Origin of the sequence: Chitinophaga sedimenti (genome assembly GCF_023156195.1) — a bacterium.
Lineage (GTDB): Bacteria > Bacteroidota > Bacteroidia > Chitinophagales > Chitinophagaceae > Chitinophaga > Chitinophaga sedimenti.
Window position 1 is genome coordinate 3,449,870 of sequence record NZ_JAKUKA010000001.1, and the last position, 226,795, is coordinate 3,676,664.

The window sequence follows — 226,795 nt, forward strand, 5'->3', positions numbered from 1 at the left end:
TAACTACCTCCATTGAACGTTATGCTTCGTTGGGCATTAAGGTGCAGATAACGGAACTGGATGTATCCGTATACAACAGCGACAAAGCACCTCAAACGGAGTACACGCAGGAAATGGAAGCACAGCAAAGTGCGCAATATGCCATGTTCTTTAAAACATTCCAAATACCGCAATGTGATTACCGGCGTTACATTCTGGAACCTCTCCGACCGTTACACCTGGTTAGATAATTTCCCCGTACGCGGCAGGAAGAATTATCCGCTTCTGTTCGATACCCATCTTCAACCTAAAAAGGCTTTCTGGGAAGTCGTTAAGTAATTACTGAGAGTAGGTTTTCTTCAGCAGGAATTTATGCATTGTCAGCACTTCATTGGTAAGCTGGAAATTCTTTTGCAGCAATGGGACTAATTCCGCTATTCCATATACCGGCGGGTCTGTCTTTGCTAATACCGAAGGCACATCATCTGCTTTAAAAAAGTCGCCGGGCGGGCAATCCAGCAGGGCCAGGATTGCCAATAGCCGCGGCACGGGAATGTTCCGTACCATCCCCCTTTCGATATTGCCGTAGGCCGACACACTCATCGATAACTTTTCGGCCATATATTCGCGCGATACGTCCCGGAATTCCCGGATCTTTTTTAGTTTATCTCCAAGCATGGATAATTGATTTTGTCGCACGAAAATATCGGCGAACTTTCAATTCAACATTGATATGGAATAAGAAAGCGCCAAAATTCCTTAATATGGAATAAGAATTATTTGCTGGTTTTTTTGTAAGTAATTTGATTTCTTCGCTTGCACTCCGGAAATATAACCGTAAATTTTTTTTTTCTTTAAGCGCCCCAGCGGCCCCATATCAACCAATGAAAACTATATGACAGCTGACATTTTACAACTACTGGAAGATATCCACCCATTATCCGCCGAATGCCGGGATTATATACAGGGCAAAACCTACCGTCGTGTGTACAAACCAAAAGAAACGTTATTGAAAGAGGGACAAATCTGCAACAGCATCAGCTTTATTGAAGAAGGCCTGGTACGCGCATTTAATTGTACCGATAACGACACCACCTCATGGCTTATGGGCGAAGGTGACCTCATCATATCGGTGGAAAGTTTCTACCGGCGTGTGCCCAGCAAGGAGGTGATTGAAGCTTTGAAAGAAACAACCGTAGTGTGTCTGAACTACGACGACCTGCAATACATCTACAAACACTTTATCGAATTTAATTTTCACGGAAGATTTCTCACAGAGACCTATTATGTTCGTTCCGAGCAGGACAAACAACTACTCAAGCAAAAGACGGCATTGGAAAAGTATGCGCTGTTCATGCAGTTACATCCCGGTATGGTGAACAAGGTCGCCAATACGCTTATTGCCTCCTATCTGGACATGACACCGGAAACGCTCAGCAGGATAAAAAAGGAATACTATAAGCAACAACCTCAGGAAGCGAGTGTCGCCGGCGAATAGCCAAACTGCTTCTTAAACGCAAAGGAAAAGTGCGAGAGGTTTTCAAAGCCCACTTCATAGCAAACATCAATGGGCTTTTTCTTCTTTTCGACAAGTTGATAATGTGCCAGGTCGAGGCGTTTCTTCGTCAGCCAGCGCTGCGGCGTGGCGGCAAATGCCTTCTTAAAATCCCGTTTGAAAGTAGTGAGGCTTCTTCCCGTCAGGTACCCGAATTTTTCCAATGGCATGTTGAACATAAAGTTCTTCTCCATATACTCGGCCAGATCGATCTTTCCCGGCTCCTCAAAGTTAGCCAGTGTATTGTCAATATCCGCATCGATAGCGCGAAGGATCGATACGGCTTCAGTGAGTTTCAGATCGGCAATATCATTGGGCAGGTTGGTCATATCGAAATATGGGATCAGCGAAGACAGGCAGCTTTCCAACAAAGGGTGATTCGCATAATGCCTGATCCCGGCCGTATCTGCCTTCGCGGCTTTTACCTCCCGTTTGGCATAGAAGTTACGGAGCCATTCGGTCGTGAGGTGCATCACCACTGTTTTGTGCGGCAAACCATCCGATGGATAGTTAATAATCGTGGCCAGCTGGTTCCTTGGAATTAAAAAGATATCGCCCTTCTTGAATTGATAGGTGCCTTCCGGACGAACGATCTTTGTTTCTCCCGAAATAAACCAGATCAGCATATGATGCTCGAACATGATGTCCGATTTAAAAAACTTATCCTTATAAGAAGATAGTTTAATATCCGGGGTGATATATTTTGCCTGGTATTCCATAGTAACAAATGTAAGTGAAACGATTATTCTACCACAAATTGTAATCCTGTGAGCTGTTCGGCCAGTACCCAAAGGCGCTTTGCACTGTGTTCGTCCAGTGAATAAGGCTGCACACCGCGCTGATGCGGTATAACATCGATGGAGGCAATGTTACCGTCTTCGCAATATACTCCGCCAATATCATCTAACTGATGGCTGGTCGCAGCCCAAACCGTGGTGGCAGCACCCTGCGGAATGGTCTTTAATGCAGCCAGTACTTCCGGGCGCATATTGCCCTGCTCATCCGGGAACCCCATCTTCTGAAATAATTCTACAGGTGCTTCCCGGCCTAACTCCGTACCGCCAATAGAACACGGATGCACGGAAAAAGCCCTTACGCCATATGCTTTCGCGCGGTTATCCAGTCTACGGCAAACAGGTTAGTGGCGGTTTTGGATTGCCCATATGCCTGCAACGTTTCATACTCGCGGTACTCGAAATTCGGATCATCAAAATTAAAAGAAGCCATATGATGGCCAAGTGAAGAAACATTCACCACCCTCGCCCCTTTTGCAGCTTTAAGCGCGGACCACAACCTGGCAGTGAGATGGAACTGGCCGATAAAGTTGGTCGCCAACTGGGACTCAATACCTCTTGCATCTTTGCGCAGGGGCACCCACATAATACCGGCATTATTGATCAACAGGTGTAAAGGCCGGGCTGAGGAAAGAAACTTTTGCGCGAAGGCGTCTATGTCCTCAGGGCGCATGATATCCATCGCTTCAATTTCCACGTTAGCGATGCCCTGCAGGTTTTCTTTCGCCTTTTCCACGTTACGGGCCGGTACGATCACTCTGGCGCCGGCAGCGGCGAGTGTTTTAGTCGTTTCAAGACCAATACCGGTATTGCCACCGGTAACAATGGCCACCTTGCCGGAAAGGTCAATGCCTTTTATAACTTCCGATGTGGTGGCATGGGCGTTAAATCCTGTGTTCAGCGGATGTTGAAGGGCGCCCTGGTAGTTGTTCTGTATCATGTCAATTTGTTTTGTTGATACAAAATTAGGGCGCCGGGAATGGGTTGACTTTGTTTTGCGGACCGAATATGCTTTGTTTTGCGGGCCGCATTAACGCGGTCCTGGCCGCACTACCTACACGCAATCGGACCGGTTGGATCATTCAGCGACTGTTTTAGTATGATGGGTTATCAAAGCTGGATGAAAGGACGGCTACCCCTCAATTTTGCCTGCGTCTTCCCTGATCCGCGGCTTCGCGTCCCTTGTATTTTTTTGCACTGCAATGGCCGAAAAAAGGCTCAGCGCGTAGGACATGGCGTAAAAACCCTTTTCACTTTTCGTCATCTGCGCATTCCACAAACCTATCGTCAGCAATAATATCGCCAACAGCGTGCTAAACCACGATAAGCCATAGTAGATGTTCGTTACCGGTATACCTTCGAGCTGGTCGCGTACGGATTTCTGTACGGAGATAGCGGCGAACAGGCCGAACATCAACACGGTGAAATAATATCCTTTTTCATTCAGTTCCATTTCGGCGTTCCACAAACCAATGTTAAAAGCGATAATGCCGGCAAACAGGGCTACCCAGGAGGCGGCAATAAAGGCTACAGATGGTTGTTGCGTTTGTTTTTGTTCCATATAGGTTTAATTATGACAACAAAACTATTCCGCCGGAACTGCATCTTTTTGACAATAGTCAAATTCCCGCATGCTAAATGTTAAAGCCGTCCCCGTACGCGGCTCAGGGTTTCCTGCGATATACCAAGGTAGGATGCGATATGCCCCAGCGTGGCCCGCTCCAGGATGTGCGGAGCGTGCTTCAGCAACTGTTCGTACCGCTCCGCCGCCGTTTTAAAGTGGGCATTCACAAATCGTTCTTCCAACCGGATGTAATACTTCTCGTAGGCCATCCTCACCAACCGTTCCAGTTCACGGTGCTCGTCCATTAACGCGGTTAAAGCCTCTTTGGAAATGCCCCATAATACGGCGCCTTCCATCAGTTGCACATTTTCTACCGAGGGTTCTCCCGTAATAAAACTGTGGAAAGAGGTTACAAAATCGTTTTCAAAGCCAAACCAGTGAGTGATCTCTTTGCCTTCGAGGTTATAAAATCCCCGCAGGCTGCCGGATTCCAGGAAATAGAGGTGCCGGCATATGCGTCCTTCGGTGACCAGGAATTCGTTTTTAGGCAATACGGCCCGGGCGATGCTTCGCCGAAGCGCATGCAGTGCGGGTTCGCTAAGGTTATGGATTTGTGTCAGTTGTTCCAGCAATTTTTCCATCGGGCTAAAAATAGGGGAATTTGAAAATAATGTAACTTTTAGGGTGATATTTTCCCGGTTTCCGGCACTTTATAGTAAATCATGGCGGTTCTAAGGATATACGAAAGATGTGCACATCGCTTACCGCGAGCAGTAACGAATACAGGGCAACTCTTCCGGCTGATCAGCCAGAATACGGGACAGTGATACGAAACCGTGGACGAAGCATGTCGCCGCGATAAATTCATGGCCTCCGAAGAAGCAAAGGAGTTTGGGAAAGATTATCCAGCAGCGTACGTCCATCACCGTAACCGTACATTTCCGTATTACTACGCAAAAAAACGTTTTGCACGTCACCTACATTTGCCTACGGAAATCATACTTAAAACACCCCTCCCTCATCATGAAAAGTTTATCCGTAGTGCTGCTGACTGCCCTGCTGGCCGTTTCTGCCTGCAACAAAAATGACAACGACGACAACCCATTACCCACACCCGGCACCGGCGAAGTAACAGCGGTGGGGGTGCCGGATGGCGACTATCAATCCGGCGCGACGATTGGCGCGGCGGGTGGGACAATTGTCAGTCCCGACGATGAACTAACGGTTACGATTCCCGCCGGCGCACTGACGAGCAACCAGGAAATACGCATTACACGCATCACGAATACCAACCCGATGGGTATTAAAAATGGATACCGCATCACGCCGCACAATTTACAGTTCGCGAAACCGGTAACGATCACCTTTAACTATACGGACGAAGACATCGCCGGTTCTATTCCCGAAGCGCTCGGCATCGCGTACCAGGATGCAGCTGGCGTATGGCAGTCGATGCCCGATGTAACGCTCAACAAAACAGCCCAAACCGTGTCTGTAACGAGCACCCATTTTTCGGACTGGAGTTTCTTTGAGAGCTTTGAAATACAGGCGTCGTCCAGGTTCATTGGCCCGGGCGAAAGCGCGCAGCTGGAGGTGATCTCTCATGCAAATGTAGTAGGGCCGCTGACCGGCGAGCAGCCTATCGGCAAACGCCAAAGCATGACGGCGCAATTCATTAAGGGTTGGAGCCTGTCTGGTGCAGGTACGCTTACGCCCAACGGCGCAAAGGCCAGCTACAAAGCACCTGGTAAAGTACCTGCAGCGCCAACCCGGTAGCCGTATCCGCCGAAATAAAACTAAACCGTCCTGGTAAATTCCTGGTGATTACGCACATCACGATTGCCGATGATGGGGAAATTTCCGTACGGGTGAACGGCGGCGACTGGGTTACACAAAAAGCCACGGGCGCCACCAAATTCAGCGATGGCTATTATGCTGTAGCAGATGGTGATGGCGACGAAACAGGCCGCTACATCTTCATCCGCTGGAGAGGCGAAACGGGGACATTCGGGTTTAAAGCGCCGGATGCCCTTGAAGGCACGCACTCCCACTACCAGGTGAATGGTGGCAATACCTACACCTGCTCTTATATCTCAGGCGAACGACTTGTAACCAGCGGCGGTGGCGTTACCATCACGAGCATGGGAGAAAAAGGAACTTTCATTGAAGGTACGGTGGACATTAACCCTGCCGGATATGGCCCCATGCTGCTTAACACCGCGCATGTGGAAGCGAAGTTTAAGGTGCGCAGGAATTGGTAATTTATCTGGGATCATAAAAGCAAAACAGCGAATAAGTCTTACGACCTGTTCGCTGTTTTGCTTTTCTTGAGGTATGATCAACGGCGGATCACTTTCAACTAATGGATGCTATTTATTTAATCAACTAAATCAAGTGCTTTTAACCGCGCTGCCGCTTCAATCGCCATGGCGCCGCTCAGTTGTGTGCTCAGATCGGTACTGGTGACCATCGTCGTCCATTTAGGCCCGTAAATAACAGCGGGACGTGAGGTACCTTGCAACCATAATGTCTGTGCATTCAGGTACAGGAAATTCGCAAACTTGGTTTTGTCGGTGCTGCTCAAAGCGCCATCCGTAATCAACAACAGCAGGTTGCGCACCAGGATGCCTTTAAACAAGCCTCCATCGCCGCCACCTTCATCTTTCATGATATTGCCGGATGTAAAGTCGCCGGTTAATGAATTGTTCGCTGTTCTCAAGGCATCGTTCATGTACACGGCATCGCCGGTAATTTTATACAGTTCCACGCCTGCACCAATGTGCACCCCCTGGTTGTAGGTAAACTTCCAGGCTTTGTTGGTACCTGTACCGTCCAGTCCATCCCATACCAAACCGGTTACGGGATCTACCAGGTTGGTCTTTTGCCACTGGTAGATTTTTTTTGCCCAGTCGAGATCAACCGGATCGTGGTTCAGCTGGTACATGCGCGAAGCAATAATACTCGCGGGTGCATTGGCCGGGGTGTTTTTATTCGCCCGGTCTTTATTCCAGTAAATACCACCGCCCCAACGGTCGTCCCAGCCGCCTTTAATATCATTCCAAAGCAATTGCGCCGTGGTTTTGTAAGCAGGATCGTTAGTGGCTTCAAACGCGCGGATGCAGGCCAGCGCCATCCATTCCATATCATCATAAAAATGATTGATATAAGTGTTGCCATTCTGGGTTTTCATGCCCGCCAGCAATTCATCCATCCGCAATTTGATCTGCGGATCGTTGTTTTTGCGAAGGTACGCGTCAATCAACACGTCCAGGGCATGAGCATTACGCCAGTAGTGGAAGGTCGTTTTGCCGGAATTGTTTTCGTTATAGTACTTCCCGGAAGCGTTATAAAAGTTCGCGATCAGGGAGTTGTACGACGAGTCTGCGATCAGCGGCCAGTTATATACGTAGCTGGTTTTACCCGCACCCGGGCCCGGACCGTCATCCACCGGCTCTTTTAAGCAGGCGCTCAGCGAAGCGGCGGCCAGCACGGCGATCGATATTTGTTTCAGGTATTTGCGCATAAGCCGGGTTATTTAATGATTACTTCGTGTGTATAGTTTTTATCCGTTCTGAAAAGGATGTTCACATCACAGGCTTTGGTATCCACCTCTGTTCTGAACTTATAAGAGTTCTGCCAGCGATCGTTCGTTACAGGCCTCAGCTCCCAGAAGGAAAGTGCTGTAGTTGCAGTCGGACGCTGGTTATCGGCATTTGCGCTGCCCCACCATTCTTCGCCTGCAGTACCATTGTTCACCGTTTTCATACGGAATTTATAACGCTCGTCGCGGCCCCAGCTTTCCTGGCGGAAGGTGATCACCTGGTTGGTGGCGCTCCGGTACCGTTACCAGCGTAAGCTGCTTCGAACAGGAACATGTTGTCCGGTGCAAACCACAAACCAATCGTACCGATCTCGGTAGCAGTAGCGGTAGCGTTGTTGAAATCCAGGCGAATGCGGTATACTTTGGTGCCACCGGCCTGGGTATTTTCACCACCTTCTTTCAGCAGACCAGCGTCCATGGAAAAAAGTTAGGTGTACCGGTGTTGCGGTCCGCAAACTGGTATTTGCCATTTTTCAGCGAAGTATAAATTTCAAACACACCTGCGGTGGTAGATTTCATTTTCAGCGCGCTGCCAAGCGTGGCGCCGGCTTCAGTAGCTTCACCGGTCAGGAATACATCCACCGGAATTTCCGCAAACCCGTTCGGCCTTTCCACTTCGATCGTGCGCACTTCTTTCGCCTGCTGGATGTTGTAACCTTTGGAAGCGTACACTGTCCATTTAATTTTACCGGTGCCCAAAGCAGCGATGCCAGCTTTACCCGCCAGGCTGTTCAGGTCTTTATGTGACAATGTCAGTTTGTTCTGGATGCCGCCGCCATCGGAGGCTATTTTACCGATGGGATTAGAAAAGTCGCCGGTGGCTTTATCGAACGCCACTTCATACAGCACCAGGGAACCGTCCTGTGCGCGGGCCTGATCCCACTCGAAGCTAACAGCAGCGCTGGTAGCCGGTTGCAGTTTGGTAAATTTATCGTTTACCGGAGCAGTCAGCCTGTCAACAGGTTGAATGTTCACATTCATGTCGTAGTCGTCTTTACAGCCGGTCACTAAAGCAGCCAGGCATAAGGTAAAAGCGGTGATATATTTTTTCATAACAGCAATTGAAAATTTAGGTAGATGGATTATTGCCAGTCTGGATTTTGTCCCAGGTTTTTATTCTGATCGCGCTCGAACGTAGGCACAGGCCAGAGGTAGTGTTTAGGATCGATGAACTTGCGCACTTCCACAATGATATAGCCATTGGGGTCTTTATTAAACGCCCCGGAAGTCACTTTAATACCGCGAACAGGTCTGTTCAGCACGGCAGCCGCGATTTTCCAGCGACGGATATCGAAAGCACGTACACCCTCGAAGGCCAGTTCGGCCCGTCTTTCACGTTTAACGATGTCTAACAGCTGCGCCTGCGTAGCGCCGGCCGGAAACTCCGTAGCGCCTGCGTCCGCAAACTTTGCACGAATGCGCAATGCACGCACGGTTTTGTCCCAGGTAGCCTTGTCCATCACCTGCGTTTGCGCCATCGCTTCGGCATACATCAGCAGTACATCCGCATAACGTATCAGTGGCAGGTTCAGGCCGGAGTTGTAGTTTGGCGCCGTTAAATCTGCAAACTTGCGGAAATAATAACCGGTTGGCGAGGCGCCCTGGTCGTCCACGCTATTAGTAGCCGGCGTAGAACCCGGTTGCGTGAGGATCGTTTGTGTTTTCCTTCAACATCAACGATCGTGGAACCATGACGGATAATTGTCTGTTCCATACGGGGATCCCTGTTCACATAGGGTGTATTTTCGTTGTACCCGGACCCGGTTTCACCGATCGCTTTACCATTGGTCATGATGTAATCGTCCACGAGATCCTGTGTAGGCACCAGTGTTGCCCTCAGCAGCGACACGGTCTGCGGCAGGAAGCTGCGCTGTGTGCTGAAAGTACGGCCGCCGCCGTATTGCAGGTCCAGGATGACTTCATTATTGAACTCTCCGGATGTTTTAAACAGGTCGGCGTAGTTGGCTACAAGGCCATAAGTTCCGTTAGACGTAACATTCATGAGGGCTTCGCATTCCTTTTTCACCTCGGGCCATTCGCCGGTAAAGGTGCGGATGCGGGCAGTGAGGGCAATCGCCGCGCCGCGGGTGATGCGGCCACGATCTTTTTCAGCGTACTCCGTATTGGTAGGCAGATCGTTGCGGATCTCCGACAACTCTTTCAGAATAAACTCCAGTACAGTTGCTTTAGGTGTACGCGCAATGGTTTTCGCTTCATCAATCGTAATGAGATTGGTATAAAACGGCACATCACCAAACCAGTTCACCAGTTCAAAATAAGAATACGCACGGATAAAACGCGCTTCAGCCACGATACGCTTTTTCAACGTCGGGTCCAGGTTCGGAACGCGGTCGATGTTGGTGGTAACGATATTACATTTGCGGATCGCCCGGAAGCGGTATCCCCACTCTTCATTCACGCGGCCGTTTGCCTGGTCGTAACTACCGCCCGCCACCAGTGATACACCGTTGAAGCCGGTACCCGACACATAAGCATTGTCGCTCAATGCTTCATTACCAAAAAAGAAAAAGTCGTTCGACATGTTTTCGTAACAGCTGGCAAGCGCATCCAGCGCGTCTGGGCGTCACGCCAGTAAGCTTCGTCGGTGAACTCGCGCGTGTTGGGCTGGTCCAGTTTACGGCAGCCGAACAATAGCGCGGAACAACATATGATTAAGAATACTTTCTTCATAAATCTTTATTTATCAGAATTTGATATCCAGTCCAAATGCGAACGTAGCAGCATTGGGATAGTTACGGCCTGCAATAGCATTGTAGTTGGTCATGGCCAGCTTGTCGTCGAACTGCGTAAATTCGGGATCTACGCCAATTTCACGGAAGCGGCGGGGCGTAAACGTCAGCAGGTTCTGGCTGGTGAAGTATACACGCGCACCTTGCAGTTTCACAGCGCTGGTTACATTTTTAGGCAATGAATAACCGAATTGCAGGTTTTTCAACCGCAGGTATTTGGTATCAAACATCCAGTAATCGGAATAAGCAAAGTTGTTCGCATTTGCCGTACCAATGGTCAGGCGTGGATAAGAAGCCTCCGGGTTGGTGGGCGTCCATCGGTCCAGGTGCTGCACCATTGCATGGTCTTCGTTATTGTGAAATGCTTCCACGATATCACCGCGCAGGTACTGTGAACGTTTACCCACACCCTGCCAGAACATGGTAAAGTCAAAGGCTTTGTAAGTAACGTTGTAAGTGAAACCAAACGTGTAGCGCGGGAACGGATTGCCAAACACAAAACGGTCATCGGCATCAATTACACCATCTTTGTTACGGTCGATGTATTTCACGTCGCCGGGCTCTACCTGCTGGTTGAAGGCGAAGGGTACCCTTGGCGCATTTTTAATATCGTCTAAATTCTGATACAGTCCATCCGATTTATAACCGAAGTAAGAAGCGATCGGGAAACCTTCACGGATAATGAAGGTAAGGTCGGAACCGCGAATCGATTCCTGGCCGAACTTTATTACTTTGTTCAGGTTATCAGAAACACTTGCATTGATGTTGTGGTTAAATTTGCCGGTGCGGGCGCGGTAAGCTACCGCCAGTTCCCAGCCTTTATTTTCCACTTCACCTACGTTCTGAATAGATGATCCGATACCGGCAGTACCAGGCACTACCTGCGCCAGGTAAATACCAGTTGTACGTTTGTTGAAGAAGTCGTACGAAACGGTCAGCGCATTATTGAACAGGTCTACATCCACACCATAGTTGCTCATGGTAGAAATTTCCCATTCCAGGTTTTCGTTGAAAGCAGTGAAATCGGCGCCGTTGTTACCGGTGTTATTAAAAGGATACCTGCCCTGGCTCAGGTTCACACGTGCCAGGTAGTTAAATCCGCCGATATTGGAGTTGCCCACCTGACCCCATGAATAACGCAGTTTCACGTTACCGAAGCGGTTTTTCACCTCTTCGAGGAAGGCTTCATCCGTCAGGCGCCAACCCAGTGAAAATGCCGGGAAGAACTGCCAGCGGTGACCCGGAGCCAGTTTGGAGGAACCATCATAACGCCAGGTGAACTCAGCCCGGTATTTATCGTCGAACACATAGTTCGCACGGCCAAACAAGGAGTTCAGGGCGTAGAGGTTAGGATTTACGATGTCGTTGTAAGTGCCGATCTTATCGTAGTTGAAAGTACCATCAGCATTCGGGATATAACCGCCGCCAATAGCCCAATCGTCGTCCAGGTTGGTAGTACCCATACGGTTGGCACGCAGTCCATAACCTTCGTTGATGGCATCACTGCGGGCGCCGACCTGTCCTTTTACATAATGCCTGCCAAAGGTATTTTCATACTCGGCAGTGGCGTAAACGTTTGTTGTCAGGTCTCTGAAAGCCGTTGCGTCATACTGGTTGTAAATCGGCGGGTTAGCCGTTGTATAATACGGCGCATACGTATACTTATTCTGACGACCGGTACCGGTGTTGATCGTGTAATTACCGGAAGCATTAAAGTTGATCTTAAAATGCTCCACCGGTGTGATGGTAACATCGAGGCCACCCAGGAGGTTATCGCGGTCTGTGCGGTTATAACCACCATACTCCAGCTGTGCGAACACGTTGTTACTGTTCAAAGCCGGCACCACATAATTACCGAGGGAATCCTTGATTGCATAAATACGTGGTGTACGCATCGCATCGCGGATCAGGAAGCCGATATCCGCTCTTTGTTTATTGAAGTTGGATTTGCTGTAAGCCAGGTTTACACTCGCTTTCACCCACTTGCTCAGGTCTACGGATACATTTGCACGGGCGTTATAGCGTTTGTAATTCAGCTCCAGGTTATCGGGCAGGTGGCTGTTATGCAACATGCTTCCCTGGTTGATATAACCCAATGATAACAGGTAGCTGCTGTTTTTACCGCCACCGGTTACATTCAGACTATGATTTTGTTGCGGTGTAAAATCGCGGATCATTTCGTCGAGGTAAGCGGGCTCGGAGCCGCGTTGTTTCCAGGCGGCAATATCGCCGGGGGCGTACTGCGGCGTTTTACCGGAGTTCACGAGCGCCTCGTTCTTCAGCGTCATGTATTGCCAGCCTTCTACCTGGCGGGGCAGGGCCGTTGGCATCTGCCAGCCATACATACCGTTATAGACTACCTGTGGCGCCTGGTCCTGTTTACCTTTTTTAGTAGTGATATAGATAACACCATTTGCCGCCTGTGAACCATAGATCGCGGAAGACGCCGCATCTTTCAACACGGAAATACTTTCCACATCGTAGGGATTCAGGTTCTGTAAACCATCGTTACCCGATTGCACACCGTCGATAATGATCAGCGGCGCATTACCGGTTAAAGAGCCCACGCCACGAATGTTTAATGTCATCCCCGCACCTGGCTCGGCAGAAGCCTGCTGCAGCGTAAGGTTGGGTGCATTCCCCTGCAAAGCCTGGAACATATTCGTTACGGGCCTTCCTTCAATATCTTTTGTAGAGATGGTGCTGATCGCTGCGGTTACCTGTTTCTTTTTCTGGGAACCGTAAGCGGTGATCACCACTTCACTCAGGTCTTTTTGTCGTTGCCCATCAGCACAGTCAGGCTGGTACGCCCGTTGATGGCGATCGTTGCGGGCGAAAACCCTACAGACGTGCAAAGCAGCGTGCCATTCATGTCTGTCGACGGAATATTGATGGTGAAGTAACCCTCCTCATTGGTTACGGTACCAATGCTTGGATTACTCTGCAGGCGGATGTTTACTCCGGGAATACCTTCGCCGTTATCGCTTACCACCCGACCTTTCACGGCCACGGTTCCCTGCTGAAAAAGCGTTGCGGCGGGTTCGTTTCCCGGTTTCAAAATGATTTTATCGCTGATCAGTTCAAAGCGGATGTCTAGTGGCGACAATACCATCGACAACACCTCTTCCAGCGATTTGTCCTTTACATTTAATGAAATCTTTTGCGCCGCGCTGATATCGTCGTTCGAAAACACGAACACATAGGGCGTTTGCTGCTCAATTTTCTCCAGCACTTCGGCCAGGCGCGCGTTTTTACCCGGAGGCTGATTTTTCTTTCAAGTGGTTTGGGAGTTTCCTTTTCCTGTTGTCTGGGCGCCGCGCCACGGATGGTGCTTGCGGCATAGGTCTGCTGTGCTTTCAGTTCTGCCACGCCAACTATCAGCAGGCTGGCCATAAACGCGGAACACAACGAACGGAAAAGCCCCTTGTTCGGTAGCGGTCTTTTCATAACGTTTTTTGCAGTTGATTTTTAAGAAGCGTTGATTGTATATGTTTTCAAACGTGTTTATTTGCTGATCATCACCAGGCTGTCGGTAATGACGTACCGGAATGGCTTTGACCGGGACAGGTAATACAAAATATCCTGCAGGTTGTTATCCTTAAAGGCGCCTGTAAGCCGGAAGCTTCGCGGCTCATCGGATGCGAACTGCACTTTTTTGCCAAAGGTCCGTTCCAGTTCCAGGCAAATGTCTTCCAGCGCTATATCTTTAAACACCAGGCGGCCTTCCGTCCATGCCTTTTCATCTTCGGCAGATGTGACAACCTTGGTGAGGTCACCGCTCGTAGCCCGGTAGGTTACCTTTTCATCGGCCGTTATCAGAATAGTATCCTGCTTATCCGCAGTTCTGGGAATAAAAGCGACTTTACCCGTTGTTACGGAGGTTTGTACGGGTTCATTTTCATATGCCCGCACATTAAAAGAGGTGCCCAATACTTTCACCATGCCCTGCGACAGGTGTACGACGAAAGGCCTGTCGGCCCCGGCCACCACGTTAAAAAACGCTTCACCTGTGAGGTATACTTCGCGGCTGTTCTTCCCGAATACCGGTGGATATTGCAATTTACTATCCGCATTCAGCCACACTTTACTGCCATCGGCCAGTTCAATCACCGCGCGGGTAGCTTTCCCGTTCTGGCGGCTTAACCACTGGCTGGTATCCGTTGTAACAGCGACCATTTGACGCTTCATATTGCCTTTGGGCCAGAAGTTCACGCCGGCAACAATAGCGCCCGTCAGCACGGCCGCAGCAGCCATCCATCGCCAGCGCAGTACGCGTGGTGCAGGAGTTCCCTCACGATCACCGCGTATTTTCCGGAGCGTACGTTCCAGCGCCTGTTCGGTATTTGCCGCCCGGTGCGCAGAAGATGCCGTAAAGTATTGCTGTAACAACTGGAACTGCGCACGCATGCGCTCATCGCTCCGCAACAGATCTTCCAGCTCCAGCAATTCCTCCGCAGTGGCCTGTCCGGCCAGTTTCCTGGCGACCATTGAAATGAATTGTTCTTCGTTCATCATATAATTGTGAGCTGTTGTCCGCAATTAGGACAGGCAGAAAAAAGAAATTACGTACAGGTTTAAAAAAAAATATTTCTACATCCAGAAAGGAAAAAGAGAGAGCAACAGGATGATTGGCGGCTTCATATTACCAGGACCTTTTTTAAGGGCACCAGCGGACCAATGGCCTCAGTCAGTCGCCGGATAGCCCGGAACAACTGGGTTTCCACCGTGCGTGGCGATATGTTAAGAATCGCCGCCACGTCTTTATACTTAAACCCGTCTTCCTTAATTAACTTAAATACCCGCCGGCATTGCTCGGGCAAACGATTAATCTCGCCGTCCAGCTTTAAGAGCATCTCCTTCCATTCCATATCCTTTTCAGGATCGGCGGAGGCCGTCAGTTGAGAAAAACCGCTGTCCAGCGGCGTAATACGGAGCGAAGAATACTGCTCCAGGTAATTAAGCGAATGATTTTTCACCGCCACGAACAGGTACACCTCGAGATTATCCACCTCCTGTAACTCCGCCCGGCGGTTCCAGATTTTCACGAAAACGTCCGAAACAATCTCCTCTCCTGCCTCGTGCGATCCCACATATTGCACACAAAAGCGCAACAGCCGGTCGTACAGCAGTCTGAACAAAGCCGCAAAGGCCTGTTCATCTCCATAACGTGCAATCTGCATTTGCAATTCCCTGATATGATCCGATTGGCTGGGATTCATCGTTTTTATACCTTCTTTCACGTGGTTTAAGTAGGCCGCGGGGGATAACCGCCGCTGCACTTAAAGACAGGCAATTTGAAGAAATTACTTACAAGCCCGAAAACTTTTTTTTGAATGGCGGGCGTTAAAATGCGCATTAGCAATGTATTGCGGAGCTATAATTATCTAATTATCAAGATAAAACAAAATATAAGGAACAATTATGCCGCTAAATGTTCCCCAACCCATAAATCAGGTTGAAAAGAATTATTTGGCAAAATAAACCGATCGGTCTATTTTTGTATCGTCATGAACAAAGCAGAACGTACCAAACAGTTTATTATTGAGAAGGCGGCACCGATCATTAACCGCAAGGGAATGGCCGGCACTTCCATCAGTGATATTATGGAGGCTACGCAAATGGCGAAGGGCGGCATTTATGGCAATTTCGAAAGCAAGGAGGAAATCTGCGCCCTGTCGCTCGACTATCTCCTGGAGCGTATCGATACGACACTCAACCACCGGCTGGCCGATCACACTGCCTGCAAAGACAAACTCTTCGAGCTACTGGAATTTTATAAATCGCAGGCAACGGCCGAAAATGCGTTCGGCTGCCCTATGCTTAATTTCGGCGTGGAAGCAGACGATACCAACCCCGAAATCAAACAGCAAATAAGTAAGGCTATCGCAGCTACACAGGCGCGTATGTCCAAACTGGTAAAAAAGGGCATCGAGACCGGCGAGTTTAAAAAGGGGTTCGACGCAGAAACATTCTCCATTAAAGCTTTTTGTATGATTGAAGGCGCAATGTGGGCTACGAGGATGACCGGCAACAGCAAACAGGTTCGCGTTGTTACAGACCTGCTTAAAAAGGAAATCACAGATCATCTCAAATAATTTTTTTCTCACTGTATAGACCGATCGGTCTATTATTTTTAAAAACGAAAAGACCGAACGGTCTAATAATAAGGCAATCATGAAAACACAAAACAAAAGTATTCTTGTAACAGGCGGCGGATCGGGTATCGGCTATGCGATCGCCAAAGCATTTGCGGGCAACGGCAACAAACTGATACTGGTGGGCCGTACGGAGGAACGCCTGAAAACCGCGGCAGCAAGCCTTCCCAATACCACTTATATCGTGGCCGATATTACAAATGAAACAGCAGTAGCACAGCTCGCAGAGAAAGTTAAAGCACAGGGCGGTCTTGACATTCTTGTAAACAATGCTGGCACTGGTGTGGCTTACCAGCTTTTACAAGGCGAGCCGGTGGTGCAGAACGCCCGGTATGAAATGGAGATCAACTACTTCTCCGTATTAAATGTGATTGAACAATTTCTCCCGGTGCTGAAGGAAAGTAAAGAGGCGGCCATCATCAATATTCAATCGGTGGTATCATACCTGCCAAGTTTGGTATTGCCGACTTACAGTCCGACCAAAGCTGCCTTGCACAGCTATTCTCAATCATTGCGGGTGGCGTTGCAGCGCAGTGCTCCCCAAATACAGGTATATGAAGTATTTCCGCCATTGGTAGATACAGATCTTGTGAAAGATTTCGACAGTCCCAAACTTTCGCCGCAAGTGGTAGCGAACGATATATTGAAAGCCGTACAGGAAAACAACTTCAATGTTCGCAGTGGCCTGACCAACGACATCTATCAATTATATCGCCAGTCGCCAGACCAGGCGCTGGCCGCGCTCAATTCGCTGGAAGCATAAAAAACGCGTCCATCTTTCGATGAACGCGTTATATACCATAGCGCCTGTTAATTAACGGGCGCTTTTTTCATTAATAAAGCGAAACACCTCATCGGCAGAGATGGCCAGGCTGCTCGTGCGGCTAAACCTAGCGATGTTAATGCCCTTAAAATTACCGTCCGTGTCAAACACCGGCCCACCGCAATCTTCCGGTTGCAGGATAGCATCATGCGCAAACACGGCGTTAAAACCGTCGCGACGGAAGCTCTTACCACCGGGGAATGACTCCGCCGGATGCCCCGAAGGTGGCTGCTGCACTTTTTCTGCCAGAACGATGCGGCTGGAGTATGCACTATCGCCACGTTTCAGCTGCATTAATACCGTATCGCCCGGCCATAGTTGCTGCAGGGTAGCGCCATAGTCTTCAGGCTTCTGCATAGTTACACCGTTCATGGCAACCACCTCATCTCCTTCCTGCAAACCATTAATGCCTGCCGGAGAAGAAGGACGTACCATGCTAAAGCGCATGGGGCCTTGTTTGTACGGAACAGAAGCGCCTAAAAAACCGGCGCTGTAGAACTTCGGCAAACTAAACGGCTGACTGCCCGCCACACTTACTACCGCGGACCGCTCCGCAAGCGGCGACAGCAGCAATTTACCAATGGCGACCGGCGTTGCAGTAGTAACGATACCGGTTTTTAACGGCGTTTTGAGCTGGAACAGCACGAGGTCAGTTTCCCGTTCACGGGCCAGCAGCTTGGCTTCCAATTGTTTTTTACCGTAAAATACCGAAGCAGCGTCGCTTACCTGCGAGCTTTTGCTCACGATGTACGTCTGGCTGCCAACAGAGAAAATGGCGCCCTGCGCTTTTTTACCGCCGCCGCTGATCCACACACAATATTGTGTGAGGCGGGCATCGGCTTGCGTGAAAGCGGCCTTCAGGTCCTTTAACTGCGGCCAGCTTTGAATAGCGGTGGCCTGGGGATCAGCATCCACCTTTTCGGACTGTTCCGGCAGTGAATTGAATTTTTTTGCTTCCCGTAATGCCATGTAGTATTTGCGATATAACTCCACCGGCACTTCGAAATTATATTGCTCCCCGTTTGTAATCGCGCTATGAATGCCAATTACACGGCCCAGCAGATCGAACAATGGTCCACCGGAATCACCGGGCTCCATCAGACAGGTGGATTGAATAAATCCTTTTTCATTGTGCGCGTTTACAATGCGACCGAAGCGTAAGGTCGGCAAGCGTTGGTTCAGACTTTCCGGGTAAGCGATGCTTACGCAGGGCTCATCTTCCTTTAAAGAAGTTGTGTAGCCCATTTCTGCGTGCGGCCAGGTACCGGGTGTAAGAATTTTCATCATCGACACGTCCGGCACAGTGCGGTCTTCCGCCATTTCAATTTTCCCCAATGCTTGAGCAATGGCTTCTTTGCCATCCGGGAACATCACCAGGTACGTGAAACCCGGTGTAGTAGTGTGCGCGGCTGTGAGAATGTAACCATCGGCGCTCACGACCACACCACTAAACTGCGCGCTCATTTGCTTATGCGTAGATGTATCCAGCCCCCACATGCGAACGCTGGCCGGGTAAGCCTTTTGCAGTACGGTCGCCATGGCGGCATCGTACTTTTTATATCAAATTGCTGGCTGCGGGCAGTTGTGGCACACAACGCCAGGCAGGCGATCAGCCCGATTTTCTTCATATTGATATTAGTTGGCGAAAATTTCCTTCAGTTTCTCGTTCAGTTTTTCGCCCCTTACATCAGTGGCAATGATATTACCTTCTTTATCGAGCAGGTAGCAGGTGGGAACGCCACGCACACCATACAGGCGGCCAACTTCGTTGCTCCAGCCTTTCAGGTCAGATACATGCAGCCAGGGCAGCTTATCTTCTTCTATCGCTTTTACCCATGCCTTTTTATCTGAATCGAGCGACACAGAAAGAATTTCGAAACCCTTGTCTTTGTAGATTTTATATTGCGACAGCATATTGGGATTTTCGGCGCGGCAGGGCTGCACCAGCTGGCCCAGAAATCGATCAGCACCACTTTTCCTTTTAAACTGGCCAACGCCAAAGGTTTGCCGTCCACATCGTTCTGTGTGAACGCGGGCGCAGGTTGTCCTACTTTAGTGATATTGATGGATGCCATGCGCAGACCGAGCTCCTTACCCATGTCGGTCGCCTTCAGCTCTTTTGACAGTGCGTCCCAGATTGGTTTGGTAACAGCGGCATTACCTTTATCTGCCAGCTCGGAAAGACCTGCTAATGCGAAGTAGGATTTTGGATTATTTTTAGCGAATTCCAACACTTTCTCTGCACGCGCTTTACGCCTTGCCTCAAAGCGGCTGTTCATCGCCTGCATGAATTCCGCATCGCGTTTATCTTCGTCGGATGCCTCCATATATGCCTGCTGGTAATCCCTGCTCAATTCCATAATGCTGCCGCCGATGTATTTCTTATATGCTACAAATTCGTTGTAAACTTTAGAACCGGAGAAAGTGGCGTTGTACAATGAATCTTTGGAAGCGATCTTCACATTCTCTGCTCCGAAATAAAAATAGATCACGTCTGCACCAGGTGAGTAAACGGAAAACCCTTTACCCTTGCCTTCGTGATCGAGTGCGAGCCGCGCAGACGCGTTACCCACGAGTTTGCCAGTCAGTTTGAACTGACCGTTTACCAATACGGCAGAATCCTCGCCGCCTTTGCCATTATCACTGGTATAGTCGATATATACTTTTGCAGGTTTGTCCAGTTTGCCGATATTTCCTGTAATGGTGAAGGTGCCGGTTTGAGCCGAGGCTACGGCAGGCACAAGCATGGTTGCCAAAAAGATGCGTTTCAGCATGCGGTTGATAGTTTTCTGATTAATGAAAGATAAAGTTGGCTATATTCCGGTAAAATATCACCGGCCATAAAGTTAACAAGTGAGACGATGCACACCTGTTAATACATCTTAAAGACAATTTCCGCCAAAAACTTATCGCCATTTATCAAAAAAAAACCGGCCATTGCGGCCGGTCCTGAAAAGATTTCTACAGAAACATACCTCCTGAGGCTTCCAGCCGCTGTGCAGTAACCCATTTGGAAGCATCACTGCACAAAAAGGCTACCACTTCGCCAATATCGTCGGGCAATCCCACACGCCCTAAAGCCGTTTGGGAAGCGATGTGCGCATTTACCTGCTGGTTATCGCGCACCACACCGCCACCAAAGTCAGTTTCAATAGCACCAGGGGCAATCGCGTTCACGCGGATTTTACGCGGACCGAGTTCTTTCGCCAGGTAGCGGGTGAGCGTTTCAATGGCGCCCTTCATGGACGCGTACGCTGCATAACCGGGCAGACTGAAACGCGCCAGCCCTGTCGATACATTTACGATCGCGCCACCGTCTTCCAGCAGGGCCAAGGCCTTCTGCGTGAGGAAAAACACTCCTTTAAACTGGATATTCAGCAGGGTATCGAACTGCTCCTCGGTAGTTTCAGCGAAGGGCACATGAATGCCGATACCGGCATTGTTTACCAGGTAATGAAAGGTTTTGGACTGGAAAGTAGCCTCCAATGTGGCTTTAAGTGTACTGAAAAAATCATCGAAGCCCTTTACCTCCCCTACATTGAGTTGCAGGGCAGCTGCTTTGCGTCCAAGTGCCACGGATCTGCGCTACTACGGCATCAGCTTCCTCCTTTTTGCTGTTGTAAGTAATCACTACATCCAACCCGTTGTTGGCGAGACTGAGCGCCATTTCTTTCCTAATCCCCGGCTGGCGCCGGTTACGAGTGCAATCTTATTTAATGCCATCTTTTTTCTTTTTTGTTGATACAAAACTAGACTGGCAGCGACCGAAAAATGGTGATAGTTTAAGTATTTATCCCGGGAAACTGATTTTGCCCATCGACACGTTCGGGATGCCATTGCGGCCTTTACCGAAGTTAACGGAGCCACCGCAGATGGCTTCATTGGCCAGCACGGCAAACAAAACCGCTTCTTTAGCGTCGGGGTTGATATGCAGTTCTTTAGTGCTTTTGAAAGTACAGCCGGGCAGTAACTCGGCCAGGTTGCGCATCAGTAAAGGGTTGTGCATCCCACCGCCGCTTACGTAGAAATGGAACCCTTTACCCTCATCGGTTACTGCTTTTATGGCTTCAGCAATCGTTTCGGCGGAGAATCGGTTGAGGGTGGCCATTACATCCGCATGTGATAAATTCCCGGCGTTAGCGGTTTGCAGGGCATTTTCCAGATAGGCGGTATTAAATAACTCCGGGCCGGTGGTTTTGGGGAACGGCTGTTGAAAGAACGCGTTGTTTTTGAGTGCGGCGAGCAATGCCCGATGAACAATACCTCCCATGGCTACTGCGGCATTTTCATCAAAATATAATTGAAAATGCTTGCGCATGTAGGCGTCCATGAGCGTGTTGCCGGTACCGGTATCGCTGCAAAATACCGCATCCGCATCAAGACTGCCAGGCAGGAACGTAAAGTTGGCAATACCGCCAATGTTCAGCATAATCCTGTTTTCATCTTTTTTGAGAAGATGAGGTAGTCCCCGTAAGCTGCCAGCGGCGCGCCTTCGCCACCAGCTGCAATATGTTTTTGCCGGAAATCGCTTAGGGTAATGATGCCGGTACTGCCCGCCATATGATCTCCATCGCCAATCTGCAAGGTAGCGTTGCCGAATTTTGCTTGTTTGTGCAAACTTTTGGGCGCGTGAAAAATCGTTTGTCCGTGGCTCGCCACCAGGTCAATTTCCGCAGGCTGCCGGTTCCATTTTCGCAGGCACTGTAATATAATAGCCGCGTGCTGCTGTGCCACCCAGCCATTGAGCAAGGTTAGCTTTTCAAGATCGACCTGCTTTTTGGAGAAGACAGAAGCGATCTCGTTTTTATAGTCCTCACCATACGACACCGTTTCAAAATCAAGCAGTTCGGTTTGCGTATCCATTCCCGTTCCCACGAAGCGGCATAGCGCTACATCAAGTCCGTCTACAGAAGTTCCCGACATCAACCCAATGATAAACCTTTCACTTTTTCCGGCGATGTGATAGAGCTGAGCGATCTGTTTATTCATATTGCATGTTTTAACGTTGGGAGGAAGAATATTTGCAGCTTTCTACAGGTATTGAAGTAAAAATATGCACTTTTTGCGTTTTTATGAAAAATAAAGTAAGTTTGTAAGAGAGCCAAAATCAGATTCGCTTATGCTTAAAAAGGAGCGGCAGTCATTCATTTTACACCAGGTAAACCTGCATAACAAGGTACTTTCTGTTGATCTGAGTCAGCAGATGGGCGTTTCGGAAGACACGATCCGGCGTGACCTGAACGAGATGGCGAAGCTTGGAAAACTGATCAAAGCCCATGGAGGTGCATTATCAAAGTCATTCCACCTTTCCATAGCATCAGACCATGTATATGCACTGGATAGTAAAAAACGTATTGCTACAAAGGCCTGCAGGTTGATAAAAGATGGCATGTTCATCCTCACTTCCGGCGGCACCACGATCATAGAACTGGCAAAATCTTTACCACCGGAACTTACCGCGACCTTTATCACCGTGAGCTTGCCGGCCGCTTATGAATACATTCACCATCCGAATATTGAAGTCATATTTATAGGAGATAAAATTTCGAAAAATTCGCAGATTTCTATCGGCGGAAGTGTGGTTTCGAGAATACAGGGCATCAGGGCAGACCTCTGTTTCACGGGCACGAATGCAATAGACACTAAACACGGCATCACCGATAATGACTGGGAAGTGGTAGAGGTAAAAAAGGCGATGGTTGAATCGTCGGACCGCGTGGCTTCCCTATCTATCAGTGAAAAGCTAAACACCGCGCAACGTATCAAAGTATGCGGCATTTCCAACATTCAAACCCTGGTTACCGAGTTAGACCCGGGCGATGAACTCCTGCAGCCATACCACACTGCGGGCATCGAAGTAATCTGAAGTATATATGAACAAGTGAGCAGCACCAACCGATCCATTTCTTCACATTAAAAACTGGGTTTATGAGAACATCTTTATTGTCCGGGCGGCTAAAGGGAAAATTCTTTTTTCCTGCGCTGGTCTTGCAACTGGCATCCCTGTTTACCTACGCACAAGTTCGGATTTCCGGCACCGTAACGGGCACGGATGGGAAGGGACTACCTACCATTGCAGTGCAGGTGCGCAATACCACCACCGGCGCATTTACGGACGTAAATGGCAGGTACGAAATCAATACCAACCTAAAGGATGGCAGTTATGTGGTAATTTTTACGAGTACGGGATACAAACCCGTAGAGAAAAAAATTGAAGTCGGCGCCACGAAAACATTCACCCCGGATACGCAATTGGAAGAAGACATTCTGGGGCTCGACGAAGTAGTCGTTACCGGTAACGTTGTTGCCACTTCAAAAAAGAAACTTACAAACGCCATCTCCACCGTTTCGTCGAAAGACATTCAGAACAGTGTGGCAACGGGCATCGACGGTGCATTGCAGGGTAAGGTGGCGGGCGCCACCATCAGCCAGAACTCCGAACCCGGCGGGCGGCATTTCTGTCCGGCTGCGCGGCCCCAGTTCGATCGTGGGCAGCTCCGATCCGCTGTACATCGTGGATGGCGTGATCGTGAACAATGACTCCAAACAACTGATCGACTTAGGTGGTTACACGCAAAACAGGTTGGTAGACCTGAACCCGGCAGACATTGACCGCATCGAAGTAATCAAGGGCGCCGCAGCATCGGCGATTTACGGGTCGCGCGCAAGTAACGGCGTCGTGCAGATCTTCACGAAAAAAAGGGAAAACCGGCGCGCCGCAGATTTCCTTTAATACATCGTTCCGCACCAACAGCATCCGCAAAAACTCGAATACAACGAATACCCGTTCCGCTTTAACAATGCGACCGTAACGGATACGAGCAAAACGGCGGTACAGCGGTACGACTACAGGACGATATTTTCCATACCGGGATCGGCACCGACAATTCCTTATCTGTTGCCGGCGGTACCGAAACCACTAAATACTATGTGGGCCTTTCTAATTTTTACAATGAAGGGATCATCAAAAACACCAACTTTAACCGCAACGGTTTACGGGTAAACGTTTCACAAAAAATAGGAAAAATATTTACCCTGAGCGCCGGCGCCAACTATACGCTGAGCGGCAGTAACGAGATTCCCAATGGTGGTATCACCGAAGCATACGGCGCGCTGACCGGTTTTATTTTTGCGAACAACTACGTGAGCCCGTATAAAAACCCGGTGTCGGGCATTTACCCATCGCTCGCTCCCACGGCCATTTTGCTGAGAACGAATCCGCTGGAGGCGATCGACCGGTTTAAGTTCAAACAGAAAGTAAACCGCTTTATCGGTAACGTGCAATTAAATGCGAAACCTATTGAAGGGTTGAATATTGACTATGTTTTTGGCCGGACAACTACAGCCAATTATCTACCGCATACATTCCGCCACGGAACACGACACCCACTTACAATGGCGGTTTGTCACAAACGGCAAACGCTATGGTGCTGCAGACCAATAACGACCTGACGATGAGCTATCGGAAGCAAATCAACAGCTGGCTGGAATCTACTACTGGTTTAGGTGGTACGATGCAATACGACCGACAGAACACGATGGTGGCGAAAGCGCAGCAACTGGGCTCCTTCGGCGAAACAGTAAATAACGGTACTGCTACAGTTACAGAGAATCGCTCCGAACGTTCTATCATGGGCGGCTACCTGCAGGAAACCATCGGCCTGTTTGATAAACTTTACCTGACTGGCGCTGCCAGGCTGGATGCTTCATCGGTTTATGGCGTAGACAACCGCTGGCAGTTCTACCCGAAAGTGAGCGGTTCTTATTTGCTTTCTGAAGAAGACTTCTGGCGCGACTCCAAACTGAGTGATATCATCCCTTCCGTGAAAATCCGTGCTGCCTGGGGCGAATCAGGTAACCTGACCGCGATTGGCGCTTATGATCGTTACACCTTATACAACCCTGTAAACTACAGTGGTGTAATCGGCTATATTTCCAGCGCGCAATTGGGTAATACGACCATTCAACCGGAAAGACAACGTGAATTTGAAGTGGGAACAGACATCTCGATGTTCAAAGATCGTTTGAGCATTGAGTTCAGCTACTACAACAAAGACATCAAGGACATGATCCTGAATCGTACACTGGCGCCCAGCACGTCTTTCAACAACCGTTTCCAGAACGTGGGCGTGATGACGAATAAAGGTATTGAACTGATGGTGAAAGGCGTTCCGGTACAAAGCAAAGACTTCACCTGGATCACCACTGTTGGCTATACACATAACAAAAACGTGATCAATGGCGTGGAAGGCAATGGCATCCTGCCTTTCGCGGGTGGGTTTGGCCAGGTGGCTGCCGTGAACGGATATCCGCTCGGCGCTTTCTACAGCACCTTTTATGCACGTAATGCAGATGGCTCACTGTTGCTGACCGCCGGCGGCCTGCCGCAAAGAGAGCGTGGTACACAAGGCCCTAATGGCACTTACACCGCGCAGCGCGATGCAAACGGGCAGCCCAGCGGCACCATCCTCAGTAAAGTGATTGGTGATCCCAACCCGAAACATATCGTATCCTCGGATCAATGATCTCAGCTATAAGAAATTCAACCTGCGGATGCAGTGGGATGGCATGCTCGGCTTCGATGTATTCAACTTCACCAAACGTGTAGGCGACAACGCCAACTACGGCGGACTGAAAGGCTACGAAGCAGAACTGAAAGGTGAAGTGCCTAAAGGTACCAGCGCAGCCCTGTTCTCCATCTTCGAAAACTGGATAGAAAAAGGCGACTTTGTAAAACTGCGCGAACTCTCCCTGTCCTACCAGGTAACGCCGCAAGCGGGCAGGCTCAAAAACCTGCGGGTGGTACTTTCCGGCCGAAACCTGATTTCCATCGACAATTACAGCGGCTTCGATCCTGAGATCAATGCGGCGGGACAGGACAACGCGGTGAGAGGTTTCGACTTCGTGGAAGTACCACTGCCAAAAACTTTCCAGATTGGCCTTAATGTGAATTTCTAACCGGAACGATTAAACGCAAAAACATGAAAAAGTTAGCTATATATATAGGTATTACCGCCGCCGTGCTCAGCGCAGGCAGCTGTAAACTCGATTACGGCAACCCGAACGGTCCAACTGAAGACCAGATCATCACCAGCCGCGAAGGCATGTTTACGCTGGCTGTCGGGTTGAAGCAGTTCTATTCACAAGGCTGCATGCAAAACCTCATTAACGGCCCGGGCGTTACCACCCGCGAATTGAAAGGCGTTTCTACCTTTACCAATGTCCCGGAACTGGAAGCCGGCGGCACCTCGCTGCCCACTTTTAATGCAAACATATTAAACCTGTGGACCGCCATGCTGCGCGCAATGGGTATGGCCGATAACCTGATCACGCACTCGAAACAGGTGGTAGCCGATGATTTGCCTACGCAAACCGGGCTGGTGGCGTTTGGCTCACTGTTCAAAGCGATGACCATTTCCGGGTTGGCAACGGCTTACGAACAGTTTCCGACAACGACTTCCGTGAGTGGCAATATGCCTTTTGTAACAAGAACGGTGGCGCTGGAACAGGCCATCACACTGCTGGATGATGCTGCGACGGCGCTTGCTGCGAATCCGCCTTCTGCAGAATTCAACTCACGTGTACTGGGCAGCAACTTTATATTGCTTGATTGCATCAATGCTTACCGGGCGCGTATCAATATGATGCTGGGCCGCTACCCGCAATCGCTGGCGGCAGCCAACCTGGTAAACCTGGCCACCAAATCTACTTTTGACTATAACGTAAACAGCCAAAACCCGATCTACACACAGATCATACTGTCTGCTAACTTTAAACCCCGCGCCAATTTTGGCTTGCCGGCCGGTTTATATGAGGCAAACGATGGCAGGCTGGCGTTTTACCTGGCTACGCCCGATGTGGTAGTAGGCGGCGAAACATTAAAAACAGTGAAGGGATTTTTTGACGCTTTGGATAAATCTATCCCGGTATACATGCCCGATGAGGTGCGCCTGTTAAAAGCAGAAGCGATCATCCGCAGCGGCGGCGACCTGAATACTGCTAAAACGCATATCGACGCGGTGCGTACGCAGACAAGTGGCGATCCGTTCAATGTGTACCCGGGATTGCCGGCCTATACCGGGCCTTTGACCCCCGATGCGTTACTGACCGAAGTTTACAAGCAGCGCAGTGCCGAACTGTTTATGCAGGGACTGCGCCTCGAGGACAGCCGCCGTTTTGGCCGTCCGCAACCGCCGACCAATGTAAACCCGGTGCCTGTAACTTTTGAAAGGAACAGGAATTTCTATCCTTACCCAGACCAGGAACGACTCAATAACACGAATACACCTGCCGATCCGGCTATTTAACACAACGGGCTCCCGGTAGCGAAAGCTGCCGGGGTTATTACAGTAAGATGAAGCGATACCTGACCATACTGTTACTATTGGCTTTCCACGTTGCGCCTGCGCAAAAGGCGGAAACTGTATTGTTGCGCAATCCCAACCAGCAATTGCCCCTGGGCGAGCTGCGCGATGTGCGGACAGCGGTGCTGCATTTCGGAGACGAACAGGCGGCCGTTTTTGACAGTATTGCGCAAAAATATCAACCCATTACCTCTTTTATGTTGACTCGATTACCCCGGAGTTATATGACCAGCTGAAGTTTTTCAACCTGCTGGTGATCCGCATCCATACTAATATTACCCCAACGCTGGCGGGCTTTCTGAAAGATATGAACAGCAACCGCCAGACCGTTATCTCGTTAAACGGCGCGAGCCTGTCCGCACTGCCGGACCTGCAAACGCCGGTGATCTGGCACCAGGAAAACAACACGACTACCGCCGCCGCTGCCGCACAATTGATCTATGGCGGCATTGCGGCGACCGGGCGCCTTACCGCTGCAGAAGGTCATTTCGCAAAGGGCGCCGGCATCAACACAAAAAAACAAGACTGGGTTACAGCACACCCGAAGCGGTTGGACTGAACAGCACAGCGCTAAACCGCATCGACTCAGTAGTGAACGCGGGCATCGCTGCTCATTCGGCGCCGGGCGCAGTTGTGCTGCTCGTAAAAAACGGGCAGGTGATTTTCCATAAAGCCTATGGCCATCACACTTATAAAAACGATGCACGACCCGTAAGGACAGATGATATATTCGACCTGGCGTCGGTGACCAAAGTGAGCGCTACCACACAGGTGGTAATGGAGTTATACGACAAAGGCAGCCTGCGCCTCAACGACCCGATCAGCAAATACGTGGCCGCGACACGCAGCATCAAAGACAAACAAGATATCAAAATAAAAGAGGCACTGCTGCATGAAGCGGGCTACACGCCGTACATCAAATTTTACGAAAAACTGCAGCCGGGCGACATGAGCCGAGATTCTTCCGCCGCCTACCCTACCGCGGTGGCCGATGGTTATTACCTGCGCAAAAACTATTTCGAAGATGTGATGTGGCCGGTAACTTTACAATCGCCCGTTACCACGCGCGGCAAATATGTATACAGCGATGTGAGCATGTATATGATGAAGGAAGTGGTGGAAAACATCACGCACGAGCCGCTGCAAACGCATTTGTCGGAAGGACTGTACGCCCGGCTGGGCCTGCAGACAATGGGCTTTTTGCCCCGCCGCCGTTTCCCGGTTGATCGCATTGTGCCTACCACCGAAAATGACAACTGGTTCCGGAATATGCTGGTGCAGGGATACGTAAATGATCCGGGAGCTGCCATGGCCGGTGGGGTGGAAGGACATGCCGGGTTATTTTCGAACGCGAACGATCTCGCAATTTTATACCAGATGTTACTGAATAAGGGATCATATGGTGGTACCCAATATTACAAACCGGCTACCGTAGCGCTCTTCACATCGGCACAATCGAAAGTGAGCGGTCGTGGACTGGGTTTCGCGAAGGTAGCCGCCAACTTACCCAGCAGCAGCGGGCTTGCATCCAACGTATCTTACGGGCACAGCGGTTACACGGGTACATTTGTGGGTAGATCCGCGTTACGAACTGATTTACATATGCCTGACCAACCGGGTGTACCCGGATGACGGCAAAACTTACGGTCCTGCCAAGGTGAACATTCGCCCGCTGGCGCTGGACATATTTTATCAAGCTGTATTGAAACGATAAAAAAATCCTTATTCTGCTATATTTACAGGCTAAGCGCTAAACTTAAAACAACAACATTCGAATTATGTCACCAGTCCTGCTATTTTCGCTCGTTATCGTCTACTTTCTCCTGTTGCTGGTTGTCGCCTGGTTTACATCGCGCAACGCAAACAACGATTCCTTTTTTATTGGTAACCGCGGATCAAACTGGATGCTGGTAGCCTTCGGCATGATCGGCACCTCGCTCAGCGGTGTTACGTTCGTAAGCGTACCGGGTACCGTGGGCATCGAATCCTTTTCCTATTTCCAGATCATTATCGGTAACCTCATTGGGTATGCCGTAGTGGCGTATGTGCTGCTGCCAGTGTATTACCGCATGAATCTCACTTCCATCTATAACTATTTACAGAACCGGCTAGGCTTTGCATCTTATAAAGCCGGCGCTTCGTTCTTTATATTATCGCGCATACTGGGCGCCACGGCCAGGTTGTACCTGGTGGTAAACATCCTGCATGCCACGATCCTGCAAAACTTTAACCTGCCTTTCTGGGTGGGCGCATTAGTGATATTGCTGATGATTTTGCTGTACACCTTTGAAGGCGGTGTGAAAACCATCGTATGGACCGATACACTACAAACCGCCTGTATGCTCATTGGGCTGCTGGTGTGCGTATGGTATATCCTCAACAACCTGGACCTTAGCCTGGTAGAGGGCGCAAAAGCCTTATCGGAAAAGGGTTATTCAAACATATTCGTAACAGACCCATCCAGTAAATTCTTCTTTTTAAAACAAATCGTGGCCGGCGCCTTTATTTCTATCACGATGACGGGCATGGACCAGGAAATGATGCAGAAAAACATCAGTGTAAAAACCCTGAAGGATTCCCAGAAAAACATGATGACCTTCGCCGTGATCTTTATGGGCGTAGTGCTGTTGTTCCTGTTCCTCGGCGGTTTGCTGCACCTGTTTGCGGAGGCACGCGGCATTGAGGCCAAGGGCGATGCGCTGTTTCCGACCATTGCACTGCAATACATGCCGGGTGCGGTGTCCATCATCTTTATCATTGCATTGATATCGGCCCTGTTCCCCAGTGCGGACGGTGCTATCACTGCGCTTACCTCTTCTTTCTGTATTGACATTTTAGGCATACAACGCAATCCGAACCTCAGCGAGAAACAAAAGAAAACAACACGGCAAATCGTACATCTGTCGTTTGCAGTACTCTTCCTGCTGTTCGTAATGGTGTTTAAATGGATGAACAATCCCAGCATGATCGGGTTGATATTAAAAATCGCCGGCTATACATATGGTCCGTTACTTGGCCTGTTTGCCTTCGGCATTCTGACGAAAAGAGTGGTGAATGACAAGCTGGTGCCAGTGATCGTAGTTGTGGCGCCTATCCTTTGCTTTGTGTTGGATAAATACCAGAAACAACTGTTCGGCGACTTCCAGATTGGGCTGGAACTGTTGTTCATCAATGGTTTGATTACCTTCCTCGGGTTGATGTTAATATCCGGGAAAGAAGAGGCAATTTCATTAAAAGGAAACTGAAACACGGGGACATGAAAAAGAATTTATAAAGGTGACTGAGCAGACCTCGAACCACCGCCACCTGGAGCAGATGAGCGTAAACGAGCTGCTGACCAACATCAACAATGAAGACGCGGGCGTTCCCGCCGCTGTGAAGCAGGCCATTCCCGCGATTGAAGCCTTTGTACTCGCCGCGGCCGACAGAATGCTGGCCGGTGGCCGCCTGTTTTACCTGGGTGCAGGTACCAGCGGGCGGCTCGGCATCTGGATGCTTCCGAATGTCCACCTACGTTCGGCGTGCCGTTCGACCTGGTGATCGGTATGATTGCCGGCGGCGACAAGGCTATCCGGCGTGCGGTGGAAAATGCGGAAGACGATACAGCGCAAGGTTGGAGAGATCTGCAACAATGGAATATTAACGATAAAGATGTGGTGGTAGGCATTGCGGCGAGCGGTACCACACCGTACGTGATCGGCGCCCTGAAGTCATGCAGGGAAAATAATGTACTGACGGGCAGCATTTCCTGTAACCCGGGCAGTCCCGTGAGCGAAGTAGCCGAGTATCCTATTGAAGTGGTGGTGGGGCCGGAATTCGTAACGGGCAGTACCCGCATGAAAAGTGGTACCGCACAGAAACTGGTATTGAATATGATATCAACCTCACTGATGATCCAGCTGGGACGTGTGGAGGATAATAAGATGGTCAACATGCAACTCACCAACGATAAACTGGTGGACAGGGGCATCCGGATGCTAATGGAAAAAGCGGGTATCAAAGATTACGAGGAGGCTAAATCGCTGTTACTGCAACATGGCTCGGTAAAAAACGCCATGAATGCCATGAGCGCGCGATAAAAAGACTGGACATGAATAAGGAGCAACTACCGAACATATTTGCCGGATTAAAAGCACAACTGGCGGGCGATCTTTACTACGATAGTAACGATTCGCTACACCGTACTATACTGATGGCTTACGCCACGGATGCCTCCGTATACCAGGAGCATCCGCTGGGCGTGGCTTTGCCGAAAAACAAACATGATATCAGCCTGCTGATTAAAACCAGCCAGCAACATAACATTCCGTTGATTCCCCGTACAGCCGGCACTTCACTGGCTGGGCAGGTGGTGGGCGAAGGATTAGTAGTAGATGTAAGCCGCTACATGAACCAGCTGCTCGAAGTAAACGTAACCGAAAAATGGGTACGCGTGGAACCGGGCATGGAACGCGATGTACTGAATGAACTATTACTCCCGCATAAATTATTCTTCGGCCCGGAAACGTCTACCTCCAACCGCGCGATGATCGGCGGCATGATCGGCAACAACTCCTGTGGCCTGCATTCTATGGTATGGGGCGCTACGCGCGATAACTTATTATCCGTGAACGCGGTGCTGACGAATGGAGAAGAAGCCGTATTTGCCCCGCTTTCCGATGGTGAATTTGCCCGCAAACGGGCGCAAACGAATTTCGAGGGGCACATCTATCAATCTATACACAAGATATTATCAGACGATGCGAACCGCCAGGCCATTCACGATGGCTACCCGGCGAAAAATGTACGGCGGCGCAATACCGGCTATGCGTTGGATGCGTTGGCAGATACACAGCCGTATGGCGGCAGCAATGACTTCAACCTGGCACATTTAATTGCCGGTAGTGAAGGCACTCTCGCATTTATCACGGAAGCAAAACTAAAATTGCTCGATCTGCCGCCGCAGGTGAACGGCCTTGTTTGCGTGCATTGCAGTACCCTGCGCGAATCGCTGCTGGCGAACCTTATTGCGGTACAGCAGCCGGTAACTGCGTCGGAGCTGGTGGATGACGTGATCATGAACTTCACCAAAGAGCACCCGGAACACCAACAGAACCGCTTTTTTGTGGAAGGCGATCCGGCGGCGGTATTGATGGTGGAGTTTATGTGTAACAGTGAGGCAGAGCTCATCGCGCAGACCAGCACCTTCATTGATGCACTGAAGGACAAACAGCTCGGATACGCTTATCCCCTGCTGCGTGGCCCGGAGATCAACAAAGCTTGGAATTTAAGAAAAGCCGGTCTTGGCCTGCTAAGAAATATTAAAGGTGATGCACAACCCGTAAACCTCATTGAGGACTGCGCCGTGGCGCCGGAGCATCTCCCCGATTACATTGCGGATTTGCAGGAAACCTTGTCCGGCCTTAACCTGAAAGCTTCGTACTACGCGCATGCCGGAGCGGGCGAGCTGCACGTGGAGCCGATCATCAACTTAAAAAGTGATGAAGGTAAAATTGTATTCCGTACCCTCCTGGCAAAAACGGCGGCGATTGTAAAAAAATACAAGGGCTCCCTCAGCGGCGAACATGGTGATGGCAGGCTGCGCGGCGAGTTCATTGGGTTTATGCTGGGCGAAAGATGCTATGAATTGTGCAAGCAGATGAAACTGATATGGGATCCCGCGCGACTGATGAACCCCGGTAAAATCGTGGATACGCCGCCGATGGACACCTCCTTCCGTTTCAAAAAGTTACCGGCGGGGCCAGGCGTAAAAACGCATTTCGATTTTTCAGAGCAGGGAGGCATTTTATCGCTCGCGGAAAAATGCTCTGGTTCGGGCGATTGCCGCAAAACCCATTTCGCGGGCGGAACAATGTGCCCGAGTTACATGGCGACCCGCTTTGAAAAAGATACTACACGGGCACGCGCCAACGTATTGCGGCAGTTCCTGTCTGCCGACAACTCATCACAGGCCTTTAACCACGATGAAATTGAGCATGCGATGGACCTCTGCCTTTCCTGCAAAGGCTGTAAAGCAGAATGCCCGTCGAGTGTAGATGTATCGAAATTGAAGGCCGAATACCTGCAACAGTACTACGACATTAACGGCACTCCACTGAAAGCCCGCATGATCGGTGAATTCCCGGCCCTGAACAAACTGGCGAGCATCGCCCCGGGATTATACAATTTCGCGTTCGGCAATAAAACCATTTCACGCATGCTCAAAGGCATGATGAACATGGCCGAAGAGCGGGAAGTACCGTTGATGCACAAGTTTACCCTGCAGTCGTGGCACCGCAAATTCAGGCGGCAGCAAAGTGGTAAAACCTTCTCCTCCAAAGTATATTTCTTTTGTGACGAATTCACCAACTACAATGATGTAACGATCGGTATGCGTTGCATAGCGCTGCTGACGGCGCTGGGCTACGAGGTGATCATCCCCGAACATATTGAAAGCGGACGCACCCACTTATCGAAAGGATTGGTAAAACGCGCCAAAAGCATTGCGGCGAAAAACATCTCGCTGCTTTCGTCCATTATCGATGATCCGTATCCGTTAATTGGTATAGAGCCTTCTGCGATCCTCACGTTCCGCGATGAATACATCGATTTATTATCGGGAGAAGAAAAAGAGAAGGCCCGTCGGCTGTCGAAAAAAGTGATGTTGTTCGAAGAATTTATGGCCGTCGAAATGGACAATGGCCATATTCCGAAAAATCGTTTTCGCAGTGATGAGCGCAAGGTGATCATTCACGGACATTGCCATCAGAAGGCGTTGTCGTCGGTAAATTATGCGCAAAAAGTGTTGTCATGGCCCGCAAACTACGAAGCAACGGTGATCAATTCCGGCTGTTGCGGCATGGCTGGCTCCTTTGGATTTGACAAAGACCATTACGAAACCTCTATGAAGATCGGTGAGCTGGTGTTATTCCCAACCGTCCGGAAACAGGCTGCGGATGTGATTGTAGCAGCTCCGGGAACGAGTTGCCGGCATCAGATCAAAGATGGTACCGGTCGGGAGGCTTTGCATCCCGCGGAGGTATTATACGACGCCCTTCTCCCACTTTGATATGCCGGGCAGTTCTGCATACGACGGAGGTTAGTTGATCCTATTTTTAACGACCGATCGGTTTATCACTGGTCGGTCGTTTTTATTTAAGTTGATGATATAAGGCTGCGAGCTCCTTCCAATTGCGAACGCACTGTTTCGCCCCCAGCATTCGGGCCGCTGCTTCATAAATATCTGCGGCCGATTTTCCCTCTTCGCGTAAATATTGTACAGATGTAGCCCCGGCGGATTTCGAAAGTTTACCGCCATCTACCGCGTTAATCAACGCGTGATGATAAAATGTGGTATCTGCAAACTTGCTGCCGGCAAGCAACGAGGCGATGAATAACTGGGCAGCCGTGGAGCCGAACAAATCCTGGCCACGTACAATGAGATCGACACCGAACAGCATATCATCTGCCAGCGAGGACAATTGGTAGGCCGGAAAACCATCCCTCTTGCGAATAATAAAGTATTGCATATCATCAGGCAGTACTATATCGAGCGGGCCCTGATCATAAGTTTTCATCTTCAGGAGACGATCGTCCGTTTTCAGTCGCCAGCTTACATCCGGTGCATCCAACGGGATACTTTTATGAAGACAGGTGCCGGGATAAGCGCCGCTTGTGCTTTCGCGGGCTATTTGCGCGCGGGAGCAGTTGCAGGCAAATAAGTAGGGCCGTAATTGCCCCAGCACTTCATTATAAACGTTGAGCCGATGCCGTTGTGAATATTGTTCAAGGAATGCATCGCTGTCCCGGGGCCCCTCGCCCCAGGGAATCTCCGGGAACCGGAGCGTTTCAAAAATATCATCGATGTATTTTTCTCAGCCCTGTCGCGGTCCATATCATCGATACGCAACAGGGTGATAGCGCCACAACGTTGTGCAAGATCGGCCGTGATAGCAAACGATAGAATATTTCCCAGGTGTAGAAAACCACTGGGCGTGGGTGCTATGCGCGTTTTATGATAGGCCGTTTGCGGAAGCATTTTTAAATTTATGCAAAGATTTGTTTTTTTGAATGAATTGTACATATATTTGCAACCCGGAATTACGGAATGGATCGGTAGTTCAGTCGGTTAGAATGCCGCCCTGTCACGGCGGAGGTCGCGGGTTCGAGTCCCGTCCGGTCCGCATCAAAGGTTTATCAGCAATGATAAACCTTTTTTATTTTGCCTTACTTTAACGTGTTGATTTCAGCGGATCAAGTCAAATTCTTGGGGGCTGAAAAAAAACTGTTTCTTTGCGATCTAGTAACTTAACAGCTTGAACCAGCACGATCTCAGATATTTCCTTCATTTATAAATAACCCATTGGAAGATCATCGTACCAGCTAACCCCGGTCAGGCTCACCCCTGACGACAATTATTGCCATGTACGCAACTTTCCCGTTCCTTTACAGGGAATCTTCGTCAGCCGCATAGCAACTTTAGACTGGCTTACCCCAACCACGGCAAAACCTCATTGCATCAAGACCAAATTACCCCAAAAAAATACATTTATGAAAACACAACAACTACTCGCATTATTATCACTTCCGTACTTTGGGAAGTTGTAAAAAAGTGCCGGATGACTTCTGGGAACACTGGAAAGATCCGCACGGCCATCCTGGCACCGCTACCGTTATTAAAAACCCCAGCTTCGAAAAGTCCATCAATTTCGACAATCCCGCTCCGGTGGAGCCGTGGTTAAAACTGGCATACCTTCCCGCTTCGGCCATCTATGAATGGGGCGCGCATATCGGCAGGAACAATACTGGCGGCGTAAGCCTGGAATCGGGCGATGGAGTGCTGAACGACATTGCTATTGGACAAGACATCGCATTAGACCCTTCGAAATTTTACGAACTACAGGGCTGGATAAAAACGGCGGACGTGCGGGATGGCACAGGCGCGAATATTTGCCTTTACGGTACCGGACAGCAAGTGCCACTATCACCGGTACCACAGATTGGCAGGAGGTCAAAGTCGATATTCCGCCAGGATCAACCAATATCACCATCGCATGCAGACTTGGTTACTGGGGAGGGGCAGTACTTGGGAAAGCGTGGTTTGATGACATTTCCCTGGTGGAAGTAAAAAAATTCTCTGCAACCGGCAAACACCTGCGGTTAGTATTGGACGAAGCCGATGTGGAAGGTATTCCCAGGCGGGCAATCAGCAACTGGGTTACGAACCTTGACCAGGCCTATGAAAAGATGGGCGAACTGATGGGTGGATATCCATACAATGGTAATATAATTACGATAGCATCTGTAGCAGATTATCCCGGCGGCTGGGCTGTTGCAGGTAATCCTATTTTATGGTACAAACCGTATATTAAACAGGAACTGCAGGCAATAGCTTCTTCCGGCACGTGGTCGTTCGGGATCATGCATGAACTGGGCCATGATTTTATCCTTGAAAACTCAAACACGCAGTGGGTCTTCCACGAGGAGATGTTTGCTAACTTCAGGATGTATTATGCGGTAGAAAAGCTAAATGCCACTACACAGCAGGACCGCATTTACAAAGGCAGGGAACTGGAAGCGTTTTATAAGACTAACGGTGAAGGAAGTTATGCCCCTGGGGAATAGAAAAAGGTATACCTTCTGGATACAATGGCGTGATGTACACCCTTTTAAGGATTAAAAACCTTATAGGCTGGGCGCCCGTGAAAGCGGCCATACGCGATTTGAACGCGTCCTCTGCCGCACCAGCCACTAACTGGGAAAAATTCAACCTGCTACTTGATAAACTCACACAATATTCGGGGCGAAATGTCCGATCAACATATCAGCCCGGTGAGCTTGCGACAATTGAGCAGCTAATGATTTTAGAACAATAGGTCAAAAACAAGCCCCAAAAAGCCAGGTCCTTTTGGGGCTTGTTTATAAGCGTACATTAGTGCTGCGTCAGAAACGGGAACTGATTCCCGAAATACTTTCTGATGAAGATCTGCGGCATATTGTTACACGACCGGGCAACTATCCACAACTTTCCCATCTTCCATCTGAATAACACGGTCTGTACGGGCGGCAAATTCTGGTCATGTGTAACAATCAGCAAGGTTTGCTGAAATTCATCCGCCAGGCGGCGAAAAAGGTTAAAAACGATTTCCCCGTTATTTTTGTCAAGGTTGCCTGTAGGCTCGTCACCCATGATGATACATGGGTCGTTTATCATTGCCCTGGCGATGGCTACGCGCTGCTTTTCGCCTCCCGACAATTGACTGGCTTTGCGTTGCGCCAGCTGCCCGATGCCCAGCATATCAAGTTTACGCATGGCCCGCTGTGCTATTTCTTTCGGAGGATATTGATTCAGCTTGAGGCCGGGCAACATGACGTTATCCAATACGCTGAATTCATTGAGGAGATAGTGAAACTGGAATACGAATCCAATTTTTCCATTGCGCACACGGGCCAGTTCCGCTTCGCCTTTTCCCTTCATCGGCTCCCCATCGATGAAAAGCTCGCCGTTATAGTCGGTATCCATCGTAGACAGAATGTATAGAAGGGTGGATTTTCCGCAACCGGATTTGCCGGTAATAGTCGCGAATTCTCCCTTATTTATCTTCAACCCGATTTCACTTAACACCTTCACTTCTACCGGGTCGTGAAAATACTTGGTGATATTGCGTGCTTCTAATATCATCTCTCCCATAGCTATTTGCCCCTTATAATAATGACCGGATCTATCGTGCCTGCTTTTCTTGAAGGCAACCACCCGGCCAACCATGTGAACAATAATGAAAAGACGCCCCCGATGATATAAATAAATGGCGCATAGCTTACCGGATATGTGGAGATCGTCGGCAACGAAGTTGTCCGGAAAGGCACCTGGTCGATTCCTGCCGACAACAAAACGCCCAGCAACAGCCCGGCCAGCCCTCCAAAAGCACCGATGCTCAATGCCATGATGATAAATATCCGGCTGACATCTTTTCCGGAAAAGCCGGTAGCTTTCAGGATAGCGATCGTGTCCATTTTCTCGTAAATCATCATATTTAGTATGTTATAAATACCAAAGCCGGAAACGGTGAGTAAGGTGATTCCAACCACATATGAAATAAGCGACCGGATGAAGCTTCCCGTCTCAAACTCCGCACTCAGGGTTTGCACATCCTGTGCGCTGGTGCCAAACAAATGGCTATAGGTCTTAGCAAATGCAGGCGCATCGTCTATGTTTTTCAGCCGGATTTGTATATCAGTGATGTAGTTGCCTGTTTTACCCGATAGCTTCCTGGCCGTTGCCAGGGAAGTAAAGCTCTGGATGCGATCGAAGTCCTGTATGCCCGATTGCCACAAGGCCACTACCTTCAGATTAAACTGAGCACCTTGCGGCGTAGTCAGTTGCACGCGTTCACCAACGTTTGTTAACAATCTTTCTGCCAGCGCCTTTCCAAGGATAATGCTGTTAGGCACTTTATCCAGGCTGGAAGCGTCGCCGGACTGCACATAATCTGAAAAATGGAATAATGCGTCTTCCCGCAAAAAATCAATTCCGTTCACTGATGCCGCTATATCTGACGGCCCTTCGTTAAAAAACACCTCCATGGTCACTTTGGGCGCTATCCCGGCAACGCGCCCATCTTTCCGGAGCGCTTCCAAGATGGCCGTACTATTGCGTATTTCCGTCCTGCTATCCTTTGTTTTTACGGAATGGATAAAATGATGGCCGGCGCGGTAAGCTGGCATCATCATCACCGGCTGTACTGCCGCGGGCTTTAATTCATTATACAGCCGTATGTGGGGTGTGCGGTTAAGAAAAAGAGCGTCCAGCATTTGATTGAGTCCCTCCATGAATCCCAATAAGGCCACGAACATGCCAACACTAAAGGTAACACCGGTAGTTGCCACCAGCGTTTGCCGCCAACGCGCCTGCAATAAAGAACGAGCTATACGGATCGCAAGTTTCATTTCCCAGGTTTAAGAATGATGTTATCCGGTACAATCCCGCCGGTGATCTCCACTTTTTCATAATCCATCAGTCCCGTGGTCACTTGTTGCTTTCTCCCATTGTCAAGGAGCACGAACCTGCCGTCCACCAGGAAGGTGCGGGGAATGGTGAGCACCTGTTTGCGGTGTGCCACAATTATATTCGCCTCGCAGGTAAGGTTGGGATACAGGACTGGCGGCCGGTGCAGAAAGCGGGCCTCCACTGTAAAAGTTTTGGTCCGCTCATGCATAAATGGTTTCAACGATTCCACCGCTGCATCAAACACCTGTCCCTGATAACTGTCCATCGATACGGCTATATGCTGACCTTTCCGTATTTGTGCTACATCGTATTCGTCCACCTGCAATTCCAGCAAGAAGGAGTCCGGATCGCCGATCACTGCAACCGGTTGTTGAACGCTGACCATCTCTCCTTCTTCTACAAACGTAAAAAATAACTTCCCGCGATGCCCGCTTTTTACAACATGATCATTTGCTTCAGATCTTGATATTTCCAGCTTCTTCAGCGCCTGCTTCTCTTCAAAACTTATGTCCCTTTGCAACTCCGCGTAACGTAAAGTAGCGGCTTCATAAGTATTGCGGGCGCTCTTCCAGGCGAGTTCCGCTGCTCCAATTGGTTGCGGCTGCCGATCTGCTGCGCCCAGAGGTTCCGTTGCCTTCGCAGGTCCACCTCGCACTGGTCCATCCTCAACTTCGCCTCATCAATATTGGTTTGCAATTCCGCTATCCGCTCGCTGTTTGTTTTACGGGCGGCATTTTGCGCCGCGATCAGCGCACTTTCCGCCTGCAGGCGCGCCGCTTCACCTGACACTTCAAGAATAGCCTGCCCGTCGTTGACGATATCTCCCTCCCTGGCCAGCCACCTTCTGGCGATGCCGTTCACCGTAGAAAATACCTCGTACTGATTTTCGCTTTTTATAATTCCGGAAGCGTACACCGATTCCGTAATGTCCTCCACAACAGGGTGTGCTTTTTCCCGTCGTCCGGCGCATGAACAAAATGTTGTCACAAGAATGGAGAGGATGAGAAGTTTCATATCGGGCATGCATTTTTATGCCTGCTGTTTTAAAAATAAAGAGAATCCGAGCAGCCCATTATGACCATCATGCGGTCCTGCGCTGATCGTAATCAACTGACGAAGACGCACATTAATCGAATCAACCTGCCTGCTTCTCTAACATCGCCGGTCATGCAATGGCAATCGATTTATCCAAATATATTCCCTGCACGGCATGCAACAACTCCACACCTTCAGCAAAAGGCCGCTGGAAAGCCTTTCGGCCCATTATGAGACCTGTTCCTCCCGCCCGTTTATTAATGATTGCAGCCCGTAAAGCGTCACCCATATCCGTTTTTCCTTTCGCTTCACCTCCCGAACTGATCATACCAATATGACCTGCGTAGGAATTTAAAACCTGGTAGCGACAAAGATCGATGGGATGATTGGTAGCGAGCGCCCCATACATTGCCGGCGACGTTTTGCCGAACTCCAGTGCCGTGAAACCACCGTTGACCGTTGGTAATTTTTGCTTCACAATATCTGCTTGTATGGTAGCCCCCAGATGGTTGGCCTGGCCGGTAAGATCGGCAGCGGTATTATAATCGTTTCCCATTTTTAAAAAAGCCGGATTGCGCAGATAACACCACAGAACAGTAGCCATGCCGAGCGCATGTGCCTCCTCAAAAACTTCGGCCACTTCCATGATCTGCCTGGCCGATTCTTTGCTGCCGAAGTATACAGTGGCGCCGACGGCAGCGGCCCCAAGTTCCCATGCAGCCCTAGCGGAGCCAAACATTACCTGGTCGTACTTATTGGGATACGTGAGCAGCTCGTTATGGTTCACTTTAGCAATGAAGGGAATTTTATGGGCATATTTTTTAGCGAAAAGCGCCAGGTGCCCAAAGGTGGTCGCGACCGCATTACAACCTGCTTCGATAGCCAGCCGGATGATATTTTCCGGATTAAAGTAGATAGGATTGGGACCAAATGCGCTGCCCGCACTGTGCTCCACATCCTGGTCTACGGGCAGTATTGAAAGATATCCAGATCGCCCAAGGCGGCCGTTGGCAAAGATCGCTGCAAGGTTACGGATTACCTGGGGAGAACGATTGGAGGACATAAATGTGCGTTCATAAGTATCCGGTCCGGGAAGATTAAGCATCTCTTGCGGAATAGCCTTGCAAATATGCGTGAGTAACTGATCCAGTTCATCCTCAGGGATATAGCGGGACAGGCTGGTCGATTCCATATCAGTATATATTTGGCATCAACAGTAAGTAAACATGATGAAAGCATTATGATGGTTCTTTACTATGGGCGACCGCCATTTCGCCAGCGTTTCAATCGCGGAAGAACGTTAAGGGCAAGTCTGGTTGTTTCAGCCGGCAAGTTTCTTTTTGCCATCTGCCTGGTGATATTTGCCTGCATTTCTTCCATTGTTAAACCCGGCGCTGTAAAAGCCCCCTGCTGATAACAATACTTGCAATATTCCTTGCTGGGCGACCCATCCCTCTCTGTACCCGCCAATTCCGGATGATCGATCGGCATACTGCAACTCTGGCACAACTGTGTATTTTCCATATTCTTCGTTTTATGTTATTATCCAATTACGGCGGTTATCGCAAAGCCGCCAACTGCAGGCTGACGGAAAAAGTATTGTCCTTACGCTTCACGCCCAGGACTATCATATCGCCCGGCTGGAATAACAATAATGCATCTTCCAGCCATCCCAAACATGAAATCTCCTCGCCGTTGAGCGCGGTCAGTACATCTCCCGGCTGTAAGCCCGCCTTTTGTGCAGGACTCCCGGGATCTACCGATGCTACCCGAACGCCTTTTTTATCCGCAACATTCCGGAACGACGCGCCAATATCCACCCTGTATACTTTTCCATAGTGCAGCAGGTCATTACATATCTTGGAGATTACATTCACGGGTACTGCAAAACTATACCCGGCATATAGGTTATTAGTCGTGATAATGCCTGAATTCACTCCCACCAGCTTTCCCTTACTATCCAGCAACGGACCGCCGCTGCTACCCTCACTCACAACCGCATCTGTTTGTATAAAAGTCGACACGCCGTTCCGGATGAAAATGTCGCCCATGTACCTGGCCTTGGCGCTAACTACACCAACGGTCACGGTGGACGCAAGATTGAGCGGGTATCCCACGGCCATCACCCAATCACCAATTTCCAGAGAATCATAACTGCCCAACTGCACAAATCGCAAATTCCTGGCTTCGATTTGTAGCAGTGCAATGTCTGTCATTGAATCAGTTGCCAGCACAGTAGCTTTGAACACGCGGCGGTCCTGCAGCACTACTTCCAGCCGTAAGGCGTTATTCACACAATGAAAGCAGGTGAGCACAAGCCCATCATCCGTAAGTATCACGCCGGAAGCGCTACCCAATATAGCACGGGACGCTCCTACACCGGGATTGGTCCATAGCGCATCATCGTATATAGCGGTCAATGGCTCCGTCGGTTTTGTCAGGCCCGGCATATAACCCGCCAGGATGTGGACCACGCCAGGTAATGCCCTCGCAGCAGCCAGTCTGAATCCGGGTAAAGCCGGTATATCTTCGGCAAGATACCTTAGCGGCGATTGATGCTGACGATCTTCTATACTAACATAGGGCGCCGAAGAAGTGCCCGTACTATTAAACGATTTTGGCATATCCTGTCCATAACCAGCTACTGAAAGGAGCACGCCTGCAGTCACGAAGAAGATTGTACAGATCGATTTCATACCGTTTTTCTTTAAAGATAATGTCACATGGTGCCAGTTGGTTTGATGAGCATCATCGCCCGGGTTGATACTGAGTGGCGGGCGTAATGTCCGCCATCAGGGGCTACCGGATTATCTTGCTTTATTATTGCCGGTAAACGCTCTTCTTATGACTGCAACGACGCCTAATGGTAATATGACGGCCATGGTACTGGAAGCTGCTCACCGACCGCTCCAATTGCAACACTTACCCCTCCCGAAGCCCGATGCAGGACAGGTGCTTATAAAAGTGCGGGCCTGCGGCATATGCCGCACGGACCTGCATATTATCGATGGAGAACTTGCTAATCCTAAATTACCGTTGATCCCCGGCCACGAGATTATCGGGGAAGTGATGACCACAGGCGACGCTGTGGATAGCCTATGGGCAGGCGATGTGGTGGGGGTGCCGTGGTTAGCATACACCTGCGGAAGCTGTCGGTATTGCCTGAGTGGCAGAGAAAATTTGTGCGACCAGGCCTTGTTCACCGGTTATACCATTAATGGCGGATTTGCCACACACTGTATTGCCTGGGCAAAATATTGTTTCAAGATGCCGCGTGCCTATACACAAGCTGATGCCGCCCCGCTGTTATGTGCCGGATTGATAGGTTACCGCAGCTACAACATGCTGCCGGCCTATGCAAAAACATAGGCTTCTGGGGGTTTGGTGCATCTGCACACATACTGGCGCAGCTGGCAAAACATGAAGGCCGGCATGTTTATGCGTTCACAAAAGATGGCGATACAACCACGCAGGCCTTCGCTTTACAAAAGGGAGCTGTATGGGCGGGAAATGCCGGCACACCTTCTCCCTGCCGGCTGGACGCTTCTATCATTTTTGCGGCAGACGGACGATTGGTACCTAAAGCACTGGCAGCAGCCGATAAGGGTGGTTGTGTCATTTGCGCCGGTATCCACATGAGTGATATTCCTGCCTTTCCTTATGAACTGCTTTGGCAGGAACGTAGTATCAGGTCAGTCGCCAATTTAACAAGGGAAGATGGTGAACGATTCCTGCAGCTAGCCCCGGCAGTCCCTGTGACAACTACCATTACCACCTTTCCGCTGGAAGAGGCCAACAAAGCTATAGAGACGCTCAGGAACGGATCCATTAAAGGCGCCGTAGTGTTGACGATGCCGTAAGTTATCGATGGCTTTTATGAACATGATTAAGTGGCGCAGCGGAGCTCACGTTTTCCCTGTACAGTACAATCACACACGCCAGGGACGTGAGTACAGAACTGGGATACACGGCGCCCGCTGCCAATGGCACAATCGCCAGCAGCAACATTGCAGTACCTGCAAGCCCGATGAAACCAGTATGCTGCCTGTCTGCCATAAAAAGCCCGGCCAAACACTGCAGACCCGCAATCCCCAACATAAAACCGCTCGCATGGCGCGAAAAATAATCGTGAATAAGCCGTTGGTATAGCCAGAAAGTGGTGCTGTCCGCAAAATCGAGATAAGCTGGCGGATGATGAAGAGCGATGTGTAAATTTACCATGGCTGCCGATATAAACAGAACTCCCATGGCTGTTTTAGGCATACGCGGACGCCAAAGCGCCAACAACACAAGCAGGCAGGAGATGATGTCTGCCAGCACATATTCCGGGATATTGCTACTCATCTGCATAAACCATGTTTTAAGCACTGGCTTTGAAATTAGTGTGGCTAACGCCCGATACGCTTGATTACCGTCAGCATGACAAATGATTGAAGACAACGGCGGCCTGTAGTTTTTAGAAAAAGTCGCCGGTAACAATGTTACCGGCCTTCATTGTAGGTGTATTGGTTAACAAAAACTTCGTGAGTTTGATCTATTCTTGCCTGATCCACTCAAATGAATTCCGATGAAGCACAAGCCAGCCATTTTTCTCCATTTTTTCATCGACCGGCTGATGACCTCGCGTGACGAATTAAGGTCTGCTGCAATTTCCTGGTGAGTGAGCCGTACGTGTGGACCTAATTTCCGGACCTGGCCGATGATATAAAGTTCGAGGCGTTCATCCATCGTCTTAAAAGCGATGTCATTGATCGAATTCAGCAACTCTTCATATTTGGATCGCAGTGTTCTGATAACGAAATGGTGCCAGCTTCTGTACCGGACATCCATACATCCACAAACTCTACAGGAATACAGAATATCGTAACATCTGTCAGGGCCTTCGCAACGACCAGGCTGTTCTCCTGCCCGTAAGTGCAGGCTATCGATACAGCACAAGCCTCGCCTGGGGCTATATCGTACATAAAAACTCCTTCCCTTCCTCATTGGTCTGATAAAGTTTTACAATCCCCTCCAATACCAGCATCGTGGATCTTATCAGTTGGCCCTTTCGCAGCATGAAGGTGCCTGCAGGTATTTCACGCATCTCGCCTACCTGCTCCATTTCGTTGTACAGCTCCTCTTCTAAGCCTGGAAACAGCGTCCGAATGGGGTATTGTTCCGTCATACTGGTGATTTAAAAAAATGCCGGTGTAGTGGCTACACCGGCGCTATCCTAACACTCGCTACATCCCACCGCATAGATACGTCAGTGAAATGATTCGTTGTGTGACTAAAGTCACACAACGAATACTCTTCCTGTAAATGATTCACCTATCTCGCTTCTTTCAACAATAAAGAAGGGGCTGCCGGCGGCTCCTTATGCCGCATTTCGGTTTTACATAATATCGACAGCTCTTCCATGACCAGGGCCGTTCTCACATCGCTCATACCCGGTAATTTCAGGTGCTCCGGATGCGACAGCAGCGATTCACACAGTATGATTCCCTGCTCCAACAATCGCAATTTGTTCACGCGGGTAAGGCTGGTCAGGCAGGTAACAGGATACAGGCCCCCGGCATCGATCCGATCTTTCAAACCCTTTCCGAGGGGATAATCCCATGACAGCAAATTCAGCCCCACACATAATCCATAGTGTAATGCGTCCTTGCTGAATCGCGTATTCGTTACCAACCAGGGCTCACAGTCGAACGGCTGCCCGCTGTGTGCAAAACGCCAGTTTGTTTCCACATCCTCGTAACGGGCCCTGATATATAATGGTATCTTTACCTCGCAACAATTTCCCTGCTGGCTATGATATTTACACTCCACCATCAGGTAGTGACCGTTCCTCATCCCTACAATGTCGACCTCATGTTTTATGCAGTGCCCCTGCATTACCTGATTGACGGCTACGGTATACCCTTCGCGATTAAACAGTTCCGCTATGTATTTCTCGAAAGGGAACCCGGAAGGACCCAGCTCCAAAATCGCCTGCTTCAGCCGATACCGTGCCGCTACAGGCCGGGACGCCTGATGTAGCAGGTGATATGCTAACTTATAGAGCTTACGTGTGGGAATACCCTGATAAAGATATTTATGCATTTCCATCAGTACGCCGTCCACTACTTCGGGAACTGCGCCGGCTTTCATTAATGATTGGCGCAACTTCTGCTCATCAAACGGCACGGTATTACCCGAAGACTTTGTGACCACAATCGGATTTTCCATAACTGTCACTTAAGAGTGTGCACGGCCGGGTCGGCCGATAATAAACGTATCGGGTCCGGCATGTTTTTTAAACAGCAGGATGATACAGGCAATTGCAGCGAACACCGAACTGGGAAATGCAGCCCCTGTTCCCAACGGCGCTATTGCCAACAAGAATACCGCCGCGCCGGCCACCGCGAGTTTACTTAATGGAAACCTGCTGGCTATGAAGATGCCGATCAGCAGTTGACAAATTGCAATAATGCTGACGAGTGCAGTAACGTGGCGGGAAAAATATCCCCGGATGAAGGTTTCATACGCGGGCAAAGCGGCGACGTCCGCAAAATTGGTATACGACCGCGGATGCTTGAGCGCGATATATAAATTTGCTATCGCTGCGATCAGAAATACGATCGCCAGCAGCACCTTGGCGATGTATGGCCGCAATATTGCGATAAAAATCAGCGCCAGGGCAAAAGATTAGACACCGCGTATTCGGGTGAAAAAATATTGCCTTGCATAACTCCGGATTTTAAATGGTGTTAAGAATCAGTTGCTGTTCCGCTTCCGCCATGTTTTGAATACCGGCAAAAACTGCGTCAGGGTTAAAAGAAACGCTATGAATTCCGGCTTCTGCCAGTAATTTGGCGTAGGCGGGGTAATCGCTTGGCGCCTGTCCACAGAAACCGATACGCACACCATTGTGACGCGCCTTCTCAATGGCCATGCGTACAAGTTGAACAACCGCAGGATCCTGCTCAGTGAAAATCCCGGCCACTATTTCATTATCCCGGTCAACGCCCAGTGTTAACTGCGTGAGATCATTGCCACCTATGGAGAAACCGTCGAATATTTCCGCAAATGCCTCCTCCTGCAGCACATTCGCGGGAATCTCCACCATCATGTAAATTTCGAGACTGCTATCCTCGTCTCGATCCAATCCGAATTCGCGCATTGTTGCGATCACTTTCCGTCCCTCCTCGACCGTTCTGCAGAAAGGCACCATTACCTTAACATTGGTAAGCCCCATCTCGCGGCGTACATATTTGATGGCGGCACATTCCAGTGCAAACGCGGCCTTGTACCGTTCATCGTAGTAGCGGCTGGCGCCCCGGAAACCGATCATCGGGTTTTCCTCATGCGGTTCGAATAAATGACCACCCATCAAACTGGCATATTCATTTGATTTGAAATCACTAAATCGCACGATTACGTCTTTCGGATAAAATGCGGCCGCGACGGTAGCAATCCCTTCCGACAGCTGATCGGTGAAGAAATCCTTTTTATCTGAATATCCTGCGGTTAGTTTCGCGATTTCCTGTTTTACCTGGTCATCGGTCAGGACATGATAATTGACCAGGGCCATTGGATGAACGCGCAACAGGTGCGTAATAATGAACTCCATGCGGAGCAAGCCTACGCCATCATTGGGATAAAATGACAACCGGAACGCCTGTGCAGGATCAGCGGCGATCAACATTACTTCAGTACCATCCGGTTTCCGCAAATGGTCGCTAGCCACCTCCACGGTGGTCGAACGACGCTTTACCCTCATACACAAATCCTGTTCTACCTTCACAGCACGAAAGCGTGATGATTTGCCCATCAGTGATTTTTTTGGTTGCTTCCATAGTTCCTACTACCGCCGGCACCCCCAGTTCCCTGGCCACGATGGCGGCATGACTGGTGCGTCCGCCACGGTTCGTAATAATACCGCCACAGCGTTTCAGCAGCGGGTCCCAGTCGGGGCTCGTCACATCTGCCACGATGATATCGCCATCCTGCAGTGCGGACGCTTCCGCAGGTGATTGCAACAAACGCGCCGCCCCACTCACTACTTTTTCCCCGATTGCCTCTCCTTCACCAGGCATGCGCCTTTCTCGCGGATAGTGTAGAAACTGCGCATGGGTTGATGAGCAGCAGCATGTACCGTTTCCGGCCGCGCCTGCACGATAAAAATTTTGCCGGTACCTCCATCGCGCGCCCATTCAATATCCATAGGACGGCCATAGTGCCGTTCGATGGCAAGCGCCCAGCGGGAAAGCTGGTAAACTTCCGCGTCGGCCAGCACGAACGCCTGTCGCCGGTCGAGCGCAGTGGGCACACTTGTGATATTTCTTCCGCCGGCGGCGTATTGCATGGTAAATTCCTTTGCACCAATCTTTCGCTGGATGATTGCTTTTTTACCTTGTTCCAGGGTGGGTTTAAAAACATAATATTCATCCGGCGACGAGATGCCCTGCACAATACTTTCTCCAAGCCCCCAAACGGCGGACAGGTGTATGATATCCCGGAAGCCTGTTTCCGGTTCGAGCGTAAAACATACACCGGCCCCACCCTCACTGGCGTTCACCATTTTTTGAACACCTACGGAGATGGCCACCTGGTCGTGGCGAAAACCTTTATCCTCCCGATATTTGATGGCGCGGTCGTTATACAGCGAGGCAAAACAATGCTGCACTGCATTTAGAAGATTACGTTCGCCCTCGATATTCAGAAAAGAATCATGCTGCCCCGCAAAGCTGGCATCAGGTAAATCCTCGGCCGTTGCACTGCTGCGTACCGCCACGTGCATTTTTTCCTGCTGGCATAAACTGCGGTATGCGGTAGTGATATCCACCTTCAGCGCCTCCGGCATCACAGCGTCAAGGATCAGTGCGCGGGCGCGGCTGCCCATTTCATGAAGATTGTCGTAGGCCGGCCGCTGCACCCAGCGCATCAGGTTAGCCAGGTGCTCTTCGAGTTCGTTGACTCGCAGGAATTCCCGGAAGGCGGCCGCGGTGATCGCAAAACCATCCGGTACGTTGATCCCCTCTGATGCCAGCGCTCCCTGCAACTCACCTAAAGAAGCATTTTTCCCGCCTACCTGCGGCACGTCGGCTAACCGAACGTCCGACAGTGGAATGATATATGGTTCCATATGTTACGATTTATCCGGCTTATTTGCCGGCACTAATAAAATTAAACAGCCCATAACAACACCCGTCTGATAGCCGTCATACACAACAATGATTTGAGGTGATGGCGCACCGGCAGGCAGCCCGATACGGTAATCACCGGCAGTATTGATGGCGGTCATCTTACATGGAAGCAAGGGAGATTAGTTTGCAGCGAAATGCGCTATTACGCCCATCCTATTCCATCATCCAAAAAATAACTTTATGTTATCAGCGATCCCGGACGTGATGCTGAATCCAACAAAGGCCCCCTGTATCAGCATCATTATTTCTTTCGATGGCGTGCAGCCGCACGACCGCCATGCTATTGCAACATATACTTCCGCCGCGTTCCGGAAAACACGAGACCTTATACATGCCATGGCTGCGAAAGACCAATGGCGGCAGCTGGGGCAGACCTTGAATATATTTCGGGACATTTGCCAATGGCTACATCCGCGAAAGGCATGGGCGTATATCTTTCGCCAAGCTTCCGGCAAACGGCGTGGTTCCACTTCCCGGTGACTTCCAGTGTAACGGCCAGCAATTATTTTCGTTTACGGGAACTACGGTATCAACAATACCTCTCTTCTCCTTACTATGTACTACAGGTAAGCGGCAATGAGGCCGCACTGTACAATGGTGAGGCCGGCAAACTGGTAATCGCAAACGAGGATAAATATCCCATGCATTTTCACGACGATTATGAATACAGCCCTCCGGCACATTTATCGGCACATGCCGGCTATGCGGGCGTAAAGTCGTTCGAGAAGGATCCTGCAGCGCTGCATAACACGCGCCTCCAGCAATTCTTCCGGCAGGTTGACCGGGACCTGCAATTATCCGCACACACCCCACTTATTGTAGCCGGGTCACTTAAGTCGGTGAGCCTTTTCAACCAGGTGACCGCCCACCGGTCGGCGATTGCCGGCAAAGTGTTTGAATGCTTTGACCGATCGCCCTTACAAGACCTTGAGGTGGCCAGTTGGAATGCATTACAACGTTACAGGGAAGAAAAAGAACAACATGCTATACTTGACCTGGTACAATACAAATGGCGGGGTCTTGCCACTGAGGGGCTCCAAAATGTTTGGGAGGCGGCAAAAGCAAAGCGCATCGCCCACCTGGTCATAGAAAAAGATTATGAAACATCCGCTACGGAAGACGGCAGCTGTTCCCTGCATATAAAAGTGCAGAAAGACGGCAGATATATTCCAGCTGTAGTGGAAACAATAATTCGTTCACTACCTCAACAGACAAAAATCACCTTTGTTAGCGGACAGTTAGAGCGGCATGGCCGTATTGCGGCTATTCTCGGATCTGCCGCAAAATAACCTAAAAGTACTGACCATGGAATCCTCTTTGCAGGCTCACACGCCACATAAGGCCGTAGATATAGCAGGTTTCGAGCAAGAGTACCTACAGGTTCCCGCGATGGCGCATATAGTGCCGCTACGACCGCGGGCTGCAATACCCGCCGCTACCACGGACTATTGGTGGCGCCACATCCCCATGCAGACGATGATCCGCATGTGCTGCTATCGTCACTGGAAGAAACAGTAAGCATTGATGACCGCACCTGGCAATTGGACACTCACCGGTATCCTTCCCTTTATTACCCGGAGGGATATAAGCTCATTAAATCCTTTAAAGCATCTCCCTTACCGTTGTGGACATTCAAAGCAGGAAAAACAGAGATCAGGAAAAGCCTGGCCATGACCGAGCATAACGTGCTGCTGCTGAAATACGAGTTTCGTGGACCTCAGCGCATTGCAAAGCTAAGGATCAAACCGCTACTGGCTTTTCGGAATGCTCACTGGCTGCGGCAAGCATCGACACAAATTTCCCACGAAGTTGTATCCCTGCACGATGGCGTAAAACTTCAGCCATTTGATGATTATGGCCCGCTTTACCTGCATTTCTCGGAACAGGCAGCATTTACGCCGGAGCCTTGCTGGTATTACCAGGTGGAGTACCGGGGAAGAAGCCAAACGGGGTTACGACTGTCATGAAGATTTGTACTGTCCGGGCACGTTCGAGATAACGCTGGTGCACGGCGAGCAGTTAGTGATCGCGGTAGGACAACAGGAATGCGGACGGCTGGCCTGCAAACGGATGTTCGCCCACGTATCCGCTGAACTTCCTGTTCGGCATACATTCGAGGAACACCTGCAACATGCCGCCAGCCAGTTCCTGCTACATGATCATAAAGTTCCCTACATCAAAGCGGGCTATTACTGGTTTGGGCGATGGGGCCGGGATACCTGCATATCCCTGCCCGGGCTCACGCTTTTGCAGGGTAACCTTGCAGCATTTAAGGAGATTGTTGATGGCTTGCTCGTCGACCTGAAAGATGGGCTAATCCCCAACTGCGGCCATGGCAAAAATGCGGCCTATAATTCGGCGGATGCCTCCTTATGGTTGATTTGGGCGTTGCAACAATATGCCATGATATATAACGCCATTGAAGATGTATGGGAAATTTATGGTGCGGCATTGCATCAAATCCTGCATCATTACAAATTAGGCACCAGCTTCGGCATCGGTATGACGGAAGATGGCCTGCTTCAGGCCGGACAAGACGGTTATGCACTTACCTGGATGGACGCGGTCGTGGATGGTTCACCTGTAACCCCGCGCATGGGAAAAGCGGTGGAAATAAATGCGTTGTGGTACAATGCTATCTGCTTTTGCCTGGAAGCCGCCAGGCAGTCCGGCGACGAAAATTTTACAGAAATCTGGTCGGCCTTCCCGGAAAGAATCTGCTACGCTTTTGTAAAAACATTCTGGAGCGAAGAAAAAAATACCTCGCGGATTGTGTTGGTACTGACGGGGCTGACTGGTCCGTTAGACCGAACCAGCTTTTTGCCATCTCACTTCCATTTTCTCCACTCCCTGAAACGATCGGAAAAACAGTATTCAATAAAATACGGGACGAACTGTTTACAGCACGGGGCCTCCGGACACTTTCGCCATGCGACAATCGCTACCAGGGCCACTATCGGGGCACACAGGCGGAACGGGACCGCGCCTACCACCAGGGAACCGCCTGGCCATGGCTACTGGCCAGCTATGCGGAAGCCTACCTGCGCTTTTACCAACAAAAGGCTTTGCCCATTGTAAAAAACATGTATGCAGATATGGAGCATGCCATGTATGAACGTTGCCTTTATTCCCTATCGGAAGTACACGACGGAGAATTTCCGCATAGTCCGGGCGGCGCGGTGGCGCAGGCATGGAGCGTAGCTGAAACAATCCGCCTTAAATATATTCTGATACAAGCAGAAGACCATCTTAAGGCTGGCCGGAAAGTCCCTGTATCTTCCCTTCCTCATCCCGTCCCTTACCAACTTTATCCGTTAACAAGAAATGGCTGACATCCAATACAAACCAGATTTCATTTTTGAAGTAAGTTGGGAAGTATGCAATAAAGTCGGTGGCATTCATACGGTGTTGACGACGAAAGCGCATACACTGGCAGCTGCCTGGGGCGACCGTTTCCTGCTCATAGGTCCCGACCTCCCTTCCCATGAAGGCGCCAACCCGGAGTTTAAAGAAGACGCCAGCCTTTTTCCGGCATGGAAGCAATACATTACCGGGCAGGGATTACGCGTGCGCAGTGGCAGGTGGAATATTCCAGGTAATCCGCTGGTAATACTAATTGACTTCACCAGTTTATATGCACGCAAAAACGAGATCTTCACAGACCTCTGGGTGAAGTTCCGGCTGGATTCATTATCGGGGCAGTGGGATTATATTGAACCCGCATTGTTTGGTTACGCGGCGGGCATGGTCATTGCCGGATTTTATGAATGCCATATTAACGCTACAGATAAAGTAGTGGCGCAATTTCACGAGTGGCTGTCGGGTGCGGGTATTCTTTACCTCGAAGAGAAAACGCCCCAGGTAGCTACTGTTTTTACCACGCATGCTACCGTGCTCGGACGCGCGATGGCATCTAACAAAATGGCCCCGATAACGCTATCCCGTGCTGAAACAGCCAAAAAAGCGACAGAACTGGGCATTATCTCCAAACATTCACTGGAGCAAATCGCCGCCGCCACCGCCGACTGCTTTACCACCGTAAGCGCGTTAACGGGCGAAGAGTGCGAGCAGCTGCTGGGCGTCACACCCGACTTCATTACATCTAATGGATTTGACATTACCCTTGCGCCGACCGACGACCAGCTAACGGTAAAACGCCAGCAGGCGCGCAGGCGGTTGTTAACAGTTGCCATGGCGATGTTCGGAAAGGAAATTACGGACGATTGCCTGCTGGTATTAAAAAGCGGGCGATACGAGTTCACCAATAAGGGCATTGACATTTTCATCCGTAGTATACAGCAACTATCGGACAGTGGTGGTGCCGCGAAAGAAGTGATTGGATTTATTTTTGTCCCGGCGGCGCATACCGGCCCTGTGACTGCGCTAAAAAACGCGCTTGCGAGCGGCATAAGTGTACCCGACCGGTTACCACCGCTGACGCACAACTTAATCAATATTCCGGCCGACCCGGTGCTTCAATTGATAACGTCTATTCACGTGAATGATGCACCGGGACAGAAAATTTTGTTTGTGCCGGTGTACCTCGACGGCAAAGATGGAATTTTTGACATGGACTATTACGACCTTTTGCCCGGTTTTGACCGGGCATATTCCCGTCGTATTACGAGCCCCTGGGGATACACGCCGCTGGAAAGCATTGCTTTCGGCGTACCTGCCATTACGAGCAGTTCATCGGGCTTTGGCAAAGCGGCGGCGGCCCGTTCTCCAGGCGATGCGCTCGTGCTGGTGGAACGCGCTGCCGGCAACGACCGGGAAGCTATTGAAAAATTGCAGAGGCGATCAGGCATTACGCGTCGTTGTCGGCCGATGATGCCAGGGCGGCGTCCAGTCGGGCCCGTGATCTCAGCAGACATTTCACCTGGAACAGCTGATCGGCATTTACTACATGGCTTACGATCTTTCTATCCAGAAGAGTATGCAACGAGAGGCCATGTATCATCAAAAGCCACAGGCCGCGGCTATCGTTATGCCGGAACATCCTGCCCCACAACCGGTTTGGCGGGAGGTTAATGTAGCCATTGACGTTCTGCCTGCACTACAGCCACTAATTGAACTTGCGGAAAATCTATGGTGGAGCTGGCACCGTATCGCACGCGAGTTATTTGCTTATGCCGATAAAATTTGCGGCACTTGTGTTAAAGACACCCCTCATTTGCTGCCGGGATCGCTGGACTACCAGGCCATGCAGCGGCTGCTGAACACCCCCAGGTTTATGACCTTGCTGGATGGTGTAATGGAACTATACCGGCAGGAAATGGCAAGCGCTCCTTCGGGCCCGCTGGTAGCATACTTCAGCCCCGAGTATGCCATTTACCAGCCGCTGAAAATCTACGCGGGCGGCCTCGGTATATTATCCGGCGACTACCTCAAAACGGTGGCGGACCAGCACGGCAACATGGTTGCCATCGGGTTGCTATACCGGTCCGGATATTTTAAACAGCAGCTTTCACCAGCCGGTGAACAGGTCGCATTACCAGACACGCTGCAGCCCGAACAACTGCCGTTGACAGCCGTGCTGGGAAAGGACGGTACACCACTTATCATCACCCTCCCGTTTCCCGGGCGATTACTGCATGCGTGTGCCTGGCTGGTAAAAATAGGCGGGGTATCCCTTTATCTTATCGATACACAAGTACCGCAAAATTCCACGGAGGATGCCCGCATTACCACGCAGTTATATCCGGCCGACATCAACGTGCGCCTGCAACAGCAACTGCTCCTCGGCATGGGCGGTATCCGCCTGCTGGAAGCACTCTCGATACAGCCGGATGTATACCACATCAATGAGGGGCATGCGGCCTTCGCTGGCCTGGAAAGGATCAACCAGCTAATGCGGCGGGAGCACTGGATTTTGACCAGGCAGTGGAGATCGTGAAGGCAGCCTGTCTTTTCACCACACACACGGCCGTTCCGGCAGGCATCCATATTTACGAAGAGGAACAACTCCGTCCATACCTTTCTTACCTCACGCGGGAGCTGGGCATCAATTGGGAGCAGCTGATGCAACTGGGTAAAGCGCCCTCCGACCAAGGGGCTGGCTTTTCCATGTTCTTCTGGCTACGCGCCTGGCGCAGCAGGTAAATGCGGTCAGCAATATCCACCGGAAGGTGACCGCACGGTTGCTGCAGCCGTTATGGCCGGCATTCAGGCCCGAAGAATTGTCTGTTATTACCATTACCAATGGCATTCATTTCCCGACCTGGTTGTCGGCGGCCTGGCCGGAAGCACTACTGGCACACGCAGAGGCGGTCAACGACATGGAGCCAGCAACTATCTGGGAAATCAGGCTTCAATTAAAAAAGCAACTGGCCGCCGCACTTCGCCGCCGATTGGCGAAGATGAACTATTACGACAATGCAGACACCGTCCAGCGCCGGGCTGTTGATACCCTTGATGAAAATACCCTGTATATTGGCTTTGCCCGGCGGTTTGCCCCCTACAAAAGAGCCGACCTCCTATTTACCGATACAGACCGGTTAAGAAACCTCCTTGCCGACAGTCGCAGACCGGTATACCTGCTTATTGCCGGAAAAGCCCATCCCAACGACGCACAAGGCATCAACCTGCTAAAAAAATCCCGGCACTATCCCAGCAGAAAGGACTTTCCGGACGCGTTTTCTTCCTGGAAAATTATGATATGGAAACAGCGCAACTGCTCGTACAGGGTGTGGACCTGTGGCTGAATACGCCGCGCGTACAAGAAGAAGCTTGCGGCACGAGCGGCATGAAGGTTATCCTTAACGGGGCATTGCATTGCAGCACGCTTGACGGATGGTGGGCCGAGGCCTACCAGGAAGACGCTGGCTGGGCCATCTCGCAGGATGAACGGCTGGGTCCCGGCAATTGGCAGGAACAGCAGGATGCAGACAAGCTGTATAAACTACTGGAGCAACAAATCATCCCCGCCTTTTTCGACAGAAATAATTTGAACATGCCGGAAAAGTGGTTGCGGATGATCCGTAAGTCGATGACCACCGTACTACCGGCATTCAACATGAAACGCCCGGCGGCTGCCTATGCAGAACAATATGAGCACCTGGCGAAAAGAACCGCAGATCTGAGTAACAACAAGTATGCACTATTAAACGATTTTGTACGCTGGAAACAAATGATGCGCACTTCCTGGAACGAACTTCATGTTTTCTCACTTCATTTGCCCGACTTTAACAATGAAGGCTGCAAAGTGGGTGACATCTTCGCTGCCAATCTTGAAATATACCTGGGGGCCCTTAATGCAGACGACATTACCGTAGAAGCACTCTTCACCAGGCCCGGTTCCACGGAAGAATATTTTCTAACAGGCACATTTATGTTAGAACCAGGCAAGGGAAACCGGCGGCTATTTTCCATTGCGCTGCCATTGCAGCATACCGGGGCTTCCGGCTATACATTCAGGGTCCGGCCCAAACATCCGCAGCTGTTGCGCAGCCGGGATCTTCCGTTGGTGATGTGGATATGAACTGTGCAGTGATGACAATCAAACACCAGCTTAACGCCTGTCAGCACAAGTGGTTCTACCGTGTACTACCTTACATCAAAATTACCGACATGAAAAAGATAGCCGCGGTGCTCGACGGACTGAGATTCTCCGACAGCACACTGGAATACACCCTCTGGGTTGCGCGTCACAGCAGTTCACACATCGTTGGTGTTTTTGCGGATGACTTTCTTTACAACAGCTTCAGCGCATACCGGCTAATCACCGCCGGTGCTACTCAACACCAGATAGATGAATTGAGCGAGCAGGATGAAATATTACGGAATGTATCTGTAGAAAAGTTTCGCAATGCCTGTAAAGATGCGCATGTGGAATACAGCGTCCACCGCGACCGCGACATCGCCATACAGGAGGTGCGCCACGAAAGTATCTTTGCTGATCTGCTGGTTATCGACGCAAAGGAAACGTTCCAACACCGGCAACAGGAATTGCCAACACGCTTCGTCCGCGAACTGCTGGCCGAAGTACAATGCCCGGTACTATTGGCCCCGGAAGAGTTTCATGAAATTGAGCGGGTAATATTGCTCTACGACGGTGAACCCTCATCCGTACACGCCATTAAAATGTTCAGTTACTTAATGCCCTGGCTAAACACCGCACCAATTGAACTGATATCCGTAAACCACCCGGAAGAAGGCCTTAAACTGGACGATGGAAAATTGATGCGGGAGTTCATGAAAAGACATTTTCCTTCCGTGCAATATCATATACTGAATGGCCATGAGTATAACAGGATACCCAAAGTAATGGAACAACAAAAACCCGGCACGCTGGTCGTTCTTGGCGCTTACAGCCGCGGCGCCATTTCGCGCTGGTTCCGCGAAAGCCTGGCAGACACGCTTATGAGTGCGGTAAAACTTCCGCTCTTTATCGCTCATCATCGCTGATTGAAGTGGAAACGCTTAACTACCTGCTTTTCAACACAACGCCGATCATGTGGCAGGCTGATTTCCATCAGTTCCTGCCATTAAGGACAATTATAAATTTCGGGCATACGCCCTTTTGCATGAAACATCCGGAACTCGAAGAATTGAAGACACAAACGGAATACTGGAAAAAAAAGCTTAGTCAGATAGAAAATGAAAACATCCGGTTCAAGAACCGCCTGATGAAAATACTGCAGACGGAAATACCAAGATCAAAGCTGGATGCCCTGGACTACTTCCATACCCGTTTTATTCAGTTAGATGAACTTATTACGCTGCTCAAACACGAAGTAATAGAGCAGCTGGGCGTCATTGCGGATAACATAACGGATACGCCTGCCGGCATGGAGCATATATTATTGACACATCAGCGGCTGGAGACCAAACTATTAATCCTGCACGACAAATTCGGGCACCTCCAACGGGAATTTGACATGTATGTACGCCAATGGTTTTAATATAACATATTAGATAAGCGGTTTTCATTGAGAATGATAATAGTGCCATCTTTTAGTTCCACCAGCTTCTCGTCCCGAAAGTCGCCCAGTGTACGGATCAGCGACTCCGTGGCGGTACCGGCGATGGTAGCAAGATTTTCGCGGCTGATATCGATCGCGAAACCAGGATTACCCTGTGGATTGTACTTTCTGTAAATAGTCATGAGCGCATCCGCTACCTTTTTCCGCAATGAATTGTAAGCCAGGCCGAGTAGTTGCTGTTCTTTGGCCATTACATTCCTCGCAAGCATTTTGATCAATTGCGAAGCGATGGCGTAATTATTATTCAACAATTCGTCAAAATCATCTTTAGGAATAACCACGATATCACTGTCTTCGAGCGTTTCGGCCGTATCGCGGTATACCGATCCTTCCAACATCGGAATATAACCCAGAAAATCACCGGCGGTGTATAATTCTACGGACAGCTCTTTCCCGTCATCGTTGCGGCGGTAAGTTCTCACCTTCCCTTTCTGGATATAATAAAGCCGGGTGGGATGATTTCCTTCCCGGTATACAACGGTTTTTTTGGATAAAAGTCCACATCCCGGTCCTCCTGCAACGCCGAAAGGCTTTTCTTCAACCCGGCGTCGACCATTAATTCTTCAATCCCCTCGGATATCCGGCGAAAAGTTTTTATGCCGGATTTCGTTTTTCTTAAGACGGGTTTCTACCGCATTCAGGAGATCCATGCTATTGAAAGGCTTGGTAATATAGTCATCGGCTCCCATCTCCATGCCTTTGCGAAAATCGCTTCGTTCCGTCCTGGCAGTCAGAAAGATGAAAGGCGTTTCGCTGAGATCTTTGTTGCGCTGCAGCATGTGTAACACCCCGAACCCGTCGAGTACGGGCATCATAATATCGCAAATGACAAGATCCGGCTTGTGCTCCAGGGCCATATCAAGACCCTGCTTTCCATTTTCAGCAGTGAGCACTTTATACCCGGACCATTTCAGGATTTCTTCCGTGTTTTCGCGGATATCAAGATTATCTTCAATTAACAGGACGGTTTTTGGCTGACTCATAATAACCTGTTTTTTTAGTTAGTGTCGTTATGCTGTGCGGCTGATGCCGGGGAAAATTCACGGTAAAGGTAGTGCCGTCGCCCAGTCTGCTCGTACAATGCACCGTTCCATGCAACATTTCCACGTACTTGCTGACAATGTGCAAACCGAGCCCGGTACCCTGTATATTACTGACGTTGGTGCCGCGAAAAAAACGTTCGAACAAATGTTGCTGATCCTGCTCCGACATGCCTATCCCCTCATCTTTTATCGAAAAGCGGAAGGCTTCAGCGTCTATCCAGCTGCTAACGGAAATGACAGAACGTTGTGGCGAAAACTTTATGGCGTTTGTAAGCAGGTTCACAAATATGTGCCGGAATAACGTAAAATCGGTTTCTACCGCCTGCTCACCTTCATGCAAGAAGTTGATACTTTGTCCTTCTTTCAACATCCCCTGAACTTCCTGTATGATGCCATTGATGCGTTCCTTCACATCTACTTTCGAATATTTCACCTGGATTTTCCCTTCCTCTATTCTGCCTAAAGACAAAAATTCATTGAGAATATCTGTAAGCAGATTGCCGGAAGCAATAATGCGCTGCAAATGCCGGTTGCGGCGTTGCTGATCTTCTTCTGTATTATATTGCTGTATCAGGAAAGCCGATGACAGAATGGTGCTCAAAGGTGTCCGGAATTCGTGAGACGCCATCGACACGAACCGCGATTTCAGCTCATTGAGTTCTTTCTCTTTCCCAAGCGCCAGGGTAAGTTCGTCCTTCGATTTCTCCAGTTCACCTAATGCCTTTTTCAGCTGTTCGGTACGTTCTTCCACGCGGGCTTCCAGTTCATTGTTTAACTTCTCAATCTTTTCCTCGGCCTTTTTTCTTTCAGCAATATTATTGATATAAGCAATGACAAAACTGCCTTCTTCATTTTCATAGTGGCTAAGGCTGATCTCCACCGGGAACTCCGTACCGTCGGCACGAATGGCAAAAAGGTCAAGACCGGTGCCCATTGGACGGTTCTGTGGCGAGTTATGAAAACGTTCGCGATGATGTTCATGCCTGCCGTGTACCCGTGCCGGTATCAGCACTTCCACTTTACGGCCCAGCAATTCATCGCGTTCATAGCCGAATTCCTTCAATGCAAAATCATTCACCATCACGATCCCCCGGAACGGTCTGTTACCAGGATGCCAATAGACGCATAGTCGAACAGGGCGCCAAACCGCTGCAGCTCTTTGATCAGCTGAAGCTGGTAAGTGTTTTCAGGAATTGTTTCTGATAGGCGGAAGATGCAGTAGTATTTACGTTCATGACGAACGAGCAACTTTTCATAGTGTCCGAAATGAATGTTTTTCTGGTAGTCCTGCCAGTGCCTCAGTTCCCTGACCGTACTTTCAGCGGCATCCGGCATCTGTTTGCCAAGATTATTGATATCCAGCAATTTTTCCAGGGCCACCAGGTCGGTGGTACCCAGCATGTGCATACCTGTTTCATTGATGTAGATAAGCCGCCCCCATCCATTTCCCTCACCCCTACAAGTCCGGCGACCGCTCTAACATAGCAGCAAACAGCGACAGCTGCAATGCAGTGTCAAGTTTTTTGGTCGTTGCGTCCATATCGAAACCCGGATTTTAAGCCGGGGATTCGGTTATTCCCCCAGCCACTTAAATTTGCGGAAAACCATTTTCCGCTTCCGCCGGTATTGTGAAATTGCATACTCTCTCAGATGTGCAATTGCTTCTTTCGTGGAGTCGGTAACAAGGATATATTTGAGGTCCGCTGCATCGATCATATTTTCGGCCAGCATGTTATGCAACAATTCTGTAACGGGCGCCCAGTACCCCTTATTCATCAATACTATAGGAAAGTTAATGATTTTTCCGGTTTGTATGAGCGTTAATGCCTCAAAAAATTCATCGACGGTGCCAATGCCGCCGGGCATGATAACGAAGCCATATGAATACTTAAACATCAATACTTTACGCACGAAAAAATAACGACACGCGTATTCAACATTCAGCCACTTGTTAGGCTGTTGCTCTTTGGGTAAAATGATATTGCAACCTACGGTACGGCCACCGGCCTGCCGGGCACCTTTACTGGCAGCCTCCATCACCCCGGGGCCTCCGCCTGTCATCACAGTGAAGCCCAATGACGCAATGCCCCGGCCCATTTCCATCGCCTCATCATAATATTGCGAATCACTCTTCACCCTGGCAGAACCAAATACAGCGACGCACGGACCAACGAAGTGCAGCACGCGGAAGCCCCGGATAAACTCTTTCAACACCCGGAATGTAAAAAACAGTTCCTGCATACGCGAACGCGGGCCTTCCAGGAAATATCGCTCGTCCAACGGAGCCGACGGTGTTTTCAATGATTTGCGTTCTTCGCTGGTCGTAAGAGTATCCATATACCTGATTTCAACACAAAATGTAAACGTTTTGTCACTTCCAGCATAACGAAGATCATTGGCATGCTTGATAACTGTCAACCATTGCAGCTTTTACCCGTATTAGATTTACGCTATTAAGCGCAGATGCTATGACTATTTACATTAGTGAAGAAAATCGAATCTGTCATTTACAGGCGGCTTTCCGGGAGCGGTACCCGTTCCTGAAGCTGGAGTTTTATATGCAACCGCATGGCTGGGGCGAAAGCTGCCCGTCTTCCCAACTGCTGGACCCGCAAACACCGGTTGAAAAAATCAGGATCATCCATACTTTTGGCACAATTGACATTGACGAACTTCGAACTGCGGGTGAACTGGAATACGATTTCCGTCATCACTTCGGCATGAGTGTGCAGGTGTTTCAACAAACGGCGGAAGGCTGGCTGGCGACTACCGAAAAAGATGGATGGAGTTTGGGCCGTCTTAATTCCGAAAGTGCGGCAGTTTGCAATATCACCTGAGGAACAACGACGCGACCAACGATTCATAAAAAGGCCGGCAATATTGCCGGCCGCTATTTTAGGTGATGGATCACGGGGCAATGACCAGTTCATCCTTTACCGCTGTAACGCCGGGTGTGGCCCACGCAGCCTGTTCCACTTCTCCCCTTTCTCCCCAGGAACGCACCTTGCCCCTTAACACTACGTCGCCGCCCTCGACCACTACCTGAATACCATTGGCCTCCACCGTGGCACTGCGCTCCAGTGCTTTGCGGATACCGTCTTTCACCACCATGGAGGAAATGCTTGGCACTACTTTAATCTGGTTGCTGACTCCTTTTACACCTACCAGGTTTTCGATGGCCGCTCCCGCCGATTCCCGTTGATACTGCCATTCCACTTCGCCCTCCAGCGTTACCCAACCATTCTCCACCTTTACGGTAACAAGGTCGTCGGGCACAATGCTGTTCCACATCAACGATTTTAAGACTGCTTCGGCTATCTGTTCATCCGGTGTAATGCTTCCCTGGGGCAGCATAATTTCCAGTTCAATAATGACAGCGCGGACACCCTCTACCCGCTTAACGGCGCGTTCAGCAGCCAGCTTCTTACCATAATCGGGCACATACCCTACCAGCGTAACGAGCCCGTTCCTGACCCGGACGCCGATGGACGAGGATCGGAGTATTGGATCCCAGGCAATTTCGTCCAGCACGTGTTGTTGAATTTCGACATCTGTTTTCATATGAATGTTATTTTAAACGCAATCCTAAGTTAACCGCAGGTACGAAGGATAAAACTGACAATAATAAGGAGCGGCACTGATCATCAGGTGCCGGGATCACCGGCGGAAGGATGACGACAATTAAACAGGTGCCTGCCGGCCGTCATCAGCGCGAGGCAATAATACGTTCTACATTAGTAGTGAAAAATTCTGGCACTAGACCCCGGGTGTTAACCCTGGTTGGAGCCCAGCCCACAGCCGGGCTCCTTTTCTTTAAAACATCAGCGATATGAAAAAATACTCTTTGTTTCGGCGGCCACAAACCTCAACACACATGCGCTCGACTTCGCGTGTTACTTGAGCAACCTTACCCATTCGCGCCTCACCGGACTATTTATAGCGGATACTGAATCTGTACCGGACGGCAAAACCGCGGCCCTGCATGCCGCTGTAGCTGCTGAATATAGCGATACTGCTCCCGCGGCATATGACGCCATTTATACTGAAAAGAACGGAATTGCTTTTAAAGAGGCCTGTACCTCGCGGGAAGCTAACTGCGAACTGATTACCCGCCAGGGCGCTCCCGAAGAAGAGGTCGTGCACCTGAGCCGGTTTGCGGACATGATCATTACGGATGCGGATATATCATTTACAAATGAGCCGACTGTATTGCCCTCAAAGTTTATGCGGGATATCATGGAACAGGCAGAATGCCCGGTAATCACCGCCCCCTTCCATTTCGAAGGTGTTAATGAACTGGTGTTCTGTTATGACGGCACCCCTTCATCGATGTACGCGATAAGGCAATTCACGTACCTGTTACCGGAGTTGAAAGATATGGACGCTACTGTCGTCATGGTACTTTCTCCCGGCGAAAGACCGGGAGCAGATACAGCCTACCTGGATGCCGGATGCATACCCACTATCCTCATTATCATTTCCACACACTGCAGGATGAGCGCCCGAGGAGCCGCCTGCTGGACTACCTGCTGTCGAAATCGCGCTCGATTATTGTAATGGGCGCTTTCGGCCGGGGCAAACTATCGGATTTCGTATCGCCCAGTCACGCGCTGCCCGTATTGAAATTCAGCAATCAACCTGTATTTGTAACACATTACTAATAATCTAATCAAGCTATCTTATATGAAAAAGATTGTAATCGCTTTTGATGCCGGCAATTATTCACATGGCGCTTTCGAAATGGCCCGGCGGCTCAACGAGCCCGAAACCATTTTACTCACCGGCGTGTTCCTTCCGCAGATGGAACTTCCGCAAATAACGGATTACACGTACGGCTCTATGGGCGCGGGGTATATGACGATGATGGAACAGTACAACGCTGAAACGGTAGCAGCCACGGTAGCGCAATTTGAAAGCGATTGTGTGCATAATGGTATTGAATACCGCGTACACCGGGATGTTACCGGCTTTTCGCTGGACCAGCTGCAAAAAGAAACCCGGTATGCCGACCTGCTCATCCTCGGTCACGAAATGTTTTATGCCAACCTGGGTACCGACCATCCGAACGATTACCTCACGGAAACACTTCACCGGAGCGAATGCCCGGTGCTCGTTACGCCGGAGCACTTCCGTTTTCCCAGCAGCTTGATACTGGCCTACGATGGCAGTGCAGACTCCATATTCGCCATCAAAAGCTTCGCACACCTGTTCCCCGAACTATGTACCCTGAAAACCACCCTGATATTTGCTTCTAAAACCGTCCGCTCGCAAGTACCCGATGCAGACTATATAGAGGAATTATGCGCGCGGCACTTTCCTGACCTCACGATCGAAATATTACAGGCAGATCCTAAAAATATTTTGGCACCTGGCTGGCCGATAAAGAAAACCCAATGCTGATCGCGGGGGCCTTTGGCCGTTCATGGGTATCCATGGTATTTAACAAGAGTTTCATTGCAAATGCTATCAGCGAACATGCCTTGCCCATCTTTATTACGCACCGCTGAAGTGGTTGACCGCAATCAAGCTTCATTTGAATAAGATCAAATAGACGCCGCTAAACAATGGTTAAGTTAATCGTATAAAACCACTTCCATGAAAAGAATAATTGCAGCCGTAGACGCGATGAAATTCTCGGAGCCACAACTGGATGCATTCGCATATATCGCCCGGCAGGCAGATGGTGAGCTCACCGTTATCTTCCTGGAAAACATCACAGGATACGGTATCAAGCTGGCGAACAGTTACGCGGAAACTGACTATGAATACATCGAAAAGGTAGCAGCAGCGGCCATCCAGTACCGGGAAAAGGTAACAAAGGACAAGATCGCAGAAATCAGGCACATCTGCAGCACCAACGGTATCGATATCAAAATACAGGAAGCCGATGGATGGCCTTCGGAAGAAGTCATTAAGGAAAGCCGGTTCGCCGATCTGCTGCTCGTCAATCATGACACCTCTTTCGCTATATTGGGAGGAGACAGCAATCCACCCGTATTTGTACGGGATATGTTGGCAAAAGCGCAATGCCCGGTAATGGTTATGCCGGATAACTACATCCGCGCCCGCGAACTCTATTTTTCCTACAACGGCGGTTATTCCTCCATGTATGCCATCAAACGATTTACAGACATTTTCCCGGATTACTGGGATATGCCGGTAAACGTTATTTATGTAGACGAACGCGACAAAGGCGTTATTCCGGACCTGGAGTCCCTGAAAGCATATATGGCAGTCCATTACGAGGACGTGAGTTACCACGTTCACAGAGGTTCACCGTCATCGGCCTTCCTGGCGTTATTATCGCAGCGCCGTGATTGTGTTGTAACCTTTGGCGCATACGGCAGAAATCCATTATCGCGCTTTTTCCACCGGAGCGATGCAGACAGTATACTCCGTTCCCCTGGACGTGCCCCTTTTTATCACCCACCCATAAAAACACAGATTATGTTAGGCGTTATCATCTACAAAGGGAAATACGGCGCAACGCAGCAGTATGCAACGTGGATTGCACGTGCGCTGAACATCGATATGTATGAAGCCGGCGCTGAATCGCCTGAAGATCTGGCCGACGCTGATTACGTAGTAATCGGCACCAGTATATATATTGGCAAATACCAGGTCCGCGACTGGCTGGAAGAACATCAGCAGGAACTTGTAAATAAAGAAGTATTTATTTTCAGTGTGTCAGGTACCCCGCCGGCAGAACGCGACAAACTGGAGGGTTATTACCGGGAAAATGTACCACCGGCGCTATGGAACGCCCGACAACGGGCTTTTTTGCCCGGCCGGCTGGTATATCACCGCTTATCATGGAAGGATAAACTGTTGCTCAATGGAGGGGCCTTCTTTGCAAGACTAAGGGGCGAGATCATCAGCAAGCGTGATTACAACGACGTTACCCGCGAACATGTACTGCCGTTTATTTCCATGATACGCGATATTACCGGCCACTCGCTGCCCCTTATTATCCCTCAATCCAACAAACAATGATCTGTACGATTACGTTAAATCCCACCATCGATAAAAGCAGCAGCGTTGACAGGCTTTACCCGGAGCGCAAGCTGCGATGTAATGCGCTACTGACAGAACCCGGCGGTGGTGGCGTTAATATCAGTAAGGCGCTAAAAGAACTGGGCGCCAACAGTCACGCAATTTTCCCCGCAGGAGGCGCTAACGGCCATTTACTGAAAGAATTGCTGTCGGAAGCAGGCATCGCATTTTCCGCCATCCCTGCACGCGGCGCTACACGGGAATCGTTCAATATCACAGAACGGTCAACCGGCGCGCAATACCGCTTTATCATGCCCGGCCCGTCTATCCAGGAAATTACGGTAATAAGGTGCACGGACAAACTGGAGGCAATTCAACCAACGCCCCATTATATGGTGGCCAGTGGAAGTCTTCCACCAGGTGCACCGCCGATTTTTTTTCGCGCGTGTTGCACGGATAGCACGAAAACAACAGGCAAAACTGATCGTGGACACGTCTGGTGAGCCACTGGTGCATGCATTGGAGGAGGGAGTTTTCCTTGCCAAACCTAATCAAGCGGAATTGCATTACCTGACTGGTAAAAGTCCAACTACTATTGATGAAACGATGAAGGCGGGTATGGAAGTATTACATAAATTTCCTTGTGAGGCCCTCCTGATTTCGATGGGGGCAGGTGGCGCCATGCTGCTCCGGCGCGACTTCTACCTCCACGCGTGCGCGCCTGCGACCAAGCGCCTGAGCACCTGCGGTGCGGGCGACAGTATGGTTGCGGGCGCCACTTTTATGCTGGAGCGGGGAAAGAGCTGGGCAGATGTACTGCACTTTGGAATTGCATGTGGTACCGCCGCCACCATGAACCCCGGAACACATTTATTTAGAAAAGAGGACGTCTACAACCTGTTGAAGCAAATGGAGGAAAAACATGCCGCACAGCCGTAATTTATTGATATACGTCAAGCTGAAACCACTTATGAAAGCGAGGCCGGGTAATTGCCCGGCCTCGCCATATCATTATTCTCAATCCACCACCAACGCCTCATGCTCCAGCTGCAGCTGATTGTCGATCATATCGATGCCTGGAGCGGCCCACGCAGCCTCGCAGGCGTCATCGTACTCAGATAAGGAGCGTACCGTTCCGCTCAGGATCACTTTATTCCCCCTCACCTCTACATGTACTTTACTTGCATCAATGGTGGCGCTACGGTGAAAGGCTGCCATGATCTGCTTTTTACGTCGCCGGATGCAGGCTGTACCTCAAGGGCGATCATGTTATTGATGCGGACAATACCATTCAATTTCTGAACAGCTTCGGTGGCGGCGGCGCGTTGATATTCGAAATAAACCGATCCATCCAGCGTAACCACGCCATCTTCCACCTTAATTTTTATCTTACCCTCGGGCACGGCATTGTTCCAATAAAAGGCATCTACAATGGCCTCCGCAAGTTCCGCATCTGTCTTTTTTCATTGGGAGAGATGCCTACTTCCAGGTTTTCGGCAATCGCTTTTACGCCGGTAACCTTTCGAACCGATTGTTCGGCCATTATCTTCTGGTTGAACGATTGTACTTTACCGGACAGGGTGACGACGCCATGTGTCACTGAAACGCCAATTTCAGCGGCATTTACAGCAGGATTCCACTTTAACTGTTCAATCACATCTTCTTCCGGATCTGCATATCTGTTTTCATTGCAAATGTTTTAGCAGTTTAAAGAAAACCCCGCCTCTCAGCGGGGCAAACACTAAAAATTCCAACAGGGTTTCATTTAACAGCAATGTGTTTTGACAGGGCGGCTTTACGGGCGTTCTCCTTTTTGGGTAATTTTACCATCAACACGCCATCTGTATAGGATGCTTCAATATTTTCCTGCTGCACTTCGTCCGGCAGGGTGAAACTCCGGCTAAAGGAATTGTAGCTATATTCGGTACGTGTGTATTTTTCGTCATGTTTTTCTGACGATTCTTCTTTTCACAGCTAATCGTGAGCATGTTGCCATCCACGTCAATATTAAAATCATCCTTTTTTAATCCTGGCGCAGCTACAGACAACTGGTAAGCATCCGGCTTGTCTGTTACATTAACCGCCGGTGTGGTGATCGTCCGCCTGAAAAAACCGTCGTTTTCGAACATATCATTCCACGGTTTAAAAAGATCATTAAAGCTGGGAAATAAGTCATAACGTCTTGCAAGATTTTTCTGTGACATATCTTATCTTTTTTGGGATGAAGAAATAATTTTCACTTCAAAACTACTGTTACCATGACGGCGGCCGAAGGACCATTGTCAGCCGGGTATTTGAATGCCGTCATCCGGTGGTTAACTGTAAGCAGGAAACCGTTTGCCGCGTTTATAGATCTCGAACCAGCTGACAGACAATAGGCCTGCAAGGGCACATGTTGCGATACCGGCGTAAGGCAAGCGGATAAGCCCGAACAAACTCCGTATATCCGGCACAAATAGCAACAGCGCGATAAACAGCAGTGAACTGCCGATGATCCAGGGAACGAGATTGTTTTTGTACCTGATGGTTTCCAGTACCGTATCGGTGAGTGACCGATCGGCAAAGGTGAGAAACACGTTAGCAAACAACAATGTCAAAAAAACCATTGTACGTATTTCTTCAAGGGTTGACCCTTCCTGCATTTCCACGTAATAGATGCCCAATACCACCGCCGCTATCGCTAATCCCTGTATAATGCTGGTAACCAGCTCCTCACTATTAAATACTCCGTCGGACCGCTTACGGGGCAAACCATGCACAATAGCAGCCTCCACCGGTTCACGCTCGAAGAAAATAGAGCAGGTGGGACCCATAATCAGCTCAGGAAGATAACATGAATGGGCGTAAAAATATTCGGGTATTTCCAGCCAAGTAGTACCGGCAGCGCCGCCGTGAGTATGATTGGAATATGAATAGAGATAATGTATCGGATCGACTTTTTCAGATTGGCAAATATCTTTCGCCCCTGTGTAATGGCATCTACCACCCGGGCAAGATTATCGTCCGTTATCACTACGTCGGCCACTTCCCGGGCGGTAGTGGTACCTCGCTGGCCCATGGCAATCCCGATATCTGCGGCCTTTAATGCCGGCGCATCGTTAACGCCATCCCCGGTCATGGCTACTAATTCGCCGCGCGCCTGTAACGCTTTAACAACGCGTTCCTTCGCCTCCGGAAACATCCGTGCGAACACACTCACCTCCGGAACGACCGTTTGCAACTGCCTGTCATTCATATTCATCACGTCCGTACCCGTCAGCACCCGCGGTTGGTTGTTGATACCCGTACGGCCCGCAATATTGAGCGCCGTTTCCAGATAGTCCCCGGTAAGCAGTTTAACAGCAATCCCGGATTTATAAAATGAACTGATCACCTTGTCTACCCCCGCTTTAGGTGGATCGTTAAGGCAGACAAAACCGTAAAACGTCCATTTAAAGCCGTCCTGGCTGTCCGGCAGGGCATCTTCACTACAAACCGCACCCGCAACGCCCAGTACCCTATATCCCTTTGCAGCTATCTTACTAACCGTTTGCTGCAGTTCCGCGCTTACATCGCGGTCCAGCCGACAAACCTGCAATATCCGCTCCGCAGCGCCTTTTCCGGCCGCCAGCATTGTTCCTTCAATATGATGAATGTGCGTCATCATCGGTGGCCGACCTTCCAGCGGATATTCGTATACCTGGTTAAATTTAGCACTGCCGCCTGATTGCCGGTAAGCATCAATAATGGCCGTTTCCATAGCATCAAAGGGATTTTTTTCGCTGGCCATGCGGGCATAAAGCAAAATCCTTCTAAATCCATCTCCGTTGGTCACCAGCTCCAATGACCCATTTTCGTATTGATAAACTTCGGACACGACCATCTTATTTTCTGTGATGGTGCCGGTTTTATCGAGGCATATTACACTTACGGCGCCCAGGTTTTCTGTTACCTGCGGACGACGGACAATAATCCCCAGGCGGCTTAACTGATAAGCGCCCAATGCCATGAAAGAAGAAAAGGCTACCGGTATTTCCTCGGGGATTGCCGCCATAGCAAGCGTGAGGGCCATCAGCAAACTTTCTGCCAGCCCTGTTCCATGCAGATAATTAGCGCCGAAAATCAGTATGAAGGCTGCCGCTCCGAACAGCGCAAGGCGTCGCACGTACACCCCTACCTGCTCCTGCAACAACGTTTTGCCGTGTGAATATCCGGACACAGATTTCCCCAGGCGCCCCAGCACCGTATCTGCCCCAATAGCCGTTATCCGTGCATAGCAACTCCCCGAACCAAGCGTCGTGCCCTGAAGTAGTTGTCGTTCACCGGGTAGTTCACTTTTTGACACTGGGAGCGACTCTCCTGTAATGATGGCCTCATCCACGCTCACATCGTTGCCCTGCAGCAACTCCGCATCGCCGGGCACCGTATCACCCTCTTCCAATAACACGAGGTCTCCTTTAACAAGATCCTCCGCCGCTATTTCGGCGATCATCCCGTCTCTTATTGCTTTTACTTTGTGTTGCGTGTACCGGTTCAATGCTTCCAATGCATGACTGCTGCGCATGTCCTGGTATAAAGAGATCGCCGTTACCAGCATCACGGCTACCAATGTCATATATCCTTCTTTCCATTGACCAATCAAAAAATAAAGGGTGGTAGCCGCGATCAGCAAGATGAACATCGGTTCTCCCAGGATATCACGCACGATGTGCCAGATCTTTCGTTCACGTGATGTCACCAGCAAATTCCGACCGTCCCGGTGTTGCAATTGCATGGCCTCGTCCGAGGACAAGCCCTCCAGCTTCTCTATCGCATTAACTACCTGTGGCATGTTGTTTTTATTGTAAGCTACCGCGTGACTATTTCCGGAGAAATGATCACCATCATGCACTCATTTGATCAAGTTCAACAATTGAAGGATCAGAAACCTGCACGCGCCTTTCCATCCTATATGCATATCATAACCTGCCCTGACGGCATTCATCGTTTGCAGCCATGATTTGCTTTTATTTTAACCTATTAAATCATCATTTATGAAAAAACTACTTGTTGCTACCGACTTTTCCGCCACTGCGTACAATGCGGTAGATTTTGCCATACAAAGCGCGAAAATCATCCCTGCGGATGTTATCATCCTGCATATCTATGAATCGGCAGAGAACGTGTATTATGATTACATGGGGCTAGATAAGGAATATAAAAAGGATATGGAGCGTGAACTATCGCATAAGCTGGACCTGATGCGACTTAATATACTGGAGTCGGAAGCACTTGCCGTTAAAACCGTTTTACTGACCGGCGACTTCAAGGAAAAACTGGAAGAAGCCGTCAATTTATTCCACCCCGACCTGTTGATAATGGGCTCCCATGGTGTAGGCGGCTGCTGAAAGGCTGATGGGCAACAAGGCATCCGCAAGTATCGGGCAAACCAGCGCGCCGCTGTTACTGATTCCTTACGCCTATAACTGGAAGAAACCCCGCAACATCCTGCTGGCGAGCAATCACCTGGAAAGTTCGCGTACGGTTAATTATTTATCCGAACTGGCGGACCTCTACATGGCCAAATTGAAAGTTGCCATTTTTACCTCCGACAAAGACCCGGCGCCTACCATACTGGAGCATGACCGCGTCGCCCATGCTTACGAACACCGGTTAAAAGATGCCCACTATGACGAACATCCGGAAACGGTTAAGCTGCGCGGGGACAGTCTTACCACTGCCCTGGAAACCTATATTAACGAGCATGATGTGGATATTGTCGCCATGGTTACGCAGGGAAGTCACTTTTTCACCCAAGCCAGACCAAAAGAATGAGTTACTATACCAATGTACCCTTGCTGGCAATACCACATGCAGCATTCACTCACCCTTAAACCTGTTATATGAGCCAAACAATCTTACAGCCGCAACCGAAGAAAATAACGCAGCTTCAACCGCTGATAATTACCAGCCCTGCTTTTCAACGGGGAGATCTTATCTCCAGCCGGTACACGTTGGAAGGCAAAAACGTGCCGCCGCCCCTTCGCATCATGCAAATTCCCGCAGGCGCCGCAACCCTTGCCGTCGTAATGACGGAATCAGGCGAAGCGTCAGATGGCCGCACCCGTTGGATAGCCCGGAATATTACCCCGGCCACCTACCTGACGGAAAACCTCCGGCAGTGTACTACCGGCAAAAATGATCATGGTGTTCGATATACCGGTCCCACCGCTACTTTTGCCAAGCATAAATTTACAATAACGGTATTCGCGCTCGACATATGGCTGAGACTAGGTAATGAGGCAGACTACCGTCAGTTAGAGAAAGCGATGGCCGGGCACATTATTGCGTCGGGCCAAACCAACTTCAAATACAGGCGATACGACCGGCACTTCCGCCACCTGCTATAGCGTAATGAAACCAATAGAGAAAAAAATAGCTGTCATGAAGCTGCCCGCTATCGCGGCAATGCCTGCGGAAGCTGTCATGGCACTGTTCGGATCAAGTCCTGCTGGATTGTCCGCTGATACAGCCGCTGCACATCTGAAAAAATATGGCCGTAATGAGCAGGACACTTCAGAGAAACGTCATCCCCTGAAGGAGATTTTTGCGCATGTGAATAGTCCGCTTGTATTGATTTTATTGATAGCGGCGGCCATCGCCCTGCTCCTCGGGGAAACAGTAAATGCTTCGATTATTATCAGTATAATAGTGGCAAGCCTGATAATTGACCAATGGCAGGAAAACAATGCCCGAAAAGCCGTGTCGTTTTTGCGGCGGAAGATTACGGGCAGGGTGAAAGTTGTACGGGATGGCCGGCAAACGCAGGTCACTCCAGCCGATATATGCCCCGGAGATGTGATCGTTTTGACCGCGGGAGACGCCGTACCCGCGGATGCCGCGTACTGGACGCGGCGGATGCCTATGTTAATCAGTCTGCTTTTACAGGTGAATCTTTTCCGGCCGAAAAACATCCCGTCGCCCTGAACGCACCTGGAGACTTCAGTACACTTACCAATATGATATTCGCCGGCTCGCTGGTCACTACCGGCTCTTTAAGGGCGGTTGTGGTGGCCACCGGTATGCGTACAGAGTTTGGCAAGCTGGCGCAGTCGCTGAGCATACACCCGCCCGTAACAGAGTTTTCAGCAGGTCTGCAGAAGTTCGGATATATGGTCATGCGCATTACGATGGCATTACTCCTGCTGGCAACACTCGTTAACATTGCCGCACAACGCCCACTGCTACAATCGATGATGTTTGCCCTCGCCGTAGCCGTAGGACTGACGCCGGAACTGCTGCCGGTCGTTATGAGCGTGATCATGTCGAAAGGCGCGCTCCGGATCGCAAAAAAGGCGTTATTGTTAAAAACATGGCGGCTATTCCCAACTTTGGCAGTATGAGCGTGTTGTGCACGGATAAAACCGGCACCCTTACGGAAGACAATATTACTTTAGCTGCATGGAAGGGCGTAAACAAAACAGATGACGAAACACTATTGCGGCTTGTTTACATAAATAGTTATCATCAGTCTGGCGTAAAAAACCCACTGGATGCAGCAGTACTAAACCACCAAACTCCGGATATCAGCGGCTTCAATAAAAAGGGCGAAATTCCTTTCGACTATTTCCGGAAAAGAGTAAGCGTGATCGTGGACACACCAGATGGCTCCCTGCTTATATGCAAGGGTGCCCCGGAGGAAGTATTCAGTTGTTGTAAAGATGATGACGATAACCGTCTGTCCATCTATGCCCAGATGAGCAGGGAGGGATACCGCGTGCTGGCTATCGCCACTAAAACAGTCACCTCGCGGAGTAAATATACAATGGAGGACGAATCGGCATTGATGTTACGCGGGTTTATCGCCTTTCTCGATCCGCCTAAACCCGACGCGGCCAAGTAATAACAGCCATCACCCAAATGGGCATCGATATAAAAGTGGTCACGGGCGACAACCTTGCAGTCACGGAAAAAATATGCCGCGCCATCGGTTTGCAGGTAGCAGGCATCTTAACAGGCAGCGAAATAGATGAGATACCGGAGGAGGCGTTGCCGAAAAGAGCGGCGCTTACGACCATTTTCGCCCGGGTATCGCCGGACCAGAAAAACCGGGTAATAAGGGCGTTGAAGACCGCTGGCCAGGCTGTGGGATATATGGGCGACGGCATTAATGATGCGCCAGCGTTACGGACTGCGGACGTTGGCATTACGGTAAACAGCGCTACAGACATTGCCCGGCAGGCCGCCGATATCGTACTTACCGAAAAAGACCTGGACGTGCTGCGCGAAGGAATTCTGGAAGGACGGAAAACATTTGCCAACACCATGAAATATATTCTGATGGACCTGAGTTCAAACTTCGGCAACATGGTGTCTGTGACCCTTGCTACCTTTGTACTACCGTTTTTGCCAATGTTGCCGGTGCAAATACTACTCAATAACTTCCTGTACGACACATCGCAAATGGCCATACCATCGGACAGCGTGGACGAGCAATACCTGCAAAAGCCCAGTCACTGGGACATGCGAACGATCCGGAATTTCATGTTATACTTCGGCGTGCTCAGTTCCATCTTTGACCTGATCGCGTTTTACCTGTTATACCGTTATTTCCGGGTAACCCCGGCACAGTTCAGAACCGGTTGGTTTATGGAATCGCTGGCCACGCAGATTTTGGTGGTCTTTATCATCCGCACAAGGAAGATTCCCTTTGCACAGAGCCGGCCGTCTACCGCATTACTATTGACCGCGGCGGCCTGCCTCGGCATAGGATGGCTGTTGCCATACCTGTCTGTATCGGGATTGGCCGGATTTGCACCCCTGCCTTTTCAAATTGTGCTGTATATTACTGGCCTCGTCATCGTTTACCTGGTTTGTGCCCAGGTGCTTAAAACGGTTGTTTATAAACTGACAACTCGCGGAAATCATTGATATTGGATGTATACCGGCTGGGGATAAAGTTGTAATACCTCCTGCGGCGTCATAAGCCTTGCGCCCCGTTTATCCAGCAGGTCCTGTTTGTAAAAAAGCTTGAACCCTGTGAATTGAACCGGTTCCCCCGCCACCCAGTCAGTATAAGAATCGATCTTTTTGCGGGAAAGCCAAATCCATCCATATTAACCACCAGCTGCACCTCCGGGGTCACATGAATATTGCGGTAGTTGGTAAGCATCGCTCTTGTAAAACGGTGAACCACCAGTATCTTTGGAGGCAACTGATGTTGTTTCACCAGTGCCGTCAAAAACTGTATGGCATAGTTAACATCTTCCGCATCCAGCGTACCAATAACACTGCATGGCACCTCGCCGCCTTTCATGGAATACTCCGGGTCGATGCCCAGATGCACCTGGGGACGCGACAAGTAGCCGGCAAGCGCAGGTAATTCCTCCTGCACCGTACTGTGTCCTACCTGCACATCCGGGAACACCAGTGCGTTTATTCCCCCGCCAGATCAACCGCCTTATCTACCTGGCTGAATGGCATCCGCAGGCGGTATTTACCATCTTTACCAGGCGAACGCTGTGCGGTAACAGCAATGTAATGAATTGCAGGTTGTACCGGCGTAAGCGAATCTGCTGATTCCCAGTTGCCAGCAACAATCCTGAGCCTTTCCAACAGTTCATCAGGTGTTAACTGACCTAAGATACCCATGCCAGATGAATAAAAGTTGCCATAAAAAGCCACTACCCTGCGAAAAGGAAGAACAGCCCCAGGAAGCGGATAGCACGTTTTGGGTGGCCATTTTGATGACGGCCGGCCATGTACCAGTTGTTGCCATTTCTGATTGTAAGCCAGGCTATCGGTCGCTATGGGGGCACCGACCACATTAGGCTTTGGTTGCGACACAACACTGTCTTTCATCGTTGCCACCATGGCCGTACCTAATGGAGACCGGTCATTGCAGGCCATCCATAACAACAACAGCATAAGTGCCATCCGTTTATATTCCATGATATATTTTTGGAGATGCAAAAGGAGCTTAACAAAGATCCGGCACTCAAATGAACAGCGCCGTGATCATCATCAAGTCACCACATGATTGACACTTACCGCCGAGCATCATCCCCACGTATGACCGCCATCACTTGCGGCGGCGACAATACCGGATATTATTGACGAATATTTTCTGTTATGACATCGCTGCTTATTTTCCTTTGTCTGCTGGCTCCATGGAAAACTTCATCCGGAGACTCAGTGCCCGTGTTATGTTATCACCATATAAAAACATCCATGGCCGGACACGATCCTGCATACACCATTACGGCCGATCAATTTCGGGCCCATCTGCAAATGCTGCACGATAAGGGATTTCATTGCATATCACCGGACGAATACCTGCGCCATGAAACGGCGGGAACACCACTTCCGGATAAGCCTGTTATGATCACTTTTGATGATAACCATGAGGAACAGTACCTGATGGCCCTCCCGCTACTGAACCGCTACCACTTTACCGGAACATTTTTTATTATGACGGTGACCATCGGAAAAGCTGGTTACATGAGTGCCCCGGAGCTCAGGCGACTGGCGGATAGCGGCCATACGGTGGCACTTCATACCTGGGACCATCCGGATGTGCGTCATATCAGCCCGGCAGCCTGGACGCAGCAACTGGACCGCCCGCGACAGCAACTGGAAAAAATAACCGGCGGTCCTGTCCGTCACTTCGCATACCCCTACGGAGCCTGGGATACTGCAGCCATTACCCGGCTTAAAAAGAAAAACATTGCAACGGCCTATCAACTTTGGGGACCACAAAGTAATACCGACCCGCTATATACGATACGTAGAATACTTGTGAGAGGCAACTGGACGCCAGCACAACTTTATGAACAAATACAAAAAGTCTACCCCAACCTGTAAGTGGATTAACTTTGCTCGTAACGTCCCACCTTCTCCGCTATCCTGATCCTGTAGATCACCGGCCGCTTTTCCCCGTTGTTACTGGGGTGCGCTTCGCCATGCTCATGTACTGCAAGCGCCTCCGTAAGTTTAAGGTGCAGGAGCCGGCTCACCAGGAACTTCATGGCGTAATATCGCTCGCGGGCATCCGTGATCTCCTCATACTTGCCCCAGACAACAACACTACGCCAATTCGTCTGGTCCTCGGATCTCGTCGAGCTGGAAACATACATCTGGCTGATGCCGCATCGCATGTATTTTATGCCCCTCACGGGAATGCATGATAAGCGTATCTCCGTTGTACACGTAAGTCACAGGTACAACAAAAACTTTCCCATCGGCAATGTAGCCAATGCGGCCATTCTTATTTCTTTCCAGGATAAGATCGATTTCGGGTATCGTTAATATGCCTAACATTGCAGCAAATTTATGGTTACGAAAGGGATGGTCGTTGCGGCCATTACAGGTGCAAATTAACCTCCCCTCTCAGCACAAACAATGACGATCGAGGGCCACGACGTTGACCACCTTTTTGAAAATGCCGAACGGAGAGCGTGACCAAAATTAACACCTTGTCTGAGCATCATCATGTCGGGTAGATACGGGTTCTACTAACTTAGTAGTGTCATTGTGTCTTTTCCCCCTCAAACTGTTAGCCCCCAAAAGCCCTGCATCGGGCAGGGCTTTATCTATTTAAAATAATATGCAAAATTTAAACATAACTAAGTGGCTGCAGTTCATTATGGCTTTCCTGATGAACAGCTTTGGGGTCACGGACGATGTTCATTCATTTTACCAGTTAACCGGCCGCCAGGTCGCCTGGACGGGCGACAGTTGCCGGGCAAATCTTGAGCAACTGGCAGCCTATGTAGACCAGGCTCCCTATCTGGGGCTGCGCGACCAACAATATGAACCAGCTTTACTCGATTCGCTTATAATTGAGAAATCTTACCACTCAGACACCCTGTTGGACAAGCGCCTGACCCGGGCGGCGCTGTTGTTTTTCTCAGATGTAGTATACGGCCAGCGGTTGCGGAAAGATGTGAATTATAATGGCCAGCGGTATTCCCCCGCTGTTACGAGCCCATGGCAAGGCTGCTGGCCAACAGCTTCCTCCAACATCAGTTTGGTGAACTATTACACCAGCTGGAACCGCGCGACTCCGCATACCAGCAGTTCAAGGCACTAATAGCGATCATTCACCGGCAATTGGCGGATTCAAATTTTAAAGAGACCCGCTTTCCCAGGAAACTTACCGACATTCATGAGCCGGGATTTATGGACCGCCTTTATCAGTTAGGCGCTATGCGCGCCGCTGACACTGTCTTTTCGCTAAAGCAAATACAAAAGATGTTTGGTCTACTCGCAGATGGCGTCCTCAGTACTTCTGTCATCGATGCAGTAAACGTACCGCTAAAGACCAGGCAGGAGCAACTACGCCAGGCCATTAATTGCTACCGGTGGATTCAATGTGCACAACAGTCGGCCCCCTCGGTAATAGTTAACATCCCTTCCAATTCATTATCGGTCTACTTTAAGGATTCCTGCCTGCTGTCGTCACGGGTAATCGTTGGGAAACCTTCGACTCCTACGCCAACATTGTGCAGCCGTATCCAGGCCATTGTACTATACCCGTATTGGTACGTACCACACAAAATTGCAGTCAGGGAACTGTTGCCGCGTATTAAAGCCAACATAAGTTACCTCGAAGATAATCAGCTTCAAATCCTGAGCGCTTCGGGCAGGATCATTTCACCCGCCCGTATCAACTGGCATGAAATGAATGCTGCAAATTTCCCCTATACGCTCCGGCAGAATATCGGCTGCGACAATTCCATGGGAGTGATCAAACTTGACTTCGAAAGCCCATATGGCGTGTACCTGCACGACACACCCCAGAAGGGGCTGTTCCTGTTAAAGCAACGCTTCTTCAGTCATGGCTGCGTGCGGGTGGAAAAGGCCGATACGCTTGCCAGGTTACTATCATCGGAACAACGCATCGTGGCCCGCTTGCTTGATGCCGGGCCCGCCGTAACACAGAAGCCTATAACGATACCGCTGGACACGCGCCCTTGGATATATATTTTCTATAACATCGTGTGGCCGGATGAACAGGGCCTGGTTCGCTTTTTCTCAGATTCTTACCACCATTATCCGCTCAACAATTAAAAAACCGGGACTGATGTCCCGGTTCACCTGTTAAATAGCCATATCCTAGTAAACCAATTCGTCTTCTTCCACCACCAACCGGTTTTCCACACTGTCGACCCCAGGCGCCAGCAATGCGGCCTCACGTGCATCGTCACTTTCCAACAACGAACGCACAACGCCCGTCAACACCACCTTATTCCCTTTTATCTCCACCTGCACCTTTTTAGCGTCGATGGTGGCACTCCGGTGAAATGCCGCCATAATTTTCTTTTTAATGTCCTGGGGCATGGGCGGCGTGTCCAGGCCAATGTAGTTGTGGACGCTGAGCACCCCTTTAATTTCTCCACTGCGTTGCCTGCTGCTGCACGCTGGTATTGAAAATAAACGGTCCCATCCAACGTAACCACCCCGTTTTCAACTTTCACCTTAATCTTCTCATCCGGAACAGCATTATCCCAGCGAAGCGCATGTAATACAGCAGCAGCAAGTTCCGCGTCCGTTTTGGCATCCGATGGGGAAAGTCCCACATCTATATTTTCAGCAACAGCTTTGACACCAGCCACCTTCCTGACAGCTCGCTCCGCCATCACCTTTTTATAAAAGGAGTCCACTTTTCCGGATAGGGTGACAATACCATCAGTAACAGCCACTCCAATTTCCGCCGCGTTAACAGCAGGTTCCCATTTGAGTTGTTCGATGACATTTTCCTGGATCTCGATATCTGTTTTCATATTAAAGCATTTTAGAAAATTACCAATACCATAAAGATAAACGGGTGCAGATGTGCAACCAGACGACCGTCATCATGTCTTCATATGATTTCGTTCCACTGAACATGCGAAGGTTACATTTTCCGCAGCCGTAGGATATTCCTTTATCAAACCGCCCGCTGACCATCATCATTCATGTCCAGTGCGATTCCTGCTAATTTCAAGTACAAAATCTATGGTTATGAAAGAAAATATGGGTACTGCCGACAAAATCATCCGTTTTACGGCGGCATTGGTGCTGGCCTATCTGTACTATATGGAGCTTGTGACCGGTGCGACTGCCATTCTAGCGTTGTTACTTGGCGTAGTGCTTTTTATCACCGCCATAGCAGGCTATTGCCCGCTATACCACATCCTTGGCATCAGTACTAATAAAAAGAAAAGCCAGCAGCAAGGCAGGGGCGATATCTTTTAAACCTGTGTGCACGAATACGATTAACGACAAAGCACGACAACATGAAAAGCGAATATTATAATCTTGAAATTGTGTATAAAGGGAAAATTCGACAAATCCCGGTAACAATTGACGTCAGATCGGTGGGCAATAAAATATCCGCTGTGGTGGACGGTGTAAAATCACGTTCCGGCAGGACGATCAACGTGACGGACTGAGACCAACCAGTGATAGCGACGAGCTGGATCCGGAATTATGTCATCTGATAGGATCCGCTATCTGTAAAGCACACAGGCTTCACTATTTGCCATGATAGCATCCGCTCCAAAAAAATAGACATGTATTATTAACCACATAAACAACTGATCATGAAAAAGATCCTTCTTGCAATGATGGCTACATGCCTGATGACAATTTGTGTACAAGCACAGACCAAAAAAAAAAACGTAAAGCCTGCCTCTAAAGATGCTGAATATCAGAAAGAAAAGATTACGGAATGTTGCATAATGAAAAATGGGAAAATGTATCACTATAACAACGGAAAGGAAACAGCCATTACAAAGGAAATGGATATGAATGGCATGAAAATATATCCCGACGGAACATGTAAAATGAAAGACGGGAAGAGCATGAAACTGAAAGACGGCGAATGTTGCGACACGAAAGGAATGGTGCACAAAGACTGCCATAAAATGATTCAAAAATCATAATTACCATCAGCTCTCTTAGTAATTCTTTAAAAATATACAATCATGAGAAGGACTAAATTAACGATACTGATGCTGGCCCTTACTGCCGGAATCGCCACTCATTTGCAAGCGCAGGTGCGCGACCTGCCTGAGGTAACAGTAGTGGCTAAAAACTACAAATACTTAAGGTCGACAAACAATAAGGATGCAGCACCGCCGGTTAAGCTACTGGAACATAAGGCCGCCAGCTTTGATGTGAAGAGTTCAGAATACTACGAGGATGACAATGATATGTATTACATAACTTTCTATCTGCCTGAAGGCTACGTACTGGCAGTATACGACCAGGAGGGTAAACTTCTTCGGACCGCTGAAAAGTTCAAAAACATCTCCCTGCCATCTTCGGTGCGGGATGCGGTCGCTAAACGCTTTCCCAACTGGGCTATATCGAAAGACATCTACATCGTAAAATATGGCGAAGAAGCGGGCGCAAAAATGCAATACAAACTGCTGCTGGAAAATGGCAGCAAACGAATGCGCGTAAAAACGGACGAGAACGGAGAATTCCTGGACTAGTCCGGACCAGTCGCCAGCGGCACCAACTCCTCAACTTCCAGTATGCAGGTGTTGGTGCCGTTTTTATAACTAGCCGATGATGGTCCGATGAGCGTTGTCTTTGACCGACATTGACGAGTTCATATTTTCCCAGATTTAGCAACAACCAGTTTCCCTTACTTAAAAAAATCATGATATCGGGCATCGATATTTCAGCGGGCAAATGGGCCAGCTTTTCCGCCTTCGTCACCGGTGTTATTTACGCACTAGTAACCGCAGCAGGCCTCGTCAGGCTTCCCGGACCTGCTGAGCAAATAGGTCAACCCTATTTTGCGCTTATGGAGTGCCTTATCCTGCTTAACGCGCCTTTAATGGCCATAAGCCTGGCAGCCGTCCACTATACTGTTGAGCACCGTTATAAGATTTTCAGCCTGGTGTCCGTTTGTTGTTCATTCATGATGACTGCAATCACATCGGGGGTACACTTCGTCATCATCGCTTCGCACGGAACATATACTAAAGAGTATCCTTCGCTCTTCTCTTTTAAATGGCCGTCTGCGGTATACGCACTCGACATACTGGCATGGGACTGGTTTTATGCACTTGCGATGCTCTTTGGCGCTGTCGTATTCCGCCACGGCCGTCTGCAGCGGTCTATACAGGCAGTGATGCTTATTAGCGGACTATTCAGCCTTACAGGGCTGGCAGGAGTTGCATCAGGCAACATGCAGGTACGTAACGCAGGTATTATTGGGTATGGTGTGGCAGGACCATTTGCTTTCCTGCTAATAAACAACTACCTGAAAAAGCAGCCGTCTTAGCCGGTGGCCGGCAGTCGTTGAAATCCGCCGGCATTATCTTTCGATTTGCACCCGGGCGGGTTGTTTAATTGACACTGATCGCACAGGATCGGGATTTACTGCAGCCCTCAGCTTCTTTATAATAGCATATTTGAGCCGTTTCCTTGACCTTAACAGATGCCGTTTTACGACAGCCATTTTCCTTTTATCCTTACAACGCAATGCGCGAACCAATCGCCCTTTCATAAACTTAATCGATGAACATTGATCCTGAAAAATACCAAGATCATCCAGCAAACTGCTGAAAACCGCACCCATAGTAAATGACGCCTTTCCGGGAAAAGCGGAAGCGCAGGTATCGCTGTTGTAAACAAGGTCTTTCAATATCTTTCTTATGACATGCAGATTTTGATTATTAAACTTAGCTGATCTAAGTATTGCATTAATCTTCCGCTGCTTGCCTTCCGTATAGCGTTGGTATTCCTCCATTGTAAATGAACCGGGAAGCATATGATCCGTTTTTGCCTGGCTTTTATCTAAAGGATTGGTGGATAAGATCTTTATTAAAGCAGCCTTTTCCTTATGTATTTCCCTTCTTAGCGCCTTTAGGTAAGCAGCCGGCTTATCATCGCCGTCATCCGTTGATTTGCCGCTCCCTGCCATATGCAATTGAAAATCTCTGATACGCCCGGCTATCCTATAAGCACGACGTAGCTTTCCAGAAACTTCAATACTTTCATTGGCCGAAAGCATGCGCAAGAAAGCACGCAACTTCTTATACTCCACGCGAAACTGGTGTACCGTATGCCTATCCAGATCACTAAAGCAACTGCATGCATAGCGCTTCATATTTACGTAATGCAGATCGGTGATATTTTTCAAATCGCTCCGCGTCATCTTTTCTGTAGATTGGCCACCGGTAAGATACTATAACTTAGTAACGGCACTGCTGATTAAATGTGGTATCAAGCCTGATTACCATTATCGGCTATAACGCTATGGAGTGATTGAGTGCTTCGCATTGCTACCGCTAACTGATACCTATCTGGCACGGTGATGACGATAATCGTTGGCGCAAGTATAATATTCATGCATCCTGTTTAATTAAAGAAATTCTTTTGTTATCGTCTGCAGCCCGAAAATTTTCATTTTATTAACATCAGCAAAAAATCTTAAAAAATTGACTGCTAACTATTTAGGACATATTTCTTTCAACAGGTCAAGCCTTAATAACCGCTAAATAACAAGCAGTTAACAGATAAACCCCTTGCAATGCTGACGTAGTAATCGTATATTCGTTAAAATAGCTTAAGAGCGCGTCCCATTTCCTCGTTTGTGAATATTATGTGCAGGGAAGTCTATATGCGCCCCATTCTCTCAATTTGAACCATTTCCCGTGTTTAGCCGACGGCCTTCAGCATTAATCCGATTAATGCCAGCAGACCTGTATTGTTGACTTAAAATGTAACCTCATGGAACAGCAATCTGTTAACGGATCCGGCTTGTCGGATCAGGAGAAAGAGTCGTGCCTTGAAAAAGGTGAACGCATCGCCCGACTTGAAAAGGCACGAGAGCACCACCCAAACACCAACGGCAGCGAACCGGCGAAAGAAGACACACTGATCGGCATCCTCGAGGGAAGGATCCAGCACTTGAGCAGGAACTGGCCGACATCAGGAAAACTTATTCCGACCAATTGGCGCACATAGACAAAGACATTATCGACGTTGAAGCTGAACTACGTGAAGTAGATATCGTCATCAAAGACGTGACCAAAGCACTTAAACAACAGTTTGACAGCATCGACATTAAAGAAAAAGAGTTAAAGAAGCTGGTGGATGACCTTTATACACTGGTGAAAAATCTCGGCACCAAAAAGGCTGCGGTTATAACACAAAAGATCGCCAACTTCCAGGCGGCGCTGGAAGCCAGCTTAAAAGCCAACAAAGAAACAGAAGATAAGTACAATGCCAAACTCAAGGCAGACCATGACGCACGCAAACCGGAATTCGATGACTGGCTGAAAGACCTGGAAAAAGACATAAAAGATGCGGAAATTCAAGTCACAAAGGTTACCGGGGTTATCGAATCAATGGGGCACCTCAAGCTAAACGCCTTTATGCGGTCGCTATTCCTCACGATCGCTTCGATTGCAATTGTGATATCCGGCAACCTATTGGAGGCCTACTTAATTAACGGTCCTAAACCGGTGGAAGATCTGGTTGCAAACAGCGTTCTTTCCCAGGTAATTAAAGGTATCGCCGGACTCTCCCTGAATTGGAATGCATGGCAAATCGGCCTGGGATTACTTGCTTTCGGCGCACTTAACTTCGCCGTGGCCTGGATCTGCGAAGCCCTTCTGTTTAAGCGCATCATACCACGCCTCGGCCGACTAAAGGTGCGACGTAAAAAGGCAATGATGGCGCAGACGAACTAACGATTGAGGATACAAGCCACATAGAGCAGGAAAGAGCACGGATAAAATCCCGCAGCTGGTCGTCCGTGGTACTCCACTACATACCTATTCTATTTTTTATGATTATGACGGTGGTACTGCTGACAGGCGGCGCCAACAATATCAAGTCCACCACCGCTGCAAATGATTCGCTCACAAGTATATTATCTGGTGCAGGAAACGATTCACTAATCAACGCACTCAGCCGTTTGCACGGTGGTACAAGTACCGCTACTTTAACCGGTGTTGCCGGCGAACCGCAGGAGCCTGACGATCATTATGCCCGTATGACCCGCCAGGCACTCGGCAGTGTTATGACAATTTTGTTTGCAGGCATATTGTTGATGTACATTAAATTTTTGGCGGTGCCCCGGTTCTTCAAAAGGAACAAAGGGAAAATAACCAGGGATGACTGGCACACTACCTTTCTCATGAAATGGGAAATCGTGGTGGTTGTGGGTATGATGTTGTTATTCTTTGCCTCCCTTTCCGCATATGCGTGGTTCGGCCCCTCCAGCCAAAGGTTTTTATTTTAACAGGTTTCATCGGCAGTGCATTCACCGGGGCCGTGCTGCTTGCCTGGAGTTATTACTCCTACTCACTTGCCATGGAACTGAACAATGCAGAAACTGTGTACAATGAATTGAAAGTGCTGCGTTCACGCATGAAACATGCTCCGCGAATTTCGCTTAATCCCCGCACCCGCCTGTACGAAGTGATGCAGGAAGGATTGAACGAGCTTGATAAAATGATGCTGAAAGACATCGACAATACTCAAAACATGTGGAAGCAGCGCGTACCCTGGCTTAGAAATCCAAGACGCTATTTCCGTTTAAGAAATGGTAAAATCGGCTGGACGCAGGACGAATGGCCACACCTGTTGTTTAATCTGGAATCGCTGGTGACGGTAGAGGAGCTGGCCTGTTATCCGGAACTGGAAAAAGAATACTTAATACTACAGACTAAAATCCGTGAAGTTGCCTCCACTTTACATGATCTGAAGGAAGAAGAGATAAATATGAACATTGGAGAAGACGGCAAGTTGAATGATAAGGGTGCAGCAAAAGGAGTTGCCGGCAAAGCGGAACAGAAAAAAGAAGCCCTGACAGAAAAGCTGGAAGGACATTACGATAGGAAACGGGACAAGATCAAACAACGGGAGCAAGCAGTACGAGCCGCGATAGACCTTGCCGAAAGCAGGAGATCCTGGGTATTAAAGGGATACTATAGTTATCTCGATGAAAAATAATGTTCAATAAAAATAAAAAAATGACACTGACAGATACTATAAAAAGCGCCTGGTCGAGAATGTCGTCGGTATTCCAGCGCAGCGGCAAAGACGGTGCAGAAGCCTCACAGGACAATGACACCTATGCGGGTGTGGACGCATCAGAAAACATGAGCGACCTGAAAAAACTGGCATCAAAAGATGAATTTGACCCCGCCATAGAACCTGAATTTGAGGTTTGTGTGATGAAGCTGGTAAACAAAGATTATAAGGACATGGGCGAACACGACGGAAAAAAGTGTATCCGCCGGCCAGTGGAAGCAAATGCTCAGGCCAACGCAGACGGAATGGTAAGCCTGTTGGTAGCGGCCCTGAGCAAATGGGAAAGTCCGGAAAAGGGCAAACTTGAGAAAGCGAAAACCATCAAAGCACAACTGGAACAAGCGCTGAGCGAAGAGGAAAAAGAACTGAAGATAAACGAACAATTTGAGCGAGAATCCTCCCGCCTGTTTTCCACGAGCAACGTGAGCATGTATTTATTTGCCGCCGTTGGTATGCTTGTCGGCGAGTTTGCCATGATGTACAATGCTGTAGGCGCATTTGGCTTTGGCAACGGCAGGGATTTTGACTACCTGCAGCTGATGTTTGCTGTCGCTATCAGTTGCAGCATGGTATCTACAAAAATCGTATGGGACGCTTACGTAAACAGACCCGATGACACCCGTCGTGCCGAATTACGTCGTTTACGCTGGGAGCGCGACAATCCAAAAACACCTGTGCCGCCAGATGTATTAAAAGTGCAGTCGATCGTTAGATGGCAACCAAAAGTAGTATTCGTTTTCCTGTTGGCCGCCCAGTTGCTGGCTATTGTTGCCTTTTCGTACGTAAGAGCCGATAAGCACGGCTTCAACAAGCCCAGGCGGGCAGCAGGCGTATCGATAACCAATCAAGCAATCGCCGCCAGCGTTAATGTAAAAACAAGCGTAGTAACCGCTCCTGATTCGGCCAACAGCGCACAGGCCCCCGTTATTCAATCAGAAGATAAAACTACCAACTGGTTAGGTTTATCGCGTTTCTGGGCCTTTATTTCATTCTCGGTGTTATTTGCCACGCTAAGCGGAATTTGTTTGTCGTATGCTTTTCAGATCATCAATAACAAACGCATGCTCCGCAAGTTGAAAGGCAGGGTAAACAGGTTAAAACACAAGTTCAGTGAGGCTACAGGCAACCACGAAACGCGTAAACAGCGCTGTAGCGATATTGATGCCATGCGCAGCAAATTCAATATGGAAAAGGCGGATAAAGTAAGTGCCAAATTTGTGAAAGCTTACGAAGGTGGTTGGAATTTCGCTATGCAGGAACATAAAAAAGCAACTCCCCTGTTAATCAAACACAAATACAAAAATATATGAGACAATTCATCGCATCCGTCGGATTTATGATATTAATGTTTTCCGCTTGTAACCTTACGCCATCTTCCAAACCAGGCAAATTAGCAGTGGTTATCACTGATGCTTCCCACAGCATATTTTTAGTCGACACCTCCGGAAAAAAACCTAAACCAGCGCAACCCCAAGGCAACATAGAGGAAGTTCTCGGCTTCATGGACGATGTAGCTAAAAAAATGAACAACGACGGCCGTACCCCGGTAGACATCCACTTTCTTGCCGTATCCCGCAACATAAGTGATGCAACGCTATCAGTTGAACCATATAGCTACAGGCCTTTAAATGAATTAGCGCTTGACGAACAGGAGGCTGATAACAATGCCATCCTTACGGAAGCAAAATTAAAACTGGTGGAGCGTTCTAAAAACACCCGGGAAAAAACGTGCCTTTTAACGACCATCGAACACGCAGCCGACATGCTCCAACACCAGATGAAACGAAAGTCCGGTGATTCCCTGCACATCATTATTCTGTCTGACATGGTTGAGGTATGCGATCGCTCGTTGATGGGAGCCACTAATTTTTCTCCAACCGATACAGCCAAAATAAGCGCATCCATGAAACAAATTGCGACAATGAAACCGACATTTAAGCTGGATGACCCCATGCTGACTATAACTATCATCGATGTAGCACCTCTAAGTGACCCGGCAACAAAAGACGCTCTTACACGGATGTGGACCGCTGTGTTTGAAAAACTGGGATACGCAAAACCTATTGTAATTAATACAGGTGTTCCCGATAAGTTTTAATAATGCGGCCAAAGGTAAGATGCTTGAACGCTACCAAGTAAATCGAATAAATTAGAGAGCCTGTCATCAACTTTCCATTATAATCGCCGCTTCAACTCCCGTATCACCCAGGAAACGCTGATCGTGCGACACCACGATTAACGCGCCACGGTATTCGTTTACGGCGGATGTAAGAATATTAATATTTTGAATATCGAGGTTGTTTGTCGGTTCGTCGAGAATAATTAAATCGGGCGCCTGGTGGCCAATGGTAAGACAGCAAAGCAGCAAACGCATTTTTCGCCACCGCTTAAAGCGCTGCATGGTTTATCCCAATCGGCACTGGTAAAAAGGAAGCGGTTTAGCCTCGTTTTGATCTCATGTTCTTCCAACGCACCACTGTTGTAGCGTTCTGCCTGCTGGTAAACAGTAAGCGCATTATCGATCACGGAATAATCCTGGTCGATGTACAACGTGTGCATATCGGCGCGTTGAAGTGTTCCGGACGTGGGTTGCAGCTGACCAAGCATCAATTTGATCAGGGTGGTTTTACCACTCCCGTTAGGACCTTTGAGCGCCATCCGTTCGCCGCTGCGTAACTGAAAACGCAGGGGTTTTGGCCATAGTGGCTTATCAACATAACTAAAGTTGATATCTTCTGCCGTCATCAACACCTTTCCTTTATGCAACGCAGAATGATCCAGGTCGATTTTCATTTTGTCCGCATCGGGCAACGACGACCGCAGCTGTTGCAACTCCTGCGACAGGGAGTCCACTTTATCGGCGTGTACCCCTTTGAGGCGCGCGGTACTTTTCTCCGCATTGTTGCGGAAGGTGTTCATGGAAATAGTTGGCAATCCCGCTTTTTCCTGTTTCTTTTTGCCGCGGGCATCCAGTTTCTGCTGCCGCTCCATGGCTTCCCGTTCTACATCGCGGGCCTTACGCAGGGCTTTTTCTTTACTTTTTACATCCTGGTGCAATGCTTCGGCAGCTATCTCCCGCTGCTCCACATAAAAGTCATAATTGCCGCCGTAGCAGGTTAGACCATCACGCCCCAGCTCACATACGCTTTTCACCAGGTTGAGCAAGGTGCGGTCGTGGCTCACCACTACTAGGGTCTGGCGGGAAGAGGTAATAAAATCATATAACTGTTGACGGGCTGGCATGTCCGGTGATTGCTCGGCTCGTCCAGTAATATTAAAGCTGGTTGATGAATGGCTATGCCGGCGAGAAACACTTTCGTCTTCTGGCCACCGCTCAGGCTTCCCATAGTACGTAATAAATCCGTTTTATGTAACCCCCAGGCGGCAAATGCCTCGTGGCAACGCTCTTCTATTCCCCAGTCATCATCGAGCGCGGTCATATTGCCTTCGCTTACGTCGCCTTCGAGAATGGCAGCCAGCGCTTTCAGTTTGGCTTCCACGCCCAGAGCCTGGGCCACGGAATAGTCGTTATACTGGCCAAAGTGTTGCGGCACATAATATGGCTTCGACTCCGTGCGCACGATACCGGAAGCCGGCAATAACAATCCGGCCATAATGCGCAGCAATGTAGATTTCCCTGCGCCATTGGCACCAATAAGGGCTATTTTCTCATGTTCCTGTATGGAAATATCAATATGATCGAACAACAGATCCCGGTTGGGATGCAGGTAGCAAACGTTTTGAAGGGTAAGCATTTCGCTCTCTTTAAATAATTGAATAATCAAAGACCAAGGCCTTTGCTGGATTATCTATTTAAAAGAAAGCAAATCTCACATGTTGTTCGTATTCGTGAATAATGACGCAAAGATAGGGGCATCTGCACAAAAACAAAAACGACTACACTTACCATGGTTTAAGCAAGCACCGCATAAAAGCACTTAACGATTTAGCTATCAGCTAGTTAAACCCCTTCAGATAAACCCGTGACCGCTTTATTGGCATAACCTTTGCTTAGCAAGAGATACTAATCAAAACATAAACATCACTGTATGAAAGCACATATTTTGTTATCCACGACCTTGCTGGCAGCCACGGTGCTAGGCTCGGGCTGTGTAAGCAATAAGAAATTCGGACAACTCCAATCAAGCTACCGGGAACTGCAAAATGCAAACCGCGCACTGGACGCCAAGTACCAGGACTGCTCACGTAACCTGAGTGGCGCTACTACCCGTGTACAAAGTCTGGAAGAACAGATCGCAGCGCAAAGGACCGGTCTCGCATCATTGCAGGCGGCTCTTGACAAATGTCTGAACTCCAGCAGCCAGGGTAACGTTAATATTTCCAAATTGGTAGATGAGATCAACTCATCCAACAAATACATCCAGCACCTGGTGAACACCAAAAACAAAAGTGACTCACTTAACATGGTGCTGACCAACAACCTTACCCGTTCGCTCAGCCGCGAGGAAATGCGTGACGTGGATGTACAGGTGCTGAAAGGCGTAGTATACATCTCCCTGTCGGATAACATGCTCTACAAATCAGGCAGCTACGAGATTTCCTCTGCAGCAAATGCTACACTGGGCAAAATCGCGAAAATCATTACTGATTATAAGGATTACGATGTGCTGATCGAAGGTAACACGGATAATGTACCTATCTCCACCACCAACATCCGCAACAACTGGGATTTGAGTGCCCTGCGTGCCTCTTCGGTAGTACAGGCGTTACAGAACAACTATAACGTAGACCCTAAAAGGCTGACAGCCGGCGGGCGCGGTGAATACAACCCGATTGCTTCCAATGCTGATGCTGCGGGCAAAACCAAAAACAGGCGTACCCAGATTATCATTACACCGAAACTGGACCAGTTTATGGACCTGATCGAGAAAGCGCCGGATACGGACAGCTCGGCGGCCCCGGTGCCTAAAGTTTAATTTACTCCTGCTACATAGAAAGAAGGGCTGAACGTGTTGTTCAGCCCTTCTGATTTTATGGAGGTGCTGCCATCTCTTATTTCAACGCTGCCCGAATCGCAAGTCCTACCACACTTTCCGGGTCCGCCTCCTGCGCGCCTTTGAATAACAACGGCGGCTGCGCCAGGAACCGAACTTCCGTTCCCCGATGTGGTTGCGCCGCATGTACGAGAAAAGGATGACACAAATACACGGTACCGGCTGCACCGGTGGCCAGCGCTTCTTCCCGCGCCGGCATGTCCACAAACATGGAAGCCAGTTCCATAAAAGACAATCCTTTATCGCCATGGGGCGCCAATGCACGGGCCACATCCAGGTGGGAGCCTTTGCGGATGCGGGTAGGCGCATCGTCCGGACCAATATCGGAAAGAGGAACAGCATTAGCAACGCGCGGCCTTTCGAACTGATGTTACTGCGCCAGGAAAAGTAATTGGCCGGATCATCACCGGGAAAGCTTACATCTACATGCCAGCCGGTATCGCCGGCGTCTTGCGGTGCAGGAAACCGAACGGGAAAAGTACCCATCGCGCGGCACGGTGCCCATCTGCCTATACCTACCAGCTGATCAAAGGCGGCATGTAATAACGGCGTATTGGCGGCTTCAATAAAGGGCGGCTCCGAATACATGCCTAGGCGAACAACCGGTTGTATCCTGTTGTCCGGGATGTCTTTCCACAGCCGTTCACGCACTGCAGCGGCTATTTCCGGCGAAAACGCATGATCGAGACGAAGAAACCCGTCCGTAATAAACTGATCTATCTCAATAGGACTAAATACTTCTTTCATTGCAATGATTTGAGGATGTACAATAAGGTGCAATGTCCCCGGGGCGGAGACTACAGACTAAGCAGCCTGTAAAAGAAGTATTAAAGTGTTGGAGACATCCTCATGGACGCAAATTACTATTTTATTTTTTGAATGATAGCCCCGCTGTTTCCAGGACCTCGTATAATTTAGGTAACGATCCCTTCCCCATGCCGTGCAGCTCCGGGATATCCGCCTCGCTGTATTTCGACAGCTGCTTTACAGTTTTTATCCCCTTCCCCGCCAAAGCCCGCTGTGCAGGCGCCGATAAACCAGAGAACGGATTCTTCGCTGCTTCTTTCTGTTCATTTTCTTTTACGCGAAAGCGGGTGATCTTTTTCACCAATGCCAGTGGCAACGGCTTGTCCAACGGAAACTGGATAGCGCCTTTAGACATCTTATACGCCCCCAGCTCGTCTGCAAACGCCGTGATGCCGGAGGGTGCAGGGTAAAAGCCGATATGTTGTTTATAAGCCGCAAAATGCACGAGGTTGCCAAAAAGCGCAAACGTAGGCATACCATAACTAAAGGTTTCGACCGCGTTGGGGGCGGCCTTCGCGATGGTATCGCGCATCTGTTTCAGCAGCTGCTGCGTTTCCTTCGGAAAGGAAGCGATGTACTGATCGATATTCATAATGGAAAGTTACTGCATCGGCCACAGATTTAACAGGTGCCGGCGCGACAATCTGCGGGGGAAATGCGCATCACTCCGTCCGCAAACTCTTTACCGGGTTCATTAAAGCCGCCTTCACGCTCTGGAAACTTACCGTGAGCAAGGTAACCAGCAATACACCCCCACCGGCAGATACAAAGATCCACCACGGAATATCCGAGCGATATTGATAACCCGCCAGCCAGTTACGCATGAGGAGATAAGCGATCGGCATTGCAATAAAAATCGATATCGACACCAGTATTAAAAAATCTCTGGAAAGCATGGCCCACAAATTGAGTACAGAGGCGCCAAGCACTTTGCGAACGCCAATTTCCCTGGTGCGGCGTTCAGCCATAAATGAAGCCATACCCAACAAACCGAGGCAACAGATAAATACCGCAAGCATCGCAAAAAACCCGACCAGTTTACCGATGCGCTGCTCGTCCGCAAACTTGCCTGCATAATCCTGATCAATGAACTTGTACCCAATCACCGCAGCTGCATCGTAATGGCGCACTGCTTCTTCAATTCTCGCTAAAGCACGCTGCATACTTACGTTGGGGTTCACGCGCATGGTGATCATCGACACATCTTGCGAATTGAGGTTATAAAGCGAAGCCCGTACCGGCACATAAGGCGATTCGGCGATAATATCTTTAATCACGCCGATAATTGTCCATTGGCTGCCATTCCAGCGAATCGTTTCGCCCACCGGGTTTTTCATCCCCATATAGCTGGCAGCCGCCTGGTTAATTACAACGGCCTGCGAATCTGAAGCAAACTGTTTGGAAAAATCGCGGCCGCCGACAAACTGCCAACCCATCACTTTACCGTATCCATGCCGCACCACGGTGTTTGGCCAGTCGACCGCCAACTCCTGCGGTTTGCCTTTCCAGCTGATATCGCCCTGCGTGCTCCACACGGTGGTAATAGGCGAGCTGGCGGCGGTAAGACCGGTAATAACGCCACTTTCGAGCAGCTCGGCCTCCAGCGCGTCTACGTGTCCCATCAGCGGTCTTGTGTCCATATCCAACATTACCAGTCCGTTGCGATCATAACCTACCGGCCTGTTTTGCGCATGCCTGATCTGTTTAAATACGACCATCGTTCCGATGATCAGCAATAAAGAGATAGAAAACTGTGCTACCACCAGTACTTTGCGCGGTACGGCAGCATAACGGCCGGCCCGGAAAGTACCTTTTAATACTTTTACAGGCTGAAAAGAGGACAGGTAACAAGCAGGATAACTACCTGCAATCAACGCCGTCACAACACTAATACCAATGCCCGACAGCCACAACAGGGGATTGCCCCAGGGCATCTGCATCTGCTTGCCGGTAACTGTGTTGAAAAAAGGTAACGCGATGGCCACTAACAGCAACGAGAACATGAAAGCCACAATAACCACGAGCAGCGACTCTGAAAAAAACTGTTTTATAAGTTGTCCGCGTACGGACCCCACCGCTTTCCGGATGCCCACTTCCCGCGCACGTTTTTCGGAACGCGCCGTGCTGAGGTTCATAAAGTTGATGCAAGCGAGCAATAACACGAACACGCCGATAATACCGAACATCCACACATATTTAAGTCCGCCACCATCCGGCACACCGTTTTTAAACGAAGTTTCCAGGCGCCACTTCCGCATCGGGTGCAAGAATAACTGCGGCTTCAGCCGTTTTTCGTCATCACGCAAATGATTCAGCCGCACATCTTTAATTTTCGCAGTTACTTTATCCATGTTTGCCTGATCGGCTATTTGTACATAAGTAAGGCAAGAGTTGTTCCCCACGGGTTTTGCTGCGTTTTCATCCAGGGACGGGTGATGGTATAAGCCTCAAACGGCAACAGGTACTGCACGCGGCCGAACATCGAGTTACGCGGCAGATCTTTGTATACGCCCTGCACCTGGAATACCTCCTCTTTCGAGATGGAGAGTGTTTTGCCCATCGGGTCCTGGTCGCCGAAAAAGTCTTTGGCGGCAGTTGCAGAAAGCAGGATAGAAGCCGGATCTTTAAGCGCATCTTTTGAACCCACGATCATTTGCAGATCCAGCATTTCCGGACCGGCCGGCTCTACATATTTACCGAGCTTTTTCAGATGTTTATCGCCATGTGTAAGCACAAAGTAAAAGTCCCAGCTCGCCATCACCACATGTTTAAAATCACCTGGAAATTCATGGCGCAGGGCCTCTCCCATTGGGTAGGGCATGGTTTGCCAGGTGGCAATGTCGCCACCAAAATCCTGGTTCTGGAACACCTGTGCGATACGATCGTAGTTGCGGTTATAACGATCAAATGTTAATTCATCCCATATCCATAGGCCAATGGCAAGGGCTACGGCCATGCCGACAGCGAGTCCGCCGATATTGAGGGCCGCGTACCCCTTGTTTTTTACCAGGTTGCGCCAGGCTATCTTGATGTAATTCTTGATCATAGTTGGGTGAGGGTTATGCCGGGTGGCGGAGCAAAACTGTGCCAATATCTGAATATAATGATAGCCAATAATTTAGGAATGTACAAATTGCCGGGATGTCCGGTTTTAGTACAGGTAATTGTCCGGTATTGAAGGAATGGTTACATTCGTTAGTATGAATGGCATTACCTATATCGAATCGTTTTTACTCCAGCCCGACCAGTTATTTCAGTACCTTGCGGCTCATGCCAACTGGGACGATCGCATGGCCGCCCGCAAAACCGCCAGCTATGGTGTGGCGTACAATTATTCTCAGATCAGTTATCCTTATCGGCCTATGCCGGACCACCTACAAGTGCTCAGCGCTCAAATACGGGAAGCCATCGGCTTTACGCCTAATAATTGTTTGATCAATTATTACCTTGACGGGCAATCGAAAATGGGATTTCATTCGGACCAGACGGATATTTTGGTGGAAGATACTGGTGTCGTGATAGTATCGCTGGGCGTTACAAGAACATTGCGCTTCCGCAATATAGTAGACAAAAATATAATCGTGGATTATGAACTTCCGCCCGGATCGTTGATCTATATGACACAGGCAGTACAGGATGAATGGCAGCACGCCATTCCCACAGCAAATGTAAATGACGGGCGGATGAGCCTCACGTTCCGTAAAATAAAGTAACTAATACGCCCCGGTAGAAGGCTCATTACGTTCGTCAAGGAAAGCGACCGATTTATAATGCAGTACCTCCGGGAATGGATCGTAAAAATGATGCAGCAGCGCTTTCCATTGCTGATACTCGGGCGACTGCCTGAATCCCTCGGTATGATCACGAAGCGTCTCCCAATTTATGAGCAATACATACTGATGATCGTTTTCCAGGCAGCGCTGCAATTGCAGGTTAATAAACCCTTTCATGGCGCCGATGATATGGCGCGCATCCGAAAATGCGGCCTCAAACTCGCTGGTCTGGCCTGGTTTTACGTGCAGAATGGCTACTTCTAGTATCATAACAGGAAGATAAAGAATTATTCTACTACCGGCGCATGAAGCTTTTGTTATGCGCACAAAAAAGGCCGGCACGGGCCGACCGTTTCTTTTCATTCGTTTCACATTATTTCCGAAGACTGAATTTCGCTCCGCCCATCAGCCATACGCCGGGCATTTGTGCGCCCAGCAGGTCCTGGTAAGATTTATCAAAAATATTATCTACCTGCGCAAAAATGGCCACCCTGTTTTTCACCACAAAGTACTCCGCTTTCGCATTCACCAGGAAATAAGATTTATCAACATTCGCCTTGATAGCAGCGGCAGCCTGCGGGTTGCGCTCTTTATACAGGCCATTCAGCGAAACACTCCAGCGGGGCGCTATATACTGCGCAGTAAAATTCGCCAGCAGCCTTGCATTAGAGGCAATGTAGAAAGATGCGGCACCCGAAGGCGACTGGGTATCCATCCACACCAAACCTGCATTCAACACTATTTTATGTTGATGGGCCAACGGCTGTATGTACTGTACATCCGTTTCAAGGCCAGTGGTGTTCACTTCGGCAATGTTCTTCGCCAGCGCATAGGAGGCGCCGTTTACCAGGTTGTCTTTGCGCGGCATATCAGCATAAGCCGTCGGCGACCAGTCGATCACTTCCTTCTGTTCGCGACGGAAGCCCGTTACAGCCACCCGGATGCGATCGCGGATAAAGAAGTCGGCACCCGCTTCGTAACTGAACGAATGTTCAGACGTCAGCGCCGGGTTGCCTACACGCTGTCCCGCCGACACCGTGGCTTTCTGATAGTTGTTGTAACGCTCCGTGAAGTCCGCATCCCGAATGGTTTTGCCGGCGCTTGCACGCAACTGTACCCATTCTGCACGGTAAGAAACGTTTAACTGCGGCACCAGTTCGTACCCGCTTTCCTCGTTCCAATCCAGGCGTAGAGCGGGATTAATAAAGAACCGTTCGCCGATGCGCTGGTTTAATCCTACAAAAGCAGCGGCCTGTTGCAGGTTGTGATCACCACGGTCGTTGGAAGAAATACTTTTATCCCGGAATTGCAGGCCGCCGGTTAACGCGGTCTTATCTGTAAACGCGTGTTCGTATACCGCCAGTGACTGAAACAGTTTGCTGTCGCTGCTATTAGCTACGCCAAGGCCATTAAAACGGTACGTGTCGGTCACCGATTTATATCCCGCCAGGAAAGAGAATTTGTTCTTGCCATTTTCGTAACGCAGCTGCAGCTGGTTCCACCAGGAGTTTACATTTTCGCGCGCGGTATCGCTGGCCGCGGTGGTGTAAAAGCCCTGCGCACCAAAAAAGCGCGTGTCATAACTGCTGCGCAGCGCCAGTTGCCAGTGTTCGCTCAGGCGATGGCTGGCAGACAAAGAAAAAGTATTCAGGTGCAAAAATCCGGAAGTACCGCGCTGTGGTTGTCCGTCGGTGTTGTTAGACAGTACACCCGCACTGATGGCGGTTTTCCCGTTATTGTAAAATGCGTTCCCTCCGAGGTTCCACAAGCCGTAAGCACCACCGGTTACGCTGGCGTTATAGGATTGCTGTGGATTTTCGCTGGCTGCAAATGCTTTAGTGATGATGTGTATCACGCCACCCACTGCTTCTGAACCATAGATGGCGGAAGAGGCACCCTTGAGGATCTCGATCCGGTCGATTTCGCCGGGCGTAACGGGGATGTAACTATTAAAGTGACCGGTATTCGGATCGTTTACACGCATACCGTCGATCACGACCAGCACCTGCTGAAAGGTGCCGCCGCGCACCACAAAATCGCTCTGTGCGCCCATCGGACCGCGGGCCTGTACTTCCAGTCCCGGTACGTAGCGTAACAATTCATCGATGGAGTTGACAGGGAGCCGGGAAATTTCTTCGCCCTTTATAATGACCAGGTTTCGGCCGGTACGGGAGCTGCTGGTTGGTTGGATGGTGGCCGTTACCGTTACAGGGTCGAGCTGTTGCTGACTTTCCTGTGCCATCGCGAACGCCGGGGCCGCCAGTGCGGCTGCGAGGAGCAGCCTGCCTTTCATATTAAACATTTCTAATTCAATACTTTGTTATGAAATATAGGTTTAAGCGGCAGCAAATGTAGCGCAATTGGCATTCAAAAATGCAGTATCCTATTTTTTCAATATATGAGGCATTCTAACCAGAATGATTTATATTAGAAGTGTATTTGTGACCCTTGGCCCCGTGCTTCCACGACCGTAAAAATTAGTTAATCCTCGCTCCCACAAAACCGGAGAAAGCCCATATCAACACACATGTTTAACCATTTAAACAAATTCCAGATGAAAAAAGCGATTCTATTGCCGCTGATTGCGCTGCTTTGCTGCGTCAGTATGGCTACGAAAGCGGCGAGTATTGCGCTTTACGGCGGTACGCCCCCGTCATGGGCCACTGTGACCATTGATGGCAGCAACAACATCACCGTTACCGATCCGTCGGGCGGCTCCACCATCTACCGTATCGACTTTTATTTTTACGGTAGCCCCAGTTATTACGCGGTACCTGGTCCCGGCACCAGCAATCACACGTTTAACTCCAACGGCGCGTACCTGATCTCCATTGGCTGGAATCTTTACGGCTGGCCTTACACCGCTTCGGCGCATTATCAAATCACATATTAATCATTTCTAAAAAATCCATTATGAAAAAAGCAATCGTATCCACTTTCGTCGTATTACTAAGCTGCGTAACCATGGCCGTACAGGCAGCGACTATTGGTCTGGGTGGCGGTACACCACCTGCAGGCACCACTGTTACTATTGATGCTTCCAACAACATTACGGTAAGCAGCAGCGGTTCTATTTACCGCATTGATTTTTACCGTCACACCGCGCCTACGTTTTATTCGATCGTTGGTCCAATGACAGGCAGCTATACGTTTTACGCAGACAACGCATACATTGTAAGCATCGGCTGGCAACTGCCGTTTTATCCGTATAGCGCAACTGCTCAATATTATATCACTTACTAAATAGCTGCTGAGGATTTATCTTTCTCCGTTATTTTTTATGCAATAGAACGTTTGTTTTCCCGCCTGCGAATCTGTACTATCTTCTGATAAAAAGTATTCACCCCCAACTACTGCTTTGTTTAATTTAGAATTGCATTTGTAACCCATATTCCCCTGTTGATTTTTTGCATAGTTAATCCATCTCCTGGCCGGGGAGGAATTGTTCATTTATTTATTCACCCTTTTCATTTTCATCAAACATGAAAAAATCATCTTATTTCCCCTGATGATCATCTGCTGTTTATTCACCATGGCCGTGAATGCAGCGACTATTACTGTTTTAGGCGGCACCGCGCCGGGCAACGGTTACCACACCGAGAGTGTAGACAACTTCGGGAATGTTTCGCTTACAGCCGACGGCTACGTTGGTAGTGTATTTTGTGTGAAAGACGTAACACCGGGCAGTACCGGACCTTACTACTGGTGGATATCGCCCGGTAGTGGCAACTTCAACATCGGCGAAGCGTTCAGAATTGTAGTGAATTGGCATGTGTTGGGCGACAGCACTCCCTATGCGCTTACGTATGAAATCAGATACTAAACCGTCTTAAAACCCGACAACAATACCTGCCTCAACGCATCATTGTCATCACTTTCTATTACAGCCCGGTCCTGTTCAGCGAACGTGCATCGTCTACGCGGGTACCACTATGATAAAAGCCGTTCATAGCGCGGTTGCGCCAGTGTTTGGTGGAGTCGTAATATTGCTTCGTAAGATCAATTTCCGTGATCAGGACACCGGCAACATTTTTTTCCAGGCGGCCGGTGATCACACCGTCCGCCCTTACCATAAACGAAGCCCAGCAACTTTCCTTTGCAGCACTGTTCGCACAGCTGATCCACATATAGTTATTGGCCGCATACGAGATCATGGTTGCAGGCATGGTAATTTCCGGGTACGTATGGCCGGGGTTGTATTTAAAGTTCTCTTTCCCTACCTGCTCTTCCATGAAATGCTGCCGGTCCGCATCCATCCCTGCTGCATGAAAGGAATGAAACACCACTTCGGCATTGCGCATTTTTAATTCGCGGTATAATTCGGGGTAACGATAGTCATGGCAGATTAGCACGGCACAACACACACCCTTAATTTCGAACAAGGTAAAATGGGTACCGGGTGAATAGTGCGCCAGGTCGTCGGTTTGTTCAGTTTCATCGCCGGCGCAGAACAGCTTGTCGTACCGATCAATGATCTGTCCCTGCGGATTGATCACATACAGGCTGTTATGCGGCTTGTGTGTGCCGGTAAGCTGATGCGCGGAGCCCAGTACTACCCATATACCCCATTCGCGGGCAGCCGCCATCACCTGCAACGTCGCTGCCTTCAGCGAATCCCAATCATAATTTTCGAAAGAAGGAAAATCCACACCCGCGTAGCCGCTCAAACTACCTTCAGGAAAGTGTATAACGTCGCATCCATTTTTACTGGCCAGCTCCATCTGTCCAATAATATTTTCTTTATTACTGACGATGTTACTACTAACGGGAAATTGACTTGTTGCTATATTAAGTGTCATAAGCCGGGTGTTAAACAATATGACAAAGATGCAAAAAAATCCGGCTAAATGAAGGTCCGCCTGCCCGGACGCAGGTAAATGCAACGCTCACTGGCAAATGTATCGTTGTCAATAGCCTTTTTCAATTTATCTTCCCGCTCTTTAAAATGCGTCCATCCACGTTGGTGAACGGGAATTAACTTATTGGGACGTATAATGGAAGCCGCTTTCAGCAAGTCTTTGCTGTCCATGGTATACTTGCCGAAACCGGTGAGATAAGGAAACTGCACACCACCTGCATGCATAATACCGATGTCTACTTTATACCGCCGCGCGATCTCATCAATACCCGCAAAATAAACTGTATCACCAGATATATAGATGACCCCGTTCTCCTGCCCTTCATACTCAATTACAAACCCGATTACCGGTCCCGATACAAACTCCGGCAACCACCACGGATGATGTTGCGCGGGTGTTGCGGTAATCCGAAGGCCCCGCACTTTATTCGTCAACACCGGAAAGGTTTCCCAAACCGCCAGCCCCGCGATATTATCCAGCACGCCGCAAGCCTTTCGGGTGGATAATACCTGTGGAACGTTTATGGTGAAGGCCTTTCCCGCATTATCAAAATTATCTTTGTGCTGATGATGGCTTAATAACACCAGGTCTATCTCCGGCAAACCCGCCACAGGCAAAGCCGGATCGTCCGTTTTGCGCGAAACAGCCCCGTAGCCATGGTGGTACAAACGGCCACCCCGGTCGAGGGTGGGATCTGTGAGTATTCTGAAATCGCCGATCTCCAGCAATAAGCAGGCAGTATCAATATGGGTGATGTGGATGTCCATAACCTGAATGTACGGTAGTCCGGCCAATGTTTGCCGGCACACCGCCAAAGCGCCAACTACTGCCGTGCATTGTCCAATACCTCGCAGGCGGCATTAAAACCGGCCTGGTATATTTCATCGAACTTCCGGAAATCGAACATACTATAACGTGCAAGTGTTGCTGGTTCTATAAAGATGCTGCAACGCTGCCTGTTCTTCGCCACCCCTTCGTGAATTGCCATGTGCAACGTACGGTCTACATTGGCCAGGAAGCCTCCGCCGGGATTGTAAGCCGCCAGGGGGTTCACATGCACGCCGACAATATTGTCGTACAGTGGCAGCAACGGTTCCAGAGCAGGTTGCCTGACAGGCCGCCATCCACGTAAGGCTTCATCGATCTCCACAGGTTGAAACTAGCAAGCACCTACAAACATACAACGTAAGTAGTATTTCCACTAAGTCCAACAAGATAGAACCCCGGGGTTCTTGCCCGGTCTTTTGCTTTGATACACCTTTGCACTATCAGCGAATTTTACGGACAGTAACATACCATGAAATACACCACGGTCGTACGTAGCAATACGGCCAAGTAAGAAAGCCTATTGGAAACATTCGGTAAAAAATTTAACCATTATTGAGAGGCTATGAAATACACCATCTCGTACGTAGCACTACGATGATCGAACACCTATGGGAGAAAAAAATTTTCGGTAAAAACACTTAGTAACCATTATTCAGTAACTATGAGATACACCACCACCGCACATTTCACCGCGGACAATTGACTACCTGTGTGAAATTTAATCATTAATACACTCCGATTGTACCTAACAATACAATCGACCGAACATCTATGTAAAATTTATTGGGAGAAAACACTTAGTAACTATGAAAGACATGGTTGTGCGTAGCGCTGCGACCAACCGGACGCCTATGTGAAAAAACCCAGTAACCATTTTTCAGTAATCATAACCACATTCTATGAAATTACCAGTACACGGTCATTTCTGACCAACTTCTGCGTATCAATTATTTAAATCCTAGTCAAATGAAAAAACCATTCCTAGCGAAGGGGCTCTTAGCAGCTTTCCTGATGCTTTGCAGTGCCGGCTACAGCTATGCACAATCGACAGTAACCGCTAAATACCGCTGGTCCGAAAACACCTTCAAACTTCCGTCTGATGTAGCAAAAAACTATGTGTCATTACCAACGGCAGATTATACGCCGCCGCACGATTTGTCTTCCTGGTCCGCCGGCGAAGCCTTACAGGCCTACGCACAAAACGTTGCGGGATCAGTGTCTGTACAGCTGATGTTAGTGATCGATGAACAGGGCGACATTAAAGACGTTAAAGTCATTAAAGCCAGCGATAACACACATGCAGCTGCTGTAAAGGGTTTGATAAACGGTACCAAAACCGGCGGGCCATCCTACCTGCACAATAAGGCCATTGCCTGTTATGTGCCCTGTACCATCACCATCGAAGCACGACGCGTTCGTCTCAATTAATCTCTACCTAAGAAAATGTCCGTTTGCATGAGAAAAAGTTACAAACTTCTATCGCTTATTGCTTTCTCGTTATTTTCAGTTACCGCTGCGGAAGCGCAGGTGGTAAGTGGCAATGGCTTCCTGAAAGCAGATTATATTGAGGCCGGTATCCGCCCCAATGGCGCCTTTGGTTCAACAGTGGCCGCGCCCTCTAACTATTTTTACAGCACCAACACAAACTTTGGCGGAAGACTGGGCTTTATTTCCGATGTAGGCAAAGACGGCTGGACGGTCGGCAATCCCGCGTACATCGGTGACTACTTCCTGCCCGGTACACCTTATGAAGGCTTTGCCATACAGGCCAATGGCACGTTATACCTTAATGACGGCACCGGAAGAAATGCCATCCCAGGTAGTGTAACCGGGTTCACCACTACAGACATCAGTCAAACGGTACAATGGATCGGCAATATCGCCGGCGTCCGTATCCGCCAGGAGTTCACGGTAGAAAAACACAGGGTTTTATTCTTGTAAACGTTACCCTGGTGAACACTACCGCTACCGCTATCAACAACGTGTACTATACCCGCGAAGTAGACCCTGATAACGAGCAGACACAAGGTGGCGGATTTAATACGCGCAACGTAATTGAACAACAAAATCCCAACAGCATCAGTACAGCACTCATCTCCGCGAGAGGGCTCTCCCATAATTCTTACCTGGGTTTAGGCAGCCGTGATTGCCGCGCTAAAGTAGCCGTGCCTAACAGCTGGCCATATGCTGATGGTGAAAAGATCTATGCAGGTACTAACGCCAGGCTGATCGCACCGGGTGAAGTAACCGGCGATAATGGTATGACGATCGCCTTTAAAGTAGGTACACTGGCTGCCGGCGATTCCACATCTTTATCCTTCGCCTACGTACTCAACGCAGCCGATCTTCCCGAAGCAATGGACAGGACCGATCCTTTGTTCAATGTAAAAACAAACACGTATGGTTCCGGTTCTTCTATTGATGTTTGTTCCGGACAGGAGCAGACGATAGAAATCGTAAACGGCAACGGTTTTAACTGGACATGGAGCCCCGCTACAGGTCTTAGTTCTACTACTGGCCGCGCCGTAAAAGCAACGCTCACAGGTCGCGCTACTTATACCGCCGATGGTGTAAATACGTGTGGCACTACCCGCAAAATCACCATCACCCTCGATCCTACGATCATTGCCGCTCCTGGTGATGCCGAAGCGATCACCGGTAACACCACAGTTATTGGCGGCATGAATGCTACCTACAGCGTACCGGTAATTGAAGGCGCTACCGCCTACAAATGGACGCTGCCTGCAGGGGCTACCTATGTGTCAGGTTACAATACCAATACCATCACGGTAAACTTTGGTCCGTATGCCAGCGCCGGCGAAATTACGGTTGCGGGTGCAAACGGCTGTGGCGAAGGTGCTGTAGCTAAAATGAACGTAACACTTAGTACGCTCGCTGCGCCTACCTCCAAAAACGGTAATCCTACCAGTGTAAGAAGACCCGTTATTACCGGCACTGCGCTGCCAAATTCGACGGTAACCGCGTACAGGGGCACTACTGCCATTGGTACCGCCACCGCCGATGCAGATGGCAAATATGAAATTACACCTACCTCCGATCTGGCAATAGGCTCACACAGCATCACCGTGAAAGCTACTGCAGACGGCAACACCAGCGGTTCCAGCGGCACGCTCACACTGGTGATCAACAACAAACCGGCTACACCGCCTGCTCCGCAACTGTCCGCAGGCACCAGCCCGCTGAACGTGAACAAACCGGAACTGAAAGGTACCGCTACGCCGAACACCACCGTTACGATCTACGCTAATGGCGAGGAAATAGGCACCACTACTGCAGATGCCAATGGTGACTGGACATACACTCCGACCACCGATCTGGCAGACGGAGAATACGACATCACGATTACCGCTACCGATGCGAATGATTTATCAAGCGATATCAGCCCGGTATTAAAAATCGAAATCGATACACAGGCGCCGGATAAGGCTACGATTGGTCTTACTGAAGGAGCCTCTCCATTGAATAACAATACTCCGGAAGTTTCCGGCGAAGCAGAACCTAACAGCACTGTCACTATTTATGTAGATGGCGATGAAGTAGGCACTACTACCGCGGATGCAGATGGCAAATGGTCGTACACACTGCCGGCCGCCCTGCCCGATGGTGACCACATCATCACTGCAGCCGCTAAAGATGCAGCCGGCAACACGGGCACTGCCAGCGATGAACTGGCATTGGTAATTGATACCACCGTTCCGGGGAAAACAGTTATAGAAATTCCTGTCACCGATAGCCTGTTAAATACCGGCACACCGGTTATTTCCGGCACCGGCGAGGCTAACAGTAAAATATATATCTATGTTAATGGAACTCTTGCAGACAGCGTTATTGCTGATGCTAATGGCAAATGGACGTATACACCTTCGGAAGCCCTCGAAGATGGAGAGTACATCATTACCACCACTGCTACCGATGCGGCTGGCAATGTCGGAGCAGTAAGCGATCCGGTAAAAATTAAAGTAGATACGCAAGCACCTGGCAAACCAACGACTACGCTGGCGTCCGGCAACAATCCGCTGAACAGCGACCTGCCTAAACTTTCCGGCGATGCGGAACCTAACAGCACGATCACTATTTATATTGATGGCGAAGTTGTAACTACGGTTACCGCGGATGTAAACGGCAAATGGAGCTATGAATTTACCACGCCACTGGCCGATGGTGAACATAAAATCAGCACCACCGCTACCGATGAAGCAGGAAACACCGGTGATGCAAGCGATGTGCTCACCCTGGTGATCGACACCGAAAAACCAGCTGCGCCTTCATTACCCGTACTGGAAGATGGCAACGAAGGCCACACGGGCAAAGATCAGCCTACCATCAAAGGTAAAGCTGAACCAGGTGCTGTTATTACTGTTTATGTTGATGGCAAAGAAGTAGATACCGTTCCTGCCGACGAAAACGGCGATTGGGAATACACTATCACTCCTGCACTGAGCGATGGCCCGCATAAGGTGACCACTACGGCTACCGATAAAGCCGGTAACATCAGCGAAGACAGCGAAGGACTGGACATCATCGTGGACACCATCGAACCAGGTATTCCGGCGATTGCATCTCCGGCTAACAACACCCCTGTAAAAACGGCGCAGCCAACTATTACAGGCGAAGGTGAAGCGAACAGCAAAATCCATATCTATATCAATGGTGAAGTAGTTGACAGTGTGATGGCGGATGCCAGCGGCAAATGGAGCTACACACCGGCACAACCACTGCCGGATGGCGACTACACACTTACCACCACAGCTACTGATGCTGCAGGTAATAAAAGCGCTATCAGCAATCCGGTTAACATCACCGTAGATACCAAACAACCGGTACAACCGACGACTACGCTGGCTTCGGGCAAAAACCCGCTGAACAGCAAACTGCCTTCTCTTACCGGTCAGGCAGAACCCAACAGCACTGTCGACATTTATGTAGATGGTAAGAAAACAGGCACCGTAACCGCTGACGCTAATGGTAAATGGGAGTATGTATTTACGACCCCGCTGGGCGAAGGTGAACACCAGATCAGCACCACCGCTACCGATGCTGCCGGTAATACCAGCACCTCCAGCGACGTACTGAAACTGATCATCGATACCGTAATACCAACGACCCCGCTTGCCCCTACGCAGCAGGATTCGAACAACGGTTACACCAATAAAAAACAACCCGTATTCAGCGGCAAATCAGAACCAGGCGCCATCATCACTATCTACATCAATGATAAGGTAGTAGGCACTGCTCCTGCCGATGAAAATGGCAACTGGCAGTATACCATCCCCACTCAGCTGGCGGACGGCGAGTACAACCTGACCACGACAGCTACCGATGCCGCAGGCAACACCAGCCAGGCGAGCACCCCGGTTAAATTCACCGTGGATACGGTAGTACCTGTAGTGCCTTCAATTCCGGTGCTTGACAATGGTCAGCCACACACCAACAATAACAAGCCTTTATTAAAAGGTACCGGTGAGCCTAACACCACCATCACCATTTATCATGGCGAGACAGCAATTGGTACAGCGATCGTAGGCGCAGATGGCACTGGACTTACAACGTAACTACTGCCCTGCCCGATGGCAACAATACCTTTGAGGTAACAGTAACCGATGCAGCAGGCAATACCAGTGCACGCAGCGGCAGCTTCAGCCTGCTGGTAGATACAGCAGCGCCGGTACCGGTAATCTCTGCAGCTGTTACTTCTGTAACCGGCGCATTCGAGATCAGCATTAAGTTTAATGAGGCAGTAACAGGCTTTACCGCTTCTTCACTGGCACTGACAAATGCATCCGTAACCGCCTTCACAGCAGTAAGCGCGACCGAATACAAAGCAACCATTCTGCCGGTATCTGAGAAAGATGTAGCCATCAACTTAGCGGCCAACAAAGTAATGGACGCTGTAGGCAACGGCAACGTAAGCTCCAATGTATTTACAGTGCAGGCCTTGTTCAGCGCTACGGTGGAATCGGTATATCCAAATCCGACCAGCGGCAACATCAACATCCGCTTCAGCGGTGTGGTAGCGCAAACAGGTAAAGTAATGCTCGTGAACATGGCAGGTCAGGTTGTATTACGCCAGGACCTTGGCTTCCAGGGTACTACCATGACGCTGAATACTTCCGGTCTCGCACAGGGTGTATATGTGTTAATGGTGAATACTAAAACGTATACTTATAAAACAAGAGTGAGCATCGTACGCTAACTTCCCAATTCCCCGGGAGCTTTTTATCCCGGGGGATCACTTACCTAAACTATCAGGAGAAATGAAAAATACTTTCTATACTCGACTGGCCATCGCAACATTGTTACTGAGCGCGCCACTGGTGGGCACCGCACAAACGGTGAATTCCATCGATATTGTCACTAACTCGGTACCGTTCCTCCGCATTTCTCCCGACGCCAGGTCGGGAGGCATGGGCGAAACTGGTATCGCTACCACACCCGATGCTGCCTCCGCATTTTACAACCTTTCGAAGGTTCCTTTCCTGCCCGGCACTAAGGGTGGTTCATTCACTTATACGCCATGGATGGCCAACTTCGGAGTAGATGGCACACACCTGCTGGCCGCTTCCGGTTATTATAAACTGGATAGCACGCAGGCGTTGGTAGCAGGCATCCGCTACTTCAACCTCGGGGCTATTGAACTGACCGATGTTGAAGGAAAACGTGTAGGCAACAGCAGGCCCAATGAATGGTCGGCAGAACTGGGTTACACGCGCCAGTTGTCCGGTAAGTTATCAGTAGGCGTTGCGTTCCGCTATATTTATTCCAACCTGGCTAACGGTGCGGGTATGAATGGTATCAACTACAAGGCAGGCCAAACAGTAGCGGGTGATCTGTCTGTTTACTACAACGGTCGAGAAGAAGGAGAAGGTTGGGCATTTGGTGCCGTATTGAGCAACCTGGGTGGCAAAATCGCTTACACCGACAATGCCGATCAGAAAGAATATATTCCAACAAACCTTGGTATTGGCGCATCTTATGCAACCATGCTCGATGAGCAGCAGTCACTTAGTTTTGCAGCAGATGTAAATAAGCTGATGGTGCCGTCTTTAAAGGGGAACGATCCGGAAAGTCTGGCGGATTACCATAATAAAGGAGCGGTAGCCGGCTGGATCAACTCTTTCGGCAACAGTGCCTACACGGCATCGCTGGGCGCGGAGTACGATTACAACAAGCAGTTTTTTGCTCGCGGTGGCTACTTTTTGATATGAAAGATGCGGCTAACAGGCGTTATTTCACGCTGGGCGCAGGCTTCGCATACAGTTTTGCAACCATTAACCTGTCCTATATCATCCCCGCAGGCAGCGGCCTGACTCGCAGTCCGCTTGCAAACACACTGCGTGTGGGTGTTGAACTGAAGTTTTAAGTTTTACCGAATACACCTACCAAATGGCCGGCCGGTTTCTACCGGCCGGCTTTATTTTAATTCCCGCTGTTCCAGTACCCACTTCAGCAAAGCATTGTTTTCGTCTTTCAACCCCAGCTTCACACATATTTTATGTCGCTGATTTTTAATCGTGTAACGACTCAGGTGCATCAGCTCCGCAATTTCATTGGTGGATTTGCGCATGCCAATTAACGATACGATGCGCTGTTCAGAAGGCGTTAAGGCAGCAGCAGCACTGTTATGCGCCTTCTTGCTTTTAATCTTACTGATGGCCAAACGCATACCTGCAAACAGCTGCATTTCATCTACCGGTTTGATAATATAGTTAGCCGCACCTGATGATATGGCATCTTCTATAATATCTTTCGAATTGTAGGAAGTAATGTAAATCACTTCAAAGCGATAGGATTGTTGTAGTTGGTTTACCAGGTCTATACCGGAATACCCGGCGCCAAGATTAATATCACACAACAAGAGATCGGGCTTCAGCCGTTCCATTTCGGCGACAGCTTCGGCAACCGTTATCGCAATCGCAGTTTCACATTGGAAGTGGTTTTTAATTTGTTTTTCGATAAACTTGGCAATAATAAATTCGTCTTCAACAATCAACACCTGTGTCATAATGGTCTTTTAACGGTTACATCGAATCAACTTGTTTCCAGCAAACGTGAGCTCGTACACCATTCCGGGGCCGTGGCTTACGGTCAGCCGCCCTTGTAGCTGCCTTACCAGGTCGTCTACCAGCGAAAGGCCGGTAGATTTTTTACTGCCGGCGCCGGGTGGTAAACCTGTACCGTTATCTGCATAACGGCACGTAATAATCCCTGGTTCGTCGATATTTACGGATATAGAAACGCGCCCCCTGGGGCGTCAGCAAAAGCGTATTTAAAAGAGTTGGTCAGCAGTTCGGTAAGCATCAGCGAAAAATACAACGCGCGGCGGCTGTCCAACCGTATGCCTTCTGCCGTATCCACACTAATCTGCACCGGATGTCCTTTATGATAAATATGCCGGATGTACTCAGCCAGTTCTCTTATGAGGTCGCCGGGCGCCACGCGTTGCAGTTCCTCAAGCTGGTACAGGCGCTGATTAACCAGCGACATAGTTTTGATGCGGCTGATGTTTTCCAGGAAAATGCCGCGCGACACTTCATCTTTAATCGAGTCCAGCTGCAGACTGCCGAGACTGTAAAGCAGTTGCAGGTTGTTCTTTACCCGGTGATTCAGTTCGTTAATTAGTATAGCGATTTTATGGCTTTTATCAGCCAGTGTTTTGTTTTGTTCCAGCAATTGGATGTTGGAACTTCTTATCCGCGCTGTTTGCTTTTGGACTTTTTCTTCCAGCAGTTCATTCTGTTTCTCCTGCAGCCGGTTCAACTCGTTCAGTGCACGCCGGCTCTCCTTCTCTGCATTTTTCCGGCTCAACGCCAGTCCGGCCGAGAACGGCAGGAATATACCGATAGTCATCAGGCTGCTGAGGTAACTCACGTTGATGGCCTTCTCCTCCATAAATAATATGCGAACTGCGATCCATACAAACGTAAGCATAAACATGCAGATGCCGTATGCGAGGTAGCGTTGGGGCCTGTTCAACCGCGGCCAGCAACGCCATAAAACAACAGCAGCAAATGCAATATGGAATAACAGCGACCAGCTGTTCAATGCTGCTGTAAGGGCATAGTTACCGGTAAAGTAATTAATGCCCCAGCAGGCAACCGACAGCAGCAGCAGCAGCGCCACTGCCACCTTACAAAGCGCGTACAGCAAACGGTGATAACGGGGGATCTCCCAAAAATCGATCAGCAGCAGGTATAATCCCAAAATACCGAGGTGTGCAAAGTGAATCTTGAACAACGAGCCGGTGGCCGGCGACTCCGGAAAAAACCAGTTCACAAAATATCCCTGGGAAGAGAGATTGAAAAACGTAAGTCCGGCGGTAAATAAAAGCAGCCAGCCGTATGCCCGCAGACCGCTGGTTATCCAGCACAACAGCGTGTAGGCCAGCAATACCCATAGGGCGCCCTGCAGTCGCAGGTCCATGGCTTCGTCGCTATGACGTTTCTCGAGGTATTCGAGTCTTTCGGAAACAGTAAAGTTGAAGCCGGGACGGGTATGCCGGGTGTGTTCGACCCTCAATAACAAAATGGGTGTGTTCGCCGACAGGTCGGGCGGAATGGAAATACGCGAGCGGCCGTCTTTCGGCGCCAATTCGCTATTCTTCCGTAGTGCACCGGATTTTTATGCAGCAGCAGTTTTCCGCCATCGTAAAGATAAAGATCAACATAAGAAAGTGCACCGAAGGAAATCACGAGCGGACGTTGATTACCCGCCATCATATCCGGGGGCAAGTGAGCCAGTATACCCCGGTATTATTGGTAAGCGGCGCGGTAGCCAGTGGCTGGTATTCAGTGAGATGGGCAAGGGCTGTATCCGCGGAGAGTGTGCCGGTCGTATCTTCCGGGACACACAGCTGCGGGAGAAGCTTTATTTCTCCATATACCCGCCCATTCGCCCCTGGCGCGGGTTCACATGATAAGAACGCAGTACATAACGCAAGCACTAATACCAACAAATATACCGGTCCCCTCCCTTCATACCCGCAAATATGATGTTTTAACACGTAAACTGGAAATAGTTTTTGACTGCTTATCAATTCCTTTGATAAACGGGCATGGTATTAAAACAACAGCGCCCCCAGGAATGGGAGGCGCGTCAATGTATTTTTTATGCAATAGAACGCTAAATAATTCCAAACCGGTCACTCGACTGCCGGCAGATTAACTCCGGCTCCAGCACCAGCTTTTGTGGCGGTATGCCAGGGGCATACCCTTTCCGCTGGATGTCGAAAAACAGCTTGGCGGCTTCTTCTCCCATCACTACCGTTTGTTGGTTTACGGTGCTGAGCGAAGGTGTCAGGTACTCGCCGAAGGCCTCGTTGGCAAAGCCGATCAAGGCTATTTCCCCGGTATTTTTTTACCGGCGCTTTTAATCGCCTGCATGGCTCCCAGCGCGGTAAAATCCTCCACAGCGAATACGCCGTCCGGTACATTGTTACCGGATAACAGCCGGTGCATGCACTCGCGGCCCGATTCAATACTCACCTTCCCATACACGATCAGGTCATCGTCCAGTGCGATGTTGTGCACATTCAACGCATCGATATACCCTTTTAAGCGCTGGTTAAAGATGCTCACGTGCTGCTGCCCCCTATGTGCGCAATGCGGCGGCAGCCCTGGTCTATCAGGTGCTTCGTAGCGTCAAAGGCGCCACGATAATCGTTTACCACTACGGATGATACGCCTAAGCTGTCGCTTGCGCGGTCAAACAACACCAGCGGAATTCCCCGGCGTTTCAGCTCTCCGTAATGGTCCAGGTTAATGGTTTCTTTCGAAATAGATGCCAGCACCCCATCGACCTGTGATTGTAAAAAGGTTTGTATGCCTTTCTTTTCGCTTTCGTACAATTCGTTGCTCTGGTAAATGAGCACGTTGTACCCGTTAATATTTGCTACTTTCTCAATGCCGTGAATCACAGAGCCGAAGAAGTTGATCTCCGCACTGGGAATGATCACACCAATAATGTGCGACCGCCCCAACCGCAGCGAGGATGCAATACGGTTAGGCCGGTAATTCAACCTTTCCGCCGTTTCCCGCACAATCTTTTTCGTTGCTTCTTTAATAGCAGGATGATTATGCAAGGCGCGCGATACCGTGGCCGCAGTGATATTCAGCGCTCTCGCGATGTCTTCGATCGTCGTTTTGGCTATGCTCTGGCTCATCGGGGCGAATTGATGAAAGGCTATTTGTGCATTTTTTCGTACAGCACTTTAATGAAATAACCGCCCACTACGCTTCGCGCCTGAAACCTACCTGTTTACCGTCGGTAGTTTCGTGCCAGTCGCTTAAAGGCACGCGGCTGCTGGTTTCCAGTGCATATTTATACATCGGGTTTACCAGCTGGTCAAAGTCGCCCTTGTTCTCTGTCAGCGTGGCCGTCCACAAAATCCAGTCAGATTTTGTGTAGGTTTTGCGGCTGTCCAGGGGCAAACCATAGGCGTTTTGTTTCGTCAGGTAGTATTTCACTTCTTTCTGGTACACGCTCTTAGGGAACAGTCCCATGTCCAGCACCTTATCCCAAACGAGGTTATACTTCTGGCTCAGGTACCTTTACCATCGAAGGTGAGCGAGTAGTGATCGCCGTCATCGGCCATCGCCATCCACTTGGTCACCATATCTTTGGTCAGCGCCGCGTATTTGGCGGCAGTAGCGGTTTCGCCAAGTTGCTGCGCAAGTTGAGTATAACCACCAAGGGCTACAATAGCTTTTACGGAAAGGTTAGCGTTACGCGCCAGGTGACCGGCGAAGTCGTCGGTACACAGCTGGTTGGCAGGATCCAATCCTTCTTTAGCCGGTACTCGGCCCAGGTGGTCAAGGTTTTCCAATGCTTTTTAGCGTAATCAGGTTTACCTTCTGCTTTGGCGATAGCTGCAGCCAGGATCAGCATGTTGCCGCTTTCTTCCACGGGCATATCCTCTCCGTAAGTCTGGCCATTCGCCAGCGGATAAGTACCCAGGTCGTGCGCAGCAAAAGGCTTTGCCCATTTACCGCTTTCGCTGTAATAGAAAATACCGTTCATCATGCCCTTCAGCAGCTCGGGGTTGTACACGAGGTACATCGGTGCGGAAGGATAAGTGATGTCCACCGTATTGATAGAACCGTTACTGAAGTTTTCTTTAGACAGGAAAAGAAGATCCCCTTCGGGACTTTTTACCAGTTTGTGCGCAGAGATTCCCTGGCGGTATGTCAGTTCGCAGAGTTCAGCGTATTGCTCGCCACCCGCCTGCAAAGCGTCGTCACGCAGTTGTTTGTTAAAGGCTTCGCATTTTGCGATGATCTCTTTGTAATCTTTTGCCGCAGCCGCCATTTCCTTCTCTATGGTAGTAGGCTGGCCGAGTGTCCACCAGGGTTTCAGGTTCTTACCGAAGTACTGTATGCTCAAGATATCGTCGTAGCCTACCAGGAACGTTTGCTCCTTCGCGGCTTCGCCAACTTTACCCAAAGCTACACTGGTGCTCAGCATCAGCTGTTTGCCGGTTTGCGTGTTTTTAGCCGGAAGCGAAAATGCCTGCGCATAATTCACAGGAGAAGCAACGGTTTGTTCACATTCGCAGCGGTAGGAACTGCTACGTACATGTAACCCCAGTCGATACGAAGGTCATCGCCCTTTTTCTTCAGCACTTCCTGCGACAGCGTGCCTGCTTTCAGGATAGATAAACCCTGGGCAGTGTATTTGTCGGCCTTCACCTGTTGCGAAGGCATATTAACAGCCAGGTCGGAAGAAGCACCGAAGTACAGTTGTACGTCATGCGCTTCTCCGTCGTTGCTGGCAGCTTTTACATTTACATATGATACGGGACGCGACACCAGGTGCAGGTCGCTGATCAACAGCGGAGAGGTAAAGGTCACGGTGAGGTTGGCTTTACCGGCTGTGAATTCGTAGATGGTTTGTGTAGCATTGATGTCTACGCTCTTTTGTTCTGCTAGTTTGATCGCCGCGTCGGCCACAACAACTTTCTCCTCCACGATACCGGCATCCAGCCATTGGCCGCCTGCGGTATTGGCTACGTGCACCGCCAGTACGTTACTTCCTTTCTTCAGTTTTGAGCTGATGGGAAAATATTCGAACTTGTTGTTCCATCCTTTGCGGGCAAATATTTGCTCGCCGTTCAGGAACACTTCCACGTTGTCGTCATGGTTCATTTTCAGGAACAGTTTACCTCGGTCGTTATTGGCCACGGTGAAGGTCCTGCGGGTCCACAGGTCCTTACTTTTCCAGGAAGTTTTGGCAATAGAAGGGTTGTCACCGAACGGTGCAGCCCCCTTCTTCCATTGTGCATCACTGAAACCGGGTTGTTCCCAGCCGCTTGCCGGCTTCGTTTCAGTATAGGCTACGGTGTAATCGCCATCATCCGATGTAGCCGCAATGGGTGTCCAAACTTTGGCCTCTTCTCCCAGGAAGCGGTAAATGCTGCCATCTACCTTCACCATTCCTACGAGCGACTGTGTGGCACCTGTCCAGTGCCTGGTGGGCGAAGCGTTCAACTGGTCGGTATTTGACCAGATGCTGAAATAGGGATCGTGCGTAATAAGCGGATAAGCAGGCGCCTTCCGTTCCTGGGCGCCGGCTGCGGAAAAACTCAAGAGCGCAACAGCTGCAATTACTACATTCTTCATTCGTATCTATGCTATGTTTAAAAAATAATTCCTTATCCGTAAAAACCTAGTAGGTGACTTTCACCACCTGTGAGAACAACCTGTCTTCCACCCCTGCGATCTTTACACCAACACGGGCATATACATAATTCTGCGGTACCGCGTAGGTCGGGATGTTCACGCTGAGGACGATGTTATTCATATCTGTAATAGCGCCACCGGCAATGGTAGTGGTGCCGTCGTTGTAATCGGCGCCTTCGCCCACGTACGCGGTTTTATTCACGTACAGGGTAACATTTTCCACCGCTTTGGCGGATGCGCCGGTTACGATCTGCTCCAGGCGGAAAGTAGCATTCACTTTTCCGCTGGCAGCCGCCAGTTGCGGCGTGCGGATCATATAGTAAGGCATTACTTCAATATCCATTTGTTTGCTGCCGCTAATGGTGATATTAAGGCTGTCTGGTTTGCCATTAGCTGCTTTCGGTACCCAGGGACCCTGTGCAGTCGGTATGACCAGCTTGTACTCGCCATCAAAAAGCAATGTGCTGAAGGAGCCGTCCTGCGCAATAGTATGGCCCATCGCGCCTACTTTACCAAATCCATATTGATATAGTTCGAAAGATACCTGGTTGTGGCCTACTGCAATGGGCTCGCCCTGGTAAACCACCCTCCCGGAAAAGGTAGATTTGGGTGGTTCGTAGTTATCTTTCTTACACGAGAACAATAATGTTCCGATAGCCAGTACAAGTATATAAGAGGTTGTGAATTTCATGACTGATGTTTTTGCTTTTACTGGTTAGGTTGTCTTACGATTTTCGGGTTGTTGGCGCGAATATCATCACCAATGAAAGAGTAATAGTTACCCATGCGGAACCTGCGTGCACCGGTAACAGCACTTAACAGCTTATACTGGAAGTACCATTTACCGTCGTTCGGGTTACCCGGATCGTATACTTTATACGGCCACAGTGCCCAGGGTTGTGTATTACGGTCGGTCGCCTGGTTAAAGTTGGTGGTCAGGTCGGCCAGCGACATCGGGTTACCGTCCCATTTCTGGTGGGCAATTCTCCAACGTTTCATATCGAACAGGAGGTGACCTTCAAAAGCCAGTTCAACACGGCGTTCGTGCACGATACGGTCAAAGGTGATCTGGGCAGCTGTCAAAGGAATAGTCAGTCCTGCACGTTCGCGTACCTGGTTCATAAAACCAGCTGCCACATCATTTTGCCCCAGTTCGAAAGCCGCTTCGGCAGCATTCAGCAGTACTTCTGCATAACGATAACGAATGTACGCAACCTCACTGTTTGTACCACGGGAACCTGCACCAGCGGCCGGATCCAGGTATTTACGGATATAAAAACCGCTTTGTGCAACAAATTCAAGGCGATCGATAGGGCCATCCTGACCTACCACCTGCGCACCCGGTTTGCCCGGCAGATCTTTCGTACCGCCACGGGCATCGCTGGTAACGATCGTACCGTCCGCCAGGCGATAACCAGCCCAAATGTCTACAGGGCGACCTTTAAACGTGCTGCCCGGTGTAATAACAGTGCCTGCCAGGCGTGCATCACGACCCGCGAAAATTTCCACCGGATTGGTATACAGCACCGCAGAACCATCGTTGGCATTTACCGCCAGTGGTGCAAAGGTGTTATCCAGTTTCTCGAAAGCCTCTACCAGGTTAACAGACGGATTAATACGACCGCCTTCTTCCTCTTCAGAACCGAAACGCGGTTGGTTAGCTACGGTAAAACCGTGTACACGACCGCTTTTCAGTTTAAAGTCTTCTACCCATATTACTTCCGGGTTATCATTTTTATCCGGAAGAGGTTTGCGAAGTTCTCCGACAGGTTCGTTGTTTTTTTATACAGGCTGTAATCACCCACCTGTTTATTAATGATCATGTTAGCGGCTGCCGGGGCTTTTGTATAATAACCGTTGGCCAGGTTAGCCGGGATGCCTACCTCCCCACCAGGTAATGATACTTCAGGTGTGCTGGCGCCGTGTTTGGCGATAGAACCTGCATACAGCGCTGCACGTACGATGACCGCAGTAGCAGCGCCTTTGGTGGCACGGCCGGTAATGGCAGTTTTAGGTTGCGTGAAAATAACGCGTGTAGGCAACGCATCACGGATGGCTTCCATTTCACTGATCACGAAGTCGTACATTTCCGCCTCCTTCGCGCGGGGATATTGCAGGTAGGTAGGATCGCCGCTGAAATCGTAGCGCAAAGGCTCCAGGATCAAAGGCACACCACCCATACGTTTGGTGAGTTCAAAATAGAAGTTGGCGCGCAGGAAACGGCACTCCGCCAACAGCTGTGCCTTATCTGCCACCGGCAACGTTTTAGAAGCCTCACAACGCTTCAGGAACAGGTTCAGCTCACGGATGTAACCATAATCCCAGTTACCCCAGGTACCGTATCCCCACTCACTGTCACGCACCATCCAGTCGGTACCGTTATTGGAAGGATAGGATTCTCCATACCCCGCGAAGTTTTCCCAGGTTTCATCCAAAGAAGAAAAATCCAGCTGCCTGGTGTACAGGTTCGACAGTACGGAAAAGGCATCTGCGGTGGTGTTGAATGCTTCTTCCGGGGAAAGGATCGCCGGCGGCTTCTGGTTCAGGAAATCTGCGTCTTTAATACAACCGCTGGCGCTCATCAGCGCGGCGATTGCCAATATGTTGATAATTTTTGCTTTCATAATCTGGAATCTAAACGGTTAGATTAAAACTGGAGGTTTACGCCTACGTTCACCACTTTGTTCTGCGGATATTGCAGACCATTTTCTTCTGTTACTTCGGGGTCTACGCGGTACTGGTTCAGGTTGCTGAAGGTTAACAGGTTGTAACCGTTAACATAGAAGCGGCATTTGTTGATGCGGATCCTTTCCATCAGTTTCGCTGGCAGCGTGTAGCCAATCTCGGTAGTACGTGAACGCAGGTAACGGCCGTTGTGTGCAAAGAAGTCGTTACTGTTGTTGTAGTTGGAGTGACCGCCATCGTTGTAACGCAGCGCAGGATACTTACCAGGGATCCATTTGCTGTTCGGGTCCCACATATCTTCGCGATGCCACCTGTCGGTAAACAGGGTGTTGAGGTTACCGTTGTTCTGGAACGGCCATTTCATTTCCCAGTTCTGGTACCAGGTATAACCGGCAGCACCGGAGAAATCGGCACGAAGGTCAATACCTTTATACATTAAACCGATGCTGAAACCGAAGTTGATGTTTGGCTGCGCACCAATACCCCAACCGATCGGACGCTCGTCGTAACCATCGATTTTACCGTCTTTATTAATGTCTTCATAAATCAGATCGCCGGGCAGCAAAGTGATGTTACCCCTGCCATCTATGTTTACAGGATAGTTGTTGATTTGTTCCTGTGACTGGAACTGACCAATCACGTGGCGGCCCCAGTTAGAGCGCGTGAGGCGGTCCTGGTAAGCAAAACGGTACTTGTCCCACGCGTTGAAGAAGCGGGTGCCGGAACCATACGCGTCCAGGAATTTGTAGCGGGAAACAGAGAAGTTACCGCTGATCATGTATTTCAGTTCGCCAATATTGCTGTTCCAGCCTGCGGAGAAGTCCACACCAAACTGTGAATCAGATTCAAAGTTACCCAGCGGCAAACCATACCCGATTTCGCTCGGTACCAGTACGCCACTCATATCTTTTTTAAGACCGGTACGTTTACGGCGATAGTATTCCACGGTGCTGGTCAGTTTGCCATTGAAGAAACCGAGGTCCAGGCCGAGGTTCGTCATACGGCTTTTTAACCAGGTGATGTTGGTGGTGGGTTCGCCACGGTCGCGGGAACCAACAACCACAGTACCGTCATATACACCTACGCCCCTGGTTGTAGTTATACCCTTCCAGGTAAGCATATTCTGCAAGGCTCAATGCGGTACCATCGTCACCCATCAGACCATATGAAGCTCTCAGCTTAATTTCGCTCACCGGGAAGTTACCCACCAGGTCTTTCACAAACTGTTCTTCGCTCAAACGCCAGCCAACAGACGCGCCGGGGAAGTAACCCACGCGGTTATCGGGAGGAAACAGGTACGAAGCATCGCGGCGGCCGCTTACTTCAAGTAAATATTTATCGGCATAAGAATAGTTCACGCGCGCTACATAACCAATCCTGGCCTGGCGTTCATCGTTATCATCATATTGGTCCATGGTGCTGAAATAGATCAGCGGGAGGGAGTTGGTGGTAGGCACTGAGTGCAGCGTATTGGTCAGGCGTTGCCATTTGATCCTTTCCGCAACAAACGTAGCGTTAACATTATGCTTACCAAACGTGCGCGCATAAGTGATCTGCCCCTGCATGTTCACGTTGTTCACCTTCTGCTGGATACGCTGCCTGTAGGGGTTTGTACTACCGCCGTAAGGCAGGATCGTATCATTTACGGGATCGTACCGGTATGTTTTATAGGTGTACTCATGGTTATTCAGCACACGGTCTGCCAGGTAATAAGAATAGGCGCCGCGCAGCGTCAGGCCTTTAATCCAGGGCACCTGGTACTCCAGGTTGAAGTTGGTTTGCAGTACGCGCCAGTCCTCACGATACTTACCCGAATTTTTGTAGTTCAGGAACGCCCAGTTAGTTTCGTTGTGTCCGATATCGTTCAAATATTCGGGATTGTCGTTTGCATAAGGCCTTTCCATCGGTGTATTGCGCAGCAGTGCGAAACGGGCTACCCAGTAATCGTCTTCCTGCGGTACGCCAGGGTTTTGGCGGGTTTCGATACGACCGTTGATGTCGATGCCGGCTTTCAAACCTTCTGCGATGCGGGCAGTGATGTTCGACTGGATGTTATTCCTGTCGAAACGATATTCGCGGCCCAGTACAGAGTTCTGGTTCAGCTTGGTGTAGGACATATAATAATTGATCCTGTCGGAACCACCACTGGCATTCACGTTAAGCGACGCGAGCGGAGAATTACCTTTGATGATAAAGCCCGGCCAGTCGAAGCTCTGGTAGCCATACTCGGTGCCTTGTTTGTATTTGTCCAGTTCTGCCTGGGTGATGGCCGTGCTGCCGTTCGCATTTAATTCTGCTTCCGCTTTCAGGCGCATGTAATCATAAGAGCTGGTGAGTACTTCAGGGAAGGTGGTCCAGTTTTGCCAGCCGTAATAAGCATCCACACCAATGGTGTTGCGGGAGTTGAGCTTACCGCGTTTGGTCGTTACCACCACAACGCCGTTCGCCGCGCGCACACCGTAAATAGCGGCAGCGGCGTCTTTCAGCACGGAGATGGTTTCTACGTCGTTAGGCGACAGGTTGTTGAACTGACCTGCATCCTGCTGGATACCGTCAATTACATACAGCGGGTTACCCAGGTTGCGGATCTGGATGTTAGCGCTGGCGCCGGGGCGACCATCGGGCATGCGGAACGATACGCCGGGCATTTTACCTGCCAGCGTGGCGCTCACAGTTGAGTTACCGTGCACACGTCCGATGTCATCGGCCGTTACTGCCGCTACCGAACCGGTAAGGGATGATTTTTTCGTCTGGCCGTAACCAACGATTACTACCTCACTGATATCTTTGTTCTGACGGTCCATTTTTACATCCAGGCTGCGTTGCGTACCAACTGTTATTTCTTTATTGGCAGAACCGATAGAAGTAAATACCAGTATGGACGCCTCACCTGCTACGTTGAGTGTAAAGGCGCCGTTAACATCTGTGTTAGTGGCATTTTTCGTCCCTTTTTCCACTACCGTAACACCGGGCATTACACCGCCTTCATTGTCTTTCACCACACCCCTTACCGCAATCTTTTCCTGCGAAAAGGCCGGTAAAAAGCTGGAAAGCCATAAGAGAACAGTCAGTAAAAAAGGCAGGGGGCGCCTGAACGGCACTGCCAGTGCAGTATTACAGGGCATGGGGAGCCTCGTAAAATTTTTCATAAACGGGAACTAAATTGTGGTTAATAAAATGTGCGTACCTTGAACATTGGGCGTGTAAACGTTTACATGTGCGTTTATTTGTAAACAAATACTACTTTTAAATCGTAGTGTGAAGAAAGAACTTATTTAGGTAGACGGTCATTCACCGCGTTTCATATTCTTTTCAAAATGTTTCATTTTTGGTTGAAAGTCACTTTAGGGTTGTTGCTCTGCATGAACTGCAGTGCGCAACAATATTATTTTCATCACTACCAGGTGGAAGACGGACTTTCTAATAATACGGTGTTCAGCAGTGTGCAGGATCAGCAGGGCTTCATGTGGTTCGGTACCAAGGAAGGCCTCAATCGCTTTGATGGCTACAGCTTTAAGCTGTACAGGCTGGATGATAAAAACGAGCAGCAGCTGGACCAGATCTATAATTTATTCAAAGATAGCAAGGGCACTTTATGGATCGGTTCTCAAAAAGGCTTGTTCTATTTTGATACTTTAAAGGAGCGGCCCGTCAGGTTTTCAGATACCTTGCGCGAGGCATGGAGCATTACAGAAGACACCGCCGGACAGCTATGGTTTATTTGTCAAAATGCGATATGCCGTTACAATCCTATCAGCAAACAATTAAAGCGTTTTGCCCATCCACGCTATGCGCTCACCTCCGTTTGTATCACGGAAGATGGCGCTACGTGGGCGTCTACATACAATGGTTATTTGCAAAAACTTGATACGGCGACAGGCGCCTTCACCGGTTACAACGTGTTTGCAGACAGGCCGGGCGGCATCGGTTGTTACATTCACCGCGTCATCGCGGCAGGCATGCGCATCATGGTCTGTACTTCCTGCGACGGTGTGAAGGAGTTTAATGCAAACGATTGTAAAACGCGAAATCTATTGACTTACAATACAGATGGCACGAAGGTATATGTGCATGATATCCTTCAAAACGGCCCCAATGAGTTTTGGGTAGCCAGCGAATCGGGCGTACATATATTAAATAGTGAAACGGGCAAGTCCATCAACCTGCATAAAAAGTTTATGGACCCGTATTCTATTTCAGATGACGCGATTTATACGATCTCGCGCGACAGCGAAGGCGGCATTTGGGTAGGCACCTACTTCGGTGGTGTGAATTACTGTCCCTTCCCTTATACGCCATTCCGCAAATACTATCCCGACTATTCGCAGAACGCCATCAGCGGCAGTGCGGTACGTGAAATACTGAGCGACAGCGATGGCATGTTATGGATTGGTACAGAAGATGCCGGCCTGAACCGTCTCGATCCGAAAACGGGCGTGGTGACCAACTTTTCACCTAAAACGCCGAACAGTATCACCTACTCAAATATTCACGGTGTATTAATTAACGGGGATGAGGTATGGGCAGGCACCCACGAGCACGGACTGGATATCATCAACCGGAAAACAGGAAAATTGATGCGGCACTATAATGCAGGTACCGGCCCGCACGATCTGCCGCACAACTTCGTCGTATCCCTGCTAAAAACCCGAAGCAACGATATATATGTAGGCAGCGGCGGCGGGTTGCTCCGTTACAATAAGGCCGTCGAGGGCTTCGATCGCGTTAGTGGTCCGCCGAATATGACCACGAGCAGTTTACTGGAAGATCATGCCGGCGTTATCTGGGGCACCACACATGGCGAAGGTGTGTTTTGCTACGATCCCGCCGCCAGCACCACCCGCCGCTTTTTATATGATGACACCAATCCGTACAGTATTTCCGCCAATACGGCCAATGCGATCTGTGAAGACACAGGCCATAATCTCTGGTTTGCCACCGAAGGCGGTGGATTGTGTAAAATGGACCGTTCCCGTAACAAGTTCCAACGTTTCACAATGAAAGACGGGCTGCCGAGCAACTTCATCTTCAAAATAGTAACAGCACGCAATGGCCACCTGTGGATCAGCACCTCCAAAGGACTGGTGGAAGCCGATACCAGTGGCAAAATCCTGAACAAGTATACCAAGGCCAACGGACTGCTCAATGACCAGTTCAACTACAACTCCGGTTACCGCGACAGTACCGGCCGCATGTATTTCGGCAGTATTAAGGGCATGATTAGTTTTAATCCGGAAGAGTTTATCGCGAGCGACTTTCAGCCAATGGTATATATCACCGGGTTCCAGGTGCACAACCGTGAACTGGCTATCAGCCCCGACAGCAGTCCGCTGAAACAATCCATTCTGTTCACACAGCAGATCACCCTGCCGCATGATGCCTCCAGCTTTAGTATCGACTTTGCGGCACTGAGTTACAACGCCCCCGAGATTACACAATATAAATACATGCTGGACGGCCTCGACAAAGACTGGATCCATTTACCGACCAATCGTAAAGTATATTTCACGAACCTTTCACCGGGCCTGTACACCTTCCGGATAAAGGCATCGACGAGCGGCAAATGGGGGCCGGAGGAAAAACAGCTGCGTATCCGCATTCTTCCGCCATTTTGGGCAACCACCGGGCTTATCTGCTGTACATCCCGGTCGCCGCGGCAATCTCTTATTATGTGATCAGTTTTTATCACAAACGCACGCAGATCAAAAAGGAAAAGGAACTGTACGAAGCTAAAATAGAATTCTTTACCAATGTGACACACGAAATACGGACACCGCTGACGCTGATCAAAGGCCCGGTAGAGAATTTGCTGGAAAAGACGGCTGAAGTGCCGGATATCAAACCCGACGTAGTGACGCTGGAACGTAATACCAATCGCCTGATTGCACTCATTACGCAGATACTGGACTTCCGGCAAACAGAAACCCGGGGCTTCAGTCTTACTTTTTCTGAAGTGCGGATCGATAAATTGTTACAGGAAGAATTTGAGAATTTCGTACCACCGGCTACGAAAAAGAAGCTACAATACCGGCTGGAGCTGCCCGATCTTCCCATCACCGCATGGGCAGATGAGGAAGCGCTGCGCAAAATACTCAGCAACCTGCTGAGCAACGCGGTGAAATATGCCGGAACAACCGCTACTGTAATATTGCACCCGCTGTCGCCGGAAGACCTTAACTTTACGATAGAAGTTCGTAACGACGGGCATCTGGTATCTCCCGAGATGAGAGAAAAAATATTTGAGCCTTTTTACCGCATGAAGGAAACCAGCCGGCAAACGGGCTCCGGCATAGGACTTTCGATAGCGCGTTCACTGGCCGAATTGCACCAGGGATATTTGTACCGGATACATCGCGCGACGGAATGAATGTATTTATACTACATTTGCCATTGAAAGCGGAGATGCAACCAATATCAAGATCGCCCAAAACCGCCGTTAAATAAACACGTTATGCTGCCAACAGTATTGATTGTCGATGATAACGATGACGTCCGTCCGAATTTCTTTCCCGGACGCTGGCGCCTAAGTACACGATACGCACGGCCGAAAGCGGGGAAGCTGCACTGGAAATACTGCACACCGAAGCGGTACAATTGGTGATCAGCGACGTCATGATGCCGGATATGGACGGTTTTGAACTGTGCACGCTCATTAAATCAAATGTTGAATTCTCCCACATACCATTATTTTACTGACTGCTAAAAATACACTGACCGCCAAGATCCACGGGCTGGAACTGGGCGCCGACGCGTATATAGAGAAGCCTTTTTCCAAGGAGCACCTTCAGGCGCAGATGGCCAGCCTGCTATCCAACCGCAACAACATCCGGCAATACTTTGCACAGTCGCCCCTCGCCCATATCAAGAGCATGGCGCATTCCAAAGCCGACGAACGTTTCCTCGACAACCTCAACGATACGATCATCCGCAACCTGGAAGATGCTGAACTCGACGTAGAGAAGCTCGCCAGGGCCATGAATATGAGCCGCGTAACGCTGTACCGGAAAATCAAAGCCGTATCCGACCTCTCCCCCATCGAACTGATCAATATTACCCGGCTTAAAAAGGCAGCGGAACTGCTGGCAGAAGGCGAATACCGCATCAACGAAATCTCCGACATGCTGGGATTCAGTTCCCAGAGCAACTTTTCGCGCAATTTTGCCAAGCAGTTCAACATGACTCCCTCGGAGTATATTCATTTAAAAGGACAGGAGCACAAAAAATTTGAGCGTTTATGTAAACGTTTACATACCTGCAGCATGTTTGCAGGCGTAACAATGCTTATTTTTACGCCCTATGCGCAACGAGGCTTTTTACCGTAAACAATATACGCTGCAGGACGCCGACACCCGGCTGGTGATCGACATCCTAAGCCTGTACCTGTACCCCATGGAAAAATACCGGGTAACAGATGCGGTAAATTATTTCCGGAAAACGGAGGCATCCAAAGTAAGCGCCATCCTGGAACAGCTACAACGCGATCAGCTGGGTGCGGCCAATACGGCCGGTAACTTCTCGTTAGTGCCAGAGTTGGCCTTCCTGCTTTTTCCTTCCAATATTGTGCGGGCGGATTACCAGCAGCTGATGCATCATCACCGGGGAATGCGGCCGTCTTTTTACAACACCAGCTTCAGGCTGGCGGAGTTGCAGGAAACCCTGATGGCGTATTGTTTAGGCGATTTATCATTGATGTCGCTGCCCGTCCGCAAAATTGAAATAGACCTTGAAGAGTATCTTTCCTGGTTGCCCTATTTACTTTACTACCCTGCGTACAATAACCTGTTACAGCTGTTCAGCGAAGACAGCCAACAAAAGATAAAACAACGCGCCATCTGGCTGAACCTGCTGGAAATGGCGCCCCTGAACGACCTGGCGACCTTTGCCGGCAAACATTCTACAGAACCTGGCTTGTTACAGGGGCAGCTGCGCGAAACGGGGAGCGACTTTACCGACGCGGTCGTATTATTGTACAGGAAGCTGCCCGACCAGGCGTTTGCGGCTTTTGAGCGGGGCATCAAACAACAGCGGAAGGGGGACAAAAAGAACCTGTTGCCGGCTTCGGCGGCCATGGCCTTCTACTACGCCTATACGATTTCGTTGCTGCCTGCCGCGCAGAGTGGCCAACTCATCGCCAAACTCATAGCATTCTACGAAAAGAAACTGGCGCCGGCCAATATTCCCGCCATGTGCCTGTTGCACTATCATATCGGCAAAAAGGAACGGGCGGAAGACCTGCTGCGAATTCTTATTGAAGCGCATGCCCTGCCTGGTGGAAAAGATTTGCCTACGTTGCTTGCACTCCTTTGCCTGATGGCATTTCAGCCGAACAGTAAACTGCTTGTACAGCACGCCCATCTGGCCAAAAGATTATTACAGAACGCACTGGACAATGGCTACCAGTTATTGGCCTATGAATACTTTTTTCCTTTTGGAGGATGATAAAGATGTGACCCGATACGAATCGCTGTCCGCGCAAATTGCCGCACCGCCAGTATTTGCACAAATGCAGAAGGTACCGGAATGGCAACGCGTGCTCGACCTGCTGCTGGCGGCCGATGGTCCCGCTACGAAAAAGAGAAGCCGGTATCGGCCAACCGACTGGTATACCTGGTGGATTTCGACGGACTGCAGGTGCAGCCCATGCTGCAAACCATGCAGGGTAATGGTTGGAGCCCAGGCCGCAATGTGGCTTTAAAAAAGCTGAAAGAAGGTGCCGTGGCAGGTATGACCCCGCAAGATCATCGCATCGCAGGTACTATTTTGAAAGAAACTCATTTTAATTATTACGGCGGCGACCAATATGTTTTTGATAATCATGTGTGGACGGAGCTAGCCGGCCATCCGTTATTGTTCCTGCTGCATAACCCCGCCATACCGGCGGAGATCGTGAAGGGCGAAGCGGAATTGGTAATTACGACCAGCAATCGCGGGTATACGTTCAGTTCCAATATCACGGATGCAAACGGCGACGTGGTATACTTGAAAGAAACGGATACCCGCCTTAAAATCATCCATCTGAATCAGCAGCAACGTTACCTGCTCAACATGCTGAAACAGCTGCGTACCGTGCCGGCAGAAGGCAAGGAAAAGCTACTCGAGACGGTTAAAAAGCTCGGCACGCACCTCACCATCCACTCCGACCTCGACGAAACCGCGCTCAGTATCCGCCGTCTCGAAAGCGACAGCCGCATCCGCATACAGCTGCAACCTTTCGGCGATGCACTGAAGGCCTCTTTCTTTGTAAAACCGCTGGGTGATAGTCCCCGTATTGCCGTCCCGGCACAGGCGCGCGCAACATCATCGGCATTGTGCATGGCGAACGTAGCCAGGCCTCCCGCGACGTGGAATTGGAGAAAGCGAACATGACTGCACTGATGCAGGAGATCCAGCAATCGATCGTACAGGAAGTAAAGGACGATGATACCATCATTTTTGAAGATCCCGCGGATTGCCTGCAACTCCCGGAAATCATACAGTCCATGTCCGACATAGTGGTGGTAGAATGGCCGGATGGCATCCGCTTTAGACTGCAGGGCAAAGCCGGCATGTCGGCCCTGCGCCTGATGGTGAAGGAGAAAGGCCACTGGTTTACGTTACAGGGTGAACTGCAGGTCGACGAACGTACGGTCATTAACCTGCAACAGGTGCTGGATGTACTGCCCAAACACCAGAGCCGTTTCACGGAACTGGATAACGGTGAATTCCTTGCGCTGAGCGCTGACTTACGGGCAAGACTCAACGAACTGCTCAGCATCGGAGTGTCGGACGCGAAAGAGATCAAAGTGCCCTACTTCGCCTCGCACCTGCTCGATGATCTGCTGCAATATGCCGGCAGCGCTGAAACAGACACACCCTGGCAACAATTCAAAAAAAAAAGAACTGGCCGCACAACAGCAAACGGTGGTGCCGGCCGGCCTGCAACAAATACTGCGTCCCTACCAGGAGGACGGTTTCCGCTGGATGACACAACTAGCCGCCTGGGGCGCCGGCGCCTGCCTGGCGGACGATATGGGTTTGGGTAAAACGGTACAGGCGATAGCCATTTTGCTGCATCGCGCGGCAGACGGTCCTGCCCCGGTAATTGCGCCTGCATCTGTTCTGCCCAACTGGGCATCGGAGCTGCTAAAATTTGCGCCGGAACTGCGGGTAAAACAATTACAACCGGGCAACCGGGAGCAACAACTGGAACAGGCCGCAGCGTTCGACGTGGTGCTGGCCACTTACGGCGTACTGCAATCCGAAGCTAAAGCCTTCGCCACCATCGACTGGCACACCATTGTGCTGGACGAGGCCCACACCATCAAAAACTACCAGACGCGCACCTCTAAAGCGGCCATGATGCTGAAAGGCAACTTCCGGTTAGCGCTAACGGGTACACCTATACAAAATCATGTGGGCGAGATCTGGAACCTGTTCAACTTCCTCAATCCCGGGCTGTTAGGCGACCTCCCGAATTTCCGTAAACAGTTCGTCACACCCGCAGCTAATAACCCGGAAAGCATGGCGAAAAAACACCTGAAAAAGTTGATCGCGCCATTTATGCTGCGCCGCCTGAAATCGGATGTACTGGAGGAGCTGCCACCAAAAACGGAAATAGTGAAGCTGGTGAATTTGTCGGTAGACGAAGCCTCGTTTTACGAAGCGATACGTCGACAGGCGATCAAACATATGCAGGAGCGCGATAAACTCAGCGCCGCGCAACAGCATATTAAAGCATTACAGGAAATTACGCGTCTGCGTATGGCCGCCTGTAACCCACAGCTGATAGAGGCCGAAACCGACATTGCATCATCGAAAATGGCGGCGTTTAAAGAGATCGTGGAAGAGTTAACGGAGAACAACCACCGCGCACTGGTATTCAGCCAGTTTACGAAACACCTGTCGCTCATCGCAAAAGCGCTGGACAGCTGGGGCATCGACTACCTGTACCTCGACGGATCCACCCCCATCCCCACGCGCGAAAAACTGGTAAAAAGTTTCCAGGGTGGCAAAGCCCCGCTGTTCCTCATCAGCCTGAAAGCCGGGGTTTGGGATTAAACTTGACAGCCGCAGACTACGTGATTCACCTGGACCCGTGGTGGAACCCCGCAGTGGAGGAACAAGCCTCCGACCGCGCCTACCGTATCGGGCAAACGCGGCCGGTAACTATCTACAGGCTCGTGGCACAACATACTATAGAGGAAAAAATTATTGAACTGCATCATCATAAAAGGGACCTGGCAGACCAACTGCTGGAGGGCACTGACCAGAGTGTGAATATGACCTTGCAGGAGTTGGTGTCGTTGATTGCGGGGAGTTAGCTATGACGCCGACAGATCCCGCATCTCCTGCATCTCCGGCAGCCCCACAATAAACGTTGTCCCTTCGTTCAGCTCACTCGTTGCCCTGATATGCCCCTGGTGCTGGTCCATGATCTTTTTGCAGATAGACAGCCCGATGCCCGAACCTTCTATCTCATGATAGCTGTGCAAGCGCTTGAACACCACGAAAATATCCGTCAGGTATTGATGATCGATACCGATACCGTTATCCCGTACATGAATATGATAAAATTTCTTTTGTCCATCTTTTTCAGCGTAGATGTGCACCTGCGGCGCGACCTCCTTCTTTCGGAACTTTAACGCATTGCTTACCAGGTTGTAAAACACCTGCTGCATCAGCGTAGGGATAGCCTGTATCGTGGGGAGCGTATCTATCTTAATGACCGCATTGGCCTGTTGTATCTGCACTTCCAGTTCACTTACCGCACCCCTTACTACCTCATTCAGGTCTACCTGTTCAAAGTCGCCGCCTTGTACCGAATGGCGCGAGAAGCGGAGCAAATCATTTACCAGCTGCTGCATCCTTGCGGCGGCGTTGGTAATTTTCTGAATATGACGGTGTACCTCTTCCGGGTCGGCACGCTTTTGTAAAATCATATCACTGAACACGCGGATCTTACGCAACGGCTCCTGCAAATCGTGGGAGGCCACAAAGGCGAAGCGGTCGAGTTCTTCGTTTATTGTCTTTAAGTACACGTTGCTTTGCGTGAGTTGCTGGTTCAGTTCACGCACCTTCCGTTCAGATGCCTCGCGTTCTTCTATCTCGCGTTGCAGGGTGCCGTTAATATTGAGCAGGTGTTGTTCCTGTTCGAGCAGTGACTGCGTTTTGCGGTACAGCTCCACGAACAGGCCCACCTTAATTCTTAATAATTCGGGGTTGATGGGTTTGTAAATAAAATCCATCGCGCCCACTTTATAGCCTTTAAAAATGGCCTCATCCTCATTGTGCGCGGTGATGAATATAATCGGAATATTTTTGAGCCGGTCGCGCTGGTAAATGAGCGCGGCGGTTTCAAAACCGTTCATGTCCGGCATCAGCACGTCCATCAGGATCAAAGAAAAATCATACTCATGGAGCAACACCTTCAGGGCAGCCCGTCCGGAATGAGCTTTAACGATCGTATAACTTTCCTTTTCCAGTATGGACTCGATCGACATCAGGTTGTCGGGCCTGTCGTCTACTACCAGGATTTTTATTGCGTCTTTTGCCTGCAACTGGACTTTCTTTTAAAAATGAACTATCTGTATAACCACACCCTCATCAACGATAACAACTGGTCAATTTTCAGCGGTTTGGTGATGTAATCGGATGCACCGGCCTCGAGGCATTTTTCCCGGTCGCCCTTCATCGCTTTCGCCGTAACGGCAATGATGGGCAGGGCGCTGTTTTTATGCTCGCGGCGGATCTTCTGCATGGTTTCATAACCATCCATCTCCGGCATCATAATATCCATCAGCACTATATCGATCTCATTATTTTCACTCAGGATGTTCATCGCTTCCTGGCCGCTTTCGGCGGTAATGGTGTTGATATGGTATCTTTCAAAGGCCGTGGTGAGGGCAAACAGGTTACGCACATCGTCATCCACCACCAGCACGCTCTTATGGCTTAACACATCCCGCTGCGAACGCAGGTCTTCGATCAGCTTCCGTTTTTCGGGCAACAGGCTTTCATGATGGATATGAAGTTGCTGCACCGTTTCTTCCAACAGCAGGTCCAGCGAATTCACATCTTTCAGCAGGATTTTGTTGGCATATTGCTTCAGCTTCGACTTCTCCTTGCTCGAAAAATCCTTTGCCGAATATACGATAACCGGCGTGGAATTATAGCGGTTAATCGACTGGATGCTGGAGAACAGCTCTGCACCTTCAATATCAGGCAACATGTAATCCGCTATAATACAATCAAATGTATCTGCCTGCAGGGCTTGCAGCGCCTCTTTACCATTATCTACAAATTCCAGGTCAATCAAATCCCCATTATCCAGTATGCGTGCGATCTGGGAAGCATCCGGTTCATTATCTTCTATCACCAGCACCCGTTTACGCTTGCGTTGATGTTGCTCAATAATGGTTTGGAAGAGCACTGCCAGGTCTTCACTCTTCAGCGGTTTTAAGTTGAAGCTGCGCGCGCCGCGGTGCATGGCCAGCAGCCGGTTTTCCTCTCCCGAAATTAAGTGGATGGGGATATGCCGCAGGTTCACATCGTTCTTATACAGGTCGAGAATACGCCAGCCACTCGCATCGGGCAGCTTCACATCGAGGGTTACCGCGATAGGCTGGAACTTATTCGTTAAGTCGAATACATCGCTGAAACCCGTTGCGACCACCACTTTTAAGCCCATATCATGTGCCCTTTCCTGCATAATCTTCGCGAAACGAACATCATCTTCAACGATTAGCAATACTTTGTCCGTATCGATCACGTTATTGCGGTCATCCCCGATTTCGTTGATAATTTCGTTGATCCCTTCAAGGTCTTTTGTATCAGACACTTTCACGGTCGGCACGGAAGCGCCTTCACTCAGGTGGTATTCCGATACTGTAAGACTGCTCGGTTTTTCTTTTTTATTGATAACGGCCGGATTGTATTGCAGCGGCAGGAACAGCGTAAATGTACTTCCCGAACCCGCTTCGCTCTCCAGTTCGATGGAACCTCCGAGCAGGTCGGCCAGGCCGCGGCTGATCGAGAGCCCTAAGCCCGTACCTCCATATTTACGGCTGGTAGAACCTTCCGCCTGCTGGAACGCTTCAAATATGATCCCCTGTTTATCTTTCGAAATACCAATACCCGTATCCTTGATTTCAAAGGCTACCACGCGCTCCGCTTTATCCAGGCTGTCGTTCAACAGTTTCCAGCTGCGTTTCGCCTCGTAAATGCGCAGTTTCACTTCTCCTTTCTCCGTGAACTTAAAGGCGTTGGACAGGAGGTTTTTCAGGATCTGGTTCAGACGCTGCACGTCGGTTTCCAGTGTTTGCGGCAGCTTGTCATCCACCTCAATACCGAACCGCAGGTTCTTACTTTCAGAAATATGTTTAAAGGTCGTTTCCACAAAGCCGATCACCTCGTTGAAACGTACTTTGATAAAGTCAGTAGAAATATAACCGGACTCAATTTTCGATAGATCAAGGATGTCGTTGATCAGCTGAATCAGGTCATCACCGCAACTGTGAATAGTTTTCGCATAACGCACCTGTTTTTCGTTCAGGTTGCCGTCGTGGTTTTCGTACAGTTGTTGTGCGAGAATCAGCAGGGAGTTCAGCGGTGTGCGCAACTCGTGCGACATGTTCGCCAAAAACTCGGATTTGTACTTGGAGGTCAACTGCAACTGCTCCGCTTTTTCTTCGAGCGAGCGGCGCGCCTCTTCCACTTCCTTGTTTTTCTCCTCTACTTCTTCTTTTTTGTTTTACGAGCAGATGCGCTTTATCCTGCAGTTCTTCGTTCGTACGACGCAGTTCATCGGCCAGTGACTGTGATTGTTCCAGCAGATCTTCCGTACGGGAGTTCGCCTCGATCGTGTTCAATACGATACCGATACTTTCCGTCAGCTGGCTAAGGAAGTCGAGGTGGGTCTCGGAGAACGTATCAAAAGAAGCGAGTTCAATTACCGCCTTAATTTCCGTTTCGAACAATACTGGCAGTACGATAAGGTTCACCGGCGGCGCCTGTCCGAGGCCGGAACCGATTTTAATATAATCACCCGGCACATTTGTGATGAGGATCCTTTCTTTCTCGATGGCACATTGTCCTACCAGCCCTTCTCCCATCGCAAACTCGCGGGAAGTTTGCATTTCGTCGCCGAAGGCGTATGCGGCAAATAATTTCAATTTAGGATTGCGCTGTTCTTCCTCCTGTTCTAAAATGTAGAACATGCCTTTCTGCGCATTTACCACCTGCGCCAGCTCGGAGAGAATACGGCGGGTTACCGTGTTCAGGTCTTTCTGTCCCTGCAGCATCTGGGTAAACGTTGCCAGGTTGGATTTCAGCCAGTCCTGTTCCTGGTTCCTGAGCGTGGTTTGCTTCAGGTTGGCGATCATCTGGTTAATGGTATCTTTCAGTTCTTCCACCTCACCTTTCGCTTCCACACGGATCATCTGTGTAAGATCACCTTTCGTTACCGCGGATGCCACCGCGGAAATCGCACGCACCTGCGTGGTCAGGTTTTCCGCCAGCTGGTTTACGTTCTCCGTCAGGTTTTTCCAGATGCCGGATGCGCCGGGTACAGATGCCTGTCCACCCAAACGCCCTTCCACACCTACCTCACGGGCCACCGTTGTTACCTGGTCGGCAAACAGCGCCAGCGTATCGATCATTTCATTGATCGTTTCCGTCAACTGTGCCACCTCTCCGCGCGACACGATGGAGAGCTTTTGCTTCAGGTTACCCGTTGCCACCGCGGTTACCACTTTCGCGATGCCACGCACCTGGTTGGTAAGGTTGGAGGCCATCATGTTCACGGAGTCGGTCAGATCCTTCCAGGTACCGCCCACGCCCTGCACTTCCGCCTGTCCGCCCAGCTTACCTTCCGTGCCTACTTCACGCGCCACGCGCGTTACTTCAAAGGCGAAGGAGTTCAGCTGGTCCACCATCGTGTTGATCGTATTTTTCAGATCGAGGATCTCTCCTTTTACGTCGATCGTTACCTTTTTACTCAAGTCACCGGAGGCCACCGCTTTCGTTACCTCGGCGATGTTACGCACCTGGGAGGTAAGGTTACCGGTCATCTGGTTCACGGAGTCCGTCAGGTCCTTCCGGTACCGGCGACACCCGGTACGAACGCCTGTCCGCCCAGTTTACCATCCGTACCCACCTCACGGGCCACACGCGTTACTTCCGATGCGAACGCGCGCAGCTGGTCCACCATCGTGTTCAGCGTTTCTTTCAGCTGGAGAATTTCCCCGCGCACATCCACCGTAATTTTGCGGCTCATGTCACCGTTCGCCACGGCGATCGCCACATCGGCAATGTTACGCACCTGGTCCGTGAGGTTGCCGGCCATCTGGTTTACAGAGTCCGTCAAATCCTTCCAGGTACCACCAACACCGGGTACGTGAGCCTGGCCACCGAGCTTACCCTCCGTACCCACCTCACGGGCCACACGCGTTACTTCAGAAGCGAAGGCGCGCAGCTGTTCCACCATCGTGTTGATCGTATTTTTCAGTTCAAGGATTTCTCCTCTTACATCCACTTCAATTTTGCGGCTAAGGTCACCGTTGGCCACCGCGGTTGTTACTTCCGCGATGTTACGTACCTGCGAGGTCAGGTTAGAGGCCATGATGTTCACCGAGTCGGTCAGGTCTTTCCAGAGGCCTTCCACGCCCGGTACGTCTGCCTGTCCGCCGAGTTTACCTTCAGAACCCACCTCACGGGCTACACGAAATACTTCCGAACCAAAGGAGTTCAGCTGGTCCACCATCGTGTTGATCGTATTTTTAAGCTCCAGGATCTCGCCTTTCGCATCCACCGTAATCTTGCGGCTCAGGTCACCCTTCGCCACCGCGGTGGTTACTTCCGCGATGTTACGCACCTGGTTGGTCAGGTTAGACCCCATCTGGTTTACCGACTCGGTCAGATCCTTCCAGGTACCACCCACGCCCTGTACTTTCGCCTGGCCGCCAAGCTTACCTTCCGTACCTACTTCCAGCGCCACACGCGTTACTTCGGAGGCGAAGGAGTTCAACTGGTCCACCATCGTGTTGATGGTGTCTTTTAATTCCAGAATTTCTCCCTGTACGTCCACCGTGATCTTTTAGAAAGGTCACCGTTCGCCACCGCCGTTGTTACATCGGCGATATTACGTACCTGGTTGGTCAGATTGGAGCCCATCTGGTTTACCGACTCTGTCAGGTCACGCCAGGTACCACCCACACCCTGCACCTTCGCCTGGCCGCCGAGCTTACCCTCCGTACCTACTTCCAACGCCACACGCGTTACTTCGGAAGCGAAGGAGTTCAGCTGGTCCACCATTGTATTGATCGTATTTTTCAGCTCTAATATCTCTCCTTTTACGTCCACGGTAATCTTACGGCTTAGGTCACCGTTCGCCACCGCTGTGGTCACATCCGCGATGTTACGCACCTGCGCCGTCAGATTGCCCCCATCTGGTTCACAGAATCCGTCAGGTCTTTCCACACACCACCTACACCTTTTACCGTAGCCTGTCCGCCCAGCTTACCTTCCGATCCCACCTCACGCGCCACACGGGTCACTTCGGAGGAGAAGGAGTTCAGCTGATCCACCATCGTATTGATCGTATTCTTCAACTCGAGGATTTCCCCTTTTACGTCCACCGTGATCTTACGGCTTAGGTCACCCCGCGCCACCGCGGTGGTTACTTCTGCGATGTTACGCACCTGGCCGGTCAGGTTGGCCGCCATCTGGTTTACCGAGTCTGTTAAGTCTTTCCAGGTACCACCTACACCCGGTACGTGGGCCTGACCGCCCAGCTTACCGTCCGTACCCACCTCGCGCGCCACGCGCGTTACTTCGGAGGAGAAGGAGTTCAGCTGGTCCACCATCGTGTTGATGGTATCTTTCAGTTCGTGGATTTCCCCCTGAACATCTACGGTAATCTTTTTCGAGAGGTCACCTTTTGCCACAGCGGTGGTCACATCCGCAATGTTACGCACCTGCGCCGTCAGGTTACCCGCCATCTGGTTTACCGAATCTGTCAGGTCTTTCCACACCCCTGCTACGTCTTTTACTTTCGCCTGTCCGCCCAGTTTACCTTCCGAACCCACCTCACGAGCCACACGTGTTACCTCGCGGCTAAAGAGGTTCAGCTGTTTCACCATCCCGTTTACCTCGGTGGCGATACGGGCAAACTCGCCCTGTAATACGTGCCCTTCGATTTGCAGGGTCATCTCCTGCGAAAGATTACCCTTTGCCACAGAACTGATTACGTGTGCTATTTCGATGGTGGGATGTACCAGGTCGGAAATTAGTGTATTGATAGACGTTACCGCCGTATTCCACGAGCCACGTGCGGTACGCGGCAGGGTTACACGGTGATTCAGTTTTCCCTGTATGCCAATGGTGTTGCGCGCGAGGTTGAGCTCGTCGACCAGTGTTTCATTAAGGGATATAATATCATTTAGCGTATCACAGATTTTACCGCTGATGCCTAAACTGTCGATGGGCATGCGGGCAGAAAAGTTACCGTTTTTTACTTCGGCTAATACTTGCAGTAATTGACGTAAATCAAGGTCGTCTGTCAGGGTTTCTGGCACAGGTTTCACGGGCTTAGGCGTCGGTTTTGTGGATTTTTGTGGAGCTAATTCCACAGTGCCCGCAGCGCCGTTTTTCCCGGAAGCTTTCTTTCGGCTATTCATGATAGGAGATATTAAGCGTGTGATGAGGACGTTACGATTCCAGTTATTTAAATTTTCTTGATGGCATTAACTTCAAATACACATTGTCTTGAGCAAAGAGTTTTTGCCTAATTTAGAAGGCAATCATTACTTTTGATCCAAACTCTACCTATACATGCAATTTCCAGGCCATTCAAACAGGCTGATCCTTTTAGCGGAAGATGATACCGATGACCATGAATTACTGAAAAATGCGTTTAATGAAATCGACCCTGCCTGGCAGGTAGTCTGTATATCCAACGGCAAAAAATTCGTGCAACACCTCGATACTATTGAGGACAGTGCACTGCCTGCATTGCTGGTGCTTGATTACAACATCCCCGAACTCACCGGCGTTGAAATTGTTGAAACCCTGAATCACCATGGCCGATACCGGGCATTCCTAAAATTATCTGGAGTACTTCTTCCAGCCCCGTGTTTATTGCGAAAAGTATTGAACTCGGTGTGGTGGATTACGTGATTAAACCCAGCGATCTTGCCTCGTTCAAAGCAATTGCCGCCCATATGTTATCTTTTATAAAAGCCTGATTGTACATATCACCGGTTTTGTTGCCCGCATTCATTCCTTCCGGCTTTATATGGCCGGAATAGTGCACCTTTGTGGCATGCATACCAAACAAATTATCACTGCCGGCGCGGACCTTTCAACCGCCAAAAAGGCGCTGATCATGATACATGGTCGCGGCGGCTCGGCACAGGACATCCTATCGCTGGCGCAGCACCTAAATGTAAAAGCGTACGCGCTCGTGGCGCCACAAGCCACCAACCATACGTGGTACCCGTTTTCGTTTATGGCGCCTCCGCAGCAAAATGAACCCTGGCTCAGCTCGGCCCTTCAGGTGCTGGAAGATACCGTGGATGAGGTGGTAGACAGCGGCATCGCCAAAGAAAATATTTACTTCCTCGGCTTTTCGCAGGGCGCCTGTCTTACGCTGGAATTCATTGCCCGTAATGCTGCCCGTTTCGGAGGCGCCGTAGCGTTCACCGGCGGATTGATCGGCGATAAGATCTATCCCGAAAATTATAAGGGAGACTTTGCACAAACGCCCATCTTTATCGGCACCTCCGATCCTGATCCGCATGTACCGGTAGAGCGGGTATACGCCTCCGCGAATATCCTGCGTGATATGAATGCGGATATCACCGAAAAGGTATATACCAACATGGGACATACGATTTCGCAGAACGAAGTGGACCTGGCCAATCAACTGGTGTTTAAATAAAGACAATGCAACAATATCCCGTAACCCGCATTTACAGCGATACCAACGGCGACAGCCGCTTTGAGGACGTAAGCGTGCCGATGAACGAGGCCGGTGAAATCGGCTGGCTGTCGGACGGGCTGCCCGTGAAATCCATCATTTTCAGGGAAGTGGAGCCTTCGTACGACTACGACTTTCACAACGCGCCGCAGCGGCAGTACTGGTGCTGATCGACGGAGAAATTGAGATCACCACCTCGTTGGGCGATACGCGACGGTTTAAGGGTGGAGATGTGTTGTTGCTGGAAGATACCGAAGGTAAGGGGCATCGCACCAAGAATATTATCCCGGTGCGAAGAAAGTCGTTGTTCATTACCTTGTAACCACGCGTTTCTTCATACAAACGCTGTCTTTCGAGTCGGCGTACTGCCCGTAGTTGGCTATCACTTCGTATTGATGCTTTGCATACAGTGCCACCGCATCGGGCATAAAGCTGCCTGTTTCCAGGACGCAGTATGTATACCCTTCTTCCGCGGCCCATTGTTCCAGCTCTTTTAATACTGCGCCGGCAACGCCTTTTCCACGCTGCTCCTCGCGGGTGTACATGCGTTTAATTTCGGCCATGCCTTCGTAGGGCTTAAACGCACCGCAACCAACAGGGCGGCCACCTTCATAAGCAACTACTACATTTTTAAGTTGATCGATCTTGTTAAAAGCCGAGAAAAATGCATCCTGCTCTCCGTTCACTTTAGAGAGATAGGTGTCCAGCAGCTGCACAAGCGCGCGAAAATCCGGGTGGGAGGAATCTGTGCGGAGAAGTGTACGCATCTTTTTATATCAAAATAATAAAAAATGGCCGGTCGTACCGGACCGGCCAATGTTTTTATACATAGCGTGCGTTAATCTTCCAGTTTCAGATAGGCTTTTACCGCCGCATAATTGTTCCAGTCGATCGGCGCTTTTCTCGCGGCCGTACCTCCCGGGATCAATATATAACGGTACTGCTGCAACTTCGAGCCGTTCCGCGTACCGGTACCAAAGTTACCATTGGCGAGCAGGTAAACTCCATTGGTAAAGTAGGTCGTGCTGATCAGGTACCCGTAGAACAGGTCGGTCAGCGGCAGCGGTTCGATGTTGGGCACAGCAGCCGTATTCCAGTTGATATACATTTTAACTTCGCCTGAAGTTAGAATTTCCTGCGTCAGTTTGGGTATGGCGAGCTGCGATTCCCATGCTACCGTATCCACTACACCGGTGGTTCTGTCCGTATCCTTGATGGGGGCGTATCCCACATCCAGCCAGCCGGAGTAAATCACATTAGCGGAACCTGCGGGGCCAGCAGGACCTGCAGGACCAGCGGGGCCGGCCGGACCAGCGGGACCTTGTTCGCCCTGCGCACCGGCGGAGCCGTCTTTACCACAAGAAGTCACAAAAGCGACCATCGCTATTACGATCATGGGGATATATACAATCCTCAGCATAGTTCTTTTCATAAAATCGGGTTTAGTTTATGTGTTAGTGTTTAATTTTTTATTGTATCCAGTTGATCCAGGTTTTCGCGTCGCGCGCACAAACCATGTCGTAGGTGCTGGCGCCGGTTTGCACGAGGTAATACCCCTGGGTGTCCGGGAACTGCACTACTGTATTTACAAACGGTGTGTCGTCGGCCGGCAGATTTGCATCTCCCAATACACCGTAGAACGAGAAGTAAATACGGCCGTTGGCGAATGTCGGCGGACGGAATGCAGGGCCGTAATAAATACCCGCACCGCTCGCACCATTCAGGATAAAGCCGGACAAATCGTAGGTTACACCGCTATCGGTGCCGAACTGCGAGAAGAATGTGAGGAACAGGTAACCCGGCAGTTTGGTGATGCCGAATGCGTCACGCACCCCATTGGAATAGAAACCTGTTTCGGATACCCAGTACGGATCGCCCAATGCAGCGTTCCACCAGCGGCGGGGCGCATTGGCATCGTTTACCAGGGGAGCAATCGCCCCGCTCAGGAGCGCCGGCGTATTACCATTTACATTCAGGTTAAATGAAGCCAGGGCGCTGTTCCAGGTCAGGTTCGTGAGGAAACGGATCGTAGTGCCGCCGTTCACCAGTGGATTGGTCAGCTCAACGCCATTGCTGTTAAAATAGTAACTGGTCGTAAAAGCCCGCGGCGTTGTTCCATCTACCCAAATGAAAGTAACGGTGCGCGTAACCGTGTTGATGCGCACTTCATATTGCACCCCACCGATCGTAAGGCGCTTAAAATATTGCAGGATGTAACTGGACGTGGATTGAAACAACACCGCCGAGCGCCAGGAACCGTTTGTCCACGCCTGGTAATCGGCCTGCGTGGATTTCTTAAACGTCAGTTTGCTGCCCTGCTGGCGGCCTGTCAGTTTAATACTGTCACCGGCCAGCGTATCGAGCGTAAATTCAAAATCTGAATATAAACCGGCGCCACTGTCGCCACCATTTACACTGCCATCCGGATCAGCCAGGATGTGCAGGTAAGTGTAAGTATCGAAGAGCAAACTCGGTACGCGCAAGGCTTTCAGGCGATAGCTGCTTTCTTTTTCCACAGAAGAGGTAGCAGTATCGATATCGCCGAACGTTTTTACGCGGTTGGCATTATTGAACGAAAAGTGAAAATTGTAGATGCCGCCCGCAGCCGTCACCAGTTGCGCGTTCCAGCCGTACTGCGATGTTTCCAGCGCGGTCTGGTACTGGCTACTTCCGCTTCCATCCGCTCGTTAGCCGTTTGCTCAAAAACGTAATTATCGTCTTTTTTACAGCCGGCCAACACCAGCAGGGCCATGATCGGGTATAATAAAAATTTCTTCATCATCTTGATTTTGCTTTACTTGATGAGGCGCTCTACCGAAGCCCTCGTGCGGGCTTGCAGGCTGTAAAAATCAATTTTCCATATGTCTTTGAAGTACGCTACCACGATCGCTTCCTTTGCCCGCAGTTTTGCGCGCGCCTGGTCGGGCGTCGTACCGTTAGGCCCGTTTTCCGTAATGCCTGCCAGCATTGCATTAAAACCGGCCCGGCCTTCTACCAGCATCAGCGAGATCATTTCCACAAAGTCTTCGTCTGTACCACTCATGGCGTAGGCAGATATGAAGCCATCGTTCAGCGCGTCGTAGTCGGATACGTTGTTCCAGTTCGAAGTGTACATACCCACAGAGATCCTTTTAAAGTCTACCGGGTACATCACGTTCTGGTGCAGGATGTGTCCGAACTCGTGCTCTATCGTGTGAAACATTTCCTTCACGTTAAAGGAGTCGGATGCCTGGTAACCGGCCATGCCCTTAACTCTAAAATCGTTGATTACGTATAAGACCACGCGGCGGCCACCTTCTGCGGTACCGAGGGTAATGGTGCCATCCTGGTTGTAACTCGCGCTGCCTACTAATACAAAATATTTAGGCACCAGTTTTTTGATGAACAACTCACCGGCTTCGGCTACGTAATTATCCAGCCACACACTGCGGATGGAGCTGAGCACGGGAATGATCTTCTCTTCTTTTGGTGGCACCAGGTTTTTGGAGAAATCCAGTTCGGCCTGGTCCCATTTATATTTTACAGACACGTTGTACTTCGCGGTAAGACTGTCTTTGATCCATATATCGATAGGGCCGGGCGTCCGGTATCGGGGCCAAGGCCGGGAATATCCACATCGCCGAGACTATCGTCCTTGCAGGCTGCCAGCGCGCCGCAACAAAGAAGGAAAAAGAGGACTGTACGTTTTATTATATACATGCTTAATGTCTTTAAATGGATTAACGGGGATTCAGTTCAATGCCGGACAATTCGGCGGATTGCGGAATCTGGAACAAACGGCGTTTGTCATCGGCCTCCAGTACTTCAATTTCGCCTTCTGCCGTGGTGTGCGTTACCGGGATGCGGTACCGCAGGATATCTAACCAGCGCATACCCTCCTGCGCATATTCCGCGCGTTTAAAATCGAGAATGGTGCGGATGATGGCCAGTTGCGTATTGTTTGTTCCGTAGTAGTTCCTCACTTTTGCGGCGGTGAGCACGTGCGTGGCGGCATTGTAATTCAGGATGCGCGTAGCGGCATATACGTTCAGGTCGGCCAGCGCAGCATCTGTTTGTCCCAGGTAAGTATTAGCCTCCGCGCGGTTGAACAACACTTCTTCTGCCGTTAAAGCCGGCACTACCACATTAGCCGTACCGATATCCGCATTTACAGACGAACGCAGGAAGTGCTCGTTAATTTTCGGGATCATATAATTCTGTTCGCCCGAAGTATACGTCTGGTTGCGGAAGGCCCAGGTACCACCCGTCGGGTTGGTCGCAAATATTGCATCGCGCACGGTGGAGTTCATCGCGTAGCGGAAGGTGAAATAATAACGGCCCCAGGCAGATGGCGTGTGAATCAACAGCAGGTTAGCCGGTTCGGTCGCTTTGGCGTACGTGGCCCACAATTCATTGTATGTTAAAGTGAGGTAGGTCGTATTCCAGGGACGCAGCATCGCGGTGATATTACCGGTGGAGAACACGAGGCTGGCGTAAGATGCCGATGTGGCAAAGTCCTGTTTAAAGAGGTAAAAGCGGCAGGCAAAAGCGTTGGCGGCTGCCCGGTTAAAGTGATAACGCGGCACGGAGTACAGGTTATCGCTGATCAGGGGCAAACCGGTCAGCAGGTCTTTTTCGATCATCTCGTACACATACTTCACTGTTTTACGCTCGTATTGTTTGATCACTTCTTTTTCCGGCACCGTTACGTATGGAATACCGGGATCGGTAGCGGAAGCGGTCGGATCGTACGTTTCGGAAAACGTAGTGACCAGCATGAAATGTGCGTACGCACGGGCGAGCAATGCTTCGCCTTTTTGCGCGGTATATAACGAAGGATCCTTCGCTTTGCTGATCGTTTCCAGCGCCTGGTTGGCCACCGCGATAGCGGCGTAACAGGCATTCCAGTAATATTCGGGGAATCTTCTGGTCTTCCCGCACAACACGGAACAGGTAAGGGTCCACGTTAATGTTTTCGGTATACCTGCCAACACCTTTGTCTGCCGCATTATCGGAGGCCGATTCGAAGAAGGCCATATAATTGGCGTTGGGATACGCCGTGCCAAGCAACTGCGCTACCTGCTCCGGTGTTTTAAGCGACGCGCGGTTGTCCGGCGACTGCTCCGGGAACTTCTTACAGCCACTTGCCGCGAGGACCAGCATCAGCAAAGTATATATTGATAGTTTCTTCATGTTCGTTACGATTAAATACCAACTTTCAGGGACAGCGTATATTGTTTCTGGATGGGCAATGCCACACCGCCGGCATTAAAGAATTCCGGGTCCTGCCCAAACAGGCGGCGGTCGGAATAAATGAGCCAGGGGTTCGTGGTTGCTGCCGTTATGCTTACCGCGTTCATGTGCAGGCGGTTCAGCAGTTTCGGTGGTACGTTGTAAGCCAGGGAAACAGTTTTCAACCTGATAAAATCGCCTCTGGCCACCCGTTGGGTAGAATAGTTGTAGTTGTTATAAGGATACGCGCCACTCTCCACATGCGCTTTTTCGTAAGCGCCCATCAGCGAAGGAACGCTGGTAAATGCTTCGTCGCCCCGCAATGCCCAGCGGTTCATAAACTCGCGGGGTAAAGCGTCCAAGTCGGAGTAATCGGTTTTAAACACCGGGTTCAGGCGGATGGTGTTTCCCCACTGGTAGGTAAGAAAGAAGTTCAGCGTAAATTCTTTGTAGTTGAAGGTATTGGAAAAACCGCCGGTAATGGTGGGATCTACCTGTCCTTCGTACTGCAGGTATGCTATATTCTGATCCTGCAGGTACACGGCCTGGCTGGGTTTACCTGTTTCATCCATGAACATGGGCACCCCGTTTTGCGGGTCCAGTCCGGCAAACTTCAGCGAGAACAAACTGCGCACCGGGTATCCCTGAACATTGCCCCCTTCGGGCACCACCAGGTCAAATATGCGGGGGCGGTTTTCCGCGCGGGTGATTTCGTTATGGTTGTAACCAAACGTCAGGTTCGTACGCCAGCCCCAGTCTTTCTTTTTAATGATTTGTCCGCCGATGAGCACCTCGGTACCCCACGACGACATGTCCGCGTAGTTCGCTGCCTTTTCTGCCTCACCACCAATACCGGAAGTACGGATAATGCTGATCAGGTCAAAACTCTTGCGGGTATATCCATCGAGGCTCATGGTCAGCCGCTGATCGAAGAAACCCGCATCGATACCTACGTTCGCGGTGTTCGATTTTTCCCAGGTGAGATCGGCGTTTTCGAGCGCCGCGAGCTGGATCACCGACTCCGATTCAGTGACATAAGGACGGGCGGCGTTGATGTTACGTAATACGATCGTGGAGTTGGTCGCCGGGCCCATACTGGCCGTTAAACCGTACGAGGCGCGTAGCGTCAGGTAACTCACCTTTTCTACGTTTTCCATAAAGTCCTCCCTGTCCAGGTTCCAGGAGCCAGCTACGCTCCAGGTAGGCAACCAGCGCGCAGTGCGGGAGCTACCCAAACGATTGGAGCCATCGTAACGCACCGTACCGGTCAGGTTATATTTCGCATCGTACGAATATCCGGCCGATCCGTAAAACGCCACGAACCGGTCATAATCCTTACTCATGCCATAATACGGGAAATTGGTCTCGATGGTTTGCTTCAGGATGCGGTAATCCACGAAAGGCACGCCGCCGTTTCCATATTGATAACCATACCCGGTATTATTGAAGTTCTGCCGGTCGGCCGACTTCACCTGCATACCTGCCAGCAGGTTCAGGGAATGTACATCGTCAAAGGTTTTGGTATAATTCAGGCTGTTCCTGAAATCGTAACTCACCAGCTGATCTTCCGCACGGTTGTAAAAACCACCGTATGGCAATACTACTTCCGGCTCCGCTTCAGGGTTATCCGGATCGCGGTACAGGAAACGGTTCCTGGTGCGAATGGTAGAATTACCCGCCGCACGGTACGCGTTTGCCATGTTAGCATTTTCGGTAATCTGGTGTTCACGCGAAGATTTTACATACCGTAGGGCTCCAACAAACTCGTACTTCAGATCGTTGGTGAGTTTGTAATTCAGGTCTCCCTGCAAACGGAGGTCCACCACATTGATATTAAGCCAGTTATTTTCCAGCTCCGTCAGGATGTTGAACGGCGCAAAGTTGCGGGTAAAGAATTCGCGGCTGCCGTCTTCGTTATAAGCGGTTACGGCGCGACTGCTGTTCAACGCATAACTGAACGGGTTGATGTCGAAGTCGCGGTCGAACTGGCCTTCTACCGGGTTCGGATTACGCCCCAGTGAACCGGCCGCCCGCTGCTGCCTTACGGAAGCCAGCGTCGAGAAACCAACTTTTAACCGGTCGGAAAATGTATAGTTGTTGCGGAAATTCAGCGTATAGCGGCTCACCCTGTCGGAAATAGCCCAACCATTATCATTATAAAAAGAGGTAGAAAAGTAAGATTGCGATTTATCGGTACCAAACGAAATGGAGAGCGAATGTTCCTGCAGCAGGTTGTTATTAAACAGCAGGTCGTACCAGTCGGTATTGGCTTTTGCGTACCGTTGCAGGTAGGCGGTCATCGCCTCCGGCGTATTGGGATAAATGTAGTTGCCATTGGCATCCATCTGGGAAACGCCGTTGTACCATTTGCCGAAAATGCCATAGTTCCCGTTATCGATGATATTCGGGGTGAGTACGCCCAGTCCTTCGAGTTCGGACAACACGCCCATTTGTTCGGCCGAGTTCATGATATTGTATTCGCGGTACGAAGGTTTCAGCTGGGTGCTGAAGTTGCCGGTGTACGTGATCACCGGTTTACCCACGCGGCCTTTTTTCGTGGTGATCACCACTACCCCGTTCATGGCCCGTGCGCCGTACAGGGCGGTAGCGGCAGCATCTTTCAGGATCGCGAAACTTTCAATATCGTTGGCGTTGAGACCGGCCACCGCGGAACCCAGCAAAGTAGTAGGATCGCCGCTGGAGAGTTGGTCGTTGGAAATGTTCACGATATCTTCCAGCACTACGTTATCCACCACCCACAACGGTTTGTTATCACCATTGATGGAAGTGGCGCCGCGCACACGCACTTTCGGCGCCGCGCCAAAGGAGCCGGATACGTTTTGGATAGACACACCGGCCGCGCGGCCTTCCAGCATGCGGCTAACGTCTACCACACCGTCCATTTTCACATCGTCGGCTTTGAGGGTAACGGCGGCGCCGGAAAACTTACGTTTGTCCAGTCCTGGAAACCCGTTACCACCACTTCGGACAGTACGCCTTCCTGTTTGGAGAGCCGCACATTGATCGCTGCGCCACGGAATATGGCTACAACGGAGCGTTTACCGATGTAGCTAAAACGGAGGCTATCGCCGGGACTGGCAGCGATAGAATAATCGCCATTCGCGGTGGTGAGCACCCCTTTACGTTTCACGAGGTTTTCGACGGTTACGCCGGGCAGGGGAATATTTTCTTCGGCATCCATTACCTGCCCGCGTGCCTGTTGCTGGCGGGCGGTGTCCTGGAAGGCTGTTGTTCCTGTTGAAGCTGTTGTATCAGAAGGAATTGAGACCAGTACAGGTAATAAAAGTAGGACGATCGGGAATCGTTTCATCCATCCCCGGATAGAACAGGATTGTACCAATAAATACATGGGCATACATGGTTTTGTATATTCGATTTCTTTGGTTGATATTGTCAGCGCTACATCAAATGCTCTTCGGGGCTCTCTCTCGGCTATTGCGTTTAACAACAGTTATTGTCCAGGTCGGGATGACTACACCTACCTGTTCATAAGTTACGAATATAAAACCAATGTTGTGATCTTTTTTGCCGCTTTGCCCAAAGCGATGGCGCTACAGCGTGTAGGCGGTATGGGGGATATCCGGATTAACAAAAGCGGGCCGGGCGAACCGGGCAGTGAGAAAGAAAAGGGGCCGGCCGCAGCCGGTTACCCCCGTCCCTAACAAATTACTTTTAGCGCGGCGGCGGCCGTCTCTATTACTTTGGCCACTTCCACGGGTTTGGAAATAAACACGCAGTGGCTGCCTTTCAGCTCGGTGATGGTAGCGCCGGCACGTTTGGCCATGGCACGCTGCCCGTCCGGCACGATCGTTTTATCTTCCGTACCCACCACATACCGGGACTTTTTGCTTTTCCAGGCCGCCTGTTTCACCGACGCCCCGAACGCGGCGCCATTGATAGGAATCTGCGAATCCGCCATAAATGCGGCCAGTTCCTTCGACAAATCCGCGCAGAAATTAGCGTGGTAACGCGCCCTGTCGAACCATACAAACCCGTTGGCGTCCGGTGGCAGTACCGAAAAATCGGGGTTAGGAGGTCCAGACTGCAGCAATTGCGCCAGGGTTTCACCTTCGGCCGGTACGAAGGCATCTACATATACCAGCCCTTTCACCTTTTCGTGGTTACCGGCTTCCGTCACCACCGCGCCGCCATAGGAATGACCCACGAGCAATACCGGCCCTTCGATGCGGTCGATGGTGCGCATAACGGCTGCCACATCGCCCTCAAAACCGAGGTTGGGATTTGTTGCCACACTTACGTTGTAACCTTTTTTTACGAGGGCTTTATATACGCCCTCCCAGCCGGAGCCGTTGGCAAATGAACCATGCACCAGCACGATGTTTTTCACCTGCGCCTGCAAAGCGCTTACCGACAGGCATAACAATGCCAGCAGCAGGCCATGCCTGCTTTTCATAAGAATTTTCCTCATGGTTTAATACAGATTAAGTTGTGTAGACAGGGTGTTAATCAATATTGTAAAACTACCGTTTCGCACAACGGCGGACAATGGATAATGAGGGACTTCTATTGTATATATCCGGGCGGCGATTTTGATACATCGTTGGAGTAAAAGCGGGAATAAGCGGATAAACCATCGCCTGTCAGCGACTTACATCGAAATGAAAGCTGCAAAGGGAGGCAGAGCTTTCGGGCGACTGTTATGAATAGCAGTGGCCTTTCTCTAATTTCCAGATACCAAAATCTTTTCCACAACCCTAATATACATTACATGCAAACACAATTGGTATTACGAAAGCTACGGCTTGTAGCCCTGCTATTGGTAACGGGCACTTATTGTAAGGCGCAGTCCTACACAAAAGTGACCACCGCGATCGCAGATTCCTATGTAAACAGCAATACGGCAGACAGCGGCCGTTATACGAACTATGGTACTTCCACGCAATTACGCTTCCGGTATTCGCAAACGGGCAGTACTTCTGTTTACAACCTGGTCACCTATCTTAAGTTCGACATCAACGATCTTGCTTTACCCGCCAATGCCGTGGTGGACTCCGTATCGCTGGGCGCTTCGGTGTATTTTTCGCAGTCGGGTACCGGGCACGTATGGCACCTGTTAAGAGTGGCGGATACCACCTGGTCCGAAACCGGCATTAACTGGAACAACAAACCGGCATTTGGACCGGACACACTGAGCGCCGTGACCAAACCAACCGGTACCATTTCAGAGGCCACGCCCTACCGCGCTAAATGGAACGGCCTGGCGGGTGCTTTTAACACGGCGCGTTCGGCCGGGACGAAGTTTTCACTGGCATTGTATACGCGACTGAATACCGCGGCCAACACGTCGGCCTATAGCCGCGAATGGAGCGTAGACAGTCTGCGCCCGAAGCTCACCGTGCACTATCACCTGGGCTCCGCTCCTGCCCTGCCGGAGGTGGAGTCGCGCAAGCACAACTTAAACCTGATCTATTTTTTACCGACAGATGTGGACACGGTGGCGAACTACCGCCAACGCCTGAACGGCATTATGCTGGCGGCACAGAACTTTATCGCAAATGGATGAATTACTGGGGGTATACCGGTGAAACATTTGGGTTGAACAAAGAACCCAATGGAATGGTAAAACTCACGATCATCAACGGTTTGTACGACAAAACACATTACCCTTACGATGGCGGCGGCTCGCTGATCATCCCGGAAATTAACGCGTACTATGCTGCGCATCCCGAAGAAAAAACCAGCTCGCACTACCTGGTAATTTTGCCTGAAACCGGTTACAATCCTTTCTATGGCCTGGGGCGCTATTGCTTCGCGCTCGACAATATCAATATTGACACCAATTACACCGGCACTTCCAACTACATCGGTGGATTGGTGCACGAGTTGGGACACGGGTTGAACCTGCCGCACGACAAAGAAAAAGTATCTGAGAAAGCCAATCCGGCAATGGGCACTGCATTAATGGGCAGTGGGAACACGACTTACATGGATTCGCCCACGTTCCTCACCGCGGTGGAATGTGCGACGCTCCATGTATCGGAAACGTTCCGCAGCGAGGATACGATCACTGATTTATATGGCGGCGGCACGGCCTCCTTTACCTCCTTCCACTCCGCCTATTCTGGTGGCAACATTGTACTGAGCGGGCGTTACAGCGCTACAAAATCCGTAAGTTCGATACTGGCCTATAACGACCAGGACGACGATGGCGCCAACTACGACCAGGTGGGCTGGGTAACGAATCTCGCAGGTACCGATAGCTTTTATGTGAGCATGCCGGTGGCCGAGTTCTGGAAGAAGTACAGTACATACACCCTTCGCTTGCGTTTCCTGTTTACGAACGGGTCGTCTAAGGACATCACCTTCCCCTACTACTTCGCGAATAATCTCCCGGTAATCGACATCAACTTTCAACCGATGACGCGGCCCGCGGGCTTAACGCCGGTGGCCGATACGTACATCCGCAATGGCAGTTACGCGGCGACCAACTATGGCACCGATTCTTCTATGACGGTAAAACCGGATCCCGCAAATGGTTTTGCCAGGGAGATGTTCCTCAAATTCCGTTTATCGCAATATGGCGGCACATTGGCGAATGTTACCTCTGTGAAGCTCGCCGTTAAAGTAAACAGCGTTAACTCCGGCGCCGGCGGCACCAAATTGTATGCGCGCTGGCTGAAAAAGAACGACTGGGAAAACAGCGGCACACCGCTTACCTGGAACGGGTACATCGCGGACAGCAGTCACGTTGATTCGCTGTATGCCAACTACTATTATGGTGGTGGCTGGATGGTTTTTGACCTGAGCCGCGACAGGCTACTGAGCCGCATACAGGCGGGCGATTCGGCGATTACCATTCATATTTCCGGTATTTATACCGGATCGGGCGCCGGCACTTCCGACCTCAGCTTTGCGAGCAGCGAGGCCAGTGCGGGTAACCGGCCGTCGTTGATATTGACAGAAGGCAGCAGTTTGCTTTCCGCGCCGGTTGCCATGGCGCCGCGGGTAACGCCGGCGGCGAAAACCACGATCTACCCCAACCCGGCACGTTCCGTGACCTATGTACGTTCCGCGGAAACAGGTAAAGCGGTCTTGTTCGATGGTAATGGCAAACCGGTGTTGCAGGTGATGCTGGATAAAAATGGCAATAACGAGATCAATGTGCGGCATTTGCCGGCGGGTATCTATTACCTCAAAATGGAAAAAGGCAGCCAGCCTGTTTTCAAGATATCCGTTGTGCATTAACCCGTTTTGTTTTTTGGTGGATGAGCGGCTTCCGGCAATGGGGGCCGCTCTTTTGTTTGGCATGATTTTACACGCGGTGTTTTAAAATCATACACCATGGACAGCATTAACAAACAGCAGCCTGAAGAGAATCATGAGGATTTAAAGGGACAGGCGGCCATCAAAAAGCTGAAGGAATTGAGTGACAAAGCCCAAAGCTGTTTCTTTTGCACGCAACTGACCAGCAGCGGGGCGTTTTCTACACGGCCAATGGCGGTGCAGGAAATAGACGAGGCCGGCGACATCTGGTTCCTCAGCGCATCCGACAGCCACAAAAACAAACACATTAACGCCGATCCGTACGTACAGTTGCTGTTCCAGGGCAGTGCGCACTCCGATTTCATGACCATTTACGGCCATGCGACTATCACCCGGGACAAGGAAAAGATCCAGTCGCTGTGGAATCCCATCCTGAAAACCTGGTTTACAGAGGGCGAAAACGATCCCCGGATTACTGTGATTAAGGTGAGCCCGCGCGATGGGTATTACTGGGATACCAAACATGGTCAGGTCGTAGCTTTTGCGAAACAGATCGTTGGGGCAATGACCGGGAAAACGCTGGATGACTCGATTGAAGGGAAATTGAAGGTATAAACACTGAACTACGCATTCACTTCGTGCGACAAATGCGCCATTTACTGCACAAAAACGACAAAAACGTCATTTGGTTGGGCTGCCGGTCCGTAAACCGGCATCTTTGCCCTATACGTAAAAGCCGATAGAATGCGTACATTTATTTCATGACTGATGCAGTAACCTCCCGCTACCCCGCCGCCTATATGGCTATCGATGAAGCCACGCGCGCATCCGGCTTTACCATGGCCTCCGATCCCCAAACCTGTTCACTGCTGCGCACGCTGGCAGCGGGCAAGCCAGGGGGCAGATTCCCGGAGCTGGGTACCGGCACGGGGCTGTCTACCGCCCGGATTCTCAGCGGGATGGATGCAAAGTCCACCCTCATTTCCATCGACAATGACGCTGTTTTCCTGGGGATTGCCCGGGAACACCTGCCGGACGAACGGCTGCAACTGGTATTGTCGGATGGCGGGGAATGGCTGCAACAGCATTTGCCCGATAAATTCGACTTTATTTTTGCAGATACCGGCATGGTAAGTACCTGCTGCTCGACGAAGCCCTGAACATGCTGGAACCGGGCGGCCTGTACATCATTGACGACATGCTGCCACAACCCAACTGGCCGGATGGACACGCGGAAAAGGCCACCAAACTGCTCGAGGTGCTCGACGAACGGGATGATTTGCATGTAACCCGGCAGTGCTGGGCGACAGGCATTGTTATCTGCGTAAAAAAATGACAACATGAAAATAGCTACTTACAATGTAAACGGCGTGAACGGACGCTTACCCGTACTGCTCCAATGGCTGGAAGAAACCAAGCCGGACGTGGTATGCCTGCAGGAGTTAAAAGCCCCGCAGGAAAAATTCCCGGAACAGGCCATCCGCGACGCGGGTTACAACGCTATCTGGCACGGACAAAAAGCTGGAACGGCGTAGCCATCCTGGCGCGCAACCTGGACATACAGGAAATAGGCCGCGGACTGGCGGGTGACCCGGAAGATTTGCACAGCAGGTATATTGAGGCGATGGTAAACGGCATTCATGTTGGCTGCCTGTACCTCCCGAACGGTAATCCTGCCCCCGGTCCCAAGTTCGACTATAAAATGAAGTGGTTCCAGCGTTTTACGAAGCATGCGGCGAAACTGGTACATTCCGACACCCCGGTAGTGCTTTGCGGCGATTACAACGTGATGCCCACCGAACAGGATGTATACAAACCCGAAAGATGGGTGGAAGACGCGCTGTTCCGTCCCGAAACCCGCGCCGCCTTTGCCGGTGTAACCGCCCAGGGCTGGACGGATGCACTGCGCACCTTGTATCCCAACGAAACGATTTATACCTTCTGGGATTATTTCAGGAATGCGTTTGGCCGGAATGCCGGGCTGCGCATCGACCATTTCTTACTGAATGAAAAGCTGGCAGGCAGACTGAAAGCCGGCGGTGTGGATACATTTGTACGCGGCTGGGAAAAAACGAGCGATCATGCCCCGGTGTGGATTAAGATCGCGTAACCAATTATAACATGTTCGATTTTCGATTAAAAGTATTTCATACCGTGGCCCTGCGCCTGAATTTTACGCGGGCGGCCGAGGAGTTGTTTATTACGCAACCTGCCGTTACCAAACATATTCACGAGATAGAGGCTGCCTATCAAACCAAATTATTTGAACGCAACGGCACCAAAATAAAGCTGACCGCCACCGGTGAGTTATTGTTTAAACATACCGAAGAACTGTTCAAGATTTACCGCGACATCGACCTGGATCTATCGGCCGTAAGCGAAAACCTGAAAGGCACGCTGCGCCTCGGCGCCAGCACAACCGTAGCGCAATACGTACTACCAGCCCACCTTGCCGCCTATAAACAGAAGTTCCCAGAAGTAAACATCGAACTTGTTACCCATAACACCGAACAGATAGAACGCCTGCTGGCGGACAATAAAATTGACCTCGGCATTATTGAAGGTCAGTCCAGGCGGCAACACCTGAAATACACGGCGTTCCTGGAAGATGAAATGGTGCTCTGCACCAGCATGCACAACCGTTCGGTAAAAAAAAGGCGCATTTCCCTTAAAAGACCTGCCTAAACTTCCGCTCATCGTACGCGAACCCGGTTCCGGCTCGCTGGAAGTGATGATTGCCGCACTCAAAAAGGCCGGCGTAAAATTCTCCCAGCTACAAGTGGAAATGGTGCTATCCAGCATCGAAAGCATTAAAACCTACCTGCGTCACTCGTCCGCCTTCGCGTTCCTCTCCATTCACTCTATCTTAAAAGAATTGGAGCACAAGGAACTGCAGGTGATCGACATCAAAGACTTCAACATTCCAAGAACCTTTTATTTCATTACCCAGCAGGGCGACAGCGGACAATTACCCGATATGCTGATGAAGTTCATGACGTCTAAAAGCGTCTCTGATAACTTCAGGTTATCGTACATCACCATGATTCATGAGGTAGTGGCGTAACGCTATTGTACATTTGAGTCATGGAAACGAAGCTGGATAGAACATATGCCGACCAGGTATTCCTCCGGGCCAACCGCCTGGCTAACTACCTGCGTATCGCAACGGCCATTACCCTGATCATCATTGGCAGCATTTACGCCGGTCAGCGCGACCAGCCGGCCGCGGCCCCCGTGGGCAAAGCTGACACTACCGCGGTGGTGTCGATTCCCTGATTTTATTCCACTTCAATATATCGCCGCGACCAGTTTACCATTGGGTCGTGCAAAATTAAAGGGGCTGTTGTTACGACGACGGCCCTTGTTTTATAAAAAAGCCGCTGCAAAGCAGCGACTTCCCCGGTTACGGTTTAATGAATGGCGGTAAATTACTCCTCGTCCCGGTATTCTAAAATATCTGCCGGCTGGCAATCCAGCGCCTTGCAAATAGCCTCCAGCGTACTGAATCGTATCGCTTTTGCTTTGCCGGTTTTTAAGATGGACAGGTTGGCCAACGTTAATCCCACCTTTTCCGACAGTTCGTTCAATGATATTTTACGTTTGGCCATCATCACATCCAGGTTTACAATAATAGCCATATGTTATACTGTTAATTCGTTTTCAGATTGCATTTCGGCGCCTCTTTTAAAGATTTGTCCGATGATCAGCAGCACCACGCCCATGAAAAGCCACACGTCCGCACCCCTACGTGCATGCGTTGTACATCCGGCACTTACCCCCTGTTTGGCCAGCCATTGCACATACCTGCCTGCCCAGATGGAAAAGAAACCTATAGCAGCAGCCAGGTACACAGTGAACGAAATAAAACGTATCAGATCGCTGTTAAAAGGCTGTGCCATATCGAGTTTCTTGTTATACAGCAGCATCACGATCTGGTAAAACAACGTAGCCTTCAACATGGCGACAATAGCCATCAGCGAGGCCTGTACGATAAACTGTCCCCGGTCGTATTGCAGCAGGTGAGAAAGATCAATTCCCTGCCAGAAATCCTTCGCGGCATCCGGGTTAAATGCCAGTGAACGGATGGTGCTGACGATAATACCGCCTGCATCAATACTAACACCTACAAAGATGATCCAGGAGATGATGTGTAATACGATGAGTATCTGCTTTGTCGTGATTTTAATTTCCATAAACAATGTATTTATTTGAGGTTGATGACTCAAAGATAAATAAATATTTATCGAAAAACAATAAAATTATATTGAGGAAAGGAAAATTTATATTGTAAGCCTGAAAGAAGGTAAGAGGGGGCGCCATCCCCCTTACCTTTTATTGCTTTTATCCTCTTTTTATTCACCAATATGTCAAAGAACTGATAGCAACGGGCTTTATTGGAGCGTTTTTCAACGGTCGCATAAAGCCGGAGCAAACGCTCCATTGCTTTTTTGGGTGTCCTTTTTACCACCAACTTTGCGAAGATACGGTCGTGAAATACCGATTTTGGGAACAAAGGACCGAAGCTGCATAAACCCCGGACCGCCCCCTGTTTTCCGGTCCGAACGTTGCCTCTTTGCGCTGTAACCCTTTACCAGAAAGGAATACAACTCATGTTAATTATATTGAGATTCGTATATAACTGGAATTGAAACATCTTCTAAGGAAGGTATATGGATCCTATATACTTCCTATATCCCCCTACCCGCCCAGCGAGGGTTTCAGCGAATGAGCATATAGGAAGCATATAGGATCCATATAGGATGACCAGGGGCTTTTGCGTAAATTGCAGGAGCATGCAGATTAAACCGCACCCGGCATTAACACACCTGGTTAAACACTACCTCGTGTTAAGTGGTCCGGCCGTTACGAACGGCCGGCACCGGCTGTTTGCGGACGGCAATACCGGTTTGGTGTTCAACCTGGCGCAGGCGAAATTGGGCGGACAGGAACGCGGCGCCTGGCTGTACGGACAGGTGGAAACGTTTTATGACCTTGCGATCACCGGCAACATGCAGTGGATCATCGTGGTATTGCAGCCTTATGGCGCGCACCAATTGTGGCGTGTGCCCGCTTACGAGCTGACCAATCAGTTTTTTCCTGCGGAAGATTTCTTTGGCCGGCGGTTACAGGATATTACGGAGCAATTATATGAAGCCGGGCAACTGACGGCGCAAATATCTTTGCTTAATCAGTTTCTTTTGCAGGAGTTGGCTGTCTTTTCGGACAACGACGCCACTGTTAGGGAAGCTGTAAAAAGTATATTCCAGCGGGATGGGCAGCTTACCATAAAAGATTTACTATCATCCCTGCATGTGACCGAACGCACGCTGGAGCGGAAGTTTAAACAGCACGTGGGCATCGGCCCGAAACGATATGCGGAGATCGTGAAGATGAACGCAGCCGCGAAAAGGCTGCAATTAAAAAGGACAGCCTGGCCGGCATCGCCTGCGAAAGCGGTTACTTCGACCAGGCGCACTGCATCCGCACGTTTAAAAAGTATGCAGGTATTACGCCCTCGCAATATCACACCATCGCACATCCCCTGGCGCTGAATTTCCTGCAATTATAATTTGTCGGTTTTGTACAATACGCCGGTTAAGGCAGCGCCTAATTTTGCCTTTAAAAAGACATGCACCCCATTAAAATAGCCACTGCGCAATTCGAAAACCGCAGCAACGACAAAGCCTATAATCTCAGTAAGATCCGTGAACTGGCCGCCGCCGCGAAGATGCAGGGTGCGCAGGCGATCGCGTTTCATGAGTGTTCCGTTACCGGTTACACCTTTGCACGGCACCTCGATAAAGCGCAACTTACCGCCGTTGCCGAACGTATACCCGACGGCCCCAGTGTACAAGCGCTCATCCGCACTGCACAGGAACTGGACATCGCCATCCTCGCAGGCCTCTTTGAACTGGGCGACGACGGCCACCTTTACAAAGCCTATGTATGCGTAGATAAAACCGGCCTGCTGGCGAAGTACCGCAAGCTGCACCCTTTCATCAACCCGCACCTTACGCCGGGCGATGCTTATGTTGTATTTGAATTACTGGGCTGGAAATGCGGCATCCTTATTTGCTATGACAACAACGTGATCGAAAATGTACGCGCCACCACCCTGCTGGGCGCCGATATCATCTTCATGCCGCATGTAACCATGTGCACTCCTTCTCCCCGTCCCGGCGCTGGTTTCGTGGACGAAGCGCTATGGCATAACCGGGAAGCCGATCCCACCTCTTTACGCGCGGAATTCGACGGATTAAAAGGCCGCAGCTGGCTCATGAAATGGCTTCCCGCACGTGCTTACGACAATGGTGTATATGCGGTATTTTCCAACCCGATCGGTATGGATGATGATCAATTAAAAACGGCTGCTCCATGATCCTGGATCCCTTTGGGGATGTAATCGCCGAGTGCAGGGCGTTAGGCGATGATATCAGCATTGCTTTACTGACGCCTGAAAAGCTGGAATGGGCAGGTGGACGGCGCTATCGGAATGCGCGGAGACCGGAGTTGTATAGTGATATTATTGGAGCGGCGCATCGTTCGGAACAGCAGGTGGCGTGGCTCAAAAATTCAACCGCACCTTCATCTCCTCCATCACGTTAAATATAATCGGGCAACGATCATACTGCGCGAACATCGAAAATAAACGATTGGTAAACTGTGGCAGGTGCAAACCCGGAAACACGCGACAATCCTCGAAACGCTGCTCGTAGATCGTGCAGCATTTATCTTTCAGGAAATGACAGGGAATTTGATTCATGAGCATCATACTGTCACTCCCGCCGGTTTCTATATAACGTGCTTTTACTTCAGCTTCGGGTTGATCCGGTGGTTGGCCAGCCGGGTTAACTCATATGGCAGCACCTGCACCATGAGGGAGTTGCAGCAGTTACCGCAGGCAGTACAGTCTATCTGGGGCGTAATCACGGCATCGAGCTCCTGTACGAGCACATCTATATCATCAGAAGGCTGTGATTTCAGGAAGGCCCTGAAGGCGTCGTTTTCGGCTTCCTTTTCCTGCGCTACGGCGGCTATTTCGGTGAGTTGATGTTTGAGTTCCAAGGTGTAAAGGTAGGGGTTTATGGCGGGATGATCATCTTATAGCGCATAGTCTCACTGCTGCGCCGTAAGATACCGTAAAAGTTGTTGTTGAATATTAGCGACAACCGGCCCAAACTCGTCCGGCGCTTCAAACATGAAATCTCTATTTTCCAGATACGTTAGAAACTCCGGGGCTATATATATTGAATTACTTATTTCGAGATAGTATTTGAAATAAGCCGGCCATACCCAAACGCCGTCCGTATAATAAGCATTAGGGCAAATAGACTCGCCTGTTTCCAGGTCGGAGCAAAAACTCATCCACGAGAAGACCTTTTGTCCGGCAGACATGTACCTATTCAATCTATCTCTTACTACCCCGGGATGTAATCTGCTTCCATACACCATCTGATGGAATGGAAGCGCATCTTCTATGTTATCATATTCTTTTATAAAACCAACGAGTTTCATATTATGATCGGCTGTCCGGCAATATAGACAATTTACAGATGTGATCCATCGGCTACCACACGGAGGCTATAAGGAAAGCCTTCAGCTACCGCTGAAGGCTTTCCTTATCTATACGAATATTATTTACTATCCGCCTTCTTACGGACATCTTCCGCCATTACTTTGTCGCCCCCTGAGTCACTTCACCACGGTAATTACCGGAGGGGAATCTCCGATATCCAGGCCTGCTGCGGCAAAGCCGACAGTAACAACGGAAGTAGCGTAAACAACTCTTTTTCATCCGGACTCAGTCAGATAGTGACTAAGATGCTTTTTTCGCCGCCAGCTCTATCATCGCCGACAACTCCTCTACCGCTACATCGTCTCCACCAGAAAATCCTGTCATCCTAAACCGGATATTTCCTTCCGCATCGATCACAAATTTCGCCGGAATACCTTTCACACCAAAGGCAGATACCGCATTATTTTTACGGGTAGCCGCATCTTTCGTATCCATGTAAAGGTCGAAGCGGTATTTGTTCTGCGACAGGTATTCCTGTGCATCGCGCTGCGGTGTTTCGCTGCGCTCCCACGTATGGATAAACAGGAATTTCACGTTCGGGTCTTTGCTGTATTTATCTACCGCACGCTGCATGGCAGGGAACGATTTCTTACAGGGGCCACACCAGGTTGCCCAGAAATCCAGGACGATCACTTTGCCTTTGAAGTCGGCCAGCGATACGGTGTTGCCTTTTACATCTTTCACCGAGAAAGCCGGAGCTGCCTCGCTGATCAGCATTTTTGCCACCTCTTTCTTCATCCTTTCTGCCAGGTTGGCCTGCAGCTGCGCAAGGTATTCGGTTCCTTTTTGCCGGGATTCAGTTTTTCATATGCAATCCCCAGTTCGCGTTTCAATTCCGCATCACCTTTACCATCCCGGACAATGCTGTCCATTAATGGGAATGCCTCTTTATACTGACCACTTTTACTCAGGAGGAAACCATAGTCGCGTTTCAGCTCCTGTGATTTATTTTTAGTGCTGTCGTATACTTCTTTCGTGTACTTCAACGCATCCGTGTAATTCTTCTGCTGTTGCAAAATCTGTGCATATAAGTTAAGGAAGCGGTAGTAATCAGCACGGGGATTAGCCAGGCGGTCACCGGCGCGGCCAGGATCGGGATTTTTCGCCAGTGAACGGGCATTATCCAGTTCCTGTTTCACCAGCGCTTCGGCAGATTTTGGATCATAGGCCATCAGCTGACCTGCGATAATTTGCACGCTCATCAGGCGGCTCGACTGCTGTTTTATCTTCTTCAAATATTCCAGCGACTTCTTCGTATTTTTCTCCACCACGTAAGCGTTGGCAACAGAATAATAAATCATGTCGTAATCCTTCCCGGGAAAATCCTTCTGAAAGCTGGCTGCCATGGCTTCCTGTTCCTTACCGGTTTTACCCTGGTAGATTTTATTTTGCCGGTCGACGGCCGCAAACTTACCAAGGGGATATTGTTTGATAATCGCTTCGAACAGCGAATCGGCAGCTCCTTCGTCCTTTTGATTATAGTATTGCAGCAACACGCCAAGATCGTCTTCGTTGCCTTTTTCGAGCTTGATAATACGCTGTTGCAGCGCTGCCGGATCTTTTTCTGTTAAGAGTGAATCCAGTCGCGGATCCCTGGGTGGTCGGCCACCCTGTTGCGCCACCGCACAGGTGGTGGCGAGCAACAGGCAGGCAGTGATCAATTTCTTCATGTTTGATTGGTTTTAGTATTCCGGGTTATCTCCCAGTATCGGGTTAGCATTACGCTCCTGTTGTGGAATCGGGTACAGTTGCTGGAACGGCTTCCAGGCTGGTTTGATCAGGCTCAGTACAGCATTAGCCCTGTCCAGTCGCTTCAGGTTAAACCACCTGTCGGCTTCGGTAAACAATTCTACCCAACGCTCATGTTCTACCGCGGCGAGCAGTGCCTCTTTGGCCGTTGTCAGCGGCAACAGACCAATCTGCGCGCGGCCGCGTACCTGGTTGATATCTCCTATACCATCTTCTGTTTTATTTTGATTCGCACGGGCTTCTGCACGGATCAAATACATTTCGGACAGGCGGAACACGATCGGGTATTCGGTACCCGCAGTCGTCTGGCGCACTTTGTATTTAAACGGATAGCGGTATTCTTTACCCTGCCAGGTGATAGCCTTTGTCCAGTTTACTTTACGCTGGTCGTTTGCTTCGAACGTGTTGGCCAGTGTATCGTACAATACAAAAGTAGGCGTGGTGGCTGCCGGCACAAACTCGATGGCCGGGATGGCTGCCTGGTTGGTATTGCCCTGCAAAGATATCTGCCAGATGGTTTCGTTGCTGGTGCTCAGGAACACGTTATTCAGGTTCGTCACAATGCTGTAAGTACCGCTGCCGATCACATCCGTCGCTTCGGCTTCTGCATTGGCCCAATCTTTCTGGTAAAGATATACTTTGGCCAGCAGCGCGGAGGCTACATAACGGTTGGCGCGTCCTCTTTCGGCAGAGGGGTATGCGGGACGGAGCAGCTGTTTGGCGTCTTTCAGATCGGTAATAATCTGTGCGTACACATCCGCCACTTCATTACGGGGTAGCTTACTATTATTGATCGCATCCGTGGTAGTTACCAACGGTACTTTACCAAAAAAGTTGGTCAGTTGAAAATATAGCCATGCGCGCAGGAACTTGGATTCACCGAGCAGCTGGTTCTTTAAGGAGGATGTGAGCCCTGTCGTCGCGGTCAGTCCTTCGATCGCGAATTCGCTCTGCCCACACGCGAGAACAAGCCATTGTACAGCGAATTGGCATCGTTGCCGGCCGCGAGGGTATTGTTCTTAAAGTTATCGAACGATGTGTTGGATACGTAGTACCCTTCATCCGCACTCATCGCATTGTACTTCACATTATTAAAATAGATCGATCCGTTGCCCGTACCCAGACCGCTGTAAATACCCAACACCACGCTGGTCGCGGTAGAAGAATCGCTATAGGCATTGTCGGAACCCACCGCATTCGGCGGCGTATTAATATCGATGAATTTTGCGCAGGAAGTCATACCGGTTAATACCGCCATGAAAGCAAATCCGCCGCAAAGGTTTTTATGTTGACTTTCATACTGTTCAATTTTAGAGTGTTACATTAAGACCCACGGTGATCACACGAAGCGGTGGCATGCTGGTACCGGTTTCGGGATCGTACACATATTTCTGTTTGGATATCCAGGCAAGATTTTGTCCCTGCAGGTATACACGCAGATTATCTGTCTTAATCTTCTTCGCCCATTCCGAAGGCAGCCTGTATCCCACATTTACGTTGCGCAGGCGCAGGAAAGAGGTGTTTCCGAATATCGCATCCGAAGAAGACCATGATGAGTAGATAGTCGTCGCGGAAGAATAACGCGGCACACTTGTTTTGTCACCCGCCTGCTGCCAACGATCGAGCCAGTACGTGGGTACATTGCCGCTTGCCAGCGCACCCGGTGCGGCAGTCGGCAGCACGTTGCCGTCTTGGAACGAGAAGTGCAGGAAGAAGCTCAGGTCGAAGTGCTGATAAGAGAAAGTATTGTTCAAACCACCATAGGCTTTCGGCGCGGTATACCCCGCAACATGCCTGTCGGCGCTGAAGTTCGGCGTAAAGGTCAGGCTGTCTTTCGTCATATCAGCGTAAAGTGGCCGGCCGGTTTGCGGATCTACTCCCATGTATTTAAAGCGCATCGCGTAACTGAGCTGCTGGCCAATGGCTTTATCATTATAGAAGAAATAACTTTTGCTTGCCCGCACCACCTTCGTTCTCGGCACGGTGATGTTGAAGGCGGTAGTCCAGCGGAACTTCTCCGTGCGGATGTTCACCGTATTCAGCTCCAGTTCAAAACCGGTATTCTGGATCAGTGCGTCAAAGTTGGCGCTGTAGGAGTTGAAACCCGCCTGCGTAGCCATAGTCAGGAAGCCCAGCTGGTTCGGCGTGCGGTTGTGATAGTAGTTAGCCGTCACCTGTATGTTGTTACGCAGGAAACCAAGCTCCAGTCCCACCTCTGTTTTATAGGTATTCTGCCACTGCAACGTAGGATTGTTAATCCTGTTTGGCGAAACCGCGGCACCGTTCTGGTAGGAGTTTGATGCGGTGTACAATGTGCGGTACAGGTAGTCGCCAATCTGGTCATTCCCCGTTAAACCGTAGCTGGCTCTTAACTTACCAAAAGATAACCAGGGGAGAGATTTTGAAAATTCTTCACCGGAAAATACCCAGGCAGCACCAAAAGACCAGAAGTTACCGAAGCGTCTATCCGGTCCGAAACGGGAAGAACCATCGCGGCGTACCACGGCGTTCAGGATGTAGCGCGAATCCCAGTCGTAAGTAGCACGGCCGAACACCGAGGTGTAGCGGTACAGGGTGTAGCTGGTTGCCGGCGTGCCATAAGTGCCCGCACCGGCCAGTGCGCCCAGCAGCAGCGGTGTGCTGTAATTATCCGCATCCTGCCGCAGCGAAGTATTTAAACTATGCTGGAAGGTAGAACCCAATAAAGCCGACAGCCGGCCTTTACCGATATTGCCATTATACGTGATCTGCGGTTCCAGTATATAGGAGCGTTGTGCGAGATTAGTAAACTGGGCCGAATTGGTAGGAACGCCGGAAAGCGGGCTTTTAGATAATGCCGGCAGTTGCATGTTCTGGTCCATGGTGATATTGTTGTATCCGAAACTGGTTTTAATATCCAGTCCGCGGAAAATCGTGTAACGCAACATGGCATTGGCCATCAGGTTATGCGTTTTAGCGATATACTTCTGCAGCCTGTAAGACTCCGGGTTACGGAAGTTACCTACCCAGGCAAGTTTACCAGTAGAATCGTACAGCGGCAGATTGGCAGGGAAATTATAAATCGTGCTGAAGTCCTGGGTCGGCATATCGCTTACACCGTAGGAATAGTTAGCAGATATATTGGCGTTAAACTTCTGATCGAGGGAATTGTGGTCGATATTGGTCCTGGCCGAAATGCGGTAATCGTCATAATCGCCGGGGAATACGGTCGTTTCTTTATGATAACCGGCGTTCATAAGCACCCGGGTGCGGCTATCGCCACCGGAAACTGTCACCTGTGCATCGGTAGTGTTAGCGGTACCGCCCAGGTATTTGCGCTGCCAGTCGTTGGTTTTGGTGGAATCCCATACCAGCAGATCCGGGGCATTGGCCGCTGTGGGTACAATGCCATCATTACGGAAACCTTCATAACGCATGTCGCGATACTGGCGGTTATTCATCATGGGGATGAAATGCCCTACAGTACCAGCGCCGCGATAGACGTTTACATCTACTTTCGTTTTGCCTGCTTTCCCTTTTTTAGTGGTGATAAGCACGACGCCATTTGCACCACGCGTACCGTAAATAGCAGTTGCATCGGCATCTTTCAGGATGTCGATCCGCTCAATTTCCGCAGGATTGATAATACTGAACGGGCTCACACCTCCGGCCGCGCCATAAGCGCCCCTTCCATTCAGGTCATTGGTAACGGGAGTCTGTCCGTCTTGTATCATAAAAGGAATACCATCCACGATATACAACGGCTGAGAACCGGCGCCGGTGGCATCCAGTGTGTTCAGACCGCGCACCACGATGGTCACCCTGGAACCAGGTAAACCATTGGATTGCGTTACCAGTGCGCCTGCTACCCTGCCCTGCAAGGCGTTCAGTGGATTGGCGATGGGTTGCTTCGCAATTTCTTCTGCACTTACGGAGCTGATGCTACCGGTGTTGCGTGTTTTAGTAGTGGTGCCGTAACCGATTACGACGGTTTCACCAAGACCGCTTGCGCTTTGTTTGAGTGTAATATTAAGACGCTGGCGGCCATTGAGGCGCTCGCGCACGGTTTCATAACCTACATACGAGAACACCACTTCGCTGATCTTCTCTGCATTGCGCAGTACATAGGTACCATCGCCTTCTGTAAGCGTACCGAAAGGAGTGCCGGGCAGCACCACGGATACCGACGGTACCGGTCGACCGCTTTCATCCACTACCTTACCGCGGACGATGAAGCTGTCTGCCACCGGCGCTGCTTCCACCACTGCCGTTGCGGGCAACAGCTTTTTCCAGGAAAGAATGATCGTTTTACCCTGCACCACGTACTCCAGCGGCTGATCTTTCAGCAGCTGGTCCAGAACTGGAACAACGGCATATTCTCCACCTTTGTGGTGACTGGCCTGGTTTCTTTAAAGAAAAGTTCATTAGCGAAAAACACATAACCGGTCTGCTTTTCAACAGCCGAAAAAACCTGTTTTAACCCGGTTGCCCTGGCGGTAATCGTTACGTTTTGTGCGGAGCCGGCGGCATAGGTATGCACAAATAAAACAGTTAAGAGAAAAGTAGTCCATTTCATTACTCTCCAGATTTTGGTAAGGCGCTGGCGGGCACAATTGTCCCCCTGCCGCCTGTGGCAGTTTTTTTGCATAAATTGCAAGCGAATTTGGTTGTTAAATAAATGGTTGGCTAGACCGTTTGATTCCAATCGAATGTGCCGTCGGGGTTGCAGCCACGGCGGCACTCCTGTTTCTACATGGTTGATTTCTTTTAATGGCTCATGATTAACTGATTTGTTCCTATTATGGTAAAATGGTCAGTTTTCTTCCTTCCAGTTTGAATTTCACATTTGATTTCTCCAGTACGACAAGAAGCCCCGATAAAGGAATATCTCTCGTCATCTTACCCCAGAATGTCACCCTGGGAATTCCCTTTTCGTACACCACATCGATATCGTACCACCTTTCTACCTGCAGCAGGAATTGCTGCAGCGTGGCGCCTTCAAAGTTGAAGATGCCGTTCTTCCGTGCCATCACCTTATCGATATCCGCTTCTGCGGCCACCTTTATGCCATCAGCGGCCAGTTGCGCCTGCTGACCGGGCTTTAATAATGCGCGCTGTTCGCCCTGCTGCATTTCCAGGCTGCCTTCGAGCAGCGTGGTGCGAATGGCGTCTTCATCGCCATAGGCATTGACATTAAAATGCGTACCCAGTACGTGCACGGTGGCCGTATTATTAACAACCACGTTGAACGGGCGGTTTACATCTTTCGCCACTTCGAAATACGCTTCTCCGGTTACCTCCACCATACGGTCGGCACCGAGGAAAGCGGTCGGAAAGCGGAGCGAACTGGCGGCGTTCAGCCACACCTTTGTGCCGTCCGGTAATGTAATCCTGAACTGGCGGCCGCGTGGGGTGGTCATGGTATTGTACACCATTTTGCCGGTTCCCGGTGCTGTATCGTCGTACTGCACCTGCCCGTTATTGAGCCGCACATCGGCGCCCTGTTGCGTAGCAATAATGCCGTTACCCATGCTGTCCAGCTCCACCTGCGTACCATCGGCCAGTGTCAACACCGCCCCTGGTCTGCCGGGAGCAATATCTACCTTAACTGTTTCCTTCGCCACGGTTGATGACGGCTGCCTGTTCTTTAACAGCAGTCCACCGCCTATACCTGCTGCCAGCAGTAATACGGCGGCCGCCCATCCCCACCTGCGCATAAAATGAACGCGGTGAACCGGCCTTACCGCTTCAGGCTCTTCTTCCCGGTCTATCAGCGCTATCAGGCGCGCATGCACCTGTTGCTTCAGTTCGCCCGAGCGCGACAGGTTTACATACGCTTCCCCGCTGGCCTCCAGCTCAGCTTCCCAGGCCTCCACCAACAGCTTTTCTTCCGCGGTGCAAAGTCCCTGGTTATAGCGCAGGATCAATTCTTTCGCTTTCATTGCGTTCATATAATTACATACGTGGTTATAGTATAGTCGGATAACGCCGACCAACCGGGTATGCGATAAGAAAAAATTATTTCATGAGGTGGGAAAAGGCCATGATCACGGCCACACCGGTATATCCGAGGGATTCCTTAATGATACCAAGGGCTTTTTGTACCTGTTTGCGGGCCGTTTCGGGAGAAGTACCCATCCGTTCGGCGATTTCGGCGTAACTGAGGTGTTGTTCGCGCCGGTACTGGTAGGCTTCACGCACCCGGGCAGGCATCCGGGATATGGCAGATTGTATGGTTTCCTGGGCTTCCTTCAGCTCCAGGCGCAGTTGCGAGGTGGCCGGCAGCACATGCACGGCTGTATCGGTCAGAAGTGATAAATAATCCCTGCGGGTAATGTTGCGGGCAATGTAGTCGCGCACCTTGTAACGAACGCTGGTATGCAGGTAAGCTGCCACCGAACCCTGAATGGCGAGTTCGCCGCGGCGCTGCCAGATGGAGGTAAATACATCCTGTAATACATCAGCGGCTTCTTCCTCTCCGCGCAGCATGTTAGCGGCCAGCGAAAAAGCTCATCCCAGTAATGGTGGTACAGCTCACTAAACGCTTCCCTGTCGCCCTGTGCGATGCGCAGCAGCAGCTCCCTTTCAATATTTGATCGATCAGTTGTCAATAGATATTACGCTGTTCACTACTGTGTAAATATAAATAGGTTTGAATTAACTTTGCCGCTACTTATGAAAAAGCTGTTGTTACTGCCTGCTCTGTTATTCCTGCATATCACGCTCTTTGCCCAGGAGGGACTCTTTCTTTATCAATATAAAAAGCACCCGGCGATGTGTTTACTGTTATTGCCGACACAGCTTACGTTCGGGACCAACCCTCCACCAAAGGCGCTGTTGTACGCCAGCTTTCTGCCGGCGCAAAAGTGACGCTTGTCGAAAGCGCCGGCGTACAAACCATCCGTGGATTTGAAGCTCCCCTGGATAAAAGTACGCCTGTCTGATGCCAAAGAAGCCTACATCTGGAAAGGGCTGCTCGCTCTCGACAGCTATACCCGCAACGGCGAAACTTTCCTTTATGGCATTGATCGTTCCACACCCGGCAGGGAAGACGGCGATGGCGGCACAGGCGGACAACCGGGAAAGATCGTAAAAGTGACAGAGAGCGAGGAAGTATTGGAAGAAACAGATAAACAAGGCAATCCTAAAACGAAAACGAGCCGTTCCAGGGAGGTATACCGGTGGGACGGAAAAGTTTCAGTGAAAGAATAAATAAGGAAGCCGCTGTGATGACAGCGGCTTCCTTATTTATAGCGCCCCGGATCAATCAGACCGGAACCCAGATGCCAGACATGTAAAAATCACCGTTCGCGGTGGAGAAATGCGTGAGGTAGGTGGAGATCGTACCGCAGGGGATATTCTCATAATTATCGCAGTACTGTGCTACCGGATTAAAGTAAGTACCGCTTGGACAAGCAACCACTACGAAATCGTACACCTCGCCCCATTCTATCGGGTACGTAAACAGCAGGTGTACATTATTGTCGATCACCCAGCACGTTTCATCACTTACGCGCTGTGTTTTACTGCTGCCAAGCTGCGCCAGGTAATCCTTTACCGAGAACTTGTTAATGTTACTTTTAGACTTAAACGTGGCCAGATCGAGGGTCGTGTTTAACACCGCGCCGTTACCCACCGCAGCGGAGTAATCAGCGATTGCAGACAGCTTATCGCCACTGCGTTTGATGGTGAGGTACCCAGCGGGCTTTCCCATACATGCAGGACCGCTGATAAACTTAAAAGGAACTTTTACAACATCGCCTTCCACGATGGCCTTATCGGCCTGAATACTGACTTTAGCGGCGCTGAAGGGACTTTTTCAACATTGTAATACGTGTCAGAAAACCACTTTACGGCTTCTTCGGCACGCAACGAAACAGCAGTTGTTTCATTGGATTCTTTGGAACAGGCATAGAGCAAAAACAGGGCTACGGGCAGTAGCATCACTACGCGCATCATGGTGCGTCTTTTCATGGTGGTATGTTTTAGGGTAAAAAAACAAGTGGACATAAGGAAGCCTTAACGGTCTTTTCAGATCGTATGATTTAACATGGGCAACTACCTTAAAAATTTGCTTTCATTCAGCAATAGATCACTTTTTATTTATTCTTTTTATTCGTTTTAATAGATCACGTACATGAGGTAACAATACAAATATGCAAGTATTTTTTCTTCCAAAAAAATTACTTTTCAACGATATTTAGAGAGAAGAGGCTTACCGAAACGGTAAGCCTCTTTCTATTTTTATGCTTTCTTAACGAACTCCGACTTAAGCGCCATGGCGCCAAATCCGTCGATTTTACAATCAATATTATGATCACCATCCACGAGGCGGATATTCTTCACCTTTGTACCGGCCTTGATGCTTTGTGAAGAGCCACGCACGGGCAGGTTCTTAATCGTAACGACCGTATCGCCGTTCTGCAAAATGTTACCATTGCTGTCTTTCACTACCAGCGCATCCTCTGCACTATTGTCGGCCGGGTTCCATTCATGCCCACATTCGGGACAGGCGAGGCCTGTTTCTATCTCGTAGGTGAAGGTTGATTTGCACTGCGGGCATGGTGTTAAGTCACTCATTGTTGGTCTTTTTTGCCGCAAAGATAACTTTTATTTCAGGAGAGGGGGCATTTGTCCGGTTATGGAACATTGGATGACCGGGAATAGACACGGGACTAAGATTTGACGTACTTTTGCCCGATGGATCATTCTTCTTTCTCAATCTCAGACGCGCTTTCCCATTTACAGATCGCGGCGTTGAACGAGATGCAGCAGGCATCGCTGGACACGAACAATACAACGAATGACGTGGTATTGCTGGCCGACACCGGTTCCGGTAAAACACTTGCTTTCCTGTTGCCCGTAGCACAATTACTGAAAAACGAACACGTAAGCCAGGCCATGATCATTGTCCCTTCCCGGGAGCTGGCATTGCAGATAGAACAGGTTTTTAAAAAGATGAAAACGGGGTTCAAGATCACCTGCTGTTATGGCGGGCACCTGCGGGAAACCGAAGAAAACAACCTGAAACAGGCGCCTGCGCTGATCGTTGGTACGCCGGGCAGGCTGGCCGATCATATCCGCCGGAGCAATATCAATACGGCTAAAATTGAAACCACGGTGCTGGACGAGTTCGACAAATCGCTCGAAGAAGGGTTTGAAGAAGAAATGGCCTTCATCATCGGCTCTCTGCCTGCATTAAAGAAGCGAATCCTTACTTCTGCCACGGAAGCATTGGAAATCCCACCATTTGTTGGCATGCAGCACCCCACGGAGATTAACTTTCTGAAAGGGGAAAAATCGCCCGCATTAGCCGTACAAATGGTATTGAGCACGGATGACAGCAAAGCCGAAACCCTGTTCAGGCTGATCTGCGCACTGGGCAACCGTTCCACCATCATCTTCTGTAATCAGCGTGAATTTGTGGAGCAGGTAAGTAACTTCCTGAAAAACGAAGGCATCCCGAACGTATTTTATCATGGCGCCATGGAACAACAGGAGCGGGATGTAGCGCTCTGCAAATTCCGCAACGGCAGCTCCAACATCCTGGTCACCACCGACCTTGCCGCCCGCGGACTGGACATTCCCAACATCCGCTACGTGATACATTACCAGCTTCCTCATACCATCGAAACCTTTACCCACCGCAACGGCCGCACCGCGCGGATGGATGCCAGCGGTACCGCCATCCTGATACTGGACTCGCATGAACGGGTACCCTCATTTATTCCGACGGAGCCGGATGTGATCAGCTTGCCGGAAACAGCCATATTACCGGCCAAACCGGATTGGACTACGCTGTTTATTGCGGCGGGCAAGAAAGACAAAGTGAATAAGATAGATATCATAGGCTTCCTCTCGCATAAGGGAAAGCTGAAAAAAGAAGATATCGGTATGATAGAGGTGAAAGACTTTTTCTCTTTTGTAGCGGTGCGTAAATCTAAAGCTGCTGCAACTTTACAGTTGATACAAGCGGAAAAGATTAAAAATAAAAAGGTGAAAATTACTATTGCTAAGTAGCCGCAAGAAGGCTGGCCGGATTTCCCCGGTCAGCCTTTTCCTTTGCAGTCACACTACCTTATTGCAACTGAGTTTCCCGATGGGGTGCTTTTTAACCGCGTGTCCCGCATACAGCATATTCTTGTCTTTATCTTCCACCAGCCAGAAGTTACGCCCCAGGTCCGTAAAGTTCCATTCGCCTTTCACACGCTTTCTCAGGAAACGCAGCAGTTTGGGGATGGACACATTCGGTCTAGAGCCGGTATGTTCCTGCCATTCAAAGCCACTGGCCTGTAATACGTCTTTGATTTCATTTGGTTTGATGAACATCTTCCATACGTGCAGATTAGGCGGCATAAATGCCCAACGCTTCCACTCCTGCCATATTTTAATGGCCACCAGCTTACTCACGAACGTACGGTTGATCGTATCATAGATAAATACACCTCCGGGCTTGAGCACACGGGAAATCTCGGCAACTACTTTAGGAAGGTCCGTTACATGCTCCAGTACATCGCAGCAAAATACCACGTCGAAGGAATTGTCCGGGAAGGACAAATTCTCTCCGGAGCCCTGTTCGTACCGAATGTTCAAGCCACTCGCGCTTTTGCGTGGTTGCTGGCGGTGGTAATTGATTCGGCTGCAGGATCGATACCTGTAGTCTCAAATCCCATACGGGCAATTTCCTCTGTTAAGATACCTCCTCCGCAACCCACTTCCAGCGCGGCTTTGCCTTTCGGATCAACTTTCAGCCGCTTGAGTACATTGGCGGCATAACCTACGCGCCAGGGATTTACAGAAGTTTTCAGGATGTGTAATACGGTGTTCGGTTGCCACCAGATATCGCCCTGTTCTTTGTACACGTCATTATTTATCTGACGATAGATGTCAATGTCAATCTTTTGCATGGAAATCGTTTTAGTGGTTGGCTACAGGCACCAGTCCGTGCTGGATCATAATTTCCTTCAACCCTGGCCATGTCGGGAGGACCGCCGGCTTTCAGCACGCTGAGGATGTCTTTGAAGTAATTGGAAGTAAAAACGCCAGGGTTGGCATAGGCTAGTATCTCTACAATCTGATCGGTGGAATTAGTGAAACTGTGTATGCGTCCACGTTTGATAAAATAGTAATCACCGGGATGCAGTTCCATCACCTGGTCGTCGACGGTAAGGGTGAGCGTACCCTTCAGGGCGAACAACGTTTCGTCGAAATTGTCATGGTAATGTGCGGCAGGTACTTTGGCATTGGGATGAATCACCACCTTAAACATGGTGAACTGCGCGCCCGTATCCGCTGCATCGAGGCAAAAGTGGATTTCCAGCCCGTTGCCAAGATCGATCACTTCATTTGTCATATACTGGTTTTGTAATGCAAAGAAAGGGAAGCAGGCGTGCAAATAAATTGTCTCAAATCAAGAAAAGTGTCACAACCGCATATTTCTTTTCCTGATACGGCTAAGCGTTTCAGGTGTCACGCCGAGGTAACTGGCAATCTGGTACTGCGGCAGCCGATTAATCCAGTGCGGTGTTTCTTTCAGAATACGGCGGTATTTCTCGTCAGGTGTTTCCACACTCATGTTGCTGAGCATACCTTTCAGCCAGGCTACCGTATAACCGCGATTCTTTATCTGGTACAGCGCATAATCCGGGATTGTTCTCGTTGCATACTCCCATTTCTCACGATCCATTGACAGCATATAACAATCCTCCACTGCCTGCATACTCATTGTAGAAGGAGTGAGATTGATGAAGCTATCCATTTCTCCACACCACCAGCCCTCCTCCGCAAAAAACAGGTTACGTTCGTCGCCATTGGCGGTAATATGGTATTGCCGCATGCAGCCTTTCACCAGGAAGCATACATGCTTTACCACGGTACCCGTTGTGAACAGTCGTTCGTTTTTGGGCAGATATGCTTCTTCGAAAAAGCTCAGGAGCTTTTCGAACTCCGCTTTCGGGAAGTGGTGGCGTTGCTGCAAGGTAGTTAGTAGAAGATGTTCGCTCATGGAGGGTTAAAGATAGGAAAACCTGTGTTGCTTCCTGCTCCGGAGGGTTGGTCGGGTTTGGTTTACGGCTTATAGTGAGCGATAAATGCCATAAAGTAGTGTCGTAAACTGAAAAGAGATTTAGCATTACTGCTAAACTTCTTGCGCGAAGGTTGTGGGGCTGAAGTTAAATCTTCCTATTGGCAATTTAGAGCATAAGTAATTGATTATCAAATCACAAAACGCATCCATTTGTATTCTAAGTCAAATTAGCTATTTTTACATCAAATGGACAATAATGATACCAGAAGCAAACTTGAATATATCACTAAAGGAATTGTCATTGAGGGGGCAGCGGATCATTGCACAACAATCAGGAATTTCTTATGCCGAAGCTTTAGCACAAGTACAACGGTTAAAAGAGATTTCGAAAGTAAAGCAATCATCAAAAAGAGCAGGCCGAATGCCTGATTAAATTTGCTAAAGACAATGATCTTTGGTTAACCCAACCCCCAGACTCAAATAAATTCCTAGCCAGAGGCGGCGAAGCCAGTGTGTATTTTGATGCCGTCAGTAATAGTGTAATAAAATACAATGATGCCGTATATTATGCTACCTGGTTAGAATTCTTCAATAGCATCCTAATTCACAACCTTCTTTTCCCGAATACAGCCTATGAATTTTTCGGATTTATTGAAATCAATGAAACGCTATGTACTGTAGTGCAACAACCCTTTGTTACCTCCGATGATGCTGTAGACCTTACAGACGTTACCAAATTGCTTGCATTTAATGGTTTTGAAAATCGTAAAAGAAATGGGATTGCTACTAACAATTACTACAACAAGGATTTAGGGATAATACTAGAAGATATTCACGATGAAAATGTAATTGTCAATTCCAACAACCTCTTTTTATCGACACGGTTTTCTACACTGCATTTCAGGAATAATTTTCAACTTGATCCATAATTTATTTCTAATACATCCCAAAACAAAAAAGCCCACACTTTCATGTGAGCTTTCAAACGTTTCCTGCGGACCGGACGGGACTCGAACCCGCGACCTCCGCCGTGACAGGGCGGCATTCTAACCGACTGAACTACCGATCCATTCCGTAATTCCGGGTTGCAATATTAATACAGTTTTTTGATTATCACAAAATATTTTTATTCTACCAGATATTTTCGCAATTCTGCGTTCACGTCCACCTTCGGATCATGCAGCAAATACACAGCCGTACCGCGTTCCAGCGAATATGGATTACGCACCTCTCCGATGCGGCGCATGCTGCGATAGTCTAAAGAATCTTTCGTGGCTGCTTCCCGCGAATCGAATTCACGCACACGAATCTTCGTCCGTACCGGCACAGTTAAGTCCATCCAGTATTTATAATCCGCGCTGAACGAGGTAGCGCCAATATTTCCGAAAGCCGAGTAATAGTTTATCGCGCCCGCTTCGCCATAATTATCGCACAAAATAAGCAAGCCGTTTTTATCGGGCACCAGGTTATATGCGCTGTCGACAATAGCCGCCAGCTCTCTCCAGCCCGTCATATCTGCATAATCCTGCGGCAGGTCATGCTCCTGGCCGTCGTTCCAGCGCAACAAACCTAATCTTTGAAAGCGGTTGTGCTCCGCGATAATCTGCACTGGTGAATAAACAGGCATGATAAACGGGATCAGCCAGATGAACGTGCCTATTGTGAAAGCCAGCAATAGCGCACGAAAAGGCCAGCGCTTTAATTTCAGTGAGAGGTAAGCACTGCCGAATGCCAGTATTACCGGGTACAATCCTAACGCGTAATACCCCTTTGCGTTAAAAAAACTGAAAAGTGCGATGGTCGCAACATAAGTGAACAATACCCAGCGGTGTTCCCGCCACGGGCGATGCACTAACAGGCCAATAAATCCACCGAGCAGCACAAATATCGCGCAGGCAAAATACAGCAACTGCTCCTTGAAGAAATCTGCCCGGTTTACGTGCGTCAGCTGCGTTTCCTGCAATTCCTTCATGTGTTTTAACACCGGGAAGTGGTTAACGATCTGCCATATAACATTGGGCGAAACCAGCACGATCATCAATAGCAAAGCGCCGTAAAAATGTTTATGTGTAAACATTTTCCGCTGTTCCGTTACCAACACCGCCGGCAGCAACCCAAGTAAGAGAAATATAATGTTATACTTGTTCAGGAAGCCCAATGCTGCCCAAACCGCCAGTGCATAAAGGTTTGCAGGCCGCCCGTCCTTAAAGTACCGCATCAGGCTGTAAAACACTGCGGCCCAGGCCAGCACATCAAATGAGTTAGGTTGATATAGGGTATTTAGGCGGAGGTATGCCGAACAGAGGCAGGCGATGGCGACGAGGCACTTCGCGAACAGGCTGCCATCCAGTAATTCCACCATCTTCCAGCAAAGAAAGATCGTAGCTGCACCAAAAAGGGCGGGAAAAAGCCGTACTACCCACTCACTGTTACCCAGCCACCTGATCAGCAACGACACAAAAGCAGTAAACGGTGGCACCGACAAATACCCCGCTGCCGGGTGATTGGCCTGATCCAGGTGCAGAAATTCATCGCGGTGCAGTTCATACACGTCATTCACCAGCCAGAAGCTAAGCACGATCTTTAAGACAAGGAAAGCGACCAGCAGGAAGGTCGACTGGCTTATCGGGGCTTTTTCCATATCTATTAAGATAGTAATTTTATGGGGCATGAAAAAGCACACCTTCGCCGAACAAGTTATTGCGTTTAACCGCCACCTGGAATATACCGGCTCCCTGCCGCCGGGTATCCGTATCATGAACCCATTCCGCGAACAGCCGCAGGTGATGGATATCATGCAGCAGTTCTACCGCAAATACTACAGCGATCAGCACCCGCGCCGTATGATCATGGGTATTAATCCCGGCCGCCTGGGCTCCGGCGCTACCGGCATTCCTTTTACGGATACCAAACGGCTGGCAGATGTCGTGGGCATCCGCATCGAGGGAATTAAAACCCACGAACCCTCTTCTGTGTTCGTATACGATGTAATTGAAGCCTATGGTGGCCCGGAAGCCTTTTACCATGATTTCTACTTCGCCTCCGTATCGCCGTTGGGCTTCACATCTGTTAAACCCAACGGATCCGAGATCAATTATAACTATTACGATAGCAAGCCGCTCACCATCGCCGTGTACGATTTCATGGTGAAAAGCATCCGCCAGCAGCTGGAATTCGGTATCGACACAAAAGTGTGTTACTGCTTCGGCACTGGTAAAAATGCGGCCTTTCTCACGAAACTCAACGAAACAGAACGCTTCTTCGAAAAGATCGTGCCATTGGAACACCCCCGCTTTATTATGCAATACCGGCTCAAACGCAAATCGGAATACATCGATAAATACCTCGCCGCATTCGCGGAGTTCAAATAATAGCAAAGCCCCGGCAAACGCCGGGGCCTTCAGCAATACGTCTTGATTGAATTATATCACAGGATTCGCTGCGTAAGCGCTCCACAGTTCTTTCACGTCTTTACCGGTCCATTCTTTCCAGATACCGTCGTTGTATTTGCCTTCGCGCATCGCTTCGTTCAGCTTTACCACGAAGCCGGGCTTCACGTTCTTCTCTATCCAAACAAAGAAACGGGCTGTAATGCGGTAAGCGTTATCGTAGTTCTGTTTGTCGGAGAAAGGCGTCAGCGTCCAGCCGGCACCGGGATTGTCTACCCCCATCGTATGACGTACGTAATCCGCAATACCTTCGGTAACCCAACCAGGTCCACCACGGCGGTACGACTGCACAATGTGCATGGCTTCGTGCGTTACCACATCGATATCGCCGGGATGTTTATCGAACCAGGCCGGGTTGTAACGGATGATAGAACCCGCCGTAGCAGCCACACCATCATAAGTAGGATCAACCAGGAAAGTTACTTTCTTACGCGTGTTGGGATTATAGGTTTTGGCCTGCAAAGGGTACACGGTAAAGAAAGTTTCGATCATCCTTGTTTTCAGGGCATCGGAAAAGCCTTCTTTTTGTTGATGAAGATCAGGGTATACTCGCCACGGGTAATAGAGTCTTTCGACACGATACCTTCGGGGCTGATATAGTTCCAGTCGTTCCTTCTTTCCTGCGCGCCGGCGTTGAATGCAGCCAGCAGCATCAGCATAACAATAGTTAATTTTTTCATCTTGATGTTACTAGTTATTTGTTGACAGAAAATGAATATGGATAAGCAGTTTTATTTGTAGCTCTTGTTTTCTCCGGTGCAGCGGTCATGTTGATATTCACGGTACCGCCAGCCATCAGCGTTGTATGGCTGATCCAGGTTTTATCCCAGGCCTTTCCATTTACCTGCACCGCTTTTACATAGCGGTTCTCCTCGCTGTTGGCAGGTGCACTGATCACGAACTTCTTACCATTCTCCAGGTGCAGCGTCGCTTTCTTAAACAGCGGCGCACCTAACACGTACTGGTCGGTAGCCGGACAAACAGGATAAAATCCGAGTGCGGAGAACACGTACCAGGCGGAAGTTTGCCCGTTATCTTCATCGCCGCAATAACCATCTGGAGTGGCTTTGTACAAGCGGTTCATGATCTCGCGCACCCAATATTGCGTTTTCCAGGGCTCCCCTGCGTAGTTGTACAGGTAGGCCATATGCTGGATCGGCTGGTTGCCGTGTGCGTACTGTCCCATATTGGCGACCTGCATTTCGCGGATCTCGTGGATCACCCCTCCATAGTAGCTGTCATCGAAATCGGGCGCCATGATGAATACAGAATCCAGCATGCGTACGAACATTTCGCGGCCGCCCATCAGGTCCTGCAGCCCCCGGATGTCGTGGAATACGCTCCAGGTGTAATGCCAGCTATTACCCTCGGTAAATGCATCCCCCATTTCAACGGATTAAACGGCGTCTGGAACTTACCGTCTTCATTTTTACCGCGCATCAATTTAGTTTCCGGATCAAAGAGGTTGCGGTAGTTCATGCAACGCTTTGCGTAGGTTTCGATCTCCGCAGCCGGGCGCTTCAACGCCACCGCCAGTTTCCAGATGGCGAAGTCGTCATATGCATATTCCAGCGTACGGGCAGCGTTCTCGTTGATACCCACGTTGTAAGGCACATAACCCAACGTGGTGTAATATTTCGCTCCTCTCCTGCCTACAGCGTCAATCGGACCTTCATTATTGGCACCTTTGATCATGGCTTCGTACAGGGTGTTGATGTCGTAACCACGCAGCCCCTTCATGTAAGCATCCGCTACTACAGATGCAGAATTATTGCCCACCATGATGTTCTGGTAACCGGGGTTAGACCACTCCGGCAGCCAGCCGCCTTCTTTATAGTCGTTGATCAAACCTTCCTGCATTTCCTTATTAATAGCAGGAAACATCAAGTTTAAGAAAGGATATTGCGCGCGGAACGTATCCCAGAAGCCGGTACCGGCAAACATGTAACCAGGTGTTACTTTACCGGTGTACGGGCTGTAGTGGATAATATTACCCTGCGCATCTTTCTCATACAACTTTAAGGGGAAGAAAAGCATGCGGTAAAGCGTTGAATAAAACGTGCGCACCTGGTCTACCGTACCACCTTCAACCGTGATACGGCCAAGCGTTTTGTTCCAGGTATCTTTCGCTTTATTCTTTACCGTTTCAAAATTATCAGTACCAATTTCCTTCAGGTTGATTTCCGCCTGCTCGAAACTGATGAAAGACGATGCCACTTTAGCGTTCACCGGTTTGCCCGCCGCCACGTTAAACTTCACGACCGCACCGGTATGGTTGCCTGTTTGCTCCGCGTCAGCAGTCTCCTTCCCGTCTTTCCACGCAAAAGAAGTTTCGAACGGCTCATCGAACACAATCACGAAATAGTTGCGGAAGTTTTTAGTCACGCCGCCGCTGTTGCGGGTGCTGTAACCAATTACCTTTCTTTCTGCAGGAATCACTTTAATATAAGAACCGCGATCGAACGCATCTACCACTACATACGACCTGGCCGTTTTAGGGAAGGTGAAACGGAAAGCAGCCGCACGTTCGGTGGGTGTCATTTCCGCGGTTACATTATGGTCGGCGAGGTATACGCTATAGTAGTAAGGCTTTACCACTTCCGCTTTATGCGAAAACCAGCTGGCGCGGTCTTTTTCATTAAACTTAGGCGCACCGGTTACAGGCATGAGGGAGAACATACCATAATCGTTCATCCAGGGAGAAGGCTGGTGTGTTTGCTTTAAACCACGGATCTTGCTGGCGCCGTAAGTGTACTGCCAGCCATCGCCCATGCCGCCTGTTTGCGGCGTCCAAAAGTTCATACCCCAGGGTAATGCAATACTCGGATAGGTATTACCATTGGATAACTCACCCCTGGAATCGGTACCCATCAGGGGATTTACCCATTCCGCCGGGTCGGTGACAGGCCCCTGCACGTACTGCGCCTGGGCTTTGATGGACATTAACGCGAATGCCGCTACTATTACTTTCTTCATATGCTGTTGACTTCCCGTTCAGGGATACTGTTTTCTGGTTGTTTTAGGTTGATTCTAAACCCTCTTTAACAGGGAGGCTGAACCGGTTTTGCAAAATGATCAGCAATATACGTATTGCTGTTCGTTTCTGAAGAGGAATGTGGCCGCCCGTCTCTCTCTTTTTCCCCGCTTTTCCGCTTTGGCGGACGGTAAACAGCAAAGCGGCGGCCACTCCTTATTTTATATGATTGGTTATTTTTCCTTATGGATGTGAAGCTGCGGACTGGCAGCATTGTAATGGTTGATGTTCGATTCGCTTAAAGATAATATTTGCCTTTTGCCTATGCCATGCTTCGGTAAAAGGTTACGATTGATCAACAATTCCCTGGTCCCGATGCGGGGGATAAACACGGTCACGCCCACACCGATGACATTTACATGACGCGCGCCGCTTTAAACTGCAAGGGCGCAGAGACCTGCGCCCTATAAACAGCTTTTGCTGTTGCTCGTCTAATAATAACCAAATCATTAAGTGGTAACAGCGGTACAGGCGGCGGCACAATGCCGTCGCCATAGTAGCTTTATTTATAGTTAGTTGAATTATACACGGCAGGTACAGGCCGGACAGCAGGCGCAGCTGGTTACCGCCGCGCCCCTGCCCGTTGTTCAGGCTGAACTTCTTTATTAAGGTTGATGTTTAATTTCTGTGGTTAAAATTACCACGGTATTGTGCGACAAGCTGTTAACGGACCTCAAACACATTGTTAACAGAAATTAAATGGCGGTAAAATAGTATTACACCATGTGAAGAATGTCTATCTTCAAGCCGCTATGTTCAATGTACGTTCGTCTATCGCGTTGCTCAGGGTCACCGCCATCGCCAGTTTCCTGGTACTATCGTCGGTGTTGTTTTTCCTGTTATACAACACGTATGAGTTGAAGAACCAGCACTATTTCCTGGAAGAAAAGAAATGGATCGAAGAGGAATACGGCCGCAATGTCCGCGATGATAAAATGTTTCCCGGCGGCGCCAAACTCATTGAAACGTACGTCAACAAGTACATGTACGAGTTCGAGCGGCTGTATCATACCGATAGAAAAGCATTTGATATTTTCAGCCAGCAGGTGATGGACAGCACCTTTGCTTTACTCAGGCAACACAACAGTCTTGACAGCATCATACAGGAAACCCGCCGCAAATACAACCTGCAGCGCGAGCTGGCGTATTCGCTCACCGTACGGCTGGTGGATGTAAACTTTGCCAAAGACAAAGCCGTGCCGTTGTTCAGTCTCAATACACCGCACGACCTCATTCGCGCCGTCAGCATCGATCAATACGGCGCCCACATCGGCGGCACATTGAAAGACCTGAACGAACAAAACCTGATCACCCGGCTTACCATCAGTTCCAGTATTGACTACAGCTACCGGATCGCCTACAGTTTGCATGTAGATACACCGAACCGCAAACTCGCCATCCTGCGACTGATGCTCCCGAACCTCTTGCTGTCGCTGTTTTCTATACTGGCGGTGGTGACGATCTATTACATCACGTTCCGCAACTGGCAAAAGCAGAAGAAGCTGTCCGAAATGAAATCGGATTTCATCAACAGTATTACACATGAATTCCATACACCTCTATCGGCGATCCTGGTAGCGAATCAAAGTTTGCGAAATGGCAAAATCATCGCCAACCAACAGAATATTCCGCCACTCACCGATGTGATCCAGCGGCAGGCCGAGCGCCTGAAAAACCTCATCGGCCAGGTACTGAACATTACCACGATGGACCAGACGCCGGTAAACATGCGCCCACAATCGCTGCATGCCCTGCTCGAAGAAATCATGCTCGATTACCGCCTGAAAACTGCCGGCACCAATGTGCAGCTCAGCTTCGTAAAAGAAGCCACGCATGATGAAGTAATGGCCGATCCATTCTGGATAACCACACTGCTGCTGAACATCTGGACAATGGCGTGAAGTATAACACGCAAACCAATAAAACGATCGACGTTAAAACATCCTCCGATAAAAAGAATATATACATCCGCGTAAAAGATAACGGTATCGGGATGGATACGGATACGCAAGAAAAGGTGTTTGATAAGTTTTACCGGAACATCAAAAATAATAACCAGCAGATTAAAGGACTGGGGTTAGGATTGTACTACGCGAAACAGGCGATAGACGCGCATCACTGGAAAATCAGCGTACAGAGCACGCCCGGCGAAGGCAGCACCTTCACCATCACCATTCCCTTTTAAATAGTGAGCATGAAACCGAAAATTTTATTGATAGAAGACGAAACGGATTTGGGCAACGTGGTGCGCCAGTACCGGAGATCATGGATTTTGAGGTTACATGGTACCAGCAGAGTACCAAAGCCCTGCTGCACTTCCAGTCAAATCCCCAGCAGTACAATATCCTGCTCATCGATGTCAGCATTCCCGACATGGACGGTTTTACACTGGCGCAGGAAGTGATCAAAGTGAACGAGCATGTGCCGTTCCTGTTCCTCACCGCGCGCAACGAGCGTGCGGACCGGTTGCACGGACTAAAAATCGGCGCCGATGATTACATTACCAAACCTTTCGATATCGACGAGCTGGTGCTGCGCATCCGGAATATCCTGAAACGCCACCAGCACGCCGCTCCCCTGGAGCCCGGCAACCGCAACTTCATCGAACGCGGCGATGTAAAATTTTATCCGGAAGCATTTAAACTCCTCATCGGCCCCCATAAAGAAATCATCTTAACACCGCGGGAAGCAGAGCTGCTCGGCTTCCTCTTCCAACACGAAAATCGCATCCTCAAGAGGGAAGACATCTTAAAACAACTCTGGGGAGATAATGATTATTTCCTCGGGCGCAGCCTGGACGTATTTGTTTCCCGCCTGCGTAAACACACGGGCAAATCCGCCATGGTCAGCATCGACAATGTGTATGGTGTGGGATTTATTTTTAATGTGTCGGCCCGGTAATGTCCGGAAACTGTCATTCGTCGCCTGTTTTCCCGATTGCGTAAATCATTTTCCCGATTGCGTAAGCCGGTTGATCAGCATGCCTCTACCTTTGCCAAAATTTTCTAGTAAGGCATGAAGTATATATTGAAGCTGGTCTTGATCTTCCTCCCGTTTGCCGCCATGGCAAGTAACGAGAATCCCGATGCGTTTGGCATTATCCGCGGAACGGTATTAACGTCCGACGGAACACCAGCACCCGGCGTAACGATCCAGATCGTAGAACGTAAGAAAGGCGAAGTAACCAACAGCGAAGGTGTTTATATTATCCGCAGGCTCCCGGCCGGCACTTACACCCTCCAAATTTCCTTAATAGGATATGAAACGATTTCCGAAACCGTAATGGTGGAAGAAGACAAAACGACCACGGCTAACTTCCGCCTGAAAGCCTCCGAACGAGAGCTCCAGGCCGTAGAAGTGGTGAGTAATAAGTTCGCAAATAAAGAATCACAACAGGTTGCACGCCTGCCGATCCGCAACCTGGAAAATCCGCAGGTATACACTACCATCAATAAAGAGCTGTTGAAAGAACAGGTAGTAACCAATTTTGACGATGCACTGAAAAATGCACCGGGCATTAACAAGTTGTGGGCGGCTACCGGCCGCGGTGGCGATGGCATGGGCTACTATTCCCTCCGTGGCTTTTCGTTGCAGCCTAAACTGGTAAACGGGTTGGCCGGCGCCGCCAACGGCACGCCCGATCCCGCCAACATGGAGCGCATAGAAGTGATTAAAGGTCCATCTGGTACTTTGTTTGGCAGCAGCGTATCGTACTTCGGCGGTCTTATTAACGTAGTTACCAAAAACCACAGGAAGGTTTTAAAGCGGAAGTTGGCTATACCGGCGGCTCTTACGGCCTCAACCGCATTACGGCCAACATCAATACCCCCTTGGATTCCGCTGGCAAAGCACTGTTCCGCCTGAACGCCGCGTACCACTACGAAGGCAGCTGGCAGGACGCAGGTTTTAAGAAATCGTTCTTTATCGCTCCCAGCCTTACCTACAAAGTGAGCGACCGCAGCACCACGGAGTTCCGCGCCGAAATCCAGCAGGCTGAAGGCACCAACGCCCCGTCATACTTCCTGCCACGCGGCATAGCCCTGCAACAGTTCAGTCCCGATGATCTTAAAATAGACTTTACCCGCTCCTGGACCGGCAACGATATTACCATCAAAACGCCGGTGCTGAATATATTTGGTAAAATGACCAATAAAATCGGCGACCACTGGATATCTGAAACCAACGTTTCTACCAGTACCCGCAAATCACAGGGCGTTTATTCGTACCACAGCATTCGTCCTACAGGCGACTCGCTGCAACGCTGGGTAAATAACCAGGATGCCACCAATATGTTTATTGACCTGCAGCAGAACTTTACCGGCGATTTCAACATCGGCCAGTTCCGTAACAGGGTGGTAGCCGGCGTGGATTACCTGTTTATCCGCAACGACAATAATGCCAGCCCCTATATTCCTTTCGACACTGTAAGAGCAATGAACCCGGGCGCCCGTTATGGCACCCTCACTTCGTCTGCCATAACCGCGAAAATGGCGAACCTGGCGAACAGTAAAACCCGCACGGAAACCAGTACGTACAGTGCTTATGTATCCGACGTGTTCAACATCACCGAGCAGCTGAATGTAATGGCCAGCCTGCGTGTGGACTACTTCGAGAACAAAGGATCGTATAACATGACTTCCGGCACCACCACAGCGAACAGTGCTTTTTACCAAACGGCCTTCTCGCCAAAATTTGGCGCGGTGTACGAAATCCTTAAAAACAAACTGTCTGTTTTCGGTAACTACATGAACGGCTTCAGCAACGTAGCGCCGCGCGCACAGGGCGATGGCACCGTTACTACGTTTAAACCCCAACAGGCCAACCAGTGGGAAGCCGGTATTAAAAGCGAATTGCTCGGCGGTAAACTCACCGGTAGCCTGAGCTACTACGACATTTATGTAAAAGATGTAGTAATCAACGATCCTACCCGCGCCAACTTCTTTATCCGGGAAGGCAACGTGGCAGTAAAGGTTTTGAAGCCGAAGTGATCGCCAATCCCGTTCGTGGCCTGAACATCGTGGCGGGTTACTCCTACAACGATGCGAAAAATGAAAACACCGTAGCCGATACAAAAGGGCTGCGCCCGGTAGATGCAGGTCCTAAACACCTCGCAAACGCCCGGATCAGCTACAAACTTGACGGCGTAAACGACATTGTGAATGGCCTGGGACTTGGCTTCGGTGGCAACTACGCCTCAGAAAACATCGTGGTAAACACGATTACCACCGGCCAGTTTATCCTGCCGTCCTACACCGTGTTTAATGCGTCGCTGTTTTACGACAAACCGAAATACCGCATCGGTTTCAAATTGGACAACCTGACAAACGAGCGTTACTACTCCGGCTGGACCACCATCGAGGTGAACATGCCGCGGCGTTTCTCCGGCAACCTGACGTTGAAGTTTTAATGCTTCGTACTATTATAGCGAAGGGCTGGTCAGTAGACCGGCCCTTTCTTTATCTACTGCTCCGTCCTGAAATAAGTTGACACTTAAAACGAACTTATTATGGGAAACAATGATTTCACTAGATTTAAGCGAACGCAGAAGAGTTATAGCTTAGCCTTTAAATTACAGGTAGTTGGTGAAATAGAACGAGGAGAGCTCAATTTTGACCAGGCTGATCGAAAGTATGGGATTCAGGGACATTGTACGATAGCAAATTGGTTTAAAAAACATAGTAACTTAGATTGGAAAGAACTTCCAACTATGTCTACACAAAAGACGCCTGAACAACGTATTAAAGAACTAGAAGCCCTTTTAGCCAGGGAGAAAGAAAAAGTTCATGTACTTAATACCGCTATTGATATAGCCAACGATATGCTGAAAACGGATATCCGAAAAAGTATATGCCCGAACAGTCCAGCAAGCCCAAGCCCCGCTCTTAGGGGTAAATGGCGTATGTAAGCTGCTGGGATACAGCCGACAAGCCTACTACAAGCACAAAACTGATCGGGCTCACAGATATCAGGAGCTACGCCAGGTTAGGGAGATGGTGATGAAAACCAGGGCTGGTATGCCCAGATTGGGCACACGTAAGCTGTATAATTTAATTAAACCATGGCTGCATAAGGATTCAATTAAAATTGGGCGAGACGTTCTGTTTAAATTTTTGAAGGCAGAGCATTTATTGATCCGCCCTCGGAAGAGATATATTCAAACGACCAACTCAAAGCATTGGCTGCGAAAGTATCCAAACCTTACTAAATCAATGACTATCAATAAGCCAGAGCAGCTTTGGGTAACAGATATTACTTATTTGAAAACACTTGATGGAAATCTATACCTGAACATGATCACAGATGCTTATAGTCGTAAGATCGTTGGATACAGTATAAGTGATAATATGGAGGCGCTCACCATAGCCACGGCGTTAAAAATGGCGGTTGGAAATCGTATTTATAAGCATCCACTGGTGCATCATTCGGACAGAGGATTACAATATTGTAGTAAAGAGTACGTTAGAATTGCCCTCGCCAATAATATACAGATGAGTATGACCGAAAACGGCGATCCTTACGAGAATGCGCTCGCCGAAAGGATGAATAGAACGATAAAGGAGGAGTTTTTACTTGATGAACTAAGAGTAAACAGCTCCAATACTGTAAAAATGGTGCATGAGTCAATTGCTATATACAACAGCAAAAGACCACATCTATCTTTAAACTATCGAACGCCTGATAGTGTACATCAAAAAAATATCCCAGCCGCAAAAAGCAACTGGGATGATATTTTAACCGTCAACTTTTTCAGGACGATTCATACTGCCCTCCCGGACTGGTTCTCCAAAAACCCATTATCTTTAAGAAACAAAAAAGCATCACGATGAAAGTATACTTCCTTCCCTTACTGTTATTGCTGGGCACTGCTGCTCTCGCACAACAGCAAACGGCGCCCAGCACTTCCGCAATATTGAAAGAAGCCACTACCGTTGCAGCAAAAGAAAATAAAAAGGTATTCCTCATTTTTCACGCTTCCTGGTGCGGCTGGTGCCATAAGATGGATACAGCTATGAGCACGCTGCCGTGCAAACCGCTGTTCGATAAAAACTTCGTGGTACGCCACATCGTTGTAAAGGAAACCGATAAGCACAAAGCCGACGAAAATGCCGGTGGCGACGAATTGATGGCAGAATATGGCGCCGGCAGGTCGGGCATTCCCTATTGGATCATCTTCGATAAAAATGGTAAAGCACTGGCCGATTCGCAAATTCGTCCAGATGGCGCGGACATGCACACTTCCGGTGAAAATGTAGGTTGTCCCGCCAGCGAAAAAGAAGTGAATTACTTTATTAAAGTGTTGAAACAAACCGCGAAACTGTCTGACAAAGAACTGGCAACGATCACCGCCCGCTTTCGCAAAATTGAAACGGACATGCGTCACTAAGCAATTATGTGCCGGCTTCACGTCAGGGGCCGGCACTCATCACCGCGCGCGTATAATTTAATTTACTGTTACTGTCAACCCCGCCAACTTACCATGTTCCCATGTTAGCGCCCAAATCCTCCCCCATACTGCCATTGCTGCAACTATCAATTTCTTCGATATGAACATCAGATCAATCAATATTTGTGCAAAGAGAAACCGGCCTACTTTAGCAGCATAAACTCAAACACATGGCACTCACTTTCACCGATCAGAATTTCGCAGCCGAAGTGCTGCAGTCAGATAAACTCAGTGTTGTAGATTTCACCGCTGCCTGGTGTGGCCCCTGCCGCGCCCTTGGCAACATCATCAACGACCTGTCCGACAATTACGCCGGCAAAGTAAACATTGGTAAAATCGATGTGGACACCAACCCGGAGATTTCCGTAAAATACGGCGTAACCAATCTCCCTACCGTACTATTCATCAAAGGTGGATCGGTAGTAGACAAGCAGGTTGGCGCAGTACCAAAATCCGTGCTGGAAAAGAAAATACAGGCGAATATCTAAAAGAATATCCAGGCCGGGCATATCGAAAGAACAGATTGGAAAATGACGCACAGCCGCCGGCCTTGTTCATAAAAAAAAAAGCCGCTCCGTTTATCGAAGCGGCTTTTGCTTTTATAGAAGGGCGGAATCTATTCTGTTCGTAAACTCTTGATCGGGTTTACCACTGCGGCTTTTACAGCATGGAAACTCACGGTGAGGAGAGCAACGGCAATGGCCAGCAATCCGGCCAGTGCAAAAACCCACCAGCTTACCGGCGCACGGTAAGCAAATCCGCGTACCCATTGATCCATGGCAAACCAGGCCACCGGAGCGGCAATGCACAAAGCGATCAGCACCAGTATAATAAACTCTCTCGATAATAGCGCGGTAATATTCGTTACAGAAGCGCCCAACACTTTGCGGATACCGATTTCGCGCGTACGCTGCACGGTGCTGTAGGCGGCCAGTCCCAGTAATCCCAGACAGGATATGATGATTGCCAGTCCTGCGAAATAGAAGAACAACCGTGAGAACCGTTGCTCCGCATCATATTGCTTGTCGAAATTTTCATCGAGAAAATCTGCTTTAAATGGCCGGTGCGGCGCCAGTTCCCGCCACTTGCTCTCCAGTGCCGCCATCGTATTGGATGGGTCGCCTGCCTTCAGCTTAACGAGGAACATAGCACAATTGGCGGGCGACAGCCGAATAGATAAAGCGTTTACCGTATCGCGCAGACTACGGTAATTGAAGTTCTTTACCACCCCGATTACCTGCCCGGTACGCCCCCATTGCGAAAACTTCTTACCGATAATTTCCGCCGGCTTACGATAACCCAACAGGCGCGTAGCAGATTCATTGAGAATGAGCGCGTCGGTGGAGTCAGTAGCATACTTCACATCAAAAGAGCGGCCGGCAGCCATCTTTACACCCAACTGCTCGAGGAACCCGAAATCAACATTATACAGATCCAGGTTGGCGGACTGCATTTCACCATCCTTGTTTTCCAATTCTGTGAACGCGCCCCATTGCTGTGTACCGGGTCCGGCCCGAAGCGCTGGCAGCCAGCACACCGGGCACACTTTCCAACTCCTGCCGCATGCGCGGTAACTGCCCGTTTATCAGGTTATCCTGGTTATACGTTAATATCACCTGCTGTTCCTTGTCAAACCCCATTTGCTGATGGCGCATGAAGTACAGCTGTTTATATACCACGATTGTTCCTGCAATCAAAATAATAGATACTGCAAACTGCACCACCACCAGCGTTTTGCGCAAAGCCAAACCGCTTTTACCGGAAATAAAGCGCCCTTTCAGCACCGATACCGGTTTAAAATTCGATAATACCGCCGACGGATAAAAGCCAGCCAGCAGCCCGATAACCAGCGCAACGGCGAGCAATAATAACAAGTGATCAACATGACTGAAAAGATGCACACTCACTGCCTTGCCGCAAAGCATGTTAAACAAAGGACTTGCCAGGGCTGAGAGAAACAGCGCTATTACAAATGAGATTACGCAAATCACCACCGACTCACCCAGGAACTGGAGCGCCAGTTCACCGCGACTGGCGCCAATCACTTTACGCACGCCCACTTCTTTGGCACGTTCGGTGGCGCGTGCGGTAGTCAGGTTCACGAAATTGATACAGGCAATGACAATGATAAAAATCCCAACGATAGAGAAGATATAAACATTACTCATGCTCCCGGATTCGTAACTGCCCCGGGTTGATTTCAGGTATATATCGCCCAGGGGCTCCAGGTACAGCGTATAGGTCATTTCCCGCTGGTCCTGGGGTAAACGCTGCTCCATGAAGGCAGGCAGCTTTGCCTGTAGTTTTTGTAGTCTGTACCAGGCTTCAGCAGCAAAAAGGTTTGCCAGCCAAAGTTGCCCCAGGAGTTGAATAGCCCGCGATCATTGCTCGTCAACAGCGTCATGGGCAACAATATATCGGTTTTGATCTGCGAATTCTCCGGCATATTCTGCATCACCCCTGTAACCGTTACCAGGGTACTATCTTCAAACATCAGCGTTTTGCCAATGGGGTCTTCCGTTCCAAAATACTTGGCGGCGGCGCGTTCGGACAACACTGCCTCTTTTGGCGTTTTAAACACGTCTTTAATATTACCCTGCACCAAGGGAAAAGTAAACTGCTGAAACACGGTGGTATCCGCCAGCAGGATGTTTTTTTTCTGGAACTTCAGATCACCATGTTTTATGAGGCTGCTGATCTGGTAAAAGGAAGTAACCATCTCCACTTCCGGGAAATCCTGCTGAATGTTCACCCCCATCGGATAGGAGGTAGAGCTGGCGTGTATAGTTTCCGACTTCGTTTTAAGGTCGGTTACCACGCGGTAAATACGATCACCTTTGTCATGAAAGTTATCATAACTCAGTTCAAAAGACACATACAGAAAAATGAGCAGGCAGGCTGTCATGCCCACAGATAAACCAGGATGTTGATCAGCGAAAAGCCGCGATGGCGCCACAGGTTCCGGAAAGCAGTCTTGAGATAGTTCTTTAACATGGTTTAAGCATTGACGCCACAACTGTTAAAAACATGCCACTTTAAAAAACAGTTGATAATCAGACAATTGAATTTTGCAACCTGTCCGTTTTCGGTACATCGTCCGCCCGGTTCTGCACACCCATAAAAGAGAAACCCGGCCTGGAGAGGCCGGGGACTCATTTAGCAAAATCTAAATCCTGAGTTGGAAATCCGGTGTAAGTGTTATTTTTAGTAGCCATAAATGAAGATGCATTCCGGCGTTTGATAGATTTGGATTCCCAGCTCATTTTGTCAGTGAAACTATATTAAAGACGCTTTAGCCGACGTTATGGGTGAACTTTCAGGAAAAAAGGGGAAATATTTTTTTATTTTGATGGAAACCCGAGATCAGGATGTTCCCTAAGTTATATACCACGTTATGTGCCTTACTTGTGTGCAATGCACTTTTTGCCCAGCTTGTATCCGTTAACCAGATAGGCTTTTATACCGACGGGCCCAAAAAAGCGATAGTGCGCTCCAATACGGGCGGCGCTTTACATTATTACCGCAACCTCCGGCGATACTGCTTACCGGGGCACTTTATCGGGTCCTTTCCGTAACAGTTATTCACCACATACTACATGGGTGGCCGATTTCACCGGTCTTCAACACGAAAGTCGTTATAAGCTGGTATGCGTGGCTGGCCCTTCACCCCTGTTTTACATTGCCAGACATCCGCATGAACAGGCGGGACAGGCGGCCATGAAAGCCTTTTACTACCAGCGTGCTTCCATGCCACTCGAGCGCGCTTATGCCGGTCAATGGGCCCGCGAGGCCGGTCACCCGGATAATATTGTACTACTCCATCCATCTACCGGTCAAAAGGGAAAAATAAGCTCGCCGGAAGGCTGGTACGACGCAGGCGACTACAATAAGTACATCGTGAACAGCGGTATTACTATGGGCACGCTGCTCTCTTTATACGAAGATTATCCGCAATACTGCAAAGGGATACGCCTCAACATTCCCGAGAGCAATAACAAAATACCGGATATACTCGACGAGGTAAGCTATAACCTCCGCTGGATGCTTACGATGCAGGACCCCGCCGATGGTGGCGTTTACCATAAACTGACGAACGCATCGTTCGACGGGATGATTATGCCGGAACAGGCGACGCAACCGCGTTACGTAGTGAAGAAAAGTACTGCGGCCACGTTGGACTTTGCCGCCGTTACCGCCCAGGCGGCGCGCGTGTATGCTAAAATTGATAAACCGCTCGCCCTGGCCTGTCGAGAAGCGGCTACTAAAGCCTGGCAATGGGCGCTACAACATCCAAAGGAGCCGTACCGGCAGGATGAGATGAACAAACAATTCCAACCGCCCGTGGTTACCGGCGAATATGGCAACGCCCAGTTTGACGATGAGCTTTCCTGGGCCGCAGCGGAATTGTTTACTACTACGAAGGACGAACAATACAGACCGCATATCAACAGGATGGCTGTCCGGTACTGGCAGGTGCCTTCATGGGGACAAGTAGGCGTGCTCGCCTATTATACCATGGCTAGGTATGATGCAGGTATGAAGAAAGACGTGATCGCATTTGCCGACAACCTCCTGTCCGGCAGCGACTCCACGACTTACCAGGTCGTGATGGGCAAAAAAGCGGGAGATTTTACCTGGGGTAGTAATTCCGTGGTGGCCAACCAGGGCATTGCTTTAATGCAGGCTTATAAGTTCACCAAAGACAAACGTTACCTGAACGGCGCCGTGGCTTTGCTCGACTATCTCATGGGCCGCAATGCTACCGGCTATTGTTACTTAACCGGCTTTGGCAGCAAACGCGTGATGCACCCGCACCATCGCGTATCCGTTGCCGACGGCATTCCTGAGCCGGTACCAGGCCTGCTGGCAGGCGGCCCTAATCCCGGTATGCAGGACAAATGCACGACCTACGTATCCAAAGTGCCGGACGAAGCGTATACGGACGATGACTGCAGTTATGCATCCAACGAAATTGCTATTAACTGGAACGCGCCACTGGTGTACCTCATTTGGGCGATAGAAGCCGCATATCCGCGTTAATCCGCATTACGGAACGCATGGATACGGATTTCGTCGGAGGTGGCCTTGCGCAGGTTGCTGTCTTTTACACCATCCAACTCGCTGCGGACAATATTAATGGGCATGTATTGCAGCCCGGTGCCCAATACGGTTACGTAGGGATAATCGCCACCGTAATGTTTGGTGTTGATGTCCCAGGTGCCATTTACCCGCTCTACGATGATTTGGCCGATATAAAAGACCAGCGCATCGTACAACGTTTTCCAGGCATTATCCAGATCATATCCGATGATAGCGGCGTCTATGAGCGCGAGGCTTTCGTAGCCGAAATCCAGCTTATCACGGGGAATACCAAGTTCTGAGCTGATGACCTCCAGCAGGCCGCCGCCGGATTCGATAAGGCGATTACCGAGGCGGGTATAGTAGCGCCAGTGATCAACCGAAGCGGCACGACCATTTTTATAATCTTCGTCCACCCGCTTTTTCCAACTCACAAACCGAAGGAACGCTTCTTTCTGCCAGTAGTTTCCCTTCCCGGGAACGCTGGCACCTGCAGGGTCAAATACATAAATGAAGTCGCCATTGGGCAGCTCATACACCTGGTCTCTTTTCTCTGCACCGTTCCGGTATTTTTCATAAAAGTCGAAAGTATATTCCCGGTGCAGCTTAGCGCCACCGTTCTCAATAAACGCTGTTACTTCGCTTTTTTCAATCTCCGGTTTAAAGGAAAGTCCTTACTCTTAGGCATAATGGCCAGTGTCTGTCTTTAGGGTTATCTAAATTGGAGCCGACGTTTAACAATATCAAACCAAATTCCCGGATACAAAACGTTATCGGGGCCGTAAATTATACAAAATCCCCGATAACACATAATAATATTTTAACATTTCTTCAGCTTAGATAAAATCTTCTCGCATTGGGCTGAATACATCCACCAGCACACCTTTTTCGAGGCAGCGTACCCCGTGATCTGTATTTGGCGGTGCAAAAAAGCGTCACCGGCTTTAAGCACTTGTTTCTTTCCGCCGATTTCTACTTCAAATACCCCTTCCCGGATGTGAGATATCTGTGTATGCGGGTGTTGATGAATAGTGCCGATGCTGCCGGCTTCGAAAGCAACTTTCACAAGCATCACGCGGTCATCGTATGCCATGATCTTACGGCGTACGCCGCCACCCAGGTCATCCCAGTCCATACCTGCATCTTCAATAAAAACATCTTGATTCATCCTGATACTTATTTATGAGTACAAAGAACGGTAATTAGCACTGATAAAAAATAGGGCCGCCCTAAAGAGCAGCCCGTCAACCTAAACTTTGTTTATGAGAAAAAAAAGCGATAAGTCAGCTATTGAAAAAGTAGGTTTATAACTTTCGTATATACCTGAACCTGCGACGCGAGGCTGTAAAACCTGCAATATGCACATCACGGAACTGGTATAGGGGAATATTCCGGCAAAAAGTTGGTAAACCTATGATACGATCAGACCGGCTTAACGGCCTTCAAGGATTTCTCTAACATTACATGATAAACGGGCGTACAGGGGGCGTTTTCAAGCTCGCTTCAAGGACATTTTACACAATAAGAGCCCTGTAGAAAAAAGCGCCTTTTTCCATGATTGGTTTTTGAAATCGAGCGGCAAGATAACACAATTATTACGGTTTTTCTGTAAGTTATGAGAAAGGTGACAAAAAAATATGAAAGGCAGATTCGCATTACCGAACGGCAGCGCTGCGCTTGCTGGCCTCCCATACACTATACTGGCATTGATTTACAGCGGTTGAGCCTTTTTCCTGCAAGCCGTTATATCGATATACTAAAATGATAATCTACGTTTACGCTTCAACTTTTCAAGCACCAAAAAAGCGCAGCCTCCGTGGCTGCGCTTTGTCATTATAAGGAGAGGTTGGTCTTAGAACCGTCCGCGGTTAATTCCCCGGTCGTTACGGTCATTTCTATCATGCCTGTCGTTGCGATCATTACGGTCAAACCTGTCGTTACGGTTGTTGCGGTGGTTATCTGCATAATCACGGCGATCGTTCCGGTGATCACGTATCAGGTCCTGTTTAGTGCGGCCGCGGTAGCTGATGTATTTGTTACGGTAAGCATCGTGCCGCATCCGGGGATTGCGATCGTTGATGACTACTTTATAATGTTTGTACAGGTCAAAGTTCGCATACCTGCCCGGCAGGCTGTTTTTCCTTACCCAGTTGCGGCCGTCGCGGTAAATATACTGTCTGGCCGGTACATCATAATATGCTTCGATATCAGGGAAGTAATAGTATCCTGCGTAGTCATATCCGGCAGGGCCCCAAAGCGGCTGGCTGCCGATGTTTATATTGATGCGGACCTGTGCGTTGGCCGGTTTTACAAATGCCAGACCTAATAACATCATCGCGAAGTAAATCATCTTTTTCATGGCTATTGTTTTTAAAAGGTGATGGATATTTTTTGTTTCCTTACTTGCCCTATATAAATCGAAAAGGATGCCAGATCCGGGGGTAAGCAAAATGTTGCGGCAAACGCCGGATTTTTGCGTACATCATGACTACATGTGTCGATGAAAGGGCAACGGTTTACAATTACATAACCTTGGCGCAAGGATGTTCCGGCGGCCAGCTGTACGCCACGATAAATCGTGAGCCTGCCACCAGCGGCAAAGGAGAAGTAACGGCAATGATTTTTGCTGACATACGCAACCTGCGAACGAATCATCACTTAGTCCATCTCCAAACTATCATCACTCCTGCTTAACCAGATTTTTGCTAAATCTTCATCCTTATCCACCCCAACTCCATAGTAATAACAACGCCCTACCGCATACAACGCACGCGGATGACCCAACAACGCCGCTTCCATATAATGCAGAAACGCTTTCCGCTTATCTTTCTTTACCCCCTTGCCACTTTCGTAACAAATAGCCAGGTCGAAATAAGCCTCAGGCACATCGCCTTCCAGTGCAAATTGCAGGTATCGTATAGCGGCATTATCGCCAGACGTGATATGTTTGCCTGTGAGATGCCAGCTGCCCAACAAATAGGCTGCATCGTGACTGCCGGCTTCGTGCGCCTGCGTCAGCAGCGTTACGGCTTCTGCCAGGTCTGTTGTCTTTAACGCGCTTCGGTAGAGTTTATCCTTCTTTTTCATGGGAGATGGCGGTAAGATAGGGCAATATTTTAATTCTTTTTAAGGAGGCAAATGAAGATATTATAAAAAATAACCCTACCTTTCTATCCTAATTCCGAACAAACTATGAAAAAACTTATCACCGCCGCGCTGGCCCTGTTGATGACAGTGAACATCGCGTTTGCACAGGACAAGAAAAAGCCTGCCGAAGGTAAGAAAGCGACTACCGAACAAACTAAATCGGAAGCGCCTAAGAAAAAGGATGGTACCCCGGACATGCGTTACAAAGAAAACAAAGCAGCAAAGTCCGAGGGACCTAAAAAGAAAGATGGTACGCCTGACATGCGTTATAAAGAAAACAAAGACGCTAAAGAAAAGAAGGACAAGAAAACAACGACGACGACTAAAAAAGCCGCATAAAACAAAAACGGCGTGGTAAGTGCCACGCCGTTTTTGTTTTATGCCTTCACCTCATACGCCGGAGTATATGCTAAAACCGCCATCCACATTAATCACCTGTCCGTTTACAAATACGGATGCATCGCTCAGGAGCCATACGAGTGCGCCGATCAACTCCTCCGGTGCACCAAAGCGGCCCGCCGGCGTATTGTTAATCACTTTACCGCCACGTTCCGTATAAGTGCCATCGGGATTCGTCAGCAACGAACGGTTCTGATGCGTTACGAAAAAACCAGGTGCAATGGCGTTCATCCTTACTTTATCGCCATGACGCAAACTCATCTCCGTAGCCATCCATTTAGTAAAATTATCTACGGCCGCTTTGGCCATGGAGTAACCCAACACGCGTGTGATTGCCTGTCCCGCCGCCATCGATGAAATATTTACAATGCTGCCGCCGTTTTTCACGATTACCTCGCCAAATATGCGGGTTGGCAGAATAGTACCGAAAAGGTTCAGGTCAAATGCTTTACGCATGCCGTCGATGCTGAAGCTGAACAAATCATCGTCCGGCCCGATGATCGCTTCAGGCATATTGCCGCCCGCACCATTTACAAGCCCGTCGATTCGGCCCCACTTATCGATCACGTTATCGCGGATTTGTAACAACGCAGCTTCATCGAGTACATCAGCTGCGGCAGCAATGGCTTCACCACCACTATTATTTACTTCATTCGCACGTTGCTGCGCGATGTCCAGTTTACGACCAATCAATACCAGGCGTGCGCCGGCATTCGCCAGCCCGCTTACAAAAGCTTCACCCAGCACGCCCGTGGCGCCCGTTACAATAATTACTTTTTTGTCGAGAGAAAAGTTGTTCATACGTGTGATTTGTAATACCGGAAAAGGTGCCGGCTAATTGTTGGTCATCAAGATACAAAACTGAAAATAAAATGGCTGTCCGTCCGGACAGCCATGCAGTTATTTCTTGGATGTTTTTACCCTGAATAAAGCCGGTAATCGTTTCGGATTACCCACAATCCAGACAATATCTCCATCCTGCAATATGATCGTACTATCCGGGTTCAGTATGCGGTTGCCGTTACGCTCAATGCCTACCACTAATCCATGACCCTGTTCGCGAATACCGGAGGAGCGGATCGTTTTGCCCATCACGGAAGAACCGGAATGAACCTCATAACTGCGCAACACTACTTCCAAACGCCGTTCTTCTTCATCGCGGGATTGAATCGGCTCCAGGAAGGCAGAGAATTTCTTTACCTGTTCATCAGTGCCGATCACGTCCAATTTATCACCGGGGTACAGGCGTTCATCTTTCGCCGGAAGCGTAAGCAGGCGGGTGCCGCGCTCGATCATGGCTACGTTAACGCCGTACTGTTCCCGTAGCCCCAATTCCAGTAGTGTTTTACCTACTACCGGCGATTCAGAGCGCACCTCAAATGAGGCAAGGTGAGCATCCCAGGGAGCCAGTGCATCACGGCGCGCCTGTGCTTCAATGGCCTTGGCTTCCCTTTCGTTATAGTTGGATATAAAACGACTTTCCAGTTTATCATAGAACGCCTGGATCTTCCGCTGGAAAATCAACAATGCACCAAGGATACCCAAAGTGGTTAACACGGCCACATAAAACGAGAAGAACTGGTCCAGCAGAAAACCTACGAAGAACACGGCCAGCAGTAACCTCGATGTACGCAAAATCGCAATTGGTCCGCGGTACTTTGATTCCTGCCACAAGCGCGCTGTAATTTCCGAGTGTACCTGCCGCACCGCCAACGCCCAAAGGAACGGCGACATGATTAACAGCGTAATGACCAGCGTGGCGATATTCACCCAGCCATTACCATCCAGCGCCCGCTCCGTCCAGGGACGAACGTAAAACGACGAAACCAGCGTTAATGCCAGCAAAATCACTGAATAAATTAGCACGTTGGAAAAGTACCCACGTAAAACCCGCTGCCAGTCGCTCACTACAGAAATAGATTGTGCGCCGCTGCTGTACCGGGTTAATGCGTCTTTCCATTTTTCTGGCAGATGGCGTTCTATCCAGTAATAAAAGGGCTCTGCATATTTGATAAAATAAGGCGTCGTAAACGTAGTTAACGCCGATACCGCCACCGCAATCGGGTAAAGGAACCCGCTGGTTACTTTCAGGTCAAGCCCCAGCGTGGCAATGATAAACGAGAACTCGCCTATCTGCGCAAGGCTCATACCCGTTTGCACGCTGGACTTCAGCGGCTGCCCGGAGATTAACGCGCCACCGGCGGAGAAAACCATCTTCCCCACAATCGTTACTGCAGAAATTAATAACACCGGGCCAATATATTCCACCAGCATTTTCGGATCGATAAGCATACCAACGGAAACGAAGAAGATTGCTCCGAAAAGGTCTTTCACGGATTTTACCAGGTGCTCGATTTTTTCGGCCTGCGTTGTTTCCGCCAGGATGGACCCCATGATAAAGGCGCCGAGTGCGGGCGAGAAGCCTACTTTCGTAGCCAGTATGACCATCAGGAAACAAAGCCCGAGCGACGTCACCAACAAGGTTTCTTCGCTCATCAACTTCTTTGTTCTCTTTAACAAAGTCGGGATAAAAAAGATACCGCCCACGAACCACAGTACCGGGAAGAACACCAGTTTCAGCACCGACACCAGCATTTCCATACCGGCAAACTGCTGGCTTACGGCCAGTGTGGATAGTAACACCAGCAGTACGATGGCCACCAGGTCTTCCACCACCAGTACGCCAAATACAAGTCCTGCGAACTTCTGCCCTTTTACACCCAGTTCTTCAAAAGCCCGTATAATAATCGTTGTGGATGATATCGATAATACGCCACCCAGGAAAATACTGTCCATGACCGACCAGCCTAACACCTGGCCGATTCCATAGCCGATGGCGAGCATGCCGATCACTTCCACAAGCGCGGTAATGGAGGCGGAGCCTCCCACTTTCATGAGTTTTTTAAAACTAAATTCGAGACCGAGGCTGAATAATAAAAAAATCACGCCTATTTCGGCCCACACCTTAATATTGGCTTCGTCCGTTACAGTAGGAATGAAATGAATATGTGGGCCCACTAAAAACCCCGCGATCAGGTACCCCAGTACCAGCGGTTGTTTTAGTTTCTTAAAGATAAGCGTAGTTATTGCCGCCGCCCCGAGGATTAACCCAAGGTCGATAACCAAATGCGGGAGATGAATCATAATACCAGTTTTAACACAGTTCCAAGCGCTGTTGCACCATCGCGCAAAATAAGTAAATTCCTGCTGGCGGCAAACTGAAACGCAAAGAGGGATAGCGCAATGCCATCCCTCTATCGCATAAACGCCCTATGGTAGGGCTCGTTAGATCGCGTGGTCTTTTAACACTTTTTTCCACCCCAGGCTTTCTTGTTGGTCCATTCTTCGGCCGGGTCGCTCCAGTAGGGTGCGGTGGCTGGTAACCCCAAGCCAGGAAACCTACGAGCGTGAGATAAAGGCTGCCGGTGCAGGTATACACATCGGCAATGTCCGGTTGGTGGCCACAAAAGCCCAGCTGCAACCATCCTTGTTTATCAAACGTACCGGGGAACTCAAATATCCTTTTGGTAGCGGCCGTGAGTGCGCAACGCACCTGGGCGGGTTTGAGTTCGGCGGGGAGCTGGTTGCTCAGCGCCAGTTGTGCCAGCGGCTGAAACACGGCCGTACGGTAGGTCATGGACCTTCCCACCACCGGGAACGTGCCCTCCGGCGACACCATCCTTTCCAGGATAACGCCGTAACGCTGCATGCGCGTAACCGCCAGGTCGTAGTCCGCTTTTGAACCCCGGCGTGCATTCATCAGTTCTTTCAGAATGTCTACGAACATGGGCTGTATAACAAAGGCGTTGTAGTAGTCGAAGTGGAAGTTTTCCCCGTCGCCGTACATACTATCACCTTTATACCATTCAAAGTGTTTCATGACCGCGAAGTCGATGCGTACCCGGTCCCAATCCGGTTCGCCGAATTTGAGCAGCGCTATTTCCAGCATGGCCATAAACAACAGCCAGTTGGAATGACCAGGTTTTACATACCGCAACTTCCGGAAAAGGGCGAACACCTGTTGCTTTGTACTGGCAGGTAAAGGTTCCCATAATGTTTTCGGCGCGCGAATGAGGCCATGCGCCAGGAAAGCTGCATCCACCAGGTGCTGTCCATCATCACCCTGCGCAAGCGCATAATCCGGTGAGGCCGGATCTACCAGCTGGGCAATGCTTTTCTGCGTCATGAAAATAAACCGCGCGCGCTGTTTGCCTTCCGCAGAATCGTCAGCGCCGAGTTCCAGCCAGGGCGCTATGCCGGCGATGGTTCTGCCAAAACCTTCGAGGTTTTGAACCACAGCTGTTTTTTTATTATAACCGGGTGCTTTTTCCTCGGGCATCATTTTTCGCAGCTGTCCTTTGCTGAGATTTTCCAGCAAGGGCAGGCTGATTTTCTGCATCAGCTTCAACCAGTATTCACGATCATTGTCTTTGGGCGCCATGTCCGGTGTGGCCGCAAGCAGTTCGCCATTACCGGGAATAGCAGCCGCCATTCCGGCCAGCGGCACCGCGGTGAGGAAATGTCTTCTATCCATGTACGGGGATTTATTTTTTACCTTCCATCGCTTTATAACGCATCAGCGCCTCTACATAATAGTAGTCAGCATAAGAAAGCGGTTTATCTACCTCTGAATTGGCCATTTTGTGACCAGTACTGTGCATCAGGATAAAGTTATTATTTTCTCCCTCTTTAGCACGATAAGCGGGGCTGCTGAGGCTATACAACATTTTTACCGCCGAGCTTTTATACTTTGCGGCCGCCTTTTTCGGAACAAATGTACTCAGTTCCAGCAATGCGGAAGCAGTAACCGCCGCAGCAGAAGCATCGCGCACCGCGTTCGGAATTTCCGGCGCATTGTAATCCCAGTAAGGCACCAGGTCTTTCGGCATGTTCGGATGATTCAGGATGAATTCCGCAATATGCACCGCCTGGTCCAGGTAGGCTTTCACTTTGGTTTCGCGATACATCATGGTGTAACCGTATAAGCCCCAGGCCTGCCCGCGCGACCACGCGGAAGCATCGTTGAAACCCTGCGCTGTTTTCTTTGCATTCACCGCACCGGTTTCCGGGTTGTAGTCTATTACATGGAAAGAGCTGTAGTCGGGACGGAAATGATTTTTAATCGTTGTATTGGCGTGCGTCAGGGCGATATGCTTAAAGGAAGTATCACCGCTTATTTTCGTCGCCCAGGTCAGCAATTCGAGGTTCATCATGTTATCGATGATCACCGGGAATTTCCAGGTGCCATGATCCCAGGATTTGATACAACCTACAGTGGGATTGAAGCGTGTAGATAAAGAGCGCGCACTCGTCAGCAACACTTCTTTTGCCGCGTCATCTTTATAAAGATTAAACTGGGGTCCCCAGCTGCAATACATCATAAAGCCCAGATCGTGCGTGCCTTTATTGTCTTTTTCCTTCTCCACCAGTTTCATCGCGCGCACTGCCTCCGCTTTTAGCGATTCATCTTTTGAAAATTCGTACAGGTACCATAGCGTACCGGGATAAAAACCGCTGCACCACCAGCTGGTACCACTGGTTTCGAGGCCACCGGTTTTGGCGCTGGTCGTTTTGGGCAGTTTACCGGCAGGCAAACTATCCCGCATATGTTTATACTGTTTTACAGAAAAGGCGAGGCTTTCATCGGCAATTCTCAACATCTCTTTTTCGAAACCTGCGCACTGGCGCCCATCGCGCCAAATAACAAGGCAAATGTGATAAATTGTTTCATGCGTTTCATTTGTGGATGCTTTGGTTGTTATGTAATCAACGCAAACGATTGCGTAAATGCTTTTAATGATAACGGGAATCCTGGTTAATGTCAGATCACTTCTTTGTTGTCTTATTTTTTCCGCTGCTGGACTCGCGTTCTACCAGTTGTATAGGAATTATTTCCTGGGAATGCCGGTAAGCCTGCGGATGTTTTGCCTGTATCAGCTCCATCAGTGCGGCCACAATGCGCTCGGCCATGGTAGCGGGATACTGGTCAACGGAAGTAATAGAAGGGGTGATAATTTCTGTTCGGGGATCATTACTGTATCCCACAATCTTCAACTGTTCCGGTACCCTAATACCCTTCTCCCTGCAATACTGCAAAATAGTAATGGCCGTTGTATCGTTGGTCGCGAAAACACCATCCGGGTAAGGCTCCTGGCTGAATATCTTCTCGCAGGTTTGCCAGGCATTTTCTTTTGTCAGCTCATGAAAAAAAAAAAAATACGCTGCTTTTTAAACGCGATCTTATTTTCCTGTAACGCTGCTTTGTAGCCCGATAACCTTTCGGTATATAAACTGCAGCTCAACGGTCCGCCAATAAACACGATATCCTTACAACCTTTGCTGATGAGATGCGACGTGGCTTCAAATCCACCGGTATAGTCGTCACCGCGGATCACTTTCACATTGTAATCTTTCGGCACGCGATCAAAAACACCAGGGGGATGTTCTGTTGTTTAAATATATCGAAGTGCGAAAAATCAGTGGTATACAAGGTCGTAGAAACGGCCAGCCCTTCTACCCGCGCGGAATACAGGGCATTCACCAGCTCTACTTCCTGTTCGTACGAATCGTTACTCTGGCAAATAATGAGATTATATCCTACTTCATGCAGTTTATTCTGAATGATAGTGCTGATGGTGGCGGGGAAGAACATAGAGATCCTCGGCACCACCAGCCCTATCGAACGGCTTTTATTGCTGCGCAATCCCGCCGCCAGCGCATTGGGACGGTAGCCCAGTTTGCGCGCCATCTTTTCACCCTTTCCTTCGTTTTTACACTAATGTTGGGGTGATCGTTCAGCGCGCGCGAAACGGTGGACACGGAGAGTTTCAGCTCCTCCGCAATATCGACGATGGTTTTAGACCGGTTGCTCATAGTATTGTAATATACGCTTATCGGCCCATCCAGCCGCCGTCAACCGTCAGCACAGTGCCGTGTACATAGTCGGAAGCTGCAGAAGCCGGGAACACGGTAGGACCTTTAAAGTCTTCCGGTTCCCCCACCGCGATGCAGGAATGCGATCGAGAATAGATTTGCTGCGGGTTTCATCCGCACGCAAAGCCGCTGTATTGTCAGTAGAAATATATCCTGGTGCAATCGCGTTCACATTCACCCCCTGGAAGCCCACTCATTGGCGAATGCCTTGGTCAGCGACCCAACGGCGCCTTTGCTGGCAGCATATCCCGGCACATTAATACCGCCCTGGAAGGTCAGCAGCGATGCCGTAAATATCACTTTACCACTTCCCCGCGCTATCATACGTTTGCCGATATCACGTGTCAGGATAAACTGGGCCGTTTGGTTGATGTTTATCACTTCATCCCAATATTCATCGGGATGTTCAGCTGCCGGTTTACGCATGATTGTACCGGCATTGTTCACCAGGATATCGATCACAGGAAACTTAGCAGTTACTTCAGCGATGAACGCATACAGCGATGCACGTTTGCCAAAGTCGCACTGGAAAGCGGTAAACTCGCGGCCCAATGCCTTAATCTCTTTTTCTACGTCGCTGCCATTGATTTCCAGCGATGCAGATACGCCGATCACATTCGCGCCGGCTTCCGCCAGGGCTACTGCCATCGCTTTCCCGATGCCTCTTTTGCAACCGGTCACCAGCGCGGTCTTGCCGGTAAGATCAAATTTATTGATGATGCTCATAGTCGGTTATTTAACTTCTATACGAACGGGACTTTTAATTTTCGCCGCATAATCCTGCAGGTAGGCGAACCACTGCGCGTCACTGGTGATAGCGCCGGCTTTATTCCACGCCGCGCCATTGTAATACACGAAAGGCGCACTGCTATTGGCAGATGAAACCGTTAGCAGATGCCATTTATCTGTGCGCATCTGTTTTACCGGCGTCGGGAAAATACAGGCGGTGCCGATAATGCCATCTTCGCCATGCTGCGGTTCCCAATAGGCCATGATGCCTGCCTTTTCATTCAGCACAATGCTACCGGGTTCATTTCGGCGGATAATGCCGATAGCTACCGGTAATTCAGTGCTGCCATTATAGTTAAACTGCGCCTCCACTTTATTCAGCTGTGAACCCGCGTCCAGCGTAAAACGTTTGGTAACAGTCACTGGCACAGCGCCTACATTCCAGCTTTCGTACGACAGCTCAAACGAAATGCGGAGCGGACCGCTGTCCAGCACCTTATATTGGCGGTAGTTCTTCGGGTATACGATCGTGTCGGCGTTCATGGGAGCAATGTTGCCAGCGCCCAGGGTGTATCCTACATGATAGTAATCCAGTCCCTCGCCATTGTCTTTGTGATAATTATTCAGCTTGTACCATTTGTTCACCACGAGTGCGCTGGTTCGTTTCGCCCAAACATCCATTCCGTAAGCATTTTCACTGGGCTTACTTTCCAGTGCCTTACCATACATGCGGAACGCCACTTTATCATTCTCCCAGGCAAAATCGTCCATGCGCTCGGGAATATAACGGCCAAAGGTTTTGGCGACAACCGGTTTAGGTGTTCCGGGGATGATCGCCAGTCGCAAGGCTCCCCGGCAGGGATGGTTACCTGTACGAGCAGTGCCTGTGGCGAAGTTTGCCCTTTATACACCAACTGGTAAGGTACTTCTTCCCCATTCCTGTTCACGACTCTGAACGCGCCATTTTTAATAGCATTGATGCGCGTTGCCACCTGGCTGAACGGAATTTCTACCACTTCGGCCGTACGGGCGATTTTGAGCTCGTTCGTAAGAAAAATATCTGTTGCGTAAGTTTCCTGTTTTACGCCTGCGTTAGCGGTCATTGTACAAGCCGCAAATGCAAACAGCATAAATATTTTTTCATACTGATGATTTAAGTTGATTCCTTAACGTAGGTCCGTAGTTGCACAGACATCCATATCGCCATAGTCCAGGTTTTCGCCGGCCATCCCCCAGATGAAGGTATATGCGCTGGTACCCGCACCACTGTGAATGCTCCAGGGCGGAGAAATCACCGCTTCTTCATTCTGCATCCAGATATGTCGTGTTTCCTGCGGCTCGCCCCAGAAGTGGCATACGCTCTGGCCCGTTGGCACTTCGAAGTACAGGTATACTTCCATGCGGCGGTCGTGCGTGTGCGCCGGCATGGTATTCCAAACGCTGCCCGGCTGCAGTTCCGTCATCCCCATCTGCAACTGGCAGGTAGGTAATACGGAGTTCACCAGCAGTTTATTGATCGTACGGTGGTTGCTCGTTTCCAGTGCGCCCAGCGTCACTACTTCCGCATCCGCTTTGGTTACGCGGCGGGTAGGGAACGAATGATGTGCAGGCGCCGAGTTGATGTAGTATTTTGCCGGATTCGCCGCGTCGTTGCTGGCGAACACCACGTCTTTCTTACCCTGACCAATGTACAAAGCCTCTTTAAAACCGATCTCGAACACTTCGCCGTCTACGGTAATAGTACCCGCGCCGCCGATGTTGATCACGCCCATTTCACGACGCTCCAGGAAATACGTTGCTTTCAGCTGATCTGTCGTTTCCAGTTTCACCGGCTGCACAGGCTTTACTCCACCGGCAATGTAGCGGTCGTAGTGCGTGTACACCAGGTTAATCACGTTCTCTTCAAAAAGGTTGCTGATGTGCAGGGCTTGCCTGGTTTGCGCAGTATCCCAGGTCCGCACTTCGGCAGGACTGCTGGAATATCTTGTTTCCATATTGATGCTCATAGTGATGAGAGATTTGTATACTTTTTATGATGATTTGGCTTACGTGGAATGAAGCAAGTGATGTCGAAGTTAGCACATACTCTCCAGCTTTGCAAACGTTTGCATAAAAATTGCCTGCCATTAGCCGGAAATGACTTAAACTAGCTGAAAATTAAGGTCGGCCGCGCCGCCATTCCGCGTTAAAATCACATTAAGGATTAAGCGTATAGTATTAAAAGCGAAGCGGCTTTATTTCTACTTTAGCATATCATGAATACGTATCTTCAAATCCATCCCAAGGACAATGTGCTGGTAGCACTGCAGGATCTTCCGGCAGGCCGCCAGATACAGTTTAACGACCAATCGATCCAACTTGTAAAAGATATCCCGGCCAAACATAAATTCCCTGTGGCAGACCTGAAAGCGGGCGATCCCATTGTGATGTATGGCGTGCTTGTAGGCAAGGCCATGAGTGACATTCCGAAGGGCGGATTGATCAGCACCGGCAATACCGAGCACATGGCCGATTCCTTCCACGAAAAAGATGCCGCCTTTAACTGGGTTGCACCGGATGTGAGCAAATGGAAAAACGCCACATTTATGGGCTACCACCGTAACGACGGACAGGTAGGCACCCGTAACTACTGGCTGGTAATACCGATGGTTTTTTGCGAAACCCGCAATGTCAACGTGATTAAAACCGCCTTTGAAAAAGGACTTGGTTTTGCACCACCGGAAAAATATAATGAGCAGGTAAACGACCTCGTTAACCTGTACAAAAATGGCGGCCTCGATGCCGTAAAAGATTACCAGGCAAAGGAAAGCAACGCCACTGTAAAACGGAACGACATTTTCCCGAATATCGATGGTATTAAATTCCTGATCCACGAAGGCGGCTGCGGCGGCACACGCCAGGATGCGGACACGCTCTGCGCATTGTTGGCCGGCTACATCCACCACCCGAACGTGGCAGGTGCTACTGTATTGAGTCTTGGCTGCCAGCATGCGCAGGTAAGTATTATGCAAACAGCGCTCAAAAAGTTGAACCCGAACTTCGACAAACCGCTGCTGGTGTTTGAACAGCAAGCCAGCGGTTCCGAATTCAATATGTTATCTACCGCTATTAAAGAAACCTTTATAGGTATGGCGGAAGCGAACAAAAATGCCCGTAAACCGGCGCCCATCAATAAAATCGTGATTGGACTCGAATGCGGCGGTTCAGACGGCTTTTCAGGTATTTCCGCCAATCCCGCGGTGGGACATACCTCCGACCTTCTTGTAGGACTTGGCGGCACCACCATCCTTAGCGAGTTCCCAGAACTTTGCGGGGTGGAGCAGGAACTGATCAACCGTTGCGTGAATGATGATATTTCCAATAAGTTTATCACGATCATGCGCGCCTACGAAAACCAGGCAGAATCGGTAGGGTCCGGCTTTTACCAGAACCCTTCGCCGGGCAATATCAAAGACGGTCTTATCACTGACGCAATCAAATCGGCGGGCGCTGCTAAAAAAGGCGGTACTTCCCCGGTAACCGACGTGCTGGATTACACCGAATACGCTGTAAAACCCGGCCTCAACCTGCTTTGCACACCGGGCAACGACGTAGAAAGCACCTCCGCCGAAGTCGGCTCCGGCGCAACAGTAGTACTGTTCACGACCGGCCTTGGCACGCCCACCGGCAACCCGATTGCGCCTGTAGTGAAACTGAGCACCAACACCCGCCTCGCACAACGCATGCCCGATATTATCGACGTTAATACCGGCACGATCATCAGTGGCGAAACCAGCATCGAACAAATGGGTGAAGACATCCTCGACTTTGTAGTAAAAGTGGCCAGCGGCGAAGTGCTCACCAAAGCTGAGATCCTCAACCAGGATGACTTTATTCCCTGGAAACGTGGCGTGAGTTTATAACATTATCACCTATACCGTTAAACGCAGCATACCTTGGGTGTGCTGCGTTTTTCTTTAAACGACCGGCAGCGCACTACCCATCACCATAAATAAAAACGCAGCGCCGGAAGACGCTGCGTTCATAACTATTCATCGAAAAACAAAAGACTAATCTACTTTCACCATTTCCATCTTCGGTGCGAAGAAGTGCATCAGCAGCCATGCCACCAGATATGCAAATGCACAGATGGTAAACAACAGGTTATACCCGGTATTGATGTTACCCAGTACTTTGTAGTGGTCAAGCATAGCGCCGGCAAACATTGGGAACAGCATACCTCCAACGGAGCCGGCCATACCGCCGATACCCACCACGGAGCTCAACGCGCTCTTAGGGAACATATCGGAAGCAGTGGTGAAGATGTTGGCAGACCATGCCTGGTGCGCTGCCGTTGCCAAACTTAACAGCAATACAGCCACCCACAGGTTATTCACGTATTGTATCATCATGATAGGTACTACGCAAACTGCAAAAATGAACATCGAGGTCTTTCTTGCTTTAAAGATCGGCCAGCCGCGTTTAATCAGGTAGGAAGAAAGCCAGCCACCGCCGATACTGCCTACGCTTGTAATAGTGTAAATTACGATGATTGGAAGGCCCAGCGAATCCTTCATATTCACGCCGTAAGCGTTGGTAAGATATGAAGGCACCCAGAACAGGAAGAACCACCAAACGGGGTCGGTGAGCAGTTTGCCGAACAGGAAGGCCCAGGTCTGGCGGATACCAAACAGCCTTCCCCAGGCAATCTTTTTCTGCGGCTCCCGGATAGCGGCTTCTGTAGCAATAGGATCAACCGCGGCTACCTCATCGCTGTGAATATGATCAAATTCTGCTTTGCTGATTTTCTTGTGGCGGGCAGGGATTTCGTAAAACACGAGCCACAGCGCCAGCCATACAAAACCAATGGCGCCGGTCCATAGGAAGGCACTTTCCCAACCATGTTGTTTGGCAATGCCGTAAACGATCGCAGGACCGGCTACCGCACCAATATTAGCACCGGCGTTGAAAATACCGGTTGCCAGGGCGCGTTCTTTTTAGGAAACCACTCTGCGGTGGCTTTAATAGCGGAAGGAAAGTTACCACCCTCGCCAAAGCCCAGTGCTACACGGGCAGCGCCGAAGCCAAAGGTACTTTTCGCAAGACCATTCAACATGGCGGCAATACTCCAGATGGTGATGGAAATGGTGTAACCCATTTTTGAGCCCAGTTTATCTACTATACGGCCGAAGGCCAGTAATCCAATAGCATAGGCGGCTGAAAACGCAGTTACAAGGTTACCATAATCAGTTTCCGTCCAGCCAAAGGCTACTGTAAGGTCATCCTTCAGCAAACCCATGATCTGGCGATCTATGTAGTTAATGGTTGTGGCAAAAAACAGCAAGGTAACAACGTTCCAGCGGTACTTACTCATTACGGTGGAATTCATGATATCAGTTTTGGAAGATAATTCAATCAATTTACACTAATGCTTTGATAAATGCAAACGTTTGCACAACATTTGCTTTTATCGATGTCCAGTCTTTCGAATCCACCGCTTTTTTAGGCAGTAAATTGGAGCCCATTCCTACGCAAACAACGCCCGCGTCGAACCAGCTCTTCAGGTTGGCCGCTTCCGGCTCTACGCCGCCTGTCGGCATAAATTTCATGGTCGGAAATAATGGCTTGATGGCTTTCACATAACCAGGACCTAAACTGCTGCCAGGAAACAGTTTCACCAGCTGTGCCTTGTTCTCTTCGGCCAGAGCAATTTCCGTTGGCGTCATGCAACCAGGCACCCAGAAAATACCAGCACCATTGCAGTATTCAGCGATGGCGGGATTAATAATAGGGCTTACGATAAAGTCCGCGCCCATTTCAGTAAATGTTTTCGCGTCTGCTGCGTTTTTAATCGTGCCGATGCCCGGTACATATCCGGCATATGCTGCAGTTTCCTGTCGCGCATGATGGAAAAGTTACGGCGGGCATTTTCGCCGCGGTTGGTAAACTCAAATACCCGGATGCCGCCATCGTAACAGGCCTGCATCACTTCACAACATACCTCGGGATCGTCGTGGTAAAAAACGGGAATTACTTTGCTGCGCTCAAACGCGGACAATATTATCTCACTTGCTACTGCCATCTTCTTTTTATTGTTGAATGAGTTGAAGAATAGATTCCTTTGGCGTCAGGTTAAAATCGCCCTGACGGAACAACTTGCTGTACGCTGCCGCGGCCGCAAATTCAATGGTTTGCTGCGGTGTAAATCCATTCAGCTGCGCATGTATCAGTCCGCCCATAAAGCTGTCGCCGCTGCCTACACGGTCCACCACTTCGTTGGTTTCCCGCTGCTGGCTCACATACAGCTTATCGTTTTCGAAATACGTGGCGTAGTAAAGATTATGACTTTCGCCGGAACTGAAGCGAAACGTGAAGGCCACGCGGTTGCACTGGCGGTAGTGCTCTACGATTTCCTGCGCTACTTTCATAGCAGTGTCGAGATAAACATCCTTTTCGTCCACATTCAGCGCCTGCTCATCCAGCTGCGTACCCAGCATCATTTTGGATGCCCAGATATTCCCCATAATCAGGTGGCAGTAGTGCGCGAGTTCGGGCATTACTTCCACCGGATCTTTACCATATTTCCAAAGTTTACTGCGGTAGTTCAGGTCTACGGAAATCGTCATTCCCTTACGCTTAGCGGCTTCCAGCACTTCTTTACAAATGATGGCGGCATCTTCGTTTAACGCCGGACTGATCGCGCTCCAGTGAAACCATTCTGCATCACCCAGTGCTTCTTCCCAGTTTACGGTATTGGGTTTAATATCCGCGAAAGAGGAATATTTGCGGTCATACACCACTTCTGCATGCTTCAGGTCGCTGCCCTGCGCAAGATAATATGCGCCGATACGGTCGCCGCCGAGTAACATGCGACCGGTATCCACCCCTACATTTTGCAATTGTTGCAGCACCTGGCGCGAAAGGCCATTGTCCGGCACCTTGCTGATATAAGTAACGGGCGTACCCCAGGTAGCTAAAGACGCGGCCACATTTGCTTCGGCGCCTCCCACAAAAATCGCGGCTTTGTTAGTGGCCCAATCGGGCGACAAGCGCAGCAATATTTCTCCAAACGTGATAACTTTTATCTTCTGCATCAGCAATTAAAGTAAGCTTTGGCGTTAAAGTAAGAAATATCCTGCACCATTTTACCCAGCCAGGCAATATCGCCCGGTAATTCACCATTTTCTACGTCATTACCGATAAGATTGCAAAGGATGCGGCGGAAATATTCGTGCCTGCTGTAGGAGAGGAAACTGCGGCTGTCTGTAAGCATGCCTACGAAACGGCTGATGAGGCCCATGTTACTCAGCGTGTTCATTTGCTTTTCCATCCCGTCTTTTTGATCCAGGAACCACCAACCGCTGCCGAACTGCATTTTGCCAGCTACGCTACCATCCTGGAAGTTGCCCACCATAGTGGCGAACATTTCATTATGCGACGGATTCAGGTTGTATACGATGGTTTTCGCCAGCTTATCTTCCTTATCCAAACGATCAAAGAAAGCCGACATGGATTGTGCGGTATTCCAGTCGCCGATGGAATCCACCCCCGCATCCGCACCAATAGTATGCAATAAGCGGGAGTTGTTGTTGCGCAGCGCCCCCACGTGAAACTGTTGTACCCAGCCTCTTTCGTGGTTCCAGGTACAGATGAAATGCAGGGTGGCGGAGCGGTGCATGTCTGCCGCTTCAGTGCTGATCTTTTCTCCCCCATCACTTTTTTGAAGTTTGATGCCAGTTCCACAGCGGTGAACGGTGCTGCGTAAAAGAAGCTGATACCGTGATCCGATAATCTTCCACCCTGCTCATGAAAATAATCATGGCGTTTCTTCAGCGCCGCGAGCATATCATCGAACGTATTGATGGTGATACCCGCGGCTTCGCCCAGCTTTTCCATATAGGCACGGAATGTGGCAGGGTCGTCGATTGCGAGCGATTTATCGGGACGGAATGTAGGCAGCACTTTAGTCGTGAAGCCCTGTTGTTTTATTGCGATGTGGTGTTCCAGCGAATCGACCGGATCGTCTGTTGTGCAAAGCGATTCTACCTTAAAATGCGTAAGCAGCGCTTTCGCAGACCACTTCGGCAGCTGTGCGTTACAGGCATTGTACACGCTTTCCGCATTTTTTTCGCTCAGTAATTCCGTAACACCAAATGGATTTTTCAGTTCCATGTGCGTCCAGTGGTACAGCGGGTTGCGCATGGTGTAGGGCACCGTAGCCGCCCATGCTTTGAATTTGTCCAGGTCGCCCGCGTCGCCGGTGATGAGTTTTTCGGGTACGCCATTGGCGCGTAAAGCGCGCCATTTGTAGTGATCGCCGCGCAACCAGGCGGCGGTAAGGTTCTCGAACCGCCTGTCCGCCGCAATTTCATCGGGTGGCAGGTGGTTATGATAATCGATCACCGGCATATCCTTCGCATACTCAAAGTATAATCGTTTAGCCGTTTCAGTTTGCAGTAAAAAATCGTCTGACAGGAATTGCTTCATACACTAGTAGACCTTTGAATAATTAGAAACATATGCGCTCACACCTTTTTCGCTCATCCCCAGCAGATGTTCCGTGATGGCGTCGGTAAAGCCGGGCACTTCGTTCAGGTTCGTTTCCCAGAGGCGGGCATCGCCGAGTATCTGGTGCACCATCGCCGCCGCTTCGGCTTTGTCGCGTATATCCACACCATGCCAGTAAGCGGCAAAAATGGCGATGTGATCGTCGTTGTAATCGTAAAACTGGCCATTACGCTCTCCCTGGAATTTGCCTGCCTCTTCTTTCGCAGGGCGGAGGAATAACAACGTCGCCGCAAACCCGATACAGATCATTGGCGGCAGCATTTTCGTTTGCTCATAGTAACGCAGGATGGTGCGCACATTACGCGCATTCGTTTTGGAACTCTGCTGGAACGTGATGCTCAGCAACTTGTGTTCTATAAACGGATTCGCAAAGCGGTCAAGTACATCTTTAGCGAATACTTCCGTCTGCGGGCCTAAGTCTTTCAATGTGGGAAGAATTTCTTCCAGTACCACGGTTTCGAAGAAGCGCTTCATGACAGGGTGCTGCATACACTCGTACACTGTATTCAATCCCGAAAGATAACCCACCGTAACCGCCGCCGTGTGGCTGCCATTGAGGATACGCAGCTTCTGTTCGCGGTATGGCGTGATGCTTTCTGCTACCAGCATACGTTCGTCGGCCTGTTTAAAGCTCAGTTTCTCCGCTACTTTCGCATCGCCTTCTATCGCCCATAATAAAAATGGTTCTGCTTCTATCCACAGTCCATCTTCATAACCCGCCGCTTCGTTCTGCGCCGCCAGGTCTTTCGGCTTGCCTGGTACGATACGGTCTACCAGCGAGCTGCAGAAAGTATTGGCAGTATGTATCCACTGGATGAATTCATGTGGCAATTCGTTATGCGACGCTAGTTTCAGCACAATCTCCTTTAACAGTTTTCCATTATCTACCAGTAATTCGGTTGGGATGATGGTGAACCCTTTATCCAGTGCTCCGTTAAAAGCGCGGTAACGTTCCAGCAACACAGCCAGCAGTTTACCGGGATACGAGGCGGGCACTACCCCATCTACCTTTTCTTCCACATATTGGATACCCACTTCGGTAGTATTCGAAATAATAATATCGAGTTGCGGCTGACGGATCGCCTCCAGCACGCTGGCCCAATCTGCATTCGATTGCAGAACCCGGGCAATAGAAGCGTTGATAAGGCGGCGGTTAACCAACTCTCCTTTCGCCTGGCCTTTGATGTGTGTGGTGAACAGGCAATCCTGGCTGTCGAAATCAGCGGTGCTGCCGTCAGTGGATTTTACCACTACGATGCGGCCCTGGAAAATGTTTTGTTTGTTGGCTTTGTCTACCAGGTAGTCTACCAGTCCCCGCAACAGCACACCAGTACCAAACTGCAGGATTTTTTCCGGATAATCGAAACAGGCGGGGGAATGCCTGAAGCCTTATCGGCCATAACGTGGTGCTTGCTAAGTTTAGGCAGCATGTATTCTAATTTTATTTAATGATTCACGATTCGCCGATAAATATAATACCCATGACCCATTAATTTGTAAGCCAATTGAAATATATTTTAAGCGGAGATCGGTATATCGGTATACAGAAGGCCTGTTTTTCAATCTACTAGGTATAAGCGGCCCAAATGGCTGACTAAGGGGTGACAGGGCCGAAGGGAATAAATCACTACCTTTGCAGCTCAATTTTTTAATACGATGAGCAGACATGGAAAAGTGCTGGTAGCCATGAGCGGTGGGATAGACAGTACCGTTACCGCCCTCATGCTGCATGAGCAGGGATATGAAGTGGTGGGCATCACCATGAAGACCGGGATTACGCCTCCGCCGGCGCCTCCAAGAAGGAAACCGGCTGCTGTAACCTGGACAGCTTCAACGACGCCCGCGCGGCGGCCGTGCATCACGGTTTTCCGCATTTTGTGCTGGACATCCGCGACGAGTTCGGCAATTTTGTGATTGATAATTTTGTGGAGGAATATATGGCAGGACGCACCCCTAATCCGTGCGTGCTTTGCAACACCCATATCAAGTGGCGTGCTTTAATGAAACGCGCCGATGCCATGGATTGCGAGTTTATTGCCACCGGCCACTATGCCCAGGTACGTATGGAAAACGGCCGCGGGGTGCTCAGCAAGGGCATCGACGAGCTGAAGGACCAGAGCTACGTATTGTGGGGCCTTGACCAGGACGTGGTGAAGCGCACCCTCCTGCCACTGGGTAAATACCGCAAAACTGAAATCCGCCAGATGGCGTTTGACTTTGGTTACCCGGAGCTGGCGAAGAAGGCCGAAAGCTATGAAATCTGCTTCGTGCCGGACAACGACTACCGCGGTTTTCTGAAGCGTCGTGTGGAGGGATTGGAAGAACAGGTGAATGGCGGCAATTTTGTGCTGCGTGACGGGTCTATCGTAGGTAAGCACAAGGGTTACCCCTTTTACACCATCGGGCAGCGTAAAGGGCTGGATATTGCCCTTGGCAGACCGGTATTCGTAACAGAGATCATCCCCGAAACCAATACCGTGGTATTGGGGGATGAAGTAGACCTGAACAAGAACGACATGCTGGTAAGTGGTATCAACATGGTGAAATATGATAAAATTCCTGACGGAATGGAAGCAATCACCAAGATCCGCTATAAGGACAAAGGCGCACTGAGTAATGTGTACGATGAAGGAGGTAACGCCCGCATCCGGTTTTACGAGCCGGTGAAGGGTATTGCCCCGGGACAATCGGCCGTGTTTTACGAAGGCGACGACGTGGTGGGCGGAGGTATTATCCGCAGCGGCAGCATCTTCGGATAAGCTTATCATCATAAAAAAATTTAAAGGGAGTTGTACGGTTATTTATGTAACATTGTACAACTCCTTTTCTTTTACAGCACCCTATGAACCGAAGCCTTTTCTACATCCCTGGCTGTTACGTCTCTCCTGCTGCTGCAGGGCTTTTCCATGCATGTACACGCGCAAACCCTCTCCAAACACGTCATTACTTTTGTTGATAAAAGCGGTAGTCCTTATACGATCGGCAATCCCAAGGCCTATTTATCGGCCAGAGCGCTCCAGCGCCGCCGGAACAGGGGTATTGCCATTGACATAAGCGACCTGCCCGTGTCGCCGCGCTACCCGGATAGTTTGCGCGCCGTGCCCGGGGTAAATATTTTGTATACTTCCAAATGGTTTAACCAGGCAGTGATACAATTAACGAATACCACGGCTTTGCAACGCGTGCGTGCATTCGGCTTCGTACTCAGTACCGCCGCTATTGCCGCGCGCAGGGCCAGCGCGCAAGAAATTGTGCCCGTAAAATGGAACGTGCGCGAAGCCACCATCGATTATGGCGCGGGTCAGCATCAAATTGAAATACACGAAGGGCAATACCTGCACGACAAAGGCTTTACCGGCGAAGGCATGTTAGTAGCAGTGCTGGACGCGGGGTTTCCAGGTGTAAATACGGCCGGGCCTTTTCAGCATTTGTTTGAAAGTGGCAGGATCAAGGGCACACGCGATTTCGTTGCCGGTGGCGCAAATGTATATACGGCCAGCATGCATGGCACACATGTACTGTCTACCATTGCCGCCCGCAGTGCCGCGATGACAGGCACCGCACCCAATGCCTCCTATGTACTCATCCGCTCCGAAGAGGATGGCAAAGAGCAACCCATCGAAGAAAATAACTGGATCGCCGGGGTGGAATATGCCGACAGCATTGGCGCGGACGTGATTTCTTCGTCCCTGGGTTATACGACGTTCGACAACCCCGCATTTAATCATTCTTACTGGGATTTAACAGGCGATATGCTGGAAATCAGCCGCGCCGCAGATATGGCTGCGGCCAAGGGTATACTGGTGGTGAGTTCTGCCGGCAATGAAGGCAACAGCAGCTGGGTATACATTACGCCGCCGGCCGATGCGGACAGCGTACTTACCGTGGGCGCCGTGGATGCTTCGGGTCGGCCGGCTACGTTTTCCGGTTATGGCCCCGCAGCAGATGGCGTGATTAAGCCGGATGTAGTAGGGATGGGCGTAGCCGCGAGGCTGATTGGGCCCAATGGCGAACTGACGGCCGGCAGCGGCACTTCGTTTTCCACGCCGATTGTAGCGGGACTGGTCACCTGTTTATGGCAGGCATTTCCACAGCGCACGAATATGGAAATCATTAACGTGGTAAGGGCGAGCAGCAGCCGGTTTCATAACCCCGACGACCAGATGGGCTACGGCATTCCGAACTTCCGGCTGGCGTATGATAGTTTGTATCGCAGCGCGCAGCAGGATACGGTTTTTATCCGCAATGTATTAAATGAGGCATTGCTGAAAGTGGCGCCTAATCCATTTTACAGCCAATTATATATTTACTACCACTCCCTCTCCAACGCCGATCTGCATTTGCGGTTAATCGACAATAATGGTAAAACCATCGCACAGCGTAAACTGGCTGTGGCAGCGGCGACTTATGGCCACTTTTTATGGCAGGAATCCATGTTCAGCGGGTTACCGGCGGGTATTTATTATTTACAGTTAGTGCAGGATAATAAGAAAAGCGTGGCGAAACTCGTTAAACTTTAACCAACCGCGCGGCGAACATGGTATCAGCCGCCCGGTCGTACCCTTTAATCACTCCGCCTTGCTGCATTTGCAGCCCCAATTCATTTTCCAGGTAGGCGACCACCTCTTCGTTCTCTTTGCGGAACACGGAGCAGGTAATGTAAATAAGTGCTCCACCGGGTTTCAGGCATTTTACCACGTTAGCGGCAATTCGTTTTTGCAACGACTGATAGTATTCAATTTTCTTTTCCTCGAAGTAGTACAGGTTTTCGGGTGTGCGTCCCAGGTGCCCGATCCGCTGCAGGGCGCATCGAGCAGGATGTTATCGAACTGGTTGCGGGGTAAAATCTGGTCTACATTGTCGTCCGACAGGTCGAGGACCTTGGCGTGGAAGTTTTTGATGCCGGCTTCTTTGAACCTTCTTTGCAGGTTTTCCAGGATGGACGTGCGAACATCGCTTACGAGCAGTTCTACGTTAGGCTGAATATCTTTCAGCAAGATGGACTTACCGCCACTGGCTGCGCAACAGTCCCACCAATAGCTTTTGGGGACGGGCTGCAACAGCTGGCCGGTTTCCTGGCTGGAAAGGTCCGGATTTCGTACCAGCTTTTATCGGTAATAATCGCATCTACTTTAGTGCCGTTGGGCAGTGCAATAGCGGTATCGCCGGGCAGTGCGTAGGATACGCCGGCTTTTTTTAACAGGCCGATTACCTCTTCTTGTTTGTTATAGCGGGTACGGATGTAGAGGTGCGGCTGCTTCAGGAACGAGGCTGAATAAGCGTTAGCGTCGATGCCGGCGGACAATTCCGCGGCAAACGGAAATATTTCAGTAACAGGTGGCAGCTCAAGAAACTGGAGCTTTTCGGGTAGGGAAAGGGCGATTTGTGCATTCCAGGCGGGGCGGAAAAACTCGAGTACGGGGTTGGGCGCATCTTCGCAGAGGAAAAGGGCGATAAGCAGGCGGTCGTCGCGCTGCATATCGTGTATGCGCCAGTGGCCCAGGCGGAAATAGTCATATACCAGCTGGCTCACCTGTTTACGGTCGCGGCTACCCATCTGGGGGTTGGATTTGAAGAACGTTTTCAGGAAGTGGTGTAAGGGCAGGCTGCCGTTATACTGGTCCAGTATTTTTTTGGTAGTGAGGAGATAATTTTCCCATCTTGTCATGCGGCAAAATTAACGCGTTTCGTGGGGATTTACATCAAAGAACATCCCCGGACTGTAACAGCCGGGGATGATAAGATTTGTTGCCGTACAAGTGTGCGACGCAACGGGGGCCGGATTGGAAAACCAATGCTAAGTACCCCTTATGTTAAATTATTTTATGTTTAGTAAAGTCTTCACCGGATCGCGGCCGAACAGCAGTTGCTCGGGGTTTTCCAGCATTTCTTTTACGCGTACCAGGAAGCTCACAGACTCGCGGCCGTCGATGATACGGTGGTCGTAGCTGAGGGCGAGGTACATCATCGGGCGGATGACCACCTGGCCGTTGATGGCCATCGGGCGCTCCCGGATTTTGTGCATACCGAGGATCGCGGATTGCGGAATGTTGATGATCGGGGTGCTCATGAGGGAGCCAAATACGCCACCGTTGGTGATCGTGAAGGTACCGCCGGTCATTTCGTCCATGGTCAATTTGCTATCGCGGGCTTTGGTAGCCAGTTCTACTACTTTCTTCTCGATTTCGGCCATGCTCATGCTTTCTGCATTGCGGATCACCGGTACTACCAGGCCTTTTGGCGCAGATACGGCGATGGAAATATCGGCATAGTCGTGGTACACCAGCTCTTCGCCATCGATGTAAGCGTTTACAGCGGGGAACTCGGCGAGGGCAAAGCAAACGGCTTTCGTGAAGAAGCTCATAAAGCCGAGGTTTACGCCGTGCGCGGTTTTGAAAGTTTCTTTATACTTCGCACGGATAGCCATGATCTCGGTCATGTCTACCTCGTTGAAAGTAGTGAGCATTGCGGTCGTGTTTTTCGCTTCCACAAGGCGGCGTGACACGGTTTTGCGCAGGTTGCTCATTTTCTCGCGGCGGGAATTGCGGGTATTCAGCTCCTGGCCGATAGCTACGCCCGGATTTTGCAGGGCAGCCCATACATCGTCGCGCAGGATTTTACCCCCTGGCCAGACCCTTTGATGGTAGCCGGATCCACGTGTTTATCCGCGATAACGGCAGCAGCCAATGGTGTTGCTTTAATATCGTTGGGGATGGAAGTAACCGCTGTATTTTGAGCAGCAGGCTTTGCATCCTGTTTCGGCGCAGCAGGCGCAGTAGCCGGGGCAGCCTGGCCAGCAGGCCTTGCAGCGTCTGTATCAATTTTGCAGGCTACATCGCCGATTTTCAGCGTGTCGCCTTCATTTGCGATAGTAGTGAGGATGCCCGCTTCTTCTGCATTCAGTTCGAATGTAGCTTTTTCGGATTCCAGTTCGCAGAGCACTTCGTCGCGTTCTACATAGTCGCCCGTCTTTTTAGACCATTTAACGAGGGTTACCTCGCTGATGGATTCGCCAACGGTCGGCACTTTCATATCGATCACGCCTTTGCCGGCAGGAGCCGGGGCGGCAGCTGCGGCGGGGGCAGGTGCGGGTGCTGCTGCAGCGGGTGCAGCGGCCGGAGCAGCGCCAGCGGGGGCGGCGGCATCCGTGTCTATGGTACAGGCTACGTCACCAATTTTCAGGGTGTCGCCTTCATTCGCCTTAATTTTCAGTACACCGGGCTTCTCGGCATTCAGTTCAAACGTTGCCTTCTCAGATTCCATTTCGCACAACACTTCGTCCTGTTGTACATAATCGCCATCCTTTTTCAGCCATTTTGCTATTGTTACCTCGCTAATAGATTCTCCTACCGTAGGAACTTTAATTTCGATAACCATATTTCAGTTTTGATGGTTCATAGCCGGAATTGCCTGCTATTAATATGTTCAAATTTACTTTTTCCTGATTAAATGCTGAAGGCCGTTTCGATGATCTCAGCCTGCTCCTGTGCGTGCACTTTCGCATAACCGGTAGCCGTTGCGGCGCTCGGGTTGCGGCTGATGACGCCGTAGTTCAGTTGTTTGAGGTTCATCTGCAGGTACCAGGCCGCGCCCATGTTCAGCGGCTCTTCCTGTACCCAGAACCAGGTAGCACCTTTGTATTTTTCGGCAACAGCGGCCAGCTGCACGGTTGGCAGCGGGTACAGTTGCTCGAGGCGCACCACGGCTACGTCTTTACGGTTATCTTTCATTTGCTTTTCGCTCAGGTCGAAGTACATTTTGCCAGAGCAGAGCAGCACTTTTTCACTTTGGAAGCATCGTCGATATACGGATCGTCCAGCACCTCTTTGAAACCACCAGAGACAAACTCGCTGGCCGGGCTGTAACTGCGCACGTGACGCAGGTTCGCTTTCGGCGAGAAGTTGATCATCGGCTTCCGGAAAGGGAACGCCAGCTGGCGGCGCAACGCGTGGAAGAAGCTGGAAGCAGTGGTACAGTTCGTAATGATCATATTATACTCCGCACACATTTGCAGGAAACGTTCGAGGCGGGCGCTGGAGTGCTCCGGACCCTGACCCTCGTAACCGTGCGGCAGCAGCATGGTCAAACCGCTCATCTTACCCCATTTCGTTTCCGCGGAAGAAATGAACTGGTCGATCAGCGTTTGTGCGCCGTTGCTGAAGTCACCGAACTGCGCTTCCCAGATGGTGAGCGCTTCGGGATTGGCGATGGAGTAACCATATTCAAAACCTACTACAGCGAACTCGCTGAGCAGGGAGTTATAAATGCGGAACTGGCCTTGTTTGTCGTCGATTTTACTGAGACGGCTGTACTCTGGTCGTTTTCTTCGCTGCGCAGTACGGCGTGGCGGTGCGAGAACGTACCGCGTTTCACGTCCTGGCCGGAAAGGCGCACATCGTGGCCCTCGTTCAGGAGGCTGCCGTAAGCCATGAGCTCACCGGAAGCCCAGTCTAACAGCTGCTGTTCTTCGAACAGTTTTTGTTTATCGCCCAGCAGTTTTTCCACTTTTTTGAGTGGTTTAAATCCTTCGGGGATTGCCATGATGGCTTTAAACACTTTATCAAACTGCTCCTGCGAAATAGCCGTATCGGGTGATTTGTGGAAATCGTCCGGATTGGATTTACGCAGTTCCAGCCAGGCCTGCTCGGGTTTCTGGCGGCTGTAAGGCAGCGGATGCTGTTTTACTTCGTCCAGGCGTTCCTGCAGTTCGGACCAGAAAGCCTTTTCAAGCTCTGTCGCCATCGCAGCGTCCATGTCGCCGTTGGCGATCAGCTGTTTGCTGTAGACTTCGCGCGGATTGGCGTGTTTATCGATCGCTTCGTACAGCTTGGGCTGTGTGAATTTGGGATCGTCGCCTTCGTTGTGGCCATGGCGGCGGTAGCACACCATGTCAATATAAATATCTGAATTAAACTCCTGGCGGTAACGGGTGGCAATTTCGGCCACTTTTACCACGGCTTCGGCGTCGTCGCCGTTTACGTGGAACACCGGCGCCTGTACGATAGCAGCTACGCTGGTACAGTAGTCGGAAGAACGCGCATCTTCAAAATCAGTAGTAAAGCCGATCTGGTTGTTGATCACGTAGTGGATGGTACCGCCGGTATAATAACCTTTCAGTTTGCTCATCTGCGCCACCTCGTATACTACGCCCTGGCCGGCAATGGCCGCGTCGCCGTGGATGAGGATGGGCAGGATTTTATCGTAGTCGCTGCCGTAAATCACGTCCGCTTTGCTGCGGGCGAAGCCTACTACTACCGGGTCTACCACTTCGAGGTGCGAAGGGTTGGGGGTGAGTTGCAGGTTTACGTCTTTACCGCCCGGCGTTTGGACCTGTGCGCGGAAGCCCGGGTGGTACTTCACGTCGCCGCTGCCCATGGTGGTGTCGGGAATAGCGCTGCCTTCAAATTCGGAGAAGATCTGCTCGTACGTTTTGCCGAGGATGTTAGCCAGTACGTTCAGGCGGCCGCGGTGGGCCATGCCGATCACTACTTCCTGCACGGCATTGTCGGCGGCAGTATTAATGATGGCGTCGAGGGCTGCGATGGTCGTTTCGCCGCCTTCCAGTGAGAAACGCTTCTGGCCAATATATTTGGTGTGCAGGAATTTCTCGAACATTACCCCCTGATTCAGTTTCTGCAGAATACGTTTCTTCTGCTCCACCGCCAGCGGTTTGTTCATCGTAGTTTCCATTTCTTTCTGGAGCCATTCCAGCTTCGCAAAGTCATTGATGTAAGTGAACTCCAAACCCACTGATGCCGCATACACTTTCTGCACATGCGCCACGATCTTTTCCAACGGCGCTTTACCGAGACCAACGATCTGTCCGGCAAAGAATTCCGTTTTCAGGTCCGCTTCGCTCAGGCCAAAATGTGCCAGGTCAAGGTTCGCGCGGCGATCGATACGCGCACGGATTGGATTGGTTTTAGCAATCAGATGGCCTTTTTACGATAAGCCTGTATTAGTCGGTAAGCACCCAGCTCCTTCACCAGCTGCTCATCGGTCACCGGCAATCCAGTACCTGCGGCGGCGGGGGCGGTTGCGGATTTACCATTTGTATTGGTCACCGCAAAGTCAAACCCCTCAAAAAACTTGATCCACTCGGGATCTACGCTTGCAGGATCTTTTCTAAAGTCCTGGTACAAAGATTCGATATACGCCGGGTGTGAATTGGTGACAAATGAAAAGTCCTTCATTTACAACGAATTTAAGCTTGGTCCTTGATTCAATAAACGTTCTGTTGTGGCCCGTTCAGGCCCCGCATTAGTAAGCATACTCTTTTTTTCCTCGTGGTTCTTTTGCATCTCTTAATATACTAAGGTATATGAACGGGACTGCAAATATCGCTTGTTTTTTGGTAATCCCTTATCAAAAAAAGCCAATATGTGCGTAATTTTACCTATTCGAGGGAATTCCAAAATGGTTTGGAATTTATTTTGTTTATATCACAGAGAATCCTACCTTTGCCGTCCGAAACTTTGAAAATTATACAATGGCAAACCATAAAGCAACGAAAAAAGACGTACGTCAGAGCAGAAAGCGTAACGAGCGTAACCGCTACTACGGTAAAACTACCCGTAATGCCATCCGGGATCTGAAAGCAATCACCGACAAGGCTGCCGCTGGCAAAGACCTGCCGGAAGTGCTGTCTATGATCGACAAACTGGCTAAACGTAACGTTATTCACAAAAACAAAGCTGCGAACCTGAAGAGCAAACTGACTAAGTCAGTTAACGCGCTCGCCTAGTCCAGGTAGCTGAAGATATACAGCTCTTCCTCACAAGGGAAGGGCTTTTTTCATTTCTGGTCGGTAATGACCAATCACTTATATATTAAATTTTAGTTGGCCGGCTTCCCCTCCCTATTCAGCCGCCGTTGTGTTCTCACGTCAGCGGCGAAGTACTACCGCACAGGCGAACCCAAGTCCGGATTATCTAACCTGGGTGTAAACCTATTTTAGTACATAATATTGATAATCCGTAATTTATATCCTACCGAACCATCACTGAACCATCACCCAACCATCACTGAACCATCGAAGCTTCTTATAATTAAGCACATAATCTCCCCCACCCTTCGTATTTTGCCCGCGCTATGAAAAAATTTAACATTGCCCTCCTGCTCTGCCTGGCCACTTTTACTGCCGGCGCGCAGGATTTAACAACCAAATACGAACGGACCAACGCCCGCGAAACCGTTACCTACCAGGAGTGCATCGACTATTATAAGTTGCTGGATAAACGTTTCTCCCAAATCCACCTGCAGGAAACAGGTACCACCGACGCCGGTTTCCCGCTTCACCTCGTTACTTATTCCGCCGATGGCGACTTTAATTTTGCCAGCCTGCGGAAGAAAAATAAACGTATCATACTGATTAACAATGGCATACATCCAGGTGAGCCAGACGGTATCGACGCCAGCATGATGCTCCTTCGCGACCTGGCGCAGGGTAAGAAAAACTGCCTTCTAACGTTGTACTCGCCGTGATACCGATTTATAATATAGGCGGCGCGCTCAACCGTAGTCCTTATTATCGTGTGGACCAGGACGGCCCCGATGCTTTCGGTTCCCGGGGCAACGCCCAAAACCCGGATCTCAACCGTGACTTTATCAAGGCCGACTCCCGTAACGCGCGAACTTTCCAGCAGATCTATCATCTTACCGATCCGGATGTTTTTATCGACAACCACGTGAGCAACGGCGCCGACTACCAGCACATCATGACGCTCCTTTGCACCCAGCACGACAAACTCGGCGGTCCCATGGGCGAATTCATGAATAAGCAGTTTGAGCCGGGCATGTACCGCCTCATGAAAGATAAAGGTTACGACCTGGTGCCCTACGTAAACCACTTCGGCAATACGCCGGACAGCGGCTGGGTAGAATTCTACGACGGCCCCCGCTACTCCAGCGGTTACACCACCCTGTTCCATACGTTTGGCTTCGTGCCCGAAACACACATGCTCAAACCTTACGACCAGCGCGTGAAAGCTACTTACGCCCTCATGGAATGTTTCATCGCTTTCACCAGCGAGCATAGTGAAGAAATAAAAAGCCTTCGCGCCCAAAGTAAAGCGGCTGTAAAAACACAAGGCTCCTTCCCGCTCGACTGGCAAGCCGATATGACGCAATACACGGGCATCACGTTCAAGGGCTACGCGCCAGGATACAAACCCAGCAACATTTCCGGCTTGCCACGTTTGTACTACGACAAATCAAAGCCGTACGAACGCCAGATCAAGTTTTATAACTACTTCAAACCGGCCAATTACGTTACCAAACCCGTTGCGTACGTTATTCCGCAAGGCTGGTGGACCGTTACCGACCTGCTGAAGAACAACCAGGTAAAAATGGAACGGCTGAAAAAAGATACCACGATGATCGTGGAGGCCTATCATATTGAAGACTATAAAACAGCCGCCCGTCCTTACGAAAAACACTATATACATAACAGCATTAAGGTGTCACTACAAAACGATACCCTGCATTTCCGTAAAGGCGACTACCTCATTCCCATGAACCAGGAAGCCAACCGCTACCTCATCGAAACACTGGAACCGACCGGCAGCGACTCTTTCCTCGCCTGGAACTTCTTCGACGCCGTGCTCGGGCAAAAAGAGTGGTATTCTACCTATGTTTTCGAAGATACCGGTTACGAGTACCTGAAGCAGCACCCCGAACTCCGGGAAAAGCTTGCCCGCCAGCGCGCGCAGGATACTGCCTTCGCTAAAAGCGCGGATGCACAGTTAAACTTTGTATTCAAAAATTCGCCTTACTTCGAACCGGATTTTAACCGGTACCCGGTGTACAGGTTGATAAAATAATTTCTACACGCTCCTTCCATAAAAAAATCCCGGCGTTTGCCGGGATTTTCTGTTATATACTATTTTTTAAACTCAAGCCAGTCCAATGTAAACATATGCTGATTTGGTTCTTCATCTTTCTTAAACACAAAATATAAATCATTCTTCCCTCCCGGATCCGTTACCGGCGCCGTTACTTCAATGTACTTTGACCAGTCGCCCGTTTGTTTAAAGTTCAAAGTACTGATCACCTGTCCTTTCGAACTTTTCACATGCACTTCGAGTATACCGTCGCGGTTCAGGGATGAATAGCGGTAGGTGATACTGCGGATACCTGTAAGGTCAATCCCCTTTAACAAAAACCAGGACTTGTTATGAATACTGCCTAATGCCGACGACTGACGACCAATGTTACGTACTTCGTCCGCATCTTCTGCCTGCACACGCGCCGCCCGCAGGTTCAGGAATGCCGTACCGCTCAGCGGCGTCGCCTGTCCGCCGCCATCTGTATAGGTGGCAGATAATATGTAGTTACCACCCGGCTGCTTCTGATGATCTTTCAGAGCAACACTACCCGACTGCGGCAAACTCTTCGCCTGTTCTTCCGTTAACGTCATAATATACTTCACGATCTCACCCGCCTGTACATTGCTCAGTTGCGGGTGCGCAGCCATCGAGTGCTCGCCCCATACGCCGCCACCACCTTTGATGATCTTGGACGACAGGTATTTCAGGAAATCTTTGTTCCCTTTATATTTCTTTGCCACTTCCACGAATGCCGGACCAACAGATTTTTTATCCAACTGGTGACAGGCTTTACAATCGCTGCTTTCCATCAGCAGTTTGCCGGGGTGCGCGGGTACGGCCGTTATTTGCTGGTGTCCCATCTGCGGCTGTCCGCTGATGCGCGGCATGTAATGCAGACCGATCATCAAACGCTCCGGCGCAATAGTGCCATCCTCTTTGTCTTCTACCGCCACTGTGTATTCCAATGGTGTATTATCAAAATAAAAAGTACTGTTACCTGTTTGACGAATGCTCACTACCGGCAGCGTATTACCAACACGGATCAGCACCTGCGCTTCGCTTGTTTCGCCTGATGGATCTTTCACTTTCAGGCTTACGCGGTGTGCCCCGGTTTTCTTGAACGTATACGCCGGATTCATTTCTGTTGAAGTGGCACCGTCCTCGAATTTCCATTCGTAAGTCAGTTCATCTTCATCATAATCATAGCTGTCTTTACCGCTGAAATGTACGGTAAGCGGTGCAGCGCCAACAGTATCCGCGGTAGCAATTACTGCCTGCGGCTTACGGTTACCTGCGTTGTACGTAACACGCACCAAACGCGCGTCATCATTATCCACACCGTATACTGAACCATATTCCAGCATGTAAATATCGCCCTGCGGACCAAAAGCCATATCTATTGGACGTCTGAAATCGCCATTAGTAGCCATGAACGGCTCCATGCGTTTGTAGTGCTGCTCCTCGTCGAGGCGTACAGCGAATACCCAGTTGCGCATCCAGTCATAGATGAACAGTGCTTTATCATAGTACTCCGGCAGTTTGGTGGATGACTTCAGCTCCTTGCTGAAATGATATACCGGGCCAGCCATCGCCGAGCGGCCACCGTTGCCGATCAGCGGAAATTCCTCAGAGAAATTATACGGATACCAGATCATCGCTTTACGCGCTGGCGGCAGGTTTTTAATGCCGGTATTGTTTACAGAAGGATTCACGACTGAGTCCGGGTTAAATGCCGCACCCAGTTGTTTGGTCACGAAGTCATACTCGAGGTAAGGTTTGTTATCACCCACAAAATAAGGCCAGCCGTAGTTGCCCGCGGTTTTCGCCTGGTTGATCTCGTCATAACCTCTCGGCCCCTGCGCGCCATCGCCGCCTGCATCGGGACCAATCTCGCCCCAATAAAGAATATTGGTGACAGGGTCCACGGAAATACGGTATGGATTGCGGCACCCCATGGCATAGATTTCTGGCCTTGTATTGGCAGTGCCTTTCGCAAATAAGTTGCCTTCCGGAATTGTATAAGTGCCGTCCGCTTCGGGGTGAATACGCAGTATTTTACCTCGCAGATCGTTTGCGTTACCCGCTGAACGCTGTGCATCAAATGTAATGCGACCGGGCGTTTCATCGATCGGCGCATAACCATCGGAAGCAAAAGGAACGGTATTGTCACCGGTAGAAATAAACAGGTTACCCTTGCCATCCCACTCCAGTGAACCACCGGTGTGCGCACTTACTTCCAGCTCCAGTGGCACCGTCAATAATACTTTTTCAGAAGCAATGTCGATAGAATCCGCGCTGGCCATAGTAAAGCGCGATACGCGCTGTGCAGCCGGCATAGTTGGCGGCGTGTAATAGAATAAATAAAGCGATTTTTATCGAAATCCGGGTCGATGGTGAGACCTAACAGGCCGTTGCCAAAGCCCTCCTTCGTATCCGGCATTACCGGGAAGGTGTACACGACTTTCGTGGCGTTCGTTTTCGGATCGAAGTAGTAGAATTTACCGCTACGCTCAATGAAATAAGCACCACCGTCGCCCGAAACCGCCAGTTCCATTGGCTCATTGAGGTCGTTGCTCAGGATCGTTTTGGTAAAACGGTTATCCTCCGGGGTTTTCACCGCGTAGGCTTTGCTGTAATCCAGCGGAGCACCGCTACCCATGGCATATTCCAGTCCACCCCACAAATGTTGCAGGAAAGCCGGTTCTTTATAGCTTTCTTTCGTATGTCCGCCACCGGTATAAAACGCGCGGCCGCCGTCGTATTCATGATACCAGGCAATCGGGTGATTGTCGCCGTTCTCGCCACCCTCATAGCTGTTTTCGTCAAGACGGGCGAGTACTTTGATCGCGGGATTAATGCTCTTGTAATTGTACCATTCGTCCGTGCGCTCCCATTTCTCAGGCAGCCCTTTCATCGCCGGATGCGTGGTGTCTGTTACGATCACCGTGGCTTTCAGCACGTTGGAAGGATCACTGGGGTGGCTCTTGAAATAAGCGCCCACCAGCTT

General features: G+C 49.8%; 255 protein-coding genes, 2 tRNA genes and 19 pseudogenes (2 of these 276 cut by a window edge). 121 read left to right on the forward strand and 155 right to left on the reverse strand.

Going from position 1 to position 226,795, the window contains the following annotated elements:
• On the forward strand, positions 1–230 hold the end of the coding sequence (locus tag MKQ70_RS19600) for an endo-1,4-beta-xylanase (RefSeq protein WP_308199087.1). Its footprint begins 718 nt before the window's first position; only the last 230 of its 948 coding nucleotides appear in the window; the start codon falls outside the window, past its left edge; the stop codon is at positions 228–230.
• Positions 175–318, forward strand: a complete 144-nt coding sequence (locus MKQ70_RS38970) for an endo-1,4-beta-xylanase (protein ID WP_308199088.1) — start codon at positions 175–177, stop codon at positions 316–318. The genes MKQ70_RS19600 and MKQ70_RS38970 overlap by 56 nt, the downstream gene beginning before the upstream one ends.
• Here the strand turns inward: MKQ70_RS38970 and MKQ70_RS19605 are convergent, their stop codons facing one another.
• On the reverse strand, positions 319–657 hold the full coding sequence (locus MKQ70_RS19605) for a helix-turn-helix domain-containing protein (protein WP_248073652.1): 339 nt from the start codon (positions 655–657) through the stop codon (positions 319–321). It lies immediately after the preceding gene.
• 217 nt (positions 658–874) lie between these two features.
• Between MKQ70_RS19605 and MKQ70_RS19610 the strand changes: the two genes are divergently transcribed.
• Positions 875–1,477: a Crp/Fnr family transcriptional regulator gene (locus MKQ70_RS19610; RefSeq protein WP_248073654.1), complete on the forward strand. Its 603-nt coding sequence runs from the start codon at positions 875–877 to the stop codon at positions 1,475–1,477.
• Here MKQ70_RS19610 and MKQ70_RS19615 read toward each other — a convergent pair.
• From MKQ70_RS19615 to MKQ70_RS19635, 5 genes are all read right to left on the reverse strand, one after another.
• Positions 1,450–2,253 carry a helix-turn-helix domain-containing protein gene (locus MKQ70_RS19615; protein ID WP_248073656.1) on the reverse strand — a complete coding sequence of 268 codons (804 nt, stop codon included), beginning with the start codon at positions 2,251–2,253 and terminating at the stop codon, positions 1,450–1,452. The genes MKQ70_RS19610 and MKQ70_RS19615 overlap by 28 nt on opposite strands.
• Before the next feature lie 23 nt (positions 2,254–2,276).
• Entirely contained in the window at positions 2,277–2,615 is a 339-nt protein-coding gene (locus MKQ70_RS19620) for an SDR family NAD(P)-dependent oxidoreductase (protein ID WP_248073658.1), read from the reverse strand.
• Between the two features lie 11 nt (positions 2,616–2,626).
• Positions 2,627–3,268: an SDR family NAD(P)-dependent oxidoreductase gene (locus MKQ70_RS19625; RefSeq protein WP_248073659.1), complete on the reverse strand. Its 642-nt coding sequence runs from the start codon at positions 3,266–3,268 to the stop codon at positions 2,627–2,629.
• A 192-nt stretch (positions 3,269–3,460) separates the two neighbouring features.
• Positions 3,461–3,889 (reverse strand): inner membrane protein YiaA, encoded by a 429-nt coding sequence (gene yiaA, locus MKQ70_RS19630; RefSeq protein ID WP_248073660.1) that lies wholly within the window; start codon positions 3,887–3,889, stop codon positions 3,461–3,463.
• A gap of 80 nt (positions 3,890–3,969) precedes the next feature.
• Positions 3,970–4,533, reverse strand: a complete 564-nt coding sequence (locus MKQ70_RS19635; protein ID WP_248073661.1) for a Crp/Fnr family transcriptional regulator — start codon at positions 4,531–4,533, stop codon at positions 3,970–3,972.
• A 382-nt stretch (positions 4,534–4,915) separates the two neighbouring features.
• Here MKQ70_RS19635 and MKQ70_RS19640 point away from each other — a divergent pair, with 382 nt between their 5' ends.
• Positions 4,916–5,668 carry a hypothetical protein gene (locus MKQ70_RS19640; RefSeq protein ID WP_248073663.1) on the forward strand — a complete coding sequence of 251 codons (753 nt, stop codon included), beginning with the start codon at positions 4,916–4,918 and terminating at the stop codon, positions 5,666–5,668.
• Between the two features lie 44 nt (positions 5,669–5,712).
• Positions 5,713–6,153, forward strand: coding sequence for a hypothetical protein (locus tag MKQ70_RS19645; RefSeq protein ID WP_248073664.1), 441 nt, complete (start codon positions 5,713–5,715; stop codon positions 6,151–6,153).
• A 116-nt stretch (positions 6,154–6,269) separates the two neighbouring features.
• On the opposite strand, the gene MKQ70_RS19650 is transcribed toward MKQ70_RS19645, so the two are convergent.
• The 10 genes from MKQ70_RS19650 to MKQ70_RS19690 all read right to left on the reverse strand — a co-directional run bounded on the left by MKQ70_RS19650 (position 6,270) and on the right by MKQ70_RS19690 (position 15,483).
• A complete protein-coding gene (locus tag MKQ70_RS19650) occupies positions 6,270–7,415 on the reverse strand; it encodes a glycoside hydrolase family 76 protein (protein ID WP_248073666.1) in 1,146 nt (381 codons plus the stop codon).
• Between the two features lie 8 nt (positions 7,416–7,423).
• The gene (locus MKQ70_RS19655) at positions 7,424–7,711 is read right to left on the reverse strand and encodes a hypothetical protein (protein WP_248073668.1); all 288 of its coding nucleotides are present in this window, start codon (positions 7,709–7,711) and stop codon (positions 7,424–7,426) included.
• Positions 7,708–7,911 carry a hypothetical protein gene (locus MKQ70_RS19660; protein WP_248073670.1) on the reverse strand — a complete coding sequence of 68 codons (204 nt, stop codon included), beginning with the start codon at positions 7,909–7,911 and terminating at the stop codon, positions 7,708–7,710. The genes MKQ70_RS19655 and MKQ70_RS19660 overlap by 4 nt, the downstream gene beginning before the upstream one ends.
• Positions 7,893–8,546: a SusE domain-containing protein gene (locus tag MKQ70_RS19665; RefSeq protein WP_248073672.1), complete on the reverse strand. Its 654-nt coding sequence runs from the start codon at positions 8,544–8,546 to the stop codon at positions 7,893–7,895. The genes MKQ70_RS19660 and MKQ70_RS19665 overlap by 19 nt, the downstream gene beginning before the upstream one ends.
• A 29-nt stretch (positions 8,547–8,575) precedes the next feature.
• The gene (locus MKQ70_RS38975; protein ID WP_308199089.1) at positions 8,576–9,106 is read right to left on the reverse strand and encodes a RagB/SusD family nutrient uptake outer membrane protein; all 531 of its coding nucleotides are present in this window, start codon (positions 9,104–9,106) and stop codon (positions 8,576–8,578) included.
• On the reverse strand, positions 9,049–10,035 hold the full coding sequence (locus MKQ70_RS19670) for a RagB/SusD family nutrient uptake outer membrane protein (protein ID WP_282456614.1): 987 nt from the start codon (positions 10,033–10,035) through the stop codon (positions 9,049–9,051). Before MKQ70_RS19670 ends, MKQ70_RS38975 begins: the two co-directional genes overlap by 58 nt.
• Before the next feature lie 162 nt (positions 10,036–10,197).
• Positions 10,198–13,002 (reverse strand): SusC/RagA family TonB-linked outer membrane protein, encoded by a 2,805-nt coding sequence (locus MKQ70_RS19675; protein ID WP_248073674.1) that lies wholly within the window; start codon positions 13,000–13,002, stop codon positions 10,198–10,200.
• A gap of 5 nt (positions 13,003–13,007) precedes the next feature.
• The gene (locus MKQ70_RS19680) at positions 13,008–13,475 is read right to left on the reverse strand and encodes an STN and carboxypeptidase regulatory-like domain-containing protein (RefSeq protein ID WP_248073676.1); all 468 of its coding nucleotides are present in this window, start codon (positions 13,473–13,475) and stop codon (positions 13,008–13,010) included.
• Positions 13,476–13,747: 272 nt separating this feature from the next.
• Positions 13,748–14,758: a FecR family protein gene (locus tag MKQ70_RS19685; protein ID WP_248073678.1), complete on the reverse strand. Its 1,011-nt coding sequence runs from the start codon at positions 14,756–14,758 to the stop codon at positions 13,748–13,750.
• Between the two features lie 122 nt (positions 14,759–14,880).
• Positions 14,881–15,483 (reverse strand): RNA polymerase sigma-70 factor, encoded by a 603-nt coding sequence (locus MKQ70_RS19690; protein ID WP_248073680.1) that lies wholly within the window; start codon positions 15,481–15,483, stop codon positions 14,881–14,883.
• 267 nt (positions 15,484–15,750) lie between these two features.
• On the opposite strand from MKQ70_RS19690, the gene MKQ70_RS19695 reads away from it, so the two are divergent.
• A complete protein-coding gene (locus MKQ70_RS19695) occupies positions 15,751–16,338 on the forward strand; it encodes a TetR/AcrR family transcriptional regulator (protein ID WP_248073682.1) in 588 nt (195 codons plus the stop codon).
• A gap of 79 nt (positions 16,339–16,417) precedes the next feature.
• Positions 16,418–17,161 (forward strand): SDR family oxidoreductase, encoded by a 744-nt coding sequence (locus MKQ70_RS19700; protein WP_248073683.1) that lies wholly within the window; start codon positions 16,418–16,420, stop codon positions 17,159–17,161.
• Between the two features lie 51 nt (positions 17,162–17,212).
• Here MKQ70_RS19700 and MKQ70_RS19705 read toward each other — a convergent pair whose 3' ends face one another.
• The 4 genes and pseudogenes from MKQ70_RS19705 to MKQ70_RS42435 all read right to left on the reverse strand — a co-directional run bounded on the left by MKQ70_RS19705 (position 17,213) and on the right by MKQ70_RS42435 (position 22,210).
• Positions 17,213–18,760 carry a trypsin-like peptidase domain-containing protein gene (locus MKQ70_RS19705; RefSeq protein WP_248073684.1) on the reverse strand — a complete coding sequence of 516 codons (1,548 nt, stop codon included), beginning with the start codon at positions 18,758–18,760 and terminating at the stop codon, positions 17,213–17,215.
• A gap of 96 nt (positions 18,761–18,856) precedes the next feature.
• Positions 18,857–19,995, reverse strand: a pseudogene (locus MKQ70_RS19715) (redoxin family protein).
• 187 nt (positions 19,996–20,182) lie between these two features.
• Complete coding sequence (locus tag MKQ70_RS19720; protein WP_308199090.1) at positions 20,183–20,797, reverse strand: SDR family NAD(P)-dependent oxidoreductase; 615 nt, start codon at positions 20,795–20,797, stop codon at positions 20,183–20,185.
• Positions 20,798–21,011: 214 nt separating this feature from the next.
• A pseudogene (locus MKQ70_RS42435) lies at positions 21,012–22,210 on the reverse strand (anhydro-N-acetylmuramic acid kinase).
• A gap of 130 nt (positions 22,211–22,340) precedes the next feature.
• Here MKQ70_RS42435 and MKQ70_RS19735 point away from each other — a divergent pair.
• From MKQ70_RS19735 to MKQ70_RS19800, 14 genes are all read left to right on the forward strand, one after another.
• Complete coding sequence (locus tag MKQ70_RS19735; RefSeq protein WP_248073691.1) at positions 22,341–23,087, forward strand: DeoR/GlpR family DNA-binding transcription regulator; 747 nt, start codon at positions 22,341–22,343, stop codon at positions 23,085–23,087.
• A gap of 62 nt (positions 23,088–23,149) precedes the next feature.
• Positions 23,150–23,761 carry a carboxypeptidase-like regulatory domain-containing protein gene (locus tag MKQ70_RS19740; RefSeq protein WP_248073693.1) on the forward strand — a complete coding sequence of 204 codons (612 nt, stop codon included), beginning with the start codon at positions 23,150–23,152 and terminating at the stop codon, positions 23,759–23,761.
• Positions 23,709–23,954 carry a TonB-dependent receptor plug domain-containing protein gene (locus tag MKQ70_RS19745; protein WP_248073696.1) on the forward strand — a complete coding sequence of 82 codons (246 nt, stop codon included), beginning with the start codon at positions 23,709–23,711 and terminating at the stop codon, positions 23,952–23,954. Before MKQ70_RS19740 ends, MKQ70_RS19745 begins: the two co-directional genes overlap by 53 nt.
• Positions 23,955–24,151: 197 nt before the next feature.
• The gene (locus MKQ70_RS19750) at positions 24,152–24,673 is read left to right on the forward strand and encodes a hypothetical protein (protein ID WP_248073699.1); all 522 of its coding nucleotides are present in this window, start codon (positions 24,152–24,154) and stop codon (positions 24,671–24,673) included.
• The gene (locus MKQ70_RS19755) at positions 24,586–25,746 is read left to right on the forward strand and encodes a TonB-dependent receptor domain-containing protein (protein ID WP_248081499.1); all 1,161 of its coding nucleotides are present in this window, start codon (positions 24,586–24,588) and stop codon (positions 25,744–25,746) included. Before MKQ70_RS19750 ends, MKQ70_RS19755 begins: the two co-directional genes overlap by 88 nt.
• A gap of 28 nt (positions 25,747–25,774) precedes the next feature.
• The gene (locus MKQ70_RS19760) at positions 25,775–26,179 is read left to right on the forward strand and encodes a hypothetical protein (protein WP_248073703.1); all 405 of its coding nucleotides are present in this window, start codon (positions 25,775–25,777) and stop codon (positions 26,177–26,179) included.
• A 23-nt stretch (positions 26,180–26,202) separates the two neighbouring features.
• Positions 26,203–27,528 carry a RagB/SusD family nutrient uptake outer membrane protein gene (locus MKQ70_RS19765; RefSeq protein WP_248073705.1) on the forward strand — a complete coding sequence of 442 codons (1,326 nt, stop codon included), beginning with the start codon at positions 26,203–26,205 and terminating at the stop codon, positions 27,526–27,528.
• A 47-nt stretch (positions 27,529–27,575) separates the two neighbouring features.
• The gene (locus tag MKQ70_RS19770; RefSeq protein ID WP_248073708.1) at positions 27,576–27,821 is read left to right on the forward strand and encodes a hypothetical protein; all 246 of its coding nucleotides are present in this window, start codon (positions 27,576–27,578) and stop codon (positions 27,819–27,821) included.
• Between the two features lie 17 nt (positions 27,822–27,838).
• Positions 27,839–28,144, forward strand: coding sequence for a hypothetical protein (locus tag MKQ70_RS19775; RefSeq protein WP_248073711.1), 306 nt, complete (start codon positions 27,839–27,841; stop codon positions 28,142–28,144).
• Positions 28,145–28,176: 32 nt separating this feature from the next.
• A complete protein-coding gene (locus tag MKQ70_RS19780; RefSeq protein WP_248073713.1) occupies positions 28,177–29,217 on the forward strand; it encodes a serine hydrolase domain-containing protein in 1,041 nt (346 codons plus the stop codon).
• Between the two features lie 146 nt (positions 29,218–29,363).
• Positions 29,364–30,830: a sodium:solute symporter gene (locus MKQ70_RS19785; protein WP_248073715.1), complete on the forward strand. Its 1,467-nt coding sequence runs from the start codon at positions 29,364–29,366 to the stop codon at positions 30,828–30,830.
• 31 nt (positions 30,831–30,861) lie between these two features.
• A complete protein-coding gene (locus tag MKQ70_RS19790; RefSeq protein WP_248073717.1) occupies positions 30,862–31,125 on the forward strand; it encodes an N-acetylmuramic acid 6-phosphate etherase family protein in 264 nt (87 codons plus the stop codon).
• Positions 31,107–31,664, forward strand: coding sequence for an N-acetylmuramic acid 6-phosphate etherase (locus tag MKQ70_RS19795; RefSeq protein WP_248073719.1), 558 nt, complete (start codon positions 31,107–31,109; stop codon positions 31,662–31,664). Before MKQ70_RS19790 ends, MKQ70_RS19795 begins: the two co-directional genes overlap by 19 nt.
• Positions 31,665–31,675: 11 nt before the next feature.
• A complete protein-coding gene (locus MKQ70_RS19800; protein ID WP_248073721.1) occupies positions 31,676–34,633 on the forward strand; it encodes an FAD-binding and (Fe-S)-binding domain-containing protein in 2,958 nt (985 codons plus the stop codon).
• Between the two features lie 82 nt (positions 34,634–34,715).
• On the opposite strand, the gene MKQ70_RS19805 is transcribed toward MKQ70_RS19800, so the two are convergent.
• The gene (locus MKQ70_RS19805) at positions 34,716–35,309 is read right to left on the reverse strand and encodes a glutamate--tRNA ligase family protein (protein ID WP_248073724.1); all 594 of its coding nucleotides are present in this window, start codon (positions 35,307–35,309) and stop codon (positions 34,716–34,718) included.
• Entirely contained in the window at positions 35,252–35,647 is a 396-nt protein-coding gene (locus MKQ70_RS42440; protein WP_372490001.1) for a glutamate--tRNA ligase family protein, read from the reverse strand. The genes MKQ70_RS19805 and MKQ70_RS42440 overlap by 58 nt, the downstream gene beginning before the upstream one ends.
• A 26-nt stretch (positions 35,648–35,673) precedes the next feature.
• Here MKQ70_RS42440 and MKQ70_RS19810 point away from each other — a divergent pair.
• The 3 genes from MKQ70_RS19810 to MKQ70_RS19820 all read left to right on the forward strand — a co-directional run bounded on the left by MKQ70_RS19810 (position 35,674) and on the right by MKQ70_RS19820 (position 37,188).
• Positions 35,674–35,747 (forward strand) — tRNA-Asp (locus tag MKQ70_RS19810).
• A gap of 428 nt (positions 35,748–36,175) precedes the next feature.
• A complete protein-coding gene (locus MKQ70_RS19815) occupies positions 36,176–36,691 on the forward strand; it encodes a hypothetical protein (protein ID WP_248073726.1) in 516 nt (171 codons plus the stop codon).
• Positions 36,682–37,188 carry a M60 family metallopeptidase gene (locus MKQ70_RS19820; protein ID WP_248073729.1) on the forward strand — a complete coding sequence of 169 codons (507 nt, stop codon included), beginning with the start codon at positions 36,682–36,684 and terminating at the stop codon, positions 37,186–37,188. The genes MKQ70_RS19815 and MKQ70_RS19820 overlap by 10 nt, the downstream gene beginning before the upstream one ends.
• 307 nt (positions 37,189–37,495) lie before the next feature.
• Here the strand turns inward: MKQ70_RS19820 and MKQ70_RS19825 are convergent, their stop codons facing one another.
• The 7 genes from MKQ70_RS19825 to MKQ70_RS19855 all read right to left on the reverse strand — a co-directional run bounded on the left by MKQ70_RS19825 (position 37,496) and on the right by MKQ70_RS19855 (position 43,302).
• Positions 37,496–38,245 (reverse strand): ABC transporter ATP-binding protein, encoded by a 750-nt coding sequence (locus MKQ70_RS19825; protein WP_248073732.1) that lies wholly within the window; start codon positions 38,243–38,245, stop codon positions 37,496–37,498.
• A gap of 11 nt (positions 38,246–38,256) precedes the next feature.
• On the reverse strand, positions 38,257–39,510 hold the full coding sequence (locus MKQ70_RS19830) for an ABC transporter permease (protein ID WP_248073734.1): 1,254 nt from the start codon (positions 39,508–39,510) through the stop codon (positions 38,257–38,259).
• Entirely contained in the window at positions 39,507–40,091 is a 585-nt protein-coding gene (locus MKQ70_RS19835) for an efflux RND transporter periplasmic adaptor subunit (RefSeq protein WP_248073736.1), read from the reverse strand. The genes MKQ70_RS19830 and MKQ70_RS19835 overlap by 4 nt, the downstream gene beginning before the upstream one ends.
• The gene (locus MKQ70_RS19840; protein WP_248073738.1) at positions 40,076–40,507 is read right to left on the reverse strand and encodes an HlyD family secretion protein; all 432 of its coding nucleotides are present in this window, start codon (positions 40,505–40,507) and stop codon (positions 40,076–40,078) included. The genes MKQ70_RS19835 and MKQ70_RS19840 overlap by 16 nt, the downstream gene beginning before the upstream one ends.
• Before the next feature lie 229 nt (positions 40,508–40,736).
• Positions 40,737–41,798: a class I fructose-bisphosphate aldolase gene (locus MKQ70_RS19845; protein WP_248073740.1), complete on the reverse strand. Its 1,062-nt coding sequence runs from the start codon at positions 41,796–41,798 to the stop codon at positions 40,737–40,739.
• 62 nt (positions 41,799–41,860) lie between these two features.
• On the reverse strand, positions 41,861–42,130 hold the full coding sequence (locus tag MKQ70_RS19850; protein ID WP_248073741.1) for a zinc ribbon domain-containing protein: 270 nt from the start codon (positions 42,128–42,130) through the stop codon (positions 41,861–41,863).
• A gap of 35 nt (positions 42,131–42,165) precedes the next feature.
• Entirely contained in the window at positions 42,166–43,302 is a 1,137-nt protein-coding gene (locus tag MKQ70_RS19855; RefSeq protein ID WP_248073743.1) for a S1C family serine protease, read from the reverse strand.
• Between the two features lie 148 nt (positions 43,303–43,450).
• Between MKQ70_RS19855 and MKQ70_RS19860 the strand changes: the two genes are divergently transcribed.
• Together MKQ70_RS19860 and MKQ70_RS19865 are read left to right on the forward strand one after the other, a co-directional pair.
• Positions 43,451–43,975: an alcohol dehydrogenase catalytic domain-containing protein gene (locus MKQ70_RS19860; RefSeq protein WP_248073745.1), complete on the forward strand. Its 525-nt coding sequence runs from the start codon at positions 43,451–43,453 to the stop codon at positions 43,973–43,975.
• Complete coding sequence (locus MKQ70_RS19865; RefSeq protein ID WP_248073747.1) at positions 43,915–44,466, forward strand: MDR/zinc-dependent alcohol dehydrogenase-like family protein; 552 nt, start codon at positions 43,915–43,917, stop codon at positions 44,464–44,466. The genes MKQ70_RS19860 and MKQ70_RS19865 overlap by 61 nt, the downstream gene beginning before the upstream one ends.
• A gap of 1 nt (position 44,467) precedes the next feature.
• Here MKQ70_RS19865 and MKQ70_RS19870 read toward each other — a convergent pair whose 3' ends face one another.
• From MKQ70_RS19870 to MKQ70_RS19905, 8 genes are all read right to left on the reverse strand, one after another.
• The gene (locus MKQ70_RS19870; protein WP_248073749.1) at positions 44,468–45,046 is read right to left on the reverse strand and encodes a hypothetical protein; all 579 of its coding nucleotides are present in this window, start codon (positions 45,044–45,046) and stop codon (positions 44,468–44,470) included.
• Positions 45,047–45,557: 511 nt separating this feature from the next.
• On the reverse strand, positions 45,558–45,773 hold the full coding sequence (locus MKQ70_RS19875; protein ID WP_248073750.1) for a cyclic nucleotide-binding domain-containing protein: 216 nt from the start codon (positions 45,771–45,773) through the stop codon (positions 45,558–45,560).
• A 146-nt stretch (positions 45,774–45,919) separates the two neighbouring features.
• Complete coding sequence (locus MKQ70_RS19880) at positions 45,920–46,816, reverse strand: ATP cone domain-containing protein (protein WP_248073752.1); 897 nt, start codon at positions 46,814–46,816, stop codon at positions 45,920–45,922.
• A gap of 9 nt (positions 46,817–46,825) precedes the next feature.
• Entirely contained in the window at positions 46,826–47,221 is a 396-nt protein-coding gene (locus MKQ70_RS19885) for a hypothetical protein (protein ID WP_248073754.1), read from the reverse strand.
• A 106-nt stretch (positions 47,222–47,327) separates the two neighbouring features.
• A complete protein-coding gene (locus MKQ70_RS19890; protein ID WP_248073756.1) occupies positions 47,328–48,323 on the reverse strand; it encodes a putative PEP-binding protein in 996 nt (331 codons plus the stop codon).
• On the reverse strand, positions 48,310–48,630 hold the full coding sequence (locus MKQ70_RS19895) for a PEP-utilizing enzyme (RefSeq protein ID WP_248073759.1): 321 nt from the start codon (positions 48,628–48,630) through the stop codon (positions 48,310–48,312). Before MKQ70_RS19895 ends, MKQ70_RS19890 begins: the two co-directional genes overlap by 14 nt.
• Positions 48,630–49,715 carry a PEP/pyruvate-binding domain-containing protein gene (locus MKQ70_RS19900; RefSeq protein WP_248073762.1) on the reverse strand — a complete coding sequence of 362 codons (1,086 nt, stop codon included), beginning with the start codon at positions 49,713–49,715 and terminating at the stop codon, positions 48,630–48,632. Before MKQ70_RS19900 ends, MKQ70_RS19895 begins: the two co-directional genes overlap by 1 nt.
• A 3-nt stretch (positions 49,716–49,718) precedes the next feature.
• The gene (locus MKQ70_RS19905) at positions 49,719–49,874 is read right to left on the reverse strand and encodes a hypothetical protein (protein WP_248073765.1); all 156 of its coding nucleotides are present in this window, start codon (positions 49,872–49,874) and stop codon (positions 49,719–49,721) included.
• A 255-nt stretch (positions 49,875–50,129) separates the two neighbouring features.
• On the opposite strand from MKQ70_RS19905, the gene MKQ70_RS19910 reads away from it, so the two are divergent.
• The 10 genes and pseudogenes from MKQ70_RS19910 to MKQ70_RS19955 all read left to right on the forward strand — a co-directional run bounded on the left by MKQ70_RS19910 (position 50,130) and on the right by MKQ70_RS19955 (position 58,679).
• Positions 50,130–51,065, forward strand: coding sequence for a baeRF3 domain-containing protein (locus tag MKQ70_RS19910; protein ID WP_248073767.1), 936 nt, complete (start codon positions 50,130–50,132; stop codon positions 51,063–51,065).
• A gap of 111 nt (positions 51,066–51,176) precedes the next feature.
• Positions 51,177–51,743: pseudogene (locus MKQ70_RS19915) on the forward strand (glycogen debranching enzyme N-terminal domain-containing protein); the annotation flags it as partial.
• Between the two features lie 103 nt (positions 51,744–51,846).
• Positions 51,847–53,108, forward strand: a pseudogene (locus tag MKQ70_RS19920) (amylo-alpha-1,6-glucosidase).
• On the forward strand, positions 53,101–54,807 hold the full coding sequence (locus MKQ70_RS19925; protein WP_248073775.1) for a glycogen/starch synthase: 1,707 nt from the start codon (positions 53,101–53,103) through the stop codon (positions 54,805–54,807). The pseudogene MKQ70_RS19920 and the gene MKQ70_RS19925 overlap by 8 nt, the downstream one beginning before the upstream one ends.
• The gene (gene glgP, locus MKQ70_RS19930; RefSeq protein WP_248081501.1) at positions 54,764–55,672 is read left to right on the forward strand and encodes an alpha-glucan family phosphorylase; all 909 of its coding nucleotides are present in this window, start codon (positions 54,764–54,766) and stop codon (positions 55,670–55,672) included. Before MKQ70_RS19925 ends, glgP begins: the two co-directional genes overlap by 44 nt.
• The gene (locus MKQ70_RS19935; RefSeq protein WP_248073778.1) at positions 55,660–55,878 is read left to right on the forward strand and encodes a hypothetical protein; all 219 of its coding nucleotides are present in this window, start codon (positions 55,660–55,662) and stop codon (positions 55,876–55,878) included. Before glgP ends, MKQ70_RS19935 begins: the two co-directional genes overlap by 13 nt.
• A gap of 26 nt (positions 55,879–55,904) precedes the next feature.
• Entirely contained in the window at positions 55,905–56,480 is a 576-nt protein-coding gene (locus tag MKQ70_RS19940; protein WP_248073781.1) for a hypothetical protein, read from the forward strand.
• On the forward strand, positions 56,420–57,256 hold the full coding sequence (locus tag MKQ70_RS19945; protein WP_248081504.1) for a glycogen/starch/alpha-glucan phosphorylase: 837 nt from the start codon (positions 56,420–56,422) through the stop codon (positions 57,254–57,256). Before MKQ70_RS19940 ends, MKQ70_RS19945 begins: the two co-directional genes overlap by 61 nt.
• An 11-nt stretch (positions 57,257–57,267) precedes the next feature.
• Positions 57,268–58,182, forward strand: a complete 915-nt coding sequence (locus tag MKQ70_RS19950) for a universal stress protein (protein ID WP_248073784.1) — start codon at positions 57,268–57,270, stop codon at positions 58,180–58,182.
• Positions 58,183–58,301: 119 nt separating this feature from the next.
• A complete protein-coding gene (locus tag MKQ70_RS19955) occupies positions 58,302–58,679 on the forward strand; it encodes a hypothetical protein (protein ID WP_248073786.1) in 378 nt (125 codons plus the stop codon).
• On the opposite strand, the gene MKQ70_RS41345 is transcribed toward MKQ70_RS19955, so the two are convergent.
• The 5 genes from MKQ70_RS41345 to MKQ70_RS19980 all read right to left on the reverse strand — a co-directional run bounded on the left by MKQ70_RS41345 (position 58,676) and on the right by MKQ70_RS19980 (position 62,140).
• Positions 58,676–59,320, reverse strand: a complete 645-nt coding sequence (locus tag MKQ70_RS41345) for a Crp/Fnr family transcriptional regulator (protein WP_308199505.1) — start codon at positions 59,318–59,320, stop codon at positions 58,676–58,678. The two genes, MKQ70_RS19955 and MKQ70_RS41345, sit on opposite strands and share 4 nt — an antisense overlap.
• A gap of 3 nt (positions 59,321–59,323) precedes the next feature.
• Complete coding sequence (locus MKQ70_RS19965) at positions 59,324–59,743, reverse strand: response regulator (RefSeq protein WP_248073789.1); 420 nt, start codon at positions 59,741–59,743, stop codon at positions 59,324–59,326.
• Positions 59,712–60,884, reverse strand: a complete 1,173-nt coding sequence (locus tag MKQ70_RS19970; protein WP_248081508.1) for a PAS domain-containing sensor histidine kinase — start codon at positions 60,882–60,884, stop codon at positions 59,712–59,714. Before MKQ70_RS19970 ends, MKQ70_RS19965 begins: the two co-directional genes overlap by 32 nt.
• Positions 60,884–61,204, reverse strand: a complete 321-nt coding sequence (locus tag MKQ70_RS19975; RefSeq protein ID WP_248073791.1) for a hypothetical protein — start codon at positions 61,202–61,204, stop codon at positions 60,884–60,886. Before MKQ70_RS19975 ends, MKQ70_RS19970 begins: the two co-directional genes overlap by 1 nt.
• A gap of 171 nt (positions 61,205–61,375) precedes the next feature.
• Complete coding sequence (locus MKQ70_RS19980; protein ID WP_248073794.1) at positions 61,376–62,140, reverse strand: LOG family protein; 765 nt, start codon at positions 62,138–62,140, stop codon at positions 61,376–61,378.
• Positions 62,141–62,271: 131 nt separating this feature from the next.
• On the opposite strand from MKQ70_RS19980, the gene MKQ70_RS19985 reads away from it, so the two are divergent.
• Positions 62,272–62,640, forward strand: a complete 369-nt coding sequence (locus MKQ70_RS19985) for a hypothetical protein (RefSeq protein WP_248073797.1) — start codon at positions 62,272–62,274, stop codon at positions 62,638–62,640.
• A gap of 70 nt (positions 62,641–62,710) precedes the next feature.
• Here the strand turns inward: MKQ70_RS19985 and MKQ70_RS19990 are convergent, their stop codons facing one another.
• Positions 62,711–63,364 (reverse strand): BON domain-containing protein, encoded by a 654-nt coding sequence (locus MKQ70_RS19990; protein WP_248073799.1) that lies wholly within the window; start codon positions 63,362–63,364, stop codon positions 62,711–62,713.
• A gap of 336 nt (positions 63,365–63,700) precedes the next feature.
• Between MKQ70_RS19990 and MKQ70_RS19995 the strand changes: the two genes are divergently transcribed.
• The 5 genes from MKQ70_RS19995 (at position 63,701) to MKQ70_RS38995 (ending at position 67,735) form a co-directional block, all read left to right on the forward strand.
• Positions 63,701–64,360 carry a hypothetical protein gene (locus MKQ70_RS19995; protein WP_248073801.1) on the forward strand — a complete coding sequence of 220 codons (660 nt, stop codon included), beginning with the start codon at positions 63,701–63,703 and terminating at the stop codon, positions 64,358–64,360.
• Between the two features lie 126 nt (positions 64,361–64,486).
• Positions 64,487–65,203 (forward strand): adenine nucleotide alpha hydrolase family protein, encoded by a 717-nt coding sequence (locus MKQ70_RS20000; protein ID WP_248073804.1) that lies wholly within the window; start codon positions 64,487–64,489, stop codon positions 65,201–65,203.
• A 195-nt stretch (positions 65,204–65,398) separates the two neighbouring features.
• On the forward strand, positions 65,399–66,796 hold the full coding sequence (locus tag MKQ70_RS20005; protein ID WP_248073806.1) for a flavodoxin domain-containing protein: 1,398 nt from the start codon (positions 65,399–65,401) through the stop codon (positions 66,794–66,796).
• Entirely contained in the window at positions 66,793–67,299 is a 507-nt protein-coding gene (locus MKQ70_RS38990) for a 1-phosphofructokinase family hexose kinase (RefSeq protein WP_282456618.1), read from the forward strand. Before MKQ70_RS20005 ends, MKQ70_RS38990 begins: the two co-directional genes overlap by 4 nt.
• Positions 67,283–67,735: a 1-phosphofructokinase family hexose kinase gene (locus MKQ70_RS38995; RefSeq protein WP_372490002.1), complete on the forward strand. Its 453-nt coding sequence runs from the start codon at positions 67,283–67,285 to the stop codon at positions 67,733–67,735. The genes MKQ70_RS38990 and MKQ70_RS38995 overlap by 17 nt, the downstream gene beginning before the upstream one ends.
• 78 nt (positions 67,736–67,813) lie before the next feature.
• Here MKQ70_RS38995 and MKQ70_RS20015 read toward each other — a convergent pair whose 3' ends face one another.
• The 7 genes from MKQ70_RS20015 to MKQ70_RS20045 all read right to left on the reverse strand — a co-directional run bounded on the left by MKQ70_RS20015 (position 67,814) and on the right by MKQ70_RS20045 (position 71,606).
• Positions 67,814–68,014 carry a BON domain-containing protein gene (locus MKQ70_RS20015; RefSeq protein WP_248073808.1) on the reverse strand — a complete coding sequence of 67 codons (201 nt, stop codon included), beginning with the start codon at positions 68,012–68,014 and terminating at the stop codon, positions 67,814–67,816.
• Positions 67,963–68,199, reverse strand: coding sequence for a BON domain-containing protein (locus MKQ70_RS20020; RefSeq protein WP_248073810.1), 237 nt, complete (start codon positions 68,197–68,199; stop codon positions 67,963–67,965). The genes MKQ70_RS20015 and MKQ70_RS20020 overlap by 52 nt, the downstream gene beginning before the upstream one ends.
• Positions 68,200–68,222: 23 nt before the next feature.
• Positions 68,223–68,453, reverse strand: a complete 231-nt coding sequence (locus MKQ70_RS20025; protein WP_248073812.1) for a BON domain-containing protein — start codon at positions 68,451–68,453, stop codon at positions 68,223–68,225.
• Between the two features lie 104 nt (positions 68,454–68,557).
• Positions 68,558–68,683 (reverse strand): Hsp20 family protein, encoded by a 126-nt coding sequence (locus MKQ70_RS20030; RefSeq protein WP_372490127.1) that lies wholly within the window; start codon positions 68,681–68,683, stop codon positions 68,558–68,560.
• Complete coding sequence (locus tag MKQ70_RS42445; RefSeq protein ID WP_372490004.1) at positions 68,626–68,925, reverse strand: Hsp20/alpha crystallin family protein; 300 nt, start codon at positions 68,923–68,925, stop codon at positions 68,626–68,628. Before MKQ70_RS42445 ends, MKQ70_RS20030 begins: the two co-directional genes overlap by 58 nt.
• 186 nt (positions 68,926–69,111) lie before the next feature.
• Positions 69,112–69,609: a cation transporting ATPase C-terminal domain-containing protein gene (locus tag MKQ70_RS20040; protein ID WP_248073815.1), complete on the reverse strand. Its 498-nt coding sequence runs from the start codon at positions 69,607–69,609 to the stop codon at positions 69,112–69,114.
• A gap of 2 nt (positions 69,610–69,611) precedes the next feature.
• Entirely contained in the window at positions 69,612–71,606 is a 1,995-nt protein-coding gene (locus MKQ70_RS20045) for a cation-translocating P-type ATPase (RefSeq protein WP_248073818.1), read from the reverse strand.
• 202 nt (positions 71,607–71,808) lie between these two features.
• On the opposite strand from MKQ70_RS20045, the gene MKQ70_RS20050 reads away from it, so the two are divergent.
• The 6 genes and pseudogenes from MKQ70_RS20050 to MKQ70_RS20075 all read left to right on the forward strand — a co-directional run bounded on the left by MKQ70_RS20050 (position 71,809) and on the right by MKQ70_RS20075 (position 75,685).
• Positions 71,809–72,162 (forward strand): universal stress protein, encoded by a 354-nt coding sequence (locus MKQ70_RS20050; RefSeq protein ID WP_248073821.1) that lies wholly within the window; start codon positions 71,809–71,811, stop codon positions 72,160–72,162.
• A gap of 7 nt (positions 72,163–72,169) precedes the next feature.
• Positions 72,170–72,589, forward strand: a complete 420-nt coding sequence (locus MKQ70_RS20055) for a hypothetical protein (RefSeq protein WP_248073823.1) — start codon at positions 72,170–72,172, stop codon at positions 72,587–72,589.
• A gap of 68 nt (positions 72,590–72,657) precedes the next feature.
• Positions 72,658–73,164 (forward strand): YbhB/YbcL family Raf kinase inhibitor-like protein, encoded by a 507-nt coding sequence (locus tag MKQ70_RS20060; protein ID WP_248073826.1) that lies wholly within the window; start codon positions 72,658–72,660, stop codon positions 73,162–73,164.
• A gap of 58 nt (positions 73,165–73,222) precedes the next feature.
• Positions 73,223–74,157 (forward strand): annotated as a pseudogene (locus MKQ70_RS20065) (P-type ATPase actuator domain-containing protein).
• Positions 74,127–74,657, forward strand: coding sequence for an HAD family hydrolase (locus MKQ70_RS20070; RefSeq protein ID WP_248073829.1), 531 nt, complete (start codon positions 74,127–74,129; stop codon positions 74,655–74,657). Before MKQ70_RS20065 ends, MKQ70_RS20070 begins: the two are co-directional and overlap by 31 nt.
• 17 nt (positions 74,658–74,674) lie before the next feature.
• Positions 74,675–75,685, forward strand: coding sequence for an HAD-IC family P-type ATPase (locus MKQ70_RS20075; RefSeq protein ID WP_248073832.1), 1,011 nt, complete (start codon positions 74,675–74,677; stop codon positions 75,683–75,685).
• A gap of 49 nt (positions 75,686–75,734) precedes the next feature.
• Here the strand turns inward: MKQ70_RS20075 and MKQ70_RS20080 are convergent, their stop codons facing one another.
• A complete protein-coding gene (locus MKQ70_RS20080) occupies positions 75,735–76,181 on the reverse strand; it encodes a hypothetical protein (protein WP_248073834.1) in 447 nt (148 codons plus the stop codon).
• Between the two features lie 8 nt (positions 76,182–76,189).
• Positions 76,190–76,705: a hypothetical protein gene (locus tag MKQ70_RS20085; protein WP_248073836.1), complete on the reverse strand. Its 516-nt coding sequence runs from the start codon at positions 76,703–76,705 to the stop codon at positions 76,190–76,192.
• A 279-nt stretch (positions 76,706–76,984) separates the two neighbouring features.
• Here MKQ70_RS20085 and MKQ70_RS20090 point away from each other — a divergent pair, with 279 nt between their 5' ends.
• Positions 76,985–77,617, forward strand: a complete 633-nt coding sequence (locus MKQ70_RS20090; protein ID WP_248073838.1) for a polysaccharide deacetylase family protein — start codon at positions 76,985–76,987, stop codon at positions 77,615–77,617.
• A 5-nt stretch (positions 77,618–77,622) separates the two neighbouring features.
• Here MKQ70_RS20090 and MKQ70_RS20095 read toward each other — a convergent pair whose 3' ends face one another.
• Both MKQ70_RS20095 and MKQ70_RS42450 read right to left on the reverse strand, forming a co-directional pair.
• Positions 77,623–77,910: a pyridoxamine 5'-phosphate oxidase family protein gene (locus MKQ70_RS20095; RefSeq protein ID WP_248073840.1), complete on the reverse strand. Its 288-nt coding sequence runs from the start codon at positions 77,908–77,910 to the stop codon at positions 77,623–77,625.
• Positions 77,840–78,073: a pyridoxamine 5'-phosphate oxidase family protein gene (locus MKQ70_RS42450; RefSeq protein WP_372490005.1), complete on the reverse strand. Its 234-nt coding sequence runs from the start codon at positions 78,071–78,073 to the stop codon at positions 77,840–77,842. Before MKQ70_RS42450 ends, MKQ70_RS20095 begins: the two co-directional genes overlap by 71 nt.
• Positions 78,074–78,359: 286 nt before the next feature.
• Here MKQ70_RS42450 and MKQ70_RS20105 point away from each other — a divergent pair, with 286 nt between their 5' ends.
• Both MKQ70_RS20105 and MKQ70_RS20110 read left to right on the forward strand, forming a co-directional pair.
• Positions 78,360–78,845, forward strand: coding sequence for a L,D-transpeptidase scaffold domain-containing protein (locus tag MKQ70_RS20105; RefSeq protein ID WP_248073845.1), 486 nt, complete (start codon positions 78,360–78,362; stop codon positions 78,843–78,845).
• Positions 78,743–79,825 carry a L,D-transpeptidase family protein gene (locus tag MKQ70_RS20110; protein WP_248073848.1) on the forward strand — a complete coding sequence of 361 codons (1,083 nt, stop codon included), beginning with the start codon at positions 78,743–78,745 and terminating at the stop codon, positions 79,823–79,825. Before MKQ70_RS20105 ends, MKQ70_RS20110 begins: the two co-directional genes overlap by 103 nt.
• Positions 79,826–79,870: 45 nt before the next feature.
• On the opposite strand, the gene MKQ70_RS41355 is transcribed toward MKQ70_RS20110, so the two are convergent.
• Positions 79,871–80,095 (reverse strand): BON domain-containing protein, encoded by a 225-nt coding sequence (locus tag MKQ70_RS41355; RefSeq protein WP_308199097.1) that lies wholly within the window; start codon positions 80,093–80,095, stop codon positions 79,871–79,873.
• Complete coding sequence (locus MKQ70_RS20115; protein ID WP_308199099.1) at positions 80,011–80,538, reverse strand: BON domain-containing protein; 528 nt, start codon at positions 80,536–80,538, stop codon at positions 80,011–80,013. Before MKQ70_RS20115 ends, MKQ70_RS41355 begins: the two co-directional genes overlap by 85 nt.
• A gap of 220 nt (positions 80,539–80,758) precedes the next feature.
• On the opposite strand from MKQ70_RS20115, the gene MKQ70_RS20120 reads away from it, so the two are divergent.
• From MKQ70_RS20120 to MKQ70_RS20140, 5 genes are all read left to right on the forward strand, one after another.
• Positions 80,759–80,992 (forward strand): YgaP family membrane protein, encoded by a 234-nt coding sequence (locus tag MKQ70_RS20120; RefSeq protein ID WP_248073850.1) that lies wholly within the window; start codon positions 80,759–80,761, stop codon positions 80,990–80,992.
• Positions 80,993–81,033: 41 nt separating this feature from the next.
• Positions 81,034–81,189: a hypothetical protein gene (locus tag MKQ70_RS20125; RefSeq protein WP_248073852.1), complete on the forward strand. Its 156-nt coding sequence runs from the start codon at positions 81,034–81,036 to the stop codon at positions 81,187–81,189.
• Between the two features lie 150 nt (positions 81,190–81,339).
• Positions 81,340–81,681: a DUF6799 domain-containing protein gene (locus MKQ70_RS20130; protein ID WP_248073854.1), complete on the forward strand. Its 342-nt coding sequence runs from the start codon at positions 81,340–81,342 to the stop codon at positions 81,679–81,681.
• A gap of 42 nt (positions 81,682–81,723) precedes the next feature.
• Positions 81,724–82,236 carry a nicotinate-nucleotide adenylyltransferase gene (locus MKQ70_RS20135; protein WP_248073856.1) on the forward strand — a complete coding sequence of 171 codons (513 nt, stop codon included), beginning with the start codon at positions 81,724–81,726 and terminating at the stop codon, positions 82,234–82,236.
• A 170-nt stretch (positions 82,237–82,406) separates the two neighbouring features.
• Positions 82,407–83,036 carry a hypothetical protein gene (locus MKQ70_RS20140; RefSeq protein ID WP_248073859.1) on the forward strand — a complete coding sequence of 210 codons (630 nt, stop codon included), beginning with the start codon at positions 82,407–82,409 and terminating at the stop codon, positions 83,034–83,036.
• Between the two features lie 33 nt (positions 83,037–83,069).
• Here MKQ70_RS20140 and MKQ70_RS20145 read toward each other — a convergent pair whose 3' ends face one another.
• Entirely contained in the window at positions 83,070–83,912 is an 843-nt protein-coding gene (locus MKQ70_RS20145) for a CHAD domain-containing protein (RefSeq protein ID WP_308199100.1), read from the reverse strand.
• A 575-nt stretch (positions 83,913–84,487) separates the two neighbouring features.
• Here MKQ70_RS20145 and MKQ70_RS20150 point away from each other — a divergent pair.
• From MKQ70_RS20150 to MKQ70_RS20175, 6 genes are all read left to right on the forward strand, one after another.
• A complete protein-coding gene (locus MKQ70_RS20150) occupies positions 84,488–84,724 on the forward strand; it encodes a hypothetical protein (protein WP_248073861.1) in 237 nt (78 codons plus the stop codon).
• On the forward strand, positions 84,712–85,452 hold the full coding sequence (locus tag MKQ70_RS20155) for a hypothetical protein (protein WP_248073863.1): 741 nt from the start codon (positions 84,712–84,714) through the stop codon (positions 85,450–85,452). Before MKQ70_RS20150 ends, MKQ70_RS20155 begins: the two co-directional genes overlap by 13 nt.
• 98 nt (positions 85,453–85,550) lie before the next feature.
• Positions 85,551–86,006: a hypothetical protein gene (locus MKQ70_RS20160; RefSeq protein ID WP_248073866.1), complete on the forward strand. Its 456-nt coding sequence runs from the start codon at positions 85,551–85,553 to the stop codon at positions 86,004–86,006.
• Between the two features lie 32 nt (positions 86,007–86,038).
• A complete protein-coding gene (locus MKQ70_RS20165; RefSeq protein WP_248073867.1) occupies positions 86,039–86,719 on the forward strand; it encodes a hypothetical protein in 681 nt (226 codons plus the stop codon).
• Positions 86,720–86,739: 20 nt separating this feature from the next.
• Positions 86,740–88,110: a hypothetical protein gene (locus tag MKQ70_RS20170; RefSeq protein WP_248073871.1), complete on the forward strand. Its 1,371-nt coding sequence runs from the start codon at positions 86,740–86,742 to the stop codon at positions 88,108–88,110.
• The gene (locus MKQ70_RS20175) at positions 88,107–88,898 is read left to right on the forward strand and encodes a hypothetical protein (RefSeq protein WP_248073873.1); all 792 of its coding nucleotides are present in this window, start codon (positions 88,107–88,109) and stop codon (positions 88,896–88,898) included. The genes MKQ70_RS20170 and MKQ70_RS20175 overlap by 4 nt, the downstream gene beginning before the upstream one ends.
• A gap of 66 nt (positions 88,899–88,964) precedes the next feature.
• On the opposite strand, the gene MKQ70_RS20180 is transcribed toward MKQ70_RS20175, so the two are convergent.
• From MKQ70_RS20180 to MKQ70_RS20190, 3 genes are read right to left on the reverse strand one after another with little or no spacing between them, the layout of a single operon-like run.
• Entirely contained in the window at positions 88,965–89,174 is a 210-nt protein-coding gene (locus MKQ70_RS20180) for a hypothetical protein (protein WP_248073875.1), read from the reverse strand.
• Positions 89,123–90,043 (reverse strand): ATP-binding cassette domain-containing protein, encoded by a 921-nt coding sequence (locus MKQ70_RS20185; RefSeq protein WP_248073877.1) that lies wholly within the window; start codon positions 90,041–90,043, stop codon positions 89,123–89,125. The genes MKQ70_RS20180 and MKQ70_RS20185 overlap by 52 nt, the downstream gene beginning before the upstream one ends.
• Positions 89,989–90,555 (reverse strand): ATP-binding cassette domain-containing protein, encoded by a 567-nt coding sequence (locus MKQ70_RS20190; protein ID WP_248073878.1) that lies wholly within the window; start codon positions 90,553–90,555, stop codon positions 89,989–89,991. The genes MKQ70_RS20185 and MKQ70_RS20190 overlap by 55 nt, the downstream gene beginning before the upstream one ends.
• A gap of 294 nt (positions 90,556–90,849) precedes the next feature.
• Here MKQ70_RS20190 and MKQ70_RS20195 point away from each other — a divergent pair, with 294 nt between their 5' ends.
• Positions 90,850–91,737 (forward strand): OmpA/MotB family protein, encoded by an 888-nt coding sequence (locus MKQ70_RS20195; protein ID WP_248073880.1) that lies wholly within the window; start codon positions 90,850–90,852, stop codon positions 91,735–91,737.
• A gap of 105 nt (positions 91,738–91,842) precedes the next feature.
• Here MKQ70_RS20195 and MKQ70_RS20200 read toward each other — a convergent pair whose 3' ends face one another.
• The 4 genes from MKQ70_RS20200 to MKQ70_RS20215 form a co-directional block, all read right to left on the reverse strand.
• A complete protein-coding gene (locus tag MKQ70_RS20200) occupies positions 91,843–92,562 on the reverse strand; it encodes a phytanoyl-CoA dioxygenase family protein (protein ID WP_248073882.1) in 720 nt (239 codons plus the stop codon).
• A gap of 121 nt (positions 92,563–92,683) precedes the next feature.
• A complete protein-coding gene (locus tag MKQ70_RS20205) occupies positions 92,684–93,214 on the reverse strand; it encodes a DUF1801 domain-containing protein (RefSeq protein WP_248073884.1) in 531 nt (176 codons plus the stop codon).
• 70 nt (positions 93,215–93,284) lie between these two features.
• On the reverse strand, positions 93,285–95,024 hold the full coding sequence (locus tag MKQ70_RS20210; RefSeq protein WP_248073887.1) for an FtsX-like permease family protein: 1,740 nt from the start codon (positions 95,022–95,024) through the stop codon (positions 93,285–93,287).
• Positions 94,988–95,668: an ABC transporter permease gene (locus MKQ70_RS20215; RefSeq protein ID WP_248073889.1), complete on the reverse strand. Its 681-nt coding sequence runs from the start codon at positions 95,666–95,668 to the stop codon at positions 94,988–94,990. Before MKQ70_RS20215 ends, MKQ70_RS20210 begins: the two co-directional genes overlap by 37 nt.
• A 154-nt stretch (positions 95,669–95,822) precedes the next feature.
• On the opposite strand from MKQ70_RS20215, the gene MKQ70_RS20220 reads away from it, so the two are divergent.
• Entirely contained in the window at positions 95,823–96,335 is a 513-nt protein-coding gene (locus MKQ70_RS20220; RefSeq protein WP_248073891.1) for an alpha-ketoglutarate-dependent dioxygenase AlkB family protein, read from the forward strand.
• On the opposite strand, the gene MKQ70_RS20225 is transcribed toward MKQ70_RS20220, so the two are convergent.
• Both MKQ70_RS20225 and MKQ70_RS20230 read right to left on the reverse strand, forming a co-directional pair.
• The gene (locus MKQ70_RS20225; RefSeq protein WP_248073893.1) at positions 96,336–96,665 is read right to left on the reverse strand and encodes an antibiotic biosynthesis monooxygenase family protein; all 330 of its coding nucleotides are present in this window, start codon (positions 96,663–96,665) and stop codon (positions 96,336–96,338) included.
• A 103-nt stretch (positions 96,666–96,768) separates the two neighbouring features.
• Positions 96,769–98,688: a TonB-dependent receptor plug domain-containing protein gene (locus MKQ70_RS20230; RefSeq protein ID WP_248073895.1), complete on the reverse strand. Its 1,920-nt coding sequence runs from the start codon at positions 98,686–98,688 to the stop codon at positions 96,769–96,771.
• A 261-nt stretch (positions 98,689–98,949) separates the two neighbouring features.
• Here MKQ70_RS20230 and MKQ70_RS20235 point away from each other — a divergent pair, with 261 nt between their 5' ends.
• The 3 genes from MKQ70_RS20235 to MKQ70_RS20245 all read left to right on the forward strand — a co-directional run bounded on the left by MKQ70_RS20235 (position 98,950) and on the right by MKQ70_RS20245 (position 100,218).
• Positions 98,950–99,288: a hypothetical protein gene (locus MKQ70_RS20235; protein ID WP_248073896.1), complete on the forward strand. Its 339-nt coding sequence runs from the start codon at positions 98,950–98,952 to the stop codon at positions 99,286–99,288.
• 20 nt (positions 99,289–99,308) lie between these two features.
• Positions 99,309–99,638 (forward strand): hypothetical protein, encoded by a 330-nt coding sequence (locus MKQ70_RS20240; RefSeq protein WP_248073899.1) that lies wholly within the window; start codon positions 99,309–99,311, stop codon positions 99,636–99,638.
• Between the two features lie 265 nt (positions 99,639–99,903).
• Positions 99,904–100,218: a hypothetical protein gene (locus MKQ70_RS20245; protein ID WP_248073902.1), complete on the forward strand. Its 315-nt coding sequence runs from the start codon at positions 99,904–99,906 to the stop codon at positions 100,216–100,218.
• A gap of 58 nt (positions 100,219–100,276) precedes the next feature.
• On the opposite strand, the gene MKQ70_RS20250 is transcribed toward MKQ70_RS20245, so the two are convergent.
• From MKQ70_RS20250 to MKQ70_RS20260, 3 genes are read right to left on the reverse strand one after another with little or no spacing between them, the layout of a single operon-like run.
• Positions 100,277–101,194: a carbon-nitrogen hydrolase family protein gene (locus tag MKQ70_RS20250; RefSeq protein ID WP_248073905.1), complete on the reverse strand. Its 918-nt coding sequence runs from the start codon at positions 101,192–101,194 to the stop codon at positions 100,277–100,279.
• Positions 101,195–101,238: 44 nt separating this feature from the next.
• Positions 101,239–102,021 carry an MBL fold metallo-hydrolase gene (locus MKQ70_RS20255; protein ID WP_248073908.1) on the reverse strand — a complete coding sequence of 261 codons (783 nt, stop codon included), beginning with the start codon at positions 102,019–102,021 and terminating at the stop codon, positions 101,239–101,241.
• A gap of 56 nt (positions 102,022–102,077) precedes the next feature.
• Positions 102,078–102,404, reverse strand: a complete 327-nt coding sequence (locus MKQ70_RS20260) for a hypothetical protein (protein ID WP_248073911.1) — start codon at positions 102,402–102,404, stop codon at positions 102,078–102,080.
• A gap of 644 nt (positions 102,405–103,048) precedes the next feature.
• On the opposite strand from MKQ70_RS20260, the gene MKQ70_RS20265 reads away from it, so the two are divergent.
• The 5 genes from MKQ70_RS20265 to porV all read left to right on the forward strand — a co-directional run bounded on the left by MKQ70_RS20265 (position 103,049) and on the right by porV (position 109,308).
• The gene (locus MKQ70_RS20265; protein WP_248073914.1) at positions 103,049–103,510 is read left to right on the forward strand and encodes an energy transducer TonB; all 462 of its coding nucleotides are present in this window, start codon (positions 103,049–103,051) and stop codon (positions 103,508–103,510) included.
• 27 nt (positions 103,511–103,537) lie between these two features.
• The gene (locus tag MKQ70_RS20270) at positions 103,538–104,023 is read left to right on the forward strand and encodes a hypothetical protein (RefSeq protein ID WP_248073917.1); all 486 of its coding nucleotides are present in this window, start codon (positions 103,538–103,540) and stop codon (positions 104,021–104,023) included.
• Between the two features lie 11 nt (positions 104,024–104,034).
• Positions 104,035–107,655: an Ig-like domain-containing protein gene (locus MKQ70_RS20275; protein WP_248073919.1), complete on the forward strand. Its 3,621-nt coding sequence runs from the start codon at positions 104,035–104,037 to the stop codon at positions 107,653–107,655.
• A gap of 8 nt (positions 107,656–107,663) precedes the next feature.
• A complete protein-coding gene (locus MKQ70_RS43830) occupies positions 107,664–108,296 on the forward strand; it encodes a T9SS type A sorting domain-containing protein (protein ID WP_504909768.1) in 633 nt (210 codons plus the stop codon).
• A gap of 61 nt (positions 108,297–108,357) precedes the next feature.
• The gene (porV, locus tag MKQ70_RS20290; RefSeq protein ID WP_248073925.1) at positions 108,358–109,308 is read left to right on the forward strand and encodes a type IX secretion system outer membrane channel protein PorV; all 951 of its coding nucleotides are present in this window, start codon (positions 108,358–108,360) and stop codon (positions 109,306–109,308) included.
• A 206-nt stretch (positions 109,309–109,514) separates the two neighbouring features.
• On the opposite strand, the gene MKQ70_RS20295 is transcribed toward porV, so the two are convergent.
• The 11 genes and pseudogenes from MKQ70_RS20295 to MKQ70_RS20345 all read right to left on the reverse strand — a co-directional run bounded on the left by MKQ70_RS20295 (position 109,515) and on the right by MKQ70_RS20345 (position 121,586).
• On the reverse strand, positions 109,515–110,105 hold the full coding sequence (locus tag MKQ70_RS20295; protein ID WP_248073927.1) for a DNA-binding response regulator: 591 nt from the start codon (positions 110,103–110,105) through the stop codon (positions 109,515–109,517).
• Positions 110,106–110,323: 218 nt separating this feature from the next.
• Complete coding sequence (locus tag MKQ70_RS20300; protein WP_248073929.1) at positions 110,324–111,691, reverse strand: sensor histidine kinase; 1,368 nt, start codon at positions 111,689–111,691, stop codon at positions 110,324–110,326.
• A gap of 531 nt (positions 111,692–112,222) precedes the next feature.
• A pseudogene (locus MKQ70_RS42460) lies at positions 112,223–113,261 on the reverse strand (substrate-binding domain-containing protein); the annotation flags it as partial.
• Positions 113,262–113,328: 67 nt separating this feature from the next.
• The gene (locus tag MKQ70_RS43835; protein WP_282457485.1) at positions 113,329–113,601 is read right to left on the reverse strand and encodes a DUF1793 domain-containing protein; all 273 of its coding nucleotides are present in this window, start codon (positions 113,599–113,601) and stop codon (positions 113,329–113,331) included.
• Positions 113,602–113,639: 38 nt separating this feature from the next.
• A pseudogene (locus MKQ70_RS43840) lies at positions 113,640–114,562 on the reverse strand (glutaminase domain-containing protein).
• 56 nt (positions 114,563–114,618) lie between these two features.
• Complete coding sequence (locus tag MKQ70_RS43845) at positions 114,619–115,716, reverse strand: DUF5127 domain-containing protein (RefSeq protein WP_282456621.1); 1,098 nt, start codon at positions 115,714–115,716, stop codon at positions 114,619–114,621.
• Between the two features lie 46 nt (positions 115,717–115,762).
• Positions 115,763–116,467, reverse strand: a complete 705-nt coding sequence (locus MKQ70_RS20325; protein ID WP_248073931.1) for a DUF3823 domain-containing protein — start codon at positions 116,465–116,467, stop codon at positions 115,763–115,765.
• 17 nt (positions 116,468–116,484) lie between these two features.
• Complete coding sequence (locus MKQ70_RS20330) at positions 116,485–117,492, reverse strand: RagB/SusD family nutrient uptake outer membrane protein (protein ID WP_308199506.1); 1,008 nt, start codon at positions 117,490–117,492, stop codon at positions 116,485–116,487.
• Positions 117,492–118,400, reverse strand: coding sequence for a RagB/SusD family nutrient uptake outer membrane protein (locus MKQ70_RS20335; RefSeq protein ID WP_248073933.1), 909 nt, complete (start codon positions 118,398–118,400; stop codon positions 117,492–117,494). Before MKQ70_RS20335 ends, MKQ70_RS20330 begins: the two co-directional genes overlap by 1 nt.
• A 23-nt stretch (positions 118,401–118,423) precedes the next feature.
• Positions 118,424–119,581 (reverse strand): SusC/RagA family TonB-linked outer membrane protein, encoded by a 1,158-nt coding sequence (locus MKQ70_RS20340; RefSeq protein ID WP_248073935.1) that lies wholly within the window; start codon positions 119,579–119,581, stop codon positions 118,424–118,426.
• The gene (locus MKQ70_RS20345; protein ID WP_248073937.1) at positions 119,532–121,586 is read right to left on the reverse strand and encodes a SusC/RagA family TonB-linked outer membrane protein; all 2,055 of its coding nucleotides are present in this window, start codon (positions 121,584–121,586) and stop codon (positions 119,532–119,534) included. Before MKQ70_RS20345 ends, MKQ70_RS20340 begins: the two co-directional genes overlap by 50 nt.
• A gap of 207 nt (positions 121,587–121,793) precedes the next feature.
• Between MKQ70_RS20345 and MKQ70_RS20350 the strand changes: the two genes are divergently transcribed.
• The 8 genes and pseudogenes from MKQ70_RS20350 (at position 121,794) to MKQ70_RS20385 (ending at position 129,761) form a co-directional block, all read left to right on the forward strand.
• Entirely contained in the window at positions 121,794–124,136 is a 2,343-nt protein-coding gene (locus tag MKQ70_RS20350) for a ligand-binding sensor domain-containing protein (RefSeq protein WP_248073939.1), read from the forward strand.
• Entirely contained in the window at positions 124,133–124,828 is a 696-nt protein-coding gene (locus MKQ70_RS20355; RefSeq protein WP_248073941.1) for a sensor histidine kinase, read from the forward strand. Before MKQ70_RS20350 ends, MKQ70_RS20355 begins: the two co-directional genes overlap by 4 nt.
• 206 nt (positions 124,829–125,034) lie before the next feature.
• Positions 125,035–125,157, forward strand: a complete 123-nt coding sequence (locus tag MKQ70_RS20360) for a PleD family two-component system response regulator (protein WP_248081516.1) — start codon at positions 125,035–125,037, stop codon at positions 125,155–125,157.
• A gap of 98 nt (positions 125,158–125,255) precedes the next feature.
• Positions 125,256–125,783: a helix-turn-helix domain-containing protein gene (locus tag MKQ70_RS20365; RefSeq protein WP_248073942.1), complete on the forward strand. Its 528-nt coding sequence runs from the start codon at positions 125,256–125,258 to the stop codon at positions 125,781–125,783.
• Positions 125,758–126,900, forward strand: coding sequence for a hypothetical protein (locus MKQ70_RS20370; RefSeq protein WP_248073943.1), 1,143 nt, complete (start codon positions 125,758–125,760; stop codon positions 126,898–126,900). The genes MKQ70_RS20365 and MKQ70_RS20370 overlap by 26 nt, the downstream gene beginning before the upstream one ends.
• 81 nt (positions 126,901–126,981) lie before the next feature.
• On the forward strand, positions 126,982–127,827 hold the full coding sequence (locus MKQ70_RS20375) for a hypothetical protein (RefSeq protein WP_248073944.1): 846 nt from the start codon (positions 126,982–126,984) through the stop codon (positions 127,825–127,827).
• Complete coding sequence (locus MKQ70_RS20380; RefSeq protein WP_248073945.1) at positions 127,770–128,483, forward strand: hypothetical protein; 714 nt, start codon at positions 127,770–127,772, stop codon at positions 128,481–128,483. Before MKQ70_RS20375 ends, MKQ70_RS20380 begins: the two co-directional genes overlap by 58 nt.
• Positions 128,422–129,761: pseudogene (locus tag MKQ70_RS20385) on the forward strand (DEAD/DEAH box helicase). The gene MKQ70_RS20380 and the pseudogene MKQ70_RS20385 overlap by 62 nt, the downstream one beginning before the upstream one ends.
• Here MKQ70_RS20385 and MKQ70_RS20390 read toward each other — a convergent pair.
• From MKQ70_RS20390 to MKQ70_RS20415, 6 genes and pseudogenes are all read right to left on the reverse strand, one after another.
• On the reverse strand, positions 129,762–130,997 hold the full coding sequence (locus tag MKQ70_RS20390; protein ID WP_248073947.1) for a sensor histidine kinase: 1,236 nt from the start codon (positions 130,995–130,997) through the stop codon (positions 129,762–129,764).
• A gap of 23 nt (positions 130,998–131,020) precedes the next feature.
• A complete protein-coding gene (locus MKQ70_RS20395) occupies positions 131,021–133,153 on the reverse strand; it encodes a response regulator (protein WP_372490006.1) in 2,133 nt (710 codons plus the stop codon).
• Between the two features lie 211 nt (positions 133,154–133,364).
• Positions 133,365–134,507, reverse strand: a pseudogene (locus MKQ70_RS20400) (HAMP domain-containing protein); the annotation flags it as partial.
• Between the two features lie 17 nt (positions 134,508–134,524).
• On the reverse strand, positions 134,525–135,523 hold the full coding sequence (locus MKQ70_RS20405; protein ID WP_248073948.1) for a HAMP domain-containing protein: 999 nt from the start codon (positions 135,521–135,523) through the stop codon (positions 134,525–134,527).
• A complete protein-coding gene (locus MKQ70_RS20410; protein WP_248073949.1) occupies positions 135,493–135,861 on the reverse strand; it encodes a HAMP domain-containing protein in 369 nt (122 codons plus the stop codon). The genes MKQ70_RS20405 and MKQ70_RS20410 overlap by 31 nt, the downstream gene beginning before the upstream one ends.
• An 8-nt stretch (positions 135,862–135,869) precedes the next feature.
• Entirely contained in the window at positions 135,870–137,021 is a 1,152-nt protein-coding gene (locus tag MKQ70_RS20415; RefSeq protein ID WP_248073950.1) for a HAMP domain-containing protein, read from the reverse strand.
• Between the two features lie 247 nt (positions 137,022–137,268).
• Between MKQ70_RS20415 and MKQ70_RS20420 the strand changes: the two genes are divergently transcribed.
• The 4 genes from MKQ70_RS20420 (at position 137,269) to MKQ70_RS20435 (ending at position 138,737) form a co-directional block, all read left to right on the forward strand.
• Positions 137,269–137,613 (forward strand): response regulator, encoded by a 345-nt coding sequence (locus tag MKQ70_RS20420; RefSeq protein ID WP_248073951.1) that lies wholly within the window; start codon positions 137,269–137,271, stop codon positions 137,611–137,613.
• A gap of 145 nt (positions 137,614–137,758) precedes the next feature.
• Positions 137,759–138,376 (forward strand): alpha/beta hydrolase, encoded by a 618-nt coding sequence (locus MKQ70_RS20425; protein ID WP_248073952.1) that lies wholly within the window; start codon positions 137,759–137,761, stop codon positions 138,374–138,376.
• 5 nt (positions 138,377–138,381) lie between these two features.
• The gene (locus MKQ70_RS20430; protein WP_248073953.1) at positions 138,382–138,585 is read left to right on the forward strand and encodes a cupin domain-containing protein; all 204 of its coding nucleotides are present in this window, start codon (positions 138,382–138,384) and stop codon (positions 138,583–138,585) included.
• Positions 138,579–138,737 carry a cupin domain-containing protein gene (locus MKQ70_RS20435; protein WP_248073955.1) on the forward strand — a complete coding sequence of 53 codons (159 nt, stop codon included), beginning with the start codon at positions 138,579–138,581 and terminating at the stop codon, positions 138,735–138,737. The genes MKQ70_RS20430 and MKQ70_RS20435 overlap by 7 nt, the downstream gene beginning before the upstream one ends.
• Here MKQ70_RS20435 and MKQ70_RS20440 read toward each other — a convergent pair.
• The 8 genes from MKQ70_RS20440 to MKQ70_RS20475 all read right to left on the reverse strand — a co-directional run bounded on the left by MKQ70_RS20440 (position 138,727) and on the right by MKQ70_RS20475 (position 146,996).
• Entirely contained in the window at positions 138,727–139,182 is a 456-nt protein-coding gene (locus tag MKQ70_RS20440; RefSeq protein ID WP_248073956.1) for a GNAT family N-acetyltransferase, read from the reverse strand. The genes MKQ70_RS20435 and MKQ70_RS20440 overlap by 11 nt on opposite strands.
• Positions 139,183–139,253: 71 nt before the next feature.
• Positions 139,254–139,847: a hypothetical protein gene (locus tag MKQ70_RS20445; protein WP_248073958.1), complete on the reverse strand. Its 594-nt coding sequence runs from the start codon at positions 139,845–139,847 to the stop codon at positions 139,254–139,256.
• Positions 139,848–139,884: 37 nt separating this feature from the next.
• A complete protein-coding gene (locus MKQ70_RS20450; RefSeq protein ID WP_248073960.1) occupies positions 139,885–141,027 on the reverse strand; it encodes a DUF4302 domain-containing protein in 1,143 nt (380 codons plus the stop codon).
• On the reverse strand, positions 141,024–141,197 hold the full coding sequence (locus MKQ70_RS20455) for a hypothetical protein (protein WP_248073962.1): 174 nt from the start codon (positions 141,195–141,197) through the stop codon (positions 141,024–141,026). The genes MKQ70_RS20450 and MKQ70_RS20455 overlap by 4 nt, the downstream gene beginning before the upstream one ends.
• Before the next feature lie 12 nt (positions 141,198–141,209).
• Entirely contained in the window at positions 141,210–141,944 is a 735-nt protein-coding gene (locus MKQ70_RS20460) for a zinc-binding metallopeptidase (protein WP_248073964.1), read from the reverse strand.
• A gap of 190 nt (positions 141,945–142,134) precedes the next feature.
• Positions 142,135–143,388: a RagB/SusD family nutrient uptake outer membrane protein gene (locus tag MKQ70_RS20465; protein WP_308199104.1), complete on the reverse strand. Its 1,254-nt coding sequence runs from the start codon at positions 143,386–143,388 to the stop codon at positions 142,135–142,137.
• A gap of 210 nt (positions 143,389–143,598) precedes the next feature.
• Entirely contained in the window at positions 143,599–146,529 is a 2,931-nt protein-coding gene (locus tag MKQ70_RS20470; protein ID WP_248081523.1) for a SusC/RagA family TonB-linked outer membrane protein, read from the reverse strand.
• A gap of 2 nt (positions 146,530–146,531) precedes the next feature.
• Positions 146,532–146,996: a carboxypeptidase-like regulatory domain-containing protein gene (locus MKQ70_RS20475; protein ID WP_248073966.1), complete on the reverse strand. Its 465-nt coding sequence runs from the start codon at positions 146,994–146,996 to the stop codon at positions 146,532–146,534.
• Between the two features lie 166 nt (positions 146,997–147,162).
• Between MKQ70_RS20475 and MKQ70_RS20480 the strand changes: the two genes are divergently transcribed.
• Positions 147,163–147,309: a hypothetical protein gene (locus tag MKQ70_RS20480; protein WP_248073968.1), complete on the forward strand. Its 147-nt coding sequence runs from the start codon at positions 147,163–147,165 to the stop codon at positions 147,307–147,309.
• Here the strand turns inward: MKQ70_RS20480 and MKQ70_RS20485 are convergent.
• Positions 147,306–148,076: an alpha/beta fold hydrolase gene (locus MKQ70_RS20485; protein WP_248073970.1), complete on the reverse strand. Its 771-nt coding sequence runs from the start codon at positions 148,074–148,076 to the stop codon at positions 147,306–147,308. The two genes, MKQ70_RS20480 and MKQ70_RS20485, sit on opposite strands and share 4 nt — an antisense overlap.
• A gap of 300 nt (positions 148,077–148,376) precedes the next feature.
• On the opposite strand from MKQ70_RS20485, the gene MKQ70_RS20490 reads away from it, so the two are divergent.
• From MKQ70_RS20490 to MKQ70_RS20530, 9 genes and pseudogenes are all read left to right on the forward strand, one after another.
• Positions 148,377–149,171 (forward strand): DNRLRE domain-containing protein, encoded by a 795-nt coding sequence (locus tag MKQ70_RS20490; protein WP_248073972.1) that lies wholly within the window; start codon positions 148,377–148,379, stop codon positions 149,169–149,171.
• On the forward strand, positions 149,168–150,853 hold the full coding sequence (locus MKQ70_RS20495) for a CBM96 family carbohydrate-binding protein (protein ID WP_248073974.1): 1,686 nt from the start codon (positions 149,168–149,170) through the stop codon (positions 150,851–150,853). The genes MKQ70_RS20490 and MKQ70_RS20495 overlap by 4 nt, the downstream gene beginning before the upstream one ends.
• Positions 150,854–150,949: 96 nt before the next feature.
• On the forward strand, positions 150,950–151,486 hold the full coding sequence (locus MKQ70_RS20500) for a pyridoxamine 5'-phosphate oxidase family protein (protein WP_248073976.1): 537 nt from the start codon (positions 150,950–150,952) through the stop codon (positions 151,484–151,486).
• A gap of 146 nt (positions 151,487–151,632) precedes the next feature.
• Positions 151,633–152,031, forward strand: a complete 399-nt coding sequence (locus MKQ70_RS20505) for an O-methyltransferase (RefSeq protein ID WP_248073978.1) — start codon at positions 151,633–151,635, stop codon at positions 152,029–152,031.
• Positions 152,032–152,033: 2 nt separating this feature from the next.
• Positions 152,034–152,207, forward strand: a complete 174-nt coding sequence (locus tag MKQ70_RS20510; protein ID WP_248073980.1) for an O-methyltransferase — start codon at positions 152,034–152,036, stop codon at positions 152,205–152,207.
• Between the two features lie 4 nt (positions 152,208–152,211).
• Positions 152,212–152,981 (forward strand): annotated as a pseudogene (gene xth / locus MKQ70_RS20520) (exodeoxyribonuclease III).
• 11 nt (positions 152,982–152,992) lie between these two features.
• The gene (locus tag MKQ70_RS39025) at positions 152,993–153,556 is read left to right on the forward strand and encodes a LysR family transcriptional regulator (protein ID WP_282456624.1); all 564 of its coding nucleotides are present in this window, start codon (positions 152,993–152,995) and stop codon (positions 153,554–153,556) included.
• Between the two features lie 37 nt (positions 153,557–153,593).
• The gene (locus MKQ70_RS39030; protein WP_282457492.1) at positions 153,594–153,935 is read left to right on the forward strand and encodes a LysR substrate-binding domain-containing protein; all 342 of its coding nucleotides are present in this window, start codon (positions 153,594–153,596) and stop codon (positions 153,933–153,935) included.
• A 20-nt stretch (positions 153,936–153,955) separates the two neighbouring features.
• Positions 153,956–154,147: a hypothetical protein gene (locus MKQ70_RS20530; protein WP_248073984.1), complete on the forward strand. Its 192-nt coding sequence runs from the start codon at positions 153,956–153,958 to the stop codon at positions 154,145–154,147.
• Positions 154,148–154,299: 152 nt separating this feature from the next.
• Here the strand turns inward: MKQ70_RS20530 and MKQ70_RS20535 are convergent, their stop codons facing one another.
• Entirely contained in the window at positions 154,300–154,509 is a 210-nt protein-coding gene (locus MKQ70_RS20535) for a helix-turn-helix domain-containing protein (RefSeq protein WP_248073986.1), read from the reverse strand.
• A 3-nt stretch (positions 154,510–154,512) separates the two neighbouring features.
• Positions 154,513–155,064, reverse strand: coding sequence for a DUF2975 domain-containing protein (locus tag MKQ70_RS20540; protein ID WP_248073988.1), 552 nt, complete (start codon positions 155,062–155,064; stop codon positions 154,513–154,515).
• 600 nt (positions 155,065–155,664) lie between these two features.
• Here MKQ70_RS20540 and MKQ70_RS42470 point away from each other — a divergent pair.
• The 3 genes and pseudogenes from MKQ70_RS42470 to MKQ70_RS20550 all read left to right on the forward strand — a co-directional run.
• A pseudogene (locus tag MKQ70_RS42470) lies at positions 155,665–155,952 on the forward strand (DUF6597 domain-containing transcriptional factor); the annotation flags it as partial.
• Between the two features lie 359 nt (positions 155,953–156,311).
• Complete coding sequence (locus MKQ70_RS42475; protein ID WP_372490128.1) at positions 156,312–156,440, forward strand: helix-turn-helix transcriptional regulator; 129 nt, start codon at positions 156,312–156,314, stop codon at positions 156,438–156,440.
• A 60-nt stretch (positions 156,441–156,500) separates the two neighbouring features.
• Complete coding sequence (locus tag MKQ70_RS20550; protein ID WP_248073991.1) at positions 156,501–157,250, forward strand: nitrilase-related carbon-nitrogen hydrolase; 750 nt, start codon at positions 156,501–156,503, stop codon at positions 157,248–157,250.
• Positions 157,251–157,436: 186 nt separating this feature from the next.
• Here MKQ70_RS20550 and MKQ70_RS20555 read toward each other — a convergent pair whose 3' ends face one another.
• The 11 genes from MKQ70_RS20555 to MKQ70_RS20605 form a co-directional block, all read right to left on the reverse strand.
• Positions 157,437–157,643 carry a YkgJ family cysteine cluster protein gene (locus tag MKQ70_RS20555; RefSeq protein ID WP_248073993.1) on the reverse strand — a complete coding sequence of 69 codons (207 nt, stop codon included), beginning with the start codon at positions 157,641–157,643 and terminating at the stop codon, positions 157,437–157,439.
• A 35-nt stretch (positions 157,644–157,678) separates the two neighbouring features.
• On the reverse strand, positions 157,679–157,936 hold the full coding sequence (locus MKQ70_RS20560) for a YkgJ family cysteine cluster protein (protein WP_248073995.1): 258 nt from the start codon (positions 157,934–157,936) through the stop codon (positions 157,679–157,681).
• Positions 157,937–157,987: 51 nt separating this feature from the next.
• Complete coding sequence (locus MKQ70_RS20565; RefSeq protein WP_248073997.1) at positions 157,988–158,386, reverse strand: hypothetical protein; 399 nt, start codon at positions 158,384–158,386, stop codon at positions 157,988–157,990.
• Between the two features lie 301 nt (positions 158,387–158,687).
• Positions 158,688–159,185, reverse strand: coding sequence for a TlpA family protein disulfide reductase (locus MKQ70_RS20570; protein WP_248073998.1), 498 nt, complete (start codon positions 159,183–159,185; stop codon positions 158,688–158,690).
• Positions 159,182–160,117 (reverse strand): tetratricopeptide repeat protein, encoded by a 936-nt coding sequence (locus MKQ70_RS20575; RefSeq protein ID WP_248073999.1) that lies wholly within the window; start codon positions 160,115–160,117, stop codon positions 159,182–159,184. The genes MKQ70_RS20570 and MKQ70_RS20575 overlap by 4 nt, the downstream gene beginning before the upstream one ends.
• 12 nt (positions 160,118–160,129) lie before the next feature.
• Complete coding sequence (locus MKQ70_RS20580; RefSeq protein ID WP_308199508.1) at positions 160,130–161,134, reverse strand: RagB/SusD family nutrient uptake outer membrane protein; 1,005 nt, start codon at positions 161,132–161,134, stop codon at positions 160,130–160,132.
• Entirely contained in the window at positions 161,122–161,454 is a 333-nt protein-coding gene (locus tag MKQ70_RS20585) for a hypothetical protein (protein WP_248074000.1), read from the reverse strand. The genes MKQ70_RS20580 and MKQ70_RS20585 overlap by 13 nt, the downstream gene beginning before the upstream one ends.
• Positions 161,455–161,506: 52 nt before the next feature.
• Positions 161,507–164,497 carry a SusC/RagA family TonB-linked outer membrane protein gene (locus MKQ70_RS20590; protein ID WP_248074001.1) on the reverse strand — a complete coding sequence of 997 codons (2,991 nt, stop codon included), beginning with the start codon at positions 164,495–164,497 and terminating at the stop codon, positions 161,507–161,509.
• Positions 164,498–164,517: 20 nt separating this feature from the next.
• Positions 164,518–164,751, reverse strand: a complete 234-nt coding sequence (locus MKQ70_RS20595; protein ID WP_248074002.1) for a hypothetical protein — start codon at positions 164,749–164,751, stop codon at positions 164,518–164,520.
• Between the two features lie 223 nt (positions 164,752–164,974).
• A complete protein-coding gene (locus tag MKQ70_RS20600; RefSeq protein ID WP_248074003.1) occupies positions 164,975–166,126 on the reverse strand; it encodes a FecR family protein in 1,152 nt (383 codons plus the stop codon).
• Positions 166,127–166,193: 67 nt separating this feature from the next.
• Positions 166,194–166,676, reverse strand: coding sequence for a sigma-70 family RNA polymerase sigma factor (locus MKQ70_RS20605; protein ID WP_282457494.1), 483 nt, complete (start codon positions 166,674–166,676; stop codon positions 166,194–166,196).
• 275 nt (positions 166,677–166,951) lie between these two features.
• Between MKQ70_RS20605 and MKQ70_RS20610 the strand changes: the two genes are divergently transcribed.
• Entirely contained in the window at positions 166,952–167,119 is a 168-nt protein-coding gene (locus tag MKQ70_RS20610; protein WP_248074007.1) for an SH3 domain-containing protein, read from the forward strand.
• Positions 167,079–167,387, forward strand: coding sequence for a hypothetical protein (locus MKQ70_RS20615; RefSeq protein ID WP_248074008.1), 309 nt, complete (start codon positions 167,079–167,081; stop codon positions 167,385–167,387). Before MKQ70_RS20610 ends, MKQ70_RS20615 begins: the two co-directional genes overlap by 41 nt.
• Before the next feature lie 55 nt (positions 167,388–167,442).
• On the opposite strand, the gene MKQ70_RS20620 is transcribed toward MKQ70_RS20615, so the two are convergent.
• From MKQ70_RS20620 to MKQ70_RS20630, 3 genes are all read right to left on the reverse strand, one after another.
• A complete protein-coding gene (locus tag MKQ70_RS20620) occupies positions 167,443–167,889 on the reverse strand; it encodes a hypothetical protein (RefSeq protein WP_248074010.1) in 447 nt (148 codons plus the stop codon).
• 35 nt (positions 167,890–167,924) lie between these two features.
• On the reverse strand, positions 167,925–168,149 hold the full coding sequence (locus MKQ70_RS20625) for a hypothetical protein (protein ID WP_248074012.1): 225 nt from the start codon (positions 168,147–168,149) through the stop codon (positions 167,925–167,927).
• A 270-nt stretch (positions 168,150–168,419) separates the two neighbouring features.
• Complete coding sequence (locus MKQ70_RS20630) at positions 168,420–168,755, reverse strand: zinc ribbon domain-containing protein YjdM (protein ID WP_248074013.1); 336 nt, start codon at positions 168,753–168,755, stop codon at positions 168,420–168,422.
• A 120-nt stretch (positions 168,756–168,875) separates the two neighbouring features.
• On the opposite strand from MKQ70_RS20630, the gene MKQ70_RS20635 reads away from it, so the two are divergent.
• The gene (locus MKQ70_RS20635) at positions 168,876–170,195 is read left to right on the forward strand and encodes a DEAD/DEAH box helicase (protein WP_248074016.1); all 1,320 of its coding nucleotides are present in this window, start codon (positions 168,876–168,878) and stop codon (positions 170,193–170,195) included.
• A 48-nt stretch (positions 170,196–170,243) separates the two neighbouring features.
• On the opposite strand, the gene MKQ70_RS39035 is transcribed toward MKQ70_RS20635, so the two are convergent.
• From MKQ70_RS39035 to MKQ70_RS20650, 4 genes are all read right to left on the reverse strand, one after another.
• Positions 170,244–170,768 carry a methyltransferase domain-containing protein gene (locus MKQ70_RS39035; RefSeq protein WP_282456625.1) on the reverse strand — a complete coding sequence of 175 codons (525 nt, stop codon included), beginning with the start codon at positions 170,766–170,768 and terminating at the stop codon, positions 170,244–170,246.
• Positions 170,765–171,082 (reverse strand): methyltransferase domain-containing protein, encoded by a 318-nt coding sequence (locus MKQ70_RS39040; RefSeq protein WP_282456626.1) that lies wholly within the window; start codon positions 171,080–171,082, stop codon positions 170,765–170,767. Before MKQ70_RS39040 ends, MKQ70_RS39035 begins: the two co-directional genes overlap by 4 nt.
• Entirely contained in the window at positions 171,046–171,528 is a 483-nt protein-coding gene (locus MKQ70_RS20645) for a cupin domain-containing protein (protein WP_248074018.1), read from the reverse strand. The genes MKQ70_RS39040 and MKQ70_RS20645 overlap by 37 nt, the downstream gene beginning before the upstream one ends.
• 69 nt (positions 171,529–171,597) lie before the next feature.
• Positions 171,598–172,179 carry a Crp/Fnr family transcriptional regulator gene (locus MKQ70_RS20650; protein WP_248074020.1) on the reverse strand — a complete coding sequence of 194 codons (582 nt, stop codon included), beginning with the start codon at positions 172,177–172,179 and terminating at the stop codon, positions 171,598–171,600.
• Positions 172,180–172,616: 437 nt separating this feature from the next.
• On the opposite strand from MKQ70_RS20650, the pseudogene MKQ70_RS20655 reads away from it, so the two are divergent.
• Positions 172,617–173,129, forward strand: a pseudogene (locus tag MKQ70_RS20655) (putative polyvalent protein kinase domain-containing protein); the annotation flags it as partial.
• Between the two features lie 66 nt (positions 173,130–173,195).
• Here the strand turns inward: MKQ70_RS20655 and MKQ70_RS20660 are convergent.
• Positions 173,196–173,269, reverse strand: a tRNA-Asp gene (locus MKQ70_RS20660).
• Positions 173,270–173,326: 57 nt separating this feature from the next.
• On the reverse strand, positions 173,327–174,841 hold the full coding sequence (locus MKQ70_RS20665) for a glycosyltransferase family 39 protein (protein ID WP_248074022.1): 1,515 nt from the start codon (positions 174,839–174,841) through the stop codon (positions 173,327–173,329).
• A 28-nt stretch (positions 174,842–174,869) separates the two neighbouring features.
• On the opposite strand from MKQ70_RS20665, the gene MKQ70_RS20670 reads away from it, so the two are divergent.
• Complete coding sequence (locus tag MKQ70_RS20670) at positions 174,870–175,571, forward strand: SMUG2 DNA glycosylase family protein (protein ID WP_248074024.1); 702 nt, start codon at positions 174,870–174,872, stop codon at positions 175,569–175,571.
• Positions 175,572–175,622: 51 nt separating this feature from the next.
• On the opposite strand, the gene MKQ70_RS20675 is transcribed toward MKQ70_RS20670, so the two are convergent.
• The 3 genes and pseudogenes from MKQ70_RS20675 to MKQ70_RS20685 form a co-directional block, all read right to left on the reverse strand.
• Entirely contained in the window at positions 175,623–176,141 is a 519-nt protein-coding gene (locus MKQ70_RS20675) for a basic secretory protein-like protein (RefSeq protein ID WP_248074026.1), read from the reverse strand.
• 8 nt (positions 176,142–176,149) lie between these two features.
• On the reverse strand, positions 176,150–176,329 hold the full coding sequence (locus MKQ70_RS20680) for a hypothetical protein (protein ID WP_248074028.1): 180 nt from the start codon (positions 176,327–176,329) through the stop codon (positions 176,150–176,152).
• Between the two features lie 118 nt (positions 176,330–176,447).
• Positions 176,448–178,625, reverse strand: a pseudogene (locus MKQ70_RS20685) (GH92 family glycosyl hydrolase); the annotation flags it as partial.
• 783 nt (positions 178,626–179,408) lie between these two features.
• Here MKQ70_RS20685 and MKQ70_RS41360 point away from each other — a divergent pair.
• The 9 genes and pseudogenes from MKQ70_RS41360 (at position 179,409) to trxA (ending at position 186,615) form a co-directional block, all read left to right on the forward strand.
• Entirely contained in the window at positions 179,409–180,584 is a 1,176-nt protein-coding gene (locus tag MKQ70_RS41360; protein ID WP_248074030.1) for a sensor histidine kinase, read from the forward strand.
• Complete coding sequence (locus tag MKQ70_RS20695) at positions 180,581–180,868, forward strand: sensor histidine kinase (protein ID WP_248074032.1); 288 nt, start codon at positions 180,581–180,583, stop codon at positions 180,866–180,868. The genes MKQ70_RS41360 and MKQ70_RS20695 overlap by 4 nt, the downstream gene beginning before the upstream one ends.
• Positions 180,869–180,948: 80 nt before the next feature.
• A complete protein-coding gene (locus MKQ70_RS20700) occupies positions 180,949–181,584 on the forward strand; it encodes a response regulator transcription factor (protein WP_248074034.1) in 636 nt (211 codons plus the stop codon).
• Positions 181,585–181,698: 114 nt separating this feature from the next.
• Complete coding sequence (locus MKQ70_RS20705) at positions 181,699–182,547, forward strand: TonB-dependent receptor (protein WP_248074035.1); 849 nt, start codon at positions 181,699–181,701, stop codon at positions 182,545–182,547.
• 257 nt (positions 182,548–182,804) lie between these two features.
• Positions 182,805–184,090, forward strand: a pseudogene (locus MKQ70_RS20710) (TonB-dependent siderophore receptor).
• Between the two features lie 99 nt (positions 184,091–184,189).
• Complete coding sequence (locus MKQ70_RS20715; protein ID WP_248074036.1) at positions 184,190–184,588, forward strand: hypothetical protein; 399 nt, start codon at positions 184,190–184,192, stop codon at positions 184,586–184,588.
• Between the two features lie 4 nt (positions 184,589–184,592).
• On the forward strand, positions 184,593–185,510 hold the full coding sequence (locus MKQ70_RS20720) for an IS3 family transposase (RefSeq protein ID WP_248081531.1): 918 nt from the start codon (positions 184,593–184,595) through the stop codon (positions 185,508–185,510).
• Positions 185,507–186,067 carry a thioredoxin family protein gene (locus MKQ70_RS20725; protein ID WP_248074037.1) on the forward strand — a complete coding sequence of 187 codons (561 nt, stop codon included), beginning with the start codon at positions 185,507–185,509 and terminating at the stop codon, positions 186,065–186,067. Before MKQ70_RS20720 ends, MKQ70_RS20725 begins: the two co-directional genes overlap by 4 nt.
• 230 nt (positions 186,068–186,297) lie before the next feature.
• On the forward strand, positions 186,298–186,615 hold the full coding sequence (gene trxA / locus MKQ70_RS20730; protein ID WP_248074038.1) for a thioredoxin: 318 nt from the start codon (positions 186,298–186,300) through the stop codon (positions 186,613–186,615).
• A gap of 128 nt (positions 186,616–186,743) precedes the next feature.
• Here trxA and MKQ70_RS20735 read toward each other — a convergent pair whose 3' ends face one another.
• The 3 genes from MKQ70_RS20735 to MKQ70_RS20745 are packed head-to-tail and all read right to left on the reverse strand — an operon-like array spanning position 186,744 to position 189,032.
• Positions 186,744–187,580, reverse strand: a complete 837-nt coding sequence (locus MKQ70_RS20735) for an ABC transporter permease (RefSeq protein ID WP_248074039.1) — start codon at positions 187,578–187,580, stop codon at positions 186,744–186,746.
• A gap of 1 nt (position 187,581) precedes the next feature.
• Complete coding sequence (locus MKQ70_RS20740; RefSeq protein WP_248074040.1) at positions 187,582–188,406, reverse strand: FtsX-like permease family protein; 825 nt, start codon at positions 188,404–188,406, stop codon at positions 187,582–187,584.
• Positions 188,370–189,032 carry an ABC transporter permease gene (locus MKQ70_RS20745; RefSeq protein ID WP_248074042.1) on the reverse strand — a complete coding sequence of 221 codons (663 nt, stop codon included), beginning with the start codon at positions 189,030–189,032 and terminating at the stop codon, positions 188,370–188,372. The genes MKQ70_RS20740 and MKQ70_RS20745 overlap by 37 nt, the downstream gene beginning before the upstream one ends.
• Positions 189,033–189,727: 695 nt before the next feature.
• Between MKQ70_RS20745 and MKQ70_RS20750 the strand changes: the two genes are divergently transcribed.
• On the forward strand, positions 189,728–191,167 hold the full coding sequence (locus MKQ70_RS20750; protein WP_248074044.1) for a glycoside hydrolase family 9 protein: 1,440 nt from the start codon (positions 189,728–189,730) through the stop codon (positions 191,165–191,167).
• Here the strand turns inward: MKQ70_RS20750 and MKQ70_RS20755 are convergent.
• The 4 genes from MKQ70_RS20755 to MKQ70_RS20770 form a co-directional block, all read right to left on the reverse strand.
• Complete coding sequence (locus MKQ70_RS20755) at positions 191,164–191,745, reverse strand: hypothetical protein (RefSeq protein WP_248074046.1); 582 nt, start codon at positions 191,743–191,745, stop codon at positions 191,164–191,166. The genes MKQ70_RS20750 and MKQ70_RS20755 overlap by 4 nt on opposite strands.
• 281 nt (positions 191,746–192,026) lie before the next feature.
• Complete coding sequence (locus MKQ70_RS20760) at positions 192,027–192,374, reverse strand: cupin domain-containing protein (RefSeq protein WP_248074048.1); 348 nt, start codon at positions 192,372–192,374, stop codon at positions 192,027–192,029.
• A 684-nt stretch (positions 192,375–193,058) separates the two neighbouring features.
• A complete protein-coding gene (locus tag MKQ70_RS20765) occupies positions 193,059–193,565 on the reverse strand; it encodes a hypothetical protein (RefSeq protein WP_248074050.1) in 507 nt (168 codons plus the stop codon).
• 299 nt (positions 193,566–193,864) lie between these two features.
• Positions 193,865–194,293, reverse strand: coding sequence for a tetratricopeptide repeat protein (locus tag MKQ70_RS20770; RefSeq protein ID WP_248074052.1), 429 nt, complete (start codon positions 194,291–194,293; stop codon positions 193,865–193,867).
• A 105-nt stretch (positions 194,294–194,398) separates the two neighbouring features.
• On the opposite strand from MKQ70_RS20770, the gene MKQ70_RS20775 reads away from it, so the two are divergent.
• Entirely contained in the window at positions 194,399–194,692 is a 294-nt protein-coding gene (locus MKQ70_RS20775; RefSeq protein WP_248074054.1) for a hypothetical protein, read from the forward strand.
• A 51-nt stretch (positions 194,693–194,743) separates the two neighbouring features.
• Here the strand turns inward: MKQ70_RS20775 and MKQ70_RS20780 are convergent, their stop codons facing one another.
• From MKQ70_RS20780 to kduI, 12 genes and pseudogenes are all read right to left on the reverse strand, one after another.
• Positions 194,744–195,553 (reverse strand): SDR family oxidoreductase, encoded by an 810-nt coding sequence (locus MKQ70_RS20780; RefSeq protein WP_248074056.1) that lies wholly within the window; start codon positions 195,551–195,553, stop codon positions 194,744–194,746.
• A 99-nt stretch (positions 195,554–195,652) separates the two neighbouring features.
• Positions 195,653–197,896: a monovalent cation:proton antiporter family protein gene (locus MKQ70_RS20785; RefSeq protein WP_248074058.1), complete on the reverse strand. Its 2,244-nt coding sequence runs from the start codon at positions 197,894–197,896 to the stop codon at positions 195,653–195,655.
• A gap of 10 nt (positions 197,897–197,906) precedes the next feature.
• A complete protein-coding gene (locus tag MKQ70_RS20790) occupies positions 197,907–199,286 on the reverse strand; it encodes a DUF2264 domain-containing protein (RefSeq protein ID WP_248074060.1) in 1,380 nt (459 codons plus the stop codon).
• A 10-nt stretch (positions 199,287–199,296) separates the two neighbouring features.
• Positions 199,297–200,412 (reverse strand): glycoside hydrolase family 88 protein, encoded by a 1,116-nt coding sequence (locus tag MKQ70_RS20795; RefSeq protein ID WP_248074062.1) that lies wholly within the window; start codon positions 200,410–200,412, stop codon positions 199,297–199,299.
• Positions 200,413–200,578: 166 nt separating this feature from the next.
• On the reverse strand, positions 200,579–200,950 hold the full coding sequence (locus MKQ70_RS20800; RefSeq protein WP_282457498.1) for a substrate-binding domain-containing protein: 372 nt from the start codon (positions 200,948–200,950) through the stop codon (positions 200,579–200,581).
• The gene (locus tag MKQ70_RS20805; protein ID WP_248074066.1) at positions 200,947–201,153 is read right to left on the reverse strand and encodes a type 1 periplasmic-binding domain-containing protein; all 207 of its coding nucleotides are present in this window, start codon (positions 201,151–201,153) and stop codon (positions 200,947–200,949) included. Before MKQ70_RS20805 ends, MKQ70_RS20800 begins: the two co-directional genes overlap by 4 nt.
• Positions 201,150–201,500, reverse strand: coding sequence for a LacI family DNA-binding transcriptional regulator (locus MKQ70_RS20810; protein ID WP_248074069.1), 351 nt, complete (start codon positions 201,498–201,500; stop codon positions 201,150–201,152). The genes MKQ70_RS20805 and MKQ70_RS20810 overlap by 4 nt, the downstream gene beginning before the upstream one ends.
• Positions 201,428–201,625, reverse strand: coding sequence for a LacI family DNA-binding transcriptional regulator (locus MKQ70_RS42480; RefSeq protein WP_372490008.1), 198 nt, complete (start codon positions 201,623–201,625; stop codon positions 201,428–201,430). Before MKQ70_RS42480 ends, MKQ70_RS20810 begins: the two co-directional genes overlap by 73 nt.
• Before the next feature lie 234 nt (positions 201,626–201,859).
• Positions 201,860–202,411: an SDR family NAD(P)-dependent oxidoreductase gene (locus MKQ70_RS20815; protein ID WP_282456629.1), complete on the reverse strand. Its 552-nt coding sequence runs from the start codon at positions 202,409–202,411 to the stop codon at positions 201,860–201,862.
• 6 nt (positions 202,412–202,417) lie between these two features.
• Positions 202,418–203,260: a DUF4861 family protein gene (locus MKQ70_RS20820; protein WP_282456630.1), complete on the reverse strand. Its 843-nt coding sequence runs from the start codon at positions 203,258–203,260 to the stop codon at positions 202,418–202,420.
• Positions 203,261–203,274: 14 nt separating this feature from the next.
• A pseudogene (locus MKQ70_RS42485) lies at positions 203,275–203,544 on the reverse strand (DUF4861 family protein); the annotation flags it as partial.
• A 36-nt stretch (positions 203,545–203,580) separates the two neighbouring features.
• Positions 203,581–204,420, reverse strand: coding sequence for a 5-dehydro-4-deoxy-D-glucuronate isomerase (gene kduI / locus MKQ70_RS20825; RefSeq protein ID WP_248074071.1), 840 nt, complete (start codon positions 204,418–204,420; stop codon positions 203,581–203,583).
• A 249-nt stretch (positions 204,421–204,669) separates the two neighbouring features.
• On the opposite strand from kduI, the gene MKQ70_RS20830 reads away from it, so the two are divergent.
• The gene (locus MKQ70_RS20830) at positions 204,670–206,316 is read left to right on the forward strand and encodes a UxaA family hydrolase (protein ID WP_248074073.1); all 1,647 of its coding nucleotides are present in this window, start codon (positions 204,670–204,672) and stop codon (positions 206,314–206,316) included.
• Between the two features lie 147 nt (positions 206,317–206,463).
• Here MKQ70_RS20830 and MKQ70_RS20835 read toward each other — a convergent pair.
• From MKQ70_RS20835 to MKQ70_RS20870, 6 genes and pseudogenes are all read right to left on the reverse strand, one after another.
• Positions 206,464–207,782, reverse strand: a pseudogene (locus tag MKQ70_RS20835) (MFS transporter).
• A 31-nt stretch (positions 207,783–207,813) separates the two neighbouring features.
• Positions 207,814–208,209 carry a beta/alpha barrel domain-containing protein gene (locus MKQ70_RS20845; RefSeq protein WP_248074077.1) on the reverse strand — a complete coding sequence of 132 codons (396 nt, stop codon included), beginning with the start codon at positions 208,207–208,209 and terminating at the stop codon, positions 207,814–207,816.
• The gene (locus tag MKQ70_RS20850; protein ID WP_248074078.1) at positions 208,188–208,475 is read right to left on the reverse strand and encodes a beta/alpha barrel domain-containing protein; all 288 of its coding nucleotides are present in this window, start codon (positions 208,473–208,475) and stop codon (positions 208,188–208,190) included. The genes MKQ70_RS20845 and MKQ70_RS20850 overlap by 22 nt, the downstream gene beginning before the upstream one ends.
• A gap of 7 nt (positions 208,476–208,482) precedes the next feature.
• A complete protein-coding gene (locus MKQ70_RS20855) occupies positions 208,483–209,487 on the reverse strand; it encodes a sugar kinase (protein ID WP_248074079.1) in 1,005 nt (334 codons plus the stop codon).
• Positions 209,487–210,880 (reverse strand): annotated as a pseudogene (gene uxaC / locus MKQ70_RS42490) (glucuronate isomerase). Before uxaC ends, MKQ70_RS20855 begins: the two are co-directional and overlap by 1 nt.
• A 3-nt stretch (positions 210,881–210,883) precedes the next feature.
• Complete coding sequence (locus MKQ70_RS20870; RefSeq protein ID WP_248074081.1) at positions 210,884–212,287, reverse strand: tagaturonate reductase; 1,404 nt, start codon at positions 212,285–212,287, stop codon at positions 210,884–210,886.
• A 330-nt stretch (positions 212,288–212,617) separates the two neighbouring features.
• Here MKQ70_RS20870 and MKQ70_RS39055 point away from each other — a divergent pair, with 330 nt between their 5' ends.
• The 3 genes from MKQ70_RS39055 (at position 212,618) to MKQ70_RS20880 (ending at position 215,481) form a co-directional block, all read left to right on the forward strand.
• The gene (locus MKQ70_RS39055) at positions 212,618–212,875 is read left to right on the forward strand and encodes a 7-cyano-7-deazaguanine synthase (protein ID WP_282456631.1); all 258 of its coding nucleotides are present in this window, start codon (positions 212,618–212,620) and stop codon (positions 212,873–212,875) included.
• Positions 212,782–213,720 (forward strand): tRNA 2-thiouridine(34) synthase MnmA, encoded by a 939-nt coding sequence (gene mnmA, locus MKQ70_RS20875; protein WP_282457501.1) that lies wholly within the window; start codon positions 212,782–212,784, stop codon positions 213,718–213,720. Before MKQ70_RS39055 ends, mnmA begins: the two co-directional genes overlap by 94 nt.
• A 147-nt stretch (positions 213,721–213,867) precedes the next feature.
• Positions 213,868–215,481: a S8 family serine peptidase gene (locus tag MKQ70_RS20880; protein ID WP_248074082.1), complete on the forward strand. Its 1,614-nt coding sequence runs from the start codon at positions 213,868–213,870 to the stop codon at positions 215,479–215,481.
• Here the strand turns inward: MKQ70_RS20880 and MKQ70_RS20890 are convergent.
• The 7 genes and pseudogenes from MKQ70_RS20890 to MKQ70_RS20920 all read right to left on the reverse strand — a co-directional run bounded on the left by MKQ70_RS20890 (position 215,471) and on the right by MKQ70_RS20920 (position 220,756).
• Positions 215,471–216,021 (reverse strand): annotated as a pseudogene (locus MKQ70_RS20890) (RsmB/NOP family class I SAM-dependent RNA methyltransferase). The gene MKQ70_RS20880 and the pseudogene MKQ70_RS20890 sit on opposite strands and share 11 nt — an antisense overlap.
• Positions 215,952–216,629 (reverse strand): hypothetical protein, encoded by a 678-nt coding sequence (locus MKQ70_RS20895; protein WP_248074084.1) that lies wholly within the window; start codon positions 216,627–216,629, stop codon positions 215,952–215,954. The pseudogene MKQ70_RS20890 and the gene MKQ70_RS20895 overlap by 70 nt, the downstream one beginning before the upstream one ends.
• Positions 216,630–216,779: 150 nt before the next feature.
• Positions 216,780–217,466, reverse strand: coding sequence for a dihydrolipoyllysine-residue succinyltransferase (sucB, locus tag MKQ70_RS20900; RefSeq protein WP_248074085.1), 687 nt, complete (start codon positions 217,464–217,466; stop codon positions 216,780–216,782).
• Positions 217,467–217,531: 65 nt separating this feature from the next.
• The gene (locus MKQ70_RS20905; protein WP_248074086.1) at positions 217,532–218,338 is read right to left on the reverse strand and encodes a biotin/lipoyl-containing protein; all 807 of its coding nucleotides are present in this window, start codon (positions 218,336–218,338) and stop codon (positions 217,532–217,534) included.
• 68 nt (positions 218,339–218,406) lie between these two features.
• Positions 218,407–218,739, reverse strand: coding sequence for a hypothetical protein (locus MKQ70_RS20910; protein WP_248074087.1), 333 nt, complete (start codon positions 218,737–218,739; stop codon positions 218,407–218,409).
• Positions 218,703–219,254: a hypothetical protein gene (locus MKQ70_RS20915; protein WP_308199510.1), complete on the reverse strand. Its 552-nt coding sequence runs from the start codon at positions 219,252–219,254 to the stop codon at positions 218,703–218,705. Before MKQ70_RS20915 ends, MKQ70_RS20910 begins: the two co-directional genes overlap by 37 nt.
• Positions 219,194–220,756 carry a thiamine pyrophosphate-dependent enzyme gene (locus tag MKQ70_RS20920; RefSeq protein ID WP_248074089.1) on the reverse strand — a complete coding sequence of 521 codons (1,563 nt, stop codon included), beginning with the start codon at positions 220,754–220,756 and terminating at the stop codon, positions 219,194–219,196. Before MKQ70_RS20920 ends, MKQ70_RS20915 begins: the two co-directional genes overlap by 61 nt.
• Between MKQ70_RS20920 and MKQ70_RS20925 the strand changes: the two genes are divergently transcribed.
• Positions 220,736–220,912: a hypothetical protein gene (locus tag MKQ70_RS20925; protein WP_248074091.1), complete on the forward strand. Its 177-nt coding sequence runs from the start codon at positions 220,736–220,738 to the stop codon at positions 220,910–220,912. The genes MKQ70_RS20920 and MKQ70_RS20925 overlap by 21 nt on opposite strands.
• On the opposite strand, the gene MKQ70_RS20930 is transcribed toward MKQ70_RS20925, so the two are convergent.
• Positions 220,891–221,154 (reverse strand): 2-oxoglutarate dehydrogenase E1 subunit family protein, encoded by a 264-nt coding sequence (locus tag MKQ70_RS20930; RefSeq protein WP_248074093.1) that lies wholly within the window; start codon positions 221,152–221,154, stop codon positions 220,891–220,893. The two genes, MKQ70_RS20925 and MKQ70_RS20930, sit on opposite strands and share 22 nt — an antisense overlap.
• A gap of 296 nt (positions 221,155–221,450) precedes the next feature.
• Here MKQ70_RS20930 and rpsT point away from each other — a divergent pair, with 296 nt between their 5' ends.
• The 3 genes from rpsT to MKQ70_RS20945 all read left to right on the forward strand — a co-directional run bounded on the left by rpsT (position 221,451) and on the right by MKQ70_RS20945 (position 223,782).
• Positions 221,451–221,705 carry a 30S ribosomal protein S20 gene (gene rpsT / locus MKQ70_RS20935; protein WP_248074095.1) on the forward strand — a complete coding sequence of 85 codons (255 nt, stop codon included), beginning with the start codon at positions 221,451–221,453 and terminating at the stop codon, positions 221,703–221,705.
• A 347-nt stretch (positions 221,706–222,052) separates the two neighbouring features.
• The gene (locus tag MKQ70_RS20940; RefSeq protein ID WP_248074097.1) at positions 222,053–222,445 is read left to right on the forward strand and encodes a M14 family metallopeptidase; all 393 of its coding nucleotides are present in this window, start codon (positions 222,053–222,055) and stop codon (positions 222,443–222,445) included.
• Positions 222,442–223,782, forward strand: a complete 1,341-nt coding sequence (locus tag MKQ70_RS20945) for a M14 family metallopeptidase (RefSeq protein WP_248074099.1) — start codon at positions 222,442–222,444, stop codon at positions 223,780–223,782. The genes MKQ70_RS20940 and MKQ70_RS20945 overlap by 4 nt, the downstream gene beginning before the upstream one ends.
• A 59-nt stretch (positions 223,783–223,841) precedes the next feature.
• Here MKQ70_RS20945 and MKQ70_RS42495 read toward each other — a convergent pair whose 3' ends face one another.
• Complete coding sequence (locus MKQ70_RS42495) at positions 223,842–224,693, reverse strand: carbohydrate-binding protein (protein WP_372490130.1); 852 nt, start codon at positions 224,691–224,693, stop codon at positions 223,842–223,844.
• Positions 224,694–224,881: 188 nt separating this feature from the next.
• Positions 224,882–226,795, reverse strand: a pseudogene (locus tag MKQ70_RS42500) (ThuA domain-containing protein); it runs 378 nt beyond the window's last position.

Bases quoted from the DNA above. Each gene is read 5' to 3' on its own strand.
- MKQ70_RS42440 (WP_372490001.1), bottom strand. From the start codon at position 35,647: ATGTACAATTCATTCAAAAAAACAAATCTTTGCATAAATTTAAAAATG.
- MKQ70_RS20940 (WP_248074097.1), top strand. From the start codon at position 222,053: ATGAAAAAATTTAACATTGCCCTCCTGCTCTGCCTGGCCACTTTTACT.
- yiaA (WP_248073660.1), bottom strand. From the start codon at position 3,889: ATGGAACAAAAACAAACGCAACAACCATCTGTAGCCTTTATTGCCGCC.
- MKQ70_RS20680 (WP_248074028.1), bottom strand. From the start codon at position 176,329: ATGAAAAAATTAACTATTGTTATGCTGATGCTGCTGGCTGCATTCAAC.
- MKQ70_RS20095 (WP_248073840.1), bottom strand. From the start codon at position 77,910: ATGCGATGCGGCATCAGCCAGATGTATGTTTCCAGCTCGACGAGATCC.
- MKQ70_RS42480 (WP_372490008.1), bottom strand. From the start codon at position 201,625: ATGAGCAACCGGTCTAAAACCATCGTCGATATTGCGGAGGAGCTGAAA.
- MKQ70_RS20205 (WP_248073884.1), bottom strand. From the start codon at position 93,214: ATGAATATCGATCAGTACATCGCTTCCTTTCCGAAGGAAACGCAGCAG.
- MKQ70_RS19800 (WP_248073721.1), top strand. From the start codon at position 31,676: ATGAATAAGGAGCAACTACCGAACATATTTGCCGGATTAAAAGCACAA.
- MKQ70_RS20780 (WP_248074056.1), bottom strand. From the start codon at position 195,553: ATGAACAACTTTTCTCTCGACAAAAAAGTAATTATTGTAACGGGCGCC.
- MKQ70_RS19770 (WP_248073708.1), top strand. From the start codon at position 27,576: ATGAAGCGATACCTGACCATACTGTTACTATTGGCTTTCCACGTTGCG.
- MKQ70_RS20250 (WP_248073905.1), bottom strand. From the start codon at position 101,194: ATGACACTTAATATAGCAACAAGTCAATTTCCCGTTAGTAGTAACATC.
- MKQ70_RS20925 (WP_248074091.1), top strand. From the start codon at position 220,736: ATGCGCCACGATCTTTTCCAACGGCGCTTTACCGAGACCAACGATCTG.
- MKQ70_RS19635 (WP_248073661.1), bottom strand. From the start codon at position 4,533: ATGGAAAAATTGCTGGAACAACTGACACAAATCCATAACCTTAGCGAA.
- MKQ70_RS20240 (WP_248073899.1), top strand. From the start codon at position 99,309: ATGAAAAAAGCAATCGTATCCACTTTCGTCGTATTACTAAGCTGCGTA.
- MKQ70_RS19610 (WP_248073654.1), top strand. From the start codon at position 875: ATGACAGCTGACATTTTACAACTACTGGAAGATATCCACCCATTATCC.
- glgP (WP_248081501.1), top strand. From the start codon at position 54,764: ATGCCGGAACATCCTGCCCCACAACCGGTTTGGCGGGAGGTTAATGTA.
- MKQ70_RS20635 (WP_248074016.1), top strand. From the start codon at position 168,876: ATGGATCATTCTTCTTTCTCAATCTCAGACGCGCTTTCCCATTTACAG.
- MKQ70_RS20005 (WP_248073806.1), top strand. From the start codon at position 65,399: ATGAAAAGAATAATTGCAGCCGTAGACGCGATGAAATTCTCGGAGCCA.
- MKQ70_RS19980 (WP_248073794.1), bottom strand. From the start codon at position 62,140: ATGGATACTCTTACGACCAGCGAAGAACGCAAATCATTGAAAACACCG.
- MKQ70_RS20585 (WP_248074000.1), bottom strand. From the start codon at position 161,454: ATGGCGGTATTAACCGGTATGACTTCCTGCGCAAAATTCATCGATATT.
- MKQ70_RS19705 (WP_248073684.1), bottom strand. From the start codon at position 18,760: ATGGCGACCGTACTGCAAAAGGCTTACCCGGCCAGCGTTCGCATGTGG.
- MKQ70_RS19880 (WP_248073752.1), bottom strand. From the start codon at position 46,816: ATGGAAAATCCGATTGTGGTCACAAAGTCTTCGGGTAATACCGTGCCG.
- MKQ70_RS20215 (WP_248073889.1), bottom strand. From the start codon at position 95,668: ATGATCAAGAATTACATCAAGATAGCCTGGCGCAACCTGGTAAAAAAC.
- MKQ70_RS20340 (WP_248073935.1), bottom strand. From the start codon at position 119,581: ATGCTTACCTGGAAGGGTATAACTACAACCAGGGGCGTAGGTGTATAT.
- MKQ70_RS20785 (WP_248074058.1), bottom strand. From the start codon at position 197,896: ATGATTCATCTCCCGCATTTGGTTATCGACCTTGGGTTAATCCTCGGG.
- MKQ70_RS19660 (WP_248073670.1), bottom strand. From the start codon at position 7,911: ATGGACGCTGGTCTGCTGAAAGAAGGTGGTGAAAATACCCAGGCCGGT.
- MKQ70_RS20650 (WP_248074020.1), bottom strand. From the start codon at position 172,179: ATGAGCGAACATCTTCTACTAACTACCTTGCAGCAACGCCACCACTTC.
- MKQ70_RS20625 (WP_248074012.1), bottom strand. From the start codon at position 168,149: ATGAAAAGACGCACCATGATGCGCGTAGTGATGCTACTGCCCGTAGCC.
- MKQ70_RS20375 (WP_248073944.1), top strand. From the start codon at position 126,982: ATGGCAACGCGTGCTCGACCTGCTGCTGGCGGCCGATGGTCCCGCTAC.
- MKQ70_RS42495 (WP_372490130.1), bottom strand. From the start codon at position 224,693: ATGATCGGTCTGCATTACATGCCGCGCATCAGCGGACAGCCGCAGATG.
- MKQ70_RS20540 (WP_248073988.1), bottom strand. From the start codon at position 155,064: ATGGAAATTAAAATCACGACAAAGCAGATACTCATCGTATTACACATC.
- MKQ70_RS20070 (WP_248073829.1), top strand. From the start codon at position 74,127: ATGGCGGCTATTCCCAACTTTGGCAGTATGAGCGTGTTGTGCACGGAT.
- MKQ70_RS20325 (WP_248073931.1), bottom strand. From the start codon at position 116,467: ATGAAATTCACAACCTCTTATATACTTGTACTGGCTATCGGAACATTA.
- MKQ70_RS20855 (WP_248074079.1), bottom strand. From the start codon at position 209,487: ATGCAGAAGATAAAAGTTATCACGTTTGGAGAAATATTGCTGCGCTTG.
- MKQ70_RS19825 (WP_248073732.1), bottom strand. From the start codon at position 38,245: ATGATATTAGAAGCACGCAATATCACCAAGTATTTTCACGACCCGGTA.
- MKQ70_RS20725 (WP_248074037.1), top strand. From the start codon at position 185,507: ATGAAAGTATACTTCCTTCCCTTACTGTTATTGCTGGGCACTGCTGCT.
- MKQ70_RS20535 (WP_248073986.1), bottom strand. From the start codon at position 154,509: ATGGCTATTATTGTAAACCTGGATGTGATGATGGCCAAACGTAAAATA.
- MKQ70_RS20565 (WP_248073997.1), bottom strand. From the start codon at position 158,386: ATGAAACTCGTTGGTTTTATAAAAGAATATGATAACATAGAAGATGCG.
- MKQ70_RS19905 (WP_248073765.1), bottom strand. From the start codon at position 49,874: ATGACCGCCATCAATACTGCCGGTGATTACCGTATCGGGCTGCCTGCC.
- porV (WP_248073925.1), top strand. From the start codon at position 108,358: ATGAAAAATACTTTCTATACTCGACTGGCCATCGCAACATTGTTACTG.
- MKQ70_RS20225 (WP_248073893.1), bottom strand. From the start codon at position 96,665: ATGATACTAGAAGTAGCCATTCTGCACGTAAAACCAGGCCAGACCAGC.
- MKQ70_RS43845 (WP_282456621.1), bottom strand. From the start codon at position 115,716: ATGAAGAATGTAGTAATTGCAGCTGTTGCGCTCTTGAGTTTTTCCGCA.
- MKQ70_RS19640 (WP_248073663.1), top strand. From the start codon at position 4,916: ATGAAAAGTTTATCCGTAGTGCTGCTGACTGCCCTGCTGGCCGTTTCT.
- MKQ70_RS39040 (WP_282456626.1), bottom strand. From the start codon at position 171,082: ATGCAAAAGATTGACATTGACATCTATCGTCAGATAAATAATGACGTG.
- kduI (WP_248074071.1), bottom strand. From the start codon at position 204,420: ATGAGCATCAATATGGAAACAAGATATTCCAGCAGTCCTGCCGAAGTG.
- MKQ70_RS20475 (WP_248073966.1), bottom strand. From the start codon at position 146,996: ATGTATTTATTGGTACAATCCTGTTCTATCCGGGGATGGATGAAACGA.
- MKQ70_RS20180 (WP_248073875.1), bottom strand. From the start codon at position 89,174: ATGCGTTTGCTGCTTTGCTGTCTTACCATTGGCCACCAGGCGCCCGAT.
- MKQ70_RS19845 (WP_248073740.1), bottom strand. From the start codon at position 41,798: ATGGAATCGACCAGCCTGTCCCGCTATATCCCTGAGGATGAACTGGAT.
- MKQ70_RS19990 (WP_248073799.1), bottom strand. From the start codon at position 63,364: ATGAAAACAGATGTCGAAATTCAACAACACGTGCTGGACGAAATTGCC.
- MKQ70_RS19950 (WP_248073784.1), top strand. From the start codon at position 57,268: ATGACAATCAAACACCAGCTTAACGCCTGTCAGCACAAGTGGTTCTAC.
- MKQ70_RS20110 (WP_248073848.1), top strand. From the start codon at position 78,743: ATGGCAAGGCTGCTGGCCAACAGCTTCCTCCAACATCAGTTTGGTGAA.
- MKQ70_RS19975 (WP_248073791.1), bottom strand. From the start codon at position 61,204: ATGCTGGGTACCACCGACCTGGTGGCCCTGGAAAAATTGCTGGATATC.
- MKQ70_RS20850 (WP_248074078.1), bottom strand. From the start codon at position 208,475: ATGGCAGTAGCAAGTGAGATAATATTGTCCGCGTTTGAGCGCAGCAAA.
- MKQ70_RS20130 (WP_248073854.1), top strand. From the start codon at position 81,340: ATGAAAAAGATCCTTCTTGCAATGATGGCTACATGCCTGATGACAATT.
- MKQ70_RS20045 (WP_248073818.1), bottom strand. From the start codon at position 71,606: ATGCCACAGGTAGTTAATGCGATAGAGAAGCTGGAGGGCTTGTCCTCG.
- MKQ70_RS19695 (WP_248073682.1), top strand. From the start codon at position 15,751: ATGAACAAAGCAGAACGTACCAAACAGTTTATTATTGAGAAGGCGGCA.
- MKQ70_RS20140 (WP_248073859.1), top strand. From the start codon at position 82,407: ATGATATCGGGCATCGATATTTCAGCGGGCAAATGGGCCAGCTTTTCC.
- MKQ70_RS20345 (WP_248073937.1), bottom strand. From the start codon at position 121,586: ATGCCCTGTAATACTGCACTGGCAGTGCCGTTCAGGCGCCCCCTGCCT.
- MKQ70_RS19965 (WP_248073789.1), bottom strand. From the start codon at position 59,743: ATGAGTCAGCCAAAAACCGTCCTGTTAATTGAAGATAATCTTGATATC.
- MKQ70_RS20230 (WP_248073895.1), bottom strand. From the start codon at position 98,688: ATGAAAGGCAGGCTGCTCCTCGCAGCCGCACTGGCGGCCCCGGCGTTC.
- MKQ70_RS20700 (WP_248074034.1), top strand. From the start codon at position 180,949: ATGGATTTTGAGGTTACATGGTACCAGCAGAGTACCAAAGCCCTGCTG.
- MKQ70_RS20735 (WP_248074039.1), bottom strand. From the start codon at position 187,580: ATGCAGTCCGCCAACCTGGATCTGTATAATGTTGATTTCGGGTTCCTC.
- MKQ70_RS20555 (WP_248073993.1), bottom strand. From the start codon at position 157,643: ATGATGCTCATGAATCAAATTCCCTGTCATTTCCTGAAAGATAAATGC.
- MKQ70_RS20105 (WP_248073845.1), top strand. From the start codon at position 78,360: ATGCAAAATTTAAACATAACTAAGTGGCTGCAGTTCATTATGGCTTTC.
- trxA (WP_248074038.1), top strand. From the start codon at position 186,298: ATGGCACTCACTTTCACCGATCAGAATTTCGCAGCCGAAGTGCTGCAG.
- MKQ70_RS20120 (WP_248073850.1), top strand. From the start codon at position 80,759: ATGAAAGAAAATATGGGTACTGCCGACAAAATCATCCGTTTTACGGCG.
- MKQ70_RS20365 (WP_248073942.1), top strand. From the start codon at position 125,256: ATGGCCAGCCTGCTATCCAACCGCAACAACATCCGGCAATACTTTGCA.
- MKQ70_RS20445 (WP_248073958.1), bottom strand. From the start codon at position 139,847: ATGAAAAGAACTATGCTGAGGATTGTATATATCCCCATGATCGTAATA.
- MKQ70_RS20775 (WP_248074054.1), top strand. From the start codon at position 194,399: ATGAAAAAACTTATCACCGCCGCGCTGGCCCTGTTGATGACAGTGAAC.
- MKQ70_RS20715 (WP_248074036.1), top strand. From the start codon at position 184,190: ATGGGAAACAATGATTTCACTAGATTTAAGCGAACGCAGAAGAGTTAT.
- MKQ70_RS20175 (WP_248073873.1), top strand. From the start codon at position 88,107: ATGAGACAATTCATCGCATCCGTCGGATTTATGATATTAATGTTTTCC.
- MKQ70_RS20195 (WP_248073880.1), top strand. From the start codon at position 90,850: ATGAAAGCACATATTTTGTTATCCACGACCTTGCTGGCAGCCACGGTG.
- MKQ70_RS20440 (WP_248073956.1), bottom strand. From the start codon at position 139,182: ATGCGTACACTTCTCCGCACAGATTCCTCCCACCCGGATTTTCGCGCG.
- MKQ70_RS20600 (WP_248074003.1), bottom strand. From the start codon at position 166,126: ATGAACGCAATGAAAGCGAAAGAATTGATCCTGCGCTATAACCAGGGA.
- MKQ70_RS20500 (WP_248073976.1), top strand. From the start codon at position 150,950: ATGGACAGCATTAACAAACAGCAGCCTGAAGAGAATCATGAGGATTTA.
- MKQ70_RS20620 (WP_248074010.1), bottom strand. From the start codon at position 167,889: ATGGGAAAGCCCGCTGGGTACCTCACCATCAAACGCAGTGGCGATAAG.
- MKQ70_RS20455 (WP_248073962.1), bottom strand. From the start codon at position 141,197: ATGATGAAGAAATTTTTATTATACCCGATCATGGCCCTGCTGGTGTTG.
- MKQ70_RS20705 (WP_248074035.1), top strand. From the start codon at position 181,699: ATGAAGTATATATTGAAGCTGGTCTTGATCTTCCTCCCGTTTGCCGCC.
- MKQ70_RS20055 (WP_248073823.1), top strand. From the start codon at position 72,170: ATGGGCAACAAGGCATCCGCAAGTATCGGGCAAACCAGCGCGCCGCTG.
- MKQ70_RS43835 (WP_282457485.1), bottom strand. From the start codon at position 113,601: ATGGGACTGTTCCCTAAGAGCGTGTACCAGAAAGAAGTGAAATACTAC.
- MKQ70_RS20075 (WP_248073832.1), top strand. From the start codon at position 74,675: ATGGGCATCGATATAAAAGTGGTCACGGGCGACAACCTTGCAGTCACG.
- MKQ70_RS20495 (WP_248073974.1), top strand. From the start codon at position 149,168: ATGAATTACTGGGGGTATACCGGTGAAACATTTGGGTTGAACAAAGAA.
- MKQ70_RS20595 (WP_248074002.1), bottom strand. From the start codon at position 164,751: ATGAAATGGACTACTTTTCTCTTAACTGTTTTATTTGTGCATACCTAT.
- MKQ70_RS19865 (WP_248073747.1), top strand. From the start codon at position 43,915: ATGTGCCGGATTGATAGGTTACCGCAGCTACAACATGCTGCCGGCCTA.
- MKQ70_RS19855 (WP_248073743.1), bottom strand. From the start codon at position 43,302: ATGAAATCGATCTGTACAATCTTCTTCGTGACTGCAGGCGTGCTCCTT.
- MKQ70_RS20550 (WP_248073991.1), top strand. From the start codon at position 156,501: ATGCACCCCATTAAAATAGCCACTGCGCAATTCGAAAACCGCAGCAAC.
- rpsT (WP_248074095.1), top strand. From the start codon at position 221,451: ATGGCAAACCATAAAGCAACGAAAAAAGACGTACGTCAGAGCAGAAAG.
- MKQ70_RS20790 (WP_248074060.1), bottom strand. From the start codon at position 199,286: ATGGATAGAAGACATTTCCTCACCGCGGTGCCGCTGGCCGGAATGGCG.
- MKQ70_RS19860 (WP_248073745.1), top strand. From the start codon at position 43,451: ATGACTGCAACGACGCCTAATGGTAATATGACGGCCATGGTACTGGAA.
- MKQ70_RS20115 (WP_308199099.1), bottom strand. From the start codon at position 80,538: ATGAAAACAGATATCGAGATCCAGGAAAATGTCATCGAACAACTCAAA.
- MKQ70_RS20060 (WP_248073826.1), top strand. From the start codon at position 72,658: ATGAGCCAAACAATCTTACAGCCGCAACCGAAGAAAATAACGCAGCTT.
- MKQ70_RS20425 (WP_248073952.1), top strand. From the start codon at position 137,759: ATGCATACCAAACAAATTATCACTGCCGGCGCGGACCTTTCAACCGCC.
- MKQ70_RS20135 (WP_248073856.1), top strand. From the start codon at position 81,724: ATGAGAAGGACTAAATTAACGATACTGATGCTGGCCCTTACTGCCGGA.
- MKQ70_RS19685 (WP_248073678.1), bottom strand. From the start codon at position 14,758: ATGATGAACGAAGAACAATTCATTTCAATGGTCGCCAGGAAACTGGCC.
- MKQ70_RS20490 (WP_248073972.1), top strand. From the start codon at position 148,377: ATGCAAACACAATTGGTATTACGAAAGCTACGGCTTGTAGCCCTGCTA.
- MKQ70_RS19830 (WP_248073734.1), bottom strand. From the start codon at position 39,510: ATGAAACTTGCGATCCGTATAGCTCGTTCTTTATTGCAGGCGCGTTGG.
- MKQ70_RS19735 (WP_248073691.1), top strand. From the start codon at position 22,341: ATGCTTAAAAAGGAGCGGCAGTCATTCATTTTACACCAGGTAAACCTG.
- MKQ70_RS20765 (WP_248074050.1), bottom strand. From the start codon at position 193,565: ATGAAAAAGATGATTTACTTCGCGATGATGTTATTAGGTCTGGCATTT.
- MKQ70_RS19900 (WP_248073762.1), bottom strand. From the start codon at position 49,715: ATGGAACCATATATCATTCCACTGTCGGACGTTCGGTTAGCCGACGTG.
- MKQ70_RS20420 (WP_248073951.1), top strand. From the start codon at position 137,269: ATGCAATTTCCAGGCCATTCAAACAGGCTGATCCTTTTAGCGGAAGAT.
- MKQ70_RS20265 (WP_248073914.1), top strand. From the start codon at position 103,049: ATGAAAAAACCATTCCTAGCGAAGGGGCTCTTAGCAGCTTTCCTGATG.
- MKQ70_RS20335 (WP_248073933.1), bottom strand. From the start codon at position 118,400: ATGAAAGCAAAAATTATCAACATATTGGCAATCGCCGCGCTGATGAGC.
- MKQ70_RS20145 (WP_308199100.1), bottom strand. From the start codon at position 83,912: ATGACGCGGAGCGATTTGAAAAATATCACCGATCTGCATTACGTAAAT.
- MKQ70_RS20015 (WP_248073808.1), bottom strand. From the start codon at position 68,014: ATGGCAGCCTTTCACCGTAGCGCCACCATTGATGCAAGTAAAGTACAT.
- MKQ70_RS20050 (WP_248073821.1), top strand. From the start codon at position 71,809: ATGAAAAAACTACTTGTTGCTACCGACTTTTCCGCCACTGCGTACAAT.
- MKQ70_RS20740 (WP_248074040.1), bottom strand. From the start codon at position 188,406: ATGGAGCAGCGTTTACCCCAGGACCAGCGGGAAATGACCTATACGCTG.
- MKQ70_RS20570 (WP_248073998.1), bottom strand. From the start codon at position 159,185: ATGAAGAAAGAGGTGGCAAAAATGCTGATCAGCGAGGCAGCTCCGGCT.
- MKQ70_RS20125 (WP_248073852.1), top strand. From the start codon at position 81,034: ATGAAAAGCGAATATTATAATCTTGAAATTGTGTATAAAGGGAAAATT.
- MKQ70_RS20575 (WP_248073999.1), bottom strand. From the start codon at position 160,117: ATGAAGAAATTGATCACTGCCTGCCTGTTGCTCGCCACCACCTGTGCG.
- MKQ70_RS20040 (WP_248073815.1), bottom strand. From the start codon at position 69,609: ATGGGTCCCACCTGCTCTATTTTCTTCGAGCGTGAACCGGTGGAGGCT.
- MKQ70_RS19615 (WP_248073656.1), bottom strand. From the start codon at position 2,253: ATGGAATACCAGGCAAAATATATCACCCCGGATATTAAACTATCTTCT.
- MKQ70_RS19850 (WP_248073741.1), bottom strand. From the start codon at position 42,130: ATGGAAAATACACAGTTGTGCCAGAGTTGCAGTATGCCGATCGATCAT.
- MKQ70_RS20270 (WP_248073917.1), top strand. From the start codon at position 103,538: ATGAGAAAAAGTTACAAACTTCTATCGCTTATTGCTTTCTCGTTATTT.
- MKQ70_RS19785 (WP_248073715.1), top strand. From the start codon at position 29,364: ATGTCACCAGTCCTGCTATTTTCGCTCGTTATCGTCTACTTTCTCCTG.
- MKQ70_RS20150 (WP_248073861.1), top strand. From the start codon at position 84,488: ATGGAACAGCAATCTGTTAACGGATCCGGCTTGTCGGATCAGGAGAAA.
- MKQ70_RS20255 (WP_248073908.1), bottom strand. From the start codon at position 102,021: ATGGACATCCACATCACCCATATTGATACTGCCTGCTTATTGCTGGAG.
- MKQ70_RS20245 (WP_248073902.1), top strand. From the start codon at position 99,904: ATGATCATCTGCTGTTTATTCACCATGGCCGTGAATGCAGCGACTATT.
- MKQ70_RS20795 (WP_248074062.1), bottom strand. From the start codon at position 200,412: ATGTTGAGAATTGCCGATGAAAGCCTCGCCTTTTCTGTAAAACAGTAT.
- MKQ70_RS20630 (WP_248074013.1), bottom strand. From the start codon at position 168,755: ATGAGTGACTTAACACCATGCCCGCAGTGCAAATCAACCTTCACCTAC.
- MKQ70_RS20090 (WP_248073838.1), top strand. From the start codon at position 76,985: ATGGCCGGACACGATCCTGCATACACCATTACGGCCGATCAATTTCGG.
- MKQ70_RS20770 (WP_248074052.1), bottom strand. From the start codon at position 194,293: ATGAAAAAGAAGGATAAACTCTACCGAAGCGCGTTAAAGACAACAGAC.
- MKQ70_RS20000 (WP_248073804.1), top strand. From the start codon at position 64,487: ATGAAAAAGATTGTAATCGCTTTTGATGCCGGCAATTATTCACATGGC.
- MKQ70_RS19605 (WP_248073652.1), bottom strand. From the start codon at position 657: ATGCTTGGAGATAAACTAAAAAAGATCCGGGAATTCCGGGACGTATCG.
- MKQ70_RS20810 (WP_248074069.1), bottom strand. From the start codon at position 201,500: ATGGCGCGCAAACTGGGCTACCGTCCCAATGCGCTGGCGGCGGGATTG.
- MKQ70_RS19740 (WP_248073693.1), top strand. From the start codon at position 23,150: ATGAGAACATCTTTATTGTCCGGGCGGCTAAAGGGAAAATTCTTTTTT.
- MKQ70_RS20880 (WP_248074082.1), top strand. From the start codon at position 213,868: ATGCATGTACACGCGCAAACCCTCTCCAAACACGTCATTACTTTTGTT.
- MKQ70_RS19985 (WP_248073797.1), top strand. From the start codon at position 62,272: ATGACTATTTACATTAGTGAAGAAAATCGAATCTGTCATTTACAGGCG.
- MKQ70_RS19760 (WP_248073703.1), top strand. From the start codon at position 25,775: ATGCAGTGGGATGGCATGCTCGGCTTCGATGTATTCAACTTCACCAAA.
- MKQ70_RS20665 (WP_248074022.1), bottom strand. From the start codon at position 174,841: ATGGAAAAAGCCCCGATAAGCCAGTCGACCTTCCTGCTGGTCGCTTTC.
- MKQ70_RS39025 (WP_282456624.1), top strand. From the start codon at position 152,993: ATGTTCGATTTTCGATTAAAAGTATTTCATACCGTGGCCCTGCGCCTG.
- MKQ70_RS38990 (WP_282456618.1), top strand. From the start codon at position 66,793: ATGATCTGTACGATTACGTTAAATCCCACCATCGATAAAAGCAGCAGC.
- MKQ70_RS39055 (WP_282456631.1), top strand. From the start codon at position 212,618: ATGAGCAGACATGGAAAAGTGCTGGTAGCCATGAGCGGTGGGATAGAC.
- MKQ70_RS19925 (WP_248073775.1), top strand. From the start codon at position 53,101: ATGGCTGACATCCAATACAAACCAGATTTCATTTTTGAAGTAAGTTGG.
- MKQ70_RS42445 (WP_372490004.1), bottom strand. From the start codon at position 68,925: ATGTTCGAAAACGACGGTTTTTTCAGGCGGACGATCACCACACCGGCG.
- MKQ70_RS20295 (WP_248073927.1), bottom strand. From the start codon at position 110,105: ATGACACAGGTGTTGATTGTTGAAGACGAATTTATTATTGCCAAGTTT.
- MKQ70_RS19955 (WP_248073786.1), top strand. From the start codon at position 58,302: ATGAAACATCCGGAACTCGAAGAATTGAAGACACAAACGGAATACTGG.
- MKQ70_RS20170 (WP_248073871.1), top strand. From the start codon at position 86,740: ATGACACTGACAGATACTATAAAAAGCGCCTGGTCGAGAATGTCGTCG.
- MKQ70_RS19910 (WP_248073767.1), top strand. From the start codon at position 50,130: ATGGCGGCAGCTGGGGCAGACCTTGAATATATTTCGGGACATTTGCCA.
- MKQ70_RS20160 (WP_248073866.1), top strand. From the start codon at position 85,551: ATGATTATGACGGTGGTACTGCTGACAGGCGGCGCCAACAATATCAAG.
- MKQ70_RS20485 (WP_248073970.1), bottom strand. From the start codon at position 148,076: ATGAGGAAAATTCTTATGAAAAGCAGGCATGGCCTGCTGCTGGCATTG.
- MKQ70_RS42450 (WP_372490005.1), bottom strand. From the start codon at position 78,073: ATGTTAGGCATATTAACGATACCCGAAATCGATCTTATCCTGGAAAGA.
- MKQ70_RS20220 (WP_248073891.1), top strand. From the start codon at position 95,823: ATGAATGGCATTACCTATATCGAATCGTTTTTACTCCAGCCCGACCAG.
- MKQ70_RS19875 (WP_248073750.1), bottom strand. From the start codon at position 45,773: ATGACGGAACAATACCCCATTCGGACGCTGTTTCCAGGCTTAGAAGAG.
- MKQ70_RS20745 (WP_248074042.1), bottom strand. From the start codon at position 189,032: ATGACAGCCTGCCTGCTCATTTTTCTGTATGTGTCTTTTGAACTGAGT.
- MKQ70_RS20830 (WP_248074073.1), top strand. From the start codon at position 204,670: ATGAATACGTATCTTCAAATCCATCCCAAGGACAATGTGCTGGTAGCA.
- MKQ70_RS20370 (WP_248073943.1), top strand. From the start codon at position 125,758: ATGCGCAACGAGGCTTTTTACCGTAAACAATATACGCTGCAGGACGCC.
- MKQ70_RS20190 (WP_248073878.1), bottom strand. From the start codon at position 90,555: ATGCTTACCCTTCAAAACGTTTGCTACCTGCATCCCAACCGGGATCTG.
- MKQ70_RS20505 (WP_248073978.1), top strand. From the start codon at position 151,633: ATGACTGATGCAGTAACCTCCCGCTACCCCGCCGCCTATATGGCTATC.
- MKQ70_RS20645 (WP_248074018.1), bottom strand. From the start codon at position 171,528: ATGACAAATGAAGTGATCGATCTTGGCAACGGGCTGGAAATCCACTTT.
- MKQ70_RS19700 (WP_248073683.1), top strand. From the start codon at position 16,418: ATGAAAACACAAAACAAAAGTATTCTTGTAACAGGCGGCGGATCGGGT.
- MKQ70_RS20905 (WP_248074086.1), bottom strand. From the start codon at position 218,338: ATGGTTATCGAAATTAAAGTTCCTACGGTAGGAGAATCTATTAGCGAG.
- MKQ70_RS19765 (WP_248073705.1), top strand. From the start codon at position 26,203: ATGAAAAAGTTAGCTATATATATAGGTATTACCGCCGCCGTGCTCAGC.
- MKQ70_RS20895 (WP_248074084.1), bottom strand. From the start codon at position 216,629: ATGACAAGATGGGAAAATTATCTCCTCACTACCAAAAAAATACTGGAC.
- MKQ70_RS19665 (WP_248073672.1), bottom strand. From the start codon at position 8,546: ATGAAAAAATATATCACCGCTTTTACCTTATGCCTGGCTGCTTTAGTG.
- MKQ70_RS19670 (WP_282456614.1), bottom strand. From the start codon at position 10,035: ATGTCGAACGACTTTTTCTTTTTTGGTAATGAAGCATTGAGCGACAAT.
- MKQ70_RS19970 (WP_248081508.1), bottom strand. From the start codon at position 60,884: ATGGTGAATGATTTTGCATTGAAGGAATTCGGCTATGAACGCGATGAA.
- MKQ70_RS20200 (WP_248073882.1), bottom strand. From the start codon at position 92,562: ATGAAAGAAGTATTTAGTCCTATTGAGATAGATCAGTTTATTACGGAC.
- MKQ70_RS20845 (WP_248074077.1), bottom strand. From the start codon at position 208,209: ATGGGCGCGGACTTTATCGTAAGCCCTATTATTAATCCCGCCATCGCT.
- MKQ70_RS20530 (WP_248073984.1), top strand. From the start codon at position 153,956: ATGGAAACGAAGCTGGATAGAACATATGCCGACCAGGTATTCCTCCGG.
- MKQ70_RS20675 (WP_248074026.1), bottom strand. From the start codon at position 176,141: ATGATCGAAACTTTCTTTACCGTGTACCCTTTGCAGGCCAAAACCTAT.
- MKQ70_RS20670 (WP_248074024.1), top strand. From the start codon at position 174,870: ATGAAAAAGCACACCTTCGCCGAACAAGTTATTGCGTTTAACCGCCAC.
- MKQ70_RS19625 (WP_248073659.1), bottom strand. From the start codon at position 3,268: ATGATACAGAACAACTACCAGGGCGCCCTTCAACATCCGCTGAACACA.
- MKQ70_RS41355 (WP_308199097.1), bottom strand. From the start codon at position 80,095: ATGCCCCAGGACATTAAAAAGAAAATTATGGCGGCATTTCACCGGAGT.
- MKQ70_RS20930 (WP_248074093.1), bottom strand. From the start codon at position 221,154: ATGAAGGACTTTTCATTTGTCACCAATTCACACCCGGCGTATATCGAA.
- MKQ70_RS20430 (WP_248073953.1), top strand. From the start codon at position 138,382: ATGCAACAATATCCCGTAACCCGCATTTACAGCGATACCAACGGCGAC.
- MKQ70_RS20085 (WP_248073836.1), bottom strand. From the start codon at position 76,705: ATGGAATATAAACGGATGGCACTTATGCTGTTGTTGTTATGGATGGCC.
- MKQ70_RS20470 (WP_248081523.1), bottom strand. From the start codon at position 146,529: ATGGACGGTGTGGTAGACGTTAGCCGCATGCTGGAAGGCCGCGCGGCC.
- MKQ70_RS20815 (WP_282456629.1), bottom strand. From the start codon at position 202,411: ATGAGCATCATCAATAAATTTGATCTTACCGGCAAGACCGCGCTGGTG.
- MKQ70_RS20235 (WP_248073896.1), top strand. From the start codon at position 98,950: ATGAAAAAAGCGATTCTATTGCCGCTGATTGCGCTGCTTTGCTGCGTC.
- MKQ70_RS19650 (WP_248073666.1), bottom strand. From the start codon at position 7,415: ATGCGCAAATACCTGAAACAAATATCGATCGCCGTGCTGGCCGCCGCT.
- MKQ70_RS20510 (WP_248073980.1), top strand. From the start codon at position 152,034: ATGCTGGAACCGGGCGGCCTGTACATCATTGACGACATGCTGCCACAA.
- MKQ70_RS20185 (WP_248073877.1), bottom strand. From the start codon at position 90,043: ATGCCAGCCCGTCAACAGTTATATGATTTTATTACCTCTTCCCGCCAG.
- MKQ70_RS20760 (WP_248074048.1), bottom strand. From the start codon at position 192,374: ATGAATCAAGATGTTTTTATTGAAGATGCAGGTATGGACTGGGATGAC.